Raw genomic sequence first — 225,015 nt, forward strand, 5'->3', positions numbered from 1 at the left:
CATGGAGCGGTTGCCGCAGGTGCTGATCAATGTGCCGGACGTGGACAAGTCGCGGGTGACGACCTCTGCGGAGTTGGCCACGGCGGTTTCCGAGGCCGAGCGGGAGCTGGGGAGTACCGGGCGGGTGTTGTTGCGGTCCTCGGGGACCGAGCCGTTGGTGCGGGTGATGGTGGAGGCGGCGGATATTGAGCAGGCTCGGTCTGTTGCCGGGCGGTTGGCCGATTCCGTCAAGTCCGCGTTGGGGTAGTTCGCGGGGCCGGGTTCGGGGTGGGGGTTCTGTCCGTCGCGGGCTGCGGCGCCGTTGTGGCTGGTCGCGCCCACGCGGCGGAGCCGCAAATCGACAGAGCCCCGCGCCCCTAGGTGGGCTTTGTGATCCGGCGTCGTTGGGTGGTCCACAGTGTCTTCTGGGCCAGCAGGGTCAGGGTGCCCGCCACGACGATGCCGAACAGGTTCAGCAGGAGTTGTTCGCTGGAGCCCACCGTCTGGTCGGTGTCGCCGAAGCTCAGGGCCACGGCCGCGTTCGCCGCGGCCGGGACCGTGGTGACCGAGATGGCGACGCCGACCAGGGCGCCGGACTTGGCCGAGGTCAGTGACAGGGTGCCCGCGATTCCGGCGAGGATCGCGACCACGAAGGAGAACGCGTCGGGGGCGTAGACGAAGTCGGTGTTGGGGCGGTCGGCTTCCAGCTTGGCCTCGGTGAAGAGGTCGAATCCGGCCATGATCCAGCTGAAGCCCACCGTCACCGCCATCGCCACCGCGAAGCCCACCAGCAGGGCGATCAGTGAGCGCAGGGCCAGGCGCGGGGCCCGCTGGACGATCGCGGTGCAGACGCCGGCGAGGGGGCCGAACTCCGGGCCGACCGCCATCGCGCCCACGATCAGGATCGCGTTGTCCAGCACCACACCGCAGGCCGCGATCATCGTGGCCAGCGTGATGAAGGCGACGTAGGTGATGGAGAGGGTCGACTCCTCGTGCGTCGCCTCCTCCAACTGCTCCCACAGCACCGCGTCGGCGGGCTCGCCCGGGGCGTCCTTCTCCGCCTTGTCGGCGCGCTTGGAGAGGCACAGGTCGATGTTCTCCGCGGCGATGGCGCCGTCCGTGTCGATTCCCAACGCCCGCAGGTCGCCGATGAGTTCGTCACCCGCCTCGCGGGCCACGTCGCACATGACGACGTCCCCCTCGGGCTCGCGGGCGACGCCCGGCAGGACGACGAGATGAGTGGTGCCGACGTTACGGTCGATCAGGCGGACCACCTCGTCGGTGCGGTCGGCCGGGGTGATCAGGCGCAGATGCAGCATCCGGTATTTCTACCTTCGACGGCGCCCCGCGTCACAGCTTGCGCAGACTGAGGCGCTGCACCTTGTGGTCGGGGCCCTTGCGCAGGACGAGGGTGGCCCGGCCGCGGGTGGGGGCCACGTTCTCCACCAGGTTGGGCTTGTTGATGGTGCGCCAGGTGGTGCGGGCGTAGTCGAGGGCCTCGTCCTCCGACACCTGGGTGTACTTGCGGAAGTACGAGGACGGGTTCTGGAAGGCGGTCTCGCGCAGCTTCCTAAAGCGGCTGAGGTACCAGCGCTCGATGTCCTCCGTGCGGGCGTCGACGTACACGCTGAAGTCGAAGTAGTCGGCGAGCCCGACCCTGGTGCGGCCGTCCTTGCCGGGCAGTGCGGGCTGGAGCACGTTGAGGCCCTCGACGATCAGGATGTCGGGGCGGCGGACGACGAGCTTCTGGTCCGGGACGATGTCGTAGATGAGGTGGGAGTACACGGGTGCCGTGACCTCCGCCTTGCCCGCCTTGATGTCGGCGACGAAGCGGGTCAGGGCCCGGCGGTCGTAGGACTCGGGGAAGCCCTTCCGGGACATCAGGCCGCGTTGCTCCAGCTCCTGCGTCGGCAGCAGGAAGCCGTCGGTCGTGACCAGTTCCACGCGCGGGTGCTCGGGCCAACGGGACAGCAGCGCCTGGAGCAGGCGGGCGACGGTGGACTTGCCGACCGCGACCGAGCCGGCGACCCCTATGACGAACGGGGTGCCGGACTGGGAGCCCTGTGCGCCGAGGAAGGTGTTGAGGGCGCCGCGCAGGCCGTCGGTGGCGCCGACGTAGAGGTTGAGGAGCCGGGACAGCGGGAGGTAGATGTCCCGCACCTCGTCGAGGTCGATGACATCGCCGAGGCCGCGCAGCTTCTCCACCTCCTCGGCGGTCAGCGGCAGCGGCGTCTTGTCGCGCAGCGCGCTCCACTCGGGGCGGGTGAGGTCGACGTAGGGAGTCGCCTCCGGCCGCTGCCGGTGGGCGCTCCGGGGCATCGAGGAGACCGGAGAGATCACAGTCCATTGTTAACGGAGTTTGAACCGGGTGGCAGGTGGGCTGTGTCACGCTCACGCCGGGCCGTCGCGGCGGAGATCACGTGGGTGTCACGGTCGGGTAACCGGGTGGCCCACCACTGATCGTCTGTCAGTCCGCTGTGAATACAGTGCTCGCACATATGTGCGGAGCCTCCGCCGTCCGGAAGAAAGAGCCGAACGTGAGACTGACCGTCGTCCGCCGTACCGCCCTCGCGGCCTCCGCTGCCGTCCTGGCACTCTCCGCCACCGCCTGCGGCGGCTCCTCCGGCGGAGGCGGGGACGGCGACGGCAAGGAGGCCGGAGACGGCAGGGCCGAGGGCGGCAAGAGCGCCCCGGCGCTCACCGCGGCCGAGCTGGAGAAGGCGGCCCTGGCGCAGGCGGACGTCAAGAACGGCAAGGTCACCAAGGTGTCGGCGGCGGACGACGTGGCCAAGGACAAGGTGAAGGGCGACAAGGCGGAGTGCGAGCCGCTCGCCTTCGCCGAGACCGGCGTCCCCCTGGGCGAGCCGGCGGCGACGGTCAAGCGGAGCTGGACCGAGGGCCCGAAGAAGCCGTCCGGCGACGCGGGCACCGAGGAGGCCATCGGCGCCGCGTTCGACCTGGACAAGGCGCTGGTGACGCTGGCGACCTACGACGACGGCGGTGCCGAGGCGGTGCTGAAGGACGTGGAGGAGGCGGCCGGCACGTGCGCCGGGGGCTTCACCTTCACCGCGATGGGTGAGCCGGCCAAGATCGCCAAGGTGGCGCAGGGGGAGGCGACCGGCGGGGCGGACGAGGCCGTCGCCATGACGATGACGATGGTCGGCGAGGACGGCGACGAGTTCCCGGTCAAGGTGTCCGTCACCCGCAAGGGCTCCACCGTCGCCACCTTCACCGTCCTCAATCTGGCCGCCGCCGGCACCGGCAAGGACTTCCCGTTCCCCACGGAGATCAGCGACGCGCAGCTCGCCAAGCTGGGCTGAGTCCGGCCGCCGGGGCGTTCGTACCCCGGTGGGAATTTCCGATTTCGGGCACGCGAAGGCCGGTTCGGGACCGGATCTGATCGTAGGCTGCCGGTCATGTGCGGAATCGTGGGATACGTGGGGTCGCAGTCGGCGCTCGATGTCGTGATGGCCGGACTGAAGCGGCTCGAGTACCGGGGATACGACTCGGCGGGCGTCGCCGTGCTCGCGGACGGCGGCCTCGCCAGCGCGAAGCGGGCCGGCAAGCTCGTCAACCTCGACAAGGAACTGTCCGAACACCCGCTGCCGTCCGCCGCGACCGGCATCGGCCACACCCGCTGGGCCACCCACGGCGGCCCCACCGACACCAACGCCCACCCGCACCTCGACAACGCGGGCCGGGTGGCCGTGGTGCACAACGGCATCATCGAGAACTTCGCGCCGCTCCGGGCCGAGCTGGCCGAGCGCGGCCACGAACTGCCCTCCGAGACCGACACCGAGGTCGTCGCCCACCTGCTCGCCGAGGAGTTCTCCGCCTGCGCCGACCTCGCCGAGGCGATGCGGCTGGTGTGCCGGCGGCTGGAGGGCGCGTTCACCCTGGTCGCGGTGCACGCGGACGCGCCGGACGTGGTCGTCGGCGCCCGCCGCAACTCGCCGCTGGTGGTGGGCGTGGGGGAGGGCGAGTCCTTCCTCGCCTCGGACGTGGCGGCCTTCATCGCGCACACCCGGGACGCCGTCGAGCTGGGCCAGGACCAGGTCGTCGAACTGCGCCGGGACGGCGTGACGGTGACCGGCTTCGACGGCAGCCCGGCCGAGGTCCGCTCCTACCACGTCGACTGGGACGCCTCGGCCGCCGAGAAGGCCGGCTACGACTACTTCATGCTCAAGGAGATCGCCGAGCAGCCCAAGGCGGTCGCCGACACCCTGCTCGGCCGCATCGACGGGTCCGGCACGCTGAGCCTGGACGAGGTGCGCATCCCGCCGGGGGTGCTGCGCGAGGTCGACAAGGTCGTCATCGTCGCCTGCGGCACGGCCTTCCACGCCGGGCTGATCGCCAAGTACGCCATCGAGCACTGGACGCGGGTCCCCTGCGAGGTGGAGCTGGCCAGCGAGTTCCGCTACCGCGACCCGATCCTCGACCAGCAGACGCTGGTCGTCGCGATCTCCCAGTCCGGCGAGACCATGGACACCCTCATGGCCCTGCGCCACGCCCGCGAGCAGGGCGCCAAGGTGCTGGCCATCTGCAACACCAACGGCTCCACCATCCCGCGCGAGTCCGACGCGGTGCTCTACACGCACGCGGGGCCCGAGGTCGCCGTCGCCTCCACCAAGGCGTTCCTCACCCAGCTGGTGGCCTGCTACCTCGTCGCCCTCTACCTCGGGCAGGTGCGGGGCACCAAGTACGGCGACGAGATCCGCGACGTCGTCCGCGACCTCTCGCGGATCTCCGGCGCGGTCGAGCGGGTGCTGGAGACCATGGAGCCCGTGCGCGAGCTGGCGCGCTCCCTCGCCCACAAGAACACGGTGCTCTTCCTGGGCCGGCACGTCGGCCACCCGGTCGCCCTCGAAGGCGCGCTGAAGCTCAAGGAGTTGGCGTACATGCACGCCGAGGGCTTCGCGGCGGGGGAGCTGAAGCACGGGCCGATCGCGCTGATCGAGGAGGACCTGCCGGTCGTCGTGGTCGTCCCGTCCCCGCGCGGGCGCTCCGTGCTCCACGACAAGATCGTGTCCAACATCCAGGAGATCAGGGCCCGGGGCGCCCGCACCATCGTGATCGCCGAGGAGGGCGACGAGGCGGTCGTCCCGTACGCCGACCACCTGGTCCGCATCCCGGCCACGCCGACCCTGCTCCAGCCGCTGGTGGCGACGGTGCCCTTGCAGGTATTCGCGTGCGAGCTGGCGACGGCCCGGGGCAACGAGGTGGACCAGCCGCGGAACCTGGCGAAGTCGGTGACGGTGGAGTGACGGAGCAGCGCCTCAGGGGGCGGGGGCGGGGGCGGGCAGCACGGTGACGACCCGGAAGCGTTCCAGCACCGCCGGTGTCGTGTCGTCCACGGTGAACTCCGGGTCGTCCAGGGCCGCGCGCATCTCCTCGCCGTGCCAGAACCGCTCGTGGCCCGCCCGCCACTCCGCCACGCTGGTGTAGCCCTCGCCCTCGTCCACCGCGTGGGCGAGGTCCACCTCGCCGAGCGGGACCACGCGCACCTCGGCCACCTCGACGACGGCCACCGGGCGCTCGTGGGAGTCGACGAGCACCCCGCGGTCACCGGCCCGCGGCAGCGGCTCGTCCTCGTGCTCGTAGTCGAGGAGCAGGCCGGTCGTGGAGGTCTTCGATCCGTCGAGGACCGCCGCGACGAGCTGGTCGCGCAGGGGGCCGGGGAAGGCGAACTCGACCTTGGGCAGCGCGCCGAGGTCCGCGGGCAGGGGGTCCTGATCGGGGATCATGCGGCCACCCTACTCAGGGCACCGCGGCGGTCGGGCCGCTTCCGGTGACCGCATTCCGGACCGTCTTTCGAACCGCCTTCGCGGGGGGACGCCCCCCGTTCAGCCCTCCTGCACATCCCGCCAGGCCCGCGGGATCGCCGCCGCCACGTCGTGCGCCCCCACCGGCGCCCCCCGAGCCGCGAAGCGGCCCGCCAGGCCGTGCAGGTACGCCGCCGTGCTCCCCGCGTCCAGCGCCGACAGCCCCGCTGCCAGCAGGGAGCCCGCGAGCCCGGACAGCACGTCCCCGCTCCCGGCCGTCGCGAGCCACGACGTGCCCGTCGGGTTGACCCGGACCGGCCCTCCGTCCGCCCCGGCGACCACCGTCGTCGAGCCCTTCAGCAGCACCGTCGCCCCGTACCGCGCCGCCAGTTCCCGCGCCGAGGCCAGCCGCGCCCCCTCGACCTCCTCCCGGCCCACCCCGAGCAGGGCGGCCGCCTCCCCGGCGTGCGGCGTCATCAGCGTCGCCGCCCTGCGTGCCCGCACCGCGTCCGCGTCGGCCAGCCGCAGCCCGTCCGCGTCGATCAGCACCGGCACCTCGGCCGCCAGCACCTCGGCCACCGTCCCCGCGTCGTCACCGGCCCCCGGCCCGACCACCCACGCCTGCACCCGCCCCGCCCGCTTCGGGCCCCGCTCGGACACGAGCGTCTCCGGGAAGCGGGCGATCACCGCGTCCCCCGCCGGACCGACGTACCGCACCGCTCCGGCCCCGCCCCGCAGCGCACCGGCGACGGCGAGCACCGCCGCGCCCGGATACCGGGCCGACCCGGCGGCGACCCCCACGACCCCCCGCCGGTACTTGTCGCTCTCCGCGCCCGGCACCGGCAGCAGCCGGGCCACGTCCGCGTGCTGCGGGGCCTCCAGCTCGGCCGCCTCACCCGGCAGCGGCAGCCCGATGTCCACCAGCCGCACCGAACCGGCGTACTCCCGCGCCGGATCGACCAGCAGCCCCGGCTTGTGCGCCCCGAAGGTGACCGTCAGGTCGGCCCGGACCGCGGCCCCCCGCACCTCCCCGGTGTCCGCGTCGACCCCGCTCGGCAGGTCGACGGCGACGACGGCGGCCCGGGACCGCGCGGCCGCGTCCGCGAGCGGCACCGCCTCCTCCCGCAACCCGCCCTTGCCGCCGATCCCGACGATCCCGTCGACGACCAGATCGGCCCGCGTGACCAGCTCCACGGCGGACCCGGCACCGGTCTCCGGCCCGCCCGCCACCGCCCGGCCACCCGCCCGGCGCAACGCGGCCAGCCCCGGTCCGTGCGCGCGCTCCGGCGCCAGCAGCACCGCCGTCACCCCCGCCCCGCGCCGGGCCAGCCGCGCCCCGGCGTACAGGGCGTCACCGCCGTTGTCCCCGCTGCCGACCAGCAGCACCACCCGGCTGCCGTAGACCCGGCCCGCCACCCGCCCGAGCACCTCGGCACAGGCGGCGGCGAGCCCGGCGGCGGCCCGTTGTATCAACGCCCCCTCCGGCAGCCGTGCCATCTCCTGGCGTTCCGCCGTCCTGACCGTCTCCACGCTGTACGCAGTCCGCATGCCGTCGAGTCTTCCCCGTACACCCGGAACACGCACGAGCCCGGCGCCCGCGATGTGCGGGACAGTTGTCCCATGGGCGACGAGGAGACGGCACAGGTCATGACCTCGCTGGGGAACCGCCTGCGTGCGATCCGGCAGGCCCGCGGGCTCACCCTGGCGCAGCTCGCCGCCGCCACCGGCGTCTCCGTGAGCACGCTGTCCCGGCTGGAGTCGGGGCGCCGGGAGCCCGGACTGCGGCACCTGCTGCCGCTGGCCAGGGCCCACCGCCTGCCCCTGGACGAACTGGTCGGCTCCAGCACCGGCGACCCCCGCGTCCACCCGCGGCCCTTCACCCGGCACGGCCAGACCTGGGTCCCGCTCACCCGGAACCCGAACGACGGGCTGCACGCCTACAAGCAGATCCTCCCCGCCCCGGCCGTCCCGCGGACCCCGGGCAGCCCGCGCCCCGAACAGGGGGCCCACGAGGGCCACGAGTGGCTCTACGTCCTCTCCGGCCGCCTGCTCCTCGCCCTCGGCGACCACGACCTCGTCCTGACGGCGGGCGAGACGGCGGAGTTCGACACCCGCGTCCCGCACGGCATCGCCAACGCGGGGGACCGGCCGGTCGAGTGGATCGCCCTGTACGGCGCCCAGGGCGAGCGCATGCACATCCGGGTCCGGCCGACCGGGGACGGAGCGTAGGAACCCTTGGAGAAGCCGACCGGGGACGGCCCCTAGGCACCCGTTGGGCACCCGTTGACACCCGCGGAGAAGGCGCTACCCCTCCGCGATCACCACCGCCGACGCCACCCCCGCGTCATGGCTGAGCGACACGTGCCACGACGCCACCCCCAGTTCCGCCGCCCGCGCCGCCACCGTCCCCGTCACCCGCAGCCGCGGCCGGCCGCTGTCCTCGACGTACACCTCGGCGTCCGTCCAGAGCAGGCCGGCCGGCGCGCCCAGCGCCTTGGCCAGCGCCTCCTTCGCCGCGAAGCGGGCGGCGAGCGAGGCGACGCCCCGGCGCTCCCCGCTCGGCAGCAGCAACTCGCTCTCCAGGAAGAGCCGCTCCGCCAGGGCCGGTGTGCGCTCCAGCGACGCCCCGAACCGCTCGATCTCGGCCACGTCGATCCCGACCCCGATGATGCTCATGCCGGGCACCCTAGCCACTGCCGGCCGCCGCCCGGCGGGTGACGCCGGGGCACACGGCGACGGCCGGGGGCTCTGAGAGACTGTGGGCACGATGAGTGAGACAGCTGCTCGGCGGGACGCGGTACTGCGGGCCCGGGCCGAGATCGACCTGGCCGCCCTGCGGGCCAACGTCCGCGCCCTGCGCGAACGGGCCCCCGGGGCGGCTCTCATGGCCGTCGTCAAGGCCGACGGATACGGCCACGGCGCGGCACCCTGCGCCCGCGCGGCCGTCGCGGCGGGCGCGACCTGGCTGGGCACGGCCACACCGCAGGAGGCGCTCGCCCTGCGCGCGGAGGCCGGACTGCCGGACGACGTACGGATCATGTGCTGGCTGTGGACGCCGGGCGGCCCCTGGCGGGAAGCCGTGGAGGCCGGTCTCGATGTCTCCGTCAGCGCCCTGTGGGCCCTGACGGAGGTCACCGCGGCGGCCCGGCTCGCCGGGCGCCCCGCGCTCGTGCAGCTCAAGGCCGACACCGGGCTCGGCCGGGGCGGCTGCCAGCCGGGCGCGGACTGGGAGGAACTGGTCCGTCAGGCCCTGCGCGCCGAGGCCGACGGCCTGCTCCGGGTCACCGGGCTCTGGTCGCACTTCGCCTGCGCCGACGAGCCCGGGCACCCCTCCATCGCCCCCCAGCTCGCCCTCTTCCAGGACATGACCGCGTACGCCGAGCGGCAGGGCGTACGCCCCGACGTGCGGCACATCGCCAATTCGCCGGCCACGCTCACCCTCCCCGAGGCCCACTTCGACCTGGTGCGGCCCGGCATCGCGATGTACGGCGTCTCGCCCAGCCCCGAGATCGGCACCCCCGCCGACCTCGGACTGCGGCCCGTGATGACGCTGAGCGCGGCGCTGGCCCTGGTCAAGCAGGTCCCCGGCGGCCACGGCGTCAGCTACGGGCACCACTACACCACCCCCGGCGACACCACCCTCGGCCTCGTCCCCCTCGGCTACGCGGACGGCATCCCGCGCCACGCCTCCTCCACCGGCCCCGTCCTGGTCGACGGCAAGTGGCGCACCGTCGCGGGACGGATCGCGATGGACCAGTTCGTCGTCGACCTCGGCGGCGACCGGCCGGAACCGGGCGCCGAGGCGGTGCTGTTCGGGCCCGGCGACCGCGGCGAGCCCACCGCCGAGGACTGGGCGCAGGCGGCGGGCACCATCGGCTACGAGATCGTCACCCGGATCGGATCCCGCGTGCCGCGCGTCTATGTGAACGAGTGACGCGTCCGTAGGGGGATGACGCGGGATGACGCGCCGCCCGCACACGGCGTGACGCGCGTTCAGGTGAATCGGTAACCAGTGGGTATCCGCACAGCGGCCCGGCGAAGAGGAGCGGTGTACGTGAGCGAGAGCAACGCGGAGGCCGTCGCGTCGGCCGTCGCCTCCGCCACGGAAGCGGCCACCGAGGCCGCCGCCGGCGGCTGGCGCCGCGCGACCGGCATCGCCGGCGTCGCCATAGGCGTGGTCGCGGCGGGCGCGGCGGCCGGCGTGGCGATAGAACGGCTGACGGTCGGCCGCGGGATGCGCCAGAAGGCCCGGCTCGCCCTGGACTCGGCGGGACCGTACGGCGGACTGCGCGGCAACCCCGGCAAGGCGTACGCCGACGACGGCACCGAGCTGTACTACGAGGTCGACGACGTCGAACCGGCGGCGGAGACCGCGCTCACCCGGCGCAGGCGGCGGCTGTTCGGCCGCAAGGAGCCCGCTCCGGTGACCGTCGTCTTCAGCCACGGCTACTGCCTCAACCAGGACTCCTGGCACTTCCAGCGGGCCGCCCTGAGGGGCGTCGTCCGCACCGTGCACTGGGACCAGCGCAGCCACGGCCGGTCCGCGCGGGGCGTGGCCCAGGTGCGGGACGGCCGCCCGGTCACCATCGAGGAGCTGGGCCGGGATCTGAAGGCCGTCATCGACGCGGCCGTGCCCGAAGGGCCGATCGTGCTGGTCGGGCACTCCATGGGCGGCATGACCGTGATGGCCCTGGCCGACGCCTTCCCCGACCTGGTCCGCGAGCGGGTCGTCGGCGTCGCCCTCGTCGGCACCTCCTCCGGCCGCCTCGGCGAGGTCAACTTCGGGCTGCCGGTGGCCGGTGTCAACGCGGTCCGGCGGGTGCTGCCGGGCGTGCTGAAGGCGCTGGGGCAGCGGGCCGAGCTGGTGGAGAAGGGGCGGCGGGCGACGGCGGACCTGTTCGCCGGGATCATCAAGCGGTACTCGTTCGCCACCCGGGACGTCGACCCGGCCGTGGCCCGGTTCGCCGAGCGGATGATCGAGTCGACGCCGATCGACGTGGTCGCCGAGTACTACCCGGCCTTCAACGACCACGACAAGACCGAGGCCCTCGCCCACTTCGCCGGCCTGCCGGTCCTGGTGCTGGCCGGGGTGCGGGACCTGGTGACGCCCAGCGAGCACAGCGAGGCCATCGCGGGACTGCTGCCGGAGGCGGAGCTGGTGCTGGTCCCCGACGCGGGGCACCTGGTGATGCTGGAACACCCTGAGCTGGTCACCGACCGCCTGGCCGACCTGCTCGCCCGCGCGGGCGCGGTGCCGGCAGCGGCTACCGTGGAGGGCTATGGAAGCACCAGCAGCAGCGCGGGGCCCGGCTGAGCCCGAGCGACCCGCCCCCGAGACCGAGATCACCGTCACCTCCCCCGAGCAGATGCGGGAACTGGGCCGCAGGCTCGCCAAGCTGCTGCGCGCCGGTGACCTGGTGATGCTCAGCGGGGAGCTGGGCGCGGGCAAGACGACGCTGACCCGCGGGCTCGGCGAGGGGCTGGGCGTGCGCGGTGCCGTCACCTCCCCGACCTTCGTGATCGCCCGCGTGCATCCCTCGCTCGGTGACGGTCCGCCGCTCGTCCACGTGGACGCCTACCGGCTGTCCGGCGGCCTGGACGACATGGAGGACCTCGACCTGGACGTCTCCCTGCCCGACTCGGTGATCGTCGTGGAGTGGGGCGAGGGCAAGGTCGAGGAGCTGACCGACGACCGGTTGCAGCTGTGGATCCACCGTGCCGTCGGCGACACCACGGACGAGGTGCGGCACGTGACGGTGACCGGCGTCGGCGCGCGCTGGGCCGAGGCCGACCTGAGCGTGCTCGCGAGCTGAGCGCGGCCCCCGCGGAACGCCGCCGGGATGTTCCGACAAGGCGTCGGCAAAATATTGCGTTCCGGGTCTTGCGCGTGGTCACATGGTACCCAGCTCGTGGTTAGGCATGCCTAACCACGCCCGCCCCCGACCTTCAGGAGGCGTCCATGTCCCAGACCGAGCCGCAGGCCCGCCCGAGGCCGCAGTCGACCGCGCTCAGCGGTGTGCCCATGAGTGAACTGCTGGCGTCCTGCGCCGCCGCCGCGGCGGTCTCGACGCCGCCGCGCGCACCCGAACCGGAGACCCGCTGGCCCGTCCGGGAGCACCGCGAGGCCGCCTGACCTCCCAAGGCGCCGCGTCTCAGGGAACGACGACGACCGGCTGCCCGATCGTCGCGAACCGCCACATCGCGTCGCCGTCCGCGCGCGACTCCCGGATGCCGCCGGTGCGCTCGCCCGGATCGGGCTTCGCCGTCGAGCCGTCGAGCGCCGCGCTGAACCCGATGACCACGCCCTCGGTGCTGGTGAAGCGCACGACGTGCTCGACCGGGACGCCGTCGGACCCGGTGACCCGGTTGGACCTGGAGGTGACCGCGTAGGTGCCCGGCGCCGGGTCGACCGTGCTGGGCGTGACCCGGAAGGTGCGCCGCACCTTGCCGCCCGCGCCGACCAGCCACACCCGGTCGTCGTCCACCGAGTACACCACCCGTTCACCCTGACCGGACCCGGTCGGCAGCGCCTCGGGATGCCTGCGGTCGCGCGGCGCCTTGGAGGCGCCCGGGGCGGGTGTGCTGCTCACCTGGGTCCGGCCGAGGTCGGCCGGGACGTTGGCCGACGCCTGGTGGGCGAGGAAGCCGATGGTCGCGAGGGCGGCCGCGGTGAGGCCGGTGACGAAACCGGCGCTGCTGCTTGCCACGGGCGACCACCTCGTCGTCGTACGTCGTGCCTGCGTTCCCGGGCGACGGTAGCAGTCCGTGACGTGGCGACCGCGCTGTGCGACACGGGTGTGGACGGGGGCCGCCGACCGGGCGTCCGCCGAGGGGCGCGCGGCGCCACAGGGCCTGTCCGGCAATTCCCGTCTGCCCCGCGACGCCTGGCACGCACGCTCGCGGCGTTGCCGAAACGCCCACGTGGCTCCTCCCCCACTCTCGGCTTCGCTCGATCGGGGGGACCCCCATCGAGGGCGCTCCGGCGCCTTGCGATCGCACGCACCAGACGCCGCGGGGCCCGCCCTTCGGGCGGACGACGGGAATTGCCGGACAGGCCCTAGGCTGTTTGCGTGCTCTTGCTCGCTCTGGATACCGCCACGCCCGCCGTGACCGTCGCGCTGCACGACGGTACGGACGTCATCGCCTCGTCGAGCCAGGTGGACGCACGCCGGCACGGTGAGCTGCTGCTGCCCGCCGTCGACCGGGTGCTCGCCGAGGCCGGACTGCGGCTCGACGCCGTCACCGGGGTCGTCGCCGGCATCGGCCCCGGCCCGTACACGGGGCTGCGCGTCGGCCTGATGACCGCGGACACCTTCGGGCTCGCGCTCGGGGTGCCCGTGCACGGCGTGTGCACGCTGGACGGCCTCGCCTACGCCGCCGACCTGGAGGGGCCCTTCGTGGTGGCGACCGACGCCCGCCGCAAGGAGGTCTACTGGGCGCGCTACGCCGACTCCCGCACCCGCCTCACCGACCCGGCCGTCGACCGCCCCGCGGACATCGCCGGGCAGGTGGCCGGACTCCCGGCCGTCGGCGCGGGCGCGCTGCTCTACCCGGACACCTTCCCGAAGGCGCACGAGCCCGAGCACGTGTCCGCCGCCGCCCTCGCGTGCCTGGCCGCCGAGAAGCTGGCCGCGGGCGAGAAGCTGCCCGAGCCCCGGCCGCTGTACCTGCGCAGGCCCGACGCCCAGGTCCCCAAGAACTACAAGGTGGTCACCCCCAAGTGACCGGAGCGACCCAACCCGTGACCCCGGCCCTGGACGCCGGGCTCCGTGAGATGCGCTGGTGGGACATCGACCCCGTGCTCCGCATGGAGCGCGAGCTGTTCCCGGAGGACGCCTGGTCGCGGGGCATGTTCTGGTCCGAGCTGGCCCACGCGCGCGGCCCCGGGGCGACCCGGCGGTACCTGGTCGCCGAGGAGGACGGCCGCCTCGTCGGCTACGCCGGCCTCGTCACCTCCGGGGAGCAGGGCGACGTGCAGACCATCGCCGTCGCCCGCGACCACTGGGGGACCGGCCTCGGCGCGCGGCTGCTGACCGAGCTGCTGCGGGCGGCGACCGCCTTCGAGTGCACCGAGGTGCTGCTGGAGTGCCGGGTGGACAACACCCGCGCCCAGCGGCTGTACGAGCGGTTCGGCTTCGAGCCCATCGGCTTCCGGCGCGGCTACTACCAGCCGGGCAACGTGGACGCCCTGGTGATGCGCCTGACCGACCCTTCCACCTCCGTACCGGGAACCGAACGAGGAACCGACAACCATGGCTGACTCACGCGACGAGCCGCTCGTCCTCGGGATCGAGACCTCCTGCGACGAGACCGGCGTCGGTGTCGTCCGCGGCACCACCCTGCTGGCCGACGCCATCGCGTCCAGCGTCGACGAGCACGCCCGCTTCGGCGGCGTCGTCCCCGAGGTGGCCAGCCGCGCCCACCTGGAGGCGATGGTCCCCACCATCGACCGCGCCCTCAAGGAGGCCGGGGTCAGCGCCCGCGACCTCGACGGCATCGCCGTCACCGCCGGTCCGGGCCTGGCCGGCGCCCTGCTGGTCGGCGTCTCGGCGGCCAAGGCGTACGCCTACGCCCTCGGCAAGCCCCTGTACGGCGTCAACCACCTCGCCTCGCACATCTGCGTCGACCAGCTGGAGCACGGCGCGCTCCCCGAGCCGACGATGGCGCTGCTGGTCTCCGGCGGCCACTCCTCGCTGCTGCTCTCGACGGACATCACCTCCGACGTCCGCCCGATGGGCGCCACCATCGACGACGCGGCCGGCGAGGCCTTCGACAAGATCGCCCGGGTGCTGAACCTGGGCTTCCCCGGCGGCCCGGTCATCGACCGGTACGCGCGCGAGGGCGACCCGAACGCGATCGCCTTCCCGCGCGGGCTGACCGGTCCGCGCGACCCGGCGTACGACTTCTCCTTCTCCGGGCTGAAGACGGCCGTGGCCCGCTGGATCGAGGCGAAGCGGGCGGCGGGGGAGGAGGTGCCGGTGCGGGACGTGTCGGCGTCCTTCCAGGAGGCGGTCGTGGACGTGCTGACCCGCAAGGCGGTGCGCGCCTGCAAGGACCAGGGCGTCGACCACCTGATGATCGGCGGCGGCGTCGCCGCCAACTCCCGGCTGCGCGCGCTGGCCCAGGAGCGCTGTGAGGCGGCCGGGATCCGGCTGCGGGTGCCGCGCCCCAAGCTCTGCACGGACAACGGCGCCATGGTGGCCGCCCTCGGCGCCGAGATGGTCGCCCGCAACCGGGCCGCCTCGGACTGGGACCTGTCGGCGGACTCGTCGCTGCCGGTGACCGACCCGCACGTGCCCGGGAACGGCCACGGCCACTCGCACGACCACGTCCACGAGGTCAGCAAGGAGAACCTGTACTCGTGACGGTCGCCCTGATGTGGGAGGCGCGGGCGGTGCCCGGCCGGGGCGCGGACCTGCTGGCCTGGACCCGCGCCCAGCCGCTCGCCGGCACCCCGCTCCGCCGCGAGACCCTGCGCGCCCCGCAGGACCGGGTCCTGGTCATCACCTGGTGGGACGCGCCGTACGACGCCGAACTTCCGGAACTGCCCGAACCCGACGGCGACCTGGTCACCCGTCAGGTGCACCGGTGGCGGTTCGAGTCGGTCGGTGACTGATCCGGTGCGCAATGCATCGATCGGGTAACCGAGTTGGCCGAGGGCGCCGCCGAACCGGGCCCCGCCGACGAGAATATGAGCGTGTCCACTTCACCTGACCTCGAACTCGACGACGGTACGCCGGTCCGGTTCCTGCTGGCGCCCGCGGACGGCACGGTCCCGGTCCCGGACGACGACGACCTGCCGGACGGCATGGGCCGGGCGGTGCCGGTGGCCCGGAAGAGGGGCTCCGTCGCCCAGTTCGCGACCGGGGCGCTGCGCGGCGCGCTGAGCCCGCTGGGGCCGCTCATCCAGGAGGTCCACGACGCGGCCACGGACGTCCCCGATCCGCCCACCGAACTGAGCGTCACCTTCGGCGTCCAGGTGGGGCAGGACCTCAAGCTCGGGATCGTGGGCGGCACGGGCACGGCCCACCTCACCGTCACCGCGAGCTGGAGACCCGCACCCGACCCCGGCACGACGACCGCCGGGGAGTGAGGCGTGGGGTGGTTCGGAACCGCGGGGGACGGTGCCGGCGATCCCTCCCGGTACGTCGTGTCGATACGGCGGGCCGAGGACGGCAGGACCGTGGGGGCGGGCTTCGTGCTCGGCGGCGACACCGTGCTGACCTGCGCGCACGTGGTCAACGCCGCCCTGGACAGACCGATGCTGGAGCCGCGCGCACCCGGCCCGGACGAGATCGCCGTCGAGGTTCACGACGACGGCGGCGCCGCCGCGCGCTACCCGGCCCGGGTGGCCCACTGGATCGCCCCGCGCGCCTCGGCGGGCGGGGCGGTGCCGCCGCAGGACGACGAGTGGCTCGGCGACCTCGCCGTACTCCGGGTCGACGGTCCGCCCGGCGGCCTGCCCGCCGGGCCCCGGCTGACGGCCATGGCGGCCGGTCAGCAGGTGGACGCCTGGCACGGCACCGGCGCGGCGGCCACTTACGCCCGTCTCACCGTGCACGGGCCCGGCCGCTCCCGCGCCTATCTGGACGGGGCGCCCACCGGCATGGCGGTCGGCCCCGGCTACAGCGGCGGCCCGCTGTGGTGCCCGAGCGAGCGGGCCGTGGTCGGCTTGGTCGTCGCCCACTTCATGCCGCCCCGGAACCCCGGCACCGGCGCTCCCCTCCCGTACAGCCCCCAGCACCTGGTGCGGCGCAGCTGGGGCGTGCCCTGGCAGCGCGTCGAGGACGAACTGCGCCCGCTGGGCCTGCTGGAGGGCGCGGCGTCCGAGCAGCTCGACCCGGACGACCCCGCCTTCCTGCTGCTGCTGGAGGCGATCGAGGACACCTTCCCCTCGGCGAGCAGCCGGGTGGCCGGTGCCCAGCGGCTGGCCCGGGCCTGCGGGGTCGCGCCCGGCAGCGACGTCACCCCGCCCACGCCCGAGGAGTTCGCCGCGTTCCTGCTCACCCACCCGCGGGCCCTCGCGGCGCTGGCCGGGAACCTGCGGCGCGGCGCCCCGCAGGACGCCGACCGGGTGCTGGCCGCGGGCGGACTGGCCCGCACCCCCAGGCTGCTCTCCCCGCAGGAGCACACCGCCCTGCGCAAGCACCTGCGCACGATGGAACCGGAGGTGCTCGCCCGGTTCCCCGAGGCGGTCCGCGCCGCCCTGCCGCACCTGGCGGCCCTGCCCGGCGGCGACACCGCGGAGGCCCTCCTCGACCACCTGGAGGCGCTGCCCGGCGACGGCCGTGCGGGCAGCGGGGAGCGCAGGGTGCCCGCACTGCTGCGGGTGATGGAGTACGTCGGCGCGCTGTGCCCCGGTGCCCGACGGGCCGAGCTGCGGCTGTGGGCGGACGGGGTGGCGACCCGGCTCGGCATCGAACGGGCGGCGCTCGGCGAACGCCGCGCCGACGCCCAGGAGTGGGTGCGCTCCCTGCGCGCCCGCGCCGCCCGCGTCCGCGTGCTGGTCCAGGTGACACCGGCCGGGCAGGGCCGTCACCGGCTGCGGATCTGGTGCGACGAGGGCGCCGGACCGCGCCAGGTCTCCACCGACAGCGTGCGCTCGTACTCCGCGCCCGAGGCGGCCCGCGAGGTGCTGCGCGTGCTCGACTCCCTCACCCCGCCCGCCCGGGACGAACGGCCGCCCCTCGTCGAGGTCCTGGTCGACCGGGCGGGCCTCAACCTGCCCGTGGACGAGTGGACGGTACGGGACCCGGAAGCGCTGGTTCCGGGCGTGCTCGGCGTGGAGTTCCCGCTGGTGGTGCACTGCCCCGAACTCCTGCGCAGGCACGGGCGCTTCATGGGCCACTGGCGCAGCCGCTGGGACCGGCTCGACTCGGGCAAGACCTTCGTCGTCTCCGAGGCGATGGACCGCGACACCATCTACTCCCGGCTCGTCAACCAGCTCGACACCGTACGCGTCTGTGTGGACGTACCGCCCGGCCCGCGGGACGGCATCGTGCAGACCTGCCTCGCCCTGGGCATACCGGTGGTGGTGTGGGACCGCGGCCGCGACGGGGCCGCCCACACCGTCCGCCACATGGAGCGGGTCGCCACCCGTGAGATGCCCGACGGAGTACGCGACTACCGCGCGGGAGCCAAGGCCAGCCCGCCCGACTACCCCGGCCGCCCGGTACTCGCCTGGGCGGACGCCGACCGCACCGTGCCCCGCCTGCACCTGACCGAACCCCAGGAGAGCACATGACATCCGCTGCCGAGGCCGAGTGGCGCCTCTTCCGCGGCGACGGCGTCCCCCGGTCCGTCTCCCTGCCCTCGGCGCCGCCGTGGCGCCGCTTCGTCCCCACCCGGTCGATGCGCCCGGAACTTCCCTACGTGATCGCGCCTCAGCACGCCGACGTGGTCAACGCGGCCCTGCACCTGCGCCGCCCGCTGCTGGTCACCGGACCGGCCGGCACCGGCAAGTCCTCCCTCGCCCGGGCCGTCGCCCACGAGCTGAGCCTGGGCGAACTGCTGCGCTGGCCGGTCAACAGCCGTTCCACCGTCAAGGACGCCCTCTACCAGTACGACGCCATCGGCCGGCTGCGGGAGACGACCCTCAGCCGGGACCGCGGCGAACGCGAGCCGCCCGTCGGCACGTTCATCCGGCTCGGCCCGCTCGGCACCGCGCTGGTGCCCTCCGCCAGCCCGCGCTGCCTGCTCGTCGACGAGATGGACAAGGGCGACGTCGACCTCCCGAACGACCTGCTCACCGTCTTCGAGGAGGGCTTCTTCGACATCCCGGAACTGACCCGGCTGCCGGAGGACATGGCCGACGTCGAGGTGCAGACCCACGACCACCGGGGCACCGTCCGGGTGCACCAGGGGCTCGTGCAGTGCGCCGAGTTCCCCGTCGTCGTCATCACCAGCAACGGCGAGCGCGACTTCCCGCCGGCGTTCCTGCGCCGCTGTCTGCGGCTCGACCTGCCGCTGCCCGACGAGGAGCGGCTGCGCACCATCGTCGCCGCGCACCTCGGCCCGGAGGCGATGCGGGAGGCGGACGACCTGATCGAGGCGTTCCTGCGCCGCCGCGCCCTCGGTGAACTCGCCACCGACCAGCTGCTCAACGCGGTGTTCCTGCGCACCGGCGGCGTCGACCTGGACGCGGAGGGGCTGCTGGACGCCGTCCTGCACCAGCTCACCGGGGCGATGTGACCATGCCGGCCGGGGGAGAGCGGCTGGCGGAGGCGCTGCGGCTGCTCGGCGTCTGCCGGGTGGACCTGGACGCCGACCAGGTCCTCGACGTGCTGTGGCTGGCCCGGCGGCTGCCGGCGGGCGCCGAAGCACCCCTGCACCGGCAGACACCCGCCCGCCTCCAGCCGCCCGAACCCTCCGACGCCCCGGAGTCGGCGGACCGGCCCGCCCCGCCGCAGCGGACGTCCGAGCCCGGCGACCCGGAACTGCCGGACCTCACCAGCCCCACCACCCTGCACGCGGGCGTCCGCAACACCCCCGACTCCCCGCCCCGGTTCGCGACCACCGGCCAGGAACCCCGGCGGGCCCTGCCGGTGCGCGTCCCGGAGGAGAAGGCGCTCGGCAACGAACTGGCCCTCGGACGGTCGCTCAGGCCGCTGCGCCGCCGCCACGACAGCCGCCACCGCACGGAGATCGACGAGGACCGCACGGCCGCCGCACTCGCCGAGACCAACCTGCCCGACGTGGTGGTACGGCCCGTGCGCGAACGCTGGCTCAACCTCGTCCTGCTCGTCGACGACGGCCTGTCGATGCTGCTGTGGCACCGGCTCGGCACCGAACTGCGCACCCTCCTGGAACGCCTCGGAGCCTTCGCGGTCACCCGCGTCCTCGGCCTCGACACCCGCACCCCGGGCCGGCCGCGCCTGCACGCCCGGCCGTTCCGCCCGGGCAGCACCGAACTGCCGCTGAGCACCGTCAACGACCCCTCCGGCCGCACCCTGCTGCTGGTCGTCAGCGACGGCATGGGCCCCGCCTGGCGGTCCGGCGCGATGCACGCGCTGCTCGCCGAGCGGGCGGCCCGCGGTCCCGTCGCGCTCCTGCACACCCTGCCGCCGGACATGTGGGAGGCCTCCGGCATCTCCGCCGAACGCTGGCAGGCCACCACCCGGCGCGTCGGCGGCGCCAACACCTCGTGGCAGGTCGTCGACCCGGTGCTGCCGCCCGAGCTGAGCCGGTTCGACGACATCCCGGTCCCCGTCCTCGAACCCACGGCGGGCTCCCTCGGCGTCTGGTCCCGCCTGCTCGCCTCGCCGGGCACCACGGTGGAGCTGCCGCTGCTGGTCCGCCCCGACCGGTACGCCGCCGTCGCCCCCGCGCGGGACCTCAGCAGCGCCCAGCACTTCCGCGACGCCGCCACCCCGGAGGCGTACCGCCTGGCCGCCCACCTCGCGGCGGTCGCCCCGCTGTCGGTTCCCGTGATGCGGCTGGTGCAGACGGCGGTGGACTGGCCGGCCACCACCTCCCACCTGGCGGAGGTGTTCCTCGGCGGCCTGGTCCGCCCGCATCCGGCGCCCGTGTCGGGGCCGCTGCCCGCCAAGCACCGCGTCTTCGACTTCACCGACACCTCCAAGGCGGTCCTGCTCGACGCGGTCCCGCAGGCCGAACTCCTGCGCACCGGCCGCCGGATCGGGCGCCGCCTGGAGGAGCTGGCCGGGAACTCGCCGGACTTCCCGGCCTGGCTGCTCCATCCCGACGGCTCCGACGTCCTGCCCGGCTCCCAGCAGCCGTTCACCAGCGTCGAGCGCAGGCTGCTCGCCCGGTTCGGGGTGTCGGTCGGCGGCGAGCGCCCCACCCCCGGTCCCGGCTCGCCGGGGTCCGGCACCGGCCGGGACGACTGGGAGCCGCTCACCAAGGACGACCCGCGCCGGATCGGCCGGTACGAGCTGCGCGGCCGTCGGCGCGGGCGGCGCACGATCGTCTACCGGGGCGTCGACCGGCGGGGCCGGGAGGCCGTACTGCGGGTACCGCGCCCCGACCTGCCCGCCGTCAACGCCGGACTCGTCACGGTGGAGGCCGAGGCGCTGTCCCGGCTGGACGGCCAGTACGCGCCCGTGCTGCTCGCCAGCGGGCTCCGGGACGCTCCGCCCTGGCTGGCCATGACCCCGATCGCGGACGCGGCGGCGCCCGACGCCCCGCCGCTGCGGCTCTCGGAGATCTTCACCCGGGCCCTGACCGACGGCACCGCCCCCTTCGACATCCTGCAGGGCCTGCTCGTCTCCTGCTACCTCGCCAACGCGGTCGCCCTCTGCCACCTCAACGGCCTCGTGCCCGCCACCCTGGACGCCGACAGCGTGTACGTGCTGCGCCGCACCGTCGTCCTGGGCGACCTGTCGGACTGCGCCGTCGACGGCACGTACCTGGGCTCGGGCGCCGCACCCACCCGCGAGGACAACGTGCGGGCCCTCGGGGAGCTGCTCCAGGTCATCAGCACCAAGGCCGGCTGGGACCTGCCGGGACTGCCCGAGGGCATGCACCTGTGGCAGGGCGACACCTGGGAGCAGCTGCGCCGCCTCGTACTGCGCTGCATGGACCCGGACCCGGCCGTGCGGCCCGGGGCGGGCGAGGTCGCCGAGGTCCTCGCCCGTTACGTCGCCCGCACCCGCCTCCAGCTCGGCGAGGCCGTTTCACGCGGTGCCCAGGGCGGCCCGGCCGCGCGCGTGCCGCTCACCCCGCCCGCCACCGCCGTCCCCGCGCCACGCCCGCCGCTGCGGCTGCCGCGCTTCGGTGCCGGCCGCCGGGAGGCACAGCACAGCCTGGAGCGGCTGCGGACCGCCCCCCTGCCGCACAGCAGGCGCCTCACCCTGATCGGCGCCTACCACTACAGCGGACGCGCCACGACCACCATGGTGCTCGGCTCCCTCCTCGCCGCCGCGCGCGGCGAGCCCGTCCTGGCCCTCGACGGATCCGCCTCCGAGGGATCGCTGGACGCCTTCCTCACCGACCGCAACCCGGCCGTCGTACGCGACCTCGCGGCCCTGCCGCCCGCACCGGCCTACGAGGAGATCCGCGCCCGCACGACCCGGCTGCCGTCCGGCCTCGAAGTGGTCGCCCACCGCAGTGGCCACTTCAGCCCCAACCCGGCCCACCAGCAGGAGTACGCGCACGTGCTGGCGCAGACGGCGCACTACTACCCCTTCGTCCTCACCGACTGGTCCCCGCTGCGGCTCGACCGCTCGGCCGACGTGGTCCTCGACCACACCGACCGGCTGATCCTCTGCTGCGGGACCGCGGACTGGTTCCTGGACGCGGCCGTCCGCACCCTCACCATCGTCCGCGGCGCCGGCCGGGAGGAGCAGGCGCGGCGGGCCCTCGTCGTCGCCACCGACCTCGGCGGCCCCTCGGGCCGGAAGCCGCCGGAGACGTTCGCCAGGCGGCTGCGCGTCGACCCCGGGCAGGTCCTGCACGTACCCTTCGACCCCGCCCTGCAGTCCCCCGACTGGCAGCTGCACCGGCTGCGACCGGCCACGACGGAGGCGTTCCTCCGACTGGCCGAACTGGTCACGGAGGAGGGCTGAACCGACGGGCCCGGACAGGCCCGCCGAATGTTTTGGCTCCCAGAGCGAATGTTTTGATGCGGGCCCGGTGCGACCCACCCGGTCCCCGGTTCGCCGAGGGCTTCGTCCAGCGGGCCCGCAGGGTTACGATCGCCGCCATGACATCCCCGCAGCCCGCTGAAACCCGGACGCAAAAGCGGTCCGCGCAGACCGCGACCCTCGCCGAGATCGCGCGTGCGGCCGGTGTGTCGGCGCCGACTGTTTCGAAGGTGCTCAACGGCCGCGCCGACGTCGCGCCCTCGACCCGGGCCCGCGTGGAGGAGCTGCTGCGCACCCACGGCTACCGGCGCCGGCGGGCCGAGTCGACCCGTTCGCCGCTGATCGACCTGGTCTTCCACGAGCTGGAGAGCGCCTGGGCGATGGAGGTCATCCGGGGCGTGGAGAACGTGGCCCGGGACACCGGGCTCAGCGTGGTGCTCTCCGAGAGCGCGGGGCGCCTCACGCCCGGCCGGACCTGGGCCGACCAGGTCGCCGCCCGCCGCCCGCACGGCGTGATCCTGGTCCTGTCCGGCCTCGACGAGTCCCAGCGGGCCCTGCTCACCAGCCGCTCCATCCCGTTCGTGGTGATGGACCCGGCGGGCGACCCCGGCGCCGACGTGCCGTCCATCGGCGCCACCAACTGGCAGGGCGGACTCGCCGCCACCCGGCACCTGGTCGACCTCGGTCACACCCGCATCGGGGCGATCAGCGGACCCACGCGGATGATGTGCAGCCGCGCCCGCGTCGACGGCTACCGGGCCGCACTGGAGACCGCCGGGCTGCCGGTCGAACCCGACCTGATCGTGACCGGCGACTTCCACCACGAGGCCGGTTACCGGCGGGGCCTGGAGCTGCTGCGCCGCCCCGACCGGCCGACCGCCGTCTTCGCCGGCAACGACCTCCAGGCGCTGGGCCTGTACGAGGCCGCGCGCGAACTGGGGCTGCGCATCCCGCAGGACCTCAGCGTGGTCGGCTTCGACGACCTGCCGGTGGCCCGCTGGGTGGGGCCGCCGCTGACGACCGTACGGCAGCCGCTGACGGAGATGGCCGAGGCGGCGGCACGGCTGGTCCTGGACCTCGGGCGGGACGACGGCTCCGCGTCGGCGACCCGGGTGGAGCTGGCCACCAGCCTGGAGGTGCGCAGCAGCACGGCGGCGCCCGGCGCCGGCTGAGCGACACCGCGGCCGGTTCCGGGCCGCGCCGAAGTCTGAGAATTTCCGCAGAATCCCGACCCGCACGTTCCTGATTCAACAATTCCGACTTATGTTCCCTCCGACGGGGCACTCGCGTGGGGACGCGAACGGGACCGGCTGGGGCGGGGGCGGACGCATGGCTGCGCGGGACGCGCGGGACGGGCGCGGTGGGCGCTCGAAGGGGTTCAAGGTGGCCGGCCTGGCGCTGGCCGGCGCCCTGCTGCTCGGGTTCGCCGCGGCGGGCTGGGCGTACTGGCACCTGAACGGCAACATCAACAGCGTCGACATCGAGGGCGCGCTCGGCGACGACCGACCCGCCCGCCCGGCCACCGCCCCCTCCGCCTCGCCCTCCGCGTCCCCGGTGCCCACCGGCGCCCTGAACATCCTCGTCCTCGGCTCGGACTCGCGCAGCGGCGAGGAGAACCAGGAACTCGGCGGCGGCGACAGCGGAGGCGCCCGCTCCGACACGGCGATGGTCGTCCACCTCGACGCGGGCCGCACCGCCGCCACCGTCGTCAGCATCCCGCGCGACACGCTCGTCGACCGTCCCTCCTGCCCGCTGGAGTCCGGCGACTCGACCCGGGAGGCGAGCAACGCGATGTTCAACACCGCCTACGAACTGGGCGGACCGGTCTGCGCGGTCAAGACCGTCGAGTCCTTCACCGGTGTCCGCATGGACCACTACATCGAGATCGACTTCTCCGGCTTCGCCAAGCTGGTCGACGCGCTGGGCGGGGTCACCGTCACCACGGACGTGGACATCGACGACGACAAGAGCCACCTGCACCTGGACGCCGGCACCCACCACCTCGACGGCACCGAGGCGCTCGGCCTGGCCCGCACCCGCTACGGGCTGGCGGGCGGCAGCGACCTGGCCCGGATAGAGCTCCAGCAGAACCTGGTCAAGGCGCTCCTCGAACAGATCGCGACCACCGACCTGCTCACCGACCCCCCGCGCCTCTACCAGGTGGCGGACGCGGTCACCGGCAGCCTCACCACCGACACCGGCCTGGACTCGCTGGGCGAGCTGACCGGCCTCGGCCGCAGCCTCGGGGGCCTCGCGGCCGACGACGTACGCACCGTCACCATGCCGGTGGACCCGGCGCCCTGGGACCCCAACCGGGTGGTCGCCCGCGAGCCGGACGCCGGTGACCTGTGGGAATCGCTGCGCTAGCGGTTGCGTGGCGGTCCCCCGGAAAGTTCTTGAAAAAACTCGGCGGCGGATGTCGATCCACGCCCCGCCCGTTCGACGCACTGGGTGAGAGGCCGGGGAGCGACCCCGGCCGCCGAACCCGAGGAGTCACCGTGCCCCGCTACCTGTCGCTGATCCGCATCGAGGAGAACGACACCCTCTCCGGCGGCCCCAGCCCCGAGCTGGTGCAGCGCATGGAGAAGCTGATGGAGGAGATGACGAAGGCCGGCGTCCTGCTCGACACGGCCGGCCTCACCCCGACCGCCGACGGCACCCGCGTCCACTACGAGGGCGGGCAGCTGTCCGTCACCGACGGGCCCTTCACCGAGTCCAAGGAGGTCATCGGCGGCTACGCCCTGCTCCAGGCCAAGGACAAGGCCGAGGCCGTCGAGTGGACCAAGCGCTTCCTGAAGGTGCACGAGGAGTACTGGACGGTCACCTGCGAGGTGCGTCAGCTCATGGAGGGCTGAGTTCCGCTTTGCTCGGCCCGTGCGAGGGTGTTGCATGGTGGGCTGTGGAACCGCAGCCCACCGAGGCCCTGGAGACCGTCTTCCGCTTGGAGACCCCGCGCGTCGTCGCCGGTGTCGCCCGGCTCGTGCGGGACGTCGGCATCGCCGAGGAACTCACGCAGGACGCGCTGGTCGCCGCCCTGGAGCAGTGGCCGAGGGACGGCGTGCCCGACAACCCCGGCGCCTGGCTCATGGCCACCGCCCGGCGCCGCGCCGTCGACCTGATCCGGCGCCGGGAGACCTACGCCCGCAAGCTCGCGGAGATCGGCCGCGAGCTGCCCGCCGAGACGCCGCCGGTGGAGCCCGCCGACCCGGACGACATCGACGACGACCTGCTGCGGCTGGTCTTCACCGCCTGCCACCCGGTGCTCTCCGCCGAGGCCCGCATCGCCCTGACCCTGCGGCTGCTCGGCGGCCTGACCACGCCCGAGATCGCCCGCGCCTTCCTCGTCCCGGAGCCTACGGTCGCGCAGCGCATCGTGCGCGCCAAACGCACCCTGGCCACGAAGAACGTCGCCTTCGAGGTGCCGTACGGCCCGGACCGGGCGGCCCGCCTCGGCTCGGTCCTGGAGGTCATCTACCTGATCTTCAACGAGGGGTACGCGGCCACCACGGGCGACGACTGGCTCCGCCCGGCCCTGTGCGAGGACGCCCTGCGCCTGGCCCGCGTCCTCTCCGCCCTGATGCCGAAGGAACCCGAGGTCCACGGCCTGACGGCGCTGCTGGAGTTCCAGGCCTCCCGTACCGCCGCCCGCACCGGCCCCGACGGCGAGCCGGTCCTCCTGCGCGACCAGAACCGCCGCCGCTGGAGCCGCCTGCTCATCGCCCGCGGCATCACCGCCCTCGACCACGCCCACGCCGGCTCCGGCGCCCCGGGCCCGTACGTCCTCCAGGCCGCCATCGCCGCCTGCCACGCGACGGCGTACACGTACGAGGAGACCGACTGGCCGCGCATCGCCGCGCTCTACGGCCTGCTCGCCGCCCGCACCCCGTCCCCGGTCGTCGAACTCAACCGCGCGGTCGCCGTGTCGATGGCCGAGGGCCCGGCCCCCGCGCTGGCCCTCGTCGACGCCCTGGCCGCCGAACCGGCCCTGCGCGACTACCACCTGCTCCCCAGCGTCCGCGGCGACCTCCTGCTCCGCCTGGACCGCCCGGCCGAGGCGCGCGCGGAGTTCGAGCGGGCCGCGTCCCTGACCCGCAACGAACGCGAGCGCGAACTGCTGACCCGCCGGGCGGAGGAGTGCGGTTAGGGCTTCCGCACCGGGTGCCCGATCAGCATCGTCGGCGCCCCCGCGACCCGGGTCATGAACACCGTCGCCGCGTTCGGCCCCTGCGGCTTGACCTTCCGCCGCAGTTCCTCGGGCTCGACCGCCGACCCCCGCTTCTTCACGGTCAGCGTGCCGACGCGGCGCTCCCGCAGCAGCGCCTTCAGCTTCTTCACGTTGAAGGGCATCAGGTCGGTGATCTCGTACGCCGTGGCGTACGGCGTCGGCAGCAGTTCGTCCGCGGTGACGTAGGCGATGGTCGCGTCGAGCAGCCCGCCGCCGACCTGTTCGGCGACCTCGGCGACCAGGTGGGCGCGGATCACGGCGCCGTCCGGCTCGTACAGGTACCGGCCGGGTGTGCGGACCTCCGGGTCGGGCAGGCCGGTGCCGGGCAGGGTGCGGGGCCCGGGCAGCAGCGTGGCCCGCACCGCCCCGGCGGCGCCGCCGAACCACAGCACCGCCTCCTTCACGTCCCCGCCGTCGGAGATCCACTCGGCCTCGGCGTCCTCCGGCACCGCCTCGTGCGGGATGCCGGGCGCCACCTTCAGCGCGGCGGCACGGGAGGCCGTACGGGCCGCGCCGACGGCCCAGGACAGCGGCGGCGAGTACGCCTCGGGGTCGAAGATCCGCCCCCGGCCGCCGCGCCGGGCCGGGTCGACGAAGACCGCGTCGTACCCGCTGGTGTCCACCGCCTCGACATCCGCCTCGCGCACCTCGATCAGCTCAGCCAGCCCCAGCGCCTCGGCGTTGGCGCGGGCCGCCGCCGCTGTCGCCGGGTCGCGGTCCACCGCCAGCACCCGGATGCCGGCCCGGGCCAGCGCGATCGCGTCGCCCCCGATCCCGCAGCACAGGTCGGCCACGGAGGTGACACCCAGAGCCGCGAACCGCTCCGCCCGGTACGCCGCCACGCTCGCCCGAGTGGACTGCTCGACCCCGTTGGCCGTGAAGAACATCCGCCCCGCGTCCCCGGCCCCGAACTTCGCCGCCGCCCGCTGCCGCAGCCGCGCCTGCCCGAGCGCGGCCGACACCAGCGCGGCCGGGTGCTCGCGGCGCAGCCGGGTGGCGACGGCCAACTCCCGCGCGGGGTCGGTGTCGCGCACCTCGTCGAGGAGCGCGCGGCCTTCGGGGGTGAGCAGGGAGAGCAGGGCGTCGAGGTCGTTCACCGCCTCATTGTGGGCCAGTCGGTGGATGGTGTGCCTCCGGCGCGGTGTCGGACGGGGTCCGGCGGCCCGGGACTGCGAAGATCCGGCACCATGCGAGCAGTCGTACAAAATGACAAAAGCCGAGCGTCGCGGGTGCTGCGGGCGGCGACTGCCCCCGGACCGCGCGGACGCGCCGCCACCGTCACCGCCGTCCTCGCCGTGGCCGCCCTCGCCGCCGGCTGTGCGCAGGACACCTCGGACGTCCGGGGCGCCCACGGTCAGGAGCCCCTCCAGGCACCCCCGGCCCGCGCGCTCGACGCGTACGCGGCCAAGCTGCGCGCGGCCCAGGCCGCCCGGGTCGCCGCCGCCAAGCGCTGGGACCTCAAAAGGGTCCCGCTGACCGCCCCCGCGCCCCCGGCGAAGAAGCCGGAGATCAAGGCGCGCGAAGGCTTCGAGGTGGACGGCCAGGAGCGGTACGGCCTCCCGCCGGTCTTCACCACGATCCCCACCAAGGAGAAGATCGTCTTCCTCACCATCGACGACGGCGCCGAGAAGGACCGGGCGTTCCTGAGGATGATGAGCGAGCTGAAGATCCCGTACACCGTCTTCCTCACCGACGAGGAGATCAAGGACGACTACGGCTACTTCAAGAAGATGCAGGCCCGCGGGGTCACCCTCAACAACCACACCCTGAGCCACCCCTACCTCCCCGGCCTCTCCTACGCGGAGCAGAAGCGGGAGATCTGCGGGATGCAGGACGTCATGGAGAAGCGCTACGGCAAGCGCCCCGTCCTCTTCCGCCCGCCCTTCGGCAACTACAACCGCGACACCCTGCGCGCCGCGAAGTCCTGCGGCATCGAGTACGCGCCCATCTGGAGCGAGGAGGTGTTCGTCGACCACTGGGAGTACCGCGAGTGGGACCGGGAGCTGCACCCCGGCGACATCGTCCTCACCCACTTCCGGGGCCGCGAGGACTGGGACGGCACGATGACCGACATGGCCCGGCGCTTCCTGAACCGGATCACCGCCGAGGGCTACGCGGTGGCCCGCCTGGAGGACTACCTGTGAGGCGAGGGCGGTTCCGGCCGGCCGGGGCCGCCCTGGCCGCCGTACTGCTCTCCGGCTGCGCCCAGTTCGCCGGCCCCGCCGGACACCCGGCCGCCGGGGAACCGGCCCGGGGCGGCGACCGGAGCGGCGACCAGAGCCGGAACCTCCCGCCCGTCGTGGACCACGTCCGCACCACCGACCGGGTCGTCTTCCTGACCTACGACGACAGCGCCGAGCGCGACCCCGGCTTCACCGCCCTGATCCGCGAGCGGCGGCTCCCCGTCACCCTGTTCCTCACCGACACCGTGGCCGGACCGGCGTACGGCCACTTCGCCGGGTTGCGCTCGGTGGGCGCGAGCCTCCAGAACCACACCCTGGACCACCGCTCCCTGCGGGGCCTGCCCTACGCCGGCCAGCGCGCCGAGATCTGCGGCCAGCAGACCAAGCTCAGGTCCCGCTTCGGCGTCCGCCCCCACCTCTTCCGCCCCCCGTACGGCACGTACGACACCACGACCCTGCGCGCCGCCGCCGACTGCGGCATCACGGCCGTAGTCCTGTGGCGCGCGTCCCTGAACACCGACGGCCACCTCACCTACACCCGAGGCGAGCACCGCCTCCACCCCGGCGACATCGTGTCCGTGGACCTGACGGCCCACACGGAGGATCTGCTGGAGACGATCGAGGAGCAGCACCTGAGGGTGGCGAGCCTGGACGATTACCTCACTGTCAGCCCGTCCGGCGTTTGAGGACGAGGCCGTCCAGGCCGAAAGGGGGGCCTGGGGGCGCAGCCCCCAGCGACGCCCACCTCCACGCCGGGTGCGCTCCACAGACCGGCGTTCACACGAAAACCCCACCGACGCGCCGCAGGCATTGGCACTCCGCTTGACCGAGTGCTAATCGCAGTCATAGTCTCAACCCTGGCACTCCCCACTGGAGAGTGCCAACTACGCGACGGGCAGGTCCGGCACCCGCGACGACGGATCCACCTGGTCGCCACCTCAGACAGTTAACCCCGTGAGATCTCCGAAGGGGGAGGTCGGATCGTGACGACCACCAGCTCCAAGGTTGCCATCAAGCCGCTCGAGGACCGCATCGTGGTCCAGCCGCTCGACGCCGAGCAGACCACGGCTTCGGGCCTGGTCATTCCGGACACCGCCAAGGAGAAGCCCCAGGAGGGCGTCGTCCTGGCCGTCGGCCCGGGCCGCTTCGAGGACGGCAACCGCCTTCCGCTCGACGTCAGCGTCGGCGACGTCGTGCTGTACAGCAAGTACGGCGGCACCGAGGTGAAGTACAACGGCGAGGAGTACCTCGTCCTCTCGGCCCGCGACGTGCTCGCGATCGTCGAGAAGTAATTCACCGAAGCACCTTGCTTTCCAGCTGCGCCCCTGGCTCCCGCGACCATAAAAAGCCGGGACGTCAGGGGCGCAGTGCCGTATAACCCCAAGATTTCCGGAAGAGGGCTCACGCTCCCATGGCGAAGATCCTGAAGTTCGACGAGGACGCCCGTCGCGCCCTCGAGCGCGGCGTCAACAAGCTCGCCGACACCGTGAAGGTGACGATCGGCCCCAAGGGCCGCAACGTCGTCATCGACAAGAAGTTCGGCGCCCCCACCATCACCAACGACGGCGTCACCATCGCCCGCGAGGTCGAGGTCGAGGACCCGTACGAGAACCTCGGCGCCCAGCTGGTGAAGGAGGTGGCGACCAAGACCAACGACATCGCTGGTGACGGCACCACCACCGCCACCGTGCTCGCCCAGGCGCTGGTCCGCGAGGGCCTGAAGAACGTCGCCGCCGGCGCCTCCCCGGCGCTGCTGAAGAAGGGCATCGACGCGGCCGTCGCTGCCGTGTCCGAGGACCTCCTCGCCACGGCCCGGCCGATCGACGAGAAGTCCGACATCGCCGCCGTCGCCGCGCTGTCCGCCCAGGACCAGCAGGTCGGCGAGCTGATCGCCGAGGCGATGGACAAGGTCGGCAAGGACGGTGTCATCACCGTCGAGGAGTCCAACACCTTCGGTCTGGAGCTGGACTTCACCGAGGGCATGGCCTTCGACAAGGGCTACCTGTCGCCGTACTTCGTGACGGACCAGGAGCGCATGGAGGCCGTCCTCGACGACCCGTACATCCTGATCAACCAGGGCAAGATCTCCTCCATCGCGGACCTGCTGCCGCTGCTGGAGAAGGTCATCCAGGCCAACGCCTCCAAGCCGCTGCTGATCATCGCCGAGGACCTGGAGGGCGAGGCGCTCTCCACCCTCGTCGTCAACAAGATCCGCGGCACCTTCAACGCCGTCGCGGTGAAGGCCCCGGGCTTCGGCGACCGCCGCAAGGCGATGCTGCAGGACATGGCGGTCCTCACCGGCGCCACGGTCATCTCCGAGGAGGTCGGCCTCAAGCTCGACCAGGTCGGTCTGGACGTGCTCGGCACCGCCCGCCGCATCACCGTCACCAAGGACGACACCACGATCGTCGACGGTGCCGGCAAGCGCGACGAGGTCGAGGGCCGCATCAACCAGATCAAGGCCGAGATCGAGTCCACGGACTCCGACTGGGACCGAGAGAAGCTCCAGGAGCGCCTCGCGAAGCTGGCCGGCGGCGTGTGCGTGATCAAGGTCGGCGCCGCCACCGAGGTGGAGCTGAAGGAGCGCAAGCACCGTCTGGAGGACGCCATCTCCGCGACCCGCGCCGCGGTCGAGGAGGGCATCGTCTCCGGTGGTGGCTCCGCGCTGGTCCACGCCGTCAAGGTCCTCGAGGGCAACCTCGGCAAGACCGGCGACGAGGCCACCGGTGTCGCGGTCGTCCGCCGCGCCGCCGTCGAGCCGCTGCGCTGGATCGCCGAGAACGCCGGCCTGGAGGGCTACGTCATCACCTCCAAGGTCGCCGAGCTGGACAAGGGCCAGGGCTTCAACGCCGCCACCGGCGAGTACGGCGACCTGGTCAAGGCCGGCGTCATCGACCCGGTGAAGGTCACCCGCTCCGCCCTGGAGAACGCGGCCTCCATCGCCTCCCTCCTCCTGACGACCGAGACCCTGGTCGTCGAGAAGAAGGAAGAGGAGCCGGCCGAGGCGGGCCACGGCCACGGCCACGCCCACTGACCGCTGCGCTGAGCCTTTACGGTGCCCAGTTCCCTGCGGGGGGCTGGGCACCGTGCGTTCACCCGCCTCGTCAGTAGGACTTGGTCCGCTCGAACCCGGTGATGTTGATCTTCACGTCGGGTGTCCGGAGCGTGGTCGGCGACTCACCCGTCGCCGTCTGGCCGGGCTGGACGTCGGTCACGAACTCGGTCGAGTTGTAGAGACGCTTGCCGTTCGGGTCGACGGCTTCCCACTGCCAGCTGTAGTTGGACTTCTCGGAACTCTGGTTCTTGATCGTCCACGTGACCCAGATGTCCTGGAAACCGGCCTGCGAACGGTCGTCGACTCCGAACTCGATGAGGTCGCCGCGCTCGCCCTGCCCGGCCTCCGTCCGGCCGCCCTGCGGCTCCGCGCCCTCATCCTCTCCCGCCTGCTCCTGCTCTTCGGTCCGGTTCTCCTTGGACGGGGCCGAGGTGGAGCTGTCGTCCGCGGTCGTGCAGCCGCCGAGGGCCGTACCGACAACGGCCACTGCCGCCAGGGCGGCTACCACGCCATGTCTTCTCATGCTGCGCCCCTTTGAACGGGTATGACATGTATATACCCGTTTGGCGTAGCGCGCAGTTTGCCGTGGGCGACATGGAATGGAAGGGGGAGGGCCCCTCGGGCGTTCGACGACCAGGCCGAGGGGTGCGGCTCGTACTCCCTACTGCGGCCCGTACTTGCGCCCCGTCCGTGAGCTGATCCCGCCCAGCATCCCCCGCGGTACCAGCTTCGCCGCGCCCATCAGGGTCTTGTAGCGGGGGTCCGGGATGGAGAGGGACTTGCCTCGGGAGAGGTCGTCCAGGGCGGCCGCGACGACCTTGTCCGCGTCGAGCCACATCCAGTTCGGGATGTTGTCCGTGCCCATGCCGGCCCGCTCGTGGAACTCCGTGCGGACGAAGCCCGGGGCCAGGGCCATCAGGCGTACGCCGCTGCCGGCCAGGTCCTTCGCCACGCCCTGGGTGAACTGCACGACCCACGCCTTGGACGCGCCGTAGGTGCCGCGCGGGACGAAGGCCGCGACCGAGGCCACGTTGACGACGCCGCCGCGGCCGCGCTCGCGCATCGCCTCCACCGCCGCCGAGGTCAGCCGCAGCACCGCCTCGCAGTGCACCTTGAGCATGGTCAGCTCGTCGGCCATGGAGACGTCGAGGAACTTGCCCTTGTTGCCGAAACCGGCGTTGTTGATCAGCAGGTCGACGGGGTGCCTGCGCTCGCCCAGCCGGGTGGCCACCGCCTCGATGCCGGCGTCCGTGGACAGGTCGGCCGTCAGCACCTCCGCCTCGATGCCGTGCCGGTCGTGCAACTCGGTGGCCTGTTCGTGCAGCCGCTTGGTGTCGCGGGCCACCAGCACCAGGTTGTGTCCGTCGGCCGCCAGCCGCCGGGCGAACGCGGCGCCGATGCCCGCCGTCGATCCCGTAATCAATGCCGTTGTCATGGCGCAAGGTTAGGGGTCGGAGCGGGCAGGTCCACTTCGCTCACCGGTCCCGCCGCCAGTGAAGAGCCGGTGAAGAACGTACTGGTGAGGAGCGGTCAGCCGCCGTACCTCGCCACGTACTTCCGCGCCTGCGCCAGCGCCTCCGGGTGCAGCGCCCCGCCCGCCGCGAGCAGCCGGGGCAGCAGCTCCCGCTGGGTGGTGACCGCCCGGAACTGCAGGGCCACCGTCACCTCGTGGTCGGGCCGGTGCACGATCCGGACCGGGTCGCCCGCCCGTATCTCGCCGGGCTCGACCACCCGGAAGTACGCGCCCGGCGCGGCCTTCTCCGTGAAGCGCTTCACCCAGCGCCGCTCACCCAGATGGCCCTGGAAGGTGCGGCAGGGAATGCGTCCGGACGTCACTTCGAGGAGCAGCTCCGGACCCACCCGCCAGCGCTCGCCGATCAGGGCGCCGGAGACGTCCAGGCCCGTGGTGGTGAGGTTCTCGCCGAACGAGCCGCTGGGCAGCGCGCGGCCCAGTTCGCGCTCCCAGTCGTCCAGGTCCTCGCGGGCCACCGCGTACACCGCCTGGTCGTCGCCGCCGTGATGGCGCGTGTCGCAGACCGTGTCCCCGGCCAGCCCGCTCGCCCCGACGCCCTTCGCCCCGGGCGCCGCCACCCGCACGGGCCCGTCGGCCGGCCGCTTGTCGATGCCGGTGATGCCCTCTGGGTGGTCCGTGTAGGGCACGGTCTTCGCGCGGCCGAGGTTGACAGACAGAAGCTTCATGGCGGAACGGTAGGACAATCGTCATCAAAGTGTCGACGCGGTATTCGTCGTACGGTCAAAGGGTCACTTATCCTCGGGGGTGTGATCGAGGCTCGTCATCTCCGTGTGCTGCGCGCCGTGGCATCGACCGGTTCCTTCTCCGCCGCCGGGCGCGAGCTGGGCTGCACCCAGCCCGCCGTCAGCCAGCAGATGAAGGCCCTGGAGTCCTCCGTCGGCACCCCCCTGCTCGTCCGCACCGGCCGCGAGATGCGCCTCACCCAGGCCGGTGAGGCGCTGGTGCGGCACGCCGCCGGGATCATCGCGGGGCTCACCGCCGCCGAGGAGGAGGTCGCCGCCATCGCCGGGCTGCGCGCCGGCCGGGTCCGGCTGGTCTCGTTCCCCAGCGGCAGCTCCACCCTCGTACCCAACGCCCTGGCCGCGCTTCGTGCCGCGCACCCCGGCACCCGGGTCTCCCTGGAGGAGGCCGAGCCGCCGAACTCCGTGGAGCTGCTGCGCGAGGGCGACTGCGACGTGGCGCTCGCCTTCCGCTACGAGGGTGCGGCGGGAGCGGAGGAGTGGGACGACCTGGTCGTACGGCCGCTGCTGACCGACCGCCTCGTGGCGCTGGTCCCCGACGGGCACCGGCTGGCCCGCGCGGAGTCCGCCGGACCCGTGGCCATCGGTGAGCTGGCCCGGGAGTCCTGGATCGCGGGCTGCCCCCGCTGCCGGGGCCAGCTGGTCGAGGTCTGCGAGGGAGCCGGCTTCACCCCCCGCATCGACTTCGCGACCGACGACTACCCGGCCGTGGTCGGCCTGGTCGGCGCCGGTCTGGGCGTGGCCGTCCTGCCCCAGCTCGCCGTCGAGTCCGTACGGCCCCGAGGTGTGCGCACGGTGGCGCTGGAGCCGGCGGTGCGGCGGGAGATCGTCGCGCTCAGCCTGCCCGACCTGGCCCAGGTGCCCGCGGTGGCGGCGACGCTGGACGAGCTGGCCCGGGCGGCCGCCCGCCTGTCGGCGGCGCCTCGGCCGAACCCCCTCTGAGAAATCCCCTGCTCTGAGAACCCCTGCTCTGAGAACCCCCTGCAAAGAAACGTTCCTTCAGTGGTGGGCGGCCGCCTCCCCGCCGGCCGGTCCGGACGCCGACGCCGCCACCAGGCGGTGGCGTGCCCGTCCCATGAGCTCCTCGCGCTCGTCCTCGGTCAGCCCGCCCCACACGCCGTACGGCTCACGCACCGCCAGCGCGTGCGCCGCGCACTCGGCGCGGACCGGGCACCTCATGCAGACCTCCTTGGCCGAGTTCTCACGAGCACTCCGCGCCGCACCGCGTTCGCCCTCCGGATGGAAGAAGAGCGAGCTGTCCACCCCGCGGCACGCAGCCAGGAGCTGCCAGTCCCACAGGTCCGCGTTCGGTCCTGGAAGGCGGGAGAAATCTGCCATTGCGTGACCCCTTGTTGCCGATATGGGTGGACGTTGGCGATGCGACGATGCGGCGATGCGGCGATCCAGCGACCCAGCATCCACGACCGTACAACTACGATCTAAGGAGATGAAAATATGACTCATTGCGAATCTAGCCGCAGACACCACCGAAGCGGAAGAAAAGCGGCTAAATGGGGCACTGGTTGTGATGAAACGGCGCGAGTCCGACGCGCATGTCTGCTGCGTGGCCGCCCCCTCACGTAGAGTGCCGAAGACGACACACAGCCCCGTAACTCTTTCGAGTGACCATCGTTGAGAGTGCGGAGGCGGTTGAAGGAACAAGTGCTCGGGCGGGCGTCCGGGACGGTCGACCGCACAGGTGACGATTTCGTACCAGCCTGGAGGCTCAACGTGACGCGCAAGAGCTGCGGAGGACGGCCATGACTTCCGTCCTCGTCTGCGACGACTCCCCGCTTGCCCGAGAGGCGCTGCGCCGCGCGGTGGCGACCGTGCCCGGCGTCGAGCGCGTGACGACGGCCGCCAACGGCGAGGAAGTCCTCCGCCGCTGGGGTGCCGACCGCTCGGACCTGATCCTGATGGACGTGCGCATGCCCGGCCTGGGCGGCGTCGAGACCGTCCGGCGGCTGCTGTCCGCCGACCCCGGGGCGCGCATCATCATGCTCACCGTCGCCGAGGACCTGGACGGCGTGGCCCTCGCGGTCGCCGCCGGTGCCCGCGGCTATCTGCACAAGGACGCCTCGCGCGCCGAGCTGCGCGCCACCGTCACGCAGGCCCTCGCCGACCCGACCTGGCGGCTCGCCCCGCGCCGGCTGCGCTCGGCCGAGATGGGCGCCGCGCCCACGCTCACCGCGCGTGAGATCCAGGTCCTGGAGGGCATGAGCCACGGCCGCTCCAACGCGGAGATCGGCCGCGAGCTGTTCCTCTCCGAGGACACCGTCAAGACCCACGCCCGGCGGCTCTTCAAGAAGCTCGGCGCCTCGGACCGCGCGCACGCCGTGGCGCTCGGCTTCCGGTGGGGCCTGGTCCGCTAGGGCCTGTCCGGCGGGTCAGGTCGCAGGAAAGGGACGGTGCATGATCATCGCAGGCGAGCGGGGGCTGGTGCGTCCAGCTGCAAGGCGGAGGAGGGCGACGACGCGATGGGGGTCCCCCCGCGCGAGCGGAGCCGAGCGTGGGGGAGTCGGCAACCGACGACAACGCGGCAGATGGGCGTGCCAGCCCCCGCGTCTGCGGCATGATCCGCCGGACAGGTCCTAGGGGGCACCCGTGCGGTGGAGGCCCGGTGGGGCACCCATGCGGTGGGCGCGGAAAGGCCCCGTCGGGGACGTGATGTTCCCCGCTTATCGCGAGGTGAGCGGGGGTGACAAGGCGACCCGCCGGGTGCCCGCTGCTCGTTTCGCCGCCGATGACGCATCCTTGAGGTGTGGAGTTCCTCGGGGACGAGTCGGTCAAGCGGAAGGGGAGGGCGCAGGGGATGAGTTCCGGCGCACCTGCTCATAACGCTTCGGTGCACAACAGCGGGCACGGAGCCACGGATCGGACGGCCGCAAGGCACGATGGACCGATGCGTGACGACGATGCGCCCCGTGACCAGGGGACGGTCGGTGGGCTCGTCCACCGCGCCGTCGACGGGGACGAGCAGGCCACGCACGACCTGCTCGCCCATGTCCACCCCCTGGCGCTGCGCTACTGCCGTACCCGTCTGTCCCGCCTGCCCGGTGACGCCCGCCACTTCGTCGAGGACCTCGCCCAGGAGGTCTGCGTCGCGGTGCTGCTCGCGCTGCCTCGCTACAAGGACACCGGCCGGCCCTTCGAGGCGTTCGTGTTCGCCATCGCCGCCCACAAGGTCGCCGACCTCCAGCGCGCGGCGATGCGCCACCCCGGCTCGACCGTCGTCCCGTCCGACGAGATGCCCGAGCGGCCCGACGACTCCCTGGGCCCGGAGGAGCGCGCGCTGCTCAACAGCGACGCCGCCTGGGCCAAGAAACTGCTGGCCAACCTGCCCGAGAACCAGCGCGAGCTGCTCCTGCTGCGCATCGCGGTCGGACTCACGGCCGAGGAGACCGGCCAGATGTTGGGAATGTCACCCGGCGCCGTCCGGGTCGCCCAGCACCGGGCGCTGAGCCGACTGCGGGCGCTCGCGGAGCAGTAGTCGCCGCCGTGAACGGACGGCGGCCCGTGTCCGTACAAAACTACGAAGATCGCAGGCCTTCCTGATCGTGGAATGAGCCACGTCCGCTTCCCGTTAGCATGGACATCCGCACCGATCAAGGCCATTTGGGGAAGGTGTCATGACTGCCAACGTCGACGGAGTGCCCGGAAAATTCGCGACACTCGGGCTGACCTACGACGACGTGCTGCTGCTGCCGGGCGCCTCCGCGGTGCTCCCGAACGCGGTCGACACCTCGTCCCGCATCTCCCGCAACGTGCGGGTCAACATCCCGCTGCTCTCGGCGGCGATGGACAAGGTGACCGAATCCCGCATGGCGATCTCCATGGCCCGCCAGGGCGGTGTCGGCGTCCTGCACCGGAACCTGTCCATCGAGGACCAGGCCAACCAGGTCGACCTGGTCAAGCGCTCCGAGTCCGGCATGGTGGCCAACCCCATCACCATCCACCCGGACGCCACCCTCGCCGAGGCCGACGCGCTGTGTGCCAAGTTCCGCATCAGCGGCGTACCCGTCACCGACGACGCGGGCCGGCTGCTCGGCATCGTCACCAACCGCGACATGGCCTTCGAGAGCGAGCGCTCCCGGCGGGTGCGCGAGGTCATGACGCCGATGCCGCTGGTCACCGGCCAGGTCGGGATCTCCGGCGTGGACGCCATGGAGCTGCTGCGCCGCCACAAGATCGAGAAACTTCCGCTGGTCGACGGCGACGGTGTCCTGAAGGGCCTGATCACGGTCAAGGACTTCGTGAAGGCCGAGCAGTACCCGCACGCCGCGAAGGACGCGGAGGGCCGGCTGATCGTCGGCGCCGCCGTGGGCGCCAGCCCCGAGGCGCTCGACCGTGCCCAGGCCCTCGCCGAGGCCGGGGTGGACTTCCTGGTCGTCGACACCTCGCACGGTCACAACAGCAACGCCCTGAGCTGGATGTCGAAGATCAAGTCGAGCGTCGGCATCGACGTCGTCGGCGGCAACGTCGCCACGCGTGACGGTGCCCAGGCGCTGATCGACGCCGGTGTCGACGGCATCAAGGTGGGCGTGGGCCCCGGCTCCATCTGCACCACCCGCGTCGTCGCCGGCATCGGTGTCCCGCAGGTCACCGCGATCTACGAGGCCTCCCTCGCCGCCCGGCCCGCCGGTGTCCCGCTGATCGGCGACGGTGGCCTGCAGTACTCCGGCGACATCGGCAAGGCGCTGGCCGCCGGCGCCGACACGGTGATGCTGGGCAGCCTGCTCGCGGGCTGCGAGGAGTCGCCGGGCGAGCTGCAGTTCATCAACGGCAAGCAGTTCAAGTCGTACCGCGGCATGGGCTCGCTGGGCGCCATGCAGTCCCGCGGCCAGGGCAAGTCGTTCTCGAAGGACCGCTACTTCCAGGCCGAGGTGGCCTCCGACGACAAGCTCGTGCCCGAGGGCATCGAGGGCCAGGTGCCCTACCGCGGCCCGCTGGGCAACGTGCTGCACCAGCTCGTCGGCGGTCTGCGCCAGACCATGGGCTACGTGGGCGCCGGCACCATCGAGGAGATGGAGTCCAAGGGCCGCTTCGTGCGGATCACCTCCGCCGGCCTCAAGGAGAGCCACCCGCACGACATCCAGATGACGGTCGAAGCACCGAACTACAGCCGCAGCAAGTAGGCAGCAGCCTCCCGAGGGCGGCCCCGGACCATCCGGGGCCGCCCTCTGCGGTGCCCCGCCGTGCCCGTCGGGGATACTGGAAGGCGCTGCAACGCATCAGGGAAAGGCCACAGACGTGACTGAGATCGAGATCGGGCGCGGCAAGCGCGGCCGCCGGGCGTACGCCTTCGACGACATCGCCGTCGTCCCCAGCCGCCGTACGCGGGACCCGAAGGAGGTCTCGATCGCCTGGCAGATCGACGCCTACCGCTTCGAGCTGCCGTTCCTGGCCGCTCCCATGGACTCGGTCGTCTCGCCGGCCACCGCCATCCGCATCGGCGAGCTGGGCGGCCTCGGCGTGCTCAACCTCGAAGGGCTCTGGACCCGGCACGAGGACCCGCAGCCGCTGCTCGACGAGATCGCCGGTCTCGACGCGGACACCGCGACCCGCCGCCTCCAGGAGATCTACGCCGCTCCCATCCGGGAGGAGCTGATCGGGCAGCGCATCAAGGAGGTGCGCGACTCGGGCGTGGTCACCGCCGCCGCGCTCTCCCCGCAGCGCACCGCCCAGTTCTCCAAGGCCGTCGTGGACGCGGGCGTGGACATCTTCGTCATCCGCGGTACGACGGTCTCGGCGGAGCACGTCTCCGGCTCGCACGAGCCGCTGAACCTGAAGCAGTTCATCTACGAGCTGGACGTCCCGGTCATCGTCGGCGGCTGCGCCACCTACACCGCCGCCCTGCACCTGATGCGCACCGGCGCGGCGGGCGTCCTCGTCGGCTTCGGCGGCGGCGCCGCGCACACCACGCGCAACGTGCTGGGCATCCAGGTGCCCATGGCGACGGCGGTCGCGGACGTGGCGGCGGCCCGCCGCGACTACATGGACGAGTCCGGCGGCCGGTACGTACACGTCATCGCCGACGGCGGCGTCGGCTGGTCCGGCGACCTGCCCAAGGCGATCGCCTGCGGCGCCGACTCCGTGATGATGGGCTCCCCGCTGGCCCGCGCCACCGACGCGCCGGGCAAGGGCAACCACTGGGGCATGGAGGCCGTCAACGAGGAGCTGCCCCGCGGCAAGAAGGTCGACCTCGGCACGGTCGGCACCATCGAGGAGATCCTCACCGGCCCGTCCCACACCCCGGACGGCTCGATGAACTTCTTCGGGGCGCTGCGCCGCGCGATGGCGACGACCGGCTACAGCGAGCTGAAGGAGTTCCAGCGGGTCGAGGTCACCGTGGCGGACTCGCAGCACCGGCGGTAATCACCCGGACGGCGTAGCGAAGGGGCCCGGAGCAGTCGCTCCGGGCCACTTCGCGTGTGCGGTCCCGCTCAGAGGCCGCGCGCGCTCAGAGCCGGTACGCCGCCCCCGTGGGCGTCGCCCCGCGCGTGTCCAGCAGGAGCTGCGCCTTCACCGACAGGCCCTGGAGGTCGTACGTGCGGTGCTGCTGGAGGAGGATCGTCAGGTCGGCGTCGGCGGCGGCCTCGTAGAGGGAGTCCGCGCGGGGGACGGGGCGCTCCGCCACGTTCCAGGACGGGATGTGCGGGTCGTGGTAGCTGACGGCGGCGCCGAGCCCCATCAGGCGGGTCGCGATCTCCTCGGCCGGGGTGGCCTGCTGGTCGGCGAGGTCGGCCTTGTAGGTGACGCCGAGGAGCAGGACGCGGGCGCCGCGCGCGGACTTGCCGTGCTCGTTGAGGAGGGCGGCGGCGCGCTGGACGACGTAGCGGGGCATCTGGGAGTTGACCCGCTGGGCGACCTCCACCATGCGCAGGCTGTGGGGGGCCTGCCCGGTCAGGTCCTGGGGGACGGAGTGGCCGCCGACGCCGGGGCCGGGGCGGAAGGCCTGGAAGCCGAAGGGCTTGGTCTCCGCGCAGCGCAGGACGTCCCACAGGTCGACGCCGAGGTCGTCGCAGAGGACGGCCATCTCGTTGACGAGGGCGATGTTGACGTGGCGGAAGTTGGTCTCCAGGAGCTGCACCGTCTCCGCCTCGCGGGGGCCGCGCGCGCGGACCACCTTGTCGGTGAGGCGGCCGTAGAAGGCGGCGGCCGACTCGGTGCAGGCCGGGGTGAGGCCGCCGATGACCTTCGGGGTGTTGGCGGGAGTGAAGTCGCGGTTGCCGGGGTCGACGCGGCTGGGGGAGTAGGCGAGGTGGAAATCGCGGCCTGCGCGCAGCCCTGAGCCCTGCTCCAGGATCGGGCGCAGGAACTCCTCCGTGGTCCCCGGCCGCACCGGCGACTCCAGGATCACCGTGGTGTGCGGGCGCATGTGGGCGGCGAGCGTGCGGGCCGCGGCCTCGACCTGGGTGAGGTCCAGGCCGCCGTCCGGCGCCGGCGGGGTGGGCGCGCAGATGACCGCGGTGCGCACCCGGCCCAGCTCGGCCGGTCCCGCGGCGGTGCGGAAGCCCGCCGAGAGCATCCGGCGCAGCTCGGCGGGGGAGAGGGGGCCGGCCTCGGGGCCGGTCTTGTAGCCGAGGGTGGGGATGCCGGCGGCGACGGCGGCCTGGGCCAGGGGCAGGCCGTACGGGCCGAGTCCGATGACGGCGAGATCTGCGGGCATGGCGTGGGCCGTCCTTCCCAGTAGCCGAAGCGGGACAGGTGCGCAAGCCCGGTGGACAGGATGGGCGAGCACAACGTCAGACTAGGAGTAAATATGACCGATTTGTGGGATTGATCTGCCTCGTTTCGGGTGAGTCTCGACGGTGACCTGGGGGAAGTTGTCCACAGGCTGAGGACGTGCGGCGGCCGATGTCGGGCAGGCCGGACAGAATCTGGGCATGGTGGGTACCAGGAGACGGGCTTCGCCCGACGGGTGCGGCCGACGCGACCACAGCGGGAGGCAGCAGTGAGGACAGCGACACTGGGGCCGGCGCAGCGCGCCGAGTCGCTCGCGGCCATGGCCGAGCGCGAACTGGACGTACTGGTGGTGGGCGCCGGCGTGGTCGGCGCGGGCACCGCGCTGGACGCCGTGACGCGCGGCCTGTCGACCGGCCTGGTCGAGGCGCGGGACTGGGCGTCGGGCACCTCCAGCCGGTCCAGCAAGCTGATCCACGGCGGCCTGCGCTATCTGGAGATGCTCGACTTCACGCTCGTCCGGGAGGCGCTGAAGGAGCGCGGGCTGCTGCTCGAACGGCTGGCGCCGCACCTGGTGAAGCCGGTGCCGTTCCTGTACCCGCTGCAGCACAAGGGCTGGGAGCGGCTGTACGCGGGCTCGGGTGTCGCGCTCTACGACGCCATGTCCATGGCCCGCGGCCACGGCCGGGGCCTGCCGATGCACCGTCACCTGAGCCGCTCTCACGCCCTGCGGGTGGCACCCGCCTTGAAGAAGGACGCGCTGGTCGGCGCGCTCCAGTACTACGACGCGCAGATGGACGACGCCCGCTTCGTGGCCACCCTGGTGCGCACCGCCGCGGCGTACGGCGCCCAGGTCGCCAACCGCGCGCGGGTCACCTCCTTCATTCGCGAGGGCGAACGCGTGGTCGGCGCGCGCGTGCAGGACGTCGAGGCCGGCGGCGAGTACGACATCCGCGCCAAGCAGATCGTGAACGCGACCGGGGTGTGGACCGACGACACCCAGTCGATGGTGGGCGAGCGCGGCCAGTTCCACGTCCGGGCGTCCAAGGGCATCCACCTCGTCGTGCCCAAGGACCGCATCCACTCCACCACCGGGCTCATCCTGCGCACCGAGAAGTCCGTGCTGTTCGTCATCCCCTGGGGGCGGCACTGGATCATCGGTACCACGGACACCGACTGGGACCTCGACAAGGCCCACCCGGCCGCGTCCAGCGCGGACATCGACTACCTCCTGGAGCACGTCAACTCAGTGCTGTCGGTGCCCCTGACCCGCGACGACGTCGAGGGGGTCTACGCCGGGTTGCGCCCGCTGCTGGCCGGCGAGTCCGACGCCACCAGCAAGCTCTCGCGCGAGCACACCGTCGCGCACCCGGTGCCCGGCCTGGTCGTCGTGGCGGGCGGCAAGTACACGACGTACCGGGTGATGGCCAAGGACGCCGTGGACGAGGCGGTGCACGGGCTCGACCTGCGGGTCGCCGACAGCGTCACCGAGGAGACCCCGCTGCTCGGCGCCGAGGGCTACCAGGCGCTGTGGAACGCGCGGGCGCGCATCGCCGCGCGCACCGGCCTGCACGTGGTGCGCGTGGAGCACCTGCTGAACCGGTACGGCTCGCTGGCCGAGGAGGTGCTGGAACTCGTCGCCGCCGACCCCTCACTGGGCGAACCGCTGCACGCCGCCGACGACTACCTGCGCGCCGAGGTCGTCTACGCCGCCTCGCACGAGGGCGCGCGGCACCTGGACGACGTCCTCACCCGGCGCACCCGCATCTCCATCGAGACCTTCGACCGCGGGACGCGCAGCGCCCGTGAGGCCGCCGAGCTGATGGCGCCGGTGCTGGGATGGGACAAGGACCAGGTCGAACGCGAGGTCCAGCACTACGAGAAGCGGGTCGAGGCCGAGCGGGAGTCGCAGCGCCAGCCGGACGACCTGACGGCCGACGCGGCCCGGCTGGGGGCGCCGGACATCGTGCCCCGGTAGCGGCGGGAGCGGCGGGCCGGACCCCTCGGGCCCGCCGCACGGCCCGTCCCCCGCGCCCCCCGGGCCCCCGTGGCACCCTGGGCGTCGAGCACTTGTCGCGTGAGGGACAATGAAGGCTCTGTCAGGGCGGGTTGCATGAGGGGACGCATGTCGGACGCGGAGCGGGCGGGGACACCCCGTACGGACAAGAGCGCACGTCTCCTCGCCGGGCGTTACCGGCTGGGAGACGTGCTCGGCCGCGGCGGCATGGGGACGGTGTGGCGGGCCCAGGACGAGACCCTGGGACGCACGGTCGCCGTCAAGGAGCTGCGGTTCCCGGGCAACATCGACGAGGAGGAGAAGCGGCGCCTGATCACGCGCACGCTGCGCGAGGCCAAGGCGATCGCGCGGATCCGCAACAACGGCGCCGTCACCGTCTACGACGTCGTCGAGGAGGACGACCGGCCCTGGATCGTGATGGAACTCGTCGAGGGCAAGTCGCTCGCCGAGGCCATCCGTGAGGACGGTCTGCTGGAGCCCAAGCGCGCCGCGGAGGTCGGCCTCGCCGTCCTCGACGTGCTGCGCTCGGCGCACCGCGAGGGCATCCTGCACCGCGACGTGAAGCCGTCCAACGTGCTGATCGCCGAGGACGGCCGGGTCGTCCTCACCGACTTCGGCATCGCCCAGGTCGAGGGCGACCCGTCCATCACCTCCACCGGCATGCTCGTCGGCGCCCCCTCCTACATCTCCCCGGAGCGCGCCCGCGGCCACAAGCCCGGACCGGCCGCCGACCTCTGGTCGCTCGGCGGGCTGCTGTACGCCGCCGTGGAGGGCACCCCGCCCTACGACAAGGGCTCCGCGATCGCGACCCTCACCGCGGTGATGACGGAGAACCTGGAGGAGCCGAAGAACGCCGGCCCGCTGCGGGACGTCATCTACGGGCTGCTCAACAAGGACCCCGCCCACCGGCTCGACGACGCCGGCGCCCGCGCGATGCTGAACGAGGTCATCCACGCGCCCGCCGTCGAGGCCGAACCGGTCGACGCCACGAAGGTCGTGCCGCTGCCGGCCCAGCCGGACGAGGGGACGCGCCGGGGCGGCGGCGGTGGCAAGCGGGCCGAGGAGGCCGGGGAGCGGCTGCGCGGGGCGCTGCGCTCGGTGCGCAAAGCCGCGGTCGGGGCGGGTGCGGCCGGTGCGGCCGCCGCCTCGCGGAGCAGGCAGGGCGGTACGGGCTCCGGGTCCGGCGCGGACTCCGGCTCCACGGGGGCGGGCGCGTCCGGTACCGCCGCGTCCGGTGCCGCCGCGTCCGGTACGGCCGGAACGGCGGCCGCCACGGGATCGGCGCAGGGTTCGGGCGCCGGCACGCAGGGCGGGAACGCTCCCGGCGGCAAGCGGAGTTCCGGCTGGCCCGTCGTGCCGCCGCCGGACCTGCCGGCCAGGCCCGTGCCCCGGGCACCGCTCACCGACGTGGTGCCCCGCCGGACGCTGATCGTCATCGCGGTGATCGTGGCGCTCGCCGTGCTCGGCACCGTGCTGGCGCTCACCCTCGGCGGCGACGACGAGAAGGGGGCCGAGGGCGGCAACGGCGGCAAGCCCGTCGCCTCCGCGGGACCGAGCGGCGAGACCAAGCAGGACGACGAGGGCGGCACCGGCACCGACGGCACCGCCTCCGACCCGGCGACGGACGGTGACGCCAGCGGCGCGCCGGACGGCGGCGCGAGCGCGTCCGGCGACGCGGGCGGCGGGTCCCCGGACGCCGGGAAGTCCGAGGGCAAGGAGGACGTGGCCGCCACCCACAAGGGCGGCCAGGGCTACCGCATCGGGCTGCCCGAGGGCTGGAAGTTCACCTCCACGGGCGCCTCGGGCGACCGGTTCACCGGCCCCGGTGGGCAGAAGCTGCTGGTCGCCTGGACCTCCACGCCCAAGGGCGACCCGGTCGCCGACTGGGAGAGCCAGGAGCGGTACATGGTCCGCTCGCAGTACAAGAAGATCCGCATAGAGAAGGTGGGCTACCGGGGCTGGAACGCGGCCGACTGGGAGTTCACCTACACCGACGGCGGCACCAAGTACCGCACCGTGGACCGGGGTTTCGTCGTCAACGACCACCAGGGCTACGCGCTCATGTACACCGCGAAGGCCGACGACTGGGACGGCGACCTGCGCCGGAACACCTGGCGGACCCTGACGAAATCCTTCGAACCCAAGTCCTGAGCGGACGGCTCCGGGTTTGAGCGGCGCGATATCTGGCATCAGCTCTTTGCGGGTTGCCTCCGGCACGTATCGTGAGTGCTTGCGGACCGTACGCAGCCGGAACGGCCCGCCGGGCGAACGGAATTGACCGACGGGCTGCCGGGGGTGGCGACGTGGACGACTATGCGGGACGGGTGCTCGCCGACCGCTACCGCCTGCCCCTGCCGCCGTCCGACGAGTACGAACTCACCGAGACCCGGGCCTTCGACACGTACAGCGGCCAGGAAGTCCTGGTCCGGCAGGTGCCGTTGCCGGAGGTCGTCGAGGCCGAGGTGCTCGACGCGGACGGTCTGCCCGACGGCTTCACGGCCCGTGACGGCGGTGTCCGGCACCCCGGCAGGCGGACCTCCGGCGGGAGCACCGGCATCCGGCGGCCGGCCGACCCCGTGGTACGGCGGGCCGTCGAGGCCGCGCAGGCCGCCGCCGCCGTTCCCGACCACCCGCGCCTCGACCAGGTCTTCGACGTGTTCGCCGAGGGCGGGTCGCTGTGGATCGTCAGCGAGCTGGTCGCCGCGAGGCCGCTGGCCGCGCTCCTCGCCGAGCAGGCGCTGACGCCGTACCGCGCGGCCGAGGTGGCCTCCGACATCCTGCTCGCGCTGCGGGTGCTGCACACGTACGGCTGGGTGCACCGCAACATCACCGCGCGCACCGTGCTGGTCTGCGACGACGGGCGGGTGATGCTGACCGGCCTGGCGGTGGGGGCCGCCGAGGAGGCGCTGTGCGGGTACGACCCCGTCCCGCCGCCCGACGAGGACCCCGCCCCCGGCCCGCTCGACCCCAACGGGACCTTCGGCCCCGGCGGCGGTACGCCCGGCCCGGGGGGCGCCGGGCCCGGGATGCTGGGGCCGGTCGGTGCCAGGGCCGGAATCCTGGGCTCCGGTGACTCCGGAATCCTCGGCCCCGGTGACGCCGATCCCGAGGCCGCCCGGCGGGCCGCCATCGAGGCCCGGGGCGTCGGTGGGCTGCCGGTGCCCGGGGCCGTGGGTCCGGGCGCACCGGCCGGGCTCGCGCCCGCGCAGCTCGACACCAGCGGCGACATCCGCGCCGCGCGCGCCGGAGCGATCGCCGCGTACCGCGCGGGGGCGCGTGCCGCCGCCCGTGTCCAGGAGGCCCAGAACGGCCGCGCCGCCCTCCCGGGAGCCCGCCCCGCCCCCGACGACACGACGGGGCGACCTGGCCAGGGCGCCGACGCCGGTCGGCCTCCCCATGCGGACGCTGCTGGGCCCGGATCCGCCCACGGCGCCGAGCGAGTCGGCCCGCCCGCCGAGGACGCCGGGCACGGCGCCGCCGTACCGCCCGGACAGATCGCCGACCCCTACGGCGTACGCACCACCTCCTGGCACGGCGCCACGCCCCGCACCGCAGGCGACCCGGCATCCGCCCCGCCCCGCCTCCCCGGTGACCCGGCAACCCACGCACCCCACCTCGGCGGTGACCCCGCGACCCCCGCACCCCGCTTCAGCGGTGACCCGGCACCCCACGCCCCCCGCTTCAGCGGTGACCCGGCACCCCACGCCCCCCGCCTCGGCGGTGACCCGGCACCCCACGCCCCCCGCCTCGGCGGTGACCCGGCGACCCCCGCACCCCGCCTCCCCGGCGACCCCGCCGCGTCCGGCCGCGCCCTGCCCCCCGCCCCCCGGCAGGGAGACACCGCCGGGTACGCCGTCCCGCCGCAGGAGGGGGGACCCGCGACCTCCGGGCGCTGGGACGACCTCGTCGCCCGGACTGCCGTGCCGCGCGGGCCCGCCACCGCGCTCGCCGCCGAGCGGGCCCGGCAGACGCGGATGGCCGTGGTCGGGCCGGTGACCGAGCGGTGGGCGCCCGAGCAGGCCGGGCCGGTGCACGAGAACTGGCAGCTGGCCGCGCCCATCGGCCCCGCCACCGACCTGTGGGCGCTGGGCGCGCTGCTCTACCGCGCCGTACAGGGACACGCGCCGTACCCGGAGGAGTCCACCGCCGAGCTGGTGCAGATCGTGTGCGCGGAGCCCCCGGCGTTCGCCGAGGAGTGCGGCCCGCTGCGGCCGGTCGTGGAGTCGCTGCTGCGTCAGGACCCCACCGAGCGCATCGACTTCGAGGAGCTGCGCGGCTGGCTGCGCTCCCTCGTACGCTCCGCGCCCGAGCCCGAGGCCGGCCTGCACGTCATCTCCGCCCCGCCCGCCGAGACCGGCCACAGCCGGCTGCCCATCGTGCGCCGCCGCGGCGAACTGGTGCGCCGGCGCCGGGCCGGGCTGCCCGCGCACCACGGCCGCCACAAGCGGGGCCGCGCGGAACCCGCCCGCTCGCCGCGCAGCCTCGGCCGGACCCTGCTCCTGCTGATACTGCTCGCCCTGGCCGGAGCCATCGCGTACGCCATGTTCTTCCTGCCGAAGAGCGACACGCGCGACTCCGGCGCCGCCGACCGCACCGGCACCGCCGGTGACGCGAGCCAGGCGCCGCCCGCGGGGTCACCGGACGTCAGCAGCGAGCCCCGGCCCGAGCAGACCTCCCCGGAGTCCACCCCCGGCGACTCGGAGACCGACGGCGGCTCCACCGAGACGCAGTCGAACGTCGCCGACGGGTTCACCCTGCGCAAGGACCCGGAGGGCTTCCGCGTCGCCGTCGCCGAGGACTGGGACCGCACCCCCCGCAACGGCAGCGGTCAGGTCGTCTACGCCAAGGGCGACTTCGAGCTGCTCGTCGTACCGGGCCGCGACCGCACCTCCGAGTTCGGCGACGACCCGATGGTCTACCAGCGCGACAGCGAGCCCGAGTTGGCCCCCTACCGCGCCTCCAGCTGGGCCACCTCCAGCGGGCTGAAGACCATCGAGGTCGGCGGACGGACCATGGCGGAGGGGCAGTTCACCTGGACCGGCGCGGGCGGCGAGCTCTTCGTGCGCAACGTCGCCATCCTGATCGACGGCCGCTACCACGTGGTGCAGGTGCGGGGTCCGGAGGCCGAGCGGGACGAGGTGAGCCGCCTGTTCGAACAGGCCTCGGCGACCTACCAGTACACACGCTGAACGGAGTTCGCCCCGATGGTTGCCTCCCGTCACGGAAAGCGACAACCGTCACAGAGCGGTTTCCATGCGACCCCACCCGTTCCCCGGAAGGTGACCTGTCCCTAGTCTGGCCCTGACAAGACCATTGCGGGGCAACGTGAATCAGATGCAGGGCCGGCTCGTCGCGGACCGTTACCGGCTCGGGGACACCATCGGCAGCGGCGGCATGGGCCGGGTGTGGCGCGCGCACGACGAGGTACTGAACCGGACCGTCGCCATCAAGGAGTTGACCGCCGCGCTCTACGTCTCCGAGAGCGACCAGGCGATCCTGCTGGCACGCACCCGGGGCGAGGCGCGCGCGGCGGCGCGGATCAACCACTCGGCCGTCGTCACCGTGCACGACGTACTCGAACACGACGGCCGGCCCTGGATCGTGATGGAGCTGGTCGAGGGCCGCTCGCTGGCCGACGCGGTCAAGGAGGAGGAGCGGGTCGAGCCGCGCGAGGCGGCCCGTATCGGCCTGTGGGTGCTGCGCGCCCTGCGCGCCGCGCACACCGCCGGTGTCCTGCACCGCGACGTCAAACCGGGCAACGTCCTGCTCGCCGACGACGGCCGCGTCCTGCTCACCGACTTCGGCATCGCGCAGATCGAGGGCGACACCACCATCACCCGGACCGGCGAGGTCGTCGGCTCCGTCGACTACCTCGCGCCCGAGCGGGTGCGCGGCCACGACCCCGGCTCCGCCTCCGACCTGTGGGCGCTCGGCGCGACGCTGTACACGGCGGTGGAGGGCAGATCGCCGTTCCGCCGCACCTCACCGCTCACCACCATGCAGGCCGTGGTCGAGGAGGAGGCCACCGAGCCCCGGTACGCCGGTCCGCTCGCGCCGGTCATCAGCGCCCTGCTCCGCAAGGACCCGGAGACGCGGCCCGACGCGACCGAGGCCGAGCACCTGCTCGCCCAGGCGGCCGAGGGACGGCGGCCGGACGCGGCCCAGGCGTACATCCCGACCCAGTACACGGGCCAGGGGCGCCAAGGCGACACGCTCCACCAGGGGACGGCGGGCACGCCCACCGCGACGCCGTACCCGCCGGTGACCGGCCCCACCGCGGCCGTCGGCCACCCCGCGACGGGCCACACGGCACAGGCGTACGGGACGGGCGCCATGCCGCCGGGAACCGTACCGCCGGGGCACCCGCACACCGTGCCGGCCGGAGCCCCCGGCCCCCGGCGCCGTCGGCAGGGCCGCCTGCGCACGGTCGCCCTGGTCGTCGCCGTCGCCGCCCTCATCGGCGCGGGCACCGCCGTACTGCTGCAACAGCGCGACGGCGGCGGCACGGAGGCCGGCCCGGAGCCCGGTGGGCCCACGTCCTCCTCGTCCACCACGCCCTCGGGATCCCCCACCAACGGCAAGGGCCCCGGCGGATCCGTCCCGGACAGCTGGGAACGCCGCGACGACCCGTTGGGTTTCAGCCTCTACCTGCCCAAGAACTGGCAGCGGGAGGCCTTCGACGACGAGGGCGAACTCAAGCAGGCCGACTACAGCCCCGACGGCGGCAAGCACCTCCTGCGCATATCCGTCGACACCGCCCCCGACTACAACGACCCGCACGCGCACCAGCTCGATCTGGAGGTCCAGCTCCAGCGGCTGGTCGACTACCGGCGCGTCACCCTGGAGCGCGGCACCTACCGCGACCGCGACAGCGCCAGGTGGGAGTACACCTGGACCGCGCTGGCGAAGGACACCTCCTTCCCCGGCCCGCGCCGCGCCGTCGCGCACACGCACATCTCCCGGGACGGCGTCGAGTACGCCCTCAACATGTCGGGGCCCGCGGACGACTGGCCGACCACCGAGCGGCAGTTCAGGTCGGTGCTGCAGAGCTGGCAGGAGCGGACGGGCTGAGACCCGTACCGCGCGTCGCCGTAAACCGGTCGGGAGCCGCCCCAACGGTGCCCGCGCACCCGTCGGTTGTCGGCCACCCGGGTGGCGGCGGCGCGGAGGCGCCGCGTCCGGTGGGGCATCATGGGACACATGGTGACCGAGGGGGCTGGCGGGCGTGTCATCGCGGGCCGTTACCGGCTCCATGAGCGGCTCGGCAGCGGCGGCATGGGCATCGTGTGGCGGGCCACCGACCAACTGCTCGTCCGCGAGGTGGCCGTGAAGGCGCTGCCCCTCGACGAGACCCTGTCCGCCGCCGAGGCCCGGCGGCGCCGCGAGCGCACCCTGCGCGAGGCCCGCGCGGTCGCGCAGCTGCGGCATCCGCACGTCATCGTCGTGCACGACGTCGTCGAGGACGACGCCCGCGCGTACATGGTCATGGAACTCGTCGACGGCGGCTCGCTCGCGGACCGCGTCGTCGCCCGCGGCCCCGTCGGCCCCCGCGAGGCCGCCCGGATCGGCATCGCCCTGCTCGACGCCCTGCGCACGGCGCACGCGGCCGGCGTCCTGCACCGGGACGTGAAACCGTCCAACGTGCTGATCGCCGAGGACGGCCGGGTCGTCCTCACCGACTTCGGCGTCGCCCAGGTCGCGGGCGCCACCACCCTCACCGAGAGCGGCTCCTTCGTCGGCTCGCCCGAGTACACCGCGCCGGAGCGGATGTCCGGCGCCGGGACCGGACCGGAGTCCGACCTGTGGTCCCTGGGCGTCCTGCTGTGCGCGATCCTCAGCGGCGCCTCCCCCTTCCACCGCGACTCGCTCGGCGGCGTCCTGCACGCCGTGGTCACCGAGGAGATCCACCCGCCCGCCCAGACCGGACCGCTCCTCCCGGTCGTCCGGGGCCTCCTCGAACGCGATCCCCGACGGCGGCTGGACGCGGCGGAGGCGGACCGGATGCTTCGCCTCTACCTGAGCACCGGCCGCACGCCCGCGACGACCGGGGCCCGCGGGTCCCGGCGGATGAAGCGGAGCGTGCTCATGGCGGTGCTGCTGGTCGTCGCGGCGGCGGGCGCGGGCATCTCGGCGGCGGTGCTGCTCGTGGACGGCGACGACGGCGGGGGCGGCGCCCCGACGAGCTCGGCGCCCGCGACACCGACGACGGATCCGGCGTCCCCCTCGGTGTCCCCGTCCGGCGCTCCGTCCGCCCACGAGTCCCCGGCATCCCACCTAAAGGGGAGATAAGCGGCAGCCCGCGTCACGGGTCTGTGACCACCGTGCACCCGCGGTGGATACGGACGCGTCCGGCGCGATATGGATGGACCCATGAGCAGCAACGGGGGACCCCGCAGGGGGTCGGACGAGCCGACGAGTTTTGGCCTGCAACCACCGAACCAGCCCGTCGCCGTGCCGCATCCCGGCAACCCGTACGCGGCACCCACCCAGGTCGTGCCGTCGCAGCCGGTGTCACCGTCCGCCCAGAACCCGTCCGCGCAGACCCCGTCCGCGCAGGACCCGGGTGCCGGGCGGCTGATCGCGGGCCGCTACCGGCTGCTCGCCAAGCTGGGGCACGGCGGCATGGGCACGGTGTGGCGGGCGAAGGACGAGACGGTGGACCGCGAGGTGGCCGTCAAGGAGCCCCGCGTACCCGACCACCTTCCCGAGCGCGAACGGGACAACGCCTTCGAACGGATGCGCCGCGAGGCCCGCGCCGCCGCCCGGCTCGACCACCCCGGCGTGGTCAACGTGCACGACGTGGCGGTCGTCGACGGCCAGCCGTGGATCGTGATGGAGCTGGTGCGGGGCCGCTCGCTGGGCGACGCGCTGCAGGAGGGCACGCTGGGCGCCCGCGAGGCCGCCCGGATCGGCCTGGAGGTGCTCGGCGCGCTGGAGGCCGCGCACGCGGCCGGCATCCTGCACCGGGACGTGAAGCCGGACAACGTGCTGCTCGGCCGGCACGACCGGGTCGTCCTCACCGACTTCGGCATCGCCCAGATCGAGGGCGAGACCAACCTGACCGACACCGGCGGCTTCGTCGGCTCGCCCGAGTACATCGCCCCGGAGCGGGTGCTGGGCCAGCGCCCCGGCCCGGCGAGCGACCTGTGGTCGCTGGGCGTGGTGCTGTACGCGGCGACGGAGGGCGTCTCGCCGTTCCGCCGCAGCAACACCCCCGCCACGCTCCAGTCGGTGCTCAACGCCACCCCCGCGGCCCCCGCCGCCGCGCAGGGCCCGCTGGCCGAGGTGATCACGGCGCTGCTGGACAAGGACCCGGCGCGCCGCCCGGACGCCGCCCGGGTGCGCGGCCTGCTGGACACCGCCGCCAACCCGCCCGCCCCACAGCCCACCCAGGTCGTGCGCGTCGCCGGGACGGACGGCCCGTCGGGGCCGGGGTCCCGGTGGAGCGTCCGGCTGGGCCGCAACGCCTGGATCACCCTCGGCGCGGCGGTCGTCGCGGCGGCGGTGGCGTCGTACCTGGTGGTGGCGGACCCCTTCGCGGGGCCGCTGCCCGAGGGCTGGAAGGAGCAGAAGCTCGACGGCAGGATCGAGATGAGCGTCGGCCTGCCCGCCGAGTTCGTGAAGCAGAAGCACCCCGACGACTGGGACGGCACCAACGAGACGTTCACCGACCCGAGCGGCGCCGTCACCGTCCTCGTCGACCGCGACATCAAGGCCGACGACAAGACGGGCGAGATCCCGGACACCGCGATGGCGGGCGCCTGGGCGGACTGGGACATGCTCAAGGACGGCGAGTACTCCTACGACTTCGCCGACGACCCCGCCCCCAAGGGCGAGCCGAGCGAGACCGAGTCCCAGGGTGGCAAGGCCGCCGAGAACACCATCGAGTACACGACCACGGACTCGGAGAACCCCACGGCGCGCGAGTTCCACATCCTGTACTTCCGGGCGGAAAACGGCGACATGTGCAAGGTGTCGATCGACTACCCCCGCAAGGGCTACTTCGCCGACGAGGGAAAGGAGATCGCCCGCACGGTCGTCGCCAACTGGACGGTCGCAAAGCCCTGATCAGCGGGTTTGTGCCAGCGATCACTGGCGTCATGTGAGCACTCGGTGAATCCCCATTACCGACGGGTACACAAAAGGCCGCGCGGCGTCATACCCTGCGGCTCATGACGGACGCGCAGGCCCCGGAACTGACCGGCACGAACCCCCTCGCCCCCTCCCCGGAGGGCGCCCGCACCGCTGCCGACGTGGTCACGCCCGAGCTGGTCGCCCAGCTCACCAAGGGCGTGGCCGGCTCCGGCCGCACCGCCAACCACACCCCGTTCACCGGCGCCAAGCTCGCCGACCTGCCCGAGTCCACGCCCGAGGACGTGGCCGGCGCCTTCGAGCAGGCCCGCGCCGCCCAGGCCGTGTGGGCGCGCGTTCCGGTACGGCAGCGCGCCGCGGTCCTGCTGCGCTTCCACGACCTGGTCCTGGAGCGCCAGGCCGAGGTCCTCGACCTCATCCAGCTGGAGACCGGCAAGGCCCGGCTGCACGCCCACGAGGAGGTCCAGGCCGTCGCCGTCGCCGCCCGGCACTACGGCCGCAAGGCGCCCGCGTACCTGCGGCCCAAGCGGCACACCGGCGCCGTGCCGACCCTGACGAAGGTCACCGAACTGCGCCACCCGCGCGGTGTCGTCGGCCAGATCGCCCCCTGGAACTACCCGCTGGAGCTGTCCGTCGGCGACGCGCTCCCCGCGTTCGTCGCGGGCAACGCGGTCGTCATGAAGCCCGACACCGAAACCTGCCTGACCGCGCTGTGGGCCCGTGACCTGCTCATCGAGGCCGGTCTGCCCGCCGAGGTCTTCCAGGTCGTCCTCGGCGACGGACCGGTCGTCGGCCCCGAGGTCGTCAAGCACGCCGACTACGTCTCCTTCACCGGCTCCACCCGCACCGGCCGCGAGGTCGCCCAGGGCGCCGCCGCCCGCCTGGTCGGCGTCTCCCTCGAACTCGGCGGCAAGAACGCCATGCTGGTCCTGGAGGACGCCGACATCGAGAAGGCCGCGGCGGGCGCCGTCCGCGCCTGCTTCTCCTCCGCCGGCCAGCTGTGCATCTCCATCGAGCGGCTGTACGTCCAGGAGTCGGTCGCCGACGCCTTCCTGGAGCGCTTCGCCGCCCGCACCAAGGCCATGCGGCTCGGCACCTCCCTCTCCTACGGCGCCGACATGGGCTCGCTGGTGGGGGAGCGGCAGCTGGAGACCGTGGAGCGGCACGTGGCGGACGCCGTCGAGCGGGGCGCGAAGCTCGTCGCCGGCGGCGTCGCCCGCCCGGACATCGGCCCGTACTTCTACGAGCCGACCATCCTCGACGGCGTCACGGCACCCATGACCGTGTGCGCCGAGGAGACCTTCGGGCCGGTCGTGTCCGTCTACCGCTTCAAGACCGAGGACGAGGCGGTCGAGCACGCCAACTCCACGCCGTACGGCCTGAACTCCTCGGTCTGGACGAAGGACGCCCGGCGCGGCCGCGACGTCGCCGCCCGCCTGCGCACCGGCACCGTCAACATCAACGAGGGGTACGCCTCCGCCTACGGCAGCGTCCAGTCCCCGATGGGCGGCATGGGCGACTCCGGCCTCGGCCGCCGCCACGGCTCGGAGGGCATCCTCAAGTACACCGAGGCCCAGACGGTCGCCCACCAGCGCGTCCTGCCGATGGCCCCGTCACTGGGCATGGACGACGAGGGATACGCCCGGTTCATGAGCCGCAGCCTGCGGCTCATGAAGAGTCTCCGGTTCAGGTAACCCACTTAGGGGCGCGGGGCTGTATCGATATGCGGCTCCGCCGCCTGGGCGCGACCAGCCACGAACTACCCGCACGCGAACTCAAAGAGGAGACCCCCGTGCCCAAGGACGCTTACGACTACGACGTCCTCGTCGTGGGTTCCGGCTTCGGCGGATCCGTCTCCGCCCTCCGCCTCACGGAGAAGGGCTACAACGTCGGCGTCCTGGAAGCCGGCCGCCGCTTCACCCGCGAGTCGTTGCCGAAGAACTCCTGGGACCTCAAGAACTACCTCTGGGCGCCGAAACTCGGCATGTTCGGCATCCAGCGCATCCACCTGCTCGGCAATGTCATGGTCCTGGCAGGCGCCGGCGTCGGCGGCGGTTCCCTCAACTACGCCAACACCCTCTACGTGCCGCCGAAGCCGTTCTTCGAGGACCCTCAGTGGCGTGACATCACCGACTGGCACGGGGAGCTGACGCCGTACTACGACCAGGCCCGCCGCATGCTCGGGGTCCGGCTGAACCCGACGATGACCCCGTCCGACGTGCACCTGAAGGCCGCCGCCGAGCGGATGGGCGTCGGGGACAGCTTCCACATGGCGCCGGTCGGCGTGTTCTTCGGCGACGGCGAGGACGCGGACGGCAGGGCGGAGACGAAGGCGAAGCCGGGCGAGCGGGTGCCCGACCCCTACTTCGGCGGCGCGGGCCCCGACCGCAAGGCCTGCAACGAGTGCGGCGAGTGCATGACGGGCTGCCGGCACGGCGCGAAGAACACCCTCAACGAGAACTACCTGTACCTCGCCGAGAAGGCGGGCGCCGTCGTGCACCCGATGACGACGGTCGTCTCGGTCACCGAGGACTCGCGCGGCGGCTTCGCGATCGCCACCCTCCCCACCGACCGGCAGAAGAAGGACGCCGGCCGCACCTTCACGGCCCGCCGGGTCGTCATAGCCGCCGGCACCTACGGCACCCAGACCCTGCTGCACCGCATGAAGGCGAACGGCCAGCTCGCCCACCTGTCCGACAAGCTCGGCGAGCTGACCCGCACCAACTCCGAGGCGCTGGTCGGCGCCCAGACCGACGACCGCCGCTACCGCAAGGCCACCGGCGAGTCCCGCGCCGACTTCACGCGCGGCGTCGCCATCACGTCCTCGATCCACCCGGACGCCAACACCCACATCGAGCCGGTCCGCTACGGCAAGGGCTCCAACTCGATGGGCGGCCTGTCCATCCTCCAGGTCCCCTACGCCGGGCAGAACGCCTCGGGCGCCTCCCGCGTCCTGGGCTTCCTGGGCCACGCGGCCAAACACCCGCTGCTGGTCCTGCGCTCCCTCTCCAACCGCAAGTGGTCGGAGCGGACCATCATCGGCCTGGTCATGCAGTCGCTGGACAACTCCCTGACCACGCACCTGAAACCGGCGGGCGTCGGCAAGGGCCTGCTCACCGCCCGCCAGGGCCACGGCGCGCCCAACCCCAGGCAGATCAAGGCGGCGACGGACGGCGCCTCCGCGCTCGCCGCCGAGATCAACGGCTTCGCCGGCTCCAACGTCGGAGAGCTGATGGGCACCCCGCTCACCGCCCACTTCCTCGGCGGCTGCCCGATCGGCGCCTCCCGCGAGACCGGCGTCATCGACCCGTACCACCGGCTCTACGGCCACCCCGGCATCTCGGTCGTCGACGGCGCCGCGGTCTCCGCCAACCTGGGCGTCAATCCGTCCCTGACCATCACGGCGCAGGCCGAGCGGGCGATGTCGTACTGGCCGAACAAGGGCGAGAGCGACCCGCGCCCCGCCCAGGGGACCGCGTACGAGCGGCTGGCGCCGGTCGAGCCCAAGTCCCCGGCGGTCCCGGCGGAGGCCTTCGGCGCGCTGCGCCTGCCCTTGCTGGGCATACCGGCGGTGCCGCCGAAGAAGAGCTGAGAAAGAAGGGCTGAGAAAGAAGGGCTGAGGAAGAGGTGAGAGGGACCCGCACCCCCCTCCGAGCGCGGGTCCCTCTCCCACAGGCGGGCGGAGCCGCTGCCCGTGGGATGCCTCGGGCTGTTGGATCGGTGAACCCTGTGAATGGTTGTCCCGATTTCACAGAAACCTTATGTGGCCTGCGTCACGCCCCACGGGGCCGGTGGCATGGCGAAGGGCCCCGCGGACTACGGCCGCGGGGCCCTTCCTCAGCCAGCACCGGCGTCAGGGCAGCGCCGGTGCCTCGGAGCGGCGCCGGGGGGTAGCGCCGCTGGTCCTGAGGGCTGTGGTTCTGAAGGTGTTCCGTCGGCCGGCCCCGGGCGTCCCCGGAGCCGGCCGTTCTCTTGGGTGACCGGGCTGCTGTCCCCTGCCGTCCGGTCACTTGTCTGGAGCGAGGTCCCACGACGTACGGCACGATCCGCACGTCTCATCGCTCCAGCGAGCCACGCGTGGTTCTCTCGGGCCCGCCCCTGGCTGACACGGACACCGGGACAACGAAGTCGCTCGCGCCGCGGTCACGCGCCGTACGGGTGAGACGGCGCCCGAACTCAGATGCGAGATCGGCTACGACCCTCAGACCCGCCCGCGGCACAGCTCCAGCATCGTCATCGCCAGCGCCGTACCCGGCTTGCCCAGCGCCGACCTGTAGTGGTCGAGGACCGCCATCTCGCGGGAGAGGTTCACCCGCCGGCCGCCGGAGGTGATCCGCGCCTCCTGGATGACGGCGGAGACCGCCATCCGTTCCTGGATGAGGCCGATGATCCGGTCGTCCAGGGCGTCGATGCGCTCCCGGGCGCCGGTGATCACCTCGACGGCCTCGGTGGTGCGCGCGCCGGTCTTGTCCGCGGCGGTGACGGACTCGGCTGCTGTGGTGACGGTCATGTCGGTGGCTCCTCGCCGGTGGGTGGCGGTGCCCCGGACCGGCAGGGTCCGCAAACGCCAGGCGCCCCGGACCTTGTCGGCCCGGGGCGCCTGGGAAGTCGCTTGTCAGTTGCTCAAGCAGCACGACCATGGCAGCCGGTGGGCCGGTTGCCATAGGTAAACAGGAAGACCTGGTGCGTGAGCATGGCGCCAGTATGCCCGCGAGGACCGACGGTGTCCAAGCCGGGTCACGCACCGGGCCGCGCACCGGCCACGCACCGGGCCGGGACGGGCCACCCGCCCGCCTCGGTAGAATCGGCAGCACAAGACCCCCGCCCGACCGCCGGAAGGCACCCCGTGTCATCAGCGACTCCCGCTGCCGCCGCCCCCGACACCGTCCTGGTCGTCGACTTCGGTGCGCAGTACGCCCAGCTCATCGCCCGTCGTGTCCGCGAGGCGCGGGTCTACAGCGAGATCGTGCCCAGCTCCATGCCGGTCGCGGACATGCTCGCCAAGAACCCGGCGGCCATCATCCTCTCCGGCGGCCCGTCGTCGGTGTACGAGCCGGGCGCCCCGACCCTCGACCGCTCCCTGTTCGAGGCCGGTGTCCCCGTCTTCGGCATGTGCTACGGCTTCCAGCTGATGGCACAGACCCTCGGCGGCACCGTCGACAACTCCGGCGCCCGTGAGTACGGCCGCACCGAACTGTCGGTCTCCAAGCCGTCCTCCACCCTCTTCGAGGGCACCCCGGCCGAGCAGGCCGTGTGGATGTCGCACGGCGACGCCTGCTCCGCCGCCCCCGAGGGCTTCACCGTCACCGGCTCCACCGACGTCGTCCCGGTCGCCGCCTTCGAGAACGACGAGAAGCAGCTCTACGGCGTCCAGTACCACCCCGAGGTCATGCACTCCACGCACGGGCAGCAGGTGCTGGAGCACTTCCTGTACCGCGGCGCGGGCCTCATCCCCGACTGGACCATGGGCAACGTGATCGAGGAGCAGGTCGCGATCATCCGCGAGCAGGTCGGCGACCGGCGCGCCATCTGCGGCCTGTCCGGCGGCGTGGACTCCGCCGTCGCCGCCGCCCTCGTCCAGAAGGCCATCGGCTCCCAGCTGACCTGCGTCTATGTCGACCACGGCCTGATGCGCAAGGGCGAGACCGAGCAGGTCGAGAAGGACTTCGTCGCCGCGACCGGCGTGCAGCTCAAGGTCGTGGACGCGCAGGAGCGGTTCCTCAAGGCGCTCGCCGGGGTCTCCGACCCCGAGGAGAAGCGGAAGATCATCGGCCGCGAGTTCATCCGCGTCTTCGAGCAGGCGCAGGCCGAGATCATCGCCGACCAGGGCCCCGCGGTCGAGTTCCTGGTGCAGGGCACCCTCTACCCGGACGTCGTCGAGTCCGGCGGCGGCACCGGCACGGCGAACATCAAGTCCCACCACAACGTCGGCGGGCTCCCCGAGGACCTCGAGTTCCAGCTGGTCGAGCCGCTGCGCAAGCTGTTCAAGGACGAGGTCCGGATGGTCGGCCAGGAGCTGGGCCTGCCGGAGGAGATCGTCCACCGCCAGCCCTTCCCGGGCCCCGGCCTCGGCATCCGCATCGTCGGCGAGGTCACCAAGGAGCGGCTCGACCTGCTCCGCGAGGCCGACGCCATCGCCCGCGAGGAGCTGACGGCGGCCGGCCTCGACCGCGAGATCTGGCAGTGCCCCGTGGTCCTGCTCGCCGACGTCCGCTCCGTCGGCGTCCAGGGCGACGGCCGCACCTACGGCCACCCGATCGTGCTGCGGCCCGTCTCGTCCGAGGACGCCATGACCGCCGACTGGTCCCGGCTGCCGTACGACGTGCTCTCCAAGATCTCGACCCGGATCACCAACGAGGTCAAGGACGTCAACCGCGTCGTCCTCGACGTGACGTCGAAGCCGCCGGGCACCATCGAGTGGGAGTGAGCGCCGCGGCGGGCGCTACGTGTGCTACGTGCGCTTGACCGTGCGCACCGGCTCACCAGGCTGCCAGATCTCGACGACGAGGTACTTGTCGTCCTCGACGTAGGTCCGCACGACCTCCGTCAGCTCGGTACGGAAGAGGTGGAACGGCTCCGGCGGTTCCACCTCTTTCACGTACCGGGCCCGGGTCGCGGCGTCCTCCACCTCCACCGCCCGGCCGCCGATCCGGACGTCCCCGCCGCCCATGCCGGTGCCGTCCCCCGGGTTCGCCTGCAACGCAAAGCGCGGGTCGCGGCGCAGGTCGAGCGCCTTCACCGACCCCGGCATCATGCCGAGCCACAGCTCACCGTCCAGGAACCGCACCTCCAGGCCGGTGGTACGCGGCGAGCCGTCCCTGCGGAGGGTGGCGAGGACATGGTGCGTGTACGCGCCGAAACGCGCCTCGACGGTGGCGGCCAGCGCGGGTTCGGCGGTGACGAAACCGGCCCAGTTCGTGGGGGTGGCCGAGGGCGCACCCGATGACGTGCTTGAGGTCATACGCCGAGTGTGCGGCCGAAACCCGACACCCTGTGTCGAGTATCCCGCCCGGATCTGTCGCACCGGCCGCACCCCCGGTAACTTCCGGCACGTAAGGCAATTCCAGTGCCGGAGAACATGCCGGAGGACAGAGGACACATGCACGGGACGCCCGGGGCCACTCCGCCCCCGCCGCTGCCCACCGACAAGCTGCGGTTCGCGATGCCGCCGATGCACGACTCGGTCGAGGACGAACGCCGGCACCGCAAGGAACGGCTCGCGGGCGCACTGCGCCTCTTCGGCCGGTACGGCTTCGAGGACGGCGTCTCCGGACACATCACCGCCCGCGATCCCGAGTACACCGACTGCTTCTGGGTCAATCCGTTCGGCATGCCCTTCGCGCACATCACCGTGAGCGACCTCGTGCTGGCCAACTCCGACGGCCAGGTGGTGCAGGGCGGCCACCACGTGAACCAGGCCGCCTTCACCGTGCACTCCCAGGTCCACGCCGCCCGGCCGGACGTCGTCGCGGTCGCCCACTGCCACTCGGTGCACGGGCGCGCCCTGTCGGCACTCGGCGACCTGCTCGACCCGATCACCCAAGAGAGCTGCGCCTTCTACGAGGACCACGCGCTGTACGACTCCTACTCGGGCGTCGCCGTCGACGCCGAGGAGGGGCGGCGCATCGCCCGGGTGCTCGGCTCCGGCAAGGCGCTCGTGCTGCGCAACCACGGACTGCTGACGGTGGGCGACTCGGTGGACGCGGCGGCCTGGTGGTTCCTGTCGCTGGAGCGGTCCTGCCAGGTGCAGCTGACGGCCCGGGCGGCGGGACGGCCGGTGCTGATCGACCACCGCCAGGCGGTGGCGACCCGGGAGCAGCTCGGCGGCGACCTGGTGGCGTGGATCAACTACCAGCCCCTGTGGCAGGAGATCAGCCGGAGCGAGCCGGACCTGTTCGACTGACGCCTTCTCGCGACCGCGTCAAGGCGGTGCCCCGGGAGTCACCCCTGCTGAGCACGAGGGACCGGGGCCGCCCGGCGCGCGGGGGGTGGTGTACGGCACAATTCGCTGTCGCCCCAAGGGACTTACGGACCCGGGGCTCTTTCAGGATGTTCTTCACGGATGTTCTTCACGGATGTTCTTTCGCAGGGGTGCGGGAAGGCGGGCGGCGGGCGTGGCGGTGCAGGAGGCGAGACGCGGGAGCGGCTCGGACAAGGGCGCGATCGAGGCGGCCCACGGCGGCGGCTGCACCTGCGGGGACTGCCCGCACGGCGCCCGGGAGGGGCATCGCCGGGCGGTCGCCGCGTTCCTGCGGCGGCGGGACGAGTTCGCGGCCGGGCAGGGGCTGCCGGCCGCCGTGGCCCACTCGGCCTCCGCCTCCCGCCAGTGGGTCTCCGAGGAACTGACCCAGTCCGCCGAACTCGTCGCCCAACGCGGTCGCGCCGAGGGCGACGCCTGGCTCGCCGGTCTGGGCCGGCGGACCGTGGCGGCCGTGTGGGCGGCGGTCGTCCTGCTGCTGCTCGGCCAGTCCCTCACCGCGATCGGCACCGGCTGGACGGCGGCGCGCACGGCCGGACTCGCCGCCGCGCTGCTGGTGGCCGGGGCGCTGACGGCGGCCTCGTGGTTCCACCGGACGCGGGGCGGAGCGCTGGCCCCGGTCATCGGGGAGGACAACCGCCTCTCCACCTCCCGGGCCGTGGCGGCCGCCTGGGTCCTCCTCGTCGCCTACGCCGTGCTGGTGCTGGCCGGACAACTGGCCCTCGCCTCGGGCCACGACCGGCGGGACGCGCTGATCTCCGGCCTCGAACTCGGCCGCGCCACCGGCGCGGTGACCGTGCTCGCGGTGGTCTGCGGCATCGCCGTCCTGGTACGCCGCGTGGTCGGACTGCGGGTACTGGGCCAGCGCCTCCAGAAGGTGCGGGCGGACCGGCCGCGCGCCTCCGACCTGCTGACCGACGACGCGGGCCGGGGGACCTTCGCCGACATCCAGTACGTCGTGATCAGCGCCGTCGCCCTGGTCTTCGCGGCCGTACGGCTGGCCCGGCGCCCGGAACAGCTCCCCGACCTGCCGTGGGGGCTCGCGGTGGTGGTGCTGGTGTCGGCGGCGACCTACGTGGCCGGCAAGTACGCCGAGGGCGGGCGCCCGGTGATCCTCTCCGTGGTCCGGGCACGCGAGGCCGGTGACCTGGACGGGCCGATCCGCACGGGCGACGACATCGAGATCCGCGGCGCCGGATTCGTACCACCGGGCGCCCAGCGCGCGGACCGCCTGTCCCGCATGGTCGTCCGCATCGGCGCGGTCAACGTCCACGTCCCCCTCGTCCCCGTGACGGGCGGCTTCAGCAACCCCACGGACGACGCGCTGACCGTCCCCGTACCGGCCGACGTGGAACCGGGCCGGGTCGACGTCCAGGTGGTCACCGGCGCCGGAGCCGAGACCAACCGGTACGCGATCGACGTCACGGACTGATCCCACGGACTGATCCCACGGACTGATCCCACAGGCTGACTCCACCGGCGGACGCCAACCTGTCGAAACCGACAGCAAGAAACCGGTTGCGCGAGGGTTGAGCGAGGCCCGCGTGTCGTACGTATGGTCTGGTGGGGGTCTCGGCATGCGCGGCGAGAGGCGGCTGGCAGTGATGACTCACGGTATGCGGGGCGATGTGTACTCCTCCCGGCAGAACGGCGGCGACTGGCGAGACAACGCCGCCCGCTACGCCCTCCTGCCCCTGCGGATCTTTCTCGGCGTCACCTTCATCTACGCGGGCCTCGACAAGCTCACCGACAGCGCCTTCATGAAGGACTCGGGCGCCGGTTCCATCGGCGACATGATGCGGACCGTCCGGGACTCCTCGGCCATCCCCGCGCTGGTCGACATGGCCCTGAAGAGCCCGTCCGGCTTCGGCTACGCCATCGCCCTGGGCGAACTGGCCGTCGGCATCGGCACCCTGCTCGGCCTGCTCACCCGCCTGGCCGCACTCGGCGGCGCCCTGATCTCACTCAGCCTGTGGCTGACCGTCAGCTGGGCCTCCGATCCTTATTACTACGGCAACGATCTCCCGTACATGTTTTGCTGGGTACCTTTGGTGCTGGCCGGGGCACCCTACTGGTCGCTGGATGCCGTGATCAGGGGCCGACGGCGTGGACGAGGACAGGTAGGCGCCCGCAATTACTAGCCTCCTCTTTGAGGCCCTTCCGTGGCTTTCTTCGCGAATCCCGATGAGTTCTTCCCGCCCGGACGGATGGACCTCTGGAGTTCCGTTACGTACTCTGCGATCTCCCGGAGCCTCTGTGAGTTGTTCGACCCTTTGACGTAGTGGTGCTCATGCCGATAGGCAGTCGTGTTCTTTGTGGGGTGACGGGCGGCACCTGGACGCCCGTTCATCTCGCGCTGGAGCTTTTCCCACTCATCGTCCGTGAGAATGGGATCTGCCATCCGGATCTTTCCGTCAGAAGTTGAGATGACTTGGATACCCCGAAGGTTGAGGAAACCTCAGTGGGTGTTGGCGTGAGGGAGCGCGCGCGGAAGTGCTCGGCGCCGATCACGAGCGCGGGGCGGTGGTCGAAGCGACACCGATCCCATTCGTGCCCGCGTCGTGCTCGGCTACCTGCGAGCCGGGCGCGAGCTGGATTCGGTCGAGCTCGCGGCTCAGGGCCGACTCGGACTCCCCTCCGGTGTGCTCAGCTGTGCTCAGGGAGGAGCGGTATCGCCCGGGGGCTCTGCTCCCAGGAGGGCGAGCAGCCCGGGGAATCTCTTCTCGATGTCCGCGCGTCGTAGTCGGATGCCCTTGCGGTTGCCGTAGTCGATCTCGTCAATGAGACCTGCCTCGCGCAGGACGCGGAAGTGGTGGGTCTGGGTCTGCTTCGAGATCGGAAGATCGAACGAGTTGCAGCCCCGCTCGCTGTCGCTGCGGTCGGAGGCCAACTGCGTCATCACCGAACGACGGTGCTCGTCGGCGAGGGCGCGAAACACCGCACCCAGATCGAGCGCATCGGCCTCCGGGCCGTCCAGGTTCCTCCCGGTCACGCGGCACCCCCTTCAGGTACGACTTGAATCGTACCTGAAGGATGTGCTCCACTGAGGTACGAAATCTTTCGTACCTTGGTCCGATGGTGCTGCCCCGTGCCGCCGCGCCCTGAGACCGGCCCCGGCACTCGCCGGGGAACCTGGTCCTCGACACTCCGAGAGGTCATCGTCATGAAGAAGCCCGAGGTGCTGATAGTCGGTGCCGGAATCGCAGGGCCCGCACTCGCGTACTGGCTCTCCCGGAATGGCTACCGGCCGACGGTCGTCGAACATGCCCGGCAGCTGCGCTCCGGTGGTAGCGCGATCATCGTGAAGGGGCCCGCGATCCCGGTCGCCGACCGCATGGGCATCCTCCCGCAGCTCCGCGGGCTCGCCACCCGCAATAGGTCACTGACCCTGCTCGACCCCGGCGGCAGGCGAATCCTGCAACTCCCGCTGACCTCGGACGAGGCGCCGACGGTCGAGGTGACCCGGGCCGACCTGTCCGAGGTGCTCCACCGGTCGGCGCAGACCGAGGCCGAGTTCCTGTTCGACGACACGGTCACCGCTCTCGACCAGGACGGAGGAGGGGTCGACGTCACCTTCCGGCGGTCCGCACCACGGCGCTTCGACTTGGTCGTCGGTGCCGACGGGATGCACTCCACCGTACGGCGCCTGGTATTCGGACCCGAGCGGCAGTTCGCGAGCGACCTGGGCCTGTACGGCGCGACCGTCCCGCTGGAACCCGACGCCATCGAGGACCCGAGCGAGATGACGATGCTGACCGTGCCGAACCGGATGCTGGTCGTCCACCCCTCGCGGACCACTCCGCTCGCGATCTTCACCTTCCGGGCCGCCCATCCGGCCCCCCACGACCGCAAGAACATCGCCCTTCACAAGCAGACCGTGGCCGACGCCTACGCCGACGTGCGGTGGCGGGCACCGGAACTCGTGGCGGCGTTCCTCGACCACCCGGCTCCGTTCTTCGACCCCCTGACCACCATCCGAGTGCCCTCGTGGTCCCGCGGACGGGTCGTACTGCTCGGGGACGCGGCGGCGGCGACAGCCCTGCTGGGCGACGGGTCCAGCATGGCGATGGCGGGCGCGTACGCCCTCGCGGAAGAACTCACCGCCCATCCCGGTGACCACGCCCGCGCCTTCGCCGCCTACGAGTCGCGGATCCGCCGTGAGGTAGGCCCGCGGCAGCGACGCGTCGGTCTGCTCTCCAGGCTCCTGGTGCCCCGCACCCGGCAGGGCCTCGCGGTGCGCAACGCGGTGGGCCGCGCGGTCGGTCGCACGAACCGGATCGCCTCTCGCGAAGCCGCGAACCGGTAGACCGGGTCCGCACCGACCGCTCACCGGTCGGTGCGCAGCACCGCGGTAGCTCTCAGCCGGGGTCGGCGCCGCCATGTCCGACGAGCCCGGCTCGGCGTGGCAGTCACCGCCGATGCGGCAGGTCGGCTGCTGTCGGCCTCACCCACCGTTCCCGGCGCTCGCCACGACAAGGGTGCTGCCGGTAACTGCGCCCCCACGACGCGGAGGTGAAGTGCTGTCGACGCCGCCCTGCGCTCCCGGCGCCGGAACCGGTCGGCGGGCGGATACCGCTGGGAACCACCAACCACCGGCGCTCCTCGGGCCGTCAGCCGAGGAGGTCCGTCCGGGGCTCGTCCGAGTGCCCCGCTCCGCGGGGCGCTCCGCGGCGTCGGTGCACTGAGCGGGCCACGACCCCGACCGCTCCCGCGAGGCAGAGCCCGCCCACGACGAGCGGGATCATCACGTACCACGGCGTGTCCCACAGCCCGCCCGCGTCACCGGCGTAGATGACGCCGGCCAGGATCAGGAAGAGGCCGGCCACCAGTCGTCCGGGCTGGAACCTATGACGCAGCACGGGCCACCTCCGCCTGTCCGAGGCCGATCTGGATGTTGAGGTCCAGCGTGCCCCCGTCCTTGCCGCCCGCGGTGGGGGGCAGGGTGATCTCCTTGTGCTTGCCCGGTGCCACGTCCACGTCCTTCTCGTCGTCGCCGGGCAGCTGGATGTCACCGACGCCCACCTCGACGCTGAGCCGCACGGTCACGTCCTGCGGCACGACGACCTCTATTCGGCCCACGCCCACGTCGGCGCGGGTGGTCACCGTCTGCCCGTCGGCCACGTTCAGCCGGGAGAGGTCGAGGGTGCCGTCACCCACCCCGACCTCGTACTGCTCGCGTACGTCGGTCACCGCCGTCGGCTTCCAGGTGGTCCGGGTCCACTCGGTGCCGACGTCCTTCGGTACGGCCGCCGACCCGGCGAGCAGCCCCGCCGTGATGATCGCCAGGAAGACCGAACCGGCTCCCGTGCGCCCCAGGAAGGCGCTGACGGCGATACCGAGACCGAAGACTGCGAGCGCGCAAGCCAGTCCGGTCTGGAGACTGGTGCCGAGCGGCTGGTCGTCCCAGGTCAGCCGGGTGCCGAGGAAGCCGGCGAGCAGGGCGAAGAGGAACACCCAGCCGCCGATGCCGCGCGGACCGCGCGTCCGCGGGGACCGGGGGGGCCGCTCACCCGGCGGGGTGTGGCCGCCCCGGTGCGGGGCGCCGCGGCCGATGTTGACGGCCGCGGCGATGTCGCGCTCGTCGGAGCCGGGCGGACCCCACAGGTAGCCGGTACCGCCGTCATGGGTGCCGTCCTTGACGATGGGGTCCCGCCACCAGGAGGGCCAGGTGAACATGATCGGGGGCGCCTGCGCCTCCGGCGGGGCGTCCGCGACGGCTTGCGCGGCTATCGGGTCGGGGGCGGGGGTCCTCCGCTGCCGCGACCAGTACCCGGCGCCCGCGAGGAGGAGGGAGAGGACTACGGCGAAGGTGAGCACCCCGCCGTTGTGCAGCATGGTCAGGAAGACTCCGCAGCCGACCAGGGCGAAGAGCACCGCGGCCAGGGCCTGACCGTCGACCCGGCCTGTCAGCAGCTTGCGCACCTCGTTCTCGTCCTCGTCGTCGGCGGGGACGAAGAGCCAGGCGAAGCCGTAGAAGATGAGGCCGATGCCGCCGGTCGCGGAGAGCACGGCGAGGGTGATGCGGAAGATCACCGGATCCAGGTCGCACTGCCGGCCGAGGCCGGCGCAGACCCCGGCGATCGTCCGGTGCTGCCGGTCGCGCCGGAACTCGTGCGGCGGCCCGGGAACCTCGCCGCCGTCGCCGGTCTCGACGCCGCCCGCGCCCGGGTCGGTCGCGGTACCCGTGGCATCCGCGGCGGGCGCGGCATCCTGCGGCCCGGCACCCCGTGGAGGGCGCGGGCCGGAGCCGGGTCCCGGACCCGTCGCGGCGTGCTCGTGATCTGTCATGAGTCCATGGTGACGGGCGCGGCGTCCGGACGGGAGTCGGTTCGACCCTGGTCGGACCCTGATATCGGCCCTGACACGGGCCCCGGGGAGCGTTCGAGGCCGCGGCGGGCCGAAGATCAGGGGAGTCTCGGGGGCCGACCCTGATGCTCCGCCTCCCGCAGCCGTGTGACCATCAGTGTCATGCCGGAAGCCGCAGCAGCACCCCTCGTCGAACCGCGGCCGCCGCGCAAGCTCTACCGCAGCAGCGACGGACGCTGGCTCGGTGGCGTGGCGCGGGGGCTGGCCGGTCATCTCGGCCTGCCCGTCATCTGGGTGCGGTTCGTCTTCGTCGGTCTGTTCATGGCCGACGGACTGGGCGCGCTGCTGTACGCGGCCTTCTGGTTCTTCGTGCCGCTGGGCGTCGGCGGCGTCGACGCCCAGAAGCCGCCGTCCCTCGTCACCGCCGAGACCTCGCCGGACGGCCGCCGCAGACTCGTCGCCCGCAAGCCGGACAAGGGCCAGATCGTCGCCCTGCTCCTCATGGTCGTCGTCGCCCTGGTCTTCGTGGGCAACGTCGACCTCGGCGGCGGAGCCCGCGTCTACCTCTGGCCGACCGTGCTCGTCGGCGCCGGCGTCGCCCTCGTCTGGCGCCAGGCGGACAACGCGCGCCGGGCCCGCTGGGCCGAGGTGGGCCGCCACCGGCGCACCGTCACCCTGCTGCGCTCGGTGGGCGGCGTCCTGCTGGTGACGGCGGGTGTCACCGGCATCTTCGTCCTCCAGGGCTCCGCCGCCCACCTCGGTTCCGTCCTCCAGGCGGCGCTCGCCGTCCTCGTCGGGATCACGCTCCTCGCCGGTCCCTACCTGGTGCGGATGACGCAGGACCTCTCCGAGGAGCGGCTGATGCGTATCCGCGCGCAGGAGCGCGCCGAGGTCGCCGCCCATGTCCACGACTCGGTGCTGCACACCCTGACCCTGATCCAGCGCAACGCGGAGAACGCGGGGGAGGTGCGCCGCCTCGCCCGCGCCCAGGAGCGCGACCTGCGCTCCTGGCTCTACAAGCCGGAGGGCAACGGAAAGGACGAGGACGACGAGCCCACCACCCTCGCCGAGGCCGTGAAGCGCAATGCCGCGGAGGTCGAGGACAAGCACGGAGTCCCCATCGAGGTCGTGGTCGTGGGCGACTGCCCGCTCGACGACAGAATCGGCGCACAGATGCAGGCCGCGCGCGAGGCGATGGTGAACGCGGCCAAGTACGGTGGCGAGGGCGGCGCCGTACAGGTCTTCGCCGAAGTCGAGGGCAGGACGGTCTTCGTGTCCGTCCGCGATCGCGGTCCCGGCTTCGACCTCGACTCGATACCCGCCGACCGCATGGGCGTCAGAGAATCGATCATCGGCCGCATGGAGCGCAACGGCGGCACGGCGCGACTGCGCGCGGTGCCGGACGGCGGCACGGAGGTCGAACTGGAAATGGAGAGGGCGGAGAAGACGTCATGAGCGACCCGACCGAGGCGAACGGTACGGCGGGAGCGGACGAGGCGGCCGAGCCCGCGCAGCCGGCCGGCGGCACCGCGGGGGAGCGGCGCGTGCGCGTGGTGCTCGTCGACGACCACCGCATGTTCCGTACCGGCGTCCAGGCCGAGATCGGCCAGACCGCGCAGACCGGCGTGGAGGTCGTCGGCGAGGCGGCCGATGTCGACCAGGCCGTCACGGTGATCACCGCGACCCGCCCGGAGGTCGTGCTGCTCGACGTCCACCTCCCCGGTGGCGGTGGCGTCGAAGTCCTGCGCCGCTGCGCGCCCCTGATGAGCGACACCGAGCGCCCTGTCCGCTTCCTCGCCCTCTCCGTCTCGGACGCGGCCGAGGACGTGATCGGCGTGATCCGCGGCGGCGCCCGCGGCTACGTGACCAAGACGATCACCGGCACCGACCTGGTGAACTCGGTCTTCCGCGTCCAGGAGGGCGACGCCGTCTTCTCCCCGCGCCTGGCCGGTTTCGTCCTGGACGCGTTCGCCTCGACGGACGCCCCGCCGGTCGACGAGGACCTGGACCGCCTCACCCAGCGCGAGCGCGAGGTGCTGCGCCTGATCGCCCGGGGGTACGCGTACAAGGAGATCGCCAAGCAGCTGTACATCTCGGTGAAGACGGTCGAGTCCCACGTCTCGGCGGTCCTCCGCAAGCTCCAGCTGTCCAACCGCCACGAGCTGACCCGGTGGGCCACGGCGCGGCGGCTGGTGTGACCATGCGTGCATGGCATCCGGTCGGATCATCTTTCTCAACGGCACCTCCAGCTCGGGGAAGTCGAGCATCGCTCAGGAGCTTCTGGCGATCCTGAACGACGGTGTCTTCTTCCACATGGCGGTCGATGGCTTCAACGCGATGCGGACCAAGCGAGACCTCGCGGCCGAGGAGCTCGACGCCGCCTTGCGGCGGACGAGGATGGGTTTCCACCGCTCCATCGCGGCCATGGCCGAGGCGGGCAACGACATCGTGGTCGACCATGTGCTCAGTGAGCCGTGGCGGCTACTCGACTGTCTGAGGGTGCTGCGTGCCGAGGATGTCCTGTTCGTCGGTGTCCACTGCCCGCTGGACGAACTGATCCGCCGCGAGCTGGCCCGGGGCGACCGCCCTTCGGGCCTCGCGGCGTACCAGTACGACCTGGTGCACAGCCACGGTGACTACGACCTGGAGTGCGACACCGGCACGGCCAGCCCACGCGAGTGCGCGCAGCGGATCAAGGAGTTCCTTCCGCACCGCCCCAGTCCCACCGCCTTCACCCGACTCCGCCTGAGGCACGCCGACTCGGCCCTTCACTGATCCTCATCCCGCACGAGTGCCAGCTCACACCACACCTCCTTGCCGATGCCGCAGTCCCTTCCCCGCGCGCCCCAGTCCTCCGACAGCTCTGCCACCAGCGCGAGGCCCCGGCCTGATACGTCGTCCGGGCATGCCGTGGCGGGCACTGGAAGTGTGGCGTCGGCGTCCGTCACCGTGATGCGGAGGCGGTCGTCCGTGAGGACGCAGCGGGCCCAGATCTCGCGACCGGCCGGGACCCGCGCATGGCGGTACGCGTTCGTCATCAGCTCGCTCAGGAGGAGTTCCGCCGTGTCCGTCACGTCCTGCGGCAGCTCCCAGGAGGCCGCCTGTTCGCGGAACAGGGCCCGTGCCCGGCCCACACTTCGGGCGTGACGCCGTAGCCGCCACTCGATGTCCTTCGGGGTCGCTGTCGTAGGCAGTGGCGGCCACGGGGTCTGCATGCGCTGTTCATCCCTTGCGTCGGTGTTTCGCGGTTGGCGAGATCACCGTCCCGGCCGGCGCGTAGCCTCACGAGTAACGGAGCGGGTACAGCGCGTGGTTGTACCCTGCGTGGTCCCGGCGGAGGTGCGCGTGTCGACCGAGGTGAACTCCCAGCCACCGATCGCGTGGCGGTACTGCGGCAGCCAGATCAAGATGTGGCGTACGGACGCGGGCGTCGGCCGGGACGCGCTGGCCAAGGAGGCCGGGTACGACTACGAGTACGTCAAGTCGATGGAGAACGGCCGCCGTCGGCCCACCCTGCGGCTGTTGCAGATCGCGGACCAGGTGTGCGGGGCGGGCGGCAAGCTGGTCGCTGCGCAGGAGTATCTGAAGCCGGAGCCGTTCCCGGCACGGTCGCAGGAGTTCATGGCCATCGAGGCCGAGGCCATCGGCTTCGCCTGCTATGAGCCGCTGCTTATTCCGGGCTTGTTGCAGACGGAGGCTTACGCGCATGCGCTGATCGGTGACAGTTCGCCCCCGCTGGACGACGAAACGGTTGGCGAGCGTGTGGCAGCCAGGCTCCGCAGGGCCGAAGCGCTCCGCCGCAAGGTTGGGGTGATGTACGGGTTCGTGATCTACGAAGCCGCATTGCGCACCAATGTTGGCGGGAGCGGCGTAATGCGTGAACAGTTGCGGCATATTTTGGACGTGGGTGCGCTCCGCAACGTGTCGGTGCAGATTCTGCCGTTCGGCCGGTGCAGCGGCGTCGCCCTGAACGGCAGCATCGTTCTGTTGGAGACACCCGAGCATGAGCACTACGGGTACATCGAGGCACCCGAGGTCAGCGTCCTGCAGAGTAGTCCCGCCAAGGTGAGTGCTCTTACGCAGGCGCATGCGATGATCCGCATGCACTGTCTCAGCGTGGAAGAGTCGGCCACGTTCATCAGAAAGGTGGCAGAGGAGCGATGACTGAACGCTTGACCTGGTTCAAGGCGAGCTACAGCGACAGCCAGGGCGGCAACTGCCTCGAAGTCGCCCTCGACTGGCGCAAGTCCAGCCACAGTGACTTCGAGGAAGCATCCTGCGTCGAAGTCGCCCCCTGCCCCCACACCATCCACGTCCGGGACTCGAAGCTCGGCCCCCAGAGCCCCCGTTTCGCGGTCGCCGGAGCCGCCTGGGCGGCGTTCGTCGCACACGCCCGTACCGGAGCCTGAGTAACGAACGGCCCGTCACACCACCCGCGCTGCCCCCGCGAACGGCATCTGGTCGACCGGGGCCACCCGGACCGGGGCCGACGGGTTCGGGGCGTGGATCATCTGGCCCTTGCCGACGTAGATGCCGACGTGGCTGATGCCGGAGTAGAAGAAGACGAGGTCACCGGGGAGCAGTTCGGACCGGGCGACGCGGCGGCCCGTGTCGATCTGGGCGTAGGTGGTGCGGGGGAGGGAGACGCCCGCGGCGCGGTACGCGGCCTGGGTGAGGCCGGAGCAGTCGAAGGCGTCCGGGCCGGTCGCGCCCCACACGTAGGGGCTGCCGAGCTTCTGGTAGGCGTACGCGACGGCCGCCGCGGCACGGGAGTTGGGGGCCTGGGCCGGGGCGGAGCGGGAGGCGCGGTCGGCCGGGCCCTCGCCGAGACCGGCACGTTCCTCCGCGGTCAGCCGGGACAGCAGGCGGCGGGCCGTCTCCAGCTTGCCGGTGATGGTCCCGCGGTGACGTTTCAGCTCGGCCCGGCGTGACGTCAGCGAGGTCACCTCGACGCGGGCGGCGCCGCGAAGTTGCTCGATCTCCCGAAGTTCCTTGCGTACGCGGCCCACGGCGGCGTTCTGCCGGCTGCCCGCGCGTTCGACGAAGGCGGCGCCGTCGAGATACCGGTCGGGGTCGGCGGAGAGCACGAGCTGCACGGCCGGGTCGAGGCCGCCGCTGCGGTACTGCGCCGCGGCGACCGACCCCAGGGCCTCCCGGGCCGAGTTCAACCGGTCCTTCTTGCGGGCGGCCTGGTCCCGCAGCTTCTCCAGGCGCTGTTCGGCGGCGTCCGCCTTCTCCTTGGCGCCGTTGTACTTCTCGGTCGCGACCTCCGCCTGCTGGTACAGCGTGTCGACCTTGGCCCTGACCTGGGCCGCCGTCGGCTGCGGGTCGGCGTGACCGGTCCCGCCCAGGCCCGTCGCGGTGGCCGCGCCCGCGAGGGTGATGGTGGCCGCCGTACGGGCCCTGCCGCCGCCCGTCACGCGCTGTCGCGGCCTGCGGTGCGTTCCCACCTGGGATCCACGTCCTTCCGTACGAATCGGTACGTCTGGGTACGTCCTGGCGGAGGACGCTAGGCGCCTCGGTCATGGCCCCGTGACGGGATGCGCGGAAGTGGCGGTACCGGATCGGCCCGCGTACGCATCTGACGAGACCTGAGCTGTTGTGGGACGCATTTATGCGCCGGGCCGGTGTCCGACCGTGTCCGGCCGCTCATTAGGCTCCGGCCTCATGGACGTACTCATCCACCTCTTCGTCGGTCTGCACATCATCGGCATCGCCGCGCTCCTCGGCGGCTTCCTGACCCAGATGAAGGCGATGGGCCGCGGCACGGCCCGCTTCATCCCCGCGATGCTGCACGGCGCGCTGACGATGCTGGTCACCGGCGTCGCCCTGGTCGGCCTCAACCAGGCCGACGACCAGTCCGTGGACAACCTCAAGATCGGGGTGAAGCTCGCCCTGCTGATCGTGATCCTCGGCCTGGTCTACGTGAAGCGCGACGACGAGAAGGTCGACAAGCCGCTGTTCGGCCTCGTGGGCCTGCTGACCGTCGCGAACATCTTCATCGCGGTGCTGTGGACGTGACCGCGGAGGCGTCCGCGCCCGGGGACCGCAGCCCGGCCCGGGCCTGGGCGACCGCCCCCGCCGCGACCGCCAGCCACCCGGCCACCGCGATCCACGTCAGGACCTGGCCGGGCGTGTCCAGCCACGTGACGTCGATCGCGGCGGCCACGGACAGCGTCGCCGCCGCCGTCATGCCGAGCGGGAACGCCGTCGACCAGCGCCGTACGTCGTAGCGGACCCGCGGCCAGACGATCTCGGCGACCAGCAGGACGACGTACCAGGCGAGGTCGAGGGTGAGCAGGAAGACGGTCACGTCGTGCAGCACGGCGCTGTCGTCGGAGTTCCACAGGTACATGCCGGTCCCGGCCGCCGCGAGCAGCTTGGCGCCGGCGAGGGCCGAGATGGCGAGCGCCCCGCCCGCCACCCAGTGGTCACCGGAGCCCAGGGCGACCTGCCGCAGGTCGAAGCGGAACAGCGCGATCAGGTAGAGCACGATCCCCAGCCAGAACGGCACCAGCGCCGCGTGCGCCAGCCAGGGCGTCGAGGTGACCGCGGACAGCGTGGCGCCGAGCACCGCCAGCCCCTCCGTGGCCACGCACCCCAGGAACACCGCCCCCGGCATCCTGCGCCCCCAGTGCTGCACGACCAGGAGGAGCAGCACCGGCCACAGCAGCGCCGCCAGCGCCAGCAGCGCGGCGGCCAGGGTCGTCCAGCCGTGCAGCGAGAACCGGGTGCCGAGCACCGTGGTCGCGGCGACCGCCGTGAGCGCGCCCGGTGTCCCCGCCCGCGTCAGCCACTGCGGGCGTTCGACCAGCAGCAGGTAGACGAAGTTCGCCGCCAGGGTCAGCCAGGCGGCGCAGGCCAGGAACAGGGCGACGCGGGACAGGACCTCGTGTCCCGCCAGGTGCAGGGCGACCGACAGGATGCCGGTCGCCATGACCGCGGCCCCGGCCGCCGGTGGACGCTGCGCCCACCAGGCGCGCAGGGGGGAGGGGAGGAAGCCTGACGACGTGCCTGACGACATGCCCCCGATGCTAGAGAGCCGCGCCGGTCAGGCCGGGCGCACCACGCTGTGGATCGACGACTCGCCGTCGTAGAAGATCGACTCCTCGCGGACGTACGCGCCCGGCTTCGGGGCGTGGATCATCATGCCGTTGCCGATGTAGAGGCCGACGTGGCTGAGGTCGTCGTAGAAGAAGACCAGGTCACCGGGTTGGGCCTGGGAGACGGGGACGGTCGTGCCGGCGTTGACCTGGTCGTAGGTGACGCGCGGCAGCGTCACCCCCGCGGCCTTCCAGGCGGCCTGGGTGAGGCCGGAGCAGTCGTAGGAGCCGGGGCCGGTGGCGCCCCAGACGTACGGCTTGCCGATCTGGGCGCGGGCGAAGCCGATCGCCTTCTCGGCCCTGGTGCCGTACGACGAGTCCGGCGTCGAGGAGCCCGACGAACCGCTGCCGCCGGACTCCGAGGAACCGGAGGAGGAGCCACCGCCGCTCTCCTGCCGAGCGGCCTCCTCCCGCCGCTCGCGCTCCTCGGCCTGCTGCCGGGCCTGCTGCTCGGCCAGCTCCGCGGCCTTGCGGGCGGCCTCCTCCTGCTTCTTCTTCTCGATCGCCGCGAGCCGGGCCTTCTCCTCGGCGGTCAGCTTCGAGAGCAGCTCACGCGCGGTGGCGAGCTTCTTCTGGACGGTCGACTTCGCCGTCTTCAGGTCCTTCTGCGAGCCGGTGAGCGTCTCCAGGCTCTCGGTGGCCTCGCGGCGCTTCTTCATCGTCTCGGACTGCTGCGTGACGTAGTCGTCGACCGCGGTCTTCTGACGGCCGGTGAGCCGGCCCATCAGCTGGTTCTGGTCGAAGTACTCCTGCGGCGAGTCCGCGAGCAGGAAGGTCGCCGTCTCCGGGACCGCCGTGCCCGTGCGGTACTGCGCGGAGGCGAAGGAACCCAGCTCCTCGCGCGCGTCGTTGAGCTTCTGGGTGCGCTGGGCGACGTCGTCGAGGAGGGTGTCGACCTTCTTGCGCTGCTTGGCGGTCTTCTCCTTGGCCGCGTTGTACTTCTCGGTGGCCGACCCCGCCTGGCGGTAGAGGTCGTCGACCTTCTTCTCGACCTCTTCGAGGCTCGGCCTGTCGTCGTCCGACGGCGTGGCGTTCGCTGTCTGGGACAGCAGGGCGACGGAGGTGAGGGCGGCCGTGGCGAGGGCCGGGGTCCGTATGCCCGCGACGCGTGAACCGGTGGGGCGCGACTTGCGGTGCGACGCCAAGGAGGCGACTCCTTCCAGTGCTCCGCCTACCGGGTTAGCTGTCGGGTTCGGGCGGCACGGAAGGGTTGCCCTACGGCGGGACCGTCCTCGTGGAGGGCGGTACGGCCGATTCACCCCAAGTTCTCGGTTGGGTCCCCGGCTCCGGGCGCCGTGGCGGGCACGCCGGACTCGGCGGAGGCCGCGCGGCCCGGCGAGGTTCGCCGGAGGGATTCGTTCGGCCTGCCCGCACCGTAGCCAACTCGTGTGGCCGCTGTGAAGGTTGGTGGGTGATATGCCCGATACATTTTCGTGACCTTGGCGGCGGGCGTCGGCGGGCGTCACTCTTCGTGTCGCACCACGTCGCAGGGCGTGCCGGTGGACGGTGTCCCGGCCATTTTCCGGGGTGGCGCCGGGTTGTCGGTGGGGCGCCCTAGACTCGGAGAGCGATGAGCAGCCTCTTTGACGACAGCTTCCTGGCGAGCCTCCAGACCCCCCGGGGTCGCGAGGAGGAACCCCCGCCGCCGCCCGAGGACGATCACGGACCGGAGCCGGTCCCGCACGATCTGTTCGGCGGGAAGTTCGACGCGCCTCCGGAGCGCGACCGGTACTACCGGGACGGCGCCCCGCGCCCCGTCCTGGACCCTGCCGCCCTCCTGGACGGGCTGAACGAGAACCAGCGCGCCGCCGTGGTGCACTCCGGCTCCCCCCTGCTCATCGTGGCCGGCGCCGGCTCCGGCAAGACCCGCGTCCTCACCCACCGGATCGCCCACCTGCTGGCCGAGCGGGGCGTCCACCCGGGCCAGATCCTCGCGATCACCTTCACCAACAAGGCCGCCGGTGAGATGAAGGAGCGCGTCGAGCAGCTCGTCGGCCCGCGCGCCAACGCGATGTGGGTGATGACCTTCCACAGCGCCTGCGTCCGCATCCTGCGCCGCGAGTCGAAGCGGCTCGGCTTCACGTCGTCCTTCTCGATCTACGACGCCGCCGACTCCAAGCGGCTCATGGCGCTGGTCTGCCGCGACCTCGACCTGGACCCCAAGCGCTTCCCGCCGAAGTCCTTCAGCGCCAAGATCAGCAACCTGAAGAACGAGCTGATCGACGAGGAGGACTTCGCCGCCCAGGCCGCCGACGGTTTCGAGAAGACCCTCGCCCAGGCGTACGCGCTCTACCAGTCGCGGCTGCGCGAGGCCAACGCCCTCGACTTCGACGACCTGATCATGACGACGGTCAACCTGCTCCGTGCCTTCCCGGACGTCGCCGAGCACTACCGCCGCCGCTTCCGGCACGTCATGGTCGACGAGTACCAGGACACCAACCACGCCCAGTACGCCCTGGTGCGCGAGCTGGTCGGCACCTCCGAGCACCCGGTCGACGTGCCGCCCGAGGCCGAGGTCCCGCCCGCCGAGCTGTGCGTGGTGGGCGACGCCGACCAGTCGATCTACGCCTTCCGCGGCGCCACCATCCGCAACATCCTCCAGTTCGAGGAGGACTACCCGAACGCGACGACGATCCTCCTGGAGCAGAACTACCGCTCCACCCAGACCATCCTCACCGCCGCCAACGCGGTCATCGAGCGCAACGAGTCCCGCCGGCCCAAGAACCTGTGGACCAACCAGGGCGCCGGCGCGCAGATCACCGGGTACGTCGCCGACACCGAGCACGACGAGGCCCAGTTCGTCGCCGACGAGATAGACCGCCTCACGGACGCGGGCGAGGCCAAGGCCGGCGACGTCGCCGTCTTCTACCGCACCAACGCGCAGTCCCGTGTCTTCGAAGAGGTGTTCATCCGCACCGGCCTGCCCTACAAGGTCGTCGGCGGCGTCCGCTTCTACGAGCGCAAGGAGGTCCGGGACGTCCTGGCCTACCTGCGGGTGCTGGCCAACCCCGAGGACTCGGTGCCGCTGCGCCGGATCCTCAACGTCCCCAAGCGCGGCATCGGCGACCGGGCCGAGGCGATGATCGACGCCCTGTCGCAGCGCGAGAAGATCAGCTTCCCGCAGGCGCTCAAGCGCGTCGACGAGGCGTACGGCATGGCGGCGCGCTCCGCCAACGCCGTCAAGCGGTTCAACACGCTCATGGAGGACCTGCGCACCATCGTCGAGTCCGGTGCCGGACCGGCGACCGTGCTGGAGGCGATCCTCGAACGCACCGGCTACCTCGCCGAGTTGCAGGCCTCCACCGACCCCCAGGACGAGACCCGCATCGAGAACCTCCAGGAACTCGCGGCCGTCGCCCTGGAGTTCGAGCAGGAGCGCGCCGAGGGCGACGAGGCCGGGACCCTCGCCGACTTCCTGGAGAAGGTCGCCCTGGTCGCGGACTCCGACCAGATCCCGGACGAGGAGGACGGCGACGGCGTCGTCACCCTGATGACCCTGCACACCGCCAAGGGCCTGGAGTTCCCGGTCGTCTTCCTCACCGGCATGGAGGACGGCGTCTTCCCGCACATGCGCGCCCTCGGCCAGGCCAAGGAGCTGGAGGAGGAGCGGCGGCTGGCGTACGTCGGCATCACGCGCGCCCGCGAGCGGCTCTACCTGACCCGGTCCACCCTGCGCAGTGCCTGGGGTCAGCCCTCCTACAACCCGCCCTCGCGCTTCCTGGAGGAGATCCCGGCCCCGCACCTGGAGTGGAAGCGCACCGGGGCGAACGGACCGGCTCCCTCCGCGCCGGTCTCGGGAGTGGCGGCCTCGCTGTCGTCGTCCCGTTCCCGCTCCTCGGCGTCGGGCGCGTCCGGCTTCGCCACCCGCCGGTCCGCCGGCGCGGAGCAGCCGACGGTGTCCCTGGCGGTCGGCGACCGCGTCACGCACGACCAGTTCGGGCTCGGGACGGTCGTCGGGGTCAAGGGCACCGGGTCCAACGCCGAGGCGACCATCGACTTCGGCGACACCAAGCCGAAGCGGCTGCTGCTGCGGTACGCGCCGGTGGAGAAGCTCTGACGGTGCCGGACCGGCCGCGCGGGCCCGGGCTGCCGCTCGGGTCCGCGGCCGGGAGGCGCACGCCCTGGGGGCGGGTCGACGTGTGGCAGCCCAGCAAGAGCTGAGACGCTACGGCGTCACTGCGGGTTGAGGTCGTGGCTGCGCAGCCACGAGAGCGGGTCGATCGCCGAGCCGCCCGCGGGGCGCACCTCGAAGTGCAGGTGCGGGCCGGTCGAGTTGCCCGAGTTGCCGGAGAAGGCGATCGCGTCGCCGGCCTTCACGGTCGTACCGGAGGGGACCTGGTAGCTGGAGAGGTGGCAGTACCACGTCTCCGTGCCGTCCTTCGCCGTCACGATCATCATGTTGCCGTACGCGCTGTTGTACTGCGTACGGACGGTGCCGTCGGTCGCGGCCATCACCGTCGTCCCGTACGACACGGGGAAGTCGATGCCGCTGTGCACGGACATCCAGTTGATGCCGGCCTGTCCGTAGTACGCGCTGAGGCCTTGCTGCGCGACCGGGAGGGCGAACTTGGGGCGCAGCCGCTCCTTGCGGGCCGCCTCCTCCGCCGCGCGCTTCTTCTCGGCGGCCTGCTGGGCCTTGAGGTCGATGCGCTCCTGCGTCCGGCTGGCCCGGTCGGCGAAGTCGTCGGCTCCGGCGGCGAGGCTGGTGAGCTGGGTGTCCAGCTTGTTGTTGGCCGTGGACGGCTTCACCGGCGCGGCCTGCTGCCCGCCCGGGTCCGCGGCCGCCGCCGTGGTCTCGGTGCCCTCGTCGCCGGTGAGGCTGCCGACGGAGGCGGCCGCGATACCGGCGACGCTCATCACGCAGGCCGACGGCACGGCGATGGTCAGCAGCGCGGAGCGCTTGGCGGGCTGGCGGCGGCGGGAACGCGCCCCGGCCCGGGAGGCGCCGCGCGCGGCCGGGATGCGGGTGGCCGGGGTGATCTCCTCCTGGTCGTCCAGGAGAGCGGTCACGGTGGGGAGTTCGCCGGTGGCGGTCGACTCGCCTTCGTGCGGGGCCGGTTCGTCCCCGGCGGACAGGATGTCCGGGGTGGCGTCCTGCGCTGCCGCGGGCTCCGCCGGGTGCGCGGTGGTGCCGTCGGGGTTCCACTGGGTGGCGTCGTAGGCGCCGGTGTCGAACGTGCCGGTGGCGAAGGCGTTGGCCTCGAAGGTGGCCGTCTCGAAAGCGCCCGTCTCGAAGGTCGCCGTCTCGAAGGCGGCCGTCTCGTCGAAGGCGACCGTCTGGAAAGCGCCGGTGTCCAGGGTGCCGGTGGCGAAGGCGCCGGTCTCGAAGGTGCCGGTCTCGAAGGTCTGCGTGCCCCAGTCCCACTGCTGGGTCCCGTCGGCCGGGCCGCCGGACTGGTCCGGCTGGGTCCAGGCGCTTGTGTCCCACTGTCCGGTGGCCTCGGCGCCCGTGGCCTGCGGCTGCACACCGGCGGGTTCCTGGTAACCGGCCGTCCACGCGGTCGCGTCGTAGGTCCCGGAGTCGTAGCCGGTGTGCTGCTGGGCGGCGTACGCGTCGTAGTGCTGCTGCTGCCCGCCGCCGTCGGACCACTGGGTGGTGTCGTAGGCGCCCGTGGTGCCGTACGAGCCCGTCGTGTCGTAGGTGCCGGTGGCGTGGCCCGGCAGGCTGCCGAAGAGGGGGTCCGCGTCGAAGGCCGCGGGGGCGGGGCCGGCGGTCGGAAAACCAGTGGTGTCGTAGCCGCCGTACGTGGTGAGGTCGCCGTACTGGGCCTCCCCTGTGCCGTACGACGCGTAATGCGCCGACGCGGCGTCGGAAGCCGAAGCCGGGGTGGTCATGGTCCCCGACGGGTGACGGTCGTTCACCAACTTCTCTTTCGCCTCGACAACAGGGGCTGCCAGAGCAGTGCGGCGACTGTACCCGGCGGTATACGGGCACGACAATCTTCGTCAGGTTTCGCTGGCGCAGGAAACGGGCAATCGGCCGTGTTTTGGGGGAGGGCGGGCACGAGTTTGGCTTTTTGTTCGAGTGGCGTTCGATGCTGAACGGGTTGTTTCGGAGTCAGGCGACCGTCAGACCACCGGCTCGCCCACCCGATCCCGCTCGCCCATCCGTTTCCGCGCCGCTCTCCGCCTCGATGGTGTCCAGTGCCTGCCGGATCCCCGTGGCCACGGCGGGGTGCACCGGCAGCGCGAGGTGGCCGATGCCGCTCACCCGTACGTTCTGCACGGTCAGGTCGGGATGGTCGAGACAGGCCGTCTCCAGCGGGTCCATCACCCGGTCCAGGTCGCTCCAGAAGCTGACGAACTGCGTACGGCAGCCCGGCGTGGGGCGGGACAGCTCCTCGATCACCGCCGACCCGGGGCGCATCTGGCGCACGATCGGGTGCGCGTTGGCCAGCGGGACCACGCGGGTGCCGGAGTGCGGGGTGCCAAGCGTCACCAGCGTCCGGACCCGCAGGTCACCGCCGAGCCGCTGCACGTAGTACCGCGCGATCAGCCCGCCGAGGCTGTGCCCGACGACGTCGACGCGCTCGCTGCCGGTGCGCTCGCAGATCTCCTCGATGTGCCGGCCGAGCAACTCGGCCGCCGTGCGGATGTCGCAGGTCAGGGGGGAGTAGTTCAGCGAGTCGACCTGGTGCCTGCCGTGCTGGGCCAGGCTGCGGCGCAGCAGCAGGAAGACCGAGCGGTTGTCGATGAAGCCGTGCAGCAGGACGACCGGCGTGCTCGCGGGGGCCGGGAGCCGGGGGGCCGGCGGGGAGGGCTCCGGGTCCTTCGAGCCGACGGACGGGAGGGGCAGGGAGGGGCGGCGCTCCTGGATGATCCCCGAGGGATAGAGGAGCAGATGCCCGGCGAGGATCGCGACCTCCAGGGCGCTCGCCTTCAGGAGGGTCAGGGAGAGCCCGGTCAGTCGTCCGGGGAGGCTCGCCAGTTCCGGGAGCCCCGGGATTCCGGGCAGGCCGGGCAAGTCCGGGAGGAGACGCTGAAAAAGCGGAAGAAGGGGCAGTGCTGCCGTGGTGACCTTCATGGGGCCGACCTCCGTCCGGCACGCGCAGGGACGCCTCTGTCCCCCGTGTGCCCTCGTTGGAGTGCCGTGACACCAGTGATTGGCGATGTTCGCGAGGTTTACCCGGATGGGTGTGTCGGCGTGCGGTATCCGAGCCAGGGGTGTCCCGTGGGTCTGGTCTGACCTGTGGGTTTCGTCTGGCCCGTGGTGTCGGTGATACGGCGACGAGGCCCGCTGCTTCCCCGTCCCGCCCTCGCTGCGGCTCTCCGTGCGCGTGATGCCGCCGCGCCCTGGTGCGGTGCGCGGCGAACGTGTCCCACCGTGTGATTTCCCCCTCTGTATCCACCGCGAAACTGCCGGTTGCGGGATGCTGGCGATAACGTTCGTTCACTTCCCGGACGCCGTGGTGCGGGACATTCGCGCCGCGAAGGTGCGCGCTTTGCGGGCTTCGTGCACGATGTGCGGTTTTGAGGCCGTGCTCCTGTGTACGGCGTCGGCGAAGTGTGCGGTACTTGTCGGTACGGATGGATGTAGTCGCTTCATGGAGGCAGTGATGGGTGTGGCAGCCGGTCCGATCCGCGTGGTGGTGGCCAAGCCGGGGCTCGACGGCCACGATCGCGGGGCCAAGGTGATCGCACGGGCCCTGCGTGACGCCGGTATGGAGGTCATCTACACCGGGCTTCACCAGACACCCGAGCAGATCGTGGACACCGCGATCCAGGAGGACGCCGACGCGATCGGGCTGTCCATCCTCTCCGGCGCGCACAACACGCTCTTCGCCGCCGTGATCGCGCTGCTGCGGGAGCGGGACGCGGCGGACATCCTCGTCTTCGGCGGCGGGATCATCCCCGAGGCGGACATCGCTCCGCTGAAGGAGAAGGGTGTCGCCGAGATCTTCACGCCGGGTGCCACGACGGCGTCGATCGTGAACTGGGTCCGCGCGAACGTGCGGGAACACGCGGAGGCGTAGCCGCCCCCTCGCGGAACGTCGTGGGCGCGGGCGGCTCCCACGCCTGCGCTGCGTCCTACCCCGCTGCCAGCTCCTCCGCCATCGCCGCCCGCAACCGCAGTGTCGTGACGAGCCGTTGGAATGCCTCCGCCCAGTAGCCCCCGGCGCCCGGCGACGCGTCCTCCGACTCGTCCGGTATCGCCAGCAGGCCGTTGAGACGGCCCGCCTCCGCGGGGTCGAGGCAGCGTTCGGCCAGCCCCATCACGCCGCTGAAGCTCCACGGGTAACTCCCGGCGTCCCGGGCGATGTCGAGCGCGTCCACCACCGCACGTCCGAGCGACGGGGCCCACGGCACCCCGCACATGCCGAGCAGCTGGAACGCCTCGGACAGCCCGTGCGTGGCGATGAAACCGGCCACCCAATCGGCCCGTTCACCCGCCTTCAGCGTGCCGAGCAGCTTGGCCCGCTCGGCCAGGGACACCGCGCCGGGACCACCGGCCTCGGGCGCCGTGGGCGCTCCCAGCAACGCCCGCGCCCACGCCCCGTCGCGCTGTCGTACCGCCGCCCGGCACCATGCCGCGTGCAGCTCGCCCCGCCAGCCGTCCGCCACCGGCAGGGCGACTATCTCCTCGGGGCGGCGTCCGCCGAGCCGAGCCGGCCAGGTCGCCAGCGGGGCCGCCTCGACCAACTGGCCGAGCCACCAGGACCGTTCTCCCCGTCCGCCGGGCGGCTTGGCCACCACGCCGTCCCGCTCCATGCCCGCGTCGCACTCGTGCGGGGCCTCGACGGCGACCGCCGGATGGTCCGGGGCGCGGTCGAGGGACACGCAGGTCACGGCCCGGGCCGCCATCCGCGCGGCCAGCGCCGAGTCCGGCAGCGCCGACAGCAACTCCGCCGCCGTCGCCCGTACATTGCGGCTGCGGTCGGCCAGCGCCTGCTCCAGGAAGGGCTCGTCCGCCGGTACGAGTCCGGTCCGCAGCGAGTCGAGGAACATCAGCCGGTCCTCGGCCCGCTCCGTCGCCCAGGTCGAGGCCAGCAGCCCGCGCGCGCCCGCCGGGTCGCGGGCGCGCAGGGACGCCAGCAGGGCGACCCGTTCGGCGAACAGGCCCTCGTCCCAGAGCCGCCGCACCCGGTCCGCGGCGTCGGGACCGGGCAGCGCGGTCCCGCCGCCCGGCGTGGCACGTAGGGCGAACCGCCAGTCCGGATTCAGCCGGGCCAGCCACAGGGCACGGGGCCCCGCGAACCGCAGCGCCGCCGGCCGCAGGTCCGTGCGCCCGCGGGCCGCGTCCAGCAGCGCCGGAAGCGCCTCGGGCGGCGCCGCGAAACCGCGCGCGTTGGCCGTCGCCAGCCACTGGGGCAGCAGCTCCATCAGATCGGGCGCGGCCCCCCGGCGCCCGCCGGCCGCGGCGCCGGGACGGTCGGCGAGCAGCGTCGTGAGGCGCCGGGCGGCCGCGGCGGGCAGGGGAGGGCGCGGATCCTCGGGAGCCGGGTCGGGGCGCCGCGCCGCACGGGCCGGCCGCAGCCCGGCACGGCGACGGACGGTCTCCGCCGCCGCCGCGTCGAGCAGCGCGGCCGGCGCACCCGGTCCGGGCTCGCTTCCCGGCGGCGTACGCCGGTCCGTGCCGAGCAGGGCGGCGGTGACGAGCTCCTCCCAGGAGGCCGTCGTCGGCGATGGTGTGCTCGGGGGAGTGGGTGTGCTGGTCATGCGGATCCCCTCTGGTTCCCTCTGGTTCCCTCTTGTGTCCATGGCCTGGGGCGGGTCGGTGCGGGCGTGGGCGTGGGGCGTGTTGGTGTGGGCGTGGGACCCGGCAGGCGCGGGGGGTGGGACCCGGCAGGGGCGGGGGGTGGGACCCGGCAGGGGCGGGCGTGGGACGCGCCGGTTCCGACGCCGGACGGGTCAGTACAGCGGCACCGCCGGACCGGGGCGGGTCGGCCAGGCGGTCAGCGGAGTGAAGCCCCGGTGGCCGCACTCGCCGAAGACCGTGACGGGCGCGCCGCCCGACAGCGCGGCCAGCCGCCAGATGCCCGCCCGGTTTCCGGCGCCCGGTACGAGCGGCAGCGCGGTGTCGTCGTCGGCGTCCGCCAGCTGCCACGCGTCGCCGTCCGGCACCGGGACGACGCGCCCCAGCGTCAACGGCACCGAGTCCAGCCACGGGTCGTCGCGGAGGGCCTCGCCGAACCGGACGGCCGCTCTGGACGTGGTCACTCCTCTCGGGCGTATCTCCGTGGTCGCGGGCTGGGCGAACCGCCGCCCCAGGGCCGCCCGCTGCTGTCCGGCGCCCGGATACGCCGACACCTCGGCCTCCAGCGTCAGCCCCACCGGCAGCGCCAACTCCGGTGCCCTGCCCGCGGCGCCGTAGGAGAGGAGCAGCGCGGTCCGGTCCGTCTCCGCGCCGTACAGCCAGATGCGACGGGTCGTCAGCCGCGCGTCCGCGGTGTCGTACTGGGCGAGGACCAGCCAGCGGTCCCGCACCGGCGGACCGTCCGCGGACGCCGGCAGACCCACGCGTGAACGGACGGTCGCCGCCAGCCCGTCGGGCAGGCCCTCGCGCCGCAGCCAGCCCTGGTCGAGCAGGTGGAGGAGGGCGCACTCCTCCAGCAGCCGGACCGGCCAACCGGGGCCCGACGACGGTATGGAGCCCAGCTCCCGCACGCGTGCGGCCAGACCCGGGGCCTGGGCGTCGACCATGCGGGCCGCCGTCTCCTCCCACAGGCCGTAGCCCGCCTGCTCGGCACCGGCCAGACCGCCGCGCAGCAGGTCCGTCAGCCGCTGCTCCAGCTCCGTCGCGCCCGCGGTGATCCGCCCGGCCCGCTGCAGGGCCCGGCGCCGCGCCGCCTCCGGATCAGCGGTCCCGGACCCGCGTCCGGGCGGCGAGTTCGCCGTCCCCGTCCCCTCTCTCCCCTCCGCGCGCTCGTGTTGTCCGGCGATCCACCGCTGCGCCCACTCGGGCGGAGCCGCCCCCGGCACCGCGACGCCCCCGCCCGACCAGAGCAGCAGCAGCCCCAGCGCGTGCTTGCACGGGAGCTTGGGACTCGGGCACGCACACCGGTACGCGGGCCCGGACCCGTCCGCGACATCGACGACCGTCCGGTACGGCTCGCTCCCGCTCCCCTTGCACAGCCCCCACACCGCCCCCTCGTCGGAACTCCCCACCTCGGACCACGGACCGGCCGCCCCGAACCTGCCGCCCGCCTCACGTGACGCGGCGTCAGGTGCCAGTGCCAGCACCTGGTCCGCGGTCCAGCGCACCCCCTGCTGAGTCATGACATCGAAGGTAGATCCTCCCACTGACAATGCCCCGAGCGAGAGCGTTTTCGCAGGTCAGAGCGATTGTCAGTGGCGTGGTGCACCGTGGATGACAGATCGAACCGGCCGAGCTGGAGGGGGAATCAGCCATGCCTGTGTCCGTGGAAGCGATGTCCGGGGTGGAGAGGCTGCGGCCTCACGCAGAGCAGGCCTTCGGGGCCGAACTGGCGGCGCTGGCCGCGCAGGACGACCGTCCGCGCCCGGCCCGCTGGAAGCTGTCGCCCTGGGCCGTCGCCACCTACCTGCTCGGCGGCACCCTGCCCGACGGCACCGTGATCACGCCGAAGTACGTGGGCTCGCGCCGCATCGTCGAGGTCGCCGTCAGCACGCTCGCCACCGACCGCGCCCTGCTCCTGCTCGGCGTGCCCGGCACCGCGAAGACCTGGGTGTCCGAGCACCTCGCGGCGGCCGTCAGCGGCGACTCCACCCTGCTGGTGCAGGGCACCGCCGGCACCCCGGAGGAGGCGATCCGCTACGGCTGGAACTACGCGAGGCTCCTCGCCGACGGCCCGAGCCGCGACGCCCTGGTGCCCAGTCCGGTCATGCGGGCCATGGCGGAGGGCACCACCGTGCGGGTGGAGGAGCTGACCCGCATCCCCGCCGACGTGCAGGACAGCCTGATCACCATCCTGTCGGAGAAGACCCTGCCGATACCGGAGCTGGGCCAGGAGGTGCAGGCGGTCCGCGGCTTCAACCTGATCGCCACCGCCAACGACCGCGACCGCGGGGTCAACGACCTGTCCAGCGCCCTGCGCCGCCGTTTCAACACCGTGGTGCTGCCGCTGCCCGCGAGCGCCGAGGCCGAGGTCGAGATCGTCACGCGCCGCGTCGACCAGATCGGCCGCTCCCTCGACCTGCCCCCGACTCCCGACGGCATCGAGGAGATCCGCCGCGTCGTCACCGTCTTCCGCGAGCTGCGCGACGGACTGACGAGCGACGGGCGTACGAAGGTGAAGTCGCCCAGCGGCACCCTGTCCACGGCCGAGGCGATCTCCGTGGTCACCGGCGGTCTGGCCCTGTCCGCCCACTTCGGTGACGGGGTGCTGCGGCCCGGCGACATCGCCGCGGGCATCCTCGGCGCGGTCGTCCGCGATCCCGCCACCGACCGCGTCGTCTGGCAGGAGTACCTGGAAACGGTCGTCCGGGAGCGCGACGGCTGGCAGGACTTCTACCGCGCCTGCCGCGAGGTGAGCGTGTGAACGGCGCGGCGGCGTGGACGCGCCACGGAGCGGAGGCGCGGGTGGCCGGCGCGACGGGGAACAACGAGGACTCGACGTGGGCACGCAGGCTGTGGAATCGGGGGCGGGGGACCCGGGGTCGGCGGCCTGGTGGGCGAGGGGGACGGTGTGACGGGCACTGACCGCGAAGGGGCCGACGGCGCGCTCGGACCGCTGCTGCTGGGCGTGCGCCACCACGGTCCGGGGTCGGCGCGGGCGGTACGGGCGGCGTTGGAGGCGGCCCGGCCGGGGGCCGTGCTGATCGAGGGGCCGCCCGAGGCCGACGCCCTGATCCCGCTGGCCGCCGACGAGGACATGCGGCCACCGGTGGCGCTGCTCGCGCACGCCGTGGACGAGCCCGGACGCTCGGCCTTCTGGCCGCTGGCCGAGTTCTCCCCGGAGTGGGTGGCCCTCCGCTGGGCCCTGGACCACGACGTGCCGGCCCGCTTCATCGACCTCCCGGCCGCGCACTCGCTGGCCTGGCGGTCGGAGGAGGAGCAGGACGCGGAGGGGGAGGACGCGGAGAGGCAGGACGCGGGGAGGGCGAGTGAGGAGCCGGAGGCGGGACCAGGGGACCCCTCCGGCGCGTCGGCCTCCGAGGTCCGGGTCGATCCGCTCGCCGCCCTCGCCGGGGCCGCCGGTCATGACGACCCCGAGCGCTGGTGGGAGGACGTCGTCGAGCACCGGGGCCCCGGCGACGGGGACGCGCTCGCGCCGTTCACCGCGCTGGAGGAGGCCATGGGAGCCCTGCGGGAGACCGAGGAGGGCGGCGGAGACGACGACCGGGACCTGGTGCGGGAGGCGTACATGCGGCTCCAGGTGCGGGCGGCGCAGCGGGAGTCCGCCCGGGGCGTCGCCGTGGTGTGCGGGGCGTGGCACGTGCCCGCGCTCCGGCGCAAGGTCACCGCCACCGCCGACCGGGCCCTCCTGAAGGGGCTGCCGAGGACCAAGGTGGACCTGACGTGGGTGCCCTGGACGTACCGACGGCTGTCCCGGTCCGGTGGGTACGGGGCGGGCATCGAGTCGCCCGGCTGGTACGCGCACCTGTTCGGCGCGGCGGACCGGCCGGTCGAGCGGTGGCTGACCAAGGTGGCCGGGCTGCTGCGGGACGAGGGCCGGATCGTCTCCTCGGCGCACGTCATCGAGGCGGTGCGGCTGGCCGAGACGCTCGCGGTGCTGCGCGGGCGCCCGCTGGCCGGGCTGGGCGAGACCACGGACGCCGTGCGGGCCGTGATGTGCGACGGCTCGGACGTGCCGCTGGCGCTGGTCCGGGACCGGCTGGTGGTGGGGGACGTGCTGGGGGACGTCCCCGCGGGGGCGCCCGCGGTGCCCTTGCAGCGCGACCTGGCCCGCATCCAGCGCCGGCTGCGGCTCAAGCCGGAGGCGCGGCGCCGGGAGCTGGAACTCGACCTGCGCAAGGACACCGACGCGAGCCGCAGCAGACTGCTGCACCGGCTGCGGCTGCTCGGCGTCGGCTGGGGCGAGCCGGCCGCTTCCCGGGGCAGTACGGGGACGTTCCGGGAGACCTGGCGGCTGCGCTGGGAGCCGGAGCTGTCGGTGCGGGTCGCCGAGGCCGGAGTGTGGGGCACGACCGTGCTCGCCGCCGCGACCGCCAAGGCCGAGGCGGACGCCGTCACCGCACGCGACCTCGCCGAGGTCACCGCACTCGCCGAACGCTGCCTGCTGGCCGGGCTGCCGGACGCGCTCACGCCGGTCATGCGGATACTCGCCGACCGCGCGGCGCTCGACACGGACGTCGGCCACCTCGCGCGGGCGTTGCCGGCCCTGGTCCGCTCGCTGCGCTACGGCGACGTGCGCGGCACCGACACGGGCGCGCTGGCGGAGGTCGCCGCCGGGCTCGCCGAGCGCGTCTTCGTCGGCCTGCCGGCGGCCTGCGCCGCCCTGGACGCCGACGCGGCCGACGAGATGCGCGGCCACGTGGACGCCGTGCACGGAGCGGTCGGTCTGCTCGGCGACACCTCCGCGCCGGGCCACGGCGGCCTGCGGTCCCGCTGGCAGGAGGTGCTGCGGACACTTTCGGCGCGGGACATCGTGCCCGGTGTCGTCCGGGGGCGTGCCGTACGGCTCCTGCTGGACGACGGTGTGCTGGCGGCGGACGAGGCCGCGCGGTTCATGGGCCTGGCGCTGTCCCGGGGGACACCACCGGCGGACGCGGCGGCGTGGATCGAGGGCTTCGTCGGAGGCGGCTCGGGCGGCGGCCTGCTCCTCCTCCACGACGAGCGGCTGCTGGCCCTGGTCGACGCCTGGCTGACCGGCGTGGCGGCGGAGGCGTTCACGGACGTGCTGCCGCTGCTGCGACGCACCTTCGCGGCCTACGAGCCGGGAGTGCGCCGCAGCCTCGGTGAGCTGGTCCGGCGCGGACCGGAGGCGCGGGGGAGTGTGACCACGGCCGGCCCCGGGATACCGGGCTTCGCGGCCGACCTCGACACCGAGCGCGCCGACGCGGTGCTCCCGGTGGTCCGGCTGCTGCTGGGCCTGGAGGGCAACGCCCCGGCGCGAAACGGCCTTGACGGGAACGACCTGGTGGGGGTGGACGCATGACGACCGAACCGGTGGGGGCCGACACCGCGCAGGAGCGGCTGCGGCGGTGGCGGCTCGTACTCGGCGGGGACCCGGCCGACGGCACCGGCCGTGCGCTCTCCGGGCAGGACGCCGCGATGGACGGGGCGCTCACCGCGCTCTACGGGAAGGAGGCCGCGGCGCGGGGCGGACGGGACCGTGCGGCGGGGCTCGGCGGCTCCGCACCGGCTGTCGCGCGCTGGCTGGGTGACATCCGGACGTACTTCCCCTCCTCCGTCGTCCAGGTCATGCAGCGGGACGCGATCGACCGGCTCGGTCTCGCCACGCTCCTGCTGGAGCCGGAGATGCTGGAGGCGGTGGAGGCCGACGTGCACCTGGTCGGCACCCTGCTCTCGCTCAACCAGGCGATGCCGGAGACGACGAAGGAGACGGCGCGCACCGTCGTGCGCAAGGTCGTCGAGGACCTGGAGAAGCGGCTGGCCTCCCGCACCCGGGCCACCCTCACCGGCGCCCTGGACCGCAGCGCCCGCGTCACCCGGCCCCGGCACCACGACATCGACTGGAACCGCACGATCTCGGCCAACCTCAAGCACTACCTGCCGGAGTACGGGACGGTCGTGCCGGAGCGGCTCGTCGGCTACGGGCGGGCGTCCCGGTCGGTGAAGAAGGAGGTCGTCCTCTGCGTCGACCAGTCGGGGTCGATGGCGGCATCGGTCGTGTACGCGTCGGTGTTCGGGGCGGTGCTGGCGTCCATGCCGTCGATAGAGACCCGGCTCGTCGTCTTCGACACGGCGGTCGTCGACCTGACCGACCAACTGGACGACCCGGTCGACGTGCTCTTCGGCACGCAACTCGGCGGCGGTACGGACATCAACCGGGCGCTGGCGTACTGCCAGTCGCGGATCACCCGGCCCGCGGAGACCGTGGTCGTACTGATCAGCGACCTCTACGAAGGAGGCATCCGGGACGAGATGCTCAGGCGGGTCGCGGCGATGCAGGCGGCGGGCGTGCGGTTCGTGACGCTGCTGGCCTTGTCCGACGAGGGGACGCCCGCCTACGACAGGGAGCACGCGGCGGCGCTCGCCGCGCTGGGGGCACCCGCGTTCGCCTGCACGCCCGACCACTTCCCGGAGGTGATGGCGGCGGCGATCGAGAGGCGGCCCCTGCCGATACCGGACGCCGGGTGACGATTCGTCGATCCGAGGTGGCCCGATTTCTGCCGCTGAAACGGACATCGCTACCCATCGGTAATGAGGGGCTTGCGCAACCCGCGGAGTCCCGTGCGAGGATCGCGCGTCATCGGTGCGTTGTTCGACGCGCGAGCCGTTCCGCCGCCGCACGGGAGGAATCTCCCCCTCTTGATCTGGTCAGCCGTCCTGCCCGGTGCCGCTCTGCGCGTGATGCGCACGGCGGCCGGGCGGCGTGCCCTGCACGTGGCGCTGCTGGTGGGCGGGTTGTTCGTGCTCGGAGTGGTCTGCGGGGAGCGGGCACAGGCGGCCGACGGGGCGCCGTCCCTGCGGGACACCGTGCGGCAGGTCGTCGACGTGCCGGTGGAGCGTCCGAGGACGGAGGCGCGTGAGTCGGCGCTCCTCTCGCCGAAGGACTCGCTCTCCGCCGTTGGGGACGTGGTGGAGAAGGCGACCGAGCGGCTGCCCCTGCCCTCCGCCGATTCCGACCCCGACATCTCCGACCCCGGCTTCACGGACCCGGTCCCCTCCGACCCCTCGGTCCCCACGTGGCCGTCGTCGCCTCCGCTGTCGCAGCTGCCGGACGCATCCGGGGCCGGCAGTCCGGACGGTTGGGCCGACCCGTACCTGCCGGACGACCGCCTGTCGGTACCGGCCGAGGCCGGTACCTCCGACGCCTCCGACGCCTCCGACCGCTCCGAGGCCACCGAACCCCGCACCGCCACCGCCGACACCGGGCCCGACGCCACCGACGCCGATGCCACCGACCACGCGGCGCACCTCAGCCCCGCCCCCGCCCCCGTCGCGGTCACGGTCGAGACCGGCGCGGAACCCCCGGTGACGCACTCCGGCGCCCCCCGCCGAACCACCCCACCGCACACCGACTACGCCCCCACCCGGCACGCGCCCCCCGGCGCCCCCGACGGATCGCTGGGTACCGCGACCGGTGCCGACCAGGGGATGCCGCGGCACGGTGACGCTCACGCGGTCACCCCGCAGCACCGGATCCCGATCCGGCTCGTACCCGTGGTCGTGGAGCGTGCCGACGCGGGCGAGACCCGGGATCCGTACCGGGACATCCCCGTCTCTCCCGCCTAGCCGGCGGAACCTTCCTGTCGCGAGCGCGCGTCTGAGGCCCCTGGGGCGGATGCGCCCGACGGCGTCCGCCGACGCGCCGGCGCCCTCGTACTCCCGTACCTCCGCCGTACCCCCGTCCTACCCACAGACTCCGCGTAGCGGCAGCCCGAGACGGTCGAAAGCCGTCGGCCTCCCTCGGGCCGAAGCTCCGCGGATGGGCCGGCCGGTCCCCATTGGGGTGGGGACCGTCCGGCCCGCACACCGGAGACCCGCACCCCTGCGGGCCTCCGGGCCGACGGGCCTCACCGGGCTTACCCCAGCCCGGTGAGGCTCCCCCGCGCCCCGCCTCGCCGAGCCCCCGCACCCCGCCGAAGCCGCTCACATCCGGCACCGCGTGCCAGTGAGCGCGGCATCATGTGACAGGCATCACCGCTCAGGTGTGACCCACGATTTAGGGACCCTCGGCATGCGGCGATAACCTGCGAGACGGACATGCCGCGCGCTCGGTCACCGTGTGCGCTCCCCTTGTGACACAGCGGACGTCACGTTGCCCTTCGCGGCACGCCCACGCATCCAACGAACCGCGAGATCACTGATAGGGACGGAAGCGCGTGGACCTGTTCGAGTACCAGGCGAGGGACCTCTTCGCCAAGCACGATGTACCGGTGCTGGCCGGTGAAGTCATCGACACGCCTGAGGCGGCGCGCGCGATCACCGAGGGTCTGGGCGGCAAGTCAGTCGTCAAGGCTCAGGTGAAGGTCGGTGGCCGCGGCAAGGCCGGCGGCGTGAAGCTCGCCGCCTCCGCGGACGAGGCCGTCGCCCGCGCGACGGACATCCTCGGGATGGACATCAAGGGCCACACGGTCCACAAGGTGATGATCGCCGAGACCGCTCCGGAGATCGTCGAGGAGTACTACGTCTCCTTCCTCCTCGACCGTGCCAACCGCACCTTCCTCTCCATCGCCTCCGTCGAGGGCGGCATGGAGATCGAGGAGGTGGCGGCCACCCGTCCGGAGGCCGTCGCCAAGACGCCGATCGACGCGATCGACGGTGTGACGCCCGAGAAGGCGCGCGAGATCGTCGAGGCCGCGAAGTTCCCGGCCGAGGTCGCCGGCCAGGTCGCCGACATCCTGGTCAAGCTGTGGGACACCTTCATCAAGGAGGACGCCCTCCTCGTCGAGGTCAACCCGCTGGCCAAGGTCGCGGGCGGCAACGTCATCGCCCTCGACGGCAAGGTGTCGCTCGACGACAACGCCGAGTTCCGTCACCCCGACTTCGCCGAGCTTCACGACAAGGCCGCCGCCAACCCGCTCGAGGCGGCCGCCAAGGAGAAGAACCTCAACTACGTCAAGCTCGACGGCGAGGTCGGCATCATCGGCAACGGCGCGGGTCTCGTCATGAGCACCCTGGACGTCGTCGCGTACGCCGGTGAGGCGCACGGCAATGTGAAGCCCGCCAACTTCCTGGACATCGGTGGCGGCGCCTCCGCCCAGGTCATGGCGAACGGCCTGGAGATCATCCTCGGCGACCCGGACGTCCGCTCCGTGTTCGTCAACGTCTTCGGCGGCATCACCGCCTGCGACGAGGTCGCCAACGGCATCGTCCAGGCGCTGAAGCTCCTGGAGGACCGCGGCGAGAAGGTCGAGAAGCCGCTCGTCGTCCGTCTCGACGGCAACAACGCCGAGCTGGGCCGCAAGATCCTCACCGACGCCAACCACCCGCTGGTCCAGCGCGTCGACACCATGGACGGCGCGGCCGACAAGGCCGCCGAGCTGGCTCACGCCGCCGCCAAGTAAGCACTCAGGACGAGGACACCAACACACCATGGCTATCTGGCTCAACAAGGACAGCAAGGTCATCGTCCAGGGCATGACCGGCGCCACCGGCATGAAGCACACCAAGCTCATGCTCGGCGACGGCACCAACGTCGTGGGCGGCGTGAACCCGCGCAAGGCGGGTCAGTCCGTGGACTTCGACGGCACCGAGGTACCGGTCTTCGGCACCGTCAAGGAGGCCATCGAGAAGACCGGCGCCAACGTCTCCGTCATCTTCGTGCCGGAGAAGTTCACCAAGGACGCCGTCGTCGAGGCCATCGACGCCGAGATCCCGCTGGCCGTCGTGATCACCGAGGGCATCGCCGTGCACGACTCGGCGTCGTTCTGGGCGTACGCCGGCAAGAAGGGCAACAAGACCCGCATCATCGGCCCGAACTGCCCCGGCATCATCACCCCGGGCCAGTCCAACGTCGGCATCATCCCGGGCGACATCACCAAGCCGGGCCGCATCGGCCTGGTCTCGAAGTCCGGCACGCTGACGTACCAGATGATGTACGAGCTGCGCGACATCGGCTTCTCGACCTCCGTCGGCATCGGTGGCGACCCGATCATCGGCACCACGCACATCGACGCGCTCGCCGCGTTCGAGGCCGACCCCGAGACCGACCTGATCGTCATGATCGGCGAGATCGGCGGCGACGCCGAGGAGCGTGCGGCCGAGTACATCGCGAAGAACGTGACCAAGCCGGTCGTCGGCTACGTCGCGGGCTTCACCGCGCCCGAGGGCAAGACCATGGGCCACGCCGGCGCCATCGTCTCCGGTTCGTCCGGCACCGCCCAGGCGAAGAAGGAGGCCCTGGAGGCCGCGGGCGTCAAGGTCGGCAAGACGCCGACCGAGACGGCCAAGCTCGCCAGGGCCATTCTGGGCAACTAATACCGTCTCAACGGCTGACCGCCTTCCGTACGGCACCGAGTGGGCCCGTCCTCGCTGAGGACGGGCCCACTCGGCGTACCGGCGGTCATTCGAGCCGTGGAGCCAGCCGCTCCGGCCCGTCCTGCATCTGGTCGCGCAGCTTCTGCCGCAGCTCCAGTTCCTCGTCCGACAGCGCGCCCGGCGCCACCCTGGGCGGCACCCCGCGCACCGTCTCGCCGGGGGCGACCGGCGGTTCGTAGTGTGTCGGCGCGGTGCGCAGGGCCAGCGCGGTGGTCCCGATGAGGGCGACGGTGAACGCGATCGCCGCGCGGGTCCAGAACCGGGCCCGGCGTTCGCTGCCCACCCGTACCGTCGGCGGCTTGGCCGCCCGCAGCCGCTCGTTGGACGCCACCTCGGCCAGCCGCCGGTGCAGCACCTCGGGGTCGGCCAGTTCGGGCAGCCGGCCGGCCATCGCCCTGCGCGCGTTCAGCAGCCGGTTCGCCGTCGCCGGAGTGCTCGCCTCCGTCTCCGCCGCCGTCTCGGGCAGGTCCAGGCCCACACCGTCGTACAGCAGGAGCGTCCGACGGTGCCGAGGGGGGAGTCGGAGCAGGGTGTTCAGGAGCGTGCGGTCGCCGGGGTCGGCGGGCGGCGGCTCCGGGTGCCGGTTGCGCGGGCGGAACCGCTGCCAGGGCGAGAGGGCGTACTCGTACGCCACCGCCCGCACCCACCCCACCGGGTCGCGGTCGCGGGCCACTTCCGGCCAGTTCTCCCAGGCGGTCTGGAATGCCCGCTCCACCGACTCGCGCGCCAGCTCCCGGCGGCCGGTCAGCAGGAAGGTCTGCCGTACGAGGGCGGGGGTGCCGAATTCGTACAGCGCGTCGAACGCCTGAGCGGGCGTCAGTCCGATCGGCTCAGGTCCCGGCTCGGGTCCCGGTTCCGGTTCCGGTTCAGATTCCGTTTCTGGCTCCGGTGCCGGTTCGGCTTCGCCGGTACGGACGACCACGACGACGGGCACCGGCTTCGCCGCCGCCGACTCCTCCTCGGCCAGGGCCTTCAGCAACTCCGCGTACGCCTCCCGTTTCCGGCCGCGTGGTGTCGTGCGACCGCTCTCCCACGTACGGACCGTCGCGCGGGTGACGCCCATCCGGTCCGCGAGCTGAGCCTGCGTCAGCGAGGCCGCCTCGCGCAGGCGTCGGCGGGCCTTGGGGGGTGGGAGCGGGGTTCCGGGGCTCCGTGTCACAGGGCGCCCCTTCGTACGAAAAAGTACATAAACATATATTGAGCGACACAACGGTGCTTCGCCTGTTACGACGGGAAAGCGCGTGTCGTTGGGAGCATGGCGGGCGTGACCCAGACGACCGCCCGCCCGGCCCCGCTGACTCTGCTGCATACGCGCTGGCGCGACCGGTCGCCCGGCCTGGGCGCCGGTCTCCTGGGCGGCGCGGTCGCGGCGGTGCTGGGACTGGCCTCGTGCGCCGCGCTGGTCACCCTGCTGTGGATCAGTTCGCCCTACCCCGACAGCGGCCCCGAGGGCACCCTGCACGTCGCCGCCTCCCTGTGGGTGCTGGCGCACGGTGCCGAACTGGTCCGCGCCGACACCCTCTCCGGCACCCCCGCGCCGGTGGGCGTCACCCCGCTGCTGCTGGTCCTGCTGCCGGTGTGGCTGCTGCACCGCGCGGCCCGGGACGCCACCGACCCCGGGGACGGGGTGGGTGTGGCCGTCGGCTCCGGACCCGGGGCGGGGGCCGGGATGCGCCTCGCGGGGGAGGAGCGCCTCCGGGACGCCGGGCCGCCGCCGGTCTCCGCGCGCTTCGCCTGGGTGGGCGTCGTCGCGGGCTACCTCTGCGTCGCCGGGCCCGTCGTGCTGTACGCGACGGGCGGCGCGCTGCGGCCCTCCTGGTGGTGGGCCGCCCTCTGTCTGCCGCTGGTCGCCATGGGCGCCGCGGGCGCGGGGGTGTGGACGGCGTTCGGCCGGCCGGGCGGGCCGGTGGGCCGGGCGCTGCGCGTGCTGCCCCGGAACCTGCGGGAGCTGATGGTGGAGCCGGACGCGCGCCTGGGCGCCTCGACGCGCGCCGCGGGCGCTGGTGCGGCGGTGCTCGTCGGGGGCGGGGCGCTGCTGGTGGGGGTGTCGCTGGTGTGGCACGGAGCCGCCGCGCAGGAGGCCTTCCTGCGGCTGACCGAGGGCTGGTCCGGGCGGTTCGCCGTACTGCTGCTCTGCCTGGCGCTGGTGCCGAACGCGGCGGTGTGGGCGGCGGTGTACGCCCTCGGCCCCGGGTTCGCGCTCGGCGCCGGGCATGTCGTGCACCCCTTGGCCTCCGCCCCGGCCCCGTTGCTGCCGCCGTTCCCGCTGCTGGCGGCGGTGCCGGACGCGGGGCCCGGTACGCCGCTGCACTGGGCGGCGGGAGGGGTGCCGCTGGTGGCGGGGACGGTGGTGGGGTGGTTCACGGCGCGGGCGGCGACGGGGGCCCCTGTGGGAGCGGCGGTGGGTGGGGCGGTTGGCGGGGCCGCCGGGGGTGACGGGGCCGTCGGGGCGTGGTCGTGGCGGCGGACCGCCGGGGCCGCCGTCGTGGCCGCCGTGCTCTGCGCGGTGCTCGTCGCCCTGCTGGCCGCGTTCGCGGGCGGGCCGCTCGGGAACGACGCCCTCGCGCGGTTCGGGCCGGTGTGGTGGCAGGCCGGGGGCGCGGCGCTGGCGTGGATCGTGGTACCGGCGGTGCCGGTGGCGGTGGTGGTGCGGGCTTGGCGGGGGCGGGGCGCTGCCGCGCGGGAGCCGGTCGTGGACGACGGCGAGGTCGCCGACGGGGGTGGGTGTGGGTGGGCGCCGGTGCCCTTCGTGGGGCGGTGGTGGAAGCGGGGTGGCGGGGGCGATGCGGAGGTTGGCGAGGATGCGGGGGAGGTGGACGAGGATGCCGTGCCGTTCGGGCTGTACGACGGCGACGACGAGGGTGGCGGTGGGCCGTACGATCTGCTGCCGGTTGATGCTCCGGGGGAGCCGCCTCGCGGGTAGCGGGGAGGGTGTTTTCGCCCCCGCCGCCCCTTCCCTTCCCGTCCCTGGGGGCTGCGCCCCCAGACCCCCCTTTCGGCCTGCGGCCTCGTCCTCAAACGCCGGACGGGCTGAAAGACAGAACCGAAGGGCGGCTAGCCCTCTGTGCCCAGCAGGTCCCGCAGCTGTTCCGGGAGGAGGCGTTCGCAGCCCTGTTTCGCCGAGTTGGTCAGGGCGTCCTCGCGGCAGGTGTAGTAGTCGTTGTAGACCAGCTGGGCGCCGAAGGACGCGGCGACCAGGAGGATGGCCAGGGACGACGTGACCAGGCCGCTGATCGCCGCGGTGCGCTGCGGGCGGCCGGTCTGCTCGGCGGGGCGGGCCGGGGTGTCCGGGTCGGCGGCGGCGCGGGGCTTGGCGCGCAGGGAGCTGATGCCCCAGTACAGGGCCAGGGCGCCGAGCAGCAGGGCCACGTACGGCCAGGTGAAGAGCGCGAAGAAGAGGGCCCACATGCCGCTGAGCAGCGCGTAGCGCGCGCGTCGCTGGGACGGGTCCGTCGGGTCCCAGCGGGGGCCCGGGCCGCCGTTCTGCCCCTCGGGGCCGGAACCGGAACCGCCGGGCCGCTCGCCGAAGCCGCCGGAGGAGCGGCCGGGCTGCCGGTCGCTCCACTGACCGCCCCACGGCGAACGCCCGCCGCCCTGGGAACCGGACGAGTCCTGCGAGTCGCCGCCGTCGCCCGACGGGTGCCGCGGCTGCCAGGGGCGGTCCGGCGTGCCCTCCGGGGGCGGGGCGAACGGGTTGTCCCGGTCCGGGGTGCCGTCCTGCCCGCCGCCGTTCCCGCGGTCCGAGGGCGTTTCGGGCGGTGACGAGGGGCGCTCCCGCAGCAACACGGTGCTGCGCCCCCCTGGCTGCGCCGACTGCTGGGGGAGCGTGAGCAGTCGCAGGCTGCGGTCCGGCATCAAGTGAGCGTCTTCCCCTTGGCGGCGATGAACGGGTGGACTGGTGGAACGGGCGAACGGGTCGGCACGACTGGTGAACGCTTGGCGCGCAGGTCGCGTTCCCGGCCGGGCTCCACGCAGACGCTACCTTCCGGCCACGCCCCCGTCCCGAGGGGGCCGTCCGGTGTGCCGGTATCGTTGCTGACGGTCGGCCGCTTCGTAGACTTCCCCGTATCCCGGGGCGCGAAGCATTCGTACGACTGTACAAACCGACGAACGTACCGAACGTACCGCTTCCCCGAGAAAGGCCCTCACCGTGGCCGCCAAGCCCGTGGCCCCGCGAGCCAAGCGCCTCGTCGTGCTGGTCTCCGGATCCGGCACCAACCTCCAGGCGCTGCTCGACGAGATCGCCGCCACCGGCGTCGAGGCCTACGGGGCCGAGATCGTGGCCGTCGGCGCCGACCGCGACGGCATCGAGGGGCTGGCCCGCGCCGAGCGCGCCGGGCTGCCGACCTTCGTGACGAGGGTCAAGGACCACGGGACCCGCGACGAGTGGGACGCGGCGCTCGCCGAGGCCGTCGCCGCGCACGAGCCGGACCTCGTCGTCTCGGCCGGGTTCATGAAGATCGTGGGCAAGGAGTTCCTGGCCCGCTTCGGGGGGCGGTTCGTGAACACCCACCCCGCCCTCCTCCCCAGCTTCCCGGGAGCCCACGGTGTGCGGGACGCGCTCGCGTACGGCGCCAGGGTCACCGGCTGCACCGTCCACTTCGTCGACGACGGCGTCGACACCGGGCCGATCATCGCGCAGGGCGTGGTGGAGATCCGGGACGAGGACGACGAGAGCGCTCTGCACGAGCGCATCAAGGAAGTCGAGCGAAGGCTGCTCGTCGATGTCGTGGGGCGGCTCGCCCGCAACGGCTATCGCATCGAGGGACGAAAGGTAGTTATCCAGTGACCGCCGAGAGCAACAAGCGGGCCGTCCGACGGGCGCTCGTCAGCGTCTACGACAAGACCGGTCTTGAGGAGCTGGCGCGCGGGCTCCACGAGGCGGGCGTCGAGCTCGTCTCCACCGGGTCCACGGCCGGCCGTATCTCCGCCGCCGGCGTCCCCGTCACCAAGGTCGAGGAGCTGACCGGCTTCCCCGAGTGCCTGGACGGCCGGGTCAAGACCCTGCACCCCAAGGTGCACGCCGGCATCCTCGCCGACCTGCGCCTGGACAGCCACCGCGAGCAGCTCGGCGAGCTGGGCGTGGAGCCGTTCGACCTGGTCGTCGTCAACCTCTACCCGTTCGAGCAGACCGTCGCCTCCGGTGCGTCGCCCGACGAGTGCGTGGAGCAGATCGACATCGGCGGCCCCTCCATGGTCCGCGCCGCCGCCAAGAACCACCCCTCCGTCGCGGTCGTCACCAGCCCCGCCCGGTACGCGGACGTACTCTCCGCCGTGAAGGACGGCGGCTTCGACCTGACCGCCCGCAAGCGGCTGGCCGCCGAGGCGTTCCGCCACACCGCCGAGTACGACGTGGCGGTCGCCGGCTGGTTCGCGGGGGAGTACGCCGGTGACGGCGAGCAGTTCCCGGAGTTCATCGGTGTGACGTACGAGCGCAAGAACGTCCTGCGCTACGGCGAGAACCCGCACCAGCCCGCCGCCCTCTACACCGGCGGCTGCGGCGGCCTCGCCGAGGCGGAGCAGCTGCACGGCAAGGAGATGTCGTACAACAACTACGTCGACACGGACGCCGCCCGCCGTGCCGCGTACGACCACGCCGGGCCGTGTGTCGCGATCATCAAGCACGCCAACCCGTGCGGCATCGCGGTCGGCGCGGACGTCGCCGAGGCGCACCGCAAGGCGCACGCCTGCGACCCGCTGTCCGCGTTCGGCGGCGTGATCGCGGTCAACCGCCCGGTGTCCAAGGAGATGGCCGAGCAGGTCGCGGAGATCTTCACCGAGGTCATCGTCGCGCCGGACTACGAGGACGGCGCCCTCAAAGCCCTCACCAAGAAGAAGAACATCCGCGTACTGCGCTGCCCCGAGGCGCCGCAGCCGCCCGCCGAGTTCCGCCCGATCGACGGTGGCGGCCTGGCCCAGGTGAAGGACGTCTTCCAGGCCGAGGGCGACGACCCGGCGAACTGGACGCTGGCCACGGGCGAGGCGCTGAGCGACTCCGACCTCGCCGGCCTGGCCTTCGCCTGGAAGGCCTGCCGCGCCGTCAAGTCCAACGCGATCCTCCTCGCCAAGGACGGCGCCTCCGTCGGCGTCGGCATGGGCCAGGTCAACCGCGTCGACTCCGCGAAGCTGGCGGTGGAGCGCGCGGGCGCCGAGCGGGCGCAGGGCTCGTACGCCGCCTCCGACGCCTTCTTCCCCTTCCCGGACGGCCTGGAGATCCTCACCGCGGCCGGCGTGAAGGCCGTGGTCCAGCCGGGCGGCTCGGTCCGCGACGAACTCGTCGTCGAGGCCGCGAAGAAGGCCGGCGTGACGATGTACTTCACGGGGACGCGCCACTTCTTCCACTGACGCGAACGCCTCTGCCCCGGTGCCGGTCCCACCGACCGGCACCGGGGCACTTTCATGCCGAGTCGCCCGGCACCCTCTCCGCGCGCTCCAACGCCGCCCGCCGGGCCGAACGGAAGTCGTCCAGCGCGGACGTACGGGCGGCGGGGAGCTTCTGCTCCACCTGCCGCTGCGCGCGCACGACCTGTTCGGCGACACCGGCCTCGGCCTGGCACGTGGCGTCCCGCACGGCGACCCTCAGCTCCTCCTCGCCCGTGGCGCGCAGGGCTGCCCGGTCGGACCCGACGGAGTCGAGCCGCTTCTGCACCGCCTTGAACGGGTCCGCGAGGTGCTGGTAGCGGAACCCTCCATCCCGCATGCACCGGGCCCACTTCCGCTCGGCGGCCCGTACGAGGGCGTGGTCGAGCGTGTCCGTCACGATCGAGTTGCGCACGCTCTGCAAGGCGTACTGGTTACGGTCCCACGAGGCGCCGTACAGCGCCCGGCGCGCGACCGCGACGCAGGAGTCGGTGGGGATCGACACGGTGGGCCCGTCCGGCAGCGTCAGCTCCGTGCGCGGACCGTCCGCCGTCCCCTTGAGCGCCGCCTCCCACGCGGTCCGGCCGCGCTCGGACAGCGCCGACACCCGCTGGGCGTTCGGGTCGGCGGGCGGCTTCCGCAACCGCTGCACGGTCAGGCCGTAGCCGTCCTGGGCGGCGAGGTCGCGCCTCAGCAGGCCGTAGGGGCTGGTGGCCGCCCTGCGTCGGACATCGCCGACCGGTACCGCGTCGTAGCCGAACCCCTGTCGCCGCATGCACGTCCCTACTTCCCGCTCCTCGGCGCGGTGCAGCGCGGCGTACTCGGCCGCCGTGAAGTCGAGCGCGCCGCCCAGGGGACGCGGGTCGGGCGGGGGCTTAGCCGCGGCCTCGTGGCCGGGCGACGAGGAGCACCCGGCCACGAGGAGCGCTGCGGCGGTCAGCCACAGCAACCGGCGCATGTCAGCACCAGTTGTTGGACGCGAGGTCGTCGGCGAAGATGCCGCCGCGGTAGGCGTCGAGGTTGCCGATGACGTACCCGCGCAGCAGGACGAAGGAGCTGCCCGAGTAGCTCGTGCCGTTGTAGATGCGGACGTTGCAGTTGTTGCCGTTGTTGTAGACCGACTCCGCGTTGTTGAACTTGTTGTACTGGAGCAGGTTCGTGTTGTCCCCGAACACCTCACCCGGGTCGCCCGCGCCGTTGTCCCCCAGGTACGCACAGAGCGCGCCGGAACTGCAGTCGGTCCACGCCGCGCTCGCCGGCGTGGCGGTGGCCGCGATGCCCAGTCCGGCGAGCGCGGCCGCGCCGAAAGCCGCCGCGATCTTCTTTCGGATCATGTGAGGTCCTCCCCTTGTGTTGGCTGGTCTCGCAGCCATCACTCTGGGTGCGGAGGGGAAACCGCGGTACCTGAAACCTTGCAGGGTGGTACGGGAGCGCCCGGCACCGTTCAGGGCGCGTCCGCCTTGCGCAACGCCCGCCAGGTGGACGGTCCCACGATGCCGTCCGCGTCCAGTCCCGCCCGCTTCTGGAAGATGACGACCGCGCTCTGGGTCTTCGGGCCGAAGTCGCCGTCGACCTCGCCGACCTCCGGGATGTCGTGCAGGTGGCGGAGCAGGCACTGCAGCTCTCTGACCTGGCTGCCGCCGTCGCCGCGCTTGATGGTGAAGTCCCAGGTGCCGCTGTGGCCCGCCATGTATCCGCGGCCGTCGGCGTTCTCGTACACCATGGGCTTCTCGCAGGTGGGAGGGGCCGCGGCGGCCGGGGCCGGCTCCCAGGGAGTGGTGTAGGCGAGGCTCGCCGCGCCCACGAGCGCTGCCGCGAGGGCCGCCGCGAGGGCCGGGCGGCGCCAGCGCCGGGGGCGGAGCCTCGGGAGGCGGGCGGAGCGGGAGGTGCCCGCCGCCTCCTCCACCCGGCGCAGCAACGCGGCGGTGTTCGTGGCGCGTTGCGCGTGGGTCGGGGCCAGGCAGTCCTGGAGGATGCCGCGCCAGGCCGCCGGAAGGGCGGGGGACAGGCGCAGGTCCTCGCGGCCGCGGGCGTACCGCATCGCCGCGTCGGAGCGGGCCTCCGAGGTGCCGCCGGGCAGCGGGAAGCCGCCGGTCAGGACCACGTGGGCGAGGACGCCGAAGGCCCACACGTCGGCGGACGGGCGGATCCGCGTCCCGCGCTCGTCGACCTCGGGCCACAGGAGTTCGGGCGGGGTGTAGTCCGGGGTGGCGAAGGCGGGGGTGTAGGCGTGGGTGCCTTCCAGTTCGGCGGCCATGTTGAAGTCGGCCAGCCGGGCCGAACCGTCCGCCATCAGCAGGACGTTGGCCGGTTTCAGATCGCCGTGCACCCAGCCCGCGTGGTGCAGCTGCGCCAGCCCCTCGCAGATCTGGGACAGGAGGGAGGGTCCGGCGTCCGGACGCGGGGTCCGGGCCAGTACGGCGTCCAGGGAGCCCTCGGCCCGCTCCAGCACCAGCACGGTCGCGCCGTCCAGCTCCGGATGGTCCGGGTCGTCGACCGTGAGGGTGTCGTACATCCGGATCAGGCGGGGCGAGCGCAGCCGCCGCAGCAGCTGCACCTCGCGCTCGGCCAGGTCCCGCAGGTGGTGCAGCTGACGCGGGGTGCGGGTGCCGGTGGGCAGGAACTTCAGCGCCGCCCGGCCCGGCGGTTCGCCGCCGTCCGAGGTGCGTTCCGCCGTGCCCGCGGTGTGCCGGGCCGCGTCGTAGACCGTGGCGAAGGCACCCGACGCCAGCGGCTCACGCACCTCCCACGCCCCGATCCGGTAGCCCTTCGGCACCGGGACCGCGTACGGCCGCCCGGTCACCGTGCCGCTCCGCTCGGGGCCGGGGCGAGTACCACGAGGTCGTCCTCGCGGACCAGGTCGAAGCGGAGGGCGAGCGAGGCCAGGGACTCCTTCTTGCCGTGCGTGCGCCGGCCCGGCTCGGCGGTGTCCGGGCCGGGTCTCAGCCGCAGCTTGACGGCTAGGTAGTCGATGTTCCAGTAGACGGCCGAGCGGCTGACCTTGGGCCAGCTCGGGCGCAGCCGCTCCACGATCTCCTCGACCGCGGGCAGCGGGGCGCGGGTCTCACCGCGCAGGCGCCGCTCGCACAGGGCGGCCAGCACCGCGAAGTACCGCTTGGTGCGGTCCAGGGCGAACGCCGGGACGGTACCGGCCCCCTCGAGACCGTGGCGCTCGATGCTGCGGAACGCGTGCCGCGGTGCCCAGACGTCGAAGGTGAGCAGGTCCCCCGCCGCGGGCAGGGTCACGCGCGCCAGCTCGAACGGCACCGGCGCCTCCACCCGGCCCGGACCCACCTTGATGTGCTCGCCCGCGCCCTCCGGGTTCTCCACCACGTAGGTCTGGTCCACGCTGAGATTGCTCAGCAGCCAGAACGTCCGGTGGGCCGCGATCTCCCCGGCGACCCGGGGCACCCCCGCGTGTGCGATGGCGAGTCCGCCGCTGGGTCCGGCTCTGCCGAACTCGATGCGCTCACCCGCGCTGATCCTCAGTTGTTCGGCCACACTGCCGCACGACGGCGGCACGACGATGACGCTGTACATGGAGTCGTCCCCCTCCCCCGATCCCCTCGGGGTAGCCCTTCCCCAGTCCAACAAGGGGCAGCGTACGGGAGGCGGGTGAGGGCACCCTAAGCATTCGGACGGCGCGGCGGGTCGCCGTGAACCTCAGACGTCACAGGGTCACTTCCGCCCCGGAGGCGTGTACTCCTTGAGGTGGTGAGCGACGCGGTCGGCGTAGTCACGGTACTTCGGGGGAACCCCGCCCGCGTCGTTCACCTTCTTGTACGACGTCCGGTACGCGACGGCGACCAGGACGGAGCGGTCGCCGGGCAGGCCGGCCTCCAGACGGGGCGTGATCCAGCACAGGTAGCGGCCCATCGCGGGGATGGACTCGGCGGGCGGGAACGGCGGTTCCGGGACGGTCTCGCCGGGTGTGCCGTCCTCGTTCATCCACCAGCGCAGCACGCTCGGCGTCCAGCGGGCGATGCCGTACTCGTTCCTCTCCGGGTCGGACAGGGCGGGGTCGAAGTCGCTCTCCACCTTCAGCATGGCCGCGATCAGGGCCGGGCTGACCTCCTCGCGGTCGCAGTCGTGCGCCGTCTCGACGATCAGCAGCCGGTAGGCGGGCGGCACGTCCCGGTCGGTGCGCAGCACGTCCGCGCCGTAGGCGGCGGCGGAGACGCTCGCGGTGCCGCCGCCGCGCGGGCCCGCCGCGGGCTGCCGGCCGTCACCGGCCCAGGAGACGACGCCGTAGCCGAGCGCCGCCAGCGCGACGAGTCCCGCGGCCGAGGCGGCGAGGACGGTGCGCCGGGGGCGGCCACCGGCCCGGAGCGAGAACCTCGCCGCGCCGCTCGCGCCGGCCGCGGCCGCCGCCACCCGGCGCAGCAGGGCGTCGGTGCCGGTCCGGCCGGCGTGCGTCCGGGTCAGACAGTCCCGCACGATCTCCCGCCACGCCTGCGGCAGTTCGGGGGAGAGCCGCAGCTCGTGGGTGCCGCGGGCGTAGGCGACGGCGGCGTCGCGGCGGGCCGTCGGGGTGCCGCCGGGCAGCGGGAAGGACCCGGTGAGGACGAGGTGGGCGAGGACACCGAAGGCCCACACGTCGGCGGACGGCCGGATGCGGCGGCCGCGTTCGCCGATCTCGGACCACAGCAGTTCGGGCGGCGTGTAGTCCGGGGTGGAGAAGGCGGGCGTGTAGGCGTGGGTGCCCTCCAGCTCGGCGGCCATGTTGAAGTCGGCCAGCCGCACCGAACCGTCCGCCATCAGCAGGACGTTGGCCGGTTTCAGGTCGCCGTGCACCCAGCCCGCCCGGTGCAGCTGCGCCAGCCCGGCGCAGACCTGGGCGAGCAGCGCGGGCCCGTCCGGCGGGCGGGGCGAGGCGGTGATCAGGGCGGACAGGGAGCCCTCCGCCCGCTCCAGGACCAGGACGGTGGCGCCGTCCAGCCGGGGGTGGTCGGGGTCGTCGACGGTGAGGGTCTCGTACATCCGGATCAGCCGGGGCTGCCGCAGCCGGCGCAGCAGCGCGATCTCGCGCTCGACCAGGTCCCGCAGGTGGGCGAGTTGGCGCGGGGTGCCGGTGCCGGTGGGCAGGAACTTCAGGGCGGCCGTGTCTGGCAGGTGCCCGGCGCTTCCGTCGCCGCCCTCGGTGCCGTCGACGCGGCGCGCGGCGTACACGCTGCCGAAGGCGCCGGTGGCGATCGGCTCGCGCACCTCCCACACACCCACCCGGTAGCCCCGGGGCACCGGCACGGCGTACGGCTCGGTCATCGCAGCGCCTGTCCGGACGGTGCCGCGAGGACCACCAGGTCGTCCTCGCGGACCAGGTCGAAGCGGAGCGCCAGGGAGACCAGCGACTCCTTCTTGCCGTTCAGCCGCGGGCCCGGGTCGGCGGTCTCCGGGCCCGGCTTCAGCCGCAGTTTCACGGCGAGGTAGTCGATGTTCCACTGCACCGACGTACGGGACGCGGCCGGCCAGGCCGGGCGGAGCCGCTCGACGACCTGGTCCATGGTCGGCAGCGGCGCGTGCGGCGCCCCGCGCAGCCGCGGTTCGCACAGCGCGGCCAGCACCGCGAAGTACCGCTTGGTGCGGTCGACGGAGAAGGCGGGCGCGGTCGGCTCGCCGTCCGTGCCGCCCTCGGCGCGCAGATAGTCGTGGCGCGGCGCCCACACCTCGACCGGCAGCAGGTCGCCCGCCGCGGGCAGCACGATCCGCGAGAACTCGAACGGCACCGGCGCGTCCAGCCGGCCCGGCGCGACCTTGATGTGCTCGCCCGCGCCCTCCGGGTTCTCCACCACGTACGTCTGGCGGGCCGAGAGGTTGCTGACGGTCCAGAAGGTGCCGTGGGCGGTGATCTCACCGGCCCGGCGGGACACCCCGTCGTGCGCGATCAGCAGCCCGCCCTCGGGCACGGCGCGTCCGAAGACGAGCCGTTCGCCGGGTGCGAGCCGGAGCTGGGCGCTGCTGTGTTCGTCCTCCGAGGTCGGCGGAGGTACCACGATGATGCTGAACAAGGTGCGTCTCCCCGTGCCTGACGGCTACCCGCGTCAGACTATTGCGACGCACCAGGGCCGTGCCCCCCTCGTACGGGTGAGACACGGCCCTGTGACGTGATTGGCGAGAAGTACGCACTGGCGTACGCCGGTTCAGTACTGCGGGCGGGTGAACCAGTAGCTGCCGTTCCGGTTGGCGCAGAAGACGATGATCAGGATGCCGAGCACCAGGCTGATGAGGGCGAAGACGTTCGCCGTGAACAGGCTGATGACGCTGAACAGCACGATCACCGACGCGTAGATGATGGCGGAGACGCGCGCCCCGCCCCGGCCCGTGGCGAACTTGACGCCCGTGAATATCGCCCAGAACGCAAACGCCAGCACGATGACACCGAGGACGATCATGATGCCGGTGCCGACGCTGGCGGCGGCGTCCGCGTCCTTGGCGGAGAGGCTCGGGTCGGAGTTGACCGCGTCCTCGAACTCCTCCGAGAACCAGGCGCTGGCGATCATCATCAGCAGACCGCCGATCACCTGGAAGCCGCCCAGGACGAACAGCATCACGCGCGCTGCCTTCACCGAGCCGGGCATCGCTACCGGGGCGGGCGCGTAGCCGCCGCCGTACGGCTGTTGTACCGGCGGGGCCGCGGGGTAGCCGTAGCCGGGCTGGCCCTGGGGCTGCTGCTGGGGGTAGCCGTAGTTCGGCTGCTGGCCGCCGCCCTGGGGCGGGCCGTAAGGGTTGTTCGGATCGCCGAAACTCATGGCGGGACTTCCTCCGTCGCTGTCAAGTGCGGGGACGGCGCGCGGCGCGAGTCGGAGGAGTTTCTTCGTAGCGGTTCGTCCCCCCGGTACGGCCCCGCGGCACTGTGCACCCCAATCGTTCTTGACCGGTCTCTTACTTGTCCAGCCCGCTCACAAGGTGTTGTGCAAGTGCAACAACGTCGATCATGAATCGACGACCGGATGCCGGCCGGATTGGAACCGGGGGCCGGTCATCCGCGAGGATGGGGGCATGACCGCCCAGATTCTCGATGGCAAGGCCACCGCAGCCGCGATCAAGTCCGAACTGACCGCCCGCGTGGCGGCGCTGAAGGAGAGGGGTGTCACACCCGGCCTCGGCACCGTCCTGGTCGGGGACGATCCCGGCAGCCAGAAGTACGTCGCCGGCAAGCACCGCGACTGCGCGCAGGTTGGCATCGCCTCCATCCAGCGTCACCTCCCGGCCACGGCGACGCAGGACGAGATCGAGGCGGTCGTCCGCGAGCTGAACGAGGACCCGGCCTGCACCGGCTACATCGTCCAGCTGCCGCTGCCCAAGGGCATCGACGAGAACCGCATCCTGGAGCTGATGGACCCGGACAAGGACGCGGACGGCCTGCACCCGATGAACCTCGGCCGCCTCGTCCTGAACGAGCCGGCGCCGCTGCCCTGCACCCCCAACGGCATCCTCACCCTCCTGCGCCGCTACGGCGTGGAGATCAAGGGCGCCGAGGTCGTGGTCGTCGGCCGCGGGGTCACCATCGGCCGCCCGATGCCGCTGCTGCTCACCCGGCGCAGCGAGAACGCCACCGTGACCCAGTGCCACACCGGCACCCGGGACCTGTCCGCCCACCTCAAGCGCGCCGACATCATCGTCGCCGCCGCCGGCTCCCCGCACCTGGTCCGCGCCGAGGACGTGAAGCCGGGCGCCGCCGTCCTCGACGTGGGCGTCTCCCGCAACGCCGAGGGCAAGATCGTGGGCGACGTCCACCCGGACGTGGCCGAGGTCGCCGCCTGGATCTCCCCGAACCCCGGCGGCGTCGGCCCGATGACCCGCGCCGAGCTGCTCGTCAACGTGGTGGAGGCGGCGGAGCGCCGTGCCGGCTGAGGACACCCACGCCGAGCGCCCGGGCCGGACGGCGGATCGCGCGGCGGCCCGAGAGGACACCGCCGGGCGCGCCGACGGTGCCGAGGGCACCGAGGCGGTCGAAGGCACCGAGGGCGCGGACCGAGCGCCGGACTCCGGCGACACCGCCGAGTCCGCCGAGTCCGCCGGGTCCGCCGGGTCCGCCGGGTCCGCCGGGTCCGCCGGGTCCGCCGGGTCCGCCGGGTCCGCCGGGTCCGCCGGGTCCGCCGAGAAGACCGGGCGCCCCGACCGCGCGGCGGACGCCTCGGACCCCGAGGAGCCCGAAGCCCCCGAGGACGCCGAAGCCCCCGAGGACCCCGAGGACATCGTCGTCCGGGACCCCGTCAGCGCGCCCGACGCCCAGGGCAGGCCGAAACGCGCCACGCGCCGGTTCCCGCTCTTCACCCGTGACACCGCGCGCCCCGAGGGCGGCGGCCGGGCCGCGGCCGGCGACGCCCCGGCGCCCGCCCGGCAGTGGCCGGTGCTCACCGTGGTCGGTCTGGTCGGGATCGGCCTGCTGATCACCGGGCTCGACGTGTTCCGGTGGGGACTGGTGCTCGTCGGCGTCGCGCTGCTGATCGGCGCCGCGCTGCGCTGGTCCGTGCAGGACGTCGGCATGCTCGCGGTCCGCTCGCGCTTCACGGACATCGTCACCTACGGCGTGCTGGGCATCACCATCGCCATGCTGGCGCTGATGGCCCAGCCGGAGGCGCCGTTGAAGATCCCGTTCCTGAACGATCTGCTGCACTTCACCGTAAGTAGTTAGCGAAGCCCCGCTCGAACGACGGCCCGTCCTCACCCCCGTGGAAGGACGGGCCGCCGTCGGGATCCACACTCCTGCACGTCGAACGCCCTGTTCAACGCCTGTCAGGGCGCTGTGGCACGGAAGTGACCGTTCCGCTACTCCGCTACGCGGACCCCGGAAAGGGCTCCGTTCAGGGGTTCCGTCACCAGCACGGGAACGCCGGTGGGAGACTGGACCAGGTGTCGGTGGGCGTGCGACCGTGCATGCCTGCGGCCTCTGTGCTCCTGTGCGCCCCCACCCCGGGAACTGAGCTCCTGATCGGGCGCATCCCTGTGGGTAGCCAGAACGGCGGGGGAACGACCAGCACGTACCGGGGGAAGAGGGGGGAAGCAGTGCCTCGTTGGAAGGCCTTGCCGGAGGAACTCGATCCGCAGATCAAAGAGTTCACCGGCCAGCTGCGCCGACTCGTGGACCGCAGTGAACTGAGCGTCGCGTCGGTGGCCGACGCCACGGGCTACAGCAAGACGTCCTGGGAGCGATACCTGAACGGACGGCTGCTGGCGCCGAAGGGCGCCATCGTGGCCCTGGCCGAGGTGACGGGGACCAACCCCCTGCACCTGACCACCATGTGGGAGCTGGCCGAGCGCGCCTGGAGCCGCTCGGAGATGCGCCACGACATGACCATGGAGGCCATCCGGATATCCCAGGCGCGGGCCGCGCTCGGCGACCTGGGCACCGCGTCCGGCAAGACCGCCGGACCGGCCCACGGCGGCAGGAGCGGCCGCGGAAGCCGCTCCGGCCGCCACGGCGGCGGTACGTCGGCCTCTCCGGGCGTCGCGGGACCGGCCGGGGTGGCGCCCACGCTGGGGCCGACGGTCCCCGCGCAGCCGACCGCGGCGGACAGCCCCGACTCGGCCGCCGGCCCGGTCCGGGGCGGCGGCACGACCGGCGCCCCCTCCGCCCCGTTCTCCGACGCCCCGTCCGCGGGCGGCGCGACCGACGGCAACTCGTGGGGCCTGGCCGGATACCGGGGGCCCGCGCCGACCGGTGACCGCACGGCGCGCCTCGGGCACCGGGCCGGTTCCGGGGAGGCCGCGACGGCCATGGGCCCCGCGGCGACGCCCGGCCCCGCCGCGCCCGAGGGCCGGAGCCCCTCCGCCGGGTACGGCGAGCCCCCGCGCGGCGGCTCGGGCTCGCGCGGCCGGTCCAACGGGGGCGACAGCAGGCGGATGACGACGTTCGTCGCGGGTGTCGTCGGCGTACTCGTCGTGATCGCGGGCGCCTTCTTCCTGCTGAACGACGGCGGGGACAAGAAGAACGAGGGCACCAAGCCCTCCCCGTCCCCCACGGTGAGCAGCGAGCAGCAGCTGCCGCCGGGCGTGAAGTGCAGCGGCGACGCCTGCACCGGCAAGGACCCGGAGGTCATGGGCTGCGGAGGCGACCTGGTCACCACCGCCGCGACCGCCACCGTCGGCACGACCGCGGTCGAGGTCCGCTACAGCAAGACCTGCGGTGCCGCGTGGGCCCGCGTGACCCAGGCCGCACAGGGCGACAAGGTCCAGGTGAGCGCCCAGGGCAAGAATGAGCAGACGGGGACGGTCTCCGGCGTCGGCGACACCGTCGCGTACACCCCGATGGTGGCGGTGAAGTCCGCGGCCGCGGCGGAGGCGTGCGTGACGACCGCGTCCGGCGTCCAGGGCTGCACGGAGTAACGGAGCAGGCGGCGGGACGGCACTCGGCGGGCCCGCGAAGAAAGTTCGCCGACGGCAGGCATGCCCGGCGAGGACACGGGGCACGCGAGAAGTACCCCCACGGGAGTCCGGCAACGGTATCCCCCGAAACGGCGGTCGCCTTCGTCCCCCCTCTCCCGGACAGGCGGCCGCCTTTCCGTTGCCCGGCCCGCGCGCCCGGTGCCGCCGGGACGGTGCCGGGACGGCCCTGTGGGCCGGGCCACACCGACCCGGACGTCCCGGACACCGCGGGCGCGATAGCCTGACGGCTGGATCGATCTCTTGGTATCAAGAGATCGATCAAATGCCCGGGGCAGGGACGCCCCACCGCCAGCTGTCATACGGAGAACGCCATGACCCGCACTCCCGTGAACGTCACCGTCACCGGCGCGGCCGGCCAGATCGGTTACGCCCTGCTCTTCCGCATCGCCTCCGGCCAGCTGCTCGGCGCGGACGTGCCGGTCAAGCTCCGCCTCCTGGAGATCACCCCGGCGCTCAAGGCCGCCGAGGGCACCGCGATGGAGCTGGACGACTGCGCGTTCCCGCTCCTCCAGGGCATCGAGATCACCGACGACCCGAACGTCGCCTTCGCCGGCGCCAACGTCGCCCTCCTGGTCGGCGCCCGCCCCCGCACCAAGGGCATGGAGCGCGGTGACCTCCTCGAGGCCAACGGCGGCATCTTCAAGCCGCAGGGCAAGGCCATCAACGACCACGCCGCGGACGACATCAAGGTCCTCGTCGTCGGCAACCCGGCCAACACCAACGCCCTGATCGCCCAGGCCGCCGCCCCGGACGTACCCGCGGAGCGCTTCACCGCGATGACCCGCCTGGACCACAACCGCGCGCTGACCCAGCTCGCGAAGAAGACGGGCTCGACGGTCGCCGACATCAAGCGCCTGACCATCTGGGGCAACCACTCCGCCACCCAGTACCCGGACATCTTCCACGCCACCATCGCCGGCAAGAACGCCGCCGAGACCGTCAACGACGAGAAGTGGCTGGCCGACGAGTTCATCCCGACCGTCGCCAAGCGCGGCGCGGCCATCATCGAGGCCCGCGGCGCCTCGTCGGCCGCCTCCGCCGCCAACGCCGCCATCGACCACGTGCACACGTGGGTCAACGGCACCGCCGACGGCGACTGGACCTCCATGGGCATCCCGTCGGACGGTTCCTACGGTGTCCCGGAGGGCCTGATCTCCTCCTTCCCCGTCACCACCAAGGACGGCAAGTACGAGATCGTCCAGGGCCTGGACATCAACGAGTTCTCCCGCGCCCGCATCGACGCCTCCGTCAAGGAGCTGTCGGAGGAGCGCGACGCGGTCCGCGGTCTCGGCCTCCTCTGAGCCCACTCCGCCCGCAGACGGGCCCCGCTCCGGTTCGACCGGAGCGGGGCCCGTCCCCGTTTCCGGCCCGCCACAGGTCCCTCTCCGGTCCGTTATGCCCCTTTCACACCCTTCCTCAGTGATGCGCCGCACTTTCGATGACCGAATCGGCATGCATGAGGGGCGGTGGGGCAGGGGCTCACGGTCCCCGGGAGTGACACGTGTGTGACACAGGGGCGTTGATCAGGAACGGAAGGCAATCCCACCATGGCGAACAGCACGGAAACCCAGGCGGACCGCGGGCACCGGACCATCCACGCCGGCGGCCGGTGGCTGGCCGCGTCCTCCGGCGCGACCCGCGACATCCTCGACCCCGCCGACGCCCTGCCCTTCGCCGTGGTCGCGGAGGGCGACGAGAAGGACACCGACCTCGCGGTGGCCGCCGCCCGGCGGGCGTTCGACGAAGGACCCTGGCCGCACACCCCGGTCGCCGAGCGGGCCGCCCTGCTGCGCCGCGTCGCCGACCTCCTCGTACGCGACCGCGAGACCCTCGGCCTGCTGGAGAGCCGCGACGCGGGCAAGACGGTCGAGGAGGGGCGCGTCGACATCGACTGCGTCGCCGACGCCTTCCGCTACTTCGCCGACCTGGTCGCCGGCGAGGCCCCCGGCCGGGTCGTCGACGCGGGCTCGCCCGAGATCCACAGCGTCGTCGTGCACGAGCCGGTCGGCGTCTGCGCCATGATCACGCCCTGGAACTACCCGCTGCTCCAGGCCAGCTGGAAGATCGCCCCCGCGCTCGCCGCCGGCAACACGTTCGTGATCAAGCCGAGCGAGATCACCCCGCTCACCACCGTCGCCCTGATCGACCTGCTCGTCGAGGCCGGCCTCCCCACCGGCGTCGCGGGCATCGTCACCGGTCCCGGTCACACGGTCGGCGCCCGGCTCGCCGAGCACCCCGACGTCGACCTGGTCTCCTTCACTGGCGGCCTGGTCAGCGGCACCAAGGTCGCCCAGGCCGCCGCCGTCACCGTCAAGAAGGTCGCCCTCGAACTCGGCGGCAAGAACCCCAACGTCGTCTTCGCCGACGCCTGCGCGACCGAGGACGGCTTCGACACCGCCGTCGACCAGGCCCTCAACGCCGCCTTCATCCACAGCGGCCAGGTCTGCTCCGCCGGTGGCCGCCTCATCATCGAGGAGTCGGTCCGCGAACGCTTCGTCGCCGAACTCGCCCGCCGCGCCGGGAAGATCCGCCTCGGCCGCGGCACCGAGGACGGCGTCGAGTGCGGCCCGCTCGTCTCCGAGCAGCAGCGCGCCAAGACCGAGGACTTCGTCGCCTCCGCCCTCGCCGAGGGCGCCGTGCTGCGCAGCGGCGGCAAGCGCCCCGAGCCGTCCCCCCAGCGGCCCGAGAGCGGCTACTTCTACGAGCCGACCGTCCTCGACCAGTGCCACCGCGAGATGCGGGTCGTCCGGGAGGAGGTCTTCGGACCGGTCCTCACCGTCGAGACCTTCCGCACCGAGGACGAAGCCATAGCCCTGGCCAACGACACCGAGTACGGTCTGGCCGGTGCCGTCTGGACCGCCGACGCGGGACGGGCCCGCCGGGTCGCGGGCCGGCTGCGGCACGGCACCGTCTGGATCAACGACTTCCACCCCTACCTGCCGCAGGCGGAGTGGGGCGGCTTCGGCAAGAGCGGCGTGGGCCGCGAACTCGGCCCCGCGGGCCTGGCCGAGTACCGCGAGAGCAAGCACGTCTACCAGAACCTCGCGCCGAAGCCCGTCCGCTGGTTCACCGGCTGACTCCGCGCACCTCCACACATCTCCCCGCACCATCCGCTCGCCCCACTGGAGTACGCCCATGCCAGATACCACTCACGTCTACGACTACGTCGTCATCGGCGGTGGCACGGCGGGATCGGTGATCGCCTCACGGCTCACCGAGAACCCGGACGTCACCGTCGCCGTCATCGAGGGCGGCCCCAGCGACGTCGGCCGCGACGACGTACTCACCCTGCGCCGCTGGATGGGCCTGCTCGGCGGCGAACTGGACTACGACTACCCCACCACCGAACAGCCGCGCGGCAACTCGCACATCCGGCACAGCCGCGCCCGCGTGCTCGGCGGCTGCTCCTCGCACAACACCCTCATCGCCTTCAAGCCGCTGCCGTCCGACTGGGACGAGTGGGAGGCCGCGGGCGCCAAGGGCTGGGGCGCGGTGCAGATGGAGGCGTACTTCGCACGGCTGAAGAACAACATCGTCCCCGTCGACGAGAAGGACCGGAACGCCATCGCCCGGGACTTCGTCGACTCCGCGCAGAAGGCGCTCGAGGTCCCCCGGATCGACGGTTTCAACAAGAAGCCGTTCACCGAGGGCGCCGGCTTCTTCGACCTCGCCTACCACCCCGAGAACAACAAGCGTTCGTCCGCCTCGGTGGCGTACCTGCACCCGGTGATGGACGAGCGCCCCAACCTCACCCTCATGCTGGAGACCTGGGCCCACAAGCTTCAGCTCGACGGCACCCGCGCCGAGGGCGTCCACGTCCGCACCAAGGACGGCGAGGAGATCCTGGTCAAGGCCCGCAACGAGGTGGTGCTGTGCGCCGGCGCCGTCGACTCGCCCCGCCTGCTGCTGCACTCCGGCATAGGCCCCCGCCAGGACCTCGAAGCGCTCGGCATACCCGTGGCGCTCGACCTGCCCGGCGTCGGCGAGAACCTGCTCGACCACCCCGAGTCGGTCATCGTGTGGGAGACCAACGGACCCATCCCGGACAACTCCGCGATGGACTCCGACGCCGGTCTCTTCGTGCGCCGCGACCCCGAACGCGCGGGCCCCGACCTGATGTTCCACTTCTACCAGATCCCCTTCACGGACAACCCGGAGCGCCTCGGCTACGAACGCCCGGAGTTCGGCGTCTCGATGACCCCGAACATCCCCAAGCCGAAGTCCCGCGGCCGCCTCCACCTCACCAGCGCCGACCCGTCCGTGAAGCCCGCCCTGGACTTCCGCTACTTCACCGACGAGGACGACTACGACGGCCGCACCCTCGTCGACGGCATCAGGATCGCCCGCGAGATCGCCAGGACCGAACCGCTGGCCGGCTGGCTCAAGCGCGAGGTCTGCCCCGGCCCGGACGTCACCGGTGACGAGGAGCTGAGCGAGTACGCCCGCAAGGTCGCCCACACCGTCTACCACCCGGCGGGCACCTGCCGGATGGGCGCCGCCACCGACGAACAGGCCGTCGTCGACCCCGAGCTGCGCATCCGGGGCCTGCAGGGCATCCGCATCGCCGACGCCTCCGTCTTCCCGACCATGCCCGCCGTGAACCCGATGATCGGCGTCCTCATGGTCGGCGAGCGCGCCGTCGAGCTGATCGGCGGTGACGCCCGATGAGTACCACCACCAGCGCCAGCACGCCGCCGGGTACCGACGAGAGCACGGCTCCCGTCTTCTCCGTGGACGGCCTGTGGAAGGTCTTCGGACCCAAGGCCGACCGCGTCCCCGCCGACCCCGAACTGGCCGCCCTCAGCCCGGCCGAGCTGCGCTCGCGCACCGGCTGCACGGCCGCCGTGGCCGACGTCTCCTTCGACGTGCGCAAGGGCGAGGTCTTCGTCGTCATGGGCCTGTCCGGCTCCGGCAAGTCCACCCTCGTACGCTGCCTGACCCGGCTCATCGAGCCGACCGCCGGCTCCATCGCCATCGACGGCGAGGACGTCCGCGCGATGGACAAGCCCCGGCTGCGGGAACTCCGCCGGCACCGCGCCGCGATGGTCTTCCAGCACTTCGGCCTGCTCCCGCACCGCAGCGTCCTCGACAACGTGGCCTATGGCCTGGAGGTCCAGGGCATCGGCCGCGCCGAGCGCCGCGAGCGCGCCGCCGCCATCGTCGCCAAGGTCGGCCTGGAGGGCCTGGAGCAGCGCCGCCCCGGCCAGCTCTCCGGCGGACAGCGCCAGCGCGTCGGCCTCGCCCGCGCCCTCGCCGTCGACCCCGAGGTGCTGCTCTTCGACGAGCCGTTCAGCGCCCTCGACCCGCTGATCCGGCGGGACATGCAGGAGGAGGTCGTCCGGCTGCACCGCGAGGAGGGCCGCACGATGGTCTTCATCACCCACGACCTCCAGGAAGCCCTCAAGCTCGGCGACCGCATCGCCCTGATGCGCGACGGGCGCGTCGTCCAGCTCGGCACCCCGGAGGAGATCGTCGGCTCGCCCGCCGACGACTATGTCCGCGAGTTCGTCCGCGACGTCCCGCGCGAGCAGGTCCTCACCGTCCGTACGGCGATGCGGCCCGCGTCCTCGTCCGACGAGGCCGGCACCGGCCCGGCGATCCGCCCCGAGGCCACCGTCTCCGAGGCCATCGAGGCCGTCGCCCGCGCCGGCTCCCCGGCCCGAGTGATGTCGGACGGCCGCTGCCTGGGCGTGGTCGACGCGGTATCCCTGCTGTCGGTAGTGGCAGGCACGACAACCGCGGCCACGGCATCGGCCGCTGCCGCCCCAGCCGACGGTGCCGACGCAGCAGGCGAGCCCGCCGCAGCCGACGGCGCCGCCTCACCCGACATAGCTGCGGGCAGTCGTGCCGCTGGGGCGGCACGGGTGGGCGCAGCGGCACCGGCCACGCGCCGCAAGCCGACCACCCCGCCCTCCGCCACCCCGGAGGAGCCCGCGTAATGGCAACGATCACCGCACCGGCCCAAAAGGCCGCCCCGCCGGGCATCCTCACCAACCGAGCCGTCCGCAAGCTCCTCACCCTCGCGGCGCTCGCCGCGATCCTCGTCCCCCTGGCCATCACCCAGTGGGGCGGCGCCACCTGGCCCAGCGCCCTGACCGTCGACCTCTCCGAGCCGCTCGGCAAGACCAGCGACTGGATCATCGACAACCGCGACAGCCACCCGCTGTTCCTCTACTTCTTCGGCCACGTCAGCAACGTCGTCGTCCTCGCCGTACGCGCCGTGTACCTCGCCCTCCTCGCCGTCGGCTGGGCCGGAGTCACCGCGATCGGTGCCCTGGTCGCCTGGCGCGTGGCCGGCGTGAAGCTGGCGCTCGGCACCGCCGCCGCGTTCCTGGCCTGCGGCCTGCTCGGCATGTGGGTGCCGACCATGCAGACCCTCGCCCTGATGGTCGTCGCCGTTCTCGCGTCGGTCGTCGTGGGCGCCCTGCTGGGCCTGGCCGCCGGTCTCTCCGACCGGATGGACCGCGTCCTGCGCCCGGTGCTCGACACCATGCAGGTGCTGCCCGCCTTCGCCTACCTCCTCCCCGTCGTCCTGGTCTTCGGCATCGGCGTCCCCGCCGCCGTCCTGGCCACTGTCGTCTACGCCGCCCCGCCGATGGCCCGGCTCACCTCGCTGGGTCTGCGCGGCGCCGACAAGGAGGTCCTGGAGGCTGTCGAGTCCCTCGGCACCACCGCCCGCCAGCGGCTGCTGACCGCCCGCGTCCCGCTGGCCCGCAAGGAACTCCTGCTCGGCGTCAACCAGACGATCATGATGGCGCTGTCCATGGCCGTCATCGCCTCCGTCATCGGCGCCGGCGGCCTCGGTGACCGCGTCTACCAGGCCCTCGCCTCGGTCGACGTCGGCGCCGCCCTCGCGGCCGGCATCCCGATCGTGCTGCTCGCCGTCGTCCTGGACCGGGTGACCGGCGCGGCGGGGGAGGAGCGGCTCGGGGAGCCCGGCAGGTCGCCGCTGACCTGGCTGTACGCCCTGGCCGCCGCCGCGGCCGTCGCGATCGCCGGACGCGTCGCCGGCTTCCTGGAGTGGCCGGAGGGCTGGGAGGTGAACATCGCCGAGCCCGTCAACCGGGCCGTCGACTGGATGACCGCCCACCTGTACTCGGGCGTGCCCGTCGTCGGCGGCACCGCCGACTGGGCCGCGCACTTCACCAGCTGGGTCCTCAACCCGCTCCGGGACGGCCTGCAGTGGCTGCCCTGGTGGTCGGTACTCCTCGTCGTCGCCGCCCTCGCGTGGCTGATCGGCACCTGGCGCACCGCGCTCACCGCCGTCCTCGCCATGGCCGCGATCGGCGTGCTCGGCGTGTGGAACCCGTCCCTGGACACGCTCTCCCAGGTGCTCGCGGCCGTCGCCGTGACCCTCGTCATCGGCTTCGCGACGGGCATCGCCGCCGCCCGCAGCGAGCGGTTCGAACGCCTGCTGCGGCCGGTCCTGGACGTCTTCCAGACCATGCCGCAGTTCGTGTACCTGATCCCCGTCGTCGCCCTGTTCGGCGTAGGACGGGCGCCCGCCGTGGCCGCCGCGGTCGTCTACGCCCTGCCGGCCGTCGTCCGCATCACCACCCAGGGCCTGCGCCAGGTCGACCCGGCCGCCCTGGAGGCGGCCCGCTCGCTCGGCGCCACCAGCGGACAGCAACTGCGCCAGGTCCAGCTCCCGCTGGCCCGCCGGTCGCTGCTGCTCGCCGTCAACCAGGGCGTCGTCCTGGTCCTCGCCGTCGTCATCATCGGCGGCCTGGTCGGCGGTGGCGCGCTCGGCTACCAGGTCGTCTTCGGCCTGGCCCAGGGCGACCTGGCGAGCGGCCTGGTGGCCGGCGCGGCCATCGTCTGCCTCGGCCTGATGCTCGACCGGGTCACCCAGCCCACCGAACGCCGCGCGAGGAAGGGAGCCTGACATGCGCGTACGTACCACCACGGCCGTCGCCTCGGCCGCCGCGCTGACCCTGCTCACCGGGTGCGGCGCCGCCGACATGACCAAGCAGGCGTCCCCGTTCGCCAACGCCCAGGGCGCCAAGACCGTCACCCTGTCCGTGCAGTCCTGGGTCGGCGCCCAGGCCAACGTGGCCGTCGCCCAGTACCTGCTGGAGCACGAGCTGGGCTACCGCGTCGACACCGTCCAGGTCGACGAGGTCCCCGCCTGGGACGCGCTCAGCCAGGGCCGCGTCGACGCCATCCTGGAGGACTGGGGCCACCCCGAGCAGGAACAGCGGTACGTCAAGGACAAGAAGACCATCGCCCCCGGCGGCGACCTCGGCGTCACCGGGCACATCGGCTGGTTCGTCCCGACGTACTTCGCGAAGAAGCACCCGGACGTCACCAACTGGAAGAACCTCAACAAGTACGCCGACCTGCTGCGCACCGCGGAGAGCGGCGGCAAGGGCCAGCTGATGGACGGCTCCCCGTCCTACGTCACCAACGACAAGGCGCTGGTGAAGAACCTGAACCTGGACTACCAGGTCGTCTTCGCCGGCTCCGAGGCCGCCCAGATCACCCAGATCAAGCAGTTCGCCAAGGAGAAGAAGCCCTTCCTGAGCTACTGGTACACCCCCCAGTGGCTGTTCGAGAAGGTCCCGATGACCGAGGTGAAGCTGCCGCCGTACAAGGAGGGCTGCGACGCCGACCCGGAGAAGGTCGACTGCGCCTACCCGGTCACCCCGCTGCAGAAGTACCTCAACGCCGACTTCGCGAAGAAGGGCGGCAAGGCGGCGGACCTCCTCAAGAAGTTCAAGTGGACGACCGAGGACCAGAACCAGGTCTCCCTGATGATCGCCGAGCAGAAGATGCGGCCCGAGGAGGCGGCGAAGAAGTGGGTGGACAGCCACGAGTCCGTCTGGAAGGAGTGGCTGTCCTGACCGTCACTTCGCGAGTCCGGCCGCGATCTCCCGCAGCGCCCGGTCCGCGCGCCGCTGGAGACCCGGCCCGAACGTGACCCGGGTGGCCCCGAGTCCGCCGAGTGCGGCGGGTGAGGGGCCCTCCCCGGGCCGCGCGAACACGTTCAGCGGGCCCTGGATCCCGGCCCGCAGCAGCGGCAGCACACCGGCCGGGGCGCCGATCGGGTACACGCAGTCGGCGCCCGCGGCCACGTACGCCGCGGCCCGTCCGATGGCCGCCCCCGGATCCTCGACGCCCCTGACGAACGTATCGATCCGGGCGTTGAGGAAGAGGCCGCCGCCCGCCTCGGCCCGCACCTCGGCCAGCCACTCGGCGTGCTCCGCCGGGTCCTTGAGCACCCCGTCCGCGGAGTCCTCCAGGTTGCAGCCCACGGCGCCCGCCTCCAGGAGCCGCTCCACCAGCTCCTTCGGCGCCAGCCCGTAGCCGCCCTCGACGTCCGCCGACACCGGCACGTCCACGGCCCGCGCGATCCGGGCGACGGCGGCGAACATCTCGTCGGCCGGGGTCCGCCCGTCCTCGTACCCGAGACTGGCCGCCACCCCGGCGCTCGGCGTCGCCAGCGCCGGGAACCCGGCCTCCGCGAACACCCGCGCGCTCGCCGCGTCCCAGGGACCCGGCAGGACCAGCGGGTCCTCGGGCGTACGGCCGTGGTGCAGCGCGCGGAAGCGCTCGGCGCCGGTCGTCACCACTCCGTGCTCCCCGCCGGAATCCGCCGCGCGACCATCAGCCGGTTCCAGCTGTTGATCGCCGCGATCAGCGCGAGCAGGTGCGCCAGCCCGTCGGCGTCGAAGTGGAGCGCGGCCTCCTCGTACACCGCGTCCGGCACGAAGCCCTCGGTCAGCACCGTCACCGCCTCGGTCAGTGCCAGCGCGGCCCGCTCCCGCGCGTCGAAGACCTCCCCGGCCTCCTCCCACGCGGCGAGCAGATCCAGCTGCTGCTCACTCACCCCCTGCTTGCGGGCGATGCCCAGGTGCATGTCGAGGCAGAAGGCGCAGTGGTTGAGCTGCGAGGCGCGGATCTGCACCAGCTCGGCGAGTCCCGCGTCACCGAGGCCCCGCTTGGCGGCCGCGCCCATCCCCTGCAGCGCCGAACGGACGCCGGCGTCCAGGTGGGTCGTACGGGCCGTCACGCGTACTGGCCCGGCGTGTAGTGCCCCGGCGTCCGCCGGCAGGTCACCCCGAAGCGGTTCCAGGCGTTGATCACCGTGATCGCGGCGATCAGCTGCGCCAGCTCCGGCTCGTCGAAGTGCGCGGCGGCCTTCTCGTACACCGCGTCCGGCACGAAGCCGTCGGTCAGCACCGTCACCGCCTCCGTCAGCTCGATCGCCGCCAGCTCCTTCTCCGTGTAGAAGTGCCGCGACTCGTCCCAGGCGGCGAGCTGCACGATCCGCTCCACGCTCTCCCCCGCCGCCAGCGCGTCCTTGGTGTGCATGTCCAGGCAGAAGGCGCAGTGGTTCAGCTGGGAGGCGCGGATCTTCACCAGCTCCCCCAGCTTCGGGTCGAGCCCCTGCGTGGCGGCCTTGTCCAGGCGGAGCATCGCCTTCCAGACCTCGGGGGCGTGCTTCGCCCAGTCCAGCCGGGGCGCGTGCTCGGCGGCGAAGGCCTCGGGGGCGGTGGTGGTGTTCTCGTTCGTCGTCATGCCACCGAGCCTAGAAGTGAGGCAGCCCAAGGGTATGGTCCATTCCCATGGCGAAATCCTGGGCCACTTTCGGCGTCGACCTGCATCTGGACCGCTCCGGACCCGGCCTGCGCCGGAGCCTCACCGAGGCGCTGCGCGAGGCCGTCCGCGGCGGCCGGCTGGCCCCCGGCACCCGGCTGCCCTCCTCCCGCTCGCTCGCCGCCGACCTGGGCGTGGCCCGCAACACGGTCGCCGAGGTCTACGCCGACCTGATCGCCGAGGGCTGGCTCGCCGCCCGGCAGGGCTCCGGCACCCGGGTCGCCGACCGCACGCCCGTCACCCCCGCACACCGCCCGGCACCCCACCCGCGCGAGCCGGGCCGCCCGGCCTACGACCTCGTCCCCGGCACGCCCGAACTCGCCTCCTTCCCCCGCGCCCAGTGGCTCAGGGCCGCCCGCCGCGCCCTGTCCGCCGCCCCCGACCAGGCCCTCGGCTACGGCGACCCGCGCGGCCGCGTGGAACTGCGCACGGCCCTCGCCGGATACCTGTCCCGCGCGCGGGGCGTGCACGCCGACCCCGACCGGATCGTGGTGTGCGCCGGCTTCCTCGGCGGCCTCGGTGTCCTCGCCGAACTGCTGCGCCGCCGGGCCGGGAACGCCGTCGCCGTTGAGTCGTACGGCCTGCCCCACCACCGCCGGCTGCTCCAGCGAGCGGGCTGCGACACGCCCCCGCTGCCCTTCGACGACCGCGGCACCCTCCCGCCCGACGCCCCGGCCGCCGCCGGCGCCGTCCTGCTGACCCCCTCCCACCAGTTCCCCCTCGGCCTCCCGCTGCTCCCCGAGCGCCGGACGGCGCTGATCGACTGGGCCCGCCGCACCGGCGGCCTGGTCCTGGAGGACGACTACGACGGGGAGTTCCGCTACGACCGCCAGCCCGTCGGCGCCCTCCAGGGCCTCGACCCCGACCGCGTCGTCTACCTGGGCACCGCCAGCAAGTCCCTCGCCCCCGCCCTGCGCCTGGGCTGGCTGGTCCTGCCGCCCGCGCTCGTCGAGGAGGTCATGGACGGCATGGCGGGCCGCACCCCCGGCGTCCTCGACCAGCTGACCCTCGCGGAGTTCCTGGGCTCCGGCGACTACGACCGCCACGTCCGCGCCGCCCGCCTGCGCTACCGGCGCCGCCGCGACGCCCTGGTCGCCGCCCTCGCCGAACGGGCGCCCGGCGTCCGCGTCACCGGCATCGCCGCCGGACTCCACGCCGTCCTCGAACTGCCGCCCGGCACCGAGCGGCAGGCCGTCCGCGCCGCCGCCTGGCACGGACTCGCGGTCCACGGCCTCTCCATGTTCCGGCACCCCGACGCCGATGTCCCCCCGCTGGACGCCCTCGTCGTCGGCTACGGCACCCCGCCCGACCACGCCTGGGCGGGGGCCCTGGACGCCCTGTGCCGGGCGCTGCCGTAAAGTCCACCCGCGACGGCGGCCGTACACTCGACCGGCCCAACTGTCGTACAACCGCGCGGACAACGGGGAGACGAGGAAATGGCAGAGACCCGGCGACGGCTGCGGTCGAGCACCGTGGTGCTCGGTGGCATGGGAATGCTCGCGGCGGCCCTGAGCGCATGCGGCTCGGACCCCGACCGTCGCTGCGTGGACCGCGACAGCTACGACTACCTCAACGGCTACAAGGTCGTCTCCGACAAGAACTGCAAGTCGGGCTCGTCGGGCAGCTCGTACGGCAAGGGCGGCAAGAAGAGGACCTCGGCCGACGCCGACTGGTACTACGACGCCGACGTGAGCGGCGGCTGGGCCGACGACGGCACCTTCAGCCGGTCCGAGGCCGTGGACCGCGGCGGCTTCGGCTGCTCGGGCGGCAGCGGCGGAGGCTGAGCGCGTGGAACGCCGGACCATCACCCCGCGCACCGGCTGGCAGGAGACCGTCGAGGAACAGGGGCTGATCTACCCCCTGACCCGCTACCCCGACGGCTCCCTGCGCCCGTACTGGGACGAGAGCGCCCACTACGTCTTCTCCCTGCCGGAGGTCGAGGCGCTGGAGGAGGTCGTCGAGGAACTCCACGGCATGTGCCTGGCCGCCGCCGAGCACATCGTCACCCACGACCGCTTCACCGACCTGGGCATCACCGACCCCCGTATCGTCCGGGCGGTCACCGAGGCCTGGCACCGCCGCGCCGAACTCCCCTCCGTCTACGCCCGCTTCGACCTGCGCTACGACGGCACCGGGCCCGCCAAGCTCCTGGAGTACAACGCGGACACCCCGACCTCCCTGGTCGAGGCCGCGTCCCCGCAGTGGTTCTGGATGGAGGAGCGCTTCCCCGGCGCCGACCAGTGGAACAGCCTGCACGAGCGCCTGGTCGACGCCTGGAAGAAGCAGGCCGCGCTGCTCCCGCCCGGCAACCCCCTGTACTTCGCGCACTCCTCGGACGACGAACTCGGCGAGGACCTGATGACGGTCGCCTACCTCAAGGAGACCGCCGAACAGGCCGGCCTGGAGACCGACTGGATCTCCATGGAGGAGATCGGCTGGGACCGCCTCTCCGGCCGCTTCGTCGACAACAAGCTGCGCTTCATCCGCAGCCTCTTCAAGCTCTACCCCTGGGAGTGGCTCACCACCGACCGCTTCGCCGGCCACGTCCTGGACACCCTCGACAACGGCGGCGGCACCGGCACCACCCTGTGGATCGAGCCCGCCTGGAAGATGCTGCTCAGCAACAAGGCCCTGCTGGCCATCCTCTGGGAGCTGTACCCGGACCACCCCAACCTCCTGCCGGCCTACCTGGACGGCCCGAGGGACCTGCCCGACACGACGGGCTGGGTCGCCAAGCCACTGCTGGGCCGCGAGGGCGCGGGAGTGACGATCCACGACCCCGGCACCGCCCCGACACCCCGCACCGACCCCTGCTGCTACCAGGCCCTCGCCCCCCTCCCCGACTTCGACGGCAACCGAGTGGTCCTCGGCGCCTGGGTGGTGGAGAACGAGTCGGCGGGCCTGGGCATCAGGGAGTCGTCGGGCTTGGTGACGGACGAATACGCCCGCTTCTTGCCCCACGTGATCCTCTAGCGCCCCTGGAGGGGGCCGCAGGCCCCCAGGGGCGCGGGGAACTGCGCGACCAGCCCCAACGCACCCGCACCCGGGTACACACAGCAACCCGGCAGACGCTTTCCGGTAGCCTGGCCCCGGGCCGTGACTGGCGCGCTGGGATGGACCAACCATCGGGGAGCGGCCCTAGAAGAACGAGTGCCGTGCGCCTGGGCCGTCCGTACCGTGAACGCTGAACACAACGTCCGGAGGCCGACATGCCCGCAGAACTCACCCCCGAGTCCGTTGCCTACCGAGCCGCGCTCGACGTCATCCGCACGGTCGAGCCCCGCGTCGCCGACGCCATCGGCCAGGAGGTCGCCGACCAGCGCGAGATGCTCAAGCTGATCGCCTCGGAGAACTACGCCTCCCCGGCCACACTCCTCGCGATGGGCAACTGGTTCAGCGACAAGTACGCCGAGGGCACCATCGGCCGCCGCTTCTACGCCGGCTGCCGCAACGTCGACACCGTAGAGTCCCTCGCCGCCGAGCACGCCCGCGAACTCTTCGGCGCCCGGCACGCCTACGTCCAGCCGCACTCCGGCATCGACGCCAACCTCGTCGCCTTCTGGGCCGTCCTCGGCGCCCGCGTCGAGGTGCCCTTCCTGGAGAAGACGGGCGCCCGCCAGGTCAACGACCTGACGGACGGGGACTGGGCCGAGCTGCGCCAGGCCTTCGGCAACCAGCGGATGCTCGGCATGTCCCTGGACGCCGGCGGCCACCTCACCCACGGCTTCCGCCCGAACATCTCCGGCAAGATGTTCGACCAGCGCTCCTACGGCACCGACCCGGCCACCGGTCTGATCGACTACGAGGCCCTGCGCGCCTCGGCCCGCGAGTTCAAGCCGCTGATCATCGTCGCGGGCTACTCGGCGTACCCCCGGCTGGTGAACTTCCGGATCATGCGCGAGATCGCCGACGAGGTCGGCGCGACCCTCATGGTCGACATGGCGCACTTCGCCGGTCTCGTCGCGGGCAAGGTCCTCACCGGCGACTTCGACCCGGTCCCGCACGCGCAGATCGTGACGACGACGACGCACAAGTCGCTGCGCGGCCCGCGCGGCGGCATGGTCCTGTGCGACGACTCGCTCAAGGACCAGGTCGACCGCGGCTGCCCGATGGTCCTCGGCGGCCCGCTCCCGCACGTCATGGCCGCCAAGGCCGTCGCCCTTGCCGAGGCCAGGCAGCCCGCGTTCCAGGACTACGCCCAGCGCATCGTCGACAACGCCCGCGCCCTCGCCGAGGGCCTGATGCGGCGCGGCGCCACCCTGGTCACCGGCGGCACGGACAACCACCTCAACCTGATCGACGTGGCGTCCTCCTACGGCCTCACCGGCCGCCAGGCCGAGGCAGCCCTCCTCGACTCCGGCATCGTCACCAACCGCAACGCCATCCCGTCCGACCCGAACGGCGCCTGGTACACGTCGGGCATCCGCATCGGCACCCCGGCCCTCACCACCCGCGGCCTGGGCACGGCGGAGATGGACGAGGTCGCGGGCCTGATCGACCGCGTCCTGACGACGACGGAACAGGGCACGACGAAGTCGGGCGCCCCGTCGAAGGCGTCCCACGTCCTCGACGAAAAGGTCGCCCAGGAAATCGCCCAACGAGCCACGGACCTGGTGGCAGGCTTCCCCCTGTACCCGGAAATCGACCTGGGCTGAAGCGCCCCTTCAGGGGCGCGGGGAACTGCGCGACCAGCCACGAACGACCCGCAGTTCCCCACGCACAGAACCCCCCGATCTCTCTGAGACAATAAAAAACATGGCGACAGACCACCCCCGCGTACTCTCTGGCATCCAGCCCACCGCCGGCTCGTTCCACCTCGGCAACTACCTCGGCGCCGTCCGCCAGTGGGTGGCCCTCCAGGAGACCCACGACGCGTTCTACATGGTCGTCGACCTGCACGCGATCACGGTCCCGCAGGACCCGAAGGAACTGCGGGCCAACACCCGGCTGGCCGCCGCCCAGCTCCTGGCGGCCGGCCTGGACCCGGACCGCTGCACGCTCTTCGTGCAGAGCCACGTCCCCGAGCACGCCCAGCTCGCCTGGATCATGAACTGCCTCACCGGCTTCGGCGAGGCCGGCCGCATGACCCAGTTCAAGGACAAGTCCGCCAAGCAGGGCGCCGACCGCGCCTCCGTCGGCCTGTTCACGTACCCGATCCTCCAGGTCGCGGACATCCTGCTCTACCAGGCCAACGAGGTCCCGGTCGGCGAGGACCAGCGCCAGCACATCGAGCTGACCCGCGACCTGGCCGAGCGCTTCAACGGCCGCTTCGGCGAGGCGTTCACCGTGCCCTCCCCGTACATCCTCAAGGAGACGGCGAAGATCTACGACCTCCAGGACCCGTCGATCAAGATGAGCAAGTCGGCGTCCACGCCGAAGGGCCTGATCAACCTCCTGGACGAGCCCAAGGCCACCGCCAAGAAGGTGAAGAGCGCGGTCACCGACACGGACACCGTGATCCGCTTCGACCGCGAGCAGAAGCCGGGCGTCAGCAACCTCCTCTCGATCTACTCGGTGCTCACCGGCGCGGAGATCGCCGAGCTGGAGGAGAAGTACGCGGGCAAGGGCTACGGCGCGCTCAAGACGGACCTCGCCGACGTCATGGTCGAGTTCGTGACCCCCTTCCGGGAGCGCACCCAGCAGTACCTGGACGACCCGGAGACGCTGGACTCGATCCTGGCCAAGGGCGCCGAGAAGGCCCGCGCCGTCGCCGCCGAGACCCTCTCCCGGACGTACGACATGGTGGGCTTCCTGCCCGCCAAGCACTGACCCGGGGCACCGCCCCCGCCCTGATCCCGGCACCGTCCGTGCGCCCCGGCACGCCGCCGTAGCGCTGCACATCACTCCGGTTGCGCCTGCCCCGGGCACGGTCGTGGCCGTACAGTCGATAGCCGGGTGTCCGACACAGCGACACAGACCGAGTGACACGTAACGACAGGAGACGACGTGGGGACCGTAACGATCGGCGTGTCGATCGCGGTCCCGGAGCCTCACGGCAGCCAGCTCCAGCAGCTGCGCGCGGGCTTCGGCGACGCCGCTGCTCACGGCATCCCCACGCACGTCACCCTGCTGCCGCCGACCGAGGTCGACGGCAGCGCGCTGCCCGCGATCGAGGCGCACCTCGCGGAGGTGGCGGCGCGCGGCCGGCCCTTCCCGATGCGGCTGTCCGGCACCGGGACCTTCCGTCCGCTGTCGCCCGTGGTCTTCGTCCAGGTGGTCGAGGGCGCCGCGGCCTGCTCCTGGCTCCAGAAGCGGGTGCGCGACGCGTCCGGTCCCGTCCCACGGGAACTGCAGTTCCCGTACCACCCGCACGTCACCGTGGCGCACGGCATCGAGGAAGCGGCGATGGACCGCGCCTACGAGGAGCTGTCCGACTACGCGGCCCAGTGGCCCTGCACCGGCTTCGCGCTCTACGAGCAGGGCCCCGACGGGGTGTGGCGCAAGCTGCGCGAGTTCCCCTTCGGCAGCGCCACGGTGCCCCCGCAGGCCGGACGCGTGGAGAGCGGCTCGCTGCCCGGCCGGTGATCGGAGCCCGCCCGGCACCGGTGATCGGAGCCCACCCGGCAGCCGGACCTCACACCGGCAGCCGCCGGAACAGCGTCCGCGGCAGGTGCCGCACCGCCGACATCACCACCCGCAGCGCACCGGGCACCCACACCGTCTCCGAGCGCCGCCGCAGCCCCAGCTCGATCGCCGTGGCCACCGCCTCGGGCGTCGTCGCGAGCGGCGCCTCCTCCAACCCGGCGGTCATCCGCGACCGCACGAACCCGGGACGTACGACCATGACGTGCACGCCCGTGCCGTGCAGCGCGTCGCCCAGGCCCTGCGCGAAGGCGTCCAGGCCGGCCTTGCTGGAGCCGTAGATGAAGTTGGCGCGCCGGGCCCGCTCGCCGGCCACCGAGGAGAGCACCACCAGGGAGCCGTGGCCCTGCGCCTGCAGCGCCCGCGCGCTCACCAGGCCCGCCGAGACCGCGCCCGTGTAGTTGGTCTGCGCGACCCGCACGGCGTTCAGCGGCTCGCGCTCGTCGTGCGCCTGGTCGCCCAGGATGCCGAAGGCCAGCAGCACCAGGTCGACGTCGCCCTCGGCGAAGACCTTGCCGAGCGCCGCCTCGTGGGACTCGGGATCGAGCGCGTCGAAGGCGACGGTGCGCACCTCGGCGCCGAGGCCGCGCAGCTGCTCGGCGGCCGCGTCCAGGGCGGGGGAGGGGCGGCCGGCCAGCCACACCGTGCGGGTGCGGCGGGCCACCAGACGGCGCGCGGTGGCGAGCGCGATCTCGGACGTACCGCCGAGGACGAGCAGGGACTGGGGGAGGCCGAAGGCGTCCTTCACGACAGCTCCAGGGGTCAGAGGGTGAGACGGCGGGCCAGGTCGGACACGAACACCCCGCGCGGGTCCAGCTCCGCGCGCAGCGCGCGGAAGTCGTCGAGACGCGGATACATCGCGGCGAGCAGTTCGGGCCGCAGCCGCGCGTCCTTGGCGAGGTAGACCCGGCCGCCCGCCCGCGCGACCTCCTCGTCCAGCTCGTCCAGGAAGGTGCCGAGGCCGGGCAGGCCCGCCGGGATGTCCAGGGCCAGGGTCCAGCCGGGCACGGGGAAGGAGAGCCAGCCGGGATCGGCCTGGCCGAACCGTTTGAGGACGGCCAGGAAGGACGGGCAGCGGCGCTCCGAGATGCGCCGCACGATCCGGCGCAGGGCGTCCTCCCGGCCCTCGCCGACGACGAACTGGTACTGCACGAAGCCGCCGCGGCCGTAGATCCGGTTCCAGTGCGGGACGCCGTCCAGGGGGTGGAAGAAGGTGGAGATCCGCTGGAGCCGGCCCCGGCTGAACCGGGGGGACTTGCGGTACCACACCTCGTTGAACAGGCCCACCGTGGTCCGGCCGAGCAGCCCGTCCGGGACCAGGTCGGGGGCGGCCGGGAGGCGGGAGGTGCGGAAGGCCAGCGGCGTGCGCCGCGCGCGGGAGCGGGCGGGCAGCGCGTCCAGCGGGGCGTGGTCGCCGCGGGTGAGCACCGCGCGGCCGGTCGCCCGGCCGCGCGCGAGGAGGTCGATCCACGCGACGGAGTAGCGGTAGCGGTGGTCGGTGGCCGTCAGACGGGCCATCAGGTCGTCCAGGTCGTCGGCGCGCTCGGTGTCGACGGACATCAGCGCGGTCTCGACCGGGTGGAGCCGCAGCGTCGCGGTGAGGATCACCCCGGTGAGGCCCATGCCGCCGGCGGTCGCGTCGAACAGGGGCGTGCCCGGGGTGACGGTGCGGACCCCGCCGTCGGCGGTGAGCAGCTCCAGGGAGACCACGTGCCGCGCGAAGGACCCCGACACGTGGTGGTTCTTGCCGTGGATGTCCGCGCCGATCGCCCCGCCGACCGTGACGTAGCGGGTGCCGGGCGTCACCGGCACGAACCAGCCGAGCGGCAGCAGCACCTCCATCAGGTGGTGCAGGGAGACGCCCGCGTCGCAGAGCACGGTGCCGCCGGCGACGTCGACGGCGTGCACGCGGTTCAGGGCCGTCATGTCAAGGACGGCACCCCCAGCGTTCTGCGCGGCGTCCCCGTACGCCCGCCCCAGCCCCCGCGCGATGCCGCCGCGGGCCCCGCAGTCCCGGACGGCCAGGGCGGCCTCCTCGTACGTCCGCGGGCGGATCAGACGGGCCGCGGTGGGCGCGGTGCGGCCCCAGCCGGTGACGGGACCCCAGTCGGTGTCGGCAGACATGCCGGTGACCGTATCGCCCCTATGCGAACGATTAGTTCCAAAACATCACGCACATACCCGAAACGGGTGATTAATGGTATGTCGCTCGATCGTGCCGTCCTTCCGGTCCGGCGGGCGGGAACAGTGAGTCGGCATGGACGACCTCGACGACATGGACCACCGGATCGTCACGGCGCTCAGAGCCTGCGGCACGGACCCGCGCGTGGCCGGCACCGCGCGCGCCCTGTCCTGGGCCGGGGAGCACGCGGCCCTGTGGCTCGCCGCGGGTCTCGCCGGAGCCGCCGTGGACCGCACGCGGCGGGGGGCCTGGCTGCGCGGCACCGCGCTCACCGCGGGCGCCCACGTCGTCAGCATGGCCCTGAAGCGGGTCGTGCGCCGTCCGCGCCCGGCGCACGTCGTGCCCCTGGTGCGCACCGCCGGACGGCACTCGTTCCCCAGCTCCCACGCCACCTCGGCCGCGGCCGCCGCCGTCGCCTTCGGTGCGCTCGGCGTGCCCGCGGTCCGCCCGCTGGCCGCCGCGGTGTGCGCCTCCCGGCTGGTCGTCGGGGTCCACTACCCCTCGGACGTCGCGGCCGGCGCGGCCCTGGGCGCGCTCACGGCCCGGCTCGGCGCCGGCTGGATGCGAGGAGGCACCCGTGACTGACACGGCCGTCCTGGGACAACGCGCCCCGCAGCGGCCGGGGGAGCCCGCGACGCCCCGCGCGAAGGGCGTGCTGAGCGGCCTGCTCCGGACCGCACGCCCCCGCCAGTGGGTCAAGAACGTCCTGGTCGTCGCCGCCCCGGCCGCCGCGGGCGAGCTGTTCTCGCTGCCCGCGCTGAGCCGGCTCGCCCTGGTCTTCGTGCTGTTCACCGCCTGCGCCTCCGCCGTCTACCTCGTCAACGACGCCCGCGACGCCGAGGCCGACCGCGCCCACCCCGTCAAGCGGCACCGCCCGGTCGCGGCCGGACAGGTCCCGGTGCCGCTCGCGTACGCCGTCGGCGGCATCCTGGGCCTCCTCGCGCCCCTCGTAGCGGCCTGGCTGTGCCCGCCGTCCGTCGCGGCCCTGCTGACCGCCTACCTCGCGATGCAACTGGCGTACTGCGTCACCCTCAAGCACGTCCTCGTCGTCGACCTGGCCGTCGTCACCACCGGCTTCCTGATGCGGGCGATGATCGGCGGACTCGCGCTCGGCATCCCCCTGTCGCGCTGGTTCCTCATCACGACCGGCTTCGGCGCGCTGTTCATGGTCGCCGCCAAGCGGTACTCCGAGGCCGTCCAGATGGCCGGGCAGGCGGGCGCCACCCGCGCGCTGCTCACCGAGTACACCACCGGCTACCTCCGCTTCGTCTGGCAGCTCGCGGCCGGTGTCGCCGTCCTCGGCTACTGCCTGTGGGCCATGGAGGAGGGCGGCGTCCCGCACACCAGCGTGCTGCCCTGGCGCCAGCTGTCCATGATCGCCTTCGTCCTCGCCGTCCTGCGCTACGCCGTCTTCGCCGACCGCGGCACCGCGGGCGAACCCGAGGACGTCGTCCTGCGCGACCGGGCGCTCGCGCTGATCGGCGTGGTCTGGGTGGCGATGTACGGCCTGGCGGTGGCCAATTGGTAGCCGACCGGCGCGAGCTGGCCGGCTTCGCCTCCGTGGGCCTGCTCGCCTACGCCGTCGACCTCGGGCTCTTCACCCTTCTGCGCGGTCCGGCGGGCCTCGGCCCGCTCAGCGCCAAGACGCTGTCCTTCGTCGCCGGCTGCGCGGTGGCGTACGCGGGCAACGCGCTGGGCACCTACCGGCACACCCGCCCCCGGGGACTGCGCCCCTGTGCCGTGTTCGTCGCGGTGAACCTCGCCGGTGCCGCCGTGCAACTGCTGTGCCTGACCGTCAGCCACTACGGCCTCGGCCTCACCTCGCAGCGCGCCGACACCGTCTCCGGCGCCGGAATCGGCATGGTCCTGGGCACGATCCTGCGCTTCTGGGGCACAAGAACACTGGTCTTCCGGGCCGCGGACGGATCCGGTGGCCGGACGAGATCATGGACCGGGACGAGCGGGGGCAGGGTCGGATCATGGACTGGCTGAAGAAGCTCCCCGTCGTGGGACCGTGGATCGCACGCCTGATGACCACGCACGCGTGGCGCTCGTACGAACGGCTCGACCGGGTGAAGTGGGCACGGCTGGCCGCCGCCATGACCTTCACCAGCTTCGTCGCGCTCTTCCCGCTGCTGAGCCTGGCCGCGGCCATCGCCGCCGCCACCCTCAGCAAGGACCAGCAGAACCAGCTCCAGGACAAGATCGCCGAGCAGATCCCCGGCATCTCCGACCAGCTGAACATCCAGGACCTGGTCGACAACGCGGGCACCGTCGGCCTCATCGCCGGACTCCTGCTGCTGTTCACCGGCATGGGCTGGGTCGAGGCCACCCGGGGCTGTCTGCGCGCCGTCTGGGAGCTGCCGGACGAGGAGGAGAACCCCGTCCTGCACCGGGCCAAGGACGCGGGCGTCCTCGTCGGTCTCGGCGGCGCGCTGCTGGTCACCGTCGCCATCTCCACCGTCGCCTCGGCGCTGGTCGGCTGGATCATCCGCACGATCGGCCTGGCCGAGGGCGGAGTCGGCGGCGTCCTGCTCTACGTCGCCGCCTTCGCGGTGGCCGTCCTCGCCGACTTCCTCCTGCTGCTGTACGTGCTCACCCTGCTCCCCGGCGTCCAGCCCGAGCGCCGCCGCCTGATCGTCGCCGCACTGATCGGCGCGATCGGCTTCGAGCTGCTGAAGCTGCTGCTCAGCGGCTATATGCAGGGCGTCGCGGCGAAGAGCATGTACGGCGCCTTCGGCGTCCCCGTGGCCCTGCTGCTGTGGATCAACTTCACCTCGAAGCTGGTGCTGTTCGCCGCCGCCTGGACGGCGACCGGAAGCAAGGCGCAGGAGCTCGGGGACGGGGGCGACGGCGACGGTGCCGACGCCCCGGACGTCACGGGCGGGTCCGGCGGCGGACCAGGTCCGGCAGCGGCCACCTCCGGTTGACCAGGAACGCGCCGCCCGCGAGCAGTACCAGCACCCCGGCCGTGATGCCGGCCGCGATCCCGACCCCGCCGGAGCCGTCCGAGGCCGTCGCGCCCGCCACCGGCCTGGTGCCCGCGGCGCCCTTCCCGGTGCCGCCGGCCTCCCCGGAGGCGTCCGGCCCGGGGCTGGCCTGCGCGGCGCTCTTCGGCCGGACCAGCTCGCCCACCGGCCGCGTCTTGCCGGCCGCCGCGAAGCCCCAGTCGAACAGGCGGGCCGTCTCCTTGTAGACCTCGTTGTGCTCGTCCTTGGCCGGGTTCATCACCGTGACGAGCAGCACCTTGCCGTTCCGCTCGGCGACGCCCGTGAAGGTGGCGCCCGCGTTGGTGGTGTTGCCGTTCTTCACGCCCGCGATGCCCGGGTAGACCTCCATGTCCGAGTCGCCGGACAGCAGCCGGTTGGTGTTCTGGATCTCGAAGGATTTACGGGTCGTCTTGCCCTTCTTGTCCTTCTCCGTCTGGCCGGGGAACTTCGCGCGGACCGTCGAGGCGTACTCGCGGAAGTCCTTCTTCTGCAGCCCCGAGCGCGCGAACAGCGTCAGGTCGTACGCGGAGGAGACCTGGTGCGGCGCGTCGTAGCCGTCGGGGCTGACCACGTTGGTGTCGAGGGCCTGGAGCTCCTCGGCGTGCTCGTTCATGTCCGCGACGGTCCGGTCGACCCCGCCGTTCATCGCGGACAGCACGTGCACGGCGTCGTTGCCGGAGCGCAGGAAGACCCCGAGCCACAGGTCGTGGACGGTGTAGGTCTCCTCCTCCTTGACGCCGACCAGGCTGGAGCCGGCGCCGATGCCCGCGAGGTCGGAGACCTCCACCTTGTGCTTGGTGGTCTTCGGCCACTTCGGCAGCAGTGTGTCGGCGAACAGCATCTTCAGGGTGCTCGCCGGGGCCAGCCGCCAGTGCGCGTTGTGCGCGGCGAGCACGTCGCCGGACTCGGCGTCCGCCACGATCCAGGAACGGGCCGTGAGGTCCTTGGGCAGCACGGGCGCCCCACCCGCCAGGTCCACCTGCGTGCCGGGCTTCCCGAGCCGCGCGCCGCCCATGGTCGACATCGACGCGGGGGGAGTGGGCGTCGGGCTCTTCGAGGGGTCGGGGGCCGCGAGCGCGGCGGGGGAGAGCACGGCGAGTGCGGTCAGGGCGGCGGAGGTGACCGACAGGGTTCGCCTGAGGGCCTTCTTGGGTGCGGGCACGAGCGAGAACGTACCTCCCGGGAGTCGGCCCTTCCCACCCCCCTCCCCACCCCGCGCACGGTTCAGGACAGCGTGCGGCGATACTGAAACCATGAAGCTCAGCCGCCCCGTCTCCTGGTTCCTGCTCGCTTTCGGGGTGTGGAGCTGGATCATCTGGATCACTTTCGTCAAAAATCTGATCAAGGACAGCAGCGGGCTCGCCTTCGAGGACGGCGACCCCACGGCGTACTTCTGGGTGCACCTGCTGCTCGCCGTCGTCTCCTTCGTATTGGGGACGGTCGTCGGAGGCATCGGGTTGCGTTCGGTGCGCGTACTGCGCCGAAGGTCATAGGCGTCGCGGACGTCACAACCGAGGGGATACGGCGGCATGGTGGTCGTCTTCGCGCTGGTCGCGCTGGCAGTGGTGAGCGTCCTCGTGACGTCCAACTGGTACGTGTGGCGGCGCCTGTTCCGTGACACCACCCGCGGCCCGGGCCCGGTGCGCCGGGTCGGCGGGGCGGTGATCGCCGGGGGCTGGGTGCTGGCCGTCGGCGCCCTGGTCGCCGAGCGCGCGGGCGCCCCCTTCTGGCTCCAGCAGGTGCTGGCCTGGCCGGGCTTCCTGTGGCTGGCGCTCTCCATCTACCTGCTCCTCGCGCTGCTGGCGGGCGAGGTCGTCCGTCCGCTGCTGCGGCGCTTCCTGGAGCGCAGGGCGGCGCGGCGGACCGGCGCGGAGCCGCTGCGGGCCGAGGCCACGGACCCGGAGCGGATACCGGCCGCCACGGCCCCGCCCGAGCAGCCGGAGCCCGCCGAGCCGGGCCGGTCGCCCGAGGCGCCCCGGTCGCCGGAGGGACCGCAGCCGCCCGAGGCGCCCGACCGTCCGCTCGCCCTCCCCAGCCGCCGCCTGTTCGTCTCCCGCGTCGTCGCCGGTGCCGCCGCCGCGGCGGCCGTCGGGACGGTCGGCTACGGCACGTACGGCGTGCTGAACGGCCCATCGGTCAAGCGGGTCACCGTGCCGCTGGCCAAGCTCCCGCGCGCGGCGCACGGCTACCGCATCGCCGTGGTCAGCGACATCCACCTCGGCCCGGTGCTCGGCCGGGGCTTCGCGCAGAAGGTCGTCGACACGATCAACTCCACGCAGCCCGACCTCATCGCCGTCGTCGGCGACCTGGTCGACGGCAGCGTGAAGGACCTCGGCCCGGCGGCGGCCCCGCTGGCCGGGCTGAGGGCGCGGGACGGCGCGTACTTCGTCACCGGCAACCACGAGTACTTCTCCGGCGCCGAGCAGTGGGTCGAGGAGGTGCGGCGGCTCGGTCTGCTCCCGCTGGAGAACGCCCGCACCGAGCTGCGCCACTTCGACCTCGCCGGGGTCAACGACGTGGCGGGCGAGGAGGAGGGCCAGGGCCCCGACTACGCCAAGGCCCTCGGCGACCGGGACCGGGCGCGGGCGTGCGTGCTGCTCGCCCACCAGCCGGTGCAGATCCACGACGCCGTCGACCACGGCGTCGACCTCCAGCTCTCCGGCCACACCCACGGCGGCCAGCTCTGGCCCGGCAACCTCATCGCGGGGGCCGCCAACCCCACCCTGGCGGGTCTGGAGCGCTACGGCGACACCCAGCTGTACGTCAGCCGCGGCGCGGGCGCCTGGGGACCGCCCACGCGCGTGGGGGCGGAGTCGGACATCACGGTGATCGAGCTGGCGTCCCGTCAGGCCTGACCCTTGCTCTTCCCGCCGGCCTTCCGGCTGGGGTCCGGCAGTGCCCGCGTCATGCCGGGCAGGAAGTCCGTGAACAGCTCGTGCACCTCGCGCACCAGGGGGCGCAGGACCCGGAAGCGGGCCAGCACGACGCCCCGCGCGGTGAGCCGGGCGCCGCGTTCGGCGAGCCGGTAGCTGCGCTCGCGGCCCTCCGTCCGGTCGAAGATCCAGTACAGGACGAGGCCCATCTGGGAGAGCCACATCAGCTCCGGCAGGATGTCCCGCAGGTCCTCCGGCACCTTGGTCTTGGCGCCGGCCAGCACCGCGCGGTGGATGCTGATGGCCTCCTGACGCGCGTGCTCCGACTCGGGGGAGAAGGGGCTGAGCGGGCTGTCCGGGTCGGCGGCGTTCTTGAAGAACTGCACGGCGAACTCGTGGTACGGCGTGGCGATGTCCAGCCACACCTTCAGCACGCCCGCCAGCCGCGCCTCCAGGTCGGTCTCCTTGGCCAGGACCTCGCGGACCGCCGCCTGGTGCTCGGCGGCGATCCGGTCGTAGAAGCCCTGGATCAGGTGTTCCTTGCCGGCGAAGTAGTAGTACGCGTTGCCGACGGAGACCCCGGCCTCCTGGGCGATGGCCCGCATCGTCGTCCGGTCGTAGCCGCGTTCCTGGAACAGCCGCATGGCCGTCTCCAGGATCAGCGCGCGGGTCTGCTCGGACTTGGTGAGGGGGGCGCCGTCGTCGGGGCCGTCGTTGGTCGCAGGCACGGGTCCAGAGCCTATCCAGTGCCGCAGGTGCCGTCGGCACACCCGGGTCCGGCGAACCGCCACCCGAGGCCGGGCTCGTACACCCAGCCGTCGGCGCGGCGGTACCCGTTGCCGCCCCACGTCCGCTGCCCGCCCCGCCACTTCGCGGCGGCCAGCACCGCCCCGCGGGCCAGCCGGGCGCCGGCGGGCGTGCTGAGCCGGTGGGCGAGGGCGCGGTGCTCGCGCAGGGCCCACAGGACGACGATCCAGGCGGCGGCGCCCCGGAAGACCTGACCGGCGTCGCCCACGACGGTGACCTCGTCGAGGGTGGCCGCGTGGTCGAGGCCGGGCAGGCGCCCGCGCGCCTCGTCCGACCCGGCCGGGACCAGGTCCAGCTCCACCAGGCGGGGCTGACGCAGCAGCCAGTCCCGCACGTGGGTGCACAGGGAGCACTCGGCGTCGTAGAGGACGGTGAGCCGGCGCACGGGGGCGCCGGCCGTCCCGGTGGCGGGAGCCATCGGCTCAGGCTCCGGCCGTCGGGGCCACCCAGCCCTGCGGCGGGACCGGCGGCACCTGCTCCCGCTCCATCATGCCGCGCCGCCGGATCTTGTTGAGCACGTAGACGTTGCCCAGGTGCATCACGCCGAGCACCAGCAGCACCACGCCCAGCTTGGTCGAGAGCGCCTCGAAGATGCCGCGGGTGTCGGTGATGGTCTCGTCGTCGCTCAGGTAGAGCGCGACGAAGCCGAGGTTGACCAGGTAGAAGCCGACCACCAGGAGGTGGTTGACGGCGTCGGCCAGCTTCTCGTTGCCGTGCAGGACGTCGGAGAGGAAGACCCGTCCGTTGCGGCTGAGCGTGCGGGCCACCCAGACGGTCAGCCCGATGCTGACGGCCAGGTAGATGACGTAGGCGATGACGGTGCGGTCCATGCCCCACCCCTTCTTGAACGCGTTCAAAATGCTGACAGGACTGACTGTAGACCTGTTTTTGAACACGTTCAAGCCGGAAGTCGGCTCAGGGGCGACGGCCCAGTTCCGGACGTTTGGAGTAGTCCGTCAGGCCGATGACGTTGCCCCACGGGTCGGCGAACTCGACGGTCCAGCCGGTGGCCACGGGGAACGGCTCGTCGAGCGGCGGCACCCCGGCCTCCCGCAGCGCCGTGGCCGCCGTGCGGGCGTCCGTCGTCTCCAGCCACACCCGCGCGGAGGGCCACATCGGCGGCTGCCGCCAGAACTCCTCCTCCACCCGCAGCAGCAGCCCGGGCGTCTCGCCCCCCACCTTCAGCAGCGCGATCCCGGCCTCGTCGAGCCGGTAGGCGACCGTGAACCCGGCCCGCTCGTAGAAGTCGACGGCCTCGCCGAGGTTCCCGACGGGCAGCAGCACGTTGTCGAACCCGAGCAGTTCGTACGACTCATGATCTGACATGACGTCAGATTAGGTGTGTGCGGGCCCGAGCGGACGGACGCGGCGGCGACAGTGCCGCGCGGTCACTCGCCCGGGCGGACGGCCGTTCCCGGCCCCGACTTCTCTTGTGCGGCTCCGGTCCTGCAATATGACCGGCAGTTTCCAAGTCGACCAGGAGTGACCCCACTGTGAGCGAGCAACCGCCCCAGCCTTCCCAGCCGCCCGGCTACGGCTACCCGAAACAGGGCTCCGGCCCCGCCGGGCAGCCCGGCCCCTACGGCTACCCCCAGGGTGGCCAGCAGCCCCCGCCCGGCGGCTACCAGACCCCCGGCTACCCGCAGGGCGCTGCCGGCTACCAGACCCCCGGGTACCCCCCGCCGGCGCCGGGCTACTACGCCACCGACCCGAGCGCCCCCTACGGCTACGACCCCTACGGCCGCCCGTACTCCGACAAGTCGAAGATCGTCGCCGGAGTGCTCCAGCTCTTCCTCGGCAGCTTCGGCATAGGCCGCTTCTACGTCGGCTCCGTCGGCATAGGCGTGGCCCAGCTGCTCACCTGCGGCGGCCTCGGCTTCTGGGCGCTGATCGACGGCATCATGTACCTGGTCAGCAACGACCGTACGGACGACCAGGGCCGCGTCCTGCGTGGCTGACACCGCGCCCTGCGCACCGCCCGGCCGGCGACGGCGGCAGTGGCATCCCGCGGCCGCACCCCTCGGGGTGCTCGTCGCGGGTGCCGCCGGTGCCGGGTACCTGTGGGGCACCGATCCGCACGAGGGCGGCCACCCGCTGCCCCAGTGCCCGTTCCGCTTCGTCACCGGGCTGCTCTGCCCGGCCTGCGGCGCCACGCGCATGGTCTACGACCTGATGCACGGTCACTTCGCCGCGGCCTGGCTGGACAACCGCGCCCTGCTGCTCGCCGCGCCGTTCGCGCTGGCGCTGTGGGCCCGTTGGACGGTGGAGGGCCTGCGCGGCCGCTCCTACCGGCCCCGGATCGCCCCGTGGGGTCAGGCGCTGATCCTGCTGACGGCGGTGGCCTGGACGGTCGTTCGCAACGTCGTGTGATCAATGATCACGAAATGGGAACGTTGGATCATAATATTTCCCAACTGACCCATGCGTCTCCTACGCTTCGTCACGCACAGAGGGGGGACGGCCACGTCACTGACGTGAGCCGCCGTGCGTCGAGCGTGCGATCAGCGGTGTCCCCCTCCTGGGCCGCCGGGGCCATCCGCCCCGGTCCGTCCCACATCTCCCCAGGAGCACCACACCATGACCGTTCCCCCGAACCCCACCGCTCCCTACGGCGTCGACCCGCAGGGCCGCCCGTACTCCGACAAGTCGAAGATCGTCGCCGGTATCCTCCAGCTCTTCCTGGGCACCCTGGGCATCGGCCGCTTCTACGTCGGCTCCGTCGGTGTCGGTGTGGCCCAGCTCCTCACCTGCGGCGGCCTCGGCTTCTGGGCGCTGATCGACGGCATCATCTTCCTGGTCAGCAACGACCGCACGGACAAGGAAGGCCGCCCGCTGCGCGGCTGACCCGCCCGTAGTACGGCCGAGGGCCCCGATCACATGGATCGGGGCCCTCGGCCGTGTCGGTCGTCCCGCGGGTCAGAAGCGGCGCGTGATCAGCGCCCGCTTCACCTCCGCGATCGCCTTGGTGACCTCGATGCCGCGCGGGCAGGCGTCCGTGCAGTTGAAGGTCGTGCGGCAGCGCCAGACGCCGTCGCGGTCGTTGAGGATCTCCAGCCGCTGCTCGCCGGCCTCGTCGCGCGAGTCGAAGATGAAGCGGTGGGCGTTCACGATCGCGGCGGGACCGAAGTACTGCCCGTCGTTCCAGAACACCGGGCACGACGACGTGCAGGCGGCGCACAGGATGCACTTCGTGGTGTCGTCGAAGCGCTCGCGGTCCTCGGCGGTCTGGAGGCGCTCACGCGTCGGCTCGTTGGTGTCCTTCGTGATCAGGAAGGGCATCACGTCCCGGTACGCCTGGAAGAACGGCTCCATGTCGACGACCAGGTCCTTGAGGACCGTCAGGCCCTTTATGGGCTCGACCGTGATCGGCTTCTCGGGGCTGAGGTCCTTGATCAGCGTCTTGCAGGCCAGCCGGTTCTTGCCGTTGATCCGCATGGCGTCCGACCCGCAGATGCCGTGCGCGCAGGAGCGGCGGAAGGTCAGGCTTCCGTCGAGGTCCCACTTGATCTTGTGCAGCGCGTCGAGGACACGCTCCTTCGGGTCGATCTCCAGCTGGAAGTCTTCCCAGGCGGCCTCGGCCGCGACCTCCGGGTTGAACCGGCGGACGCGGAAGGTGACCGTGATGTAGGGGGAGTCGGCGAAGCCGGGCTCGGGGGCCGAGTCGCTCTTCTCCATGACAGGGGTAGCCATCAGTACTTACGCTCCATCGGCTGGTAGCGGGTCTGGACGACCGGCTTGTAGTCGAGCCGGATGGACTCGGCGCCGTCGTCGCCCACCTCGCGGTACGCCATGGTGTGGCGCATGAAGTTGACGTCGTCGCGGTTGGGGAAGTCCTCGCGGTAGTGACCGCCGCGCGACTCCTTGCGGGCGAGGGCGGACACCGCCATCACCTCGGCCAGGTCGAGCAGGTTGCCCAGCTCGACGGCCTCCAGCAGGTCGGTGTTGAACCGCCGGCCCTTGTCCTGGATCGACACGTTCTTGTAGCGGGCGCGCAGCTCGGCGATCTTCTCGACCGCCGTCTTGATCGTCTGCTCGGTGCGGAACACCATGACGTTGGCGTCCATGCACTCCTGCAGCTCGCGGCGGAGCGTCGCCACCCGCTCGGTGCCGGTGGAGGAGCGCAGCCGCTCGATCTGCTCGACGACCAGGGACTCCGGGTCCGCGGGCAGCTCGACGAAGTCCGCCTTCTGGGCGTACTCCGCGGCGGCGATGCCGGCCCGGCGGCCGAAGACGTTGATGTCGAGCAGCGAGTTGGTGCCCAGGCGGTTGGCGCCGTGCACCGATACGCAGGCCACCTCGCCGGCCGCGTACAGGCCCGGGACGACGGTGGTGTTGTCCCTGAGGACCTCGCCCTCGACGTTGGTCGGGATGCCGCCCATGGCGTAGTGCGCGGTGGGCTGGATCGGGATCGGGTCCGTGTAGGGCTCGATGCCGAGGTAGGTCCGCGCGAACTCCGTGATGTCCGGGAGCTTGGCGTCCAGCTGCTCCGGCGGGAGGTGGGTGAGGTCCAGGTAGACGTGGTCGCCCTCGGGACCGCAGCCGCGGCCCTCGCGGATCTCCGTGTAGATGGAGCGGGAGACGACGTCACGGGACGCGAGGTCCTTCATGACCGGCGCGTACTTCTCCATGAAGCGCTCGCCGTCCTTGTTGCGGAGGATGCCGCCCTCACCGCGGGCGCCCTCCGTCAGCAGGATGCCCATGCGCCAGATGCCGGTCGGGTGGAACTGGAAGAACTCCATGTCCTCCAGCGGCAGCCCGCGCCGGTACACGGCCGCCTGGCCGTCACCGGTGAGCGTGTGCGCGTTGGAGGTCACCTTGAAGAACTTGCCGGTGCCGCCGGAGGCGTAGATCACGGACTTCGCCTGGAAGACGTGGATCTCGCCGGTCGCCAGCTCGTACGCGACCACACCGGACGACTTCTTGACGCCGTCGACCTCGGTGATCAGCTGGTCCAGGACGTAGAACTCGTTGAAGAACTCCACGCCCTCCTTCACGCAGTTCTGGTACAGCGTCTGGAGGATCATGTGGCCGGTGCGGTCGGCCGCGTAGCAGGAGCGGCGGACGGGAGCCTCACCGTGGTTCCGGCTGTGCCCGCCGAAGCGGCGCTGGTCGATGGTGCCGTTCGGCGTGCGGTTGAACGGCAGGCCCATCTTCTCCAGGTCGAGGACCGAGTCGATGGCCTCCTTCGCCAGGATCTCGGCGGCGTCCTGGTCGACCAGGTAGTCACCGCCCTTGACCGTGTCGAAGGTGTGCCACTCCCAGTTGTCCTCCTCCACGTTGGCCAGCGCGGCGGCCATACCGCCCTGCGCGGCGCCCGTGTGGGAGCGGGTGGGGTAGAGCTTCGTCAGGACGGCGGTGCGGCTGCGCTTCGTCGACTCGATGGCCGCGCGCATGCCGGCGCCACCGGCGCCGACGATGACGGTGTCGTACTTGTGTACCTTCATGATTTTTCGCAGCCCCGTGCCTAGCGGATGTTCGGGTCGAAGGTGAAGATCACCAGCGTGCCCAGCAGGATGGTGAACACCGTGGCGGTGTAGAGCAGGCCCTTGAGCCACAGGCGGGTGTTCGGGCGCTCCGCGTAGTCGTTGATGACCGTGCGCAGGCCGTTCGCGCCGTGCAGCATCGCGAGCCAGAGCATCAGGAGGTCCCAGACCTGCCAGAACGGCGAGGCCCAGCGGCCGGCCACGAAGGCGAAACCGATCTTCGAGACACCGCCGTCCAGGACGAGCTGGATGAGCAGGTGCCCGATGACCAGGACGACCAGCACCACGCCGGACAGGCGCATGAAGAGCCAGGCGACCATCTCGAAGTTGCCACGGGTGGACTTCGGGGTCTTCTTCGTCCGCGCGCGGGGGGCTTCGATCAGCGGCGCCGGGTTGTCGACCGTGTAGAGGGAGGCGCCCTCGACGGGGCCGATCCCGGATGCGGGGGATTCAGTCGTGGACATTGGCGTCAGCTCCCGAACAGTTCACGAGCGGCGTGGCCGAGGACGGGGTAGATCGCCCCGATCATCAGCACGACCCACAGGGCGACGACGGTCCAGAGCATCTGCTTCTGGTAGCGGGCGCCCTTGACCCAGAAGTCGACGGCGATGACGCGCAGGCCGTTGAGCGCGTGGAAGAGGATGGCGGCGACGAGGCCGTACTCCAGCAGCGCGACGATCGGCGTCTTGTACGTGGCCACGACGGTGTCGTAGGCCTCGGGGGACACCCGCACGAGAGCGGTGTCCAGCACGTGAACGAACAGGAAGAAGAAAATGAGGACGCCGGTGACTCGATGAGCCACCCAGGACCACATTCCTTCCCGGCCGCGGTACAGCGTTCCAGCCGGCACGGAAATTTCCTCCGGGAGCGGGGATTGGGGCCGCGCCGGCTTTCCTTGTCGGTCGGGCCCGGCCGGGTACGGTCCACCGGCCCCCAGCATGGTAGCGACGGTTGCCTGCGGCGCTTACGGGGGGCCTGCCTGTGTGATCAAAGTTGCACTCAAAGGAGCAGTGGATCGGGGTGGGGCGGGTCAGGGGGTGGGGGTTTGCGTGGTTTGCCGGGTGCGCGCGGTCGGTGGCTGGTCGCGCAGTTCCCCGCGCCCCTTAGAGGGCGTTGGTCAGCCGGGTTCTCGCCAGGCGGCGGAGTTCCTCTGCTGCCACCAGGCGTTCCTCGTCCGGATCGTTTGTCAATCGTGACCGGATGGCTGCCAGTACCTGGTCCAGCGACTCGTCGGGGTTGAGTCCGTCCAGGCAGATGACGAACACGTGTCCGAAGCGGGACTCGTAGGCCGCGTGGGCCGCGCTCAGGGCCGTGTGGGCCGCCGCGTAGGTGTCGGCCGGGAGGGCGGGCTGGGTTTCCGCCGACAGGGCCTCCGTCAGGGCGGTCGGCGTCAGGTCGTATGCCGCCTCGTCCGCCGCCGCCAGGAGGGCGGGGAGGTCCGGGTAGGGGCGGTGGGCCGTCAGGCGGTGGGCCCAGTCGTGGCTTCCCAGGCAGGTCAGGAGGGTCCGGGCGGCCTCGTCGGCGGGGGCCGTGTTGAAGCGGTCCAGTGATGAGGGCGTTGCCGGAGTGGCGCGTGTTTGCACCGGTACCGGTATGGCCACTCGGCCGGAGAGATCTGGGAGACGGTGCACAGGCAGCGTGGGTCCTCGTGTGCGAAAGATGTGGCGTCACGTTATCGAGTGACGGCATGACGTGTCCGACCGATGCCCGAATTTCACCCGAACGGGAGAGTTTCAGAACATGTGGTGGACGCATTGCGGCAGCAGCGCGCTTAGGTTGGCGCTGTGAGCGAGCACGGACGCCGGATACCGGCGAACAAGGTGAGGCAGCGGGCCGTGATCGCCGGTGCGGTGGTCGCCTCGCTCGGTGTGGGAGTCGGCCTGTGGGCCACCGACGGAGACGGTGACGGCGGGCCCGGAGGCCAGGCCGCGCGGTCCCCCGCGGGGGCCGCCCAGCCCAGCCCGAGCCGTTCCTACCCGCTGTCCGAGGAACCGCGCACCATACCCGCCGTACGCGAGCACACCGCGGCCCGCGGCCCCGGCTGGCAGCCGGAGAAGGAGCACCGCGTCGTCGTCGCCGACGCCGCCCTCGCCGACGAGGGACGGCAGATCGCCGGTGACCTCGGGCTGACGTACGCGGGGGAGAAGGACGACGAACGCGCCGGGGACGTGCTCCTCGACGTCAAGGCCGACAAGGGCGCGAACCCCGAGTCGTACACCATGACCGTGCGCGACGGCCGGGTCACCGTCAGCGGGCCGGCCGAGGTCGGTGTCTACTACGGCACCCGCACCCTGAAGCAGGCCGTGGACGGCGGCGGCACCGCGCCGGAGGGCGTGGTGAAGGACGAGCCCGCCAAGCCGAAGCGCGGCTTCTCGCTCGACATCGCGCGCAAGCACTACGACGCCGACTGGATCAAGGACCGGATACGCGAGCTGGGCGACCTCAAGTTCAACGAACTGGGCCTGCACTTCTCCGACGACCAGGCCTTCCGCATCGAGTCCGACTCGCACCCCGAGATCGTCTCGGACGACCACCTGACCAAGGCGGAGATGAAGGAGATCATCGATCTCGCCGCCTCGCGCCACATCACCGTCGTCCCCGAGATCGACTCGCCCGGCCACCTGGGCGCCGTGCTCGCCGCCCACCCCGACCTGCAGCTGCGCAACGCGCAGGGCACGCCGACGCGCGGCGCGATCGACATCTCCAAGCCCGAGTCCGCCGAGATCGTCGACGACCTGCTGAACGAGTACGCCGACCTCTTCCCCGGCTCCCAGTTCCACCTGGGCGCCGACGAGTACCAGGCGCTCGTGGTCCCCGACCCCGAGGCGTCCTACCCGACGCTCGCCGCCGCCGCCCGCGAGGCCTACGGCTCCGGCGGCACCGTCGCCGACCTCACCACCGGCTGGCTCAACGACCGCGCCAAGACGGTGCAGGCCCACGACCGCGTCCCGCGCGCCTGGAACGACGGCTTCTTCAAGGACACGTCCGTCGAACCGTCGAAGGACATCAAGGTCGCCTACTGGACCGGCAAGGAGATCGGCGCCCGGCCGCCCACCGAGTACCTGCGTGAGGGCCGCGAGGTGATCAACTACAACGACGAGTTCCTCTACTACGTGCTCGGCGAGCCGCAGACCTTCGTCTATCCGACCGGCGAGCGCATCTACGAGCAGTGGACCCCGCTCGTCATACGCGGCACCACGCCCGTCGACGCCAAGTACGACGACCAGATACTCGGCGGCAGCTTCGCGGTCTGGGGCGACATCCCGAGCGCGCAGACGCAGGCGCAGGTCGCCGAGGGCATCAGGCTGCCGCTGGCGGCGACGGTCCAGAAGCTGTGGGACCCCGGCGAGCCCGAGCTGTCCTGGGCCGACTTCAGGTCGCTGGCGAACCGGCTCGACTGATACGAGATTGTCCTATCCGGCTGCGAACTCCCGTACGGCTGTGGTGGTCTTTGGGCAGCCGAACCGAGACCGGGGGGAACCGGGACATGGGGTACTGGGGCTATTTCGTCGTGGGCCGCGGCGCGCGGCCGCTGGCCGAACTGGACGCGCTGGCCGGCGCCTCGGACATGGCGCTGCGTCAGTCCGCGCCGGACGGCTGGCAGGTGTGGGAGTTCCCGGGCGGCGACGGAGACGTCGGCAACATGAACGACCTGGCCGGACAGACCGGCGCGCCCGCCCTGTTCGGGTACGTCATGGACAGCGACTGCGTGGTCGTGGAGGCCGCGGCGCCCGAGAGCGGGGCGTGGACGACCTGTCTGGCGCGGTCCGCGATGGCCGGGTACCTCGGCGCCGAACGGGACGGGCTCACGCTGGAGGACTACTTCCTGGAGCCCCGGGACGCCGCCGAACGCGCCGTCGCCTGGGCCGCCGAGGCGGGGCGCACCGCGAGCGCCGTGGACTTGGCGGAGGTGCTCGCGGCGGAACCGGCCGCCGGTGCGGACGCCGGGGGCGACGACTCCGGCCCGGTGGCCGAAAAACTCTTCTTCCGGTTCCTCGACCGGCTGGGCGTCGTCCCGCTGTGACACTCCCGGGTCGTCGCACGCTGTAAGGGTCAGTGCGGGCTCCGTGGTGGTGAGCGGGGCGAATCGGCGGGAACAGGGAGGCAACCGATGAGCCTGGTGGAACTGATCGCGCGGGCCGACGCACGCGGACTCGCCGCGAGCGGACTGGCTTGTTTGGACCGCTGTCTGCCGCTCCTCGACGGCGACGACGAGGTCCTCAGACCCCTGTGGGCCACCCTCGCCGACGACACCGGCGACGAGGCCGGGCCCGACTGGGCGGGGGAGTTGGCGCAGGTGCGCGACAAGCTCGCGGGCACCGGTGGTGAGGGCGAGGACGAGGCCGTGCTGCTGGCCCGCGTGATGCTGGCCGACGCGCCGGACGCGTGCTCCGGCCCGGCGCTGCGGACCTGGGCCGACGCCTGTTCCGCCGCCGCACTGCGCGTCCACCGGCTCCTGGACCCGGCGGCGGACACGAACGGGCCGGCACCGCTCGTCGCGGGCGAGCTGCGCCGCCAGGTCACCGTCCTGGACCTGCTCGCCGCACACGGCCCGGCCGGGCTGCGCCCCGCCCTCGAGGTCTCCACGGAGGGGCGCCGGGTCCTGCGCGCCGTGGTGTCCCGCCGGGCCCGCGGGCGGGACGCCCGCCTGTGACGGTCGTGCGGCGAACGCGCGGCGGCGGTGCGGTGGACGTGGCGGAGGTGGGGCGGTCCTGCGCCGGTTGCGGAACGGCCCCCGCGAGCCTGTGACGAAACTCCGCCCGGCGGCGCTCTAGCCCATATGACGACTGTGACCAGCGGATTGACGACCCAGCAGGAGAACCGGCCGTCGGCCGCCGCGAAGCCGGTGCGGTGGGCGGCGGACGCGGTGGCCACGATGCGCGAGGGCGCCCGGCTGCGCCTCGACTACTCGGCGCAGAGCCTGTGGCGCGTCGACCGCGTGATCGACGGCATCCGCCGCGAGGGAGCCCCGTACGCCGCCGTGGAGACCGCGCTGCGCGGCCTGGGAGCCTACGCCGGTGAGGTGATCGCGCGGGAGTCCGGCGGCGAGTGGTGGGCGACCGGGGGCGACCACTGGGTCCGCACCCCCGACGGCCGGCTGTGGGACCCGGTCGACGAGGCCCGTCGCTGCTTCGCCGGTGACGGTTCGCTCCGGCTGCTGTGCCGGGACGCGACCACGGACCGGTGAGGGCGGCGCCGTCCGGCAGCCAAGGCAACGGCCGGGGCCGACAACCCCAGCGCGACGAAGTCGGACGCGGCCATGGATGTTCTCCCACTGTGCGACGATCTCTGGGGGCACGGTGGGCCTCGACGGCGCAACGGGTCCGGCGCATTCCCTCGACCCGGCTGGCTTCGAATCTGCACGCACGCTCTCCCGCCCCAATGCCCGGAGGGGCGGGAGAGCGACCTCTCCGCCTCCGTCGAGCAGGACTGAGCGCCGTCGACTGCGCCTCACCTGTGAGCTCAAATGAGATGGCGGCTGCGGCGCAACGCGGAAATTTTACTTTGCGATCAAGTGTTTACGCCAGAACTTGCTCGGCACGCAAATAGGGCCGTATATCAGGTGCGCGAGTTTCCATTCCGTCAGTCATCGCCGCCCTCAAGCTGAACGCAACTTATCACACGCTGACGAGTGCATCGGCCGTGCATTCCGGAAATTGCATATGCTCAGCGCGGCCGAAACTCGGCGACTGGCACGGAAGTTGGCCGGAGCAGGGAAGGTTGCATTTGTTTTGAGACAAAGATTCAGGCGTGGCTTGGTAGGTTTCCACGCACATCCGTATACGGGCAGGGCGGCGCGGTCGACTCGGCCGACGATACCAATCCTGTTCACTCTACTCCTGTCCCTGCTAATCGGGCTTATCGGGGTGAATCCTGCCACTGCGGCCGATCTCGAGGTAGTGCGGTCGACGACCGCAGCCGAGGTGACACCGAGCGACCGAGGGCGGATCGTCGACTACTGGAAGGAGGGTGGCCCCGGAGTCCGGGCGGTCGCCGAGGCGGCACTGACCGGCAGTGACGCCGATGTTCAGGAGTTCCTCTCGACGGTCGACGACTTGTCCTTTCAGGACGAGCGTGTAACTGCAGCGCAGATGGCCAGTGTCGGCGGCCCGGAGCTGCTGACGGCCGCACGGACGGCACTGGCCGGTGACAGAGGCGACTTGCAGGAATTCCTCCTGTGGGGCTGGGCAGCGCCCATGGAGCAGGATCAGCGAGTCCGGGTGGCTCGGGTCATCGATGCGGGTGGACCCGAGGTGCAGGAGGCCGGGCGGGCCGCGCTCAACGGCACACCGGATGATGTGCGGAAGTTCCTCAACGAGGGACAGTACGACCGGCGTGAGCAGGACGAGCGCGTGCAACTCGTCCAGATCATCAGTGTGGGTGGTGAGAACGTCAGGGCGGCGGGCCGACTGGCACTGCACGGCAGTGCCGCGGACATCCGGGAGTTCCTGGAGGTCGGCCAGTTCGTGGCGCGAGCCAAGGACCAGGAACACGCCACGGTCGCGCAACTTGCCGCGCAGGCGAAAGAAGCGGGCCGACAGGCTGCGAATGAGACGGCGTCGGCCAAGGCAGAGTCGGCCAAGGCGGTCAAGGCCGCGCAGCTCGCCAAGGAGGCGGCACTGCGGGCCAAGGCCGAGGCAGGGGCGGCCAAGGACGACACGGCCAAGGCCGCGCGTGCTGCGGACCGTGCCGCGAAGGCGGCCTCGCAGGCGGCTGACTCCGCGAAGGTAGCGATCAACGCGTCGCGTGCGGCCAACAACTCGGCGCGTGTCGCCGCGAACGCAGCTTCCCAGGCAGCCGCGGCCGCGGCCGGTGCCTCCCGGGCGGCGGCGCGTGCTCGGGGTGCTGCCGCCGACGCGGCGGTAGACGCACGTAACGCCGATGCCGCGCGTACGGCTGCGGATCATGCCAACAGTGCGGCCAAGGGCGCGGACGAGGCCGCCGATGCCGCCGACGACGCCGCGATAGCGGCCGACGCGGCAGGGGACGCGGCGTCCTCGGCCGCGGGTGCGGGTGCCAACGCGGTGATCGCCGCCAACGCGGCTGTCGAGGCCGGAAGTTACGCCGGCGAGTCCAGCGCGGCTGCTGTCCGGGCGCGAGCCGCTGCGGCAGCCGCCAAGCGGCATGCCGCGGAGGCCAACCGTGCCGCGTCGGCCGCCGAGGCCCTGGCCCGCAAGGCAGCCAAGGCCGCCCGGGACGCCCGGGACGCTGCCAGATCAGCGGCGACACACGCACGTAACGCCGCCACGGCAGCCAAGGACGCGGCCGAGCATGCCGGTGACGCAGCCACGGCCGCGACCAAGTCCACGGAACACGCCAATGCGGCCACCACGGCGGCGAACGCGTCCACCGCTGCGGTCGAACAGGCCCAGAAGGTCTACGCCCTCGCCCGGGAGGTGGAGGCCGAGGAACTCCTCGGCCGCACCAACGGGGGTATCGCCCGGGCCAAGGACGAGAAGGCAGCGTACGACGAGCGTCTGGCCGGGCAGGCCGCCCAGGAGCAGGAGGCCAAGGACCGGGATACCGAACGGGGCCGGCTGGTGACTGCGGCCGACGCGCCTGGGGCCGACCTCGCAGCCGTCGCTGTCCAGGGCCGCAAGCTGGCCGTGACGGTGATGAAGCACGACACGGCCTGGAAGCGCGCCGCTGCCGAGGCCGCACTGGCGGGGACCGACGAGGTCGTCGTCGACTACCTCCGCACCGGCTGGCGGACCGCCAGCGAGCAGGATGACCGCTCCTACGTCGAGCGCCTCGCCGAGGAGAACGAGGACCCGGACATCCGCGCCGCCGCTGAGACGGCCCTGGACGGCGACGCGGCCACGATCACCGAGTTCATCAACAACGGCCAGTACCAGGTCGCCGAACAGAACATGCGTGTTGAGATCGCGCAGGTGATCGACAGTGCCGGCCCGGTCCTCGCCGAAGCCGGCCGCAAGGCGCTGGCAACCGGAAACCTCAAGGAGTACAGCAAGTTCCTGATCGCCACCCAGCCCACCGCGCGAACCCAGGACGAACGGGTCAAGGCCGCGCAACTGGTCGACAGCGGCGGCCCGGAGGTGAAGTCGGCGGCCAGGATCGCCCTTGAAGGCACGCCTCAGATGCTTCACGCCTTCATCGTCTCCGGCCAGTACCAGGCCAAACGCAAGGACGATCTCGCGGCCACCCACGTCGCCCAGATCCAGAAGATGATCGCGGATGCGGCCAAGGTCGCGGCCACCGCCCAGGAGAATGCGGCAACCGCGCAGAAGGTCGCCGCCATCGCCCGTGACGCTGCGTCCGAGGCCAACGACTGGGCAGCGAAGGCGAATGCAGCTGCCACCAAGGCCCAGGGCTACGCCGACCAAGCGGCCGCGTTCGCCAAGGACGCTGCCGCATCCGCCGCCGACGCCGCCGCATCCGCGCAGAAGGCCCGCAGCGCCGCGAACACCGCCAATGTCGCCGCGAAGGACGCGGCCAGGTCCGCGACCGACGCCACCCTTTCCGCGGAATCGGCCCAGGTCGATGCCGCCAGCGCCTGGTACTCCGCCGAACAGGCCCGACGCTCGGCGATCGAGGCCGGCAAGGACGCCGCAGCCGCACTGAAGGCCGCCGGAGAGGCCTTCGAAACCGCCGTGGCCAAGAGAAAGGAGGAACTCGAAGCGCAACGCAAGGCCGCCGTAAAGGCCAAGGAGGAGGCCATTAACGACGGTGGCGCTCGCGCCCGCGAGAGGTACCGTTGTCAAAGCGCCTACGTCCCCTGTGACCCAGTCGAGTTCGCCCGCTGGTGCCAGCACAGCGCGATCTACTGCGAAATGGTCGCCCACGGCGATGAATTCGGCGTCGCCATGAAACAACTCTGGGACGGTACAGCGGAACTCACCGGTGTCGGCAGCCTGTTGACATGCATACAGGACACCAACTTCGAGAACTGCGACGACCTCGCCACCGACGTCCTCATCGGAGCCAAACTCAAAGCCCTCGAGAAGGCCTACGACAAACTGAAGCTGCTGAAGCTCGGTTGCACCCAGTGCTTCCCGGCCGGCACCAAAGTCCTGATGGGCGACCGTTCACACAAGAACATCGAGAACGTCCAACCGGGTGACGCCGTACTCGCCACCAACCCGGTCACCTCGCAGACCGCTGCCCGCAAGGTGACACGCCAGATAGTCACCGACGACGACAAGCACTTCAATGAACTCACTCTGGTCACCCGCCGGGGCGAGGAGCGTTTGACCGCCACTTACGAGCACCCCTTCTGGTCGCCGTCGGAACGAGCGTGGGTCGAGGCCGCGGACCTCCGTAAGAAGATGACCTTGCGAGGCCCCGACGGCAGTACGGTCACCGTCAAAGCCAACCGGTCGTTCAATCAGCGAGCTCGGACCTACAACCTCACCGTCAGCGACCTCCACACCTACTATGTACTGGCGGGCAGGACGCCGGTACTGGTGCATAACTCCGGCGGAATTTGCCAGAAGGTACTGGACGAGACCTATAAATCGGCGAATACGCCCCAGAAGCTGGAGCACGTCATCGACCCTGAGAAGCATGGGTTTGCCGATCTTGTCGCCAGGTCCGGTGGCCGGGAGCAAGCAATGCGACGCATCGTGGATAGTCTGGGAGATGTAGCCGACCTTCCCGAGGCGGGTCGGTTTATAGTCAGTCGAGTGATTGACGGCGAGAACGTTACGATCCGAGGGGCTGTCGTCAATGGCATTCCGAAGATCGGGACAGCATTCATTCCCGATAAATTCCCCGGAGGCTGACCGATGAGTGTGCCCATTCAACCGAGGCCCCTGACCTCACGGGAGCGGGCAGTGGTGGAGCGGATTCTACAGGTGGACTTTCCGGGATCGACGGAGCTCGGTGATCAACTCGATCAGGTTCGAGTCGTGGCACTGTGGGGGCCGGATTCTGTGAGTGTCGACCTGAGGGTCGTGGGTGATGCTCCTCGCGCTGCTGTCTCGACGGGAGTCGTCCCAGTAACTGCCACGGTCGACGACGAGGAGGGCGAGTTGGTCGGCGAAATTATTCTGTGGACCGATTCGGGACTGATGTCCGGTCTCGAGTACGCCTGGTATGGCGATCAGCCCCCCACTTCGCTCCCCGAGCCGGACAGGATCATCGCCTCGTAGGATCCAACGATCCCGCGAGGCGGCTCATGGCGCCCGTGCTTGCTCTGCGCGAGCCAGGGTGCGAAGCAGGCGCAGACCTCGTGATCATTGTGGCGTCGGCCTGGTGATCACGAGGTCCTACGCTTTCAGGTTCCCGCCGGCGCCGGTGTCGCGGATCGTCCCGGTCCAGAGCCGGTGCGCCGTGGCAACGGCCGGGGCCGCCACCCCCCACAGGAGAGGCCCCGGCCGTCGCGCGGCACGGGCCGCGCGGCGGCCCGTACTCCCTTCAGCGCCGGGAGTGCGTTTTCTGTCACACCTCACCGCGTCACGGGTTAGTTGCATCTTGTACGGCAATGCGACCGGGACATGGACGAGTGGCGGTTTCAAGACGTAACGTGCCATTCGCGCCGACCAGCGGGGGGCTCGCTCCCGCGACGGGGTTGCGGGAGACCACCGCGACCATCAATTGCGAAACCACGACGGCGAGGACCACGTCCGCGAGAGCGGCGCCGGTTTAGGCGCAGAAAGGCTTCTCGGTGCTGGGGGACGACGCGGAGTTGACCGCCGCGCTGCGTGCGGCACAGGACGGGAGCGAGAGCGCGTTCCGGACTGTGTACCGCGCCGTGCATCCGCGGCTGCTCGGGTACGTGAGGACGCTCGTCGGCGATCACGACGCCGAGGACGTGGCGTCCGAGGCCTGGCTGCAGATCGCCCGCGACCTGGAGCGGTTCGACGGGGACGCCGACCGGTTCCGCGGCTGGGCCGCCCGGATCGCCCGCAACCGGGCCCTGGACCACATCCGGATGCGCGGTCGCCGGCCCGCGATCGGCGGTGACGAGACGGAGCTGGCCGGCAGGCCCGCCGAGTCCGACACCGCGGGCGAGGCCATGGAGGCCCTGGCCACCGACAGCACCCTCTCGCTCATCGCCCGGCTGCCCCAGGACCAGGCCGAGGCCGTCGTCCTGCGCGTGGTGGTGGGCCTCGACGCCAAGAGCGCCGCCGAGACGCTCGGCAAGCGGCCCGGAGCCGTCCGCACCGCCGCGCACCGCGGCCTGAAGCGGCTGGCCGAACTGCTCTCCTGCGATCCGGAATCCGGCGGCGGGCTCGACGCCCTGCCACCGCAGCGAGAACCGCGCGGTCGTGCGGTGACGTCCGCCAGTGTGACGCATACGCGTGCGCGGACGCAGAAGGACATGTGATGGCCGACGAGCAGGACAAGTGGCTGGACCGCGAAACAGCGGAGCTCTTGCTGCGCGGAGAGTCACCGGACGCTGTCCGCCCACCGGCCCGCGACCGCGCCGAACGACTCGCCCTGGCCCTGGGCGCGCTCTCCACCCCACCCCCGCTGACCGGCGACGAACTCCCCGGCGAGGCCGCGGCGTTGGCCGCTTTCCGCAAGGCCTACGCCGAACGGACCGACCTCTCCGCGGGGGTGCCGGGCACGCTCGGGACCGGCACCGCGACCCGGCCCTCCGACGCCGGTCTGGTACGGATCGGCCCGCGCGGCGACAGCCCCCGGCGCCCCCGCTGGAGCCGGCCCCTGCGGCTCGGCCTGGTCGCCACGCTGACCGTCGGCATGATCGGCGGGGTCGCCGTGGCGGCCGGAACCGGAGTGCTGCCCACGCCGTTCGACCCCACCCAACCGGAACCCGCCGCCAGCGCCTCGGCCGCCGTGTCCCCCGACCGTCCGTTCCTCTCGCCCTCCCCGATGGACGGCGCGCAGGGCGGGGCGGTGCCCGACGGCACCCCCTCGGGCGCGCCCGGCGCGGACACCCCGGGCGACGGCGGCACCGCCGCGAACCGGACCCCGGAGCGCCGGGACTCGGACGACCGGGGGACCGGCGGTGGCGACGGCCGGCGTTCCGGCCTCGTCGCGGTGTGCCGCAAGGTGCGGGCCGGCAAGGACGTCGACGGCGCCCACCGGCGCGCCCTGAAGGAGGCGGCCGGCGGCTCGTCGCGGGTCGGGAAGTACTGCAAGCACCTCCTCGCCGTCACCGGAGCCGACGGCCGGGACGGCGAACTCCGGATGGGTGACGGCGACGGCGACGACAGGACCGACCGGCGCGACAAGAGCGACAAGAACAGCAAGAACGACAAAGACGGTAAGGGCAACAAGGACGGCAAGGGCAAAGGCAAGGAGACAGGCAAGGAGAAAGGCGGAAAGAAGGGCGACGACGGCGACGACGGCAAGGACGAGGACGACGACGACCGCCGCCCCGCTCCGTCCGGCCCCGACGCCCTCCGCCCTCACCAGCGGCACGCTCCGTCCGCCTTCCGCTCCCTGACCTGCGCTTTCACCGACGCCAGGGATGCGTGCCCCACGGGTGTGACACTTTCGGCCACCCGGGCGCAGTAATGAGTGAGCCGACTGGTCATCGGCTTCCGCACCGAGCCGGGGTTCCCCCCGTACCTACGGCTCGTGCACCTGGCGCGGGCGGGACACGTTCCCCCGGTCCCGCCCGCGCCCCATTCACCCCGCCCCGCGCCTCACCGGTACACGACGACCTTGTCGCCGTTCCTCACCTGCGCGAACAGATCCTTGATCGCCGCTTCGTCCCGTACGTTGACGCAGCCGTGCGAGGCACCCGCGTAGCCGCGGGCCGCGAAGTCGTACGAGTAGTGCACGGCCTGGCCCCCGCTGAAGAACAGCGCGTAGGGCATGGCCGTGTCGTAGAGCGTCGACCAGTGCTCGCGGGACTTCCAGTACACCTTGAAGACGCCCTCGCGGGTCGGTGTGCGCTGCGAGCCGAAGCGCACCGCCATCGTCGAGAGGGTCCGCCCGTCGACCATCCAGCGCAACGTCCGGCTCGACTTGCTGACGCACAGCACCCGGCCGGTCGTGCAGCGGGGGTCGGGCGCGGCGGCCGGCTGCCCGCCCATCAGGTACAGGTCCCACTTGCCGGGCTCGCGCGTCATGTCCAGCAGCCGCTGCCAGGTCACGGTGTCCGTCCTGCCCGTCCTCGGCAGCCCGCGCTTGCCCTGGAAGCCGCTCACCGCGCGCTCGGTCAGGTCGTCGTACGTCCCGGTGGGCCCGTCGACCAGCCACTCGACCTGACGCAGCCGGGCCTGGAGTTCGCGCACGTCCCGGCCGGAGTCGCCGCGCGTCCACAGCACCCGGGCCGGGAGCGGGTCGGGGTCGGAACGTGGCTCGTCCGAACGTGGCTCGTCCGAACGTGGCTCGTCCGTACCCGGTCCGTCCGTACGCGGTTCACCCGACCGCGGACCGCTCGACGGCCGGTCCTCGGCCGGCGTGTGCTTCGGCGGGGCGCCGGTGACGTCTATGCGCACCGGCGAGTGCCGCTTGCCGTCCGGGCCCGTGCCCTGCACAGTGCAGCCGGTCGCCACCAGCGCGGCCCCCAGGGCGAGGGCGACCGCCCTCCCCGCGTTCCCCATGCTCGCCTCACGCATCACGGCCCCCCGTCGTCCCACGGCTCCGCACGGATGTCCCCTGAGATGTTCCCCGCGGATGACGCCGCCTGAACGGAGCGGCATTGTTGTGACCGGGACCGCTTTGAGTAGGAGTCGGTGGTCCGATCAGTTCGAACAAGTGCTCAGCGGGAGGCGACACACCATGGCGCGCGAGTCGGGCAGTGCTCGGTCCACCGAGAGCGGACTGCCCATCGAACCGGTCTACGGGCCCGACGCCCAGGCGGACTGGGACCCGGCCGAGCGGCTGGGCGAGCCGGGGAAGTACCCCTTCACCCGGGGCGTGTACCCGTCGATGTACACCGGCCGTCCCTGGACGATGCGCCAGTACGCCGGTTTCGGCACGGCCACCGAGTCCAACGCCCGTTACAAGCAGCTGATCGCCAACGGCACCATGGGTCTGTCGGTGGCCTTCGACCTGCCCACCCAGATGGGCCATGACTCCGACGCGCCGATCGCGAGTGGCGAGGTCGGCAAGGTCGGTGTGGCGATCGACTCGGTCGACGACATGCGGGTGCTGTTCGGCGGCATTCCGCTGGACAAGGTCTCGACGTCGATGACGATCAACGCCCCCGCCGCGCTGCTGCTCCTGCTCTACCAACTGGTGGCCGAGGAGCAGGGGGTGAGTGCGGACCGGCTGACCGGCACGATCCAGAACGACGTGCTGAAGGAGTACATCGCGCGGGGGACGTACATCTTCCCGCCCAAGCCGTCGCTGCGGCTGATCGCGGACATCTTCAAGTACTGCCGGGCCGAGATCCCGAAGTGGAACACGATCTCGATCTCCGGCTATCACATGGCCGAGGCGGGTGCCTCGCCGGCGCAGGAGATCGCGTTCACGCTGGCGGACGGCGTCGAGTACGTGCGTACGGCGGTCGCGGCCGGTATGGACGTGGACGACTTCGCGCCCCGCCTGTCGTTCTTCTTCGTGGCCCGTACGACGATCCTGGAGGAGGTCGCCAAGTTCCGCGCGGCCCGCCGGATCTGGGCGCGGGTGATGAGGGAGGAGTTCGGCGCCAAGAACCCCAAGTCGCTGATGCTGCGCTTCCACACCCAGACCGCCGGCGTGCAGCTGACCGCCCAGCAGCCCGAGGTCAACCTGGTCCGCGTCGCCGTGCAGGGCCTCGCCGCCGTCCTCGGCGGCACCCAGTCGCTGCACACCAACTCCTTCGACGAGGCCATCGCGCTGCCCACCGACAAGTCGGCGCGCCTCGCCCTGCGCACCCAGCAGGTCCTCGCCTACGAGACCGACGTGACGGCGACCGTCGACCCGTTCGCCGGCTCCTACGTCGTCGAGAAGATGACCGACGACGTCGAGAGCGCGGCGCTGGACCTGATGCGGAAGGTCGAGGATCTCGGCGGCGCGGTCAACGCCATCGAGCACGGCTTCCAGAAGAGCGAGATCGAGCGCTCCGCGTACCGCATCGCCCAGGAGACCGACTCCGGCGAGCGCGTGGTCGTCGGCGTCAACCGGTTCCAGCTCGACGAGGAGGAGCCGTACGAGCCCCTGCGCGTCGACCCGGCCATCGAGGCCCAGCAGGCCGAACGCCTCGCCAAGCTCCGCGCGGAGCGCGACCAGGAGGCGGTCGACGCGGCGCTGGCGGCTCTGAAGAAGGCCGCCGAGGGCGAGGACAACGTCCTCTACCCGATGAAGGACGCGCTGCGGGCCCGGGCGACGGTCGGCGAGGTGTGCAACGCCCTGCGGGAGATCTGGGGGGCGTACGTGCCCTCGGACGTCTTCTGAGCTGGGCGATTACCTCGAATGGGTGATCGGGGGCGAAAACCGCACGTTGCCGGTTAGGCTCGTGAAAGGTGTTCCCGTAAGGAGGGTGCCGTGGCTGTCATGATGCACGAGTCGTCGCTTGCTGATGCTGCTGACCACCTCTGGGAGGAGCTGCCCGGTCACCGGGTTGAGATTCTCAACGGGAGCATCGTTGTGACACCGCCGCCGGATGGTCCGCACCAGGAGTCGCTGACCTGGCTCGTCGAGGAGTTCGCGCGGGTCGGGGCGAAGCAGGCCGGACTCAGATACATCGGTGGCATCGGGTTGTGGCTGCCGACGGGTCCGGACGACTACGCGGTGCCCGACTTCTCCGTGGTCGATGATGACTACAGAGATGCGGTCGTGGAGAAGAACTGCTACGCACCGCACGTCTTCCGGTTGGTCTTGGAAGTGACTTCCACCAACTGGTCGAATGACACGGCCATCAAGGTGGGGACGTATGCCAGGGCGGGCATCCCGGTCTACGTCATCGCCGACCGCCACCACGACGAGGTCCTCCTCTACACCAACCCGGCCGACGGCAAGTACCCCGACCCCGCCCGCTACAAGAGAGGCGAGTCCGTCCGCGTACCAGAGTCGGTCGGTGTCACCCTCGACCTCTCTGTCGACACTCTCCTCGACGGCGACGGCTGACGGACCGGGACAGGTAGCCGTCGAGGCCGGCCGGGGAGTCGCCCGCCCAGCCGACGTACCCGTCCGGCCGTACGAGGAACAGGCCCGTGCCGTACGCCGGGTGCGGCTCCCCGCGCACCACCCGCACCGCCCCGTCCGCACCACCGGGCGCCGCGGGGGCCTCCGCGCCCAGCGCCAGCAGCGTCCAGTGCGGTCCCCGGAAGGCGTCGAAGAGCCGTACGCCGTCCACCTTCCCGTCGGGAGCACGGTCGCCGGCCCGCAGCGCGCCCTCCGGGACCGCCGCCCGCGCCTCCACGGTCAGCGCCGAGTCCCGGTAGCCCAGCCCCAGCTGGCGGGTCGCGTGCCCGCGCCGCACCTCGCCGCGGTGGACGCCGGTGGACAGGCCGAGCATCCGGTCGGCGACCGGGCGCCGTTCCGCCTCGTAGCTGTCCAGCAGCGCCTCCGGGGCGCCGTCGCGCAGGACGGCGCCCAGCTTCCAGCCGAGGTTGTAGGCGTCCTGGACGCTGGTGTTCAGACCCTGGCCGCCCGCCGGTGAGTGCACGTGCGCCGCGTCCCCGGCGAGGAAGACCCGGCCCGCCCGGAAGCGGTCGGCCAGGGCGGCGCGGGGCCGGAAGTCGGAGGCCCAGCGCACCTCGGTGACGGCCTCGGGGGCGAGGTGCGAGCGGGCGGCGACGACCGCGCGGACGCCGTCCGGGGTGAGGTCCACCGCCGTGCCCTCCGGGAACCGGGCGACCACCTGGAAGTCCTCGGTGCCGGCCAGCGGGCAGACGGCGAGGAAGCCGACGCCCTCGTCGCCGTCGCGGGGCGGGAAGATGTGCCAGTTGTCGCGGTCCAGGCCGGTGATCCGGACGTCCGCGACCAGGGTCGGGTGCGGGTCGACGGCCTCCCCGCTCATGCCGACGCCCAGCGCGCGGCGCACCGCCGAGCGGCCGCCGTCCGCCGCGACCAGGTAGCGGGCCCGCACGGCCCGGCCGGAGGAGAAGTGCGCGGTGACGCCGTCCGCGTCCTGCGCGACGCCGGTGACCTCCCGGCCGAAGGCGACCTCGCCGCCCAGCTCCGCCAGCCGCCGGGCCAGGATCTCCTGCGTGCGCCACTGCGGGACCATCCAGGGCGCGTCGTACGGCGAGTCCTCGCTCGCCTCGGCCGGGTCGAACATCCGGTGCTCGCCGACCCGCTCGCCGTCCCGCCAGACCATGCCGACCGGATAGGTGCCGCCCGCCGCGTGGATGGCGTCGAGGACGCCGAGGTCGTCGAAGACCTCCATCGTGCGCGGTTGGATGCCCTTGCCCCGCGAACCGGGGAACAGCGCCCCGGCGCGCTCCACGACCAGCGCGTCCACGCCGCGCCGGGCCAGGTCGATGCCGAGGGCGAGGCCGGTGGGGCCCGCGCCGACGACCAGAACGTCCGTGTCCACGTTGTTCACGGGGACTCTCCTTAACGTTGTTAAGTGCTGGCTTGGGTCCGAGGATGGACTTAACGCCGTTAAGCTGTCAAGCGTGAGTACCGAACGACGCACCCCCCTGGACCGCCGACGGGTCGCGGACACGGCGCTGAGACTGCTGAACGAGGTCGGTCTGGACGGCCTGACCCTGCGCGCCATCGCCAAGGAGCTGGACGTCAAGGCGCCCGCCCTGTACTGGCACTTCAAGGACAAGCAGGCCCTGCTCGACGAGATGGCCACCGAGATGTACCGGCGGATGGTGGCGGGGACCCCGCTCGACCCGGCCGACACCTGGCGGGAGCGGCTGCTCAAGACCAACCGCGGGCTGCGTGCGAGCCTGCTCGGCTACCGGGACGGCGCCAGGGTGTTCAGCGGCTCACGCTTCACCGGCGCGGAGCACGCCGAGCAGATGGAGGACAGCCTGCGCCTGTTCACCGCCGCCGGGCTCACCCTCGCCCAGGCGGTGCGGGCCAGTACGACGGCGTACCTGTTCACGCTCGGGTTCGTCACCGAGGAACAGGGCGTCCAGCCGCTGCCCGGCGAGCGCCGGGAGGGCTTCGACGTGGACGAACGCGCCCGCCTGCTGGCCGCCTACCCACTGACGGCCGCGGCGGGCGCGGAGATCTTCACGGACTACGAGCGGCACTTCGAGGAAGCGCTCGCCCTGGTGATCACGGGCATCGGCACGGCCTACGGCCTGGACTGACCCGACCCGCCGGATTTCGCCCGCTGCGCGGCCAGATACCGGCGCACGGCGCGGGTGACGATCGGTGGGAGCAGGTCCAGGGCCAGTCGGCGGGTCCGGGCGCGCGGGTTCGGCGGCCGGGTGGTCCGGGCCGTGCGGCCCGCCGGGCGCGGCTGGGTGGTCTGGCCCGGCACGGGTGCGGTGTCCGCCGGCGGCGCCTCCGGCTCGGTCGGCGCCGGGTACCGGGAGACCGGCAGCGGGGGCGGGCTCAGCCGCTTGCTCTTGGCGCGGGTCCGCACCAGCCGCTGTCCCGCGGCCCGCTCCACCGTCACGGCGATCTCGTCGCGCCCGCGCAACGCGGCCAGCAGCGCCTCCTGCACCGGCTCCGGGTCGCCCCAGGTGCCGTACAGCTTCTGGCTGCTCAGGCAGACCGGGCGCAGCCCGCGGTTGAGCACCGCCTCCCAGGCGGCGACGGCGACGCCCGGGGTGTGCTCGCTGCGGAAGTCGTCGAGGACGACGATCCCGTCGGGCCCCAGCAGATCGCGGGCCGCGCCGATGTCGCCCTCGACGTGCTCGTACAGGTGCGAGGCGTCGATGTGGACGAAGCGGCAGCTGCCCGGCGCGACCTCGTCGACGATCGCGGAGCTGGGCGCCTGGACGATGGTGGGCAGGGTCTTGTGGAAGGAGAGGTAGTTCCGTTCGAAGGCCTGCCGGGTGAGGGAGGAGTACGACTTCGCCGCCTCCGCCCGGTTGGCCGCGTCCGGCGGCTCGGCCCCGAACAGGTCGCAGACGGTGAGCGTCTCGCCGTCCCGCAGCCGGTGCCCGAGCAGGATCGCGCTCTTGCCCAGGTAGGCACCCAGTTCCAGCAGGTCGCCGCGGGTGTCCATGGTCTCCTGGCGCTCCAGGAACCAGGAGAACAGCACCTGGTCGAGCGGCCAGAACCAGCCGGGGACGTCGTTCAGCTCACCGGGGTACTTGTGCGTCTCTTGCGCAGTGGCCATGAGGGGAGGATGCCTCCTCCGAGCCGGAAATGGGGTCGGCGCGCGCGATCCGATGGAAGGAAAATCGCACGAATTGCTCAACGCGTCCGCGCGGGCACCGTCCGCAACCAAGGCGTCGGTGGCCGCTCCGCACACCGGTACGGCGGCCGCGAGGGACCCGGTGTCGCGGCGGCCGTCAGCGCCGGGGCCGCCGCCGACCGCACCCTCGGACCGCCGTTCGGGGCATGCATCATCACCCGTCCGGGGTGCCCGTGAACGGTGTTCAGGACGCCCGCAGGAAGGCGGAGTGGGCCGCCCTGCCCAGGTAGGTGAAGCGCGTGCCGTCCTTCAGGTGGTCGTCCAGGGCCTCCTTGATGCCCGGCCAACTCGGGTCGCCGTAGTCGTCGAGGACGACGATCCCGCCGGGCGCGGCGATCTCCTCGGCCCACTGGAGGTCCTGGCGGACCCCCTTCGCCGAGTGGTCGCCGTCGACGACGATCACGCCGTAGGGGCGGTCCGAGACGGCCGCCCGGGTCTCGGGGTCCTCGGAGTAGCCGCGCCGGATCCGCGCCGCCGCGCCCGCCCGGCCGGCGAGGGCCAGGTTGGTGCGCACGGCGTGCTCGTCGACCGGGGTGCCCGTCGGGTCGGGGCGCACGGTGGTGCCGGGCTGGAGCTGCACACCGGCGAAGGGGTCCACGATGGTCAGGCTCGGGCCGCGGCCGTCGCGCTCCAGCATCCGGATCAGACCGGTGGAGAACATGCCGTACAGCGTCCCTATCTCCAGGACCTCGTCGTTCGGCGGATCGAGCAGCGGGACGGTGGCGAGCTTGCCGCAGATGTTCATGGTGCCGCCCGCGATCCGGCCCACGCCCAGCGACTCCAGCGCGATCAGGAGGCGGTAGGCGGTCGTGACGTTGCGGGTGGCCGCGGCACGGTCGCCGGACAGCGCCGCGACCTCGGCGCGCAGCCGCTCCAGCGGGCCCTCGGCCAGCACCCGGGACAGGCCGCGCCCGTCCGCGCCGAGCAGCACGTCGCAGGTCAGCCGGTGGGGCGTGGCCTCCCGGACCGCCGAGCGCACCCGACGGTCGATGCGCTGGTCGATCAGATCCGCCACGGGACGCAGCAGACGCCGGGAGACCGGACTGCGGAGCAGGGAACGGCTGTGCATGGGCGAACGACCTCAATCCGTCACGGAGGTGCAGGTGGGTACGCGGAACGCCAGTGGGGTGGGTGCGGCCAGACTAGGGAGGTCCCCGGCCGGACGCGCTGCCTCCGGACGGGCCGCCGGGCGAACTTCTGCGGAACTCCGGACGGCCGCCGGATGACGTCTCCCGCCGTTCACCGGAAGGTCACGCACAGGTGGCCGATGTTCATCCGGCACGGCTTCCCGCCGCTCAAGCAGCCCTCATAGCCTGCACCGATGTCCCCGCGCGTCCTACCCGGGAGTGACCACCCATCGCCGCCGAGCCCCTGACCGCCGCCGACTCCGTACGGCCCGCCGCCCCCGCCGCCGCGCCCTCGCCCCCGCGCGTCCGGGGGGAGCACCGGTACGACATCGACCTCGTCCGCGTCCTGGCCTCGGTCGGGGTCATCGTCTGCCACGCCGCGGGCGAACTCATGAAGGCCGTGGACCGCACCCCCGCGGGCGGCGGGCCCGTCTACTGGACCGCCCTCGCCGGGGACGCGCTGAGCCGGTGCGCCGTGCCGCTGTTCTTCGCCATCGCCGGGTGGGTCGTGCTCAGCGGCGCGCCGCCCCGTGACGACGGCCAGGTCCGCAAGCGCCTGACCCGCATCGTCGTGCCGATGGCCGTGTGGACTGTCGCCTACCTGCTCTGGGACTGGGTGCGGGACGCCCACACCGACCCCGTGCGCCAGCTCGCCCTGGACGCGGTGTTCGGCTCCGTCCGGCCCGCCTTCCACCTCTGGTACCTGTACGCCTACGTCCCCGTGATCCTGCTGCTGTCGGTGGCCGTCCTGGTCAGGGCCGGCAAACGGCCCTGGGGCGCGGGTGCCGCGCTGCTCGGCATCGCCCTCGCGCCGACCGTGCTCGGCGACCTCGGGCGCCTCCTCGACGTCCGGGTCCCGCCCTTCGCCTGGCAGTTCGGCGTCTACCAGATCGTGTACGCCGTCGCCGGGGCCGTCCTGCTCTCGCTGCCGGGCTCCGCCGTCGCCGGCCGGGGACGACGGCTGCTGTGGCTGGCCGGCGGGCTGTGCGCGTGGGCCGCGGTGGCCGTCTACGAGCACCGGGTGCACTTCCCCGGCCCGTACGCCTCGCTCGTGGTGGCGCTGCTGGCGGGGACCCTGCTGATGGCCCTCAACCGGATCAGGGTGCCGGAGCGCTTCCGCCCGCTCCTTGCCCGGCTCGCGGGGGCCTCCTTCGGGGCCTACCTGGTCCACCTGATGTTCCTGGAGGCGCTCGCCCCGCGCGTGGTCTCCGCGGACGCGGGCTGGGCCGGCGCCGTGGGCGGGCTCGCCGGGCTGACGGTCGCGACGGTCGTCCTGTCGTTCGCCGCCGTCCTGCTGTGGACGCGGCTGCGGCTGGGCCGCTGGCTGGGCTGAGCGGCCCGGCCGGGGTCACTTCTTCCCGGCGCCGCGCCGCACCGCCCTGCGCACCACGCGCCGGGCCCGCCGCACCTGGAGCTTCGCGCGCAACTGCGGGCGGCTGCCGGGCAGTCCCAGCTCGGTCAGCCGCAGTTCGGGGAAGTAGTGGGCGGGGGTGGCGGACAGATGGGCGCGCAGCCACGCCTCGGTCGGCTCCCGCAGGTCCGCGTACGTCTTGGGCTGCATGCAGAAGCCGATCGCCCGCACCAGCGGTGACAGCGACTCGGGTGCCGCGCCGACACGGGCCGGTTCCTCGCCGCGCTCCAGGTCGGGCACCAGGTGGTCGACCACGGCCAGCGGCACCCGGTTGCTGTTCGGGTACGGCTTGAGCCGCTCCATCACCAGCGCCGTCCCCACCCGGGCGACGGGCACGTCGTAGTAGGCCGAGGCGGTCACCATCGCCGTCGAGAAGCAGCCGACGACCAGTTCGGGCGCGCAGCGGTCGTACAGCGTCTCGGCCAGCAGCGGCGCGTCCAGCACGGTGAGCCGTACGCCCGCGTCCGCCGCCGCCTTGCTCAGGGCCGCCGTGTAACCGGCGGGGGCCGTCGGGTGCGGCTTGAAGACCACGGACCGGTGCCCGGCCCGCGCGGCCCCGGTGAGCATCCGGACGTGCAGGTCCTCCTCCTCCTGCGCGGTGAGGATGTTGATCGCCGCCAGGTACTGGCCGAGCAGCACGGCCGTCGGCTTCTCCCGGAGCACGGGGGCCAGTTCGGGGTCGTCCGCCGCGTCCCGGGAGATCTCGTCGAGTACGGCGCGGAACGCGTCGTCGGGGACGATCTCGGGTTCGACGCCGTACTCGGACAGCAGCAGGGGCCGCAGCCCCGGGATCAGGTCCAGGTGGAGGAGGCGCCGGACGCGGCTCGCGATGGTCAGCGGGAGCTTCTCGCGGGTCGGGCCGTAGCTCATCAGGCCGTCGGCGTACACGTGGACGACGCTCTCGGAGAAGATCGCCGCCAGCGCGCGGGCCGGGTTGACCTGGATCGACTCGACCGCCAGCTCGACCAGGTCCCGCTCGTCGATGCCCCAGGCGAGCCGGAAGGCCTTCTGCCACAGTGCCGTGTCGTTTCCGCGCGGGCCCCAGGCGCTGGGGTGGTGCGGGCGGATCGCGTCGTTCCAGCTGACGACGGAGTCGAACCGCGCGGTTATTCGCCCGTACCCGTGCATCTCGTCCAGCCGCAGCGCGGTCTCGGGTATGGCGGCGTTGTTCGAGACCAGCAGCACCCGCCGGGCGCCGTCGCGCGGCCCGAACAGGCCCGCGTCGAGCGCCGCGGCGAGGGTGGCGGCTCCGTACAGGGTGGAGACCTGGAAGATCTGGGTCCTGGGGGGCGTGGAAGTCGGGTGGGGCGTGGAGGTGTTGTGGGACATGGTCAGGCAGCCTTCCGCCCGTCACGCAGGCGGCCGAGCAGCCTGCCGCGAGTCCTGTCGATGGTCCGGAGCGTCTCCTCCAGCACGTGCTGGGGCATGCGGTGCAGCGCGTCCCGCGCCTCCCGGCGCAGCCGCTGGGCCGCCGAGGACTCGTACTCGTCCACCTTGCCGAGGTGGAAGGCGATCATGGCGCAGTACGTCCGCACGGCCTTCGGCAGGAAGCGCTCGGCCTCCGGGTCCTTCAGCAGGTCCGCGAGGAGCATGTCGTAGGCCGGGATGAAGTCCAGCTGCCGGGAGTCCTTGATCTGGGTCAGTGAGGTGGCGACGCCGCGCCGGTAGAACACGCCGTGCAGACCGACGGACGCGTACGAGCGGGCCTTCAGGTGCAGGCGCCAGATCCACAACCGGTCCTCGGCGGTGCGCAGTTCGGTCGCGAAGCGCATCCCGCCGTCGGCGAAGAGGTGCCGGCGGTAGATCCCCGCCCAGACGAAGGGGTAGTCCACCATCGTCTCCATGTGCGGCGGCGCGATGCCGTCGCGCGGGTCCATCACGGTGTTGCGCACGGGCGCCGGCGGCCGCTTGATCACCCGCTCGGTGCCGGTTGCCTGCACGTGGTCGGTGCGGGCGAAGTCGCAGCCCAACTCATCGACGCTGCGCACGAGTTCGGGCAGGTAACCCGGCCCGTACCAGTCGTCGCCGTCGAGGAACGTGACGTACTCGCCCCGGGCCGCGTCGATTCCGCTGTTGCGGGCCTGCGCTATGCCCCGGTTGGTCTCGTGCCGGATCACCCGGGTGTCGGAGCGGCGCTCCGCCCAGCGGTCGATCACCCATGACGTGGCATCCGTGGAGCAGTCGTCGACGAGCAGGAACTCGAAGTCCGGGTCCGCGTTGTTGGCGAGACTTCTCAGAGTGCTCTCGGCGAAGGTCTCCACATTGTGCATGGGGACGACGACGGACAGTTTCGGCACGCGGGCCTCTCACGCTCGAAGGTCGGGGATTGGAACAGGCTAACGACGCCGCCGAATCCGCCGGTGTCCAATCGGGCGCGGAAAAGCGAACTCCGTTCGCGGTGGAAGTGAATTCTTGGTGATTCACGCCCGTGATTCATGCCCGTGATTCACGTCAGGTCGAAGACGCCCCGCAGTTCCTGGAGGTTCGACTGCGTGGTCTTCCACAGGAATTCCTGCGCGCCGTGCACGTCGGCGACCGCCGCCGCGTGGTCGTCGAGCACCGCGGACGCCCGCTCCGCGAGGCGCGGTCCCAGCTCCCGGTCGTGCACCGACAGCCCCCACTCCGGGCGCCCGATGTCCGACAGGAAGTAGGCCAGCTTCGGATGGGAGACGAGGCTCAGGATCGGGGTCCCGCAGCCGAAGGGGATCATGCCGGCGTGCCCGCGCATCCCGATCACCAGCCGCGCACGGGCGTACAGGTCGCGGATCGTGTCGTTCGCCATGGCGTAGAGCCGCTCGACGGGCAGGGCGATGCCGTGCTCCCGGCGCAGGTCGTGCACGAACCGTTCGTCGGCCGGCATGTGCGCCGCGTACCGGACGTCCGCCCGCTCCCGCAGGGCGCCGAGCGCGTGGGCCGTCTGGGCGAGGAAGTGCCCGTAGTCGTGCCCGAACCGCAGGCCTGCGCGGTCGTAGGCGCAGTTGACCAGGACGGTGTCGGAACGCTCGGCCGCCTCGAAGCGGCCCGGGAGCAGGCGCCGGGCCACCGTGGTCGGGCAGGGCTGGTAGCGGACTCGGTCGCGCAACGAGGCGGGGAGCAGTTCGCGGACCCGGTCGATGGAGCCGTGGTTGCGCAGCCCGAAGAACGCCGACCGCTCCACGAGGACGCGCAGGCTCTCGGCGAACCGGCGCCGCCGGTAGAGCTGCCCGTCGAAGACGTTGTAGCCGACCGCGAACACCGCGAGCGGCGCGGTGACGCGGGCCAGCAGGTCGTCCGGCACGTTCCACTGCCAGTGGCTGTTGCCGTTGGGGGAGGTGTCCGGGAGAAAGAGCCCGCCGCCGCCCACGACCACCCCGCGGCGCGCGTTCAGCCGCTCCAGTGCCGCCTCGTCGACCAGCCGGTGCACCGGCTGCGGGTACCAGTGGCGGGGGCCCGTGTCGGTGCCGAAGCACATGCGTACGGCCTCGGGCAGGACCTTGTCCCCGGCGTTCTCGTCGCCCTCGGCGAACAGCGCCACGTGCGCGAGCTGTTCGGAGGGGGCCGGGTCGGGGCCGCGGGTGCCGCCGGCCGCGCCGTCCGCGTTCTGGCCCTCCGTGTTCTGGCCCTCCGTGTCCGAGCCGTCCGGCCGGGTGCGGACGTACCAGGCGTGGCAGCCCGCGTCGGTGGGGTCGGCATCCAAGCCCTCGCGGGCGTAGGCGTGCGCGTCCGCCTCCCGGCCGCGGAGCCAGGCCAGCCGGGCGAGCTGCGCGAAGGCGCGCGGGGCGACGTCGGGGGAGGCAGCCGCCAGCAGCAGATGGGCCTCGGCCTCGTCGTAGCGGGACAGCGCCATCAGGCAGACGCCCAGGGTCTCGTGGCAGCGCGGCGCGTCCAGCCGGTCCGCCACGACGGGCGCGAGGACCTCGACCGCCTCGTCGTACCGGCCCTGCCCTCGGTACACGTCGGCGACCGTGCGGGCCAGGTCCAGCGAGGGGCGCGCCTTCAGCAGCGGCGGGGCGTAGTGCGCCAGCAGCTCGGGGTGCTTGCGGCCGCGCAGGGCGCGGAAGGCGGCGCGGAACTCCTCGTCGCCCAGCTCGAAACGGCGCCGCGCCTCGGCCGCGGGGCCGTACGCGGGGGCGTCGGACGGTCCCGTGAAGCGCAGGACGGCGACGTCATCGGGTACCGGCAGGTCGTCGCGCAGGCGGCGGGCGAGGAAGTCGTACCGCGCGTCGAGCGGGGTCAGGGGGTCGGCGGGCACGACGACCTCGTCGGTGGCGTCGGTGGCGTCGGTGGCGTCGGCGGCGGCGGTGGCGGCGGTGGCGGCGGTGGCGAGCCTGGCCGCCAGGGCGTCGTCCACGTCCGCGCGCTGGAGGACGAACAGCCCGTCGGGCAGCACCACCGGCCGCCGCTCCCCGTCCCGCTGTCCGGCGTGCGGCGACTGCGGTACGGCGGCCACCCCGTGGCGCATCCGCAGCAGCTCGCCGAGGTCGCCCAGGACGACCATGCCGGGGTCGAGGGCGACGACGGTGTCGTACCCCTCCAGCCGGAAGACGTCCCCGCGGCCGCCCTCCGCGCGGCGGGTGACGAGGCGCGGGTGCAGCGGCCGCAGCGCGTCGAACGTGTCGTCGGGCAGACCGGGGTGGAGGACCACGAAGTCCTCGCACACCCCCGGGTTGGTCAGCGCCAGGCTGCGTATCAGCGTGGGGAGGCGGGACAGGCCGTCCCGGTCGGTGTGGACGGCGAAGGCGATCCGGCGTCTGCCGGTGACGGTGGACCGGTCGTCCGCGGAGGCGGGGGAGTGGGTCATCGCAGGGCGATCCTCATCTTGCTGTCGTCGACGTGCGTCGCGCGGTCCATGACCCACTCGGCCTCCCTCGGCCGCAGCCGGCCGGGCAGGGTGAAGCCGATCAGGTCGAGGCGGGGGCTGGCGTCCAGGAAGTCCAGGAGCCGGAGCACGGTGAAGGCGGTGGTCGTCGCCGCCTCCCAGCCGCCCTCGCCCAGCAGGGCCGGGTCGCCGAGCGGGCGGCGCAGGGAGGCGTCGCCGACGTGCTCCTGCGCGCCGGGCGCCAGCCGGGTCCGGACGGCGCGGCGCCAGTCGGCGGCCGGGTCGCCGAACACCAGCCGGATGCCGGCCGGCCGCGTCCAGGCGGGCTCCTCCCAGGGGGCGCCGCCCCGCAGCGTGACGGCGTGCAGGCCGGTGCGCTCGCCGGTGCCCTGGGCGCGGACGCGGTAGCCGTCGCAGCGCACCACCAGGTCGTAGCGGTCGATCTCCGCGCCCAGGGTGCTCGCGGCGACGTCCCCGGCGTTCGCGACCAGGCACACCGTCCGCCCCGCGAGCAGGCCCCGCAGACCGGACACGCCGACCGGGGTGGCGCCGCCGAGCAGGGGTTCGGGTACGGCGCCCTGCTCGACGAGGCGCCGGTGACGGCCGTGCAGCTCCAGCAGGCGCCGCACTGCCGGGTCGCCGGGGCCGTGCTCGGCCAGCCGCTCCCGTACGAAGGAGGCGAACCGGGGTTCGACGACCGCGGTGGTCGTGGTGGGCTCGCGGAGCAGGCCGGCGGGGCCGGCGCCCGCCTCGGGGAAGAGCGCCACGGCCGCGTCGAGGCAGGCGCGGCGGCGGCGCAGGGTGTCCATCCTGCGGGCGACCTCGGGTGCGGGGGCGCCGCCGCCGAGGAGCGTGACGTAGCGCTCGTAGCACTGGAGCGCCTCGTCGCCGCGGCCGAGCCCGTCCAGCGCCAGGCCGCGCAGCCGCCAGGCGCCCTTGGACCGCTGCCGGATCCCGGCCGACGACTCGGCGAGCCCGAGCGCCAGACCCAGCCCGCGCTCCCCACCCGCCTCCAGCGCGCGCTCGCCGACCTGGAGCAGGGCGTCGAAGGGGTCGGCCGACGGGCTGTCCAGCGAGGCCGCGAACACGCCGATCGACCGGGTGAGCCGCACCTGCGGGCCCGTTGCCCCGTCACCCTCCCCGGCGAGATACTCACCGCACAGGCGCATGCTCCGCGCGTACAGCACCGGCCTGGCGGCGTCCTTCTGCCGTGCCTTGAACAATCCCGCCAGGGATTTCGTCATGCCTGCCACCGTTCTCCGACCGGAGCCCGAATGTGCCCCAGCCCAACGCTCCGCGGGTGGCCGGGGGACGGACACCGGGTGAACACTCACCCTCCCGGGGAGACCCGCCACCCACCGCCGCCCTGGCACGACGGGACGACGCCCGGCCGCCGGGTTGCCCCCCCCGCCCGGCCCGGCGGCCGCGCCGCCCGCCCCGCTTCGGGCCCCGGCGGTTGCCGTCACTGGCGGGTGCACCACCCCGGGCACAGCGGCGCCCGCCCGGGCCGACGGCCACCGCCGACCGGCTGCGCCGCGCGCCTGGCTGGCTCCGGGCCCCGGGGGCATACCGTGCCCGGGGGTGCTCCCCGCCCCGCACCGGTCGCGCCCGCCCGGCTCCGGGCCCCGGCGACGCCCGTCACCCGCGGGTGGGCCCGGCCAGGCACTCCGGTGCTCGCCCAGAACCGACGATCACCGCCAACCGGGCCCGCCGCGCGCCCACCCGGCCCCACGCCCCCGTGCCCGCCCTCACCAGCAGGTGCCCTCACCGCCCCAAGGACCGCCGAATCGCCCGTGCCCGCCGTACAACCCTCCGGGCCGTCGAGTTGTGTGGCAGGAAGGTCAGGCGGGACGGGATGCCGCCGGGGAGGCCCAGGGAGGTGAGGCGGCGTTTTTTGAAGTAGTGCCAGGTGTGGGGGGTCAGGTTGGTGCGGAGGTAGGCCTCGGCGGCGGGGCGCAGCTCCGGGAGGACCTTCGGCTGCATCGCGAAGCCGACGGTCCGCAGCAGCGCGGTGAGGGCGTCGGCGTCCGTGCCCGGCCGGCCCTCGGCGACCGCGGCGGCGTCGGACAGGTCCGGCAGCAGCGCGTCCACGAGGGTCGCGGGGACGCGGTTGCTGTTCTCGTACGGCGTCAGCCGGTCCAGCAGCGTCTCGGTGCCGACCCGCGCCACCGGCAGCCCGTACAGCGCGGACGCGGTGAGCAGCGCCGTGGAGAAGCAGCCGACGACCAGCGCCGGGCGGGTCCGCTGGAACAGCACCTCCGCGAGGACCGGCGTCTCCACCACGTGCAGCTCGACGCCGAGTTTCCCGGCCTCCCGCTCCAGGCTGCGGGTGAAGCGGGCCGGGGCGGTGGGGTGGGACTTGAACACCACGCGGGTGTGCCCGAGCGCCGCCGCGCCGGTCAGCATCCGCACGTGCAGGTCTTCCTCCTCCTCGGCGGAGAGCACCCCCAGCGCCGACAGGTACTGGCCCAGCAGCACCGCCGGCCGCTCCACGTCCGGCAGACCCGCGCCGGTCTCCGCCAGCTCGGCCAGCACCTTCGTGAACGCCGGGGTCGGCACGATCTCGGGCTCGACGCCGAACTCCGTCAGCAGCAGCGGCGCGAGCCCCGGCACCAGGTCCAGGTGGAGCAGCCGTTCGACGCGCGTGCCGACCAGGGGGGCCAGCTTGGTGCGGGTGGGCCCGTAGCTCATCAGCCCGTCCGCGTAGACGGTCAGCGGCGCGTCGGTGAAGATCTGCGCCACGCCGAGCGCGGGGTGCACCTGGATCGACTCCACGGCCAGCGCCACGTCGTCGTCGCCGATGCCCCAGGCCAGCCGCAGATGCCGCTCCCACATGGGTACGTCGTCCAGCCGCGGCGACCAGCCGCCGGGGTGGAAGGGGAAGATCGCCTCGTTCCACGACACCACGTCGTCGAACCGCTCGCGCAGCCGCTCGAACCCCGGCATCCGGTCGACGGACGGGGCCGTCTCCGGCGTCGCCGCGTTGTTGGAGACCAGCAGGATCCGCCGGTCGGCCGGGGCGAAGCAGCCGGTGTCCAGGGCCGCCGCGAGCGTCGCCGTGCCGTACAGCGTCGACGCCAGGAAGATCTGCGTGGTCACGCCGCCGCCCCCGTTCCTGCGCGCCGGCGCAGTCGGCGCAGCCGCGTGGCGCGCTCGGCGTCCATCGACCCGAGCGCGACGTCGAGCGCGTCCTGCGGCATCCGCCGCAGCGCCGCCGCGCTCATCTCCTTGAGTTTCCGCGCCACGGCAGGCTCGAACCTTTCGATGGAACCGAGATGGTGGGAAATGATCGCGCAGTACGTCCGCACGGCCTTGGGCAGCAGCAGCTCCGCCTCCGGGTCACCCGCCGCCCCCGCGACGACCTCGTCGAACGCGCGGATGAAGTCGAGCTGGCGGACGTCACCGATCTGGGTGAGCGAGGACGCCACCCCGCGCCGGTAGAAGGCACCGAGCAGCCCCGTCACCGCGAAGGAGTCCGCCTCCCGGTGCAGCTTCCAGATCCACGGCCGGTCCTCGGCCGTGCGCAGCCCGTCGGTGAAGTGCAGCAGACCGCGCTCGGCCAGCCGCCGGTGGTAGACGCCCGCCCACGCGTAGGCGTAGTCGACGGAGGTCGTGCGGTGAGCGGGCAGGATCGCGTCGCGCGGACGCAGCGCCACGTTGCGGCGGCCGTGCGGGACGCGGTGCAGCGTGCGGGCCCGCCCGGTGCACTGCACGTGGTCGGTGCGCACGAAGTCGACGTCCAGCCCCTCGATCGCGGCCACCAGCCGGGCACAGTGGCCGGGCGCCAGCCAGTCGTCGCCGTCCAGGAAGGTGACGTACTCGCCGCGCGCCCGGTCGATGCCGGTGTTGCGGGCGGTCGCCAGGCCGCCGTTCTTCTCGTGTATGACCAGCACCGCCCCCGGCAGCTCGCGCTCGGCACCGGCGAGGAGGTCCACGGTCCCGTCGGTCGAGCAGTCGTCGACGAGAATGAATTCGAAGTCGTCCCGCGCGTTTGCGCGCAGACTCCGCAGGGTGTCTGGTGCGTACTGCCGAACGTTGTAGAACGGCACGATGACGGAGAGCTTGGGCACGTGAGCGACGTTATGCGCCGGCCCGGCATTCGGCTTTACCGCCGCCTTGATGTGAGGTGAACGCGGCGTGGCGAAGCAGTGAAGCGAACATTTTTACGGATGCCGGGCGAGCTGATTCCCCTATCGGCGATGTGCTGTTCACCATTTGTTGGATTCCGGTTGGGCGGTTCCTAGAAATGGCTTCCTAGCGTCTACGACGTGCCAGCAAGTGCAACGAAGGCCCTGCGAGTCGCCGTCCTGGCGGACTCCGACACCCGGTGGAAATGGGGCGCGCTCACCGCGACCCGGATCTCCCCCGCGGAACCGGAGGACATCCGCCTCGACGGCTACCTCCTGCGCGGCCGAGCCACCCCCACCGCCCGCCAGCTGCGGGAGGTCGGCGTCACCGCGGACTCGCTCCGCGAGGTGACCGCCGTCGAGTTCCTGCGCGCCATGGAGGCGGCGCGGGGCGAGGAGTCCTACGACGTCCTCGTCCTCGCCCTGGTCGGCGGCGGCGTCCAGGCGATGCTGCACGGACTCGGCCGCGCCTGGCGGGACCGCGCCGACCGGCCCGTGGTCGTCACCGGCTACGTCGGCGTCGTCTACGAGAAGCTCGCCGACGGCCTGCTGCTGCGCCACGGCGCCGACCTTGTCCTCGCCAACTCCCGCCAGGACGCGGAGCGTTTCCGGTCCGTGTACGAGGGGGTCGGCGCCGACGCCGCCGCCGTGACCGAGGTGGCCCTGCCCTTCCTGGGCGGCGCGGGGTACACGGGCGAGCCCGACGGCACCGACCGCCCCTACACGGTCGTCTTCGCCGCCCAGCCCTCCGTGCCGGACAGCCGCAAGGACCGTACGTACCTCCTCGAACGGCTGATCCGGCACGCCCGCCGGCACCCCGAGCGCGAGGTACTGCTCAAGCTGCGCTCCAAGCCCGGCGAGCACACCACGCACATCGAGGAGCTGCCGTACCAGAAGCTGGTGCAGCGGGCCGGTCCGCCGCCCAACTTCCGCCTGGTCTACGGGCACATGGGCGAGGTCCTGGACCGCACCGACCTGCTGGTCACCATCAGCTCCACCGCGGCCCTGGAGTCCCTGCACCGCCGCATCCCGACGGTCGTCCTCACCGACCTGGGGGTCCGCGAGACCCTCGGCAACCACCACTTCATCGGCTCCGGCTGCCTCGCCTCCTGGGACCAGCTCGACGAGGGCCACCGCCCGGCACCCGACGCCGAGTGGGTCGCCCGGCAGGGCGTCGCGGCGGACGGCGAGTACGCGACCGCCTTCGACGAGGCCCGCGACCGCATCACCGCCCTGCACGGCGCCCTGCCCCCGCTCGCCCCGTACTACACACCGGTCACCGCCCCCGGCTACCTGCCCGGCATCCTCGCTCGCCACCACCTCGCCCCCGACGGCACCCCGCTGCCCGGCGCCCCGGCCGCCGACCGCGAACCCGGCCCCGTCCGCCAGGTCGTGCGCAGGGCGGCACGCGGCGCCTACCGCCACGGCGTCCAGCGCGTCGCCCCGGTGATCCGCCGCATGGGGGAACTGTGACCGCCCCCGCACCCCGCCCGGCTTTCGGGCCCACCCCGGCGCCCGCTGCCGTCCCGAACCCGGCCGGGCTCGCCCCGGCTTTCGGGTCCGTCCCGGCATCCGCTGCCGTCCCGAACTCGACCGGGCTCGCCCCGGCTTTCGGGTCCGTCCCGGCATCCGCTGCCGTCCCGAACTCGACCGGGCTCGCCCCGGCTTTCGGGTCCGTCCCGGTACCCGCTGCCGTCCCGAACCCGACCGGGCCCGCCCCGGGCCCCGGGCTCGCCCCGGCACCCACCGCCGCCCCGAACCCGCCCGAGCCCGCCCGGGACCCCGGGTCCGCCCCGGCGCTCGCCGCCACCTCGAACCCGATTGGGCCCACCCCGGCTTTCGGGCCCACCCCGGCAGCCACCGCCGTCCCGAACCCGCCCGGCCCCGCCCCGCGGACCGTGCCCGCCCCGGCGCCCGTCCCGGCCCCGGCGCCCGGGGCCGGCCCCACCCCCACGACCTCCACCTCCGCCCAGATCCCCGCACAAGGAGCAGACCCCATGTCCAACCCGGAAGCGGGCCAGGGCGCTTCGGTGCGCCGGGTGCTCGCGGTGATTCCCGCACGCGGTGGCTCCAAGGGAGTGCCCGCGAAGAACCTCGCCCCCGTCGGCGGCGTCCCGCTCGTGGCCCGCGCGGTGCGCGAGTGCCGGGCCGCCCGCCTGGTGACGGACGTCGTCGTCTCCACCGACGACCAGACCATCGCCGCGGCGGCCCGGGAGGCCGGCGCCGAGGTCGTGCTGCGGCCCGCCGCCATCGCGGGAGACACGGCCACCTCCGAGGCCGCCGTGCTGCACGCCATGGACGCCCACGAGGCCCTGCACGGCGCCGCCGTCGACGTGGTGCTGCTCGTGCAGTGCACCAGCCCGTTCATCGTCCGCGAGGACATCGACGGGGTGGCCGGCGCGGTCGCCGAGGCCGGCGCCGACACCGCGGTGACGGTGGCCCCGTTCCACGGCTTCGTGTGGCGCGACGGCGCGGACGAGGCCGACGCCCCCGACGGCGGCTACGGCGTCAACCACGACAAGTCGTACCGCCCCCGCCGCCAGGACCGCCCCCAGGACCTGCTGGAGACCGGCGCCGCCTACGCCATGGCCGCCCCCGGCTTCCGCAAGCACGGGCACCGCTTCTTCGGCCGCACCGAAATGGTCCGCACCGACCCGGCCCGCGTCCTGGAGATCGACGACCCGCACGACCTGGCCCGCGCCCGCGCCCTGGCACCGCACTTCGACGCCGCCCGGCCCGGCGCCCTCCCGACCGCGCACGACATCGACGCGGTCGTCCTCGACTTCGACGGCACCCAGACCGACGACCGGGTGCTGATCGACTCCGACGGACGGGAGTTCGTCTCCGTGCACCGCGGCGACGGACTCGGCATCGCGGCCCTGCGCCGCAGCGGCCTGACGATGCTGATCCTGTCCACGGAGGTGAACTCGGTCGTCGCCGCCCGCGCGCGCAAGCTCAAGCTCCCCGTGCTGCACGGCATCGACCGCAAGGACCTCGCCCTCAAGCAGTGGTGCGAGGAACAGGGCATCGCGCCCGAACGCGTGCTCTACGTCGGCAACGACGTCAACGACCTCCCGTGCTTCGCCCTCGTCGGCTGGCCCGTGGCGGTCGCCAGCGCCCACGACGCCGTACGCGGCGCGGCCCGCGCGGTGACCACCGTCCCCGGCGGCGACGGCGCCATCCGGGAGATCGCGAGCTGGCTCCTCGGCCCCTCGCTCGACGCCCTCGACTCCCACGGCACCCCCGACTCCCTCGAATCCCCCACGATCACCCAGCCCAAGTAAGGAACCGCTGCCATGAGCACCAACTCCCGCATCCGCACCTTCGGTACCCGCGAGGCCGGCCCCGGCCGCCCCGTCTACGTCACCGGTGAGATCGGCATCAACCACAACGGCGAGCTGGAGAACGCCTTCAAGCTGATCGACGCCGCCGCCGAGGCCGGCTGCGACGCCGTCAAGTTCCAGAAGCGCACTCCCGAGATCTGCACCCCGCGCGACCAGTGGGACATCGAGCGGGACACCCCCTGGGGCCGGATGACGTACATCGACTACCGCCACCGCGTGGAGTTCGGCGAGGACGAGTACCGCCAGATCGACGAGTACTGCAAGACCAAGAACATCGCCTGGTTCGCCTCCCCGTGGGACACCGAGGCCGTCGCCTTCCTGGAGAAGTTCGACGTCCCCGCCCACAAGGTCGCCTCCGCCTCGCTGACCGACGACGAGCTGCTGCGCGCCCTGCGCGCCACCGGCCGCACCGTCATCCTCTCCACCGGCATGTCCACCCCGAAGCAGATCCGCCACGCGGTCGAGGTCCTGGGCAGCGACAACATCCTCATGTGCCACGCCACGTCGACGTACCCGGCGCAGGCCGAGGAGCTGAACCTCCGCGTCATCCACACCCTCCAGCAGGAGTACCCGAACGTCCCGATCGGCTACTCCGGCCACGAGACCGGCCTGCAGACCACGCTCGCCGCCGTCGCCCTCGGCGCCGCCTTCGTCGAGCGCCACATCACCCTCGACCGCGCCATGTGGGGCTCCGACCAGGCCGCCTCCGTCGAGCCGCAGGGCCTGACCCGCCTGGTGCGCGACATCCGCACCATCGAGGCCTCCCTCGGCGACGGCGTCAAGAAGGTCTACGAGTCCGAGCTGGGCCCGATGAAGAAGCTGCGCCGCGTCACCGGTGTCGTCGCCGAGGCGGAGATCGCCGACGCCGCGGGCGAGCCCGTCACCGTCTGACACCAGGCCCCACCACCCCACAAGGCCCTCACCACGGGACGGTCGTACGCCGATGAGCCCCCGCGCCGGGAATGCCGGCCCCCGCACTCTCGCCTTCGTCGAGAGCCCGGTACAACTGCTGAACGTGCTGGAGTGGGCGCACACCCGCGCACCCGGCGCGGAGCTCACCCTCGTGGTGCTGTCCCCCGTGGACCCGATGACCCGCGGTCAGCTGCGCCGCATGGCGGAACTGGCCCGCAAGGAGGGCCACGCGATCCGCTGGGAGGAGGCCCGGGGCGGTGCCACGGCACCCTTCCGCACGGTGGGCGGCCTCACCACCGCCCTGCGCCAGGCCGAACGGGTCGTGATGGGCGACCCCTTCTCCCGCTACGTCCAACTGCTCCTGACCATCACCCGCGCCCACGACCTCGTCGTCGTCGACGACGGCACGGCCACCATGGAGTTCGTCACCCAGCTCGCCCAGGGCGAACGCCTGGTGCGCTGGCACCGCAAGGGCAGCCGCCCCGGCCCGCGCGACCTGCTCTTCGCCCCGGTCTCCCGGTCCGCCCGCCACCGCCTCACCCCGACCCCGGACCGCCAGGTCTCGGTCTTCTCCTCCATGCCCATCGAGGACGTCCCGGACGGCGTCACCGTCACCGCGAACGACTTCGCCTGGACCCGCGCCCGCTTCGGCCCGCCGCGCATCACCAAGGGCGCCGACATGGTCGGCACCTCCCTGGTCGAGACCGGTGTCGTCGAGGCCGACCGCTACCTGGACGCCGTACGCGGCCTGGCGAGGACGCACGGGGCGGCCCGCTACTTCGCCCACCGCCGCGAGAGCGCCGAGAAGCTGCACCGGCTGGCCGTGGAGACGGGCCTGCAGATCGTCCGCCCCGACCTTCCCCTGGAGCTGATCGCCCGCCGCGGCCCGATCGGCCGAACGGTCCTGAGTTTCCCCTCCACCGTCGTCCACACCCTGCCGCTGGCCCTGGCCGGCACCGAGGTCCGCGTCGCGGTCTGCGACATCGACCCCGCCTGGCTCACCCAGCACGCCTCACCGCGGGCGCGGGGCTTCCTGTCCGGGGTCACGGGCTCGGCCCCGGACGTCCACCGGCTGTCGGCGGTGGCGCACGCGGTCTAGGTCATCTCACGTGGACGGTCCAGCGTGGCTCAGCCGTACCGTGGTATGCGTGAGAGGAGCAAGTAAACAAGGAAGACGGAGCCGGGTGCCGAGGCCAGAAGCGGGTGAGTGTACCCACCCCCGTTGAGAGCCATGCGCCGAGCGGCCAACTTTCTTCGCCTAACGGGCTGAAATTTTGTTGATCGTGGGACAGTTGACCACCCCGGCGTCCTACCCTTCAGAGGGTGAAGCAACTGATGTCCCGTGAGACCGAGGCCGATCCGTCAGGGGAAGCGCAACTTCCCGGTGCGTTGCCGGAGGCGTTGCGCGCAGAACTCGTGGCCTTCCGCCGCGACCTGCACATGCACCCCGAGCTGGGCAACCAGGAGTTCCGCACCACCGCCGCGATCAAGGAACGGCTCGAACGGGCCGGCCTCAAGCCGCGCGTGCTTCCGGTCGGAACCGGGCTCGTCTGCGACATCGGCACCAACACCGACTCGGGACAGTGGGCCGGCGGGCCGCGCATGCTCGCCCTGCGGGCCGACATCGACGCCCTGCCCATCCCGGACACCAAGAGCGACTGCGCGTACCACTCGCGGGTGCCGGACCGCGCCCACGCCTGCGGCCACGACGTGCACACCACCGTCGTCCTCGGCACCGGACTGGTCCTCGCCGCGCTGCACGAGCGGGGTCTGCTGCCCCGGCCGGTGCGGCTGGTCTTCCAGCCCGCGGAGGAGGTGCTGCCCGGCGGCGCCGCCGACGCGATCGAGGGCGGCGCGCTCGACGGGGTGCGCCGGATCCTGGCCGTGCACTGCGACCCCCGGGTGGACGCCGGGCGGATCGGACTGCGGGTGGGGCCCATCACCTCCGCCTGCGACCGGCTGGAGATCGCCCTCAACGGACCCGGCGGCCACACCGCCCGCCCGCATCTGACCACCGACCTGGTCACCGCCGCCGCGCGGGTGGTCACCGACGTGCCCTCGCTCGTCGCCCGCCGCGTGGACAGCCGCAGCGGCCTCGCCCTGACCTGGGGCCGGGTCGAGTCCGGCCACGCCCCGAACGTCATCCCGCAGCACGCCGAACTCGCCGGGACGGTCCGCTGCCTCGACCTCGACGCCTGGCGCCAGGCCCCCGACCTGGTGGTGGGCGCCATCGACGAGATCGCCAACCTCTACCGGGCGAAGTCCGAGATCACCTACGTACGGGGAGTGCCGCCGGTCGTCAACGAGGTGACCAGCGTCGAACTCCTCCAGACCGCCATGATCGCCCGGCTCGGCACGGACTCCGTGGAGAGCACCGAGCAGAGCCTCGGCGGCGAGGACTTCTCCTGGTACCTGGAGCACGTGCCCGGCGCCATGGCCCGCCTCGGCGTCCGCCCGCCCGGCGAGCGCACCGTCCGCGACCTGCACCAGGGCGACTTCGACGTGGACGAGAGCGCCATCACCGTCGGCGTGGAGATGTTCACCGCGGCGGCGCTCATCGACGCCGTCAACTGAGCGGCACGGCTCCGCCGAGCCCGTCGCGGTCGCGGCCGTGGCGGGCCGGGGGCAGCCCGACGCGGTCGTTCACAAGGTCGTAACCGGCCAGCGGCACGAATGGGTAACGGCCATGCGGAACCCCGTTCCCAGGAGTTTCTACGCGCGTTAATCTGCGCCGAACCGAGCGCCCGCTGCGGGGCTTTGGAGAATGGGGAACTTCAGATGCGTCGGATATCGAGACTGACCCGCGTCGCGGTGGGGGCCGCGTCGCTCGCACTCGCCGCCACGGCCTGCGGAGGCACCAGCAGCGACAGCGGCGACGGCAAGGACGACAAGGGCCTCGCCATCGCGTACGACATCGGCGGCAAGGGCGACCAGTCCTTCAACGACGCCGCGTACGCCGGTCTGGAGCGGGCGAAGAAGGAGTTCGGCTACAAGACCGCCGACATCGAGCCCACCGACGGTGAGACGGACGCCGACAAGGAACAGCGGCTGACCTCCCTGGCCAAGCAGGGCTACAACCCCGTCATCGGCGTCGGCTTCGCCTACGGCCCGGCGATGAAGGCGGTCGCCTCGAAGTACCCGGACACCACCTTCGGCATCGTCGACTCGGTGGTCGAGGGCAAGAACGTGGCGTCCCTCGTCTTCGCCGAGAACGAGGCCTCGTACCTCGCCGGTGTCGCCGCCGCCAAGGCCACCAAGTCCAAGACGGTCGGTTTCGTGGGCGGCGTGGACATCCCGCTGATCCACAAGTTCGAGGCCGGCTACAAGCAGGGCGTCCAGGACACCGACCCCAAGATCAAGGTCATCTCGCAGTACCTGACGCAGACCGCCGAGGAGGGCGGCTTCTCCAGCCCGGACAAGGGCCGCGCGGCCGCCGAGGGCCAGATCGAGAAGAAGGCCGACGTCGTCTACCAGGCGGCCGGTCTGTCCGGGCAGGGCGTGATCGAGGCGGCCGCCAAGGCGAAGGTCTGGGCGATCGGCGTCGACTCGGACCAGTACGAGCAGGAGGCCCTCGCGGCCTACAAGGACTACATCCTGACCTCCGCCCTCAAGGACATCGACGGCGCGGTCTTCGCCCTGGCCAAGTCGGTCGAGGACGGCAAGCCGCTGACCGGCACCCACACCTTCGACCTGAAGTCGGACGGGGTGGGCCTGTCCGACAGCAACCCGAAGTTCGCCGAGGTCCCGGGCGCCAAGGACGCCGTGGCCAAGGCCAAGGAGGGCATCATCAGCGGCTCGATCAAGGTGAAGACCGAGTAGCAGGGGCCGGCACGGCACCCAGGGCCTGTCTGACCATTCCCTCCCCCAGCCTCCGGCCGGGAGGTGCCCCCAGCCTCGCGACGCCATGCACGCACTCTCACCGCACCGGGCGCAGAGCCAAGTACGTCCAGTACGAGGCTCTACGCCCGGCACGGCGAGAGCACGCACCTGACGCCGCGAGGCCGCCCTCCGGGCGACGACGGGAATGGTCAGACAGGCCCTAGTGAAGCGGGCGGGCGCCCCGGGCGCCCGCCCGCTTCGGCATGCCCCGAAACGGGCTCCCGGCACCGCCCGCGGCGTCACCCTCCGCCACCCTCCGTTTGCGTCCGGCAAGACTTCCCGCCCCTGCGGGCCCCCTAGCTCACGGGCGGATAACAAGGTGGACAGAAGGGGTTTTCAGGCAGGTCTACGCGCGTTAATCTGCGGCGAAACCCGCGCCGTAGCCGAACCGTCCCCGGCGCTTGTACGACAGGAGCACCAGACATGCGCCGGATTTCCCGGATCACGGTCGCAGGCGCAGCGACCGCCTCCCTGGCCCTCGCGCTCTCCGCCTGCGGTGGTACCTCGACCTCCTCCGGGTCGGGTTCCGACGGCGACAAGGGCCTCGCCATCGCCTACGACGTCGGCGGCAAGGGCGACCAGTCCTTCAACGACGCCGCGTACGCCGGTCTGGAGCGGGCGAAGAAGGAGTTCGGCTACGAGACCGCCGACGTCGAGCCCACCGACGGCGAGACCGACGCCGACAAGGAGCAGCGCTTGGTCTCCCTGGCCAAGCAGGGCTACAACCCGGTCGTCGGTGTCGGCTACGCGTACGCCGCCGCGCTGAAGAGCGCCGCCGAGAAGTACCCGGACACCACCTTCGGCATCGTGGACGACGCCACGATCAAGTCGAAGAACGTGGCGGACCTGGTCTTCAACGAGGAGCAGGCCTCCTACCTCGCCGGTGTCGCCGCGGCCAAGAGCACCAAGACCGACACGGTCGGCTTCGTGGGCGGCGTGGACATCCCGCTGATCCACAAGTTCCAGGCCGGCTTCGCGCAGGGCGTCAAGGACACCGACCCGAAGGTCAAGGTCCTCTCCCAGTACCTCACGCAGACCGCGGAGGAGGGCGGCTTCTCCAGCCCCGACAAGGGCAAGACCGCCGCCGAGGGCCAGATCGAGAAGAAGGCCGACGTGGTCTACGCGGCCGCCGGTCTCTCCGGCCAGGGCGTGATCGAGGCCGCCGCAGCCAACAAGGTCTGGGCGATCGGCGTCGACTCCGACCAGTACAAGCAGGAAGCCCTCGCGAAGTACAAGGACTACATCCTTACTTCGGCCACGAAGGACGTCGCCAAGGCCGTGTACAACCTCTCGAAGTCGGTCGAGGACGGCAAGCCGGAGACCGGTATCGTTCGGGGCGATCTGAAGTCCGGCGAGGTCGGTCTCTCGGACTCCAACCCGAAGTTCGCGGACGACGCCGAGCTCCAGGCAGCCATCAAGACGGCCAAGGAGAAGATCATCAGCGGCGAGATCAAGGTCAAGAGCAGCTGAGTACCGAGCAGCTGAGCAGCAATACCTCGAACAGCGTGTAACCGCGCCGGTCGCACCGCTCGGCGGGGTACGCGGAGGACGCCGATGGCCCCCTCCGCGTACCCCGTCGTGTCGATGTGCCGCCGCCGCTTTTAGATGCCGTAGGGGCGCTACGCGCGTAGACGGCCCCCGTCCCCAGGAGTGTGCGCCATCAACGCGTCCAGCAGCCCTCCGGCCGGAGCGGCGGTCAACGAACCGGTGACCGCCGTCGAACTCGCCGGGATCACCAAGCGTTTCCCCGGCGTCGTGGCCAACCACGACATCCACCTCACCGTCCACAAGGGCACCGTGCACGCCCTCGTCGGCGAGAACGGCGCCGGCAAGTCGACGCTGATGAAGATCCTCTACGGCATGCAGAAGCCGGACGAGGGCACCATCGCGGTCGACGGCGAGAAGGTGGCCTTCTCCTCGCCCGCCGACGCCATCGCCCGCGGCATCGGCATGGTCCACCAGCACTTCATGCTCGCCGACAACCTCACGGTCCTGGAGAACGTGGTCCTCGGCAGCGAGAAGCTGTACGGCATCGGCGCCAAGGCCCGCCGGAAGATCAAGGAGATCTCCGAGCGGTACGGCCTCGGCGTCAAGCCCGACCTCCTGGTCGAGGAGCTGGGCGTCGCCGCCCGGCAGCGCGTGGAGATCCTCAAGGTCCTCTACCGCGGCGCCCGCACGCTGATCCTCGACGAGCCGACCGCCGTGCTCGTGCCGCAGGAGGTGGACGCCCTCTTCGACAACCTGCGCGGGCTGAAGGCCGAGGGCCTGTCCGTCATCTTCATCTCCCACAAGCTGGGCGAGGTCCTGTCGGTCGCCGACGAGATCACCGTCATCCGCCGGGGCACCACGGTCGGCACCGCCGTCCCCGCCGAGACCACCCCGCGCCAGCTCGCCGAGCTGATGGTCGGCAGCGAACTGCCCACCCCGGAGACCGCCGAGTCCACGGTCACCGACCGCCCGGTCCTCACCGTCGACGCGCTGCGCCTGGCGGCCCCGGGCGGCAAGGCCCTGCTGGACGACATCTCCTTCACCATCCACGCCGGTGAAGTGCTGGGCATCGCAGGCGTCGAGGGCAACGGCCAGACCGAACTGGTCGACGCGCTCATCGGCCTGCGCCACGCCGACTCCGGCAGCATTCGCTTCCTCGACGCGGACATCACCGCGCTGCCCACCCGCAAGCGCCGCGAGCAGGGCGTCGGTTACATCCCCGAGGACCGCCACCGCCACGGCCTGCTCCTGGAAGCGCCCCTCTGGGAGAACCGCATCCTCGGCCACGTCACCGAGAAGCCCAACAGCAAGGGCGTCTGGCTGGACCCGAAGGGCTCCCAGGAGGACACCCGCCGCATCGTCGAGACGTACGACGTCCGCACCCCCGGCATCGACGTCACCGCCGCCTCGCTCTCCGGCGGCAACCAGCAGAAGCTGATCGTCGGCCGCGAGATGAGCCACAAGCCGCGCTTCCTGATCGCCGCCCACCCCACCCGCGGTGTGGACGTCGGCGCCCAGGCCGCGATCTGGGACCACATCCGGGAGGCCCGCCGCGAGGGACTCGCCGTCCTGCTGATCTCCGCCGACCTGGACGAGCTGATCGGCCTGTCCGACACCCTCCGGGTGATCTACGACGGCCGGCTCGTCGCGGACGCCGACCCCGCCTCCATCACGCCCGAGGAGCTGGGCTCGGCGATGACCGGCGCCGCGAGCGGCCACCTGGAACACGAAGAGACGCCGGCCGACGACGGTCCGGGTGCGGAAGACGAGGCCCGCTGATGAAGAAGTTCGACAAGGAGCGCGTGCTCCTCGCGGTGGCCGGACCGGTCATCGCGCTCGCCGTGGCCTTCGTGCTCAGCGCGATCGTCCTGATCGCCTCGGGCAAGAACCCGGTCGAACCGTTCGCCCTGATGTTCGAGCAGGCCGGATTCTCCGACATCCAGGTCCTGATCATCAACCAGGCGTCGATGTACTACATCGCCGCCCTGGCGGTCGCCATCGGCTTCCGGATGAACCTGTTCAACATCGGCGTCGACGGCCAGTACCAGCTCGCCGCCATGATGGCCGCGATCGTCGGCGCGCACGCCAACCTGCCGGCGTTCCTCCAGATCCCGCTGCTGCTCCTGACCGCCGTGTGCACCGGCGCCTTCTGGTCCGGCATCGCCGGTGTCCTCAAGGTCACCCGCGGCGTCAGCGAGGTCGTCGCGACGATCATGCTGAACGCCATCGCCACCTCCGTCATCGGCTACCTGTGGCTGCCGGACGTCTTCGGCGTCAAGATCGGCAACAACAACACCACCGGCGAGATGCACGAGTCCGGCTGGGTCCCCGGCATCGACATGGGCGCGGCCGGCGAGATCTACGGCCTGGTCATCCTCGCCGTGCTCCTCGGCATCGCCTACTGGGTGGTCCTCAACCGCACCCGCTTCGGCTTCGACCTGCGCGCCTCCGGCGCCTCCGAGTCCGCCGCCGCGGCCAGCGGCGTCGACCCCAAGCGCATGGTGCTCACCGCGATGCTCCTCTCCGGCGGCCTCGCCGGTCTCGCGGGCCTCCCGATCCTGCTCGGCGACACGCACACCTACAGCCTCAACTTCCCCACCGGCATCGGCTTCCTCGGCATCGGCATCGCCCTGCTCGGCCGCAACAGCCCGGTCGGCATCGCCTTCGCCGCCCTGCTGTGGGCCTGGCTCGACAAGGCCTCGCCCGAACTGGACTTCCACGGCTACGACAAGGAGATCGCGGTCATCATGCAGGGCCTGATCGTCCTCTCGGTCGTCGTCTCCTACGAGGCCGTCCGCGAGTGGGGTCTGCGCCGCCAGCAGCGCCGGGTCGGCGCCGAGCTGGCCGCCGGACACGTCCTCGGCGCCACCGACAACACCAAGAAGGAGGTGGCTGGCCGATGACCACCGCAACCGACCTCAACCAGCCCACGCTGGAGCACGGGGCGCCGGCCGGCCGCCGGATCTCGCTGGGGGTCCTGATGCTGGTCATCGCCGGCGCCCTGGCGCTGACCTCCATCGTCCGCCTCATCACCGGCGCCAACGGCATCACCAACGTCAGCCAGATGTCCACCGCGCTCCAGCTCGCCGTGCCGATCGGCCTCGCCGGTCTCGGCGGCCTGTGGGCCGAGCGCGCGGGCGTGATCAACATCGGCCTCGAAGGCATGATGATCCTCGGCACCTGGTTCGGTGCCTGGGCCGGCTTCCAGTGGGGCCCGTGGACCGGCGTCCTGGTCGGCATCATCGGCGGCGCGCTCGGCGGCCTGCTGCACGCCATCGTGACGATCACCTTCAACGTCAACCACATCGTCTCCGGCGTGGCCATCAACATCCTCGCCCTCGGCGCCACCCGCTACCTCGCCCCGCTGGCCTTCGAGGGCCACCAGGGCGGCTCGGCCAAGCAGTCCCCGCCGGTCGACTCCCTCGGCCACTTCACGGTGCCGGGCCTCTCCGACGGGCTGGTGAGCCTGAACGACCAGCACTGGTTCCTGATCTCGGACCTCGCGGGCCTGCTCGGCGGTCTGGTCACGAACGTCTCCTGGCTCACCCTGATCGCCGTCGCGCTGATCCCCGCCACCTGGTACATCCTGTGGCGCACCCCGTTCGGCCTGCGCCTGCGCTCCTGCGGCGAGAACCCGATCGCGGCCGAGTCGCTCGGCGTCAACGTCTACAAGTACAAGTACCTGGCCGTGATCATCTCCGGCGGCCTGGCCGGCCTCGGCGGCGTCTTCCTCTCCATCGTGGCCAACCCCTTCTACCTGGAGGGCCAGACCAGCGGCCGCGGCTACATCGGCCTCGCGGCGATGATCTTCGGCAACTGGATGCCGGGCGGACTCGCCATCGGCGCCGGGCTGTTCGGCTACACCGACAGCCTCAACCTGCGCGGCGGCTCCGCCAACGTGCACGCCCTGCTGCTGCTCGGCGCGCTGTTGCTGGTGGCGGGCGCCATCTGGCTCGCGATCCGCAAGAAGTACGTCAAGGCCGCGATCACCGTGCTCGTCGGCGCCCTGGTCTTCGCCTGGTACGCCGGCACCGACGACGTCCCCAACCAGGTCGTCTCCGCCACGCCGTACGTCGTCACCCTCGTCGTCCTCGCGCTCTCCGCCCAGCGGTTGCGGATGCCCAGGGCCAACGGCAGGTCGTACCGGAAGGGACAGGGCAAGTGACGGCCGTCGACTGGGACGGACTGCGCGCGGCCGCCCGGGACGCCATGTCCCGGGCGTACGCCCCGTACTCCGGGTACGCCGTCGGCGCCGCCGCCCTGGTCGACGACGGCCGCACGGTGACCGGCTGCAACGTGGAGAACGCCAGCTACGGCATCAGCCTGTGCGCCGAGTGCGGGCTCGTCTCCCAGCTCCGGCTGACCGGCGGCGGCCGGCTGACGCATTTCGTCTGCGTCGACGGCGAGGGCGCGGTCCTCGTCCCGTGCGGCCGCTGCCGCCAGCTGCTCCACGAGTTCGGCGGCCCGGAGCTGCTCCTGGACACCCCGGCGGGGATCGTCCCCCTCGCGCAGATGCTCCCGCAGGCCTTCGGCCCGGACCACCTCACCAAGTAACTCCCGCAATCCCGTTAGGAAAGCCATACATGGGCATGGACGTCATCTCCGTCATCCGCACCAAGCGGGACCGCGGCGAACTCAGCGGCGAGCAGATCGACTGGGTCATCGACGCCTACACGCGCGGCGAGGTGGCCGACGAGCAGATGTCGTCGCTGGCGATGGCGATCCTGCTCAACGGCATGAACCGCGGTGAGATCGCCCGCTGGACGGCCGCGATGATCGCCTCCGGCGAGCGGATGGAGTTCTCGTCCCTGTCCCGTCCCACCGCCGACAAGCACTCCACGGGCGGCGTCGGCGACAAGATCACGCTGCCGCTGGCGCCCCTGGTGGCGGCGTGCGGCGCGGCCGTCCCGCAGCTCTCCGGCCGGGGCCTCGGCCACACCGGCGGCACCCTGGACAAGCTGGAGTCGATCCCGGGCTGGCGCGCGCTGCTGTCCAACGAGGAGATGCTGAACGTCCTGGACACCACCGGCGCGGTGATCTGCGCGGCGGGTGACGGCCTCGCCCCCGCCGACAAGAAGCTGTACGCCCTCCGCGACGTCACCGGCACGGTGGAGGCGATCCCGCTCATCGCCTCCTCCATCATGTCCAAGAAGATCGCCGAGGGTACGGGCTCCCTTGTCCTGGACGTCAAGGTGGGCTCGGGCGCCTTCATGAAGACGATCGAGGACGCGCGCGAACTGGCGTCCACGATGGTCGGCCTCGGCACCGACCACGGCGTGAAGACGGTCGCGCTGCTCACGGACATGGCGACCCCGCTCGGCCTCACCGCGGGCAACGCCCTGGAGGTCCGCGAGTCGGTCGAGGTCCTGGCCGGCGGCGGCCCCGCCGACGTGGTGGAGCTGACCCTCGCCCTGGCCCGCGAGATGCTCGACGCGGCGGGCCTGCCGGACGCCGACCCGGCGAAGGCGCTGGCCGACGGCTCCGCGATGGACGTCTGGCGGCGCATGATCGCGGCCCAGGGCGGCGACCCGGACGCGGCCCTGCCCACGTCGAAGGAGCAGCACGTGGTGAAGGCCGCCTCCTCGGGCGTCCTGACCCGCCTCGACGCCTACGACATCGGCGTCGCCGCCTGGCGCCTCGGCGCGGGCCGCGCCCGCAAGGAGGACCCGGTGCAGGCCGCCGCCGGCGTCGAACTCCACGCCCGGCCCGGCGACACCGTCACGGCCGGCCAGCCCCTCCTCACCCTCCACACCGACACCCCGGACCGCTTCGAGTACGCCCTCGCGGCGATCGAGGACTCCTACGACGTCGCCCCGACGGGCACGGACTTCACGGCGTCGCCGGTGGTGCTGGAGCGCATCGCCTGATCGGGGATTCCCCGACCGGCCGACCGACAGCACGGGACCGGTGGGCGACGCCCACCGGTCCCCGGGTCACCCCAGCAGCGCCGCCACCGCCACCAGCACCGGCACCGAGACCACCGTCGACACCAGGATCGCGTCCCGGGCCAGGCGCTCGCCGACCTCGTACGTCGACGCGTACGTGTACAGGTTCTGCGCGGCGGGCAGCGCCGACGTCACCACCACGTCCAGGAGTTGGGCACCCCGCAGCCCGAACACCCCCGACGCCAGCGCCCAGGCCACCGCGGGCTGGCCGAGCGCCTTCAACGCCACCGCCAGCAGCACCGGTTCGCGGTCCGCGCCCCGCATGGGCATCGTGGAGCCGCACAGGGAGATGCCGAAGGCGAGCAGGACCGCCGGCACCGACATGTTGCCGATCAGCGTCAGCGGGTCCATGACCGGGTCCGGCACCCGCAGCCCGGTCGCGGCGACCGCGACACCGGCGAGAGAGCCCAGCGCGATCGGGTTGCGCAGCGGCGTCAGCAGCCGCCGCCACAGCGGGCCTCGCGCACCCCCGCCGGACAGGTCCAGGATCGTCACCGCCACCGGCGTCACCAGCACCAGCTGGAACAGCAGCACCGGCGCCACCAGCGAGGCGTCGCCCAGCACGTACACGGCGATCGGGATGCCGAGGTTGCCGGAGTTGACGTAGCCGGAACAGAGCGCGCCGATGGTGGTCCGGCCCACGCCCCAGCCGCGTACGACGCCCACCGCGACGAAGACCCCGGCCACCGCCACCGTGGACAGCGCCGTCACCAGGAGCCGGCTGGAGAAGACCACCGACAGGTCGGCCGTCGCGAGGGTGGTGAACAGCAGGGCGGGGGACGCCACGTGGAAGGCCAGCTTGGTCAGCACCTCGCGCCCCTGCGGCCCCAGGTGGCCGCGCAGCCCCAGTACGTAGCCGACGGCGATGACGACCGCGATGACCGCGAACCCGGTCAGCACCCCCTGCACGGCGACGCCTCCTCGGCGAGGACGGGCACGTCCGGCGGCACGGCGGGGCACGGCGATGCATGGGGCATACAGCAAACCCTCCGGCGGAGGGCATGCGCAGGTCAATGTGATCTCTGCCCGCGGACACCGATGAGTTCGGGGCGCATGCCGGGTCTACCGCACGTGGACGCCGTGACACCCGCCGTACTCGTGCTGCCGGGGCCCGTCTCCCGAGGGGAGACACCCCGGCTCTGTGACGAGGCGCGCGCGCTGCTGGAAGCCACCCGGGCCGGGGTGATCGTCTGCGATGTCGGGGGGCTGGGGCCGCCGGGACTCGCCGTCGTCGATCTGCTGGCCCGCCTGGAGCTCACCGCCCGGCGGGCCGGGGGCCGGATCCGGCTGCGCGACGCCGACCCCGCGCTGCACGCGCTACTCGACCTGGTCGGCCTCCGCTTCGAGACGGAGCGGCAGGTCGAACAGCGGGAACCACCGCTTGGTGTCGAGGAAGCAGTGGAACCCGGTGATGCGGCCGTCTGAGATCTCCAGCACCTGCACCGCCCACGGCGCGAAGCCGCCCGCCTCCGGGTCCGGCTTGTAGTGCGCGAAGGCCGGCAGTCCGTTGGCCTCCACCCGCAGCAGCCGCGAGCCCGCGCAGGCGGCGCCGAGCGTCGTCATGAAGCCGGTGATGTCGCCGGGACCGGCCAGCCAGAGGTCGAACGGCGGCATCGTCATGACCGCGTCCTCGTGCAGGAGCGCCGTCAGCGCCGTCATGTCGTAGCCCTCGAAGGCGGCGACGTAGCGCTCCAGGAGCTTCTGCTGCTCCTCGTCCAGCGGGTCGGACACCGCCGCGCCGTCGCCGCGGTCCTCCCGGTCGGCGAGGGTGGCGCGGGCGCGTTGCAGGGCGCTGTTGACCGACGGGACCGAGGTGCCGAGCAGTTCGGCGACCTCGCTCGCCTTCCAGGCCAGCACCTCGCGCAGGATCAGCACGGCCCGCTGCTTGGGCGGCAGCTGCTGGAGAGCGGCCATGAAGGCGAGCCGCACGGACTCCTTGGCGACCGCGGCCTCGGCCGGGTCGGCGGTCGAGGGCAGCACGCGGGCGTCGGGCATCGGCTCCAGCCAGGTGTGGTCCGGGCGGGGGGACAGGGCGGCCTGGGCGAGCGGCGTGGACTCGGTCAGGTCCATCGGGCGGGCCCGCTTGTTGCCCGCGGTCAGCATGTCCAGGCAGACGTTGGTCGCGATCCGGTAGAGCCAGGAGCGGAGACTGGAGCGTCCCTCGAACTTGTCGTAGCTGCGCCACGCGCGGACCAGGGTGTCCTGCACCGCGTCCTCGGCCTCGAAGGAGGAGCCGAGCATCCGGTAGCAGTACCCGGTCAGCTCGGTCCGGTGCTTCTCCAGCGCGGAGTCCAGCTCCGTCGTCATGGTGCCGTTGGTCATCGTCCACCCACCCCTGTGGCCGTCCCGTCGTGCGCGTCTTCGCGCCCCGCACTTCGGAAGCTACCGCAGGGGACTGACAATGGCCTGTGCAGCAAATGAAACCGCAGGTCGAAGCGGCCCCATCAGCCCGGCCCCGACCCCTTCCGGACCCGCACGGCCCCACCCGGTGAGGCCCCGGCCGGGGGCCTGCCGCGCGCCGCCGGTTCCGGCCTCCGTGCCGACGCGTCCCGCTCCGGCGCCCAAGACCCTCAGGCGCCCGCCGCAACTGCCCCCGCGGTGCGCTGTGACGCCACCGAGCCCGTAAGGCCCCCGACCCCTTCCGGGCCCGCACGGCCCCACCCGGTGAGGCCCCGGCCGGGGGCCTGTCGCGCGCCGTCCCTTCCGGCGTCCGCGCCGACGCGTCCCGCTCGGGCCTCCGAGACCCTCAGGCGCCCGCCGCAACCGCCCCCGCGGTGCGCCGTGCCGCAACCGAGCCCGTCACCGTGATCGCCACGACGCCCAGTACCGCCAGCAGGCCGATGCCGACCGTGCCGGTCCAGCCGCCCGCGTGGAAGGCGATCGCGCCCACCGTGCTGCCCGCGCTGGAGCCGACGTAGTAGGCGGACTGGTACAGGGCCGAGGCCTGGGCGCGGCCGTGCTGGGCGGTCTTGCCCACCGCCGAGGAGGCCACCGCGTGGCCGGCGAAGAAGCCCGCCGTGATCAGCACCAGGCCCAGCAGGACCAGGGGCAGGGAGGGGGCGAGGGACAGCAGCAGGCCCGCCGCCGTCGTGCCGCCGCCCAGGTACAGCGCGCCGCGCCGGCCCAGGCGGCCCACCAGACGGCCCGCCGTCGACGCCGAGACCGTACCGACCAGGTAGACCAGGAAGATCGAGCCGATGAGACCCTGCGGGAGGGAGAACGGCGCCTCCGCCAGCCGGTAGCCGATCACCGTGTAGACGCCGCCGAAGACCGTCATGAACAGCGCGCCGATCGCGTACAGGCGCCGCAGCAACGGGTTGGCGAGGTGGTCGCGGACCGTGCGGACCAGCACGCGTGGGCGCAGCGAGCCCGCCCTGAAGTGCTTCGGCGCCGGCAGCAGCAGCCGGAAGGCGACCGCGCACGCCACCGCCACGACGCCGATCACGCCGACGGCGACCCGCCAGCCCCACTCCTGGGCCACCCAGCCGGTGATGACCCGGCCGCTCATCCCGCCGACGCTGTTGCCCGCGACGAACAGGCCGATCGCGGTGACCAGCGCCCGCGGCGTGACCTCCTCCGCGAGGTACGCCGTCGCCGAGGCCGGCAGCCCCGCCAGCGCCGCGCCCTGCACCGCGCGCAGCGCGACCAGCGCCGGCAGCGAGGGGGCGAAGGGGACCAGCAGCCCGACGGTCACCGCGACCGCCAGCGACGCCGTCATGACCGTACGCCGCCCGAAACGCTCCGAGAGCGCGCTCATCGGGAGGACGAACACCGCCAGACCGCCGGTCGCGGCGGCCACCGTCCAGCTCGCGTCGCTCGCCGTGACGCCCATGTCGCCGGAGATCAGCGGCAGCAGCGCCTGCGTGGAGTACAGCAGCGCGAAGGTCGCGACGCCCGCGAGGAAGAGGGCGAGGCTCATCCGGCGGTAGCCGGGCCCGCCCGGGGCCATGCGCGAGTCGGAGGTGTCGGGGACGGAGACTGCGGATGCGGCGCCCACGGTGGTGGACGCCCCGGTATCGGCGGGAGTCATACCGTGACCGTACGGAGCCCGTGACTCATCCGTCCAATGCATGGAATGGGCATAATCGTTCCCATGGTGCATCAGCAAAGCTCACAGGCTCGCCTGTCACCGTCCGGTGACACAGAAGACATCGTCGCGCTGCTCGCGCCCCGCCTCGCGCACTTCGCCGGAGTCGCCCGCACCGAGCACGTGACCCGGGCCGCGCAGGAGATGAACGTCCCCCAGTCGACCCTCTCCCGCGCCCTCGTCCGCCTCGAAGCCGACCTGGGCGTCGACCTCTTCGTCCGCCACGGCCGCACCCTCGCGCTGACCGTCGCCGGACGCACCTTCCTCGGCTCCGTCGAACGCGCCCTCGCCGAGGTCGAGCGCGCCGCCGAGGAGGTCCGCGCGGACGCCGACCCGGCCACCGGCAAGGTCGCCTTCGGCTTCCTGCACACCATGGGCGCCGAGACCGTACCCGGCCTGCTGCACGCCTTCCGCGCCGACCACCCCCGCGTCCGCTTCAGCCTCGTCCAGAACTACGGCGAGGCCATGCTGGAGCGCCTGCGCGCCGGTGAACTCGACCTCTGCCTGACCTCCCCCGTCCCGGACGCCCCCGACCTGGTCGCCCGCCGCCTCGACGAGCAGAAGCTGCGCCTGGTCGTCCCGGCCGACCACACCCTCGCCGCCCGCAGGCGCATCCGCCTCGCCGAGGCGGCCGACGAGAACTTCGTGACCCTGGAGCCCGGCTACGGTCTGCGCCGCATCACCGACGCCCTGTGCGCGGAGGCCGGCTTCCGCCCCAAGGTCGCCTTCGAGGGCGAGGAGGCGGAGACGCTGCGCGGCCTGGTCGCTGCGGGCCTCGGCGTCGCCCTGCTGCCCCCGCCCGCCGTTCCCCGCCCCGGCGTGGTCGAGCTGACGGTCACCGCCCCGCGCGCGGCCCGGGAGATCGGCGTGGCCTGGCTGGCGGGCCGCGCGGACACCCCGCCCGTCGCCGCGTTCAAGAACTTCCTGCTCTCCAGGAGGGGGAGCCTGCTGCCGTCCTGACCCCGGCACCTGGCACCCTGCACGCGCCCTACCGCCGTAACGACTTCCCGAACCCCACCGCCAGCGGCATCCGCAGCCCCAGCGGCGGCGGGGCGGCCAGCGCGTCCTCCACCGGGCGCGAGAAGGACTGCCCGAAGAGGGTGCCCATCACGAAGTCCTCCGCCAGCGCGGCGACTTCCTCCCGGTACTGACGCAACCCGTGCCCGTCGGAGTGCACTTCGAAGCGGCACACCGCGCGGTTGGCCTTCTTCGCCCGCGAGGCCAGCTGGAACGACAGTTCGGGGTCGCTGCGTTCGTCGTTCGTGCCGTGCACGATCAGCACCTGTCGGCCGACCAGCTGCTTCACCGGTTCGGGCGGTGCGGCCACGTCCTCCTCCGGCAACCAAGGGGCGATCGCCAGCACCGAGTTGACGGCCTCGTGCCCGGCCGCGCGCAGGGCCGCCCGGCCGCCCATGCCGATGCCGGCCAGGCAGACGGGTACGTCGCCGTAGCGCCGTACCGCCTCGTCGGCGGCCCAGTCGGCGTCCCGGGCGAGGTGCGCCTCGGTGCCGTTCCAGCCGCGGTAGCGGTAGTGCACGACATGCGCGGCCAGCCCCTCGTCCCGCCCCGCGCGCGCCACCCGGCGCCCCAACGCCCGTACGGACGCGGCCGCCAGCAGCGGAGAGGGCCTGCGGCCGGACACCTCGTCGCCGCCGGGGAGCAGCAGCACCACTCCGCTCACCGCCGTCCCCTCCGGACCGAGCGTTCGCCCCAGCCGGGCCTGTCGGACCGGCGTCGCTTGCTGTGCCATGGCAGAACATTCTCAGAAGACCGGGTGTACGCCACCTGTCCGCGCAATCACCGTTACATATCGGCGCAGCTGTACACCGGGCCGCCGTGTTCCGCCCGTATTCACGTCCCTGTGCGTTCGCCCCGCGCTCTACGCGCGTAGGAGTTAGAGTGCGGAAATGACGAGCCAGAACACCGCGAAGAGCGCCGCGGCGAACACCGCGAGGGCCGGGAAGGCGCCGACGCCGGACCAGATCCGCCGGGCGCCGAAGGTTCTGCTGCACGACCATCTCGACGGCGGGCTGCGTCCCGGCACGGTCGTCGACCTCGCCCGGGAGACCGGGTACCCGGGCCTGCCCGAGACCGACCCCGACCTGCTCGGCACCTGGTTCCGGCAGGCCGCCGACTCCGGGTCGCTGGAGCGGTACCTGGAGACCTTCTCGCACACCGTCGGCGTCATGCAGACCCGCGACGCCCTGGTCAGGGTCGCCGCCGAGTGCGCCGAGGACCTCGCCGAGGACGGCGTCGTCTACGCCGAGGTGCGGTACGCCCCCGAGCAGCACCTGGAGGCCGGCCTCACCCTCGAAGAGGTCGTCGAGGCCGTCAACGAGGGCTTCCGGGAGGGCGAGCGGCGCGCGCGGGACAACGGCCACCGCATCCGCGTCGGCGCCCTGCTCACCGCGATGCGGCACGCCGCCCGCTCCCTGGAGATCGCCGAACTCGCCAACCGCTACCGCGACCTCCCGGGCGGCGGTGTTGTCGGATTCGACATCGCCGGCGCCGAGGCCGGGTACCCGCCCACCCGGCACCTGGACGCCTTCGAGTACCTCAAGCGCGAGAACAACCACTTCACCATCCACGCCGGCGAAGCCTTCGGGCTGCCGTCCATCTGGCAGGCCCTGCAGTGGTGCGGCGCCGACCGGCTCGGGCACGGCGTGCGCATCATCGACGACATCCAGGTCCACGGGGACGGCACGGTCAAGCTCGGACGGCTCGCCTCGTACGTCCGGGACAAGCGCATCCCGCTGGAGCTGTGCCCCAGCTCCAACCTCCAGACCGGCGCCGCGGACTCCTACGCCGAACACCCCATCGGACTGCTGCGCCGGCTGCACTTCCGCGCCACCGTCAACACCGACAACCGGCTGATGTCCCACACGAGTATGAGCCGGGAATTCGAGCACCTGGTCGACGCATTCGGTTACACGCTCGACGACATGCAGTGGTTCTCCGTCAATGCGATGAAATCAGCGTTCATTCCTTTCGATGAACGACTGGCCATGATCAATGACGTCATCAAGCCCGGATATGCCGAGCTGAAATCCGAATGGCTGTTCCAGCAGACCGCTTCGACCAGCGGCTATTCGGAGGGTGAGGGCTGAACGGGGCCGCACGGTAATACGGGAACGCGGACCGGCTTTCACAATCCGTCCGCATTTCGATGTTTGCCGCGCGGGGTGAGGCATGTTTACGGTCGAGGACCGCTCACATCCCCGTCACCCCATTACGAGGACGCATTTTCATGAAGCAGTCTGCTGCCAAGGCCCTCGGTGTCGCCGCTCTCGGTGCCGCCTTCGCCGCCGCCGGTGCCGGCGCGGCCACCGCGGCCCCCGAGCTCCCCGACACCGCGCAGACGGTGGACTCCGTCGCCCGCACCCTCCCCGCGGAGACCGTCTCCCAGGTGGCACCCGGCGCGGGCAACGCGCTGGAGCAGGGCCGTCGCGTCTCCGGCACCGGTCTGACCGTCGCGCAGCCGGTCGTCGAGCAGGTGCTCGCCGAGCAGCTCGCCGAGGGCCCGGCCGAGCCGGTCTCCAAGCGGCTCGGCGGTGTGCCGCTGCAGGGGCTGCCCACCCAGGGCCTGGCGGTCAACGGCCTCCCGCTCGGCAGCTGAGTCCCGGCCTCCCCGCACGCGCCGACGGGGCGCACCCGGCGACACCGGGTGCGCCCCGTCGGCGTACCAGAGGGGAACAACGTCAGGTCTGCGTCACCAGGCCGTGCGCGCCGCCTTCTCCTCGGAGGGGAGCAGCAGCCACAGGGCCAGGTACAGCAGGAACTGCGGGCCGGGCAGCAGGCAGGAGACCACGAAGATCACCCGCATCGTGGTGGTGGAGGTGCCGAAGCGCCGGGCCAGCGCGGCGCACACTCCGCCGATCATGCGGCCGTGGGTGGGGCGGGCGAGGCGGGACATCGCGGCTCCTTCGTGAGCGTGTGGGCGGGGCTGCCGTTCGGCTTCCCCTTCATCTGCCCTCCACGCTACGGAGACGAACGGAACAAAGCGTCGCTCTACGGGGCGATCCCGACCCTGGGAATCGTCGGGGTCCGACCCTGAGCGGGCTCCTCCCGGGGGACGTCCTCCCGCCCCTCCCGCCGGTACCTGCGGCGGAGCCGGGCGCGGCCCGCCGGGACGACGGCCAGGTGCACGAGGGCCACGCCCGCCGTGTTCAGCAGCAGCGAGTCGACGTCGACGACCTGCCCGGGCACCCCGGTCTGCAGCAGCTCGATGCCCAGCGACAGCAGGATGGCCGCGGCCGTGGTGCGCAGGAGCGAGGCCAGCGGTGAACCGGTCAGCCGCCCCCCGGCCATCGGCAGCAGCACGCCGAGCGGCGCCAGCAGGGCGAGCGCCCCGCCGAGCGAGCGGGCCGCCCCGGGCCAGCCCAGCGCCACGTCGGCGCGGATCCCGTCGAACGGGCGCAGGTTGGGCGGCAGTACCCAGGGGACGTCCAGTGGACGCAGCGTGTACCAGGCGACGAACGCGAGATGTGCGACCAGGAGAACACTTCCTGTCACACGGATGCGGAGCGCGGCGCTGCCGCCGAGGAACCCATGACGCTGCACGTCCCCCTAGACGCGGCCTCCGCCGCGCGCGGTTCCGGTCTCTCCCGCGCGAGGATGAGGCTTGCGCCACATGGCCCCCACGCGGGCGCGGTCAGCCGTCCTTGACCTCGGTGGCCGGCGGCTCGTTGCTGCCCGGCCGGGCCCGCACCTCGTCCGTGCAGGCGTAGCGGCGGGCGGGCCGGTCGCCGGTCCCGGCCAGCACGACCGAGCCGTCCCCCTCGGCCGCCGCCGAGTCGGAGAACGTGCACACGACCTGGGCGAGGGCGTACGAGGTCAGGTCGTCGGGCGCGGTGCTCAGCCGCAGCGTGTCGTCGGGGTCGCCGGAGCGCGGCCCGGTCACGGCGATCCCGCGGTGGACGTCCGTCGTGTACCCGGCCTCCTTCTCGGCGGCCGACGGCGACGCCGCGAGCTGGTCGATCAGCCCCTGCGCCACCAGCACCCGGCGACCCGAGTCGGACGCGCCGTCCGGCACCCGCACCGTGCGGTCCACCGCCACCAGCGACGAGCCGCACAGCAGGAACACCTGGGCCGGCACGCCGGTCGGGTCCTGCGCCGACACGTCCGGCTCGGCGAGCGAGCAGCGCACCCGCGACGGCGCCGGACCGTAGTCCGTGGGCACCTCCGTGGCGCGGATGCCGCACCCGGCGAGCAGTGCGGTCAGCGCGGCCAGCACCGCGAGCCCGGGCCGTGCCGGCAGGCGGCGTACGGTCATCAGACCTGTCCCTTCGCGTCCTTGCCCCTGCTCCCGTCGTCCGGGACGCCCCCGCTGCCGCCGTCGTCGCCGTCGTCGGCGTCCTCGTCCGTGGGCGGCGACGGGTCCTGCGGCAGCCGCAGCACGAACACCGCACCCCCCTCGGGCGAGTTCTCGGCGGTGATCCCACCGCCGTGGATGTGCGCGTTCTCCAGGGCGATCGACAGGCCGAGCCCGCTGCCCTCGGAGCGCGGCCGGGAGGCGCTCGCCTTGTAGAAGCGGTCGAAGACGTGCGGCAGGACGTCCTCGGGGATGCCGGGGCCGTGGTCCCGCACCCGGATGACGATCTCGTCGTCCGCCCGCGCCACCGACACCCTGACCGGCGAACCGCCGTGCTTGAGCGCGTTGCCGATCAGGTTGGCAAGGATCACGTCCAGCCGGCGCGGGTCGAGACGGGCGTGGATGCCGCGCTCGGCGTCCAGGTCGACGGCGTCCAGCCAGGCGCGGGCGTCGACACATGCGGTGATCTGGTCGGCGACGTCGACGTCGTCCAGGACCAGCCGGGCGGTGCCCGCGTCGAAGCGGGTGACCTCCATCAGGTTCTCCACCAGGTCGTTGAGGCGCCGGGTCTCGCTCACCACCAGCCGGACCGCGGGCTCGACCATCGGGTCAAAACTCCCGCCCTCGCCCTCGAACTGCAGCTCCTCCTCCAGGACCTCCGTCACGGCGGTGAGCGCCGTCAGCGGCGTACGCAGCTCATGGCTCATGTCCGCGACGAAGCGCCGGGAGGCCTGCTCGCGGCCCGCCATGTCCGCGACCCGCTTCTCCAGGTTCTCGGCGGCACTGTTGAACGTCCGTGACAAGTCGGCCAGTTCGTCGGTGCCGGAGACCCGCAGCCGGGTGTCCAGCCTGCCCTCGCCCAGGCGCCGCGCCGCGACCCCCAGCCGGTGCACCGGCTTGAGCACGGTCGTCGCCAGGGCCTGCGCGAGCAGCGCGGAGCCGAGCAGGGCGAGCGCGGTGGCGATCCCCAGCGACCAGGCGAGCGAGTTCAGGTCCTTGGCCTCCGGTTCCAGCGACTTGAGCATGTAGCCGGTCGGCCCGCCGCCGATCACCTTCGTGCCGGCCACCAGGTACGGCGTGTCGTCCTCGGTGATCCGCTGCCAGTACAGGTGGTACGGGTGCTTGTTGGCCGAGGTGAGCTTCTGCTCCTTGTTCACCGCGGTGCGCAGCGACTCGGGCACGTCGGACAGCGCGAAGCCGTCCAGGCCGCCGGAACTGCCGTACACGGTGTCCCCGTCGGCGTCCTCGGCGACCAGCAGGACGGCGAACCGCTGGCTGCTGTTGGCCATCTGCCCGGCGGTGTGCTGCAACTCGTCCTGCGTGGGGTGCTCGGACAGCGCGCCCGCCCGGTTCTGCATCTCCTGCTCGAAGTCGCGCAGCACGGCGTCCTGGGTGCGGGTGAGCACCGCCTCCCGGTTCAGCCAGTAGGCGATGCCGGACGCGGACACGGCGGCGGTCAGCGCGACCAGGCCGAAGACGAGGACCAGCCGCAGCCGCAGACTGGTGAAGCGCAGCCAGGACCAGACTCCCTTGCGCGCCGCGGTCCAGCCGCGTGAACCCCCCTGGTGTTCCTCCGTCACTGAGGCGGATCCAGCCGGTAACCGACACCCCGCACGGTACGGATCAGCGTCGGGGACGACGGTACGTCCTCGACCTTGGCGCGCAGCCGCTGCACGCAGGCGTCCACCAGCCGGGAGTCACCGAGGTAGTCGTGCTCCCACACCAGCCGCAGCAACTGCTGCCGGGACAGCGCCTGCCCCGGCCGCCGGCTCAGCTCCAGGAGCAGCCGCAGCTCGGTCGGGGTGAGCTGGAGGTCCTCGCCGTTCTTCGTCACGGTCATCGCCGAACGGTCGATGACCAGGCTGCCGAAGCTCGCCGAATCGCTGGACTCCCGTTCCCCGCGCCGCAGCACGGCCCGGATCCGGGCGTCAAGGACCCGGCCCTGGACCGGTTTGACCACGTAGTCGTCGGCGCCCGACTCGAGACCGACGACCACGTCGATGTCGTCGTTGCGCGCGGTCAGCAGGATGATCGGCAGCTGGTCGGTGCGCCGGATGCGACGGCACACCTCGAAGCCGTCGATGCCGGGCAGCATCACGTCCAGCACGATCAGGTCCGGCCGCTGCTCGCGCAGCAGCTTCAGACCGTCCTCACCGCTGGCAGCCGTGGCCACCCGGTGACCCTGGCGGCTCAGGGAGAGCTCCAGGGCCGTGCGGATGGCGTCGTCGTCCTCGATCAGCAACAGGGAAGGCACGGGCTCATTCTGGCCCATGGAGGGGCCGGTGTTCGACCTGTGGGTGCGGAAGCGGGCCCAGCGCGCCGCCGGACCCTGTGAAGGAACGGTGATCCAGCCGTGACGGACCCCTGTGACAGGTCTGTGACAGTCGACGGACACGGCCATGAAGTCGCCGCGGCAGGATTTTCGTCACGAGCAACACAGCAGGTCGCAGTACGGCAAGCCGCGGTACAGCAGGCCGAACACCGGAAGTCCACGACGGGGGGCGCGAGATGAACACGCTGAAGGGCACCAGCACCAGCGCAGTGGTCACGCGTCTGCACGACGTGCACGGACACCGGGGTTCCGACAAGTCCGGTGCCGTGAGCGGGCGGGGGTGCGCTCGCGGCACCGGGCGTCAGCACACCGGTTACATGACGGTGGTCGACGCCCGCCAGGGGGAGACGCACGGGGGAACCGCGTACGGGGAGGCAGAGGGGGAGCGCCGCTCCCTGTCGGAGGCGGAGTTCACCGCCTACGTCCAGGAGCGCCGAGCCTCCCTGTACGCCACCGCCTACCACCTGACCGGCGACCGCTTCGAGGCCGAGGACCTGCTGCAGAGCGCGCTGTTCTCGACCTACCGGGCGTGGGACCGGATCAGTGACAAGGCGGCGGTCGGCGGATACCTCCGCCGCACCATGACCAACCTGCACATCAGCGCCTGGCGGCGCCGCAAGCTCAACGAGTACCCGACCGAGGAACTGCCGGAGACGCCCGGCGACATGGACGCGATGCGCGGCACCGAGCTGCGCACGGTCCTGTGGCAGGCGCTCGCCCGGCTGCCCGAACTCCAGCGCACCATGCTGGTCCTGCGCTACTACGAGGGCCGCACGGACCCGGAGATCGCGGACATCCTCGACATCAGTGTCGGCACGGTGAAGTCCAGCATCTGGCGCTCGCTGCGCCGGCTGCGCGAGGACGAGGTCCTCAGCTTCGGCCGTGACCGGGAGGACGCCTTCGGCGAACTCGTCGCCTGAAGGCAGGGGGAGGGCCGGGGGGCCCGCGAAAAAAAGTACGAGCCGGGGTGTATCAGGGGGAGGATGCCGGGCTCTTACTCACGGGGAAGCACCACGGGGGAACGGAACCACGGGGGTCACGGGGGATACGGGGGACCCACGGGGGAGTGGAAAGAGAGCGGGACTGGAGGGCCGGGGGGTCCGTCCAGTCCCGCTCTTCCGTTTGTCCGGGTGTGCGGGCGCCTTACGCGGCCGTACGCGCCGTCGCGCACCGTCCGGCCGCGGCGGCCGCCAGCCGCCCCATCGCCTCGTCCCGGTCGCACGCGTGCGTGCCCAGCGCCGTCTGCCGGGCGATGACCGACCGCTCCTGCCGCATCAGCCGCCAGCCCCTGCGCAGCAGGAACGGCACGGACTTGCGGCCCTCGCGCAGATCCCGCACGAAACGGCGCCGGAAGGTCGTCAGCGGACCACGGCTCAGGCACAAGGCGTCGGCCAGCACGCCCAGTTCCCGGCAGCGCGTCACCAGCTCGGCGGCGAAGATGCCCTCCGCGAGGAACAGCGGCGTCCGCCCGATGTCGACCGACTCCCCGCCGGTGCGGGCGCTCAGCGCGAGGTCGTAGACCGGCACCCGGGTGCGGCCCGTGCGGCACAGCTCCGCGATGGCGGCGACGGCGGCGTCCGCGTCCCACGACCCGGGATGGTCCCAGTCGATGTCGGAGCTCTGGGGCACCGTCGGCAGCGTCGGGTCGGTCCCCTCCTTGTAGAAGTCGTCGAGGCGCAGCACCGGGAGACCGGAGCGGGCCGCGAGGAGGGACTTGCCGGAGCCGGAGGGGCCGCAGAGCAGCACGACTCGGGTCGGTATGGGCGGATGGGAGCTCACGGGACACCAGTCTGAGGCATCCCCCGACCGCCGTACGACCCCGCGGGTGGACTTTGCAGTACGCGTCACATCTCGGTTGCGCTGTGCGGTGACCTGATCACGGTGTGCGCTGTTATCAGGGCAGTCCGTAGCAATCCACACCAAGAGGTGGCAGCAGCGATGGCCCTACACGCGTCCCCCCGCACCCCGCACGCACAGCGCGCCCTGGTCGTCCTCGCGACCGCCGGGGCCGCCCTGGCGGCAGGAGCGGCGACGGCTTCCGCGGACAGCGGTGAGACGATCGCCGGCCTGGCCCACACCCGCCCCACCTCGCTGGGCAACATCGACCCGCAGGCCGGCGTCCAGGCCCTGACCGGCACCGTCGGCTATGCCACCGGGCCGGTCTCCGACCTCAAGCCCAACCCGCTGGCCGGCACCGGCGTCGACCCGCTGGACAACGGCGTCGGCACGAAGGTCGCCGACTTCCAGCCGCTGACCTCGACCGCGCTGACCGGTCCCGTCGCCCAGGCCCAGTCGCTGGGCGCCGTACCGGTGCTGGGGCAGGCGACCGAACTGCTGCGCTGACGCGCCCGCGCCCGGCGCGCACTTGGGCACGCACGCGAAGAGCCGCGCCTTCCCCGGACGGAGGGAGGGCGCGGCTCGCTTCGGTGCGCGCGGTGCCGCGGTCGTTCAGTACGACGAGCCGGACGCGCCCAGCGCGCCCGTCGGGTGCCAGACCGTCTTCGTCTCCAGGAACGCCGTCATGCGGTCGGTGCCCGGTGTCGCGGACCAGTCCGCGTTGTCCACAGCCTGTGGACGCAGGACGCGCTTGAGGTTGTCCGCCGCCGCGATCTCCAGCTCCTTCGCCAGCGCCTCGTCGGCACCCGCGAGGTCGATCGCGTTGACGTCCTGGTGGGCGGCGAGCGGGGTGGCGATCTCCGCCGTACGGCCGGAGAGGATGTTGACCACGCCGCCGGGGAGGTCGGAGGTGGCCAGCACCTCGCCGAGGGAGAGGGCGGGGAGCGGGGACTTCTCGCTCGCGATCACGACCGCGGTGTTGCCCGTCGCGATGACCGGGGCGACGACCGAGACCAGGCCCAGGAAGGACGACTCCTGCGGGGCCAGGACGGCGACGACGCCCGTCGGCTCCGGCGAGGACAGGTTGAAGAACGGGCCCGCGACCGGGTTGCCGCCGCCCACCACCTGGGCGATCTTGTCGGTCCAGCCCGCGTACCAGACCCAGCGGTCGATCGCCGCGTCCACCTGCGCCGCCGCCTTCGACTTCGACAGGCCCTCGGCGCCGGCGACCTCCGCGACGTACTGCTCGCGGCGGCCCTCCAGCATCTCGGCGACGCGGTAGAGGATCTGGCCGCGGTTGTACGCCGTCGCGCCGGACCAGCCGCCGAACGCCTTGCGCGCGGCGACCACCGCGTCACGGGCGTCCTTGCGGGAGGAGAGCGGGGCGTTCGCCAGCCACTTGCCCTTTGCGTCGGTCACCTCGTACACCCGGCCGCTCTCCGAACGCGGGAACTTCCCGCCGACGTACAGCTTGTAGGTCTTGAAGACACTGAGTCGCTCAGACATCGAGGTACGCCTCCAGGCCGTGGCGGCCGCCCTCGCGGCCGAAGCCCGACTCCTTGTAGCCGCCGAAGGGCGACGTCGGGTCGAACTTGTTGAACGTGTTGGACCAGATCACACCCGCGCGGAGCTTGTTCGCCACCGCCAGGATGCGCGAGCCCTTCTCCGTCCAGATGCCCGCGGACAGGCCGTACGGCGTGTTGTTGGCCTTGGCGACCGCCTCGTCCGGCGTGCGGAACGTGAGGACCGACAGGACCGGGCCGAAGATCTCGTCGCGGGCGACGGTGTGCGCCTGGGTGACGTTGGTGAAGAGCGTCGGCGCGAACCAGTAGCCGGAGGACGGCAGCTCGCAGGCCGGGGACCAGCGCTCGGCGCCCTCCGCCTCGCCCTGGTCCGCCAGCGCGGTGATCCGCGCCAGCTGCTCGGCCGAGTTGATCGCGCCGATGTCGGTGTTCTTGTCCAGCGGGTCGCCCAGGCGCAGGGTGCCCAGGCGGCGCTTGAGGGAGTCGAGCAGCTCGTCGTGGATCGACTCCTGGACCAGCAGGCGGGAACCCGCGCAGCAGACCTGGCCCTGGTTGAAGAAGATGCCGCTCACGATGCCCTCGACGGCCTGGTCGATCGGGGCGTCGTCGAAGACGATGTTGGCGCCCTTGCCGCCCAGTTCGAGGGTGAGCTTCTTGCGGGTGCCCGCGACCGTGCGCGCGATCTCCTTGCCGACGGCCGTGGAGCCGGTGAAGGCGACCTTGTTCACGTCGGGGTGGGCGGTCAGCGCGGCGCCGGCGCGGCCGTCACCGGTGACGATGTTGACGACGCCCCGGGGCAGGCCCGCCTGACGGCAGATGTCCGCGAAGAACAGGGCGGAGAGGGGGGTCGTCTCGGCGGGCTTGAGGACGACCGTGTTGCCGGTCGCCAGCGCCGGGGCGATCTTCCACGCCAGCATCAGGAGCGGGAAGTTCCAGGGGATGACCTGGCCCGCGACGCCCAGCGGGCGCGGGTTCGCGCCGCTGTGCTCGTTTGTCGTCCTCCGGCCGAACCCGGCGTGGTCGAGCTTGTCGGCCCAGCCCGCGTAGTAGAAGAAGTGCGCGGCGACCAGGGGGAGGTCCGCGTCGCGCGTCTCCCGGATCGGCTTGCCGTTGTCCAGGGTCTCCAGGACGGCCAGCTCGCGGCTGCGCTCCTGGATGATCCGGGCGATGCGGAAGAGGTACTTCGCGCGCTCGGCGCCGGGGAGCGCCGACCACTTCTCGAAGGCCTTGCGGGCGGCCTTGACCGCGCGGTCGACGTCCGCCTCGCCCGCCTCGGCGACCTCGGAGAGGACCTCCTCGGTGGCGGGGGCGACGGTCTTGAAGACCTTGCCGTCGGCGGCGGCGGTGAACTCGCCGTCGATGAACAGGCCGTAGGAGGGGGCGATGTCGACGACCGAGCGGGACTCGGGCGCCGGTGCGTACTCGAATGCGGGTGTCTGCTTGTCCATGGTCATGGGGTCTCAGTCCACCGTCACGTAGTCGGGGCCGGAGTAGCGGCCGGTGGCCAGCTTCTGGCGCTGCATCAGCAGGTCGTTCAGCAGCGAGGAGGCGCCGAAGCGGAACCAGTGGTTGTCCAGCCAGTCCTCGCCCGCGGTCTCGTTGACCAGGACCAGGAACTTGATCGCGTCCTTGGTGGTACGGATGCCGCCGGCCGGCTTCACGCCGACCTGGACGCCGGTCTGCGCGCGGAAGTCGCGGACCGCCTCCAGCATCAGCAGGGTGTTGGAGGGCGTGGCGTTGACCGCGACCTTGCCGGTGGACGTCTTGATGAAGTCCGCCCCGGCCAGCATGCCGAGCCAGCTGGCGCGCCGGATGTTGTCGTACGTCGACAGCTCGCCGGTCTCGAAGATGACCTTGAGGCGGGCGGACGTCCCGCAGGCCTCCCGTACGGCGGTGATCTCGTCGTACACCTTCATGTAGTGCCCCGCGAGGAACGCCCCGCGGTCGATGACCATGTCGACCTCGTCCGCGCCCGCCGCCACGGCCTCGCGCACGTCGGCCAGCTTGACGGCCAGCGAGGCGCGGCCCGCCGGGAACGCGGTGGCGACCGAGGCGACCTTCACGTCCGAGCCGGCGACGGCCGCCTTCGCGGCGGGCACCATGTCGGGATAGACGCAGACGGCCGCCGTGGCCGGGGCCGTGCGGTCGGTCGGGTCGGGGCGGACCGCCTTCGCGCCGAGCGCCCGGACCTTGCCGGGGGTGTCCGCGCCTTCCAGCGTCGTCAGATCGACCATCGAGATGGCGAGGTCGAGGGCGTACGCCTTCGCGGTGGTCTTGATGGAACGGGTGCCGAGCGAGGCGGCGCGCGCCTCCAGGCCGACCGTGTCGACGCCGGGCAGTCCGTGGAGGAAGCGGCGCAGCGTGCTGTCGGACGCGGTGACGTCGGCGAGTCCGTGTGCGGGTGCGGCGGATGCAGCGGGTGCAGTGGTGGGCATGGTCACCAGGCGAGCATATCTACGCGCGTAGCGGCTGTACAGTCCCGGGCGCTCATTGTGTGCGGCGGCACCACCTATGAGCGCCGGCCGCGCCGTCGGGCACAATCGGCAGCATGACGACCCCGGAGCCACAGTCCCCCTCGCCGCAGCCGCCGGTGCCCGCGTCCAAGGACCGCGTCTACCGCTCGCCCGCGGGCATCGCCGGTGGCGTGCTGCTGCTCGCGCTCGCCCTGTGGCTCGGTATCGACGCCCTGGTCGCGGGCGAGGGGCGCACTCCGTGGACGGCTGCCGCGGCGCTGCTCTTCCTGGTGCCGCTGATCGCCGCCTACACGGTGCGGCCCGCCGTCTTCGCCGGCGACGACCGGATGCGGGTGCGCAATCCCTTCCGCGTGATCGTGCTGCCCTGGGGGCAGGTCGAGTCGTTCCGGTCCGCCTACTCCAACGAGGTCTTCAGCGAGGCCGGCGACAAGTACCAGCTCTGGGCCCTTCCGGTCTCGCTGCGCGGGCGCAAGAAAGCGGCGCGGCAGGAGTCCCGGCGGGTCGCCGGGGGTGGCCGGGGGCGGGGCGGTCTGCTCGGGGGCGGCCGGGGGGCCGGTTCCGGCGTGGACGAGGGGCCGGTGCGGGCCGAGGCCGACAAGGTCATGGACGAGCTGCGGGAGCTGTGGGAGGCGCGGAAGGACGCGGAGACCTCGCGGGGCGAGGTGGCTGTGCGGTGGGCCTGGGAGGTTGTGGTGCCGGTGGTGGTGGGGGCCGTGGGGTTGGCGGTGTTGCTGGGGATTGGGTGACTGGGCGGGTGGGTCGCCGGGTGCCCGGGGCACCGGGTGGTCTGGCGGCTGGGTGGCCGGGTCGCCGGGTGGCTGGGTGGCCTGGAGGGCCGGCGGGGGTGCGTTGTCTTGCGCACCCCCCGGTGCGTCAGATGCCTGCCGCTGCTGAGAGGTCGCGCTTGAGTGTCGTCAGCAGGTCCGTCGCCTTCGTGCGGGCCGCCGGGAGGTCGGCGTGCGTGCCGACCGGGACGACCACCTCCAGGTAGCACTTCAGCTTCGGTTCCGTGCCGCTCGGGCGGACGATGACGCGTGCGCCGTCCAGGGTGTAGCGCAGGCCGTCCGTGGGCGGGAGCGTGGCCGTGCCCCGCGTGAGGTCCTCGGCGTCGGTGACCGGCAGGCCCGCGAGGTGGGACGGGGGCTGCTCGCGCAGGCGGTGCATCGCGGCCGAGATGAGGGACAGGTCCTCCACGCGGACCGAGAGCTGGTCGGTGGCGTGCAGGCCGTGCTCCACGGCCAGGTCGTCGAGGAGGTCGAGGAGGGTGCGGCCGTCCTCCTTGAGGGTGGAGGCCAGCTCCGTGATCAGGAGCGCGGCGGTGATGCCGTCCTTGTCGCGGACGCCCTCCGGATCCACGCAGTAGCCGAGGGCCTCCTCGTAGCCGTAGCGGATGCCGTCGACGCGGGCGATCCACTTGAAGCCGGTGAGGGTCTCGACGTGCGGGCGGTCCGCCTTCTCCGCGATGCGGCCGAGGAGGGACGACGACACGATCGACTCCGCGAACGTGCCCTGCGCTCCGCGGGTGACCAGGTGGGCGGCCAGGAGGGCGCCGACCTCGTCGCCGCGGAGCATGCGCCAGTCGTCCGTGGCGTCCTGTACCGCCACCGCGAGGCGGTCGGCGTCCGGGTCGTTGGCGATGATCAGGTCGGGGGCCGTCTCGCGGGCCCTCGCGAAGGCGAGGTCCATCGCGCCGGGCTCCTCCGGGTTGGGGAAGGCGACGGTGGGGAAGTCCGGGTCGGGGTCCGCCTGCTCGGTGACGAGGGCGGGGGTGGGGAAGCCGGCCCGGGCGAAGGCGGCGAGGAGGGTGTCCTTGCCGACGCCGTGCATCGCGGTGTAGACCGTGCGGGCCGTGCGGGGGGAGTCGGGGGAGAGGACCGCGTCCGTGCGGGCGAGGTAGGCGTCGAGGACGTCGTCGTCGAGGGTCTGCCAGCCGGTGGTGGGGCGGGGGACGTCGTGCAGGGAGGCTACGGCGTCGATCTCCGCGGCGATGTCGACGTCCGCGGGGGGCACGATCTGGGAGCCGTCGCCCAGGTACACCTTGTAGCCGTTGTCGCGGGGCGGGTTGTGGCTGGCCGTGACCTCCACGCCGGCGACCGCGCCGAGGTGGCGGATGGCGAAGGCGAGCACCGGGGTGGGGAGGGGGCGGGGGAGTACGGCCGCCCTGAGGCCGGCGCCGGTCATGACCGCGGCGGTGTCCGCCGCGAAGTCCTGTGACTTGTGGCGGGCGTCGTAGCCGATGACGACGAGGCCGTTGGTGTTGCCGTGTTTCTTGAGGTAGGCGGCGAGGCCCGCTGCGGCGCGGATGACCACGGAGCGGTTCATGCGCATGGGGCCGGCGCCGAGCTCGCCGCGGAGGCCCGCGGTGCCGAACTGGAGGGTGCCGGAGAAGCGTGCGGTGAGCTCTGCGCGGTCCTCGGCGTCGATGAGCTTGGCGAGTTCGGCGCGGGTGTCCGCGTCGGGGTCCTCGGCCAGCCATGCCTTGGCCCGTGCGAGGAGGTCGTCTTGCACGTCGGTCAGCCTCTCGTGTGTCGGTTGTGTGCGGGGTGCCTGCGGCGGCCTGTGGCTGCTTCGGTGGGGGTGCGCGTAGCGCGGTGCGTGGTCCTGTGGGTCGGGGCCGCGCCGGGGGGTGTCCGTCCTCGGAACGGCGCGGAATCGGTCGGCCACAGAAGTGCCCTGCGTTGACGCGCCAACCGCTGCGGGCGGACACCCCCCGACACGACCCCTTCGCGCCGTACGCGGCTATCCGGACGCCCCCCGGCTGCCGGTAGTCGCTCCCGCCCTAGCTGCGGGCAGTCGTGCCGCTGGGGCGGCACGGGTGGGCGCAGCGGCACCCGGCCAGCGCCGGCTCGCGTCACCCACCCCGGCCCACAGGCGCGCCGGGTGCCGAGCGGCGTCGGGTTACAGCCGGCCCAGCACCTGGGTCAGCAGCGCGCCCATCCGGGTGGCGGAGTCGCGGCCTGCCTGGAGGACCTCCTCGTGGTTGAGGGGCTCGCCCGTCATGCCCGCGGCGAGGTTGGTGACCAGGGAGATGCCCAGTACCTCCGCGCCGGCCTCGCGCGCGGCGATCGCCTCCAGGACCGTCGACATGCCCACCAGGTCGGCCCCGATGACGCGGGCCATGCGGATCTCGGCCGGGGTCTCGTAGTGCGGGCCGGGGAACTGGGCGTAGACGCCCTCCTCCAGCGTGGGGTCGACCTCCTTGCACAGGGCCCGCAGGCGGGGGGAGTAGAGGTCGGTGAGGTCGACGAAATTGGCGCCGATGATGGGGGAGGTCGCGGTGAGGTTGATGTGGTCGCTGATCAGGACCGGCTGGCCGGGGCGCATGCCCTCGCGCAGGCCGCCGCAGCCGTTGGTCAGGATGATCGTCTTGGCGCCGGCCGCCACCGCGGTGCGGACGCCGTGGGAGACGGCGGCGACGCCGTGGCCCTCGTAGTAGTGGGTGCGGCCCAGGAAGACCAGTGCGCGCTTGTCGCCGATCGAGTACGAGCGGATCTTGCCGCCGTGACCCTCCACCGCGGGCTTGGGGAAGCCCGGCAGGTCGGTGACCTGGAGATCGGCCTCGGGGGCGCCCAGGGCGTCCACGGCCGGTGCCCAGCCGGAGCCCATCACGAGGGCGACGTCGTGGGTCTCGGCGCCGGTGAGTTCGCGCAGGCGGGCCGCGGCGGCGTCGGCGGCGGCGTAGGGGTCGCCCTGGATGTCGTCCGGAAGAAGAGATGCGTTCACGCCGAAGAGGGTAGCCGGTTTCCGCCTACGCGCGTAGATGACAGAGGTCACGGGATGGTGATGGTTGGGTTGGAGGATCTGACAGGGGTGGCGTCAGCAGGGGCGCTTGCGCAGTTCCATCACGTAGTCGTGCGGCGCGCCGGCCGATTCGGCCGCGTCCGCCACCTCGCCCAGGTAGCGGGCGGAGGGCAGGCCGCCCTCGTAGGCGTTCAGGACGTACGTCCATGCCTTCTCCTCGCCCTCCAGGGTGTGGACGCGCACCCGGGTGCGGCGGTATATGTCCAGCCCCACGCCCTCCCAGCGGTCCAGCGAGTCCTCGTCCATCGGGGCGACGTCGTAGAGCGCCACGAAGACCTGCGAGATCGGGTCCTCGACCAGGGTCGCCAGCGCGCCCTCCCAGCCCATGTGCTCGCCCCCGAAGGTCAGCCGCCACCCGTTCAGCCAGCCGGTCGCGCGCAGCGGCGAGTGCGGGGCGCGGCGGGTCATGAGCCGCGCGTCGAGGTTGCCGGCATAAGCGGCGTAGAGCGACATGGGGGAAGGGTACGACAGGCGCCACGCGCATCACGTTCGTAACGGTGGTGCCCCCGGGCAGCCTCCCGTTGAAGGGTGCGGGACAATGGAGTACGTGACTCGGATCGTGATCATTGGCGGCGGACCCGGCGGATACGAAGCGGCGCTGGTGGCCGCGCAACTCGGTGCGGAGGTGACCGTCGTCGACTGCGACGGTCTGGGCGGGGCGTCGGTGCTGACCGACTGCGTGCCGTCCAAGACCCTCATCGCCACGGCCGAGGTGATGACCACCTTCGACTCCTCCTACGAGGAGCTGGGGATCATCGTCGCCGACGACACCCCGCCCATGGAGCAGGCCGCCCGGGTCGTGGGCGTCGACCTCGGGAAGGTCAACCGACGGGTCAAGCGGCTCGCGCTCGCCCAGTCGCACGACATCACCGCCTCCGTGACGCGGGCCGGCGCGCGGGTCATGCGCGGGCGTGGCCGGCTGGAGGGGATGCAGGCGCTCGACGGGTCGCGGAAGGTCGTGGTGCGCGCCGCCGACGGGAGCGAGGAGACGCTCACCGCCGATGCCGTGCTGATCGCCACCGGCGGTCATCCGCGTGAGCTGCCGGACGCGCGGCCCGACGGGGAGCGCATCCTGAACTGGACCCAGGTGTACGACCTGGACGAGTTGCCGGAAGAGCTGATCGTGGTCGGGTCCGGTGTGACCGGTGCCGAGTTCGCCGGTGCCTACCAGGCGCTCGGGTCGCGGGTCACCCTCGTGTCGTCGCGGGATCGGGTGCTGCCCGGCGAGGACCCCGACGCCGCCGCCGTACTCGAGGACGTCTTCCGGCGGCGCGGCATGAACGTCATGTCGCGGTCCCGGGCCCAGTCCGCCAAACGGGTGGGAGACCGGGTGGAGGTCACGCTCGCCGACGGGCGGGTCATCACCGGGTCGCACTGTCTGGTGGCCGTCGGCGCCATCCCCAACACCGACGGGATGGGTCTTGAGGAGGCCGGGGTCAAGCTCAAGGACTCCGGGCACATCCGCACCGACCGCGTGTCGCGGACCTCGGCTCCCGGTGTGTACGCCGCCGGTGACGTCACCGGCGTCTTCGCGCTGGCTTCGGTGGCGGCGATGCAGGGGCGCATCGCCATGTACCACTTCCTCGGGGACGCGGTCACTCCGCTCAACCTCAAGACCGTCTCCGCCAACGTCTTCACCGACCCCGAGATCGCCACCGTCGGCTACTCCCAGGCCGACGTCGACGGCGGCAAGATCGACGCCCGCGTGGTGAAGCTGCCGCTGCTGCGCAACCCGCGCGCCAAGATGCAGGGCATCCGGGACGGCTTCGTCAAGATCTTCTGCCGGCCCGGCACCGAGATCGTGGTGGGCGGTGTCGTCGTGGCGCCGCGCGCCTCGGAGCTGATCCACCCCATCTCCCTCGCCGTCGACAACAACCTGACGGTCGAGCAGATCGCCAACGCCTTCACCGTGTATCCGTCGCTCTCGGGCTCGATCGCGGAGGTCGCGCGGCAGTTGCACACGCGGAAGGCGGGCGGCGAGGGCTAGCCTGCGGGGACGCGGCTTGAATCGACTCCCCGCTGGTCACAGGGAGTTGTGGAGCGTGCGGGTGGCATAGGCGGGCAGAGTAGGCCCGTATACCACTTCTGGTACTGCCATGCGAACAACTTCTGTTATTCGGCGCATACTGCTGAAAGCAGACGGTCGTTGGGGTTACTGTCAGTTTCGTGTTCGCTGCAGAACGTCGCCAATTGATCCTCGAAATGGTGCGAGCGAACGGGGCCGTGTCGCTCCGTGAGCTCGCCCGCGTCGTCCAGACCTCCGAAGTGACCGTACGGCGGGACGTGCGCGCACTGGAGGCAGAAGGACTCCTCGACCGCCGGCACGGCGGTGCGGTACTGCCGGGCGGGTTCACGCGAGAGTCCGGCTTCCCGCAGAAGTCCCATCTCGCGACCGCCGAGAAGACGGCCATCGCCGATCTCGCCGCGGGCTTCGTCGAAGAGGGCGAGGCCATCGTGGTGGGTGCCGGGACGACCACGCAGGAGCTGGCCCGCCGGCTCGCGCGGGTTCCCGGGCTGACCGTCGTCACCAACTCGCTGCTGGTGGCCCAGGCCCTCGCGCACGCCAACCGGGTCGAGGTCGTGATGACCGGCGGCACGCTCCGCGGGTCCAACTACGCCCTGGTCGGGTCGGGTGCCGAGCAGTCCCTGCAAGGGCTGCGGGTGTCCAAGGCCTTTCTGTCCGGGAGTGGGCTGACGGCGGAGCGGGGGCTGTCCACGTCCAACATGCTGTCGGCGTCCGTCGACCGCGCCCTGGTGCAGGCCGCCGCCGAGGTCGTCGTCCTCGCCGACCACTCCAAGCTGGGCACGGACACCATGTTCCAGACCGTGCCCACGGACCTCATCACCCGCCTGGTCACCGACGAGGCGCCGGCCCACGACGACCGTGCCGCCACCGAGCTGCAGGCCCTTGCCGACCAAGGGGTGCAGATCGCCGTGGCGGGGGCGTCCGGCGGTGCGGCGTCCGGCCCGGGGGGCACCGGGGCCCCGGGGGGTGATGCCGTACCGGCGCGTCAGCAGCGCCGCGACGTGCCGCTTCCGGGGCCGCGCCGACAGGTTCCGGGCGCGGCGGCGGGGCTGCGCTCGGCGACCGCCCTGGGTGAGCAGCCGGCCGGGCCGGAACGGGCGCGCGTCGCCGACATGCGCCGACGCTAGCCGTCTTACGGTCCCCGCAGTCGTCTTACGTCCACGCAGCCGTCTTACGGTCGCCGCAGCCGTCGTGCGGTCCCGGTAGCCGCCGTACGGTCCCGGTCGCGCCCCCCGAAAACGGCGGGGGCGCCCGGCGGGACCGGTTGCTTCGGTCCGCCGGGCGCCCCGGATGCTTCCCGCGGGTGCCTCAGTCCTTGATCTCGCAGATCGCCGCGCCGGAGGTCACGGAGGCTCCGATCTCGGCGCCCAGGCCCTTGATGGTGCCGGACTTGTGGGCGTTGAGGGGCTGCTCCATCTTCATCGCCTCGAGTACGACGATCAGGTCGCCCTCCTGGACCTCCTGGCCCTCCTCGACGGCGATCTTGACGATGGTGCCCTGCATCGGGGAGGCGAGGGTGTCGCCGGAGGCCGCGGGGCCGGACTTCTTCGCCGCGCGGCGCTTGGGGCGGGCGCCGGCCGCCAGGCCGGTGCGGGCCAGGGACATGCCCAGGCTGGAGGGCAGGGAGACCTCCAGGCGCTTGCCGCCGACCTCGACGACGACCGTCTCGCGGCCCGACTCCTCGTCCGCCTCCGTGTCGGCGGGCGCGTTGAAGGGCTTGATGTCGTTGACGAACTCCGTCTCGATCCACCGGGTGTGGACCGTGAACGGGTCGCTGGAGCCGGTCAGCTCCGGTGCGAACGCCGCGTCACGCACGACCGTGCGGTGGAACGGGATGGCCGTGGCCATGCCCTCCACGGTGAACTCGTCCAGGGCGCGGGCGGCGCGCTGGAGGGCTTCCTTGCGGGTGCGGCCGGTGACGATGAGCTTGGCCAGCAGGGAGTCCCACGCCGGGCCGATCACGCTGCCGGACTCGACGCCGGCGTCGAGGCGGACACCGGGGCCGGTGGGCGCCTCGAAGAGGGTGACGGTGCCGGGGGCGGGCAGGAAGCCGCGGCCCGGGTCCTCGCCGTTGATGCGGAACTCGAAGGAGTGGCCGCGCAGCTCCGGGTCGTCGTAGCCGAGCTTCTCGCCGTCGGCGATGCGGAACATCTCGCGGACCAGGTCGATACCGGCGACTTCCTCGGTGACCGGGTGCTCGACCTGCAGGCGGGTGTTGACCTCCAGGAAGGAGATCGTGCCGTCCATGCCGACGAGGAACTCCACGGTCCCGGCGCCGACGTAGCCGGCCTCCTTCAGGATCGCCTTGGAGGACGAGTACAGCTCGTCCATCTGCGCCTGGGACAGGAACGGGGCGGGGGCTTCCTCGACCAGTTTCTGGTGGCGGCGCTGCAGTGAGCAGTCACGGGTGGAGACGACGACCACGTTGCCGTGCTGGTCGGCCAGGCACTGGGTCTCCACGTGGCGGGGCTTGTCGAGGTAGCGCTCGACGAAGCACTCGCCGCGGCCGAACGCGGCCACCGCCTCACGGACGGCGGAGTCGTACAGCTCGGGGACCTCGTCCAGGGTGCGGGCGACCTTCAGGCCGCGTCCGCCACCGCCGAAGGCCGCCTTGATCGCGATCGGCAGGCCGTGTTCCTCGGCGAACGCGACGACCTCGTCGGCGCCGGAGACCGGGTCGGGGGTGCCCGCGACCAGCGGGGCGCCCGCGCGCTGCGCGATGTGCCTGGCCGCGACCTTGTCGCCCAGGTCACGGATGGCGTGCGGGGGCGGACCGATCCAGATCAGCTCCGCGTCGAGGACCGCCTGGGCGAACTCGGCGTTCTCGGAAAGGAATCCGTAGCCGGGGTGAACGGCGTCCGCGCCCGACTCCCGCGCGGCCTTGAGGACCTTGTCGATGTCCAGATAGCTGGTGCCGGGGGTGTCACCACCCAGGGCGAACGCCTCATCAGCGGCACGGACGTGCAGAGCGTCCCGGTCCGGGTCCGCGTAGACGGCCACGCTCGCGATCCCCGCGTCCCGGCAGGCCCGGGCCACACGGACAGCGATTTCGCCACGATTGGCGATGAGCACCTTGCGCACGATTGAGGCTCCCTCCTTGAAACAAGCCGATTTTAGGGACTGCCGACACGGCACTTCGACCCGTCCCCAATGGTGAGCTTGCCCACACGGAGCGTGATTCGAGGCTCGCTCGACCCGCGAAAGCCCTTGTAGTACCGCGCTACGCAGGACTCATGGGGGAAACCCTAGCTCTCCCGTGTGGTCAAGGTCTCTGTAAGAGCGTGCTGCGGGCCACTCCGTTTCTTTGTCGAGTCCCTACTAATGGCCCAATGATTCTTTGCTCGCGGCAGACCCCTTGTCGCGAGGTTTACCCGTTAGTAGCGTTCTGGCTGTCTCGAACATACTTGGGGTAACAGCTGTCCGGTGCGGCAGTGGTCGAAAGTGGGTGGGGACCGGTGTCGGTGCGCAGGCCGGTGGCTTGGATCGTGACCGTCGTGCTCTTCCTGGAGGCGGTCGGCGTCGCGGCGCTGAACTGGTTCCTGGGGATCGTCGTCGACCGGCAGGACATGTCCCTGGCCGGTCTCGACCCGGACATGATGTCCGTGTCCTCGAAGATCGGCGGGGTCGTCTTCGGGCTCTACTTCGCGCTGTGCGGGCTGGTCGCCCTGCTCGTGGCGGTGCGCGACCGCGCGCCCGCCGGGCTCGGCCGGATCCTGCTGATCAGCGCGGCCGTGGTGCACGGGCTGCTCGGGGCCTTCACCTGGGGACTGGTGGGCCCCGGCGCCTTCGTCTTCATGATCGTCGTACTCGGTCTCATCGTGCTGCTGCTGATGACCTACGACGCCCACGAGCGGCCCGCGCCCGCGGCGCGCCCCGAGGACGGCAGGGGCGACGACGGTACGCCGGTCAGCCCGCCGCCGGCGCCCACAACTCCGTGATGCCGGTCCCCAGCTCGGCGAGGAGCCGCCGCAGCAGGGGCAGGCTGAGGCCGATCACGTTGCCGTGGTCCCCGTCGATGCCGTCGATGAACGGGGCCGAGCGGCCGTCCAGGGTGAACGCCCCGGCGACGTACAGCGGCTCCCCGGAGGCCACGTAGGCCGCGATCTCCTCGTCGGTCGGCTCGCCGAAGCGGACGACGGTGGAGGCGGTGGCCGAGACGTGGCGGCCGGAGGCGGTGTCCCAGACGCAGTGGCCGGTCTGCAGGGTGCCCGCCCGGCCGCGCATCGCCTTCCAGCGGGCGGTCGCCTCCTCGGCGTCCGCCGGCTTGCCGAGGGCCCGGCCGTCCAGGTCGAGCACCGAGTCGCAGCCGATCACCAGGGCGCCGTGCACCTCGGGCTTCGCGGCCACGACGGAGGCCTTGGCCTCGGCCAGGGCGAGGGCCAGCTCGGCGGGGGTGGGGGCGGTGACGGCGTCCTCGTCGACCCCGCTCACGAGCACCTCGGGGGCCAGGCCGGCCTGGCGGAGCAGGCCCAGTCGGGCCGGGGACTGGGAGGCGAGGACGAGTCGGCGGCGCGGCTGCTGGTCGGTCATGGGACCAGGGTATCGGCGGCGCGGGGATCGCCGGTGGCTCAGTGCAGGCCGGCGACCAGCATCGCGAGAACCATCGCCAGCGCCAGGAAGACGCCCAGTCGCCGCAGCCTGTGCTGCATGTCGCGGAGTTCTTCGGGCGGCTCGTTCTTCGGGTCGGACCACAGCATGTCACCAGCGTGCGGCTTCGGGAGGGGGCGGCGCTTGAGTACGGGTACCTAGATCGGGGCGCGGGGTTGTTCCGCCGTGCGCGGTTCCCCGCGCCCCTGGGTGGGTTGTCCCTAGCTGGGCCAGTAGGTGCGGCCCCATGAGGCCGGGCCGGGCTGGGGGAGGTGGTGGGTGGCGATCCTGGACGGGTCGGACCACGCGTCCCTGCTGCGTGGCGTGCCCGTGGGCTCGGATTCCGCCGCCGCCGCGCGGGCCCTGACCACCGTCAGGGCCGCGGCCAGTTCCTCCGGGGTCGGGTTTCCCCGTACGACCTTGATCACAGCGGCTCCTTAGAGGGGGATGTTGCCGTGCTTCTTCGGGGGGAGGGATTCGCGCTTGGTGCGGAGTTGGCGCAGGCCGCGGACGATGTGGCGGCGGGTGTCGGACGGCATGATCACCGCGTCGACGTAGCCGCGTTCGGCCGCCGTGTAGGGGTTGAGGAGGGCGTCCTCGTACTCCTGGATCAGGCGGGCGCGGGTGGCCTCGGCGTCGTCACCGGCCTCGGTGATGGTGCGGCGGTGCAGGATGTTGACCGCGCCCTGGGCGCCCATGACGGCGATCTGGGCGGTCGGCCAGGCCAGGTTGAGGTCGGCGCCCAGGTGCTTGGAGCCCATGACGTCGTAGGCGCCGCCGAAGGCCTTGCGGGTGATGACCGTGATGAGGGGGACGGTGGCCTCGGCGTAGGCGTAGATCAGCTTGGCGCCGCGGCGGATGATGCCGTCGTGCTCCTGGTCGACGCCGGGCAGGAAGCCGGGGACGTCCACGAAGGTGATCACGGGGACGTTGAAGGCGTCGCAGGTGCGGACGAAGCGGGCCGCCTTCTCGGAGGCGGTGATGTCCAGGCAGCCGGCGAACTGCATCGGCTGGTTGGCGACGATGCCGACCGGGCGGCCCTCGACCCGGCCGAAGCCGGTCAGGATGTTCGGCGCGAACAGGGCCTGGGTCTCGAAGAACTCCGCGTCGTCGAGGACGTGCTCGATGACCGTGTGCATGTCGTACGGCTGGTTCGCCGAGTCCGGGACGATCACGTCCAGCTCGGCGTCCTCGTCGGTGACCGCGAGGTCGGCCTCCTCGGGGAAGGCGGGCGGCTCGGAGAGGTTGTTGGACGGCAGGTACGACAGCAGCTGCTTGACGTACTCGATGGCGTCCTTCTCGTCGCCGGCCATGTGGTGCGCCACGCCCGAGTTGGTGTTGTGGGTGCGGGCGCCGCCCAGCTCCTCGAAGCCGACGTCCTCGCCGGTGACGGTCTTGATGACGTCGGGTCCGGTGATGAACATGTGCGAGGTCTGGTCGACCATGACCGTGAAGTCGGTGATCGCCGGGGAGTAGACCGCGCCGCCGGCGCAGGGGCCCACGACCAGGCTGATCTGCGGGATCACGCCGGAGGCGTGGGTGTTGCGGCGGAAGATCTCGCCGTAGGCGCCGAGCGAGGCGACGCCCTCCTGGATGCGGGCGCCGCCGGAGTCGTTGATGCCGATGACCGGGCAGCCGGTCTTCAGCGCGAAGTCCATGACCTTGACGATCTTCTGGCCGTAGACCTCGCCCAGCGCGCCGCCGAAGACGGTGAAGTCCTGGGAGAACACGGCGACGGGGCGGCCGTCGACGGTGCCGTAGCCGGTGACGACGCCGTCGCCGTAGGGGCGGTTGGCGTCCAGGCCGAAGTTGGTGGAGCGGTGCCGGGCGAACTCGTCCAGCTCGACGAAGGAGCCCTCGTCGAGCAGGAGCTCGATGCGCTCACGGGCGGTCAGCTTGCCCTTGGCGTGCTGCTTCTCCACGGCACGTGAGGAACCGGCGTGCGTCGCCTCCTCGATACGGCGCGTCAGATCCGCGAGCTTGCCCGCGGTCGTGTGGATGTCGGGCTGCTGCTCTTCCGGCTCGGACATCGGGATGCGGCTCCCTGCCTGCTCAAAAGGGGGGACGGTTACTCGTTCGTAGAGTAGTAGGGGGTCTTCCGTTCGGCAGTGCGGTCTTTCCCACACCTAGGGTGGGTTGCATGACGCCGCGCGATGCCTCTGGCTCCCCGAACAACCGGTGGTCCGACCTGGACCGGCCGCCCCTCAACGGCACGGCCCTGCGCCGGGCGCTGGTGCGGGAGGGAGGGCTGTGGCGGCAGGTGGACGTGGTGCAGCGGACCGGGTCCACCAACTCCGACCTCGTGGCCCGCGCCGCCGAGGAGGGGCTGGGGGAGGGGGCCGTACTGATCGCCGAGGAGCAGACCGCCGCGCGGGGGCGCCTGGACCGGCAGTGGACGGCGCCGCCCCGCTCCGGGCTCTTCTTCTCCGTGCTGCTGCGGCCCACCGAGGTGCCGGTGGCCCGCTGGGGCTGGCTGCCGCTGCTGACCGGCGTGGCCGTGGCGACCGGGCTCTCCCGCGTGGCGGGCGTCGACACGGCGCTGAAGTGGCCCAACGACCTGCTGGTGACCGTCGGCGACGAGGAGCGCAAGGCCGGCGGCATCCTCGCCGAGCGGGCCGGCGACGGGGTCGTCATCGGCGTCGGCGTCAACGTCAGTCTCCGCGCCGACGAGCTGCCGGTCCCCCAGGCCGGCTCGCTGGCGCTGGCCGGCGCCGCCGGCACCGACCGGGACCCGCTGCTGCGGGGCGTGCTGCGGTCGCTGGAGGACTGGTACGGGCGGTGGCGGTCGGCGGAGGGCGACCCGGTGGCCAGCGGACTCCAGGAGACCTACGCGGCGGGCTGCGCGACGCTCGGACGCGTGGTCCGGGCCGAGCTGCCGGGGGACCGGTCACTGGTCGGGGAGGCGGTGGCCGTGGACGGCGACGGACGGCTGGTCCTGGCTACGGGCGCGGGAGTGCAGGAGCCGGTGGGGGCGGGGGACATCGTGCATCTGCGGTTGGCGTGAGGGGGGCTGGGGGCGGGGGCCGGGCGGGGTGGGCACGATCCGGTGCGGGGTCGGGCCCGGGGGCGTACGGGAGTGGTGGTTTCGTGGTGAGGGCCGGGGCGCGGGAGCCCGTGAGGGCGGGGGACTGCGTGCGGCTGCGGGTGGCGTGAGTGCGGTTCGGGGCGCAGGCTCGGGGCGAGCAGGGTTCGGTGCGGGATCGGCCTGTGGTTGTACGGAGAGGGGGGCGGGGCGTGTGCCGCGTGGGAGAGCGGTGGCGTTCGCGCGGGATCCGGGGTGCGGGCCGGGCCCCTCGGAGTGCGGCCGCACGGCAGTGAGCTGGGGCACACCTGACGTAAAGTTGTGGCCGGTCGATATCTGACCGCGGCAGATCGGAAGGGCAGCAGGCTTGAGCGTCGACGACACGGGCTCCGGCGCGGACGGGGACGGCCGGGTGGACCCCGAGCCCGGCCCGGACTCCGCCGACTCCGGCGAGGACCCGCTCGCGCTGCGCCTCGAAGGGCTCATTCTGGGCGCCGAGCGCCGCTACACCCCCTTCCAGGCCGCCCGCAGCGCGGGCGTCTCCATGGAGCTGGCGTCCCGTTTCTGGCGGGCCATGGGCTTCGCCGACATAGGCCAGGCCAGGGCGCTCACCGAGGCCGACGTCCTCGCCCTGCGGCGGCTGGCCGGTCTGGTGGAGGCGGGGCTGCTCAGCGAGGCGATGGCCGTGCAGGTGGCCCGGTCCACGGGGCAGACCACCGCCCGGTTGGCCGAGTGGCAGATCGACTCCTTCCTGGAGGGCCTGACCGAGCCTCCCGAGCCCGGGATGACGCGCACCGAGGTGACGTACCCGATCGTCGAGCTGCTCCTGCCCGAGCTGCAGGAGTTCCTCGTCTACGTCTGGCGCCGCCAGCTGGCCGCCTCGGCGGGCCGGGTCGTGCAGGCCGCCGACGACGAGGAGATGGTGGACCGGCGCCTCGCGGTCGGCTTCGCCGACCTGGTCGGCTTCACCCGGCTGACCCGCCGGATGGAGGAAGAGGAACTCGGCGAGCTGGTCGAGGCCTTCGAGACCACCGCCGCCGACCTGGTCGCCGCGCGCGGCGGGCGGCTGATCAAGACCCTCGGCGACGAGGTGCTCTACGCCGCCGACGACGCCGGAACGGCCGCGGAGATCGCGCTGCTCCTGGTCGAGACGATGGCGAACGACGAGACCATGCCGGAACTGCGCGTCGGCATCGCCTTCGGCACCGTCACCACCCGGATGGGCGACGTCTTCGGGTCGACCGTGAACCTGGCCTCCCGGCTGACCTCGATAGCTCCCCGTGACGCCGTCCTCGTCGACGCCGCGCTCGCGGAGGAGCTGATCCGCACGCAGGACGCGCCGGCCTCGGAGGCGGTCGCCGCCGAGGAGGCCACCGCCGCGGAGAAGGCGGGCGAGGATCCGCCGTCGTACCGCTTCGCGCTCCAGCCGATGTGGCAGCGCCCGGTGCGCGGTCTCGGCGTGGTCGAGCCCTGGCTGCTCACCCGCCGGGGCGACGACGCCGACGAGGGTTAGGGCCCGAGGGGGCGTCCCGGCGGCCGTCAGTCGCCGCCGCGCAGGTCCACGCAGAGGCCGATGACCGGCACGCACAGGCTCGGATCGTGCGGTTCCGGGGCGGGTGGCGGGGGTGTGGAGCGGTCCGGGGGCGGGGTCGGCGTGGGGCGCGGCGGGGCGTCGGAGTGCGGGGGCCGTGGGGCGTGGGTGGAGCCCGGCTGCCGGGGAGCGTGCGGCGCGGTCGGGCTGTCGGCGTCTGCCCGGTATCCGGGTGGGTTCGGAGCGTCGGGGATGGTCGTCGTGCCAGAGGACGAGGACGAGGCCGCGGGGTGGGGTGTGGACGGGGCCGGTATCGGTCCGCCCGCCGGGGAGCCGCTCAGGCCGCCCATGGCGGATGTCGCCGAGGGGCCCACGCCGGACGGACCGGCGGTGCGGTCGGCGCCCGGTGTCCTCGCCCGGTCCGTCGCGGTCTCCCGGCCCCCGCCCGGGTCCACGCGCGGCGCGGCCTCGGCGCCGTAGCCGCCCGCGTCGCCGCCGGGCTCGGGCAGCAGGCGTACGAGGCTCAGGGCACCGGCCGCCAACGCGAGGCCGCCCGCGGCCAGCAGCACCTTGCGGGGCTGTGGTCGGCGGTGTCGGCCCCGGCGGCCCCAAGGGTGCGCCCGTCCTGTCGGTGTGCCGGTCGTCGTCATGATCCCTCCCCGGTGCCACGGGCCCCCGCCGCGCCGTGGCGGGGCGACGCTACGGGGTGCCGGCGGCCCCGGTACGACGGTCGGCCGGATGTCACTCGAACGGGTGGACGGCGTGGCGCGGGGGCGGGGCGGGTCCGGCCTTCCGTCGCGCGGGCATGCCTGCGATGATCGGACGGTCGGCTGTTAACACGCGTTAACCGGAGGGTGTCATGAGCGAGGAGCGGTTCGGAGATTTCGTCCTGGTGCGGCGGCACGGGGACGGGCATGTCGCGGAGCTCGCGCTCGACCGGCCGACGGCCATGAACGCCGTCTCGACCGCGATGGCCCGGTCCGTCGCCGAGGCGTGCGCGGCGCTCGCCGAGGACCGGAGCGTGCGGGCGGTGGTGCTGACCTCGACCCACGAGCGGGCGTTCTGCGTCGGCGCCGACCTGAAGGAGCGCAACTCCTTCTCCGACGCCGACCTGCTGCGCCAGCGGCCGGTGACCCGGGGCGCGTACACCTCGGTGCTGGAGCTGCCGGTGCCGACGATCGCGGCCGTGCACGGCTTCGCGCTGGGCGGCGGCTTCGAGCTGGCGCTCTCCTGCGACGTGATCGTGGCCGACCCCACGGCGGTGGTGGGCCTGCCCGAGGTGTCCGTCGGGGTGATTCCGGGCGGCGGCGGTACGCAGCTGCTGCCGCGCCGGGTGGGTGCGGCGCGCGCCGCCGAGCTGGTGTTCACGGCGCGGCGGGTGGAGGCCGCGGAGGCCCGCGAGCTGGGGCTGGTGGACCAGCTGGTGGACGAGGGGCGGGACCGGGAGGAGGCGCTGGAGCTGGCGTCCCGGATGGCCGCGAACTCGCCCGTGGGGCTGCGGGCGGCCAAGCGGGCGCTGCGGCTCGGACACGGCCTGGATCTGCGGGCGGGCCTCGAGGTCGAGGACGCGGCGTGGCGGGCGGTGGCGTTCTCGGGGGACCGGGCGGAGGGAGTGGCCGCGTTCAACGAGAAGCGGGCGCCGCGGTGGCCGGGAGAGTAGTCCCCGTTCGCCCTGCTTGAGTCACATTTCTGCCTGAATCTCCCTAGCCTGGAGTGATGGGAGAGGACAGACGGCTGGCGGCGGTGGTGGCACTGGCGCAGGGCATGGCCGCCGCGCACAGCTCCCGCGAGGCGTGGCGGGCGGCGGCGGCCGGTGCGTGTCTGGCACTGGGCGGCAGCTTCGCCGCGCTGTCGGTGTGGGAGCGCGAGCTGGGCCGGCTCCGGGTCCTCGTGAACGTGGGCAGGCGGGCCGAGGACGAGGAGGAGTTCCCGGAGGACGAGTCCTACCCGGTGCACCAGTTCGCGGAGATCACCGAGTTCCTGCACGAGCGCTGGGCCGGCGGTGGTGAGCCCGACGCCTGGGTGGAGACGGCCGAGGGTCCCGCCGCCGGGCGGCCGGGGTACGTCCATCAGCGCGTCGCCGCGCTGCGCCGCCGGGGGCGCGGCTGCTGCGTCGTCGCCCCGATCGTGCTGCACGGCCGCGCCTGGGGCGAGCTGTACGTGGCCCGCCCGGTGGGGGACCCGGTCTTCGCGCGGCCCGACGCCGACTTCGCCACCGTGCTGGCCTCGGTCGTGGCCGCCGGGATCGCGCAGGCCGAGCGTCTCGAGGAGGTCCGGCGCCTCGCGTACACCGACGCGCTCACCGGGCTGGCCAACCGTCGCGCCGTGGACGCGGCGCTGGACGAGGCCGTCGAGCGGCACCGCAGGGACGACGTGGTCGTCAGCCTCGTCGTCTGCGATCTGAACGGCCTCAAGCGGGTGAACGACACGCACGGGCACGCCGTCGGGGACCGGCTCCTGGAGCGGTTCGGGTCGGTGCTGTCGCTGTGCGGGGCGATGCTGCCGGGGGCGCTGGCCGCGCGGCTGGGCGGGGACGAGTTCTGCCTGCTCGCGGTCGGGCCGTCCGCCGACGAGGTGGTCAAGGCCGCCGAGGAGCTGTGCCGCCGGGCCGCCGAGCTGGAGCTGGGCGACGGGGTGGCCTGCGGGGTGGCGTCCACGGCGGACGAGGTCGGGCCGGTGCGCTCCGCCCGCCGGCTGTTCCGGCTCGCCGACGCCGCCCAGTACCGCGCCAAGGCCGAGCGGTCGGCCGGACCGGTCGTCGCGGGCCGCGAGGGACCGGACGACCCCGTCGTACGGCTCGCCG

At 72.6% G+C, this 225,015-nt stretch carries 201 protein-coding genes and 2 riboswitches (2 of these 203 cut by a window edge); of the genes, 120 read left to right on the forward strand and 81 right to left on the reverse strand.

Annotated features, from left to right (window positions below; all coding sequences use genetic code 11):
• Positions 1–247, forward strand: the 3' end of a protein-coding gene (gene glmM, locus ACFC1X_RS09700; RefSeq protein WP_234955374.1) for a phosphoglucosamine mutase. It extends 1,112 nt beyond the left edge of the window; the window shows 247 of its 1,359 coding nt (coding positions 1,113–1,359); its start codon lies beyond the left edge, outside the window; its stop codon occupies positions 245–247.
• Between the two features lie 109 nt (positions 248–356).
• Here the strand turns inward: glmM and ACFC1X_RS09705 are convergent, their stop codons facing one another.
• The gene (locus tag ACFC1X_RS09705) at positions 357–1,298 is read right to left on the reverse strand and encodes a DUF389 domain-containing protein (protein ID WP_376350467.1); all 942 of its coding nucleotides are present in this window, start codon (positions 1,296–1,298) and stop codon (positions 357–359) included.
• Between the two features lie 31 nt (positions 1,299–1,329).
• Positions 1,330–2,298, reverse strand: a complete 969-nt coding sequence (gene coaA / locus ACFC1X_RS09710; RefSeq protein ID WP_376351024.1) for a type I pantothenate kinase — start codon at positions 2,296–2,298, stop codon at positions 1,330–1,332.
• A 218-nt stretch (positions 2,299–2,516) separates the two neighbouring features.
• On the opposite strand from coaA, the gene ACFC1X_RS09715 reads away from it, so the two are divergent.
• Positions 2,517–3,299 carry a hypothetical protein gene (locus tag ACFC1X_RS09715; RefSeq protein WP_376350470.1) on the forward strand — a complete coding sequence of 261 codons (783 nt, stop codon included), beginning with the start codon at positions 2,517–2,519 and terminating at the stop codon, positions 3,297–3,299.
• A 96-nt stretch (positions 3,300–3,395) separates the two neighbouring features.
• Positions 3,396–5,243, forward strand: a complete 1,848-nt coding sequence (glmS, locus tag ACFC1X_RS09720; RefSeq protein WP_376350473.1) for a glutamine--fructose-6-phosphate transaminase (isomerizing) — start codon at positions 3,396–3,398, stop codon at positions 5,241–5,243.
• Between the two features lie 12 nt (positions 5,244–5,255).
• Here glmS and ACFC1X_RS09725 read toward each other — a convergent pair whose 3' ends face one another.
• Positions 5,256–5,723 (reverse strand): ASCH domain-containing protein, encoded by a 468-nt coding sequence (locus ACFC1X_RS09725; protein ID WP_376350477.1) that lies wholly within the window; start codon positions 5,721–5,723, stop codon positions 5,256–5,258.
• Between the two features lie 99 nt (positions 5,724–5,822).
• The gene (locus ACFC1X_RS09730; RefSeq protein WP_376350480.1) at positions 5,823–7,289 is read right to left on the reverse strand and encodes an NAD(P)H-hydrate dehydratase; all 1,467 of its coding nucleotides are present in this window, start codon (positions 7,287–7,289) and stop codon (positions 5,823–5,825) included.
• Positions 7,290–7,361: 72 nt separating this feature from the next.
• Between ACFC1X_RS09730 and ACFC1X_RS09735 the strand changes: the two genes are divergently transcribed.
• The gene (locus ACFC1X_RS09735; RefSeq protein ID WP_376350483.1) at positions 7,362–7,970 is read left to right on the forward strand and encodes a helix-turn-helix domain-containing protein; all 609 of its coding nucleotides are present in this window, start codon (positions 7,362–7,364) and stop codon (positions 7,968–7,970) included.
• A 75-nt stretch (positions 7,971–8,045) separates the two neighbouring features.
• Here the strand turns inward: ACFC1X_RS09735 and ACFC1X_RS09740 are convergent, their stop codons facing one another.
• Entirely contained in the window at positions 8,046–8,417 is a 372-nt protein-coding gene (locus tag ACFC1X_RS09740; RefSeq protein ID WP_376350486.1) for a holo-ACP synthase, read from the reverse strand.
• Positions 8,418–8,508: 91 nt separating this feature from the next.
• On the opposite strand from ACFC1X_RS09740, the gene alr reads away from it, so the two are divergent.
• The 4 genes from alr (at position 8,509) to ACFC1X_RS09760 (ending at position 11,874) form a co-directional block, all read left to right on the forward strand.
• Complete coding sequence (gene alr / locus ACFC1X_RS09745) at positions 8,509–9,675, forward strand: alanine racemase (protein WP_376350489.1); 1,167 nt, start codon at positions 8,509–8,511, stop codon at positions 9,673–9,675.
• A gap of 120 nt (positions 9,676–9,795) precedes the next feature.
• Positions 9,796–11,055: an alpha/beta fold hydrolase gene (locus ACFC1X_RS09750; protein WP_376350491.1), complete on the forward strand. Its 1,260-nt coding sequence runs from the start codon at positions 9,796–9,798 to the stop codon at positions 11,053–11,055.
• Entirely contained in the window at positions 11,021–11,554 is a 534-nt protein-coding gene (gene tsaE / locus ACFC1X_RS09755) for a tRNA (adenosine(37)-N6)-threonylcarbamoyltransferase complex ATPase subunit type 1 TsaE (protein WP_376350494.1), read from the forward strand. Before ACFC1X_RS09750 ends, tsaE begins: the two co-directional genes overlap by 35 nt.
• Before the next feature lie 146 nt (positions 11,555–11,700).
• Entirely contained in the window at positions 11,701–11,874 is a 174-nt protein-coding gene (locus ACFC1X_RS09760) for a hypothetical protein (protein WP_376350496.1), read from the forward strand.
• Positions 11,875–11,893: 19 nt separating this feature from the next.
• Here the strand turns inward: ACFC1X_RS09760 and ACFC1X_RS09765 are convergent, their stop codons facing one another.
• Positions 11,894–12,448 (reverse strand): hypothetical protein, encoded by a 555-nt coding sequence (locus ACFC1X_RS09765; RefSeq protein WP_376350499.1) that lies wholly within the window; start codon positions 12,446–12,448, stop codon positions 11,894–11,896.
• 363 nt (positions 12,449–12,811) lie between these two features.
• Here ACFC1X_RS09765 and tsaB point away from each other — a divergent pair, with 363 nt between their 5' ends.
• The 12 genes from tsaB to ACFC1X_RS09825 all read left to right on the forward strand — a co-directional run bounded on the left by tsaB (position 12,812) and on the right by ACFC1X_RS09825 (position 26,429).
• Positions 12,812–13,465 (forward strand): tRNA (adenosine(37)-N6)-threonylcarbamoyltransferase complex dimerization subunit type 1 TsaB, encoded by a 654-nt coding sequence (gene tsaB / locus ACFC1X_RS09770; protein WP_376350502.1) that lies wholly within the window; start codon positions 12,812–12,814, stop codon positions 13,463–13,465.
• Positions 13,466–13,515: 50 nt separating this feature from the next.
• Positions 13,516–14,001: a ribosomal protein S18-alanine N-acetyltransferase gene (rimI, locus tag ACFC1X_RS09775; protein WP_376351027.1), complete on the forward strand. Its 486-nt coding sequence runs from the start codon at positions 13,516–13,518 to the stop codon at positions 13,999–14,001.
• Complete coding sequence (gene tsaD, locus ACFC1X_RS09780; RefSeq protein ID WP_376350505.1) at positions 13,994–15,106, forward strand: tRNA (adenosine(37)-N6)-threonylcarbamoyltransferase complex transferase subunit TsaD; 1,113 nt, start codon at positions 13,994–13,996, stop codon at positions 15,104–15,106. Before rimI ends, tsaD begins: the two co-directional genes overlap by 8 nt.
• Positions 15,103–15,357 (forward strand): hypothetical protein, encoded by a 255-nt coding sequence (locus ACFC1X_RS09785; protein ID WP_376350507.1) that lies wholly within the window; start codon positions 15,103–15,105, stop codon positions 15,355–15,357. The genes tsaD and ACFC1X_RS09785 overlap by 4 nt, the downstream gene beginning before the upstream one ends.
• Before the next feature lie 81 nt (positions 15,358–15,438).
• Positions 15,439–15,834: a CU044_2847 family protein gene (locus ACFC1X_RS09790; RefSeq protein ID WP_376350510.1), complete on the forward strand. Its 396-nt coding sequence runs from the start codon at positions 15,439–15,441 to the stop codon at positions 15,832–15,834.
• Positions 15,835–15,837: 3 nt separating this feature from the next.
• Positions 15,838–17,985 carry a trypsin-like peptidase domain-containing protein gene (locus ACFC1X_RS09795; RefSeq protein ID WP_376350512.1) on the forward strand — a complete coding sequence of 716 codons (2,148 nt, stop codon included), beginning with the start codon at positions 15,838–15,840 and terminating at the stop codon, positions 17,983–17,985.
• Positions 17,982–18,932: an AAA family ATPase gene (locus ACFC1X_RS09800; protein ID WP_376350515.1), complete on the forward strand. Its 951-nt coding sequence runs from the start codon at positions 17,982–17,984 to the stop codon at positions 18,930–18,932. The genes ACFC1X_RS09795 and ACFC1X_RS09800 overlap by 4 nt, the downstream gene beginning before the upstream one ends.
• A gap of 2 nt (positions 18,933–18,934) precedes the next feature.
• Positions 18,935–22,267, forward strand: a complete 3,333-nt coding sequence (locus tag ACFC1X_RS09805) for an SAV_2336 N-terminal domain-related protein (protein WP_376350518.1) — start codon at positions 18,935–18,937, stop codon at positions 22,265–22,267.
• A gap of 137 nt (positions 22,268–22,404) precedes the next feature.
• Positions 22,405–23,457 (forward strand): LacI family DNA-binding transcriptional regulator, encoded by a 1,053-nt coding sequence (locus ACFC1X_RS09810; protein WP_376350520.1) that lies wholly within the window; start codon positions 22,405–22,407, stop codon positions 23,455–23,457.
• Positions 23,458–23,614: 157 nt separating this feature from the next.
• Positions 23,615–24,652: an LCP family protein gene (locus tag ACFC1X_RS09815; RefSeq protein WP_376350523.1), complete on the forward strand. Its 1,038-nt coding sequence runs from the start codon at positions 23,615–23,617 to the stop codon at positions 24,650–24,652.
• A 131-nt stretch (positions 24,653–24,783) separates the two neighbouring features.
• On the forward strand, positions 24,784–25,140 hold the full coding sequence (locus ACFC1X_RS09820; protein WP_376350526.1) for a YciI family protein: 357 nt from the start codon (positions 24,784–24,786) through the stop codon (positions 25,138–25,140).
• Between the two features lie 44 nt (positions 25,141–25,184).
• Positions 25,185–26,429: an RNA polymerase sigma factor gene (locus ACFC1X_RS09825; protein WP_376350529.1), complete on the forward strand. Its 1,245-nt coding sequence runs from the start codon at positions 25,185–25,187 to the stop codon at positions 26,427–26,429.
• Here the strand turns inward: ACFC1X_RS09825 and ACFC1X_RS09830 are convergent.
• On the reverse strand, positions 26,426–27,715 hold the full coding sequence (locus ACFC1X_RS09830; RefSeq protein WP_376350532.1) for a methyltransferase domain-containing protein: 1,290 nt from the start codon (positions 27,713–27,715) through the stop codon (positions 26,426–26,428). The two genes, ACFC1X_RS09825 and ACFC1X_RS09830, sit on opposite strands and share 4 nt — an antisense overlap.
• On the opposite strand from ACFC1X_RS09830, the gene ACFC1X_RS09835 reads away from it, so the two are divergent.
• The 4 genes from ACFC1X_RS09835 to groL all read left to right on the forward strand — a co-directional run bounded on the left by ACFC1X_RS09835 (position 27,698) and on the right by groL (position 31,727).
• Complete coding sequence (locus tag ACFC1X_RS09835; protein WP_376350535.1) at positions 27,698–28,654, forward strand: polysaccharide deacetylase family protein; 957 nt, start codon at positions 27,698–27,700, stop codon at positions 28,652–28,654. The genes ACFC1X_RS09830 and ACFC1X_RS09835 overlap by 18 nt on opposite strands.
• Positions 28,651–29,379: a polysaccharide deacetylase family protein gene (locus ACFC1X_RS09840; RefSeq protein ID WP_376350537.1), complete on the forward strand. Its 729-nt coding sequence runs from the start codon at positions 28,651–28,653 to the stop codon at positions 29,377–29,379. The genes ACFC1X_RS09835 and ACFC1X_RS09840 overlap by 4 nt, the downstream gene beginning before the upstream one ends.
• A 297-nt stretch (positions 29,380–29,676) precedes the next feature.
• The gene (groES, locus tag ACFC1X_RS09845; protein ID WP_003974211.1) at positions 29,677–29,985 is read left to right on the forward strand and encodes a co-chaperone GroES; all 309 of its coding nucleotides are present in this window, start codon (positions 29,677–29,679) and stop codon (positions 29,983–29,985) included.
• Between the two features lie 119 nt (positions 29,986–30,104).
• A complete protein-coding gene (gene groL, locus ACFC1X_RS09850) occupies positions 30,105–31,727 on the forward strand; it encodes a chaperonin GroEL (RefSeq protein WP_376350540.1) in 1,623 nt (540 codons plus the stop codon).
• A 70-nt stretch (positions 31,728–31,797) separates the two neighbouring features.
• On the opposite strand, the gene ACFC1X_RS09855 is transcribed toward groL, so the two are convergent.
• From ACFC1X_RS09855 to ACFC1X_RS09865, 3 genes are all read right to left on the reverse strand, one after another.
• On the reverse strand, positions 31,798–32,271 hold the full coding sequence (locus tag ACFC1X_RS09855; protein WP_376350542.1) for a hypothetical protein: 474 nt from the start codon (positions 32,269–32,271) through the stop codon (positions 31,798–31,800).
• 138 nt (positions 32,272–32,409) lie between these two features.
• Positions 32,410–33,183 (reverse strand): SDR family oxidoreductase, encoded by a 774-nt coding sequence (locus tag ACFC1X_RS09860; protein ID WP_352152671.1) that lies wholly within the window; start codon positions 33,181–33,183, stop codon positions 32,410–32,412.
• A 95-nt stretch (positions 33,184–33,278) separates the two neighbouring features.
• Positions 33,279–33,947, reverse strand: coding sequence for an MOSC domain-containing protein (locus tag ACFC1X_RS09865; RefSeq protein WP_376350544.1), 669 nt, complete (start codon positions 33,945–33,947; stop codon positions 33,279–33,281).
• Between the two features lie 81 nt (positions 33,948–34,028).
• Here ACFC1X_RS09865 and ACFC1X_RS09870 point away from each other — a divergent pair, with 81 nt between their 5' ends.
• A complete protein-coding gene (locus tag ACFC1X_RS09870) occupies positions 34,029–34,964 on the forward strand; it encodes a LysR family transcriptional regulator (RefSeq protein ID WP_376350546.1) in 936 nt (311 codons plus the stop codon).
• A gap of 57 nt (positions 34,965–35,021) precedes the next feature.
• Here ACFC1X_RS09870 and ACFC1X_RS09875 read toward each other — a convergent pair whose 3' ends face one another.
• Positions 35,022–35,360, reverse strand: coding sequence for a WhiB family transcriptional regulator (locus tag ACFC1X_RS09875; protein WP_376350549.1), 339 nt, complete (start codon positions 35,358–35,360; stop codon positions 35,022–35,024).
• A 422-nt stretch (positions 35,361–35,782) separates the two neighbouring features.
• Here ACFC1X_RS09875 and ACFC1X_RS09880 point away from each other — a divergent pair, with 422 nt between their 5' ends.
• The 4 genes from ACFC1X_RS09880 to ACFC1X_RS09895 all read left to right on the forward strand — a co-directional run bounded on the left by ACFC1X_RS09880 (position 35,783) and on the right by ACFC1X_RS09895 (position 40,397).
• Complete coding sequence (locus ACFC1X_RS09880) at positions 35,783–36,394, forward strand: response regulator transcription factor (RefSeq protein WP_003948568.1); 612 nt, start codon at positions 35,783–35,785, stop codon at positions 36,392–36,394.
• Positions 36,395–36,924: 530 nt separating this feature from the next.
• Entirely contained in the window at positions 36,925–37,512 is a 588-nt protein-coding gene (locus tag ACFC1X_RS09885; protein ID WP_376350551.1) for a sigma-70 family RNA polymerase sigma factor, read from the forward strand.
• A 139-nt stretch (positions 37,513–37,651) separates the two neighbouring features.
• Complete coding sequence (gene guaB / locus ACFC1X_RS09890) at positions 37,652–39,157, forward strand: IMP dehydrogenase (RefSeq protein WP_376350554.1); 1,506 nt, start codon at positions 37,652–37,654, stop codon at positions 39,155–39,157.
• Between the two features lie 115 nt (positions 39,158–39,272).
• Positions 39,273–40,397, forward strand: a complete 1,125-nt coding sequence (locus tag ACFC1X_RS09895; RefSeq protein ID WP_376350557.1) for a GuaB3 family IMP dehydrogenase-related protein — start codon at positions 39,273–39,275, stop codon at positions 40,395–40,397.
• Between the two features lie 85 nt (positions 40,398–40,482).
• On the opposite strand, the gene ACFC1X_RS09900 is transcribed toward ACFC1X_RS09895, so the two are convergent.
• Positions 40,483–41,691: a nucleotide sugar dehydrogenase gene (locus tag ACFC1X_RS09900; protein ID WP_376350560.1), complete on the reverse strand. Its 1,209-nt coding sequence runs from the start codon at positions 41,689–41,691 to the stop codon at positions 40,483–40,485.
• 285 nt (positions 41,692–41,976) lie between these two features.
• Between ACFC1X_RS09900 and ACFC1X_RS09905 the strand changes: the two genes are divergently transcribed.
• The 8 genes from ACFC1X_RS09905 to ACFC1X_RS09940 all read left to right on the forward strand — a co-directional run bounded on the left by ACFC1X_RS09905 (position 41,977) and on the right by ACFC1X_RS09940 (position 57,406).
• Positions 41,977–43,683: a glycerol-3-phosphate dehydrogenase/oxidase gene (locus tag ACFC1X_RS09905; protein ID WP_376350563.1), complete on the forward strand. Its 1,707-nt coding sequence runs from the start codon at positions 41,977–41,979 to the stop codon at positions 43,681–43,683.
• A 147-nt stretch (positions 43,684–43,830) separates the two neighbouring features.
• Positions 43,831–45,873, forward strand: coding sequence for a protein kinase (locus ACFC1X_RS09910; protein WP_376351030.1), 2,043 nt, complete (start codon positions 43,831–43,833; stop codon positions 45,871–45,873).
• Between the two features lie 152 nt (positions 45,874–46,025).
• Positions 46,026–48,911: a protein kinase gene (locus tag ACFC1X_RS09915; RefSeq protein ID WP_376350566.1), complete on the forward strand. Its 2,886-nt coding sequence runs from the start codon at positions 46,026–46,028 to the stop codon at positions 48,909–48,911.
• A gap of 145 nt (positions 48,912–49,056) precedes the next feature.
• A complete protein-coding gene (locus tag ACFC1X_RS09920; protein WP_376350568.1) occupies positions 49,057–50,793 on the forward strand; it encodes a protein kinase in 1,737 nt (578 codons plus the stop codon).
• Between the two features lie 120 nt (positions 50,794–50,913).
• Positions 50,914–52,011 carry a serine/threonine-protein kinase gene (locus ACFC1X_RS09925; RefSeq protein ID WP_376350571.1) on the forward strand — a complete coding sequence of 366 codons (1,098 nt, stop codon included), beginning with the start codon at positions 50,914–50,916 and terminating at the stop codon, positions 52,009–52,011.
• Between the two features lie 81 nt (positions 52,012–52,092).
• Positions 52,093–53,790: a serine/threonine-protein kinase gene (locus ACFC1X_RS09930; RefSeq protein ID WP_376350573.1), complete on the forward strand. Its 1,698-nt coding sequence runs from the start codon at positions 52,093–52,095 to the stop codon at positions 53,788–53,790.
• 104 nt (positions 53,791–53,894) lie between these two features.
• Positions 53,895–55,508 (forward strand): succinic semialdehyde dehydrogenase, encoded by a 1,614-nt coding sequence (locus tag ACFC1X_RS09935; RefSeq protein WP_376350576.1) that lies wholly within the window; start codon positions 53,895–53,897, stop codon positions 55,506–55,508.
• A 98-nt stretch (positions 55,509–55,606) separates the two neighbouring features.
• Complete coding sequence (locus tag ACFC1X_RS09940) at positions 55,607–57,406, forward strand: GMC oxidoreductase (protein WP_376350579.1); 1,800 nt, start codon at positions 55,607–55,609, stop codon at positions 57,404–57,406.
• 609 nt (positions 57,407–58,015) lie between these two features.
• Here ACFC1X_RS09940 and ACFC1X_RS09945 read toward each other — a convergent pair.
• Entirely contained in the window at positions 58,016–58,324 is a 309-nt protein-coding gene (locus tag ACFC1X_RS09945) for a chorismate mutase (RefSeq protein ID WP_376350582.1), read from the reverse strand.
• Positions 58,325–58,660: 336 nt separating this feature from the next.
• On the opposite strand from ACFC1X_RS09945, the gene guaA reads away from it, so the two are divergent.
• Positions 58,661–60,241, forward strand: a complete 1,581-nt coding sequence (gene guaA / locus ACFC1X_RS09950; RefSeq protein ID WP_376350584.1) for a glutamine-hydrolyzing GMP synthase — start codon at positions 58,661–58,663, stop codon at positions 60,239–60,241.
• 24 nt (positions 60,242–60,265) lie between these two features.
• Here guaA and ACFC1X_RS09955 read toward each other — a convergent pair whose 3' ends face one another.
• On the reverse strand, positions 60,266–60,775 hold the full coding sequence (locus ACFC1X_RS09955; protein WP_376350587.1) for a pyridoxamine 5'-phosphate oxidase family protein: 510 nt from the start codon (positions 60,773–60,775) through the stop codon (positions 60,266–60,268).
• Positions 60,776–60,913: 138 nt separating this feature from the next.
• Between ACFC1X_RS09955 and ACFC1X_RS09960 the strand changes: the two genes are divergently transcribed.
• The 3 genes from ACFC1X_RS09960 to ACFC1X_RS09970 all read left to right on the forward strand — a co-directional run bounded on the left by ACFC1X_RS09960 (position 60,914) and on the right by ACFC1X_RS09970 (position 63,933).
• A complete protein-coding gene (locus tag ACFC1X_RS09960; protein WP_161329277.1) occupies positions 60,914–61,717 on the forward strand; it encodes a class II aldolase/adducin family protein in 804 nt (267 codons plus the stop codon).
• A gap of 211 nt (positions 61,718–61,928) precedes the next feature.
• Entirely contained in the window at positions 61,929–63,224 is a 1,296-nt protein-coding gene (locus ACFC1X_RS09965; protein WP_376350591.1) for a hypothetical protein, read from the forward strand.
• A 172-nt stretch (positions 63,225–63,396) separates the two neighbouring features.
• Positions 63,397–63,933: a DoxX family membrane protein gene (locus ACFC1X_RS09970; RefSeq protein WP_376350594.1), complete on the forward strand. Its 537-nt coding sequence runs from the start codon at positions 63,397–63,399 to the stop codon at positions 63,931–63,933.
• A gap of 515 nt (positions 63,934–64,448) precedes the next feature.
• Here the strand turns inward: ACFC1X_RS09970 and ACFC1X_RS09975 are convergent.
• On the reverse strand, positions 64,449–64,784 hold the full coding sequence (locus ACFC1X_RS09975; RefSeq protein WP_376350597.1) for an ArsR/SmtB family transcription factor: 336 nt from the start codon (positions 64,782–64,784) through the stop codon (positions 64,449–64,451).
• Between the two features lie 171 nt (positions 64,785–64,955).
• Between ACFC1X_RS09975 and ACFC1X_RS09980 the strand changes: the two genes are divergently transcribed.
• Positions 64,956–66,098 carry an FAD-dependent monooxygenase gene (locus ACFC1X_RS09980; protein WP_376350600.1) on the forward strand — a complete coding sequence of 381 codons (1,143 nt, stop codon included), beginning with the start codon at positions 64,956–64,958 and terminating at the stop codon, positions 66,096–66,098.
• A gap of 304 nt (positions 66,099–66,402) precedes the next feature.
• On the opposite strand, the gene ACFC1X_RS09985 is transcribed toward ACFC1X_RS09980, so the two are convergent.
• Both ACFC1X_RS09985 and ACFC1X_RS09990 read right to left on the reverse strand, forming a co-directional pair.
• On the reverse strand, positions 66,403–66,651 hold the full coding sequence (locus ACFC1X_RS09985) for a hypothetical protein (protein ID WP_376350602.1): 249 nt from the start codon (positions 66,649–66,651) through the stop codon (positions 66,403–66,405).
• Positions 66,638–68,080: a PspC domain-containing protein gene (locus ACFC1X_RS09990; RefSeq protein WP_376350605.1), complete on the reverse strand. Its 1,443-nt coding sequence runs from the start codon at positions 68,078–68,080 to the stop codon at positions 66,638–66,640. The genes ACFC1X_RS09985 and ACFC1X_RS09990 overlap by 14 nt, the downstream gene beginning before the upstream one ends.
• Before the next feature lie 180 nt (positions 68,081–68,260).
• On the opposite strand from ACFC1X_RS09990, the gene ACFC1X_RS09995 reads away from it, so the two are divergent.
• The 3 genes from ACFC1X_RS09995 to ACFC1X_RS10005 are packed head-to-tail and all read left to right on the forward strand — an operon-like array spanning position 68,261 to position 70,873.
• Positions 68,261–69,553, forward strand: a complete 1,293-nt coding sequence (locus ACFC1X_RS09995) for a PspC domain-containing protein (protein ID WP_376350608.1) — start codon at positions 68,261–68,263, stop codon at positions 69,551–69,553.
• Positions 69,550–70,296 carry a response regulator transcription factor gene (locus tag ACFC1X_RS10000; RefSeq protein WP_122615817.1) on the forward strand — a complete coding sequence of 249 codons (747 nt, stop codon included), beginning with the start codon at positions 69,550–69,552 and terminating at the stop codon, positions 70,294–70,296. The genes ACFC1X_RS09995 and ACFC1X_RS10000 overlap by 4 nt, the downstream gene beginning before the upstream one ends.
• 10 nt (positions 70,297–70,306) lie before the next feature.
• Positions 70,307–70,873: a chloramphenicol phosphotransferase CPT family protein gene (locus tag ACFC1X_RS10005; RefSeq protein ID WP_376350610.1), complete on the forward strand. Its 567-nt coding sequence runs from the start codon at positions 70,307–70,309 to the stop codon at positions 70,871–70,873.
• On the opposite strand, the gene ACFC1X_RS10010 is transcribed toward ACFC1X_RS10005, so the two are convergent.
• Positions 70,867–71,313, reverse strand: a complete 447-nt coding sequence (locus tag ACFC1X_RS10010; protein ID WP_376350613.1) for an ATP-binding protein — start codon at positions 71,311–71,313, stop codon at positions 70,867–70,869. The genes ACFC1X_RS10005 and ACFC1X_RS10010 overlap by 7 nt on opposite strands.
• Before the next feature lie 130 nt (positions 71,314–71,443).
• Here ACFC1X_RS10010 and ACFC1X_RS10015 point away from each other — a divergent pair, with 130 nt between their 5' ends.
• Together ACFC1X_RS10015 and ACFC1X_RS10020 are read left to right on the forward strand one after the other, a co-directional pair.
• Complete coding sequence (locus tag ACFC1X_RS10015) at positions 71,444–72,262, forward strand: helix-turn-helix domain-containing protein (protein WP_376350615.1); 819 nt, start codon at positions 71,444–71,446, stop codon at positions 72,260–72,262.
• Positions 72,259–72,507: a DUF397 domain-containing protein gene (locus tag ACFC1X_RS10020; RefSeq protein ID WP_376350617.1), complete on the forward strand. Its 249-nt coding sequence runs from the start codon at positions 72,259–72,261 to the stop codon at positions 72,505–72,507. The genes ACFC1X_RS10015 and ACFC1X_RS10020 overlap by 4 nt, the downstream gene beginning before the upstream one ends.
• A gap of 15 nt (positions 72,508–72,522) precedes the next feature.
• On the opposite strand, the gene ACFC1X_RS10025 is transcribed toward ACFC1X_RS10020, so the two are convergent.
• The gene (locus ACFC1X_RS10025; protein ID WP_376350619.1) at positions 72,523–73,548 is read right to left on the reverse strand and encodes an NlpC/P60 family protein; all 1,026 of its coding nucleotides are present in this window, start codon (positions 73,546–73,548) and stop codon (positions 72,523–72,525) included.
• Positions 73,549–73,765: 217 nt separating this feature from the next.
• Between ACFC1X_RS10025 and ACFC1X_RS10030 the strand changes: the two genes are divergently transcribed.
• On the forward strand, positions 73,766–74,119 hold the full coding sequence (locus ACFC1X_RS10030; protein WP_125492766.1) for a hypothetical protein: 354 nt from the start codon (positions 73,766–73,768) through the stop codon (positions 74,117–74,119).
• Here the strand turns inward: ACFC1X_RS10030 and ACFC1X_RS10035 are convergent.
• Both ACFC1X_RS10035 and ACFC1X_RS10040 read right to left on the reverse strand, forming a co-directional pair.
• Entirely contained in the window at positions 74,097–75,122 is a 1,026-nt protein-coding gene (locus ACFC1X_RS10035) for a tellurite resistance/C4-dicarboxylate transporter family protein (RefSeq protein WP_376350623.1), read from the reverse strand. The genes ACFC1X_RS10030 and ACFC1X_RS10035 overlap by 23 nt on opposite strands.
• A gap of 27 nt (positions 75,123–75,149) precedes the next feature.
• Complete coding sequence (locus ACFC1X_RS10040) at positions 75,150–76,346, reverse strand: NlpC/P60 family protein (protein WP_376350626.1); 1,197 nt, start codon at positions 76,344–76,346, stop codon at positions 75,150–75,152.
• 6 nt (positions 76,347–76,352) lie between these two features.
• Positions 76,353–76,530: riboswitch (cyclic di-AMP (ydaO/yuaA leader) on the reverse strand.
• A gap of 241 nt (positions 76,531–76,771) precedes the next feature.
• Here ACFC1X_RS10040 and pcrA point away from each other — a divergent pair.
• A complete protein-coding gene (pcrA, locus tag ACFC1X_RS10045; protein ID WP_376350629.1) occupies positions 76,772–79,258 on the forward strand; it encodes a DNA helicase PcrA in 2,487 nt (828 codons plus the stop codon).
• 116 nt (positions 79,259–79,374) lie between these two features.
• Here the strand turns inward: pcrA and ACFC1X_RS10050 are convergent, their stop codons facing one another.
• Entirely contained in the window at positions 79,375–81,063 is a 1,689-nt protein-coding gene (locus ACFC1X_RS10050; RefSeq protein ID WP_376350631.1) for a M23 family metallopeptidase, read from the reverse strand.
• Positions 81,064–81,259: 196 nt separating this feature from the next.
• On the reverse strand, positions 81,260–82,225 hold the full coding sequence (locus ACFC1X_RS10055; protein ID WP_376350634.1) for an esterase/lipase family protein: 966 nt from the start codon (positions 82,223–82,225) through the stop codon (positions 81,260–81,262).
• A gap of 532 nt (positions 82,226–82,757) precedes the next feature.
• On the opposite strand from ACFC1X_RS10055, the gene ACFC1X_RS10060 reads away from it, so the two are divergent.
• Positions 82,758–83,174 (forward strand): cobalamin B12-binding domain-containing protein, encoded by a 417-nt coding sequence (locus tag ACFC1X_RS10060; RefSeq protein WP_125492772.1) that lies wholly within the window; start codon positions 82,758–82,760, stop codon positions 83,172–83,174.
• A gap of 55 nt (positions 83,175–83,229) precedes the next feature.
• Here the strand turns inward: ACFC1X_RS10060 and ACFC1X_RS10065 are convergent, their stop codons facing one another.
• Together ACFC1X_RS10065 and ACFC1X_RS10070 are read right to left on the reverse strand one after the other, a co-directional pair.
• On the reverse strand, positions 83,230–84,858 hold the full coding sequence (locus tag ACFC1X_RS10065; RefSeq protein ID WP_376350638.1) for a DUF5691 domain-containing protein: 1,629 nt from the start codon (positions 84,856–84,858) through the stop codon (positions 83,230–83,232).
• Positions 84,859–85,050: 192 nt separating this feature from the next.
• Positions 85,051–86,418 carry an SWIM zinc finger family protein gene (locus ACFC1X_RS10070; RefSeq protein WP_376350641.1) on the reverse strand — a complete coding sequence of 456 codons (1,368 nt, stop codon included), beginning with the start codon at positions 86,416–86,418 and terminating at the stop codon, positions 85,051–85,053.
• 131 nt (positions 86,419–86,549) lie between these two features.
• On the opposite strand from ACFC1X_RS10070, the gene ACFC1X_RS10075 reads away from it, so the two are divergent.
• The 6 genes from ACFC1X_RS10075 to sucD all read left to right on the forward strand — a co-directional run bounded on the left by ACFC1X_RS10075 (position 86,550) and on the right by sucD (position 95,191).
• Entirely contained in the window at positions 86,550–87,659 is a 1,110-nt protein-coding gene (locus ACFC1X_RS10075) for an AAA family ATPase (RefSeq protein ID WP_376350643.1), read from the forward strand.
• A gap of 126 nt (positions 87,660–87,785) precedes the next feature.
• Positions 87,786–90,239 (forward strand): DUF5682 family protein, encoded by a 2,454-nt coding sequence (locus ACFC1X_RS10080; RefSeq protein ID WP_376351033.1) that lies wholly within the window; start codon positions 87,786–87,788, stop codon positions 90,237–90,239.
• The gene (locus ACFC1X_RS10085; RefSeq protein ID WP_376350645.1) at positions 90,236–91,405 is read left to right on the forward strand and encodes a VWA domain-containing protein; all 1,170 of its coding nucleotides are present in this window, start codon (positions 90,236–90,238) and stop codon (positions 91,403–91,405) included. Before ACFC1X_RS10080 ends, ACFC1X_RS10085 begins: the two co-directional genes overlap by 4 nt.
• A 171-nt stretch (positions 91,406–91,576) precedes the next feature.
• Positions 91,577–92,503 carry a hypothetical protein gene (locus ACFC1X_RS10090; RefSeq protein ID WP_376350648.1) on the forward strand — a complete coding sequence of 309 codons (927 nt, stop codon included), beginning with the start codon at positions 91,577–91,579 and terminating at the stop codon, positions 92,501–92,503.
• 590 nt (positions 92,504–93,093) lie between these two features.
• Entirely contained in the window at positions 93,094–94,278 is a 1,185-nt protein-coding gene (gene sucC / locus ACFC1X_RS10095; RefSeq protein WP_376350651.1) for an ADP-forming succinate--CoA ligase subunit beta, read from the forward strand.
• 28 nt (positions 94,279–94,306) lie between these two features.
• Positions 94,307–95,191 (forward strand): succinate--CoA ligase subunit alpha, encoded by an 885-nt coding sequence (gene sucD / locus ACFC1X_RS10100; RefSeq protein WP_376350653.1) that lies wholly within the window; start codon positions 94,307–94,309, stop codon positions 95,189–95,191.
• Between the two features lie 85 nt (positions 95,192–95,276).
• Here the strand turns inward: sucD and ACFC1X_RS10105 are convergent, their stop codons facing one another.
• Complete coding sequence (locus ACFC1X_RS10105) at positions 95,277–96,410, reverse strand: helix-turn-helix domain-containing protein (protein WP_376350656.1); 1,134 nt, start codon at positions 96,408–96,410, stop codon at positions 95,277–95,279.
• 96 nt (positions 96,411–96,506) lie between these two features.
• On the opposite strand from ACFC1X_RS10105, the gene ACFC1X_RS10110 reads away from it, so the two are divergent.
• Entirely contained in the window at positions 96,507–98,174 is a 1,668-nt protein-coding gene (locus tag ACFC1X_RS10110) for a DUF6350 family protein (RefSeq protein WP_376350659.1), read from the forward strand.
• Between the two features lie 131 nt (positions 98,175–98,305).
• Here ACFC1X_RS10110 and ACFC1X_RS10115 read toward each other — a convergent pair whose 3' ends face one another.
• The gene (locus tag ACFC1X_RS10115) at positions 98,306–99,106 is read right to left on the reverse strand and encodes a hypothetical protein (protein WP_376350661.1); all 801 of its coding nucleotides are present in this window, start codon (positions 99,104–99,106) and stop codon (positions 98,306–98,308) included.
• Between the two features lie 295 nt (positions 99,107–99,401).
• On the opposite strand from ACFC1X_RS10115, the gene purN reads away from it, so the two are divergent.
• Complete coding sequence (purN, locus tag ACFC1X_RS10120; protein ID WP_376350664.1) at positions 99,402–100,040, forward strand: phosphoribosylglycinamide formyltransferase; 639 nt, start codon at positions 99,402–99,404, stop codon at positions 100,038–100,040.
• Complete coding sequence (gene purH / locus ACFC1X_RS10125; protein ID WP_376350667.1) at positions 100,037–101,596, forward strand: bifunctional phosphoribosylaminoimidazolecarboxamide formyltransferase/IMP cyclohydrolase; 1,560 nt, start codon at positions 100,037–100,039, stop codon at positions 101,594–101,596. The genes purN and purH overlap by 4 nt, the downstream gene beginning before the upstream one ends.
• 52 nt (positions 101,597–101,648) lie before the next feature.
• Here the strand turns inward: purH and ACFC1X_RS10130 are convergent, their stop codons facing one another.
• The 7 genes from ACFC1X_RS10130 to ACFC1X_RS10160 all read right to left on the reverse strand — a co-directional run bounded on the left by ACFC1X_RS10130 (position 101,649) and on the right by ACFC1X_RS10160 (position 108,357).
• Complete coding sequence (locus tag ACFC1X_RS10130; RefSeq protein ID WP_376350669.1) at positions 101,649–102,569, reverse strand: hypothetical protein; 921 nt, start codon at positions 102,567–102,569, stop codon at positions 101,649–101,651.
• A 1-nt stretch (position 102,570) separates the two neighbouring features.
• Complete coding sequence (locus ACFC1X_RS10135; RefSeq protein ID WP_376350672.1) at positions 102,571–102,945, reverse strand: peptidase inhibitor family I36 protein; 375 nt, start codon at positions 102,943–102,945, stop codon at positions 102,571–102,573.
• Between the two features lie 110 nt (positions 102,946–103,055).
• Complete coding sequence (locus ACFC1X_RS10140; RefSeq protein ID WP_376350675.1) at positions 103,056–104,414, reverse strand: protein kinase; 1,359 nt, start codon at positions 104,412–104,414, stop codon at positions 103,056–103,058.
• Positions 104,411–105,151 (reverse strand): FHA domain-containing protein, encoded by a 741-nt coding sequence (locus ACFC1X_RS10145; RefSeq protein ID WP_376350678.1) that lies wholly within the window; start codon positions 105,149–105,151, stop codon positions 104,411–104,413. Before ACFC1X_RS10145 ends, ACFC1X_RS10140 begins: the two co-directional genes overlap by 4 nt.
• Positions 105,152–105,289: 138 nt before the next feature.
• Positions 105,290–106,873: a serine/threonine protein kinase gene (locus ACFC1X_RS10150; protein WP_376350680.1), complete on the reverse strand. Its 1,584-nt coding sequence runs from the start codon at positions 106,871–106,873 to the stop codon at positions 105,290–105,292.
• Entirely contained in the window at positions 106,870–107,616 is a 747-nt protein-coding gene (locus tag ACFC1X_RS10155) for an FHA domain-containing protein (protein WP_376350683.1), read from the reverse strand. The genes ACFC1X_RS10150 and ACFC1X_RS10155 overlap by 4 nt, the downstream gene beginning before the upstream one ends.
• A gap of 132 nt (positions 107,617–107,748) precedes the next feature.
• Positions 107,749–108,357 (reverse strand): hypothetical protein, encoded by a 609-nt coding sequence (locus ACFC1X_RS10160; RefSeq protein ID WP_376350686.1) that lies wholly within the window; start codon positions 108,355–108,357, stop codon positions 107,749–107,751.
• Between the two features lie 250 nt (positions 108,358–108,607).
• Between ACFC1X_RS10160 and ACFC1X_RS10165 the strand changes: the two genes are divergently transcribed.
• From ACFC1X_RS10165 to ACFC1X_RS10205, 9 genes are all read left to right on the forward strand, one after another.
• A complete protein-coding gene (locus ACFC1X_RS10165; RefSeq protein WP_376350688.1) occupies positions 108,608–109,462 on the forward strand; it encodes a bifunctional methylenetetrahydrofolate dehydrogenase/methenyltetrahydrofolate cyclohydrolase in 855 nt (284 codons plus the stop codon).
• 343 nt (positions 109,463–109,805) lie between these two features.
• Positions 109,806–110,246, forward strand: coding sequence for a DUF3017 domain-containing protein (locus tag ACFC1X_RS10170; RefSeq protein ID WP_376351036.1), 441 nt, complete (start codon positions 109,806–109,808; stop codon positions 110,244–110,246).
• A 371-nt stretch (positions 110,247–110,617) separates the two neighbouring features.
• The gene (locus tag ACFC1X_RS10175; RefSeq protein WP_376350691.1) at positions 110,618–111,937 is read left to right on the forward strand and encodes a DUF2690 domain-containing protein; all 1,320 of its coding nucleotides are present in this window, start codon (positions 110,618–110,620) and stop codon (positions 111,935–111,937) included.
• Between the two features lie 371 nt (positions 111,938–112,308).
• On the forward strand, positions 112,309–113,298 hold the full coding sequence (locus tag ACFC1X_RS10180) for a malate dehydrogenase (protein ID WP_376350694.1): 990 nt from the start codon (positions 112,309–112,311) through the stop codon (positions 113,296–113,298).
• A gap of 246 nt (positions 113,299–113,544) precedes the next feature.
• The gene (locus ACFC1X_RS10185; RefSeq protein WP_376350697.1) at positions 113,545–115,074 is read left to right on the forward strand and encodes an aldehyde dehydrogenase family protein; all 1,530 of its coding nucleotides are present in this window, start codon (positions 113,545–113,547) and stop codon (positions 115,072–115,074) included.
• Between the two features lie 58 nt (positions 115,075–115,132).
• Positions 115,133–116,665 carry a GMC family oxidoreductase gene (locus tag ACFC1X_RS10190; protein WP_376350700.1) on the forward strand — a complete coding sequence of 511 codons (1,533 nt, stop codon included), beginning with the start codon at positions 115,133–115,135 and terminating at the stop codon, positions 116,663–116,665.
• Positions 116,662–117,936, forward strand: a complete 1,275-nt coding sequence (locus tag ACFC1X_RS10195) for a glycine betaine/L-proline ABC transporter ATP-binding protein (RefSeq protein ID WP_376350703.1) — start codon at positions 116,662–116,664, stop codon at positions 117,934–117,936. Before ACFC1X_RS10190 ends, ACFC1X_RS10195 begins: the two co-directional genes overlap by 4 nt.
• Positions 117,936–119,882: an ABC transporter permease gene (locus tag ACFC1X_RS10200; protein WP_376350706.1), complete on the forward strand. Its 1,947-nt coding sequence runs from the start codon at positions 117,936–117,938 to the stop codon at positions 119,880–119,882. Before ACFC1X_RS10195 ends, ACFC1X_RS10200 begins: the two co-directional genes overlap by 1 nt.
• Position 119,883: 1 nt before the next feature.
• Positions 119,884–120,840 carry an ABC transporter substrate-binding protein gene (locus tag ACFC1X_RS10205; protein ID WP_376350709.1) on the forward strand — a complete coding sequence of 319 codons (957 nt, stop codon included), beginning with the start codon at positions 119,884–119,886 and terminating at the stop codon, positions 120,838–120,840.
• A gap of 3 nt (positions 120,841–120,843) precedes the next feature.
• Here the strand turns inward: ACFC1X_RS10205 and ACFC1X_RS10210 are convergent, their stop codons facing one another.
• The 3 genes from ACFC1X_RS10210 to ACFC1X_RS10220 are packed head-to-tail and all read right to left on the reverse strand — an operon-like array spanning position 120,844 to position 122,518.
• Positions 120,844–121,569 (reverse strand): isocitrate lyase/phosphoenolpyruvate mutase family protein, encoded by a 726-nt coding sequence (locus ACFC1X_RS10210; RefSeq protein WP_376350712.1) that lies wholly within the window; start codon positions 121,567–121,569, stop codon positions 120,844–120,846.
• Positions 121,563–122,009, reverse strand: coding sequence for a carboxymuconolactone decarboxylase family protein (locus ACFC1X_RS10215; RefSeq protein ID WP_376350715.1), 447 nt, complete (start codon positions 122,007–122,009; stop codon positions 121,563–121,565). The genes ACFC1X_RS10210 and ACFC1X_RS10215 overlap by 7 nt, the downstream gene beginning before the upstream one ends.
• Positions 122,006–122,518 carry a carboxymuconolactone decarboxylase family protein gene (locus tag ACFC1X_RS10220; protein WP_376350718.1) on the reverse strand — a complete coding sequence of 171 codons (513 nt, stop codon included), beginning with the start codon at positions 122,516–122,518 and terminating at the stop codon, positions 122,006–122,008. Before ACFC1X_RS10220 ends, ACFC1X_RS10215 begins: the two co-directional genes overlap by 4 nt.
• Positions 122,519–122,565: 47 nt before the next feature.
• Here ACFC1X_RS10220 and ACFC1X_RS10225 point away from each other — a divergent pair, with 47 nt between their 5' ends.
• The 6 genes from ACFC1X_RS10225 to ACFC1X_RS10250 all read left to right on the forward strand — a co-directional run bounded on the left by ACFC1X_RS10225 (position 122,566) and on the right by ACFC1X_RS10250 (position 129,121).
• The gene (locus tag ACFC1X_RS10225) at positions 122,566–123,954 is read left to right on the forward strand and encodes a PLP-dependent aminotransferase family protein (protein WP_376350721.1); all 1,389 of its coding nucleotides are present in this window, start codon (positions 122,566–122,568) and stop codon (positions 123,952–123,954) included.
• 78 nt (positions 123,955–124,032) lie between these two features.
• The gene (locus ACFC1X_RS10230) at positions 124,033–124,380 is read left to right on the forward strand and encodes a hypothetical protein (protein ID WP_307014706.1); all 348 of its coding nucleotides are present in this window, start codon (positions 124,033–124,035) and stop codon (positions 124,378–124,380) included.
• 4 nt (positions 124,381–124,384) lie between these two features.
• The gene (locus ACFC1X_RS10235) at positions 124,385–125,569 is read left to right on the forward strand and encodes a glutathionylspermidine synthase family protein (protein WP_376350724.1); all 1,185 of its coding nucleotides are present in this window, start codon (positions 124,385–124,387) and stop codon (positions 125,567–125,569) included.
• A gap of 113 nt (positions 125,570–125,682) precedes the next feature.
• A riboswitch (ZMP/ZTP riboswitch) is annotated at positions 125,683–125,770 on the forward strand.
• A gap of 35 nt (positions 125,771–125,805) precedes the next feature.
• A complete protein-coding gene (locus tag ACFC1X_RS10240) occupies positions 125,806–127,251 on the forward strand; it encodes a glycine hydroxymethyltransferase (protein WP_376350727.1) in 1,446 nt (481 codons plus the stop codon).
• A 100-nt stretch (positions 127,252–127,351) separates the two neighbouring features.
• Positions 127,352–128,365 (forward strand): tryptophan--tRNA ligase, encoded by a 1,014-nt coding sequence (gene trpS / locus ACFC1X_RS10245; RefSeq protein ID WP_376350729.1) that lies wholly within the window; start codon positions 127,352–127,354, stop codon positions 128,363–128,365.
• 177 nt (positions 128,366–128,542) lie between these two features.
• Positions 128,543–129,121 carry a 2'-5' RNA ligase family protein gene (locus tag ACFC1X_RS10250; protein WP_376350732.1) on the forward strand — a complete coding sequence of 193 codons (579 nt, stop codon included), beginning with the start codon at positions 128,543–128,545 and terminating at the stop codon, positions 129,119–129,121.
• A 49-nt stretch (positions 129,122–129,170) separates the two neighbouring features.
• Here the strand turns inward: ACFC1X_RS10250 and ACFC1X_RS10255 are convergent, their stop codons facing one another.
• Both ACFC1X_RS10255 and ACFC1X_RS10260 read right to left on the reverse strand, forming a co-directional pair.
• Positions 129,171–129,926, reverse strand: a complete 756-nt coding sequence (locus ACFC1X_RS10255; protein WP_376350734.1) for a decaprenylphospho-beta-D-erythro-pentofuranosid-2-ulose 2-reductase — start codon at positions 129,924–129,926, stop codon at positions 129,171–129,173.
• A 14-nt stretch (positions 129,927–129,940) separates the two neighbouring features.
• The gene (locus ACFC1X_RS10260) at positions 129,941–131,302 is read right to left on the reverse strand and encodes an FAD-binding protein (RefSeq protein ID WP_376350737.1); all 1,362 of its coding nucleotides are present in this window, start codon (positions 131,300–131,302) and stop codon (positions 129,941–129,943) included.
• 133 nt (positions 131,303–131,435) lie between these two features.
• Between ACFC1X_RS10260 and ACFC1X_RS10265 the strand changes: the two genes are divergently transcribed.
• Genes ACFC1X_RS10265 through ACFC1X_RS10280 form a run of 4 tightly spaced genes read left to right on the forward strand, consistent with a single transcriptional unit; the run spans position 131,436 to position 134,290 of the window.
• A complete protein-coding gene (locus tag ACFC1X_RS10265; protein ID WP_376350739.1) occupies positions 131,436–131,945 on the forward strand; it encodes a phosphatase PAP2 family protein in 510 nt (169 codons plus the stop codon).
• A complete protein-coding gene (locus ACFC1X_RS10270; RefSeq protein WP_376350741.1) occupies positions 131,938–132,888 on the forward strand; it encodes a decaprenyl-phosphate phosphoribosyltransferase in 951 nt (316 codons plus the stop codon). Before ACFC1X_RS10265 ends, ACFC1X_RS10270 begins: the two co-directional genes overlap by 8 nt.
• Complete coding sequence (locus ACFC1X_RS10275) at positions 132,882–133,352, forward strand: GtrA family protein (RefSeq protein WP_376350744.1); 471 nt, start codon at positions 132,882–132,884, stop codon at positions 133,350–133,352. Before ACFC1X_RS10270 ends, ACFC1X_RS10275 begins: the two co-directional genes overlap by 7 nt.
• Positions 133,340–134,290, forward strand: a complete 951-nt coding sequence (locus ACFC1X_RS10280) for a YihY/virulence factor BrkB family protein (RefSeq protein ID WP_376350746.1) — start codon at positions 133,340–133,342, stop codon at positions 134,288–134,290. The genes ACFC1X_RS10275 and ACFC1X_RS10280 overlap by 13 nt, the downstream gene beginning before the upstream one ends.
• Here ACFC1X_RS10280 and ACFC1X_RS10285 read toward each other — a convergent pair.
• Positions 134,238–135,512 carry a D-alanyl-D-alanine carboxypeptidase family protein gene (locus tag ACFC1X_RS10285; protein ID WP_376350749.1) on the reverse strand — a complete coding sequence of 425 codons (1,275 nt, stop codon included), beginning with the start codon at positions 135,510–135,512 and terminating at the stop codon, positions 134,238–134,240. The genes ACFC1X_RS10280 and ACFC1X_RS10285 overlap by 53 nt on opposite strands.
• A gap of 91 nt (positions 135,513–135,603) precedes the next feature.
• On the opposite strand from ACFC1X_RS10285, the gene ACFC1X_RS10290 reads away from it, so the two are divergent.
• A complete protein-coding gene (locus ACFC1X_RS10290; RefSeq protein WP_345588414.1) occupies positions 135,604–135,843 on the forward strand; it encodes an SCO4848 family membrane protein in 240 nt (79 codons plus the stop codon).
• A 36-nt stretch (positions 135,844–135,879) separates the two neighbouring features.
• Positions 135,880–137,205, forward strand: coding sequence for a metallophosphoesterase (locus ACFC1X_RS10295; protein WP_376350752.1), 1,326 nt, complete (start codon positions 135,880–135,882; stop codon positions 137,203–137,205).
• Here ACFC1X_RS10295 and ACFC1X_RS10300 read toward each other — a convergent pair.
• From ACFC1X_RS10300 to ACFC1X_RS10315, 4 genes are all read right to left on the reverse strand, one after another.
• Positions 137,196–137,951 carry a TetR family transcriptional regulator gene (locus tag ACFC1X_RS10300; RefSeq protein WP_376350755.1) on the reverse strand — a complete coding sequence of 252 codons (756 nt, stop codon included), beginning with the start codon at positions 137,949–137,951 and terminating at the stop codon, positions 137,196–137,198. The genes ACFC1X_RS10295 and ACFC1X_RS10300 overlap by 10 nt on opposite strands.
• A gap of 11 nt (positions 137,952–137,962) precedes the next feature.
• The gene (locus ACFC1X_RS10305) at positions 137,963–138,448 is read right to left on the reverse strand and encodes a thiol-disulfide oxidoreductase DCC family protein (RefSeq protein ID WP_376350757.1); all 486 of its coding nucleotides are present in this window, start codon (positions 138,446–138,448) and stop codon (positions 137,963–137,965) included.
• Positions 138,449–138,452: 4 nt separating this feature from the next.
• Positions 138,453–138,860 carry a hypothetical protein gene (locus ACFC1X_RS10310; RefSeq protein ID WP_376350760.1) on the reverse strand — a complete coding sequence of 136 codons (408 nt, stop codon included), beginning with the start codon at positions 138,858–138,860 and terminating at the stop codon, positions 138,453–138,455.
• A gap of 85 nt (positions 138,861–138,945) precedes the next feature.
• Positions 138,946–139,356, reverse strand: coding sequence for a VOC family protein (locus tag ACFC1X_RS10315; protein ID WP_125495347.1), 411 nt, complete (start codon positions 139,354–139,356; stop codon positions 138,946–138,948).
• 167 nt (positions 139,357–139,523) lie between these two features.
• On the opposite strand from ACFC1X_RS10315, the gene ACFC1X_RS10320 reads away from it, so the two are divergent.
• The 3 genes from ACFC1X_RS10320 (at position 139,524) to ACFC1X_RS10330 (ending at position 140,874) form a co-directional block, all read left to right on the forward strand.
• Positions 139,524–139,988 (forward strand): TM2 domain-containing protein, encoded by a 465-nt coding sequence (locus ACFC1X_RS10320; RefSeq protein WP_376350763.1) that lies wholly within the window; start codon positions 139,524–139,526, stop codon positions 139,986–139,988.
• Positions 139,981–140,400, forward strand: a complete 420-nt coding sequence (locus ACFC1X_RS10325; RefSeq protein WP_122615869.1) for a DUF2752 domain-containing protein — start codon at positions 139,981–139,983, stop codon at positions 140,398–140,400. The genes ACFC1X_RS10320 and ACFC1X_RS10325 overlap by 8 nt, the downstream gene beginning before the upstream one ends.
• A 207-nt stretch (positions 140,401–140,607) precedes the next feature.
• Positions 140,608–140,874 carry a TM2 domain-containing protein gene (locus tag ACFC1X_RS10330; RefSeq protein WP_122615870.1) on the forward strand — a complete coding sequence of 89 codons (267 nt, stop codon included), beginning with the start codon at positions 140,608–140,610 and terminating at the stop codon, positions 140,872–140,874.
• A gap of 72 nt (positions 140,875–140,946) precedes the next feature.
• Here ACFC1X_RS10330 and ACFC1X_RS10335 read toward each other — a convergent pair whose 3' ends face one another.
• The 5 genes from ACFC1X_RS10335 to ACFC1X_RS10355 form a co-directional block, all read right to left on the reverse strand.
• Positions 140,947–141,720, reverse strand: a complete 774-nt coding sequence (locus ACFC1X_RS10335; protein WP_122615871.1) for a succinate dehydrogenase iron-sulfur subunit — start codon at positions 141,718–141,720, stop codon at positions 140,947–140,949.
• Entirely contained in the window at positions 141,720–143,474 is a 1,755-nt protein-coding gene (gene sdhA / locus ACFC1X_RS10340) for a succinate dehydrogenase flavoprotein subunit (protein WP_376350768.1), read from the reverse strand. Before sdhA ends, ACFC1X_RS10335 begins: the two co-directional genes overlap by 1 nt.
• A 20-nt stretch (positions 143,475–143,494) precedes the next feature.
• Complete coding sequence (locus ACFC1X_RS10345; protein WP_122615873.1) at positions 143,495–143,977, reverse strand: succinate dehydrogenase hydrophobic membrane anchor subunit; 483 nt, start codon at positions 143,975–143,977, stop codon at positions 143,495–143,497.
• 5 nt (positions 143,978–143,982) lie between these two features.
• The gene (gene sdhC / locus ACFC1X_RS10350) at positions 143,983–144,363 is read right to left on the reverse strand and encodes a succinate dehydrogenase, cytochrome b556 subunit (protein ID WP_079163643.1); all 381 of its coding nucleotides are present in this window, start codon (positions 144,361–144,363) and stop codon (positions 143,983–143,985) included.
• A gap of 253 nt (positions 144,364–144,616) precedes the next feature.
• Positions 144,617–145,096, reverse strand: a complete 480-nt coding sequence (locus tag ACFC1X_RS10355) for a 2-oxo-4-hydroxy-4-carboxy-5-ureidoimidazoline decarboxylase (protein ID WP_376350771.1) — start codon at positions 145,094–145,096, stop codon at positions 144,617–144,619.
• A gap of 252 nt (positions 145,097–145,348) precedes the next feature.
• Between ACFC1X_RS10355 and ACFC1X_RS10360 the strand changes: the two genes are divergently transcribed.
• The 7 genes from ACFC1X_RS10360 to ACFC1X_RS10390 all read left to right on the forward strand — a co-directional run bounded on the left by ACFC1X_RS10360 (position 145,349) and on the right by ACFC1X_RS10390 (position 155,960).
• Positions 145,349–146,914, forward strand: coding sequence for a glycoside hydrolase family 20 protein (locus tag ACFC1X_RS10360; protein WP_376351038.1), 1,566 nt, complete (start codon positions 145,349–145,351; stop codon positions 146,912–146,914).
• 86 nt (positions 146,915–147,000) lie between these two features.
• Positions 147,001–147,537 carry a hypothetical protein gene (locus tag ACFC1X_RS10365; protein WP_161331538.1) on the forward strand — a complete coding sequence of 179 codons (537 nt, stop codon included), beginning with the start codon at positions 147,001–147,003 and terminating at the stop codon, positions 147,535–147,537.
• Between the two features lie 87 nt (positions 147,538–147,624).
• The gene (locus tag ACFC1X_RS10370) at positions 147,625–148,167 is read left to right on the forward strand and encodes a hypothetical protein (RefSeq protein ID WP_376350774.1); all 543 of its coding nucleotides are present in this window, start codon (positions 147,625–147,627) and stop codon (positions 148,165–148,167) included.
• A gap of 126 nt (positions 148,168–148,293) precedes the next feature.
• Entirely contained in the window at positions 148,294–148,701 is a 408-nt protein-coding gene (locus ACFC1X_RS10375) for a hypothetical protein (protein WP_376350777.1), read from the forward strand.
• 736 nt (positions 148,702–149,437) lie between these two features.
• Positions 149,438–153,256, forward strand: a complete 3,819-nt coding sequence (locus tag ACFC1X_RS10380; protein ID WP_376350779.1) for a polymorphic toxin-type HINT domain-containing protein — start codon at positions 149,438–149,440, stop codon at positions 153,254–153,256.
• Between the two features lie 884 nt (positions 153,257–154,140).
• Positions 154,141–154,803 carry an RNA polymerase sigma factor gene (locus ACFC1X_RS10385; RefSeq protein ID WP_161331541.1) on the forward strand — a complete coding sequence of 221 codons (663 nt, stop codon included), beginning with the start codon at positions 154,141–154,143 and terminating at the stop codon, positions 154,801–154,803.
• Positions 154,803–155,960, forward strand: coding sequence for a hypothetical protein (locus ACFC1X_RS10390; RefSeq protein WP_376350783.1), 1,158 nt, complete (start codon positions 154,803–154,805; stop codon positions 155,958–155,960). The genes ACFC1X_RS10385 and ACFC1X_RS10390 overlap by 1 nt, the downstream gene beginning before the upstream one ends.
• A gap of 131 nt (positions 155,961–156,091) precedes the next feature.
• On the opposite strand, the gene ACFC1X_RS10395 is transcribed toward ACFC1X_RS10390, so the two are convergent.
• On the reverse strand, positions 156,092–157,012 hold the full coding sequence (locus ACFC1X_RS10395; RefSeq protein ID WP_376350785.1) for a L,D-transpeptidase family protein: 921 nt from the start codon (positions 157,010–157,012) through the stop codon (positions 156,092–156,094).
• 163 nt (positions 157,013–157,175) lie between these two features.
• Here ACFC1X_RS10395 and ACFC1X_RS10400 point away from each other — a divergent pair, with 163 nt between their 5' ends.
• Entirely contained in the window at positions 157,176–158,774 is a 1,599-nt protein-coding gene (locus ACFC1X_RS10400) for a methylmalonyl-CoA mutase (protein ID WP_376350787.1), read from the forward strand.
• Between the two features lie 99 nt (positions 158,775–158,873).
• Complete coding sequence (locus ACFC1X_RS10405; protein ID WP_376351041.1) at positions 158,874–159,446, forward strand: Uma2 family endonuclease; 573 nt, start codon at positions 158,874–158,876, stop codon at positions 159,444–159,446.
• On the opposite strand, the gene ACFC1X_RS10410 is transcribed toward ACFC1X_RS10405, so the two are convergent.
• A complete protein-coding gene (locus tag ACFC1X_RS10410) occupies positions 159,400–160,860 on the reverse strand; it encodes an FAD-dependent oxidoreductase (protein WP_376351043.1) in 1,461 nt (486 codons plus the stop codon). The two genes, ACFC1X_RS10405 and ACFC1X_RS10410, sit on opposite strands and share 47 nt — an antisense overlap.
• 82 nt (positions 160,861–160,942) lie before the next feature.
• Between ACFC1X_RS10410 and ACFC1X_RS10415 the strand changes: the two genes are divergently transcribed.
• The gene (locus ACFC1X_RS10415) at positions 160,943–161,593 is read left to right on the forward strand and encodes a TetR/AcrR family transcriptional regulator (RefSeq protein ID WP_376350790.1); all 651 of its coding nucleotides are present in this window, start codon (positions 160,943–160,945) and stop codon (positions 161,591–161,593) included.
• Here the strand turns inward: ACFC1X_RS10415 and ACFC1X_RS10420 are convergent.
• Both ACFC1X_RS10420 and ACFC1X_RS10425 read right to left on the reverse strand, forming a co-directional pair.
• A complete protein-coding gene (locus tag ACFC1X_RS10420; protein ID WP_376350792.1) occupies positions 161,578–162,573 on the reverse strand; it encodes a class I SAM-dependent methyltransferase in 996 nt (331 codons plus the stop codon). The two genes, ACFC1X_RS10415 and ACFC1X_RS10420, sit on opposite strands and share 16 nt — an antisense overlap.
• Before the next feature lie 262 nt (positions 162,574–162,835).
• Positions 162,836–163,720, reverse strand: a complete 885-nt coding sequence (locus ACFC1X_RS10425) for a class I SAM-dependent methyltransferase (RefSeq protein WP_376350795.1) — start codon at positions 163,718–163,720, stop codon at positions 162,836–162,838.
• Between the two features lie 302 nt (positions 163,721–164,022).
• Between ACFC1X_RS10425 and ACFC1X_RS10430 the strand changes: the two genes are divergently transcribed.
• On the forward strand, positions 164,023–165,111 hold the full coding sequence (locus ACFC1X_RS10430; protein ID WP_376351046.1) for an acyltransferase: 1,089 nt from the start codon (positions 164,023–164,025) through the stop codon (positions 165,109–165,111).
• A 15-nt stretch (positions 165,112–165,126) separates the two neighbouring features.
• Here the strand turns inward: ACFC1X_RS10430 and ACFC1X_RS10435 are convergent, their stop codons facing one another.
• The 6 genes from ACFC1X_RS10435 to ACFC1X_RS10460 all read right to left on the reverse strand — a co-directional run bounded on the left by ACFC1X_RS10435 (position 165,127) and on the right by ACFC1X_RS10460 (position 174,057).
• Entirely contained in the window at positions 165,127–166,518 is a 1,392-nt protein-coding gene (locus ACFC1X_RS10435; protein ID WP_376350797.1) for a polysialyltransferase family glycosyltransferase, read from the reverse strand.
• Positions 166,519–166,520: 2 nt separating this feature from the next.
• Entirely contained in the window at positions 166,521–167,486 is a 966-nt protein-coding gene (locus ACFC1X_RS10440) for a glycosyltransferase family 2 protein (RefSeq protein ID WP_376350799.1), read from the reverse strand.
• Between the two features lie 149 nt (positions 167,487–167,635).
• Positions 167,636–169,969: a polysaccharide pyruvyl transferase family protein gene (locus ACFC1X_RS10445; protein WP_376350800.1), complete on the reverse strand. Its 2,334-nt coding sequence runs from the start codon at positions 169,967–169,969 to the stop codon at positions 167,636–167,638.
• Positions 169,966–171,231, reverse strand: a complete 1,266-nt coding sequence (locus tag ACFC1X_RS10450; protein WP_376350803.1) for a hypothetical protein — start codon at positions 171,229–171,231, stop codon at positions 169,966–169,968. Before ACFC1X_RS10450 ends, ACFC1X_RS10445 begins: the two co-directional genes overlap by 4 nt.
• Before the next feature lie 520 nt (positions 171,232–171,751).
• Positions 171,752–173,086 carry a polysialyltransferase family glycosyltransferase gene (locus ACFC1X_RS10455; RefSeq protein ID WP_376350806.1) on the reverse strand — a complete coding sequence of 445 codons (1,335 nt, stop codon included), beginning with the start codon at positions 173,084–173,086 and terminating at the stop codon, positions 171,752–171,754.
• On the reverse strand, positions 173,083–174,057 hold the full coding sequence (locus tag ACFC1X_RS10460; RefSeq protein WP_376350808.1) for a glycosyltransferase family 2 protein: 975 nt from the start codon (positions 174,055–174,057) through the stop codon (positions 173,083–173,085). Before ACFC1X_RS10460 ends, ACFC1X_RS10455 begins: the two co-directional genes overlap by 4 nt.
• A 198-nt stretch (positions 174,058–174,255) precedes the next feature.
• Here ACFC1X_RS10460 and ACFC1X_RS10465 point away from each other — a divergent pair, with 198 nt between their 5' ends.
• The 12 genes from ACFC1X_RS10465 (at position 174,256) to ACFC1X_RS10520 (ending at position 189,604) form a co-directional block, all read left to right on the forward strand.
• Positions 174,256–175,587 carry a DUF6716 putative glycosyltransferase gene (locus tag ACFC1X_RS10465; RefSeq protein WP_376350811.1) on the forward strand — a complete coding sequence of 444 codons (1,332 nt, stop codon included), beginning with the start codon at positions 174,256–174,258 and terminating at the stop codon, positions 175,585–175,587.
• A 524-nt stretch (positions 175,588–176,111) separates the two neighbouring features.
• Positions 176,112–177,398 (forward strand): cytidylyltransferase domain-containing protein, encoded by a 1,287-nt coding sequence (locus ACFC1X_RS10470; RefSeq protein WP_376350813.1) that lies wholly within the window; start codon positions 176,112–176,114, stop codon positions 177,396–177,398.
• A 12-nt stretch (positions 177,399–177,410) separates the two neighbouring features.
• Complete coding sequence (locus tag ACFC1X_RS10475) at positions 177,411–178,349, forward strand: N-acetylneuraminate synthase family protein (RefSeq protein WP_376350815.1); 939 nt, start codon at positions 177,411–177,413, stop codon at positions 178,347–178,349.
• A 52-nt stretch (positions 178,350–178,401) separates the two neighbouring features.
• Positions 178,402–179,469 carry a hypothetical protein gene (locus tag ACFC1X_RS10480; protein WP_376350818.1) on the forward strand — a complete coding sequence of 356 codons (1,068 nt, stop codon included), beginning with the start codon at positions 178,402–178,404 and terminating at the stop codon, positions 179,467–179,469.
• A 236-nt stretch (positions 179,470–179,705) separates the two neighbouring features.
• Entirely contained in the window at positions 179,706–180,944 is a 1,239-nt protein-coding gene (locus ACFC1X_RS10485) for a M20 family metallopeptidase (protein WP_376351049.1), read from the forward strand.
• Between the two features lie 204 nt (positions 180,945–181,148).
• Positions 181,149–182,189, forward strand: coding sequence for a BMP family protein (locus ACFC1X_RS10490; RefSeq protein ID WP_376350821.1), 1,041 nt, complete (start codon positions 181,149–181,151; stop codon positions 182,187–182,189).
• Positions 182,190–182,672: 483 nt separating this feature from the next.
• Positions 182,673–183,719 (forward strand): BMP family protein, encoded by a 1,047-nt coding sequence (locus tag ACFC1X_RS10495; RefSeq protein ID WP_376350823.1) that lies wholly within the window; start codon positions 182,673–182,675, stop codon positions 183,717–183,719.
• Positions 183,720–183,956: 237 nt separating this feature from the next.
• The gene (locus tag ACFC1X_RS10500) at positions 183,957–185,516 is read left to right on the forward strand and encodes an ABC transporter ATP-binding protein (RefSeq protein WP_376351052.1); all 1,560 of its coding nucleotides are present in this window, start codon (positions 183,957–183,959) and stop codon (positions 185,514–185,516) included.
• Positions 185,516–186,640 (forward strand): ABC transporter permease, encoded by a 1,125-nt coding sequence (locus tag ACFC1X_RS10505; RefSeq protein WP_376350826.1) that lies wholly within the window; start codon positions 185,516–185,518, stop codon positions 186,638–186,640. Before ACFC1X_RS10500 ends, ACFC1X_RS10505 begins: the two co-directional genes overlap by 1 nt.
• Positions 186,637–187,902, forward strand: coding sequence for an ABC transporter permease (locus ACFC1X_RS10510; protein WP_376350829.1), 1,266 nt, complete (start codon positions 186,637–186,639; stop codon positions 187,900–187,902). Before ACFC1X_RS10505 ends, ACFC1X_RS10510 begins: the two co-directional genes overlap by 4 nt.
• Positions 187,899–188,291, forward strand: a complete 393-nt coding sequence (locus ACFC1X_RS10515) for a cytidine deaminase (protein WP_125493310.1) — start codon at positions 187,899–187,901, stop codon at positions 188,289–188,291. The genes ACFC1X_RS10510 and ACFC1X_RS10515 overlap by 4 nt, the downstream gene beginning before the upstream one ends.
• Positions 188,292–188,320: 29 nt before the next feature.
• Complete coding sequence (locus ACFC1X_RS10520; protein WP_376350832.1) at positions 188,321–189,604, forward strand: thymidine phosphorylase; 1,284 nt, start codon at positions 188,321–188,323, stop codon at positions 189,602–189,604.
• Positions 189,605–189,670: 66 nt separating this feature from the next.
• On the opposite strand, the gene ACFC1X_RS10525 is transcribed toward ACFC1X_RS10520, so the two are convergent.
• Positions 189,671–190,591: an AEC family transporter gene (locus ACFC1X_RS10525; protein ID WP_376350835.1), complete on the reverse strand. Its 921-nt coding sequence runs from the start codon at positions 190,589–190,591 to the stop codon at positions 189,671–189,673.
• Between the two features lie 144 nt (positions 190,592–190,735).
• On the opposite strand from ACFC1X_RS10525, the gene ACFC1X_RS10530 reads away from it, so the two are divergent.
• A complete protein-coding gene (locus ACFC1X_RS10530) occupies positions 190,736–191,107 on the forward strand; it encodes an STAS domain-containing protein (RefSeq protein ID WP_376350838.1) in 372 nt (123 codons plus the stop codon).
• Here the strand turns inward: ACFC1X_RS10530 and ACFC1X_RS10535 are convergent.
• Together ACFC1X_RS10535 and ACFC1X_RS10540 are read right to left on the reverse strand one after the other, a co-directional pair.
• Positions 191,000–192,004 carry a sigma-70 family RNA polymerase sigma factor gene (locus tag ACFC1X_RS10535; protein WP_376350840.1) on the reverse strand — a complete coding sequence of 335 codons (1,005 nt, stop codon included), beginning with the start codon at positions 192,002–192,004 and terminating at the stop codon, positions 191,000–191,002. The two genes, ACFC1X_RS10530 and ACFC1X_RS10535, sit on opposite strands and share 108 nt — an antisense overlap.
• 424 nt (positions 192,005–192,428) lie before the next feature.
• Positions 192,429–193,712: an MFS transporter gene (locus ACFC1X_RS10540; protein WP_376350843.1), complete on the reverse strand. Its 1,284-nt coding sequence runs from the start codon at positions 193,710–193,712 to the stop codon at positions 192,429–192,431.
• A 63-nt stretch (positions 193,713–193,775) separates the two neighbouring features.
• On the opposite strand from ACFC1X_RS10540, the gene ACFC1X_RS10545 reads away from it, so the two are divergent.
• Positions 193,776–194,729 (forward strand): LysR substrate-binding domain-containing protein, encoded by a 954-nt coding sequence (locus ACFC1X_RS10545; protein ID WP_376350846.1) that lies wholly within the window; start codon positions 193,776–193,778, stop codon positions 194,727–194,729.
• A gap of 28 nt (positions 194,730–194,757) precedes the next feature.
• Here ACFC1X_RS10545 and ACFC1X_RS10550 read toward each other — a convergent pair whose 3' ends face one another.
• Positions 194,758–195,519 (reverse strand): alpha/beta hydrolase, encoded by a 762-nt coding sequence (locus ACFC1X_RS10550; protein ID WP_376350849.1) that lies wholly within the window; start codon positions 195,517–195,519, stop codon positions 194,758–194,760.
• A 157-nt stretch (positions 195,520–195,676) separates the two neighbouring features.
• On the opposite strand from ACFC1X_RS10550, the gene ACFC1X_RS10555 reads away from it, so the two are divergent.
• Entirely contained in the window at positions 195,677–196,876 is a 1,200-nt protein-coding gene (locus tag ACFC1X_RS10555; protein ID WP_376350851.1) for an adenosine deaminase, read from the forward strand.
• A gap of 140 nt (positions 196,877–197,016) precedes the next feature.
• Entirely contained in the window at positions 197,017–197,385 is a 369-nt protein-coding gene (locus ACFC1X_RS10560; RefSeq protein ID WP_376350854.1) for an ATP-binding protein, read from the forward strand.
• A gap of 93 nt (positions 197,386–197,478) precedes the next feature.
• On the opposite strand, the gene ACFC1X_RS10565 is transcribed toward ACFC1X_RS10560, so the two are convergent.
• The 5 genes from ACFC1X_RS10565 to afsQ1 all read right to left on the reverse strand — a co-directional run bounded on the left by ACFC1X_RS10565 (position 197,479) and on the right by afsQ1 (position 201,334).
• Positions 197,479–197,682 (reverse strand): PspC domain-containing protein, encoded by a 204-nt coding sequence (locus ACFC1X_RS10565; RefSeq protein ID WP_064729508.1) that lies wholly within the window; start codon positions 197,680–197,682, stop codon positions 197,479–197,481.
• A gap of 95 nt (positions 197,683–197,777) precedes the next feature.
• On the reverse strand, positions 197,778–198,329 hold the full coding sequence (locus tag ACFC1X_RS10570) for a VanZ family protein (protein ID WP_122615915.1): 552 nt from the start codon (positions 198,327–198,329) through the stop codon (positions 197,778–197,780).
• Between the two features lie 91 nt (positions 198,330–198,420).
• Positions 198,421–199,041, reverse strand: coding sequence for a hypothetical protein (locus ACFC1X_RS10575; protein ID WP_376350858.1), 621 nt, complete (start codon positions 199,039–199,041; stop codon positions 198,421–198,423).
• Positions 199,041–200,660, reverse strand: a complete 1,620-nt coding sequence (locus ACFC1X_RS10580) for an ATP-binding protein (protein ID WP_376350861.1) — start codon at positions 200,658–200,660, stop codon at positions 199,041–199,043. The genes ACFC1X_RS10575 and ACFC1X_RS10580 overlap by 1 nt, the downstream gene beginning before the upstream one ends.
• Positions 200,657–201,334: a two-component system response regulator AfsQ1 gene (afsQ1, locus tag ACFC1X_RS10585; RefSeq protein ID WP_234955147.1), complete on the reverse strand. Its 678-nt coding sequence runs from the start codon at positions 201,332–201,334 to the stop codon at positions 200,657–200,659. The genes ACFC1X_RS10580 and afsQ1 overlap by 4 nt, the downstream gene beginning before the upstream one ends.
• 254 nt (positions 201,335–201,588) lie before the next feature.
• Between afsQ1 and ACFC1X_RS10590 the strand changes: the two genes are divergently transcribed.
• Positions 201,589–202,332 (forward strand): SigE family RNA polymerase sigma factor, encoded by a 744-nt coding sequence (locus ACFC1X_RS10590; RefSeq protein ID WP_161331908.1) that lies wholly within the window; start codon positions 201,589–201,591, stop codon positions 202,330–202,332.
• Positions 202,333–202,555: 223 nt separating this feature from the next.
• Here the strand turns inward: ACFC1X_RS10590 and ACFC1X_RS10595 are convergent, their stop codons facing one another.
• The gene (locus tag ACFC1X_RS10595) at positions 202,556–203,191 is read right to left on the reverse strand and encodes a uridine kinase (protein ID WP_376350865.1); all 636 of its coding nucleotides are present in this window, start codon (positions 203,189–203,191) and stop codon (positions 202,556–202,558) included.
• A gap of 159 nt (positions 203,192–203,350) precedes the next feature.
• Here ACFC1X_RS10595 and ACFC1X_RS10600 point away from each other — a divergent pair, with 159 nt between their 5' ends.
• Entirely contained in the window at positions 203,351–203,755 is a 405-nt protein-coding gene (locus ACFC1X_RS10600) for a hypothetical protein (RefSeq protein ID WP_376350868.1), read from the forward strand.
• Between the two features lie 105 nt (positions 203,756–203,860).
• On the opposite strand, the gene ACFC1X_RS10605 is transcribed toward ACFC1X_RS10600, so the two are convergent.
• From ACFC1X_RS10605 to deoC, 3 genes are read right to left on the reverse strand one after another with little or no spacing between them, the layout of a single operon-like run.
• A complete protein-coding gene (locus tag ACFC1X_RS10605) occupies positions 203,861–204,754 on the reverse strand; it encodes an aldehyde dehydrogenase family protein (protein WP_376350871.1) in 894 nt (297 codons plus the stop codon).
• Positions 204,747–206,219: an aldehyde dehydrogenase family protein gene (locus ACFC1X_RS10610; protein WP_376351055.1), complete on the reverse strand. Its 1,473-nt coding sequence runs from the start codon at positions 206,217–206,219 to the stop codon at positions 204,747–204,749. Before ACFC1X_RS10610 ends, ACFC1X_RS10605 begins: the two co-directional genes overlap by 8 nt.
• Before the next feature lie 12 nt (positions 206,220–206,231).
• Positions 206,232–207,206, reverse strand: a complete 975-nt coding sequence (gene deoC / locus ACFC1X_RS10615) for a deoxyribose-phosphate aldolase (protein ID WP_376350874.1) — start codon at positions 207,204–207,206, stop codon at positions 206,232–206,234.
• A 113-nt stretch (positions 207,207–207,319) separates the two neighbouring features.
• Here deoC and ACFC1X_RS10620 point away from each other — a divergent pair, with 113 nt between their 5' ends.
• Positions 207,320–207,991, forward strand: a complete 672-nt coding sequence (locus tag ACFC1X_RS10620; protein ID WP_376350877.1) for a PH domain-containing protein — start codon at positions 207,320–207,322, stop codon at positions 207,989–207,991.
• 127 nt (positions 207,992–208,118) lie between these two features.
• On the opposite strand, the gene ACFC1X_RS10625 is transcribed toward ACFC1X_RS10620, so the two are convergent.
• The 3 genes from ACFC1X_RS10625 to ACFC1X_RS10635 all read right to left on the reverse strand — a co-directional run bounded on the left by ACFC1X_RS10625 (position 208,119) and on the right by ACFC1X_RS10635 (position 211,499).
• The gene (locus ACFC1X_RS10625; protein WP_376350880.1) at positions 208,119–209,753 is read right to left on the reverse strand and encodes a phospho-sugar mutase; all 1,635 of its coding nucleotides are present in this window, start codon (positions 209,751–209,753) and stop codon (positions 208,119–208,121) included.
• Positions 209,754–210,143: 390 nt separating this feature from the next.
• The gene (locus ACFC1X_RS10630; protein ID WP_125495170.1) at positions 210,144–210,968 is read right to left on the reverse strand and encodes a purine-nucleoside phosphorylase; all 825 of its coding nucleotides are present in this window, start codon (positions 210,966–210,968) and stop codon (positions 210,144–210,146) included.
• Between the two features lie 93 nt (positions 210,969–211,061).
• A complete protein-coding gene (locus tag ACFC1X_RS10635) occupies positions 211,062–211,499 on the reverse strand; it encodes a gamma-glutamylcyclotransferase (RefSeq protein WP_125495169.1) in 438 nt (145 codons plus the stop codon).
• 85 nt (positions 211,500–211,584) lie between these two features.
• Here ACFC1X_RS10635 and ACFC1X_RS10640 point away from each other — a divergent pair, with 85 nt between their 5' ends.
• Both ACFC1X_RS10640 and ACFC1X_RS10645 read left to right on the forward strand, forming a co-directional pair.
• Entirely contained in the window at positions 211,585–213,033 is a 1,449-nt protein-coding gene (locus ACFC1X_RS10640; protein ID WP_376350884.1) for an NAD(P)H-quinone dehydrogenase, read from the forward strand.
• A 179-nt stretch (positions 213,034–213,212) separates the two neighbouring features.
• A complete protein-coding gene (locus ACFC1X_RS10645; protein ID WP_361352483.1) occupies positions 213,213–214,199 on the forward strand; it encodes a DeoR/GlpR family DNA-binding transcription regulator in 987 nt (328 codons plus the stop codon).
• 181 nt (positions 214,200–214,380) lie between these two features.
• Here the strand turns inward: ACFC1X_RS10645 and ACFC1X_RS10650 are convergent, their stop codons facing one another.
• Positions 214,381–216,153, reverse strand: coding sequence for an acetyl/propionyl/methylcrotonyl-CoA carboxylase subunit alpha (locus ACFC1X_RS10650; protein WP_376350887.1), 1,773 nt, complete (start codon positions 216,151–216,153; stop codon positions 214,381–214,383).
• Positions 216,154–216,527: 374 nt separating this feature from the next.
• Here ACFC1X_RS10650 and ACFC1X_RS10655 point away from each other — a divergent pair, with 374 nt between their 5' ends.
• Complete coding sequence (locus ACFC1X_RS10655) at positions 216,528–217,010, forward strand: hypothetical protein (RefSeq protein WP_376350890.1); 483 nt, start codon at positions 216,528–216,530, stop codon at positions 217,008–217,010.
• Here ACFC1X_RS10655 and ACFC1X_RS10660 read toward each other — a convergent pair.
• The 4 genes from ACFC1X_RS10660 to ACFC1X_RS10675 form a co-directional block, all read right to left on the reverse strand.
• Positions 216,979–217,602: a nucleoside triphosphate pyrophosphatase gene (locus tag ACFC1X_RS10660; RefSeq protein ID WP_376350893.1), complete on the reverse strand. Its 624-nt coding sequence runs from the start codon at positions 217,600–217,602 to the stop codon at positions 216,979–216,981. The two genes, ACFC1X_RS10655 and ACFC1X_RS10660, sit on opposite strands and share 32 nt — an antisense overlap.
• 38 nt (positions 217,603–217,640) lie before the next feature.
• On the reverse strand, positions 217,641–217,769 hold the full coding sequence (gene mmpB / locus ACFC1X_RS10665) for a morphogenic membrane protein MmpB (RefSeq protein ID WP_272924142.1): 129 nt from the start codon (positions 217,767–217,769) through the stop codon (positions 217,641–217,643).
• A gap of 111 nt (positions 217,770–217,880) precedes the next feature.
• A complete protein-coding gene (locus ACFC1X_RS10670) occupies positions 217,881–218,087 on the reverse strand; it encodes an acyl-CoA carboxylase subunit epsilon (protein ID WP_376350896.1) in 207 nt (68 codons plus the stop codon).
• Between the two features lie 9 nt (positions 218,088–218,096).
• Positions 218,097–219,689 carry an acyl-CoA carboxylase subunit beta gene (locus ACFC1X_RS10675; protein WP_376350899.1) on the reverse strand — a complete coding sequence of 531 codons (1,593 nt, stop codon included), beginning with the start codon at positions 219,687–219,689 and terminating at the stop codon, positions 218,097–218,099.
• A gap of 110 nt (positions 219,690–219,799) precedes the next feature.
• Here ACFC1X_RS10675 and ACFC1X_RS10680 point away from each other — a divergent pair, with 110 nt between their 5' ends.
• Both ACFC1X_RS10680 and ACFC1X_RS10685 read left to right on the forward strand, forming a co-directional pair.
• Positions 219,800–220,663, forward strand: coding sequence for a biotin--[acetyl-CoA-carboxylase] ligase (locus tag ACFC1X_RS10680; protein WP_376350901.1), 864 nt, complete (start codon positions 219,800–219,802; stop codon positions 220,661–220,663).
• Between the two features lie 385 nt (positions 220,664–221,048).
• A complete protein-coding gene (locus ACFC1X_RS10685; protein ID WP_376350904.1) occupies positions 221,049–222,194 on the forward strand; it encodes an adenylate/guanylate cyclase domain-containing protein in 1,146 nt (381 codons plus the stop codon).
• Positions 222,195–222,220: 26 nt separating this feature from the next.
• Here the strand turns inward: ACFC1X_RS10685 and ACFC1X_RS10690 are convergent, their stop codons facing one another.
• Positions 222,221–222,862 (reverse strand): hypothetical protein, encoded by a 642-nt coding sequence (locus ACFC1X_RS10690; RefSeq protein ID WP_376350906.1) that lies wholly within the window; start codon positions 222,860–222,862, stop codon positions 222,221–222,223.
• Positions 222,863–223,071: 209 nt separating this feature from the next.
• On the opposite strand from ACFC1X_RS10690, the gene ACFC1X_RS10695 reads away from it, so the two are divergent.
• Both ACFC1X_RS10695 and ACFC1X_RS10700 read left to right on the forward strand, forming a co-directional pair.
• Positions 223,072–223,872, forward strand: a complete 801-nt coding sequence (locus ACFC1X_RS10695) for an enoyl-CoA hydratase/isomerase family protein (RefSeq protein ID WP_376350908.1) — start codon at positions 223,072–223,074, stop codon at positions 223,870–223,872.
• Between the two features lie 56 nt (positions 223,873–223,928).
• Positions 223,929–225,015, forward strand: partial view of a diguanylate cyclase domain-containing protein gene (locus tag ACFC1X_RS10700; RefSeq protein ID WP_376350911.1) — the 5' portion only. It continues 62 nt past the right edge of the window; 1,087 of the gene's 1,149 nt are visible here — the first part of the coding sequence; its start codon is at positions 223,929–223,931; its stop codon lies beyond the right edge, outside the window.

The sequence above is a fragment of the Streptomyces sp. NPDC056128 genome (genome assembly GCF_042263835.1).
Classification (GTDB): domain Bacteria; phylum Actinomycetota; class Actinomycetes; order Streptomycetales; family Streptomycetaceae; genus Streptomyces.

What these genes read in the sequence shown, in the direction of transcription:
- ACFC1X_RS09705 (WP_376350467.1), bottom strand. Translation starts at nt 1,298, where the DNA reads ATGCTGCATCTGCGCCTGATCACCCCGGCCGACCGCACCGACGAGGTG.
- coaA (WP_376351024.1), bottom strand. Translation starts at nt 2,298, where the DNA reads ATGCCCCGGAGCGCCCACCGGCAGCGGCCGGAGGCGACTCCCTACGTC.
- glmS (WP_376350473.1), top strand. Translation starts at nt 3,396, where the DNA reads ATGTGCGGAATCGTGGGATACGTGGGGTCGCAGTCGGCGCTCGATGTC.
- ACFC1X_RS09725 (WP_376350477.1), bottom strand. Translation starts at nt 5,723, where the DNA reads ATGATCCCCGATCAGGACCCCCTGCCCGCGGACCTCGGCGCGCTGCCC.
- ACFC1X_RS09730 (WP_376350480.1), bottom strand. Translation starts at nt 7,289, where the DNA reads ATGCGGACTGCGTACAGCGTGGAGACGGTCAGGACGGCGGAACGCCAG.
- ACFC1X_RS09735 (WP_376350483.1), top strand. Translation starts at nt 7,362, where the DNA reads ATGGGCGACGAGGAGACGGCACAGGTCATGACCTCGCTGGGGAACCGC.
- ACFC1X_RS09740 (WP_376350486.1), bottom strand. Translation starts at nt 8,417, where the DNA reads ATGAGCATCATCGGGGTCGGGATCGACGTGGCCGAGATCGAGCGGTTC.
- alr (WP_376350489.1), top strand. Translation starts at nt 8,509, where the DNA reads ATGAGTGAGACAGCTGCTCGGCGGGACGCGGTACTGCGGGCCCGGGCC.
- tsaE (WP_376350494.1), top strand. Translation starts at nt 11,021, where the DNA reads ATGGAAGCACCAGCAGCAGCGCGGGGCCCGGCTGAGCCCGAGCGACCC.
- ACFC1X_RS09760 (WP_376350496.1), top strand. Translation starts at nt 11,701, where the DNA reads ATGTCCCAGACCGAGCCGCAGGCCCGCCCGAGGCCGCAGTCGACCGCG.
- rimI (WP_376351027.1), top strand. Translation starts at nt 13,516, where the DNA reads ATGCGCTGGTGGGACATCGACCCCGTGCTCCGCATGGAGCGCGAGCTG.
- tsaD (WP_376350505.1), top strand. Translation starts at nt 13,994, where the DNA reads ATGGCTGACTCACGCGACGAGCCGCTCGTCCTCGGGATCGAGACCTCC.
- ACFC1X_RS09800 (WP_376350515.1), top strand. Translation starts at nt 17,982, where the DNA reads ATGACATCCGCTGCCGAGGCCGAGTGGCGCCTCTTCCGCGGCGACGGC.
- ACFC1X_RS09805 (WP_376350518.1), top strand. Translation starts at nt 18,935, where the DNA reads ATGCCGGCCGGGGGAGAGCGGCTGGCGGAGGCGCTGCGGCTGCTCGGC.
- ACFC1X_RS09810 (WP_376350520.1), top strand. Translation starts at nt 22,405, where the DNA reads ATGACATCCCCGCAGCCCGCTGAAACCCGGACGCAAAAGCGGTCCGCG.
- ACFC1X_RS09815 (WP_376350523.1), top strand. Translation starts at nt 23,615, where the DNA reads ATGGCTGCGCGGGACGCGCGGGACGGGCGCGGTGGGCGCTCGAAGGGG.
- ACFC1X_RS09835 (WP_376350535.1), top strand. Translation starts at nt 27,698, where the DNA reads ATGCGAGCAGTCGTACAAAATGACAAAAGCCGAGCGTCGCGGGTGCTG.
- groL (WP_376350540.1), top strand. Translation starts at nt 30,105, where the DNA reads ATGGCGAAGATCCTGAAGTTCGACGAGGACGCCCGTCGCGCCCTCGAG.
- ACFC1X_RS09855 (WP_376350542.1), bottom strand. Translation starts at nt 32,271, where the DNA reads ATGAGAAGACATGGCGTGGTAGCCGCCCTGGCGGCAGTGGCCGTTGTC.
- ACFC1X_RS09860 (WP_352152671.1), bottom strand. Translation starts at nt 33,183, where the DNA reads ATGACAACGGCATTGATTACGGGATCGACGGCGGGCATCGGCGCCGCG.
- ACFC1X_RS09865 (WP_376350544.1), bottom strand. Translation starts at nt 33,947, where the DNA reads ATGAAGCTTCTGTCTGTCAACCTCGGCCGCGCGAAGACCGTGCCCTAC.
- ACFC1X_RS09875 (WP_376350549.1), bottom strand. Translation starts at nt 35,360, where the DNA reads ATGGCAGATTTCTCCCGCCTTCCAGGACCGAACGCGGACCTGTGGGAC.
- ACFC1X_RS09880 (WP_003948568.1), top strand. Translation starts at nt 35,783, where the DNA reads ATGACTTCCGTCCTCGTCTGCGACGACTCCCCGCTTGCCCGAGAGGCG.
- ACFC1X_RS09885 (WP_376350551.1), top strand. Translation starts at nt 36,925, where the DNA reads ATGCGTGACGACGATGCGCCCCGTGACCAGGGGACGGTCGGTGGGCTC.
- guaB (WP_376350554.1), top strand. Translation starts at nt 37,652, where the DNA reads ATGACTGCCAACGTCGACGGAGTGCCCGGAAAATTCGCGACACTCGGG.
- ACFC1X_RS09900 (WP_376350560.1), bottom strand. Translation starts at nt 41,691, where the DNA reads ATGCCCGCAGATCTCGCCGTCATCGGACTCGGCCCGTACGGCCTGCCC.
- ACFC1X_RS09910 (WP_376351030.1), top strand. Translation starts at nt 43,831, where the DNA reads ATGTCGGACGCGGAGCGGGCGGGGACACCCCGTACGGACAAGAGCGCA.
- ACFC1X_RS09920 (WP_376350568.1), top strand. Translation starts at nt 49,057, where the DNA reads ATGCAGGGCCGGCTCGTCGCGGACCGTTACCGGCTCGGGGACACCATC.
- ACFC1X_RS09925 (WP_376350571.1), top strand. Translation starts at nt 50,914, where the DNA reads ATGGGACACATGGTGACCGAGGGGGCTGGCGGGCGTGTCATCGCGGGC.
- ACFC1X_RS09930 (WP_376350573.1), top strand. Translation starts at nt 52,093, where the DNA reads ATGAGCAGCAACGGGGGACCCCGCAGGGGGTCGGACGAGCCGACGAGT.
- ACFC1X_RS09935 (WP_376350576.1), top strand. Translation starts at nt 53,895, where the DNA reads ATGACGGACGCGCAGGCCCCGGAACTGACCGGCACGAACCCCCTCGCC.
- ACFC1X_RS09945 (WP_376350582.1), bottom strand. Translation starts at nt 58,324, where the DNA reads ATGACCGTCACCACAGCAGCCGAGTCCGTCACCGCCGCGGACAAGACC.
- ACFC1X_RS09955 (WP_376350587.1), bottom strand. Translation starts at nt 60,775, where the DNA reads ATGACCTCAAGCACGTCATCGGGTGCGCCCTCGGCCACCCCCACGAAC.
- ACFC1X_RS09960 (WP_161329277.1), top strand. Translation starts at nt 60,914, where the DNA reads ATGCACGGGACGCCCGGGGCCACTCCGCCCCCGCCGCTGCCCACCGAC.
- ACFC1X_RS09970 (WP_376350594.1), top strand. Translation starts at nt 63,397, where the DNA reads ATGACTCACGGTATGCGGGGCGATGTGTACTCCTCCCGGCAGAACGGC.
- ACFC1X_RS09980 (WP_376350600.1), top strand. Translation starts at nt 64,956, where the DNA reads ATGAAGAAGCCCGAGGTGCTGATAGTCGGTGCCGGAATCGCAGGGCCC.
- ACFC1X_RS09990 (WP_376350605.1), bottom strand. Translation starts at nt 68,080, where the DNA reads ATGACAGATCACGAGCACGCCGCGACGGGTCCGGGACCCGGCTCCGGC.
- ACFC1X_RS09995 (WP_376350608.1), top strand. Translation starts at nt 68,261, where the DNA reads ATGCCGGAAGCCGCAGCAGCACCCCTCGTCGAACCGCGGCCGCCGCGC.
- ACFC1X_RS10000 (WP_122615817.1), top strand. Translation starts at nt 69,550, where the DNA reads ATGAGCGACCCGACCGAGGCGAACGGTACGGCGGGAGCGGACGAGGCG.
- ACFC1X_RS10005 (WP_376350610.1), top strand. Translation starts at nt 70,307, where the DNA reads ATGGCATCCGGTCGGATCATCTTTCTCAACGGCACCTCCAGCTCGGGG.
- ACFC1X_RS10010 (WP_376350613.1), bottom strand. Translation starts at nt 71,313, where the DNA reads ATGCAGACCCCGTGGCCGCCACTGCCTACGACAGCGACCCCGAAGGAC.
- ACFC1X_RS10020 (WP_376350617.1), top strand. Translation starts at nt 72,259, where the DNA reads ATGACTGAACGCTTGACCTGGTTCAAGGCGAGCTACAGCGACAGCCAG.
- ACFC1X_RS10030 (WP_125492766.1), top strand. Translation starts at nt 73,766, where the DNA reads ATGGACGTACTCATCCACCTCTTCGTCGGTCTGCACATCATCGGCATC.
- ACFC1X_RS10035 (WP_376350623.1), bottom strand. Translation starts at nt 75,122, where the DNA reads ATGTCGTCAGGCACGTCGTCAGGCTTCCTCCCCTCCCCCCTGCGCGCC.
- pcrA (WP_376350629.1), top strand. Translation starts at nt 76,772, where the DNA reads ATGAGCAGCCTCTTTGACGACAGCTTCCTGGCGAGCCTCCAGACCCCC.
- ACFC1X_RS10055 (WP_376350634.1), bottom strand. Translation starts at nt 82,225, where the DNA reads ATGAAGGTCACCACGGCAGCACTGCCCCTTCTTCCGCTTTTTCAGCGT.
- ACFC1X_RS10060 (WP_125492772.1), top strand. Translation starts at nt 82,758, where the DNA reads ATGGGTGTGGCAGCCGGTCCGATCCGCGTGGTGGTGGCCAAGCCGGGG.
- ACFC1X_RS10065 (WP_376350638.1), bottom strand. Translation starts at nt 84,858, where the DNA reads ATGACCAGCACACCCACTCCCCCGAGCACACCATCGCCGACGACGGCC.
- ACFC1X_RS10070 (WP_376350641.1), bottom strand. Translation starts at nt 86,418, where the DNA reads ATGACTCAGCAGGGGGTGCGCTGGACCGCGGACCAGGTGCTGGCACTG.
- ACFC1X_RS10075 (WP_376350643.1), top strand. Translation starts at nt 86,550, where the DNA reads ATGCCTGTGTCCGTGGAAGCGATGTCCGGGGTGGAGAGGCTGCGGCCT.
- ACFC1X_RS10085 (WP_376350645.1), top strand. Translation starts at nt 90,236, where the DNA reads ATGACGACCGAACCGGTGGGGGCCGACACCGCGCAGGAGCGGCTGCGG.
- sucD (WP_376350653.1), top strand. Translation starts at nt 94,307, where the DNA reads ATGGCTATCTGGCTCAACAAGGACAGCAAGGTCATCGTCCAGGGCATG.
- ACFC1X_RS10110 (WP_376350659.1), top strand. Translation starts at nt 96,507, where the DNA reads ATGGCGGGCGTGACCCAGACGACCGCCCGCCCGGCCCCGCTGACTCTG.
- ACFC1X_RS10115 (WP_376350661.1), bottom strand. Translation starts at nt 99,106, where the DNA reads ATGCCGGACCGCAGCCTGCGACTGCTCACGCTCCCCCAGCAGTCGGCG.
- ACFC1X_RS10130 (WP_376350669.1), bottom strand. Translation starts at nt 102,569, where the DNA reads ATGCGCCGGTTGCTGTGGCTGACCGCCGCAGCGCTCCTCGTGGCCGGG.
- ACFC1X_RS10135 (WP_376350672.1), bottom strand. Translation starts at nt 102,945, where the DNA reads ATGATCCGAAAGAAGATCGCGGCGGCTTTCGGCGCGGCCGCGCTCGCC.
- ACFC1X_RS10145 (WP_376350678.1), bottom strand. Translation starts at nt 105,151, where the DNA reads ATGTACAGCGTCATCGTCGTGCCGCCGTCGTGCGGCAGTGTGGCCGAA.
- ACFC1X_RS10150 (WP_376350680.1), bottom strand. Translation starts at nt 106,873, where the DNA reads ATGACCGAGCCGTACGCCGTGCCGGTGCCCCGGGGCTACCGGGTGGGT.
- ACFC1X_RS10160 (WP_376350686.1), bottom strand. Translation starts at nt 108,357, where the DNA reads ATGAGTTTCGGCGATCCGAACAACCCTTACGGCCCGCCCCAGGGCGGC.
- ACFC1X_RS10165 (WP_376350688.1), top strand. Translation starts at nt 108,608, where the DNA reads ATGACCGCCCAGATTCTCGATGGCAAGGCCACCGCAGCCGCGATCAAG.
- ACFC1X_RS10180 (WP_376350694.1), top strand. Translation starts at nt 112,309, where the DNA reads ATGACCCGCACTCCCGTGAACGTCACCGTCACCGGCGCGGCCGGCCAG.
- ACFC1X_RS10185 (WP_376350697.1), top strand. Translation starts at nt 113,545, where the DNA reads ATGGCGAACAGCACGGAAACCCAGGCGGACCGCGGGCACCGGACCATC.
- ACFC1X_RS10190 (WP_376350700.1), top strand. Translation starts at nt 115,133, where the DNA reads ATGCCAGATACCACTCACGTCTACGACTACGTCGTCATCGGCGGTGGC.
- ACFC1X_RS10195 (WP_376350703.1), top strand. Translation starts at nt 116,662, where the DNA reads ATGAGTACCACCACCAGCGCCAGCACGCCGCCGGGTACCGACGAGAGC.
- ACFC1X_RS10200 (WP_376350706.1), top strand. Translation starts at nt 117,936, where the DNA reads ATGGCAACGATCACCGCACCGGCCCAAAAGGCCGCCCCGCCGGGCATC.
- ACFC1X_RS10205 (WP_376350709.1), top strand. Translation starts at nt 119,884, where the DNA reads ATGCGCGTACGTACCACCACGGCCGTCGCCTCGGCCGCCGCGCTGACC.
- ACFC1X_RS10220 (WP_376350718.1), bottom strand. Translation starts at nt 122,518, where the DNA reads ATGACGACGAACGAGAACACCACCACCGCCCCCGAGGCCTTCGCCGCC.
- ACFC1X_RS10225 (WP_376350721.1), top strand. Translation starts at nt 122,566, where the DNA reads ATGGCGAAATCCTGGGCCACTTTCGGCGTCGACCTGCATCTGGACCGC.
- ACFC1X_RS10230 (WP_307014706.1), top strand. Translation starts at nt 124,033, where the DNA reads ATGGCAGAGACCCGGCGACGGCTGCGGTCGAGCACCGTGGTGCTCGGT.
- ACFC1X_RS10240 (WP_376350727.1), top strand. Translation starts at nt 125,806, where the DNA reads ATGCCCGCAGAACTCACCCCCGAGTCCGTTGCCTACCGAGCCGCGCTC.
- trpS (WP_376350729.1), top strand. Translation starts at nt 127,352, where the DNA reads ATGGCGACAGACCACCCCCGCGTACTCTCTGGCATCCAGCCCACCGCC.
- ACFC1X_RS10260 (WP_376350737.1), bottom strand. Translation starts at nt 131,302, where the DNA reads ATGTCTGCCGACACCGACTGGGGTCCCGTCACCGGCTGGGGCCGCACC.
- ACFC1X_RS10265 (WP_376350739.1), top strand. Translation starts at nt 131,436, where the DNA reads ATGGACGACCTCGACGACATGGACCACCGGATCGTCACGGCGCTCAGA.
- ACFC1X_RS10280 (WP_376350746.1), top strand. Translation starts at nt 133,340, where the DNA reads ATGGACTGGCTGAAGAAGCTCCCCGTCGTGGGACCGTGGATCGCACGC.
- ACFC1X_RS10290 (WP_345588414.1), top strand. Translation starts at nt 135,604, where the DNA reads ATGAAGCTCAGCCGCCCCGTCTCCTGGTTCCTGCTCGCTTTCGGGGTG.
- ACFC1X_RS10295 (WP_376350752.1), top strand. Translation starts at nt 135,880, where the DNA reads ATGGTGGTCGTCTTCGCGCTGGTCGCGCTGGCAGTGGTGAGCGTCCTC.
- ACFC1X_RS10305 (WP_376350757.1), bottom strand. Translation starts at nt 138,448, where the DNA reads ATGGCTCCCGCCACCGGGACGGCCGGCGCCCCCGTGCGCCGGCTCACC.
- ACFC1X_RS10310 (WP_376350760.1), bottom strand. Translation starts at nt 138,860, where the DNA reads ATGGACCGCACCGTCATCGCCTACGTCATCTACCTGGCCGTCAGCATC.
- ACFC1X_RS10315 (WP_125495347.1), bottom strand. Translation starts at nt 139,356, where the DNA reads ATGTCAGATCATGAGTCGTACGAACTGCTCGGGTTCGACAACGTGCTG.
- ACFC1X_RS10330 (WP_122615870.1), top strand. Translation starts at nt 140,608, where the DNA reads ATGACCGTTCCCCCGAACCCCACCGCTCCCTACGGCGTCGACCCGCAG.
- ACFC1X_RS10335 (WP_122615871.1), bottom strand. Translation starts at nt 141,720, where the DNA reads ATGGCTACCCCTGTCATGGAGAAGAGCGACTCGGCCCCCGAGCCCGGC.
- sdhA (WP_376350768.1), bottom strand. Translation starts at nt 143,474, where the DNA reads ATGAAGGTACACAAGTACGACACCGTCATCGTCGGCGCCGGTGGCGCC.
- ACFC1X_RS10345 (WP_122615873.1), bottom strand. Translation starts at nt 143,977, where the DNA reads ATGTCCACGACTGAATCCCCCGCATCCGGGATCGGCCCCGTCGAGGGC.
- ACFC1X_RS10365 (WP_161331538.1), top strand. Translation starts at nt 147,001, where the DNA reads ATGGGGTACTGGGGCTATTTCGTCGTGGGCCGCGGCGCGCGGCCGCTG.
- ACFC1X_RS10370 (WP_376350774.1), top strand. Translation starts at nt 147,625, where the DNA reads ATGAGCCTGGTGGAACTGATCGCGCGGGCCGACGCACGCGGACTCGCC.
- ACFC1X_RS10375 (WP_376350777.1), top strand. Translation starts at nt 148,294, where the DNA reads ATGACGACTGTGACCAGCGGATTGACGACCCAGCAGGAGAACCGGCCG.
- ACFC1X_RS10390 (WP_376350783.1), top strand. Translation starts at nt 154,803, where the DNA reads ATGGCCGACGAGCAGGACAAGTGGCTGGACCGCGAAACAGCGGAGCTC.
- ACFC1X_RS10395 (WP_376350785.1), bottom strand. Translation starts at nt 157,012, where the DNA reads ATGCGTGAGGCGAGCATGGGGAACGCGGGGAGGGCGGTCGCCCTCGCC.
- ACFC1X_RS10400 (WP_376350787.1), top strand. Translation starts at nt 157,176, where the DNA reads ATGGCGCGCGAGTCGGGCAGTGCTCGGTCCACCGAGAGCGGACTGCCC.
- ACFC1X_RS10405 (WP_376351041.1), top strand. Translation starts at nt 158,874, where the DNA reads ATGATGCACGAGTCGTCGCTTGCTGATGCTGCTGACCACCTCTGGGAG.
- ACFC1X_RS10420 (WP_376350792.1), bottom strand. Translation starts at nt 162,573, where the DNA reads ATGGCCACTGCGCAAGAGACGCACAAGTACCCCGGTGAGCTGAACGAC.
- ACFC1X_RS10425 (WP_376350795.1), bottom strand. Translation starts at nt 163,720, where the DNA reads ATGCACAGCCGTTCCCTGCTCCGCAGTCCGGTCTCCCGGCGTCTGCTG.
- ACFC1X_RS10435 (WP_376350797.1), bottom strand. Translation starts at nt 166,518, where the DNA reads ATGTCCCACAACACCTCCACGCCCCACCCGACTTCCACGCCCCCCAGG.
- ACFC1X_RS10445 (WP_376350800.1), bottom strand. Translation starts at nt 169,969, where the DNA reads ATGACCCACTCCCCCGCCTCCGCGGACGACCGGTCCACCGTCACCGGC.
- ACFC1X_RS10450 (WP_376350803.1), bottom strand. Translation starts at nt 171,231, where the DNA reads ATGACGAAATCCCTGGCGGGATTGTTCAAGGCACGGCAGAAGGACGCC.
- ACFC1X_RS10470 (WP_376350813.1), top strand. Translation starts at nt 176,112, where the DNA reads ATGTCCAACCCGGAAGCGGGCCAGGGCGCTTCGGTGCGCCGGGTGCTC.
- ACFC1X_RS10475 (WP_376350815.1), top strand. Translation starts at nt 177,411, where the DNA reads ATGAGCACCAACTCCCGCATCCGCACCTTCGGTACCCGCGAGGCCGGC.
- ACFC1X_RS10480 (WP_376350818.1), top strand. Translation starts at nt 178,402, where the DNA reads ATGAGCCCCCGCGCCGGGAATGCCGGCCCCCGCACTCTCGCCTTCGTC.
- ACFC1X_RS10485 (WP_376351049.1), top strand. Translation starts at nt 179,706, where the DNA reads ATGTCCCGTGAGACCGAGGCCGATCCGTCAGGGGAAGCGCAACTTCCC.
- ACFC1X_RS10490 (WP_376350821.1), top strand. Translation starts at nt 181,149, where the DNA reads ATGCGTCGGATATCGAGACTGACCCGCGTCGCGGTGGGGGCCGCGTCG.
- ACFC1X_RS10495 (WP_376350823.1), top strand. Translation starts at nt 182,673, where the DNA reads ATGCGCCGGATTTCCCGGATCACGGTCGCAGGCGCAGCGACCGCCTCC.
- ACFC1X_RS10505 (WP_376350826.1), top strand. Translation starts at nt 185,516, where the DNA reads ATGAAGAAGTTCGACAAGGAGCGCGTGCTCCTCGCGGTGGCCGGACCG.
- ACFC1X_RS10510 (WP_376350829.1), top strand. Translation starts at nt 186,637, where the DNA reads ATGACCACCGCAACCGACCTCAACCAGCCCACGCTGGAGCACGGGGCG.
- ACFC1X_RS10520 (WP_376350832.1), top strand. Translation starts at nt 188,321, where the DNA reads ATGGGCATGGACGTCATCTCCGTCATCCGCACCAAGCGGGACCGCGGC.
- ACFC1X_RS10530 (WP_376350838.1), top strand. Translation starts at nt 190,736, where the DNA reads ATGCCGGGTCTACCGCACGTGGACGCCGTGACACCCGCCGTACTCGTG.
- ACFC1X_RS10535 (WP_376350840.1), bottom strand. Translation starts at nt 192,004, where the DNA reads ATGACCAACGGCACCATGACGACGGAGCTGGACTCCGCGCTGGAGAAG.
- ACFC1X_RS10540 (WP_376350843.1), bottom strand. Translation starts at nt 193,712, where the DNA reads ATGACTCCCGCCGATACCGGGGCGTCCACCACCGTGGGCGCCGCATCC.
- ACFC1X_RS10545 (WP_376350846.1), top strand. Translation starts at nt 193,776, where the DNA reads ATGGTGCATCAGCAAAGCTCACAGGCTCGCCTGTCACCGTCCGGTGAC.
- ACFC1X_RS10550 (WP_376350849.1), bottom strand. Translation starts at nt 195,519, where the DNA reads ATGGCACAGCAAGCGACGCCGGTCCGACAGGCCCGGCTGGGGCGAACG.
- ACFC1X_RS10555 (WP_376350851.1), top strand. Translation starts at nt 195,677, where the DNA reads ATGACGAGCCAGAACACCGCGAAGAGCGCCGCGGCGAACACCGCGAGG.
- ACFC1X_RS10560 (WP_376350854.1), top strand. Translation starts at nt 197,017, where the DNA reads ATGAAGCAGTCTGCTGCCAAGGCCCTCGGTGTCGCCGCTCTCGGTGCC.
- ACFC1X_RS10565 (WP_064729508.1), bottom strand. Translation starts at nt 197,682, where the DNA reads ATGTCCCGCCTCGCCCGCCCCACCCACGGCCGCATGATCGGCGGAGTG.
- ACFC1X_RS10575 (WP_376350858.1), bottom strand. Translation starts at nt 199,041, where the DNA reads ATGACCGTACGCCGCCTGCCGGCACGGCCCGGGCTCGCGGTGCTGGCC.
- ACFC1X_RS10590 (WP_161331908.1), top strand. Translation starts at nt 201,589, where the DNA reads ATGAACACGCTGAAGGGCACCAGCACCAGCGCAGTGGTCACGCGTCTG.
- ACFC1X_RS10600 (WP_376350868.1), top strand. Translation starts at nt 203,351, where the DNA reads ATGGCCCTACACGCGTCCCCCCGCACCCCGCACGCACAGCGCGCCCTG.
- ACFC1X_RS10605 (WP_376350871.1), bottom strand. Translation starts at nt 204,754, where the DNA reads ATGTCTGAGCGACTCAGTGTCTTCAAGACCTACAAGCTGTACGTCGGC.
- ACFC1X_RS10610 (WP_376351055.1), bottom strand. Translation starts at nt 206,219, where the DNA reads ATGGACAAGCAGACACCCGCATTCGAGTACGCACCGGCGCCCGAGTCC.
- deoC (WP_376350874.1), bottom strand. Translation starts at nt 207,206, where the DNA reads ATGCCCACCACTGCACCCGCTGCATCCGCCGCACCCGCACACGGACTC.
- ACFC1X_RS10620 (WP_376350877.1), top strand. Translation starts at nt 207,320, where the DNA reads ATGACGACCCCGGAGCCACAGTCCCCCTCGCCGCAGCCGCCGGTGCCC.
- ACFC1X_RS10635 (WP_125495169.1), bottom strand. Translation starts at nt 211,499, where the DNA reads ATGTCGCTCTACGCCGCTTATGCCGGCAACCTCGACGCGCGGCTCATG.
- ACFC1X_RS10640 (WP_376350884.1), top strand. Translation starts at nt 211,585, where the DNA reads ATGGAGTACGTGACTCGGATCGTGATCATTGGCGGCGGACCCGGCGGA.
- ACFC1X_RS10660 (WP_376350893.1), bottom strand. Translation starts at nt 217,602, where the DNA reads ATGACCGACCAGCAGCCGCGCCGCCGACTCGTCCTCGCCTCCCAGTCC.
- mmpB (WP_272924142.1), bottom strand. Translation starts at nt 217,769, where the DNA reads ATGCTGTGGTCCGACCCGAAGAACGAGCCGCCCGAAGAACTCCGCGAC.
- ACFC1X_RS10675 (WP_376350899.1), bottom strand. Translation starts at nt 219,689, where the DNA reads ATGTCCGAGCCGGAAGAGCAGCAGCCCGACATCCACACGACCGCGGGC.
- ACFC1X_RS10680 (WP_376350901.1), top strand. Translation starts at nt 219,800, where the DNA reads ATGACGCCGCGCGATGCCTCTGGCTCCCCGAACAACCGGTGGTCCGAC.
- ACFC1X_RS10690 (WP_376350906.1), bottom strand. Translation starts at nt 222,862, where the DNA reads ATGACGACGACCGGCACACCGACAGGACGGGCGCACCCTTGGGGCCGC.
- ACFC1X_RS10695 (WP_376350908.1), top strand. Translation starts at nt 223,072, where the DNA reads ATGAGCGAGGAGCGGTTCGGAGATTTCGTCCTGGTGCGGCGGCACGGG.